We start from the raw sequence: 230,686 nt of genomic DNA, 5'->3' as shown, positions 1-230,686 counted from the left end.
AGAAAGCCGACGAACCTCCGGAAAGGCTCCACGGGTTGCCGCCGTCGGACGATCCCCAGGTGCCGGACAGGGTGCGGTTGAACGCGTCCGAGTCGAGCACACCCGAGGTGGTGGTCGGCGGTGCCACGGTGGTGACGGGAGCGGTGGTCGTGTTGACGAGACCGATCTTCTTGGTACCAGCCGACACCCCGATCAGCGAGGCCACGTCGGAGGGGATGGCCATGGCGGCAGTGGTCTGCGTCGACAAGTCCACCGAGCTCTCGGGGTTGGTGACACAAGCGCTGCTCTGCAGGTTCGTCCAGCCGGAGCCCTTCTTCGCCAGGGCCGCGGTGCTCTGCAGGAACTCCGTGCCGCCTGACACCGGGGCCCCCCAGCCGACCATGTTCAGCTCGGGACTCTGCCGGTACTGGCTGAAGAGGTTCCCGGTGATCGTGGAGTCGAAGTCGGCCATCGGGATCCCGGTGTGGTCATCCTTGCCGAAGATCTGGAAGCGGGCACCACAAGCAAGGACGTTGTTGGCCACCGTGTTGTTCTTCACCAGGAGGCTGTGGGTGGCCGGCGCATTGCTGGGGCGGTTCGTCCAGCGGTCGTCCTGCGCCAGGTACACCCCGAACAGGGTGTAGCCACGGACGTGGTTGTTCATGACCTTGACCGTGTCGGTGTCTCGCAGCTCAATACCCTTGCGGCTGCCGATGACGTCGTTGTTCGCCACAATCCCGCGGGTGGCGGCCTCGAGATTGATGCCCTGCTCCCCGTTGTTGACCATCGAGTTGTTGGCGATCAGGACGTCGGAGCTGTAGTTGTCGAACCACAGACCGGCGGAGAGGTAGTTGGCACTGAACAGGTTGTTCGTGATCCTGGCCTTCGCGGCCTTGGTGATCTTCACGCCCGCTGCGACCGGGAGGGTGGGGAACCGCTCGAAGTTGTTCTGGCCGAAGATCGAGTTGGTCACCACCACGTTGTCGGCACGATCCATGCCGAGGCCCATAAGACCGTTGCGCTCCACCGTGAGGTTGCGGATGGTCTTGTTGGACCCACTCAGCGCCAGACCGATGTAGGCGTTGTCGGAAACCACCAGGCGCTCAAAGGTGCCGCCGTCGGGGTCCATCAGAATCGCGGCGCGAGAGGCGGCCGTGACCGCGTAGCGCCTGACACCGAAGCCCTTCAGGTTGACGTTGGTGGTCATGATGCCGATGGCACGGGTGAGATCGCTGGAGACGACTCGCTTGCTGGTGGGGTCGCTTCCGATGACGAGGCGCTTGTTGGCTGAATCAGCGAAGAAGGTGCCGACCTTGACCTCCGCCAACGAGCCGACCTGTGCGAGCGCCGCCCCGTCGATGAAGACCTGGGCGGGGTAAGGAGCGTACGGATAGCCGGGCCGCGTTGCTCCCCCGCTGGAGGCGAAGAACGTCGACCAGGGGGCCACCCAGACCGTTCCGGACTTCGTCCAGTTGGAGACGGCGCGCGAGCCGTCGAACCAGACGACTTCGCGGGGGTAGTTCTGAATGGTCACCTGCTTGGTGACAGTCACGGACTCGTGGTAGGTGCCCGCACGGAGCACCACGGTTCCGCCAGACGGAGCCAGGGCCAGTGCCCGGGCAACGGTCTTCACGGGGCTGGACAAGGACCCGGGGTTGGTGTCAGAGCCGGCATTGCTTGCATAGACGGCACCGGCTGGAGGTGTGTACGAAGCGCTGCCGAGCGACGTGCCTCGGGTGCCGATCACGGCACCGACGTAGGTGTCCGCCGCGACAGCGGGGGTCTTGGGAAGGGCGACCAGGGCGGCGGTGGTGCCGAGGATGAGCACCAGGGCGCGCGAAGTCAGCCTGGAAAGTGGACGAGCCATGGGGGGGGTTCCTTGGGGGGAGGAGGTGTTCGGGGGACCCGTCCCATGGTGGGAGGGACCCCCTTGCGGGGCACCTTAGCATTCGCTCTCAGACTCGCCGAAACCGCTCAGGCTCTATTCAGGAACGCCGGCCGCGTCGTCCCTTGCCCTGGTGGGGAGCTGGACCAGCAGACCAACAGCCACCGTGAGCGCGAGCGCCGCCGTGGTGTAGAACGGGCTGAAGAACGCATCCCAGACCACCTGGATGGCCAGGAAGGTGGTCAGCGCCCGGCCGCGACCCTCCGCCAGTCGGGCCGCGCTGTTGCGAAGGACCAGCACGAGCATGGCAAGCAGGAACGCGAGTCCCATGGGTCCGCACCGAAGCCACAGATCGCCCATCACGGAGTGGACCTCAAAGGCGCCACCGAACATGTAGCGCTCGACGTAGCCATTGTTGGCGTCGTAGTTGAGCCGCTCCATCCCCGACTTCGCGGTGTAGATGTCGGCGAAATTGGGTACGACTCCCAGCCCGTAGCCACCGGGCGAGGCCCTGAGCAGGGCCAAAGTGGCACCGATCTCGGGGCGCCCACCCAGGAGCAGCGACCCTGATGAGCGGATCTGGGCCTCACTGCGCAGCTGGGCACCCTCGCCGAGGAAGCCTTGCAGGATGAACGACTGCATCACGAAGTAGGTCATCAACCCCAGGAGCACGATGCTGACGCCCACTCGCAGGGCGGTCGACCGGAGCTGGAGCGCAGCCCTGGCCCGCTGCCAGGACAGGATGAGGAAGGCGGTGGCGAGGATCGAGGCGGCAGAGCGCGAGTCGTTCAAGGCAGACACGAGTGCGAGCAGGACTAGCGCGACCAATTCCCCCGTTCGTGCCTTGACCAGCCAGGCAGCGGCCAGCAGGCAGATCGTGACCGGCAGCGACAGGCTGAACTTCCAGGGGTTGTCGGCGCTCAACCGTGGCAGCACCGACAGCAGCATTCCGGACCCGAACAGGAGCCCCATCCACCCCGACCCCACGACAGATCTGACCCACACGAGAGCACCGGAACCCAGGAGCAACTCGAGGATCAGGACGATCTGAGCCTCAGTGAGTGGGACCGAGATGTGATGTGTCGACGCGTTGACCGAATTGAGCAGTAGGCCATTCAGGATGGCGCCCAGACCTGTCAGGGCCACGACCCCGGATTGGTGCCGGGCAAGGTGCGGCAGCCACACCGGCAGTAGGGCGACGGAGAGTACGAGCGTCAAGGTCAGTGGCCCCGGGAGGGGCAGATGAGCTCCGATTCCCAGTGCCGTGACGGCAGCAACCAGCGAGTCGAGGTGGACCCTGCGAGCCCCGCCCGCGTTGACGCCAGATGCCCGGACGGAGCGATGCGCAATGACTGCCATGGCTCAGGCCGCCTGCCACAGTCGGGCACGGTGGCGGTGGATGTAGAGGGTGAAGGGCACGAGCTGGAAGACCAGGACGCACAGGCAGTTGCTCAGGATGGGCCCGACCACCCCCAGACGTGGTGTCACCACAATGGCCAACAGGAGAGACATTACGGCCATCGCAGCGGTGGGGAGCGCCTGGAAACGAATACCGGGCTTGTCCATGATGAACATGCCCAACGGGTAGAGGCAGGCCTGGATCACGATCATCACACTGAAGGCCATGACGGTGTTGAGATGGACGGGCACCTGACCATTGGTGGTGAAGGCGAACAAGGGGCCACGGAGGAGCCCCACCACGACCATGACGGCCAGACTGGCAGCGCCCAGAAGGGCACTGAGCAGGAATGGGCCACTGGTCAATTGCCCGGCTGCCCGGCGGCGGGCATAGCTGGGCCACAGGGCTATCCCGGCGGCGCTGATCATTCCCAAAAAGGCTAGGTAGACCTGCGCGGAGGCGGTGTATTCGGCCAGCTCACCCGTCGTCCCGGATCGGGCCAACACATACCGCTGTGCGGTGATGGACAGTGGCGCCGACAGCAGTTGCGCCATCATCGGCCAACCCACGTCCATGACCCGCACACCGGGATGGTGAGCGGGCTTGAAGACTTGGCGGCAGGCCCTTCCGACCGCTCGTCCCAGGTGCCGGACCGAAGCCGCCATGCCGACAGTGGCAATCACGAAGGCGCCGACATACGACGCCAAGGAGAGGAAAGGGAATGCTCCCGATCCCGAACCGATCAGCACCCACACCAGCAGGAAGTTGATGGGCGCCATCAGCCCCTGGATCAGAATGGTCAGGTGGTTCTTGCGGAGGCCAAGAAGAATGCGCTGCCAGATGCCCAGCGGGACAGCGACGGCCCACACCGACAGACACGTGAACACGACCAACGACGCTCGTGGAAGGAGCCCGGGCTCGCCGAGCAGCCACATCCAACCGCCCGACACCAACAGGACGACATTCAACGCCGTCAGCACGACGGCGAACTTCAGCATGATCCGCCACACCGATGTCAGTGTGTCGGCGACGTGACTGTCATCGTCGGGGGCATCAGCAGTGGCGATGGTGTTGACCAGCGCAGCCCCAGTGCCCAAGTCCTGGAATTGCACCAAGGACGGGAGAACCGTCACCAACGCATACAGCGCGAAGTACTCGACCCCAGCATGACCGAGGATGAGCCGCGCGGTCAGGATGCCGAAGATGGCTGAGGTGAGGGTGGTGAGCCCGCGCGCCGAGAGAGCCTTGAACACCGCCGTCCCTAGTCCACTCTGGCGTCTTGTAGCTCCCGATGTCGGGCGGTCGCGCCGTACTCCCTGCTGTGGTACTTGCTGTCCCGCTGGATGCGCACCCCGTTGACCACCAGACCGAGCACCCTGGCGTGGGTCGAGGTGACCGTGTCAATGGCCGCGAGGAGTGCCCTGGTGGGGGTCTTCTTGGCTCGCGTGACCAGGATCATCCCGTCCGTGTGCGGGGCCAGCCACAGGGCATCACTGACGGCGAGCACCGGCGCAGTGTCGATGATCACGACATCGAACTGGTCCCTCGCCAGCGCCAATGTCTCGTTCAACTGGCCCGACGAGATCAACTGACCGGGATTGGGGGACAGGACCCCTCCGGGCAGGATGCTGAGGTTCTTGTGCCCCCAGGGCTGCACCGCTTCGTCGAATTCACAGTCGTGCACCAGCACGGTCGTCAGGCCGACACCACCCTCGACCCCGGTCAGGTCGGCGATGGAGGGATTACGCAGGTCGGCATCGATCACCAACGTGCGTCGCCCCGCCTCGGCAAAGGCGACGCCCAGTGCGACCGAGATGCTGGACTTGCCGTCGAACGGTCGCGCCGAGGTGAGGATCATCATCCGTGCGGGCTGGTCGACTGAGACGAATCTCAGGCTGGCCGCCACCGCGCGCAGGGCTTCGGCAGCGTGCCCCCGGGGTGCCATGAGCACGCTCCTGGCGAGGTTGGCCTTCCGGGCCAACTGCGGCACTTCGCCCAGCACCGGCAGATCCGTCAGGGCCTTGACGTCGTCGGCATTGCGGGGCCGGGAGCGCAGGAGTTCTCGTGTCAGCGCGATGCCCACTGCGAGCACCAATCCGGCCAGGGCGCCGACCATGCCATAGGTCTTGCTGTTGGGCGAGACATACCCCTGCGGCAACGTGGCGGGCGAGATGACCTCCAGACGCACCGCAGGTTCGCTACCGATTTTGGGCGAGAGTTCGTTCACTGCCGCGATCAGGGAATCCGAGGTGGCACCGGCGATGCTCTGCGCTCGCTGCGGCGACGAATCGGTGACAGCAAGCTGGATCACCACCGTGTTGAGCGGGGTCACGACGTTCACCTGCCGCGCCAACTGTCCGGGCGACACCCCCAGCTCGAGCTTGTCGACCACGGGTTGCAGCACGTACGGGGTGGTGGCCAACAGCGCGTACGACTGCACGATGTTCTCGACGTAGTTGGCGCCCTGCACGACCTCACTGGTGTTCTCCCCACGCACGGGCACGACCATCACGGACGCGTAGGAGCGATACTGCTTCGGCAGCGTGTGGGAGTAGAAATACGCCCCGGTGCCGCCGACCACGGCCAGGAGAATGATCAGCAGAAGATTGCGACGCAGAATATGGACGTACTGAGCAACGGTCATCGACGTGGTCCTCGGCGGCGCCTGACAGAGTCTCCGCGGACGACTGAACGCTCCATTCAGCACCTTCTGTTCATGCCATGCGGGATGGCGCCGTGCCGAGCCCGTGCGGAGGTGGTCACCCACAGCCGCGCCGCGAGCCTACACCGCGGGCAATCACAGACCACACCTTCTTCCCGTCCGTCCCCAGTTGTTACGTGAATGTGAATATTGCCAAGCCAGCCCACGAACCGGCCCGCACGATCGGGCTCGAACATGGAGGATCGTCCGGGCCCCCCGACCCGGACGATCCCCGTCGCAGAATCCCTGACGGGACTCCCTCAGTAGGCACCCTGTGGCAGCAGCACGTGGCGCACGGTCTTGAGGATGATGGACACGTCCTCACCCAGCGTCCAGTTCTCGACATAGCGCAGGTCGAGACGGATGGCGTCGTCCAGCGAGAGGTCGGAGCGTCCACCGACCTGCCACAGACCGGTGATGCCCGGTTTGATCAGCAACCTGCGCAGGGCGTGTTGCGGGAACGCGTCCAGTTCGCTGGCCAGGTGCGGTCGCGGTCCCACGACGCTCATCCCGCTGCGCAGCACCGTCCAGAACTGCGGCAACTCGTCGAGCGAGTGCTTGCGCAGGAAGGCACCAGTGCGGGTGATGCGCGGGTCGTGCTCCATCTTGAACAACGGCCCTGCTCCGACGGAGAAGGCCCTCAGCTCGGCCAGGCGCTTGTCGGCGTCCAGGTGCATGCTGCGGAACTTGTGGATGGTGAAGGTCTCACCGCGCAGCCCGACCCGGGTCTGGCGGTAGATGACCGGGCCACCGTCCTCGAGCTTGATGAGCAGCGCGATCACCCCGAACACCGGCAGGAGCGCCAACAACGCAGCGCCGGCGAAGAGCACGTCGAAGCTGCGCTTCACCGCGTACCTGAAGCCCTCGAACTGGGGAAGGGTGACGCGCACGAGGTTGAGTCCCGCCGCCTGCATGAACGACATCCGCTGCCCCGGGACGTCCAGCAGTCGGGGAACCAGCATCACCTCGACCGGGCTGCCCTCCAGCGCGCCGGTGATGCGTGCCACCTCCGGGTCGGAGACCCCACCGGCGACCACCACGGCTGCACGCGGCATGGGTCGAAGCATCCCGGCCAGCACCTCGACCGGGATCCGCGGCAGCCCAACCACCGTCAGGCCTGATCCTCCCCCACTGGGAAGGCAGACCCCGATGGGACGGTAACCCGCCGCCGGATTCGACTCCAGCTGCTTCAGCATGGGGGCGACGTCGTCCTGACCGCCGACCACCACGGTGGGCACCATGTTCTCGCCCCGCGCCCTCGACCGCGCGAGCCTGCCTCGCAACAGCCACCTCTCGGTGAGCAGCAACCCGCCGCCGACGAGGAACGCGTTGAGCAGGAAGAGCCTCGAGACGTCCAGGTCGAGCACCCAGCCCGTGATCGCGACGGCTCCCAGCGCCCGCACCGACGCGACCATGACAAGTCGGTACTCGCGGGGGCCCGCCCCCATCACCGTGAGCCGACGGCTGTCGACCAGCCCGAGCGCCAGCAGCCAGACCAGTCCCGTGAAGACGGCAACCATGGTCGGCGTCAGGCTGGAATGAGCGAGATGGAGTCCGTCCCGGCCCCTCGTCCACACCAGCGTGGCCAGGGTCATGCTGAAAGCCAACGCACCCGCGTCTGCCGCCAGAGCGGCCAGGCGCAGGCGACGTGGCCACGACAACGGTGTGGCCCAAGCCCGAAGCTTCGCCGGGCGCGACAAACGCCCGACTTCGAAAAGTGCACTCGCACTGTTGATCGTTGTCATTGCGCCGCCCCCGCGACACAACGACAGAATTGTCCCCACATGTGGCGTTCCCCCCGGATCACCTTCATGCCGCCCACGGATCAAGATCCCGGCAGCGTGTGCCTCACGGCACCCCCCTGAGTCACGAAGCGTACACCGACCCGAGGGTCACGCGAACCCAACGCGCGCAGATTGCTCAAAATCTCACGCCTTGACCGTCAGCGCTTGTCAGCTCGACTACCTAGCCAGCTCGTGGGCCGCAGCCGTGCCCGCCGCCAGCGACGACGACCTGTTGGTGCGCCCGGGGTTCAGGGCAGGGGAAAAGGGAATTCCTCGAACAGCCGCTCGTACTCGGCAAGGTCCTTCTTGGCGAGCCGTCCAAACGGCACCAGCTCAAGGGATCGTTTCCCAGGGCGACCGGCGCGCGCCCACGTTCCCACCACCCGTCCACCGCTCACCATGGACTTCTTGAACACCCCGTTGTTGCCCGGTACGAGCAGGTGGTGCTCGCTCGACGACATGGCGAACATTCGGTCCTGGTAGCCCAGCACGAACTCGTCGAAGCCCGGCAGCAGCATTCGCCTTCCGGTGCTCTCACGGTGGTCGGAGCTGTCCGGCCCAGCGAGCCGTTCGGCCAGTTCGTCGGCGAGTCCCGGGCGGCCGAAGCGGACCTCGCCGTCCTGCTCGGGCCCAGCCCCAGTGAACCTCTCGACCTCGTGTTCGATGAGGGTGAAGGCGGGTCTGATGTCGCGCTGCGGCAGCTTCGTCCACCACGCGAAGTCGCGCAGGGTCGCCGGACCGTGGCTGATGAGGTAGCGCCTCAGCAGTTCGGCCGTCGCAGCGGTCCGGTCGCCGTTGAATCGGCCCTCGAGGTCGCCACCTGCCGGCAGCCGGTCACGCCCCACCACGTTCTGGTCGACACCGTTCCACGGGCCGTAGGCGACCTCACCACGCCCGATCAGATGTGACAGCACGTGGTAACCGCGCCCCGCGTCAGTGGGCACGCCCGCCTGGTCCCAGTGCTGCATCAGGCCAGCCCGCGGCAGGCCACGTTCATGGGCGGCGAGCACCCTGGCGGTGAGTTCTGAGGCCACCTCGACATGGTCCTCGTGCAGGTCGAGCTGGCCGCGGCGAGCGGCCTGTGCCCGAAGCATGGGCGCGTTGCACAACTGGGAGACCCAGGCAACGTCGTCGGCCGCCATCAGGAAGACGGTGCCGCGCATGGGGTAACCGCGCACCAAGCGGCCAGCATCCAGGTCGGCGATCACCTGCTCGGCGGTGCCCCCTCGGGTGCGCAGAGCAGCTGACGCGATGGCGCCGGGCAGATCCTGCCCCTGCATCGCGCCATGGGCCCGCACGGCCTCGGTGGGCGTGGCGTACGGACGGGTGACCAGACCCTGGGCCAGCAGGCGGGCTCGTCCGAGGTGGGTGTCGACCATGATGGGAAGGCTAACTGGCTCCCCTGACAACCCGTGGCCCGGTGGGACGAACAACGGGCCGCCACCCGGAGGTGGCGACCCGCTGGTCAGGATGGTGAGTTGTCACGTGGTCACGAGGAGAGGCTCAGGCCTCGGCGTCCTCAGCCTTGATCTTCGACGGATCCAGGTTGACCCCGGGGCCCATCGTCGACGAGATGGTGATCCGCCTGATGTAGCGACCCTTCGAGGTCGACGGCTTCAGACGCAGCACCTCGTCGAGCGCCGAGAAGTAGTTCTCGGTCAGCTGCTCCGCGGTGAACGAGGCCTTGCCGATCAGGAAGTGCAGGTTGGCGTGACGATCGACACGGAACTCGATCTTGCCGCCCTTGATGTCGCTGACGGCCTTGGCCACGTCCATGGTGACGGTGCCGGTCTTCGGGTTCGGCATCAGGCCACGGGGGCCGAGCACGCGACCCAGACGACCAACCTTGCCCATCATGTCGGGGGTGGCCACGACGGAGTCGAAGTCGAGGTAGCCGCCAGCCACCTTCTCGATCAACTCGTCGGCGCCCACCTCGTCGGCGCCCGCAGCGCGAGCGTCCTCGGCCTTCTCGCCGGTGGCAAACACGAGGACCCGTGCCGTCTTGCCGGTTCCGTGCGGAAGGTTGACCGTGCCGCGGACCATCTGGTCGGCCTTGCGGGGGTCGACACCGAGTCGCATGGCGACGTCGATGGTCTCGTCGAACTTCGCCGCAGCGCCCTGCTTGACGAGATCCACAGCCTGCTCCGCGGAGTACAGCTGGTCTTCGTCAATCTTCTCGGCAGCGGCGTTGTAAGCCTTGCTTCGCTTCATGCTGGTTCCTTTCATGTCAGCCTCGTGGGCTGATCCACCAGTTCTGGTGCGGGCGCGAGGCCCTCCCAGGGGGATGTGGGGTGCACCCGGGACTAGTCCAAGGTGCGGGTGGGTTGAGCGAGTGCTCAGCCCTCGACGGTCACGCCCATCGAACGAGCGGTGCCGGCGACGACCTTCATGGCGGCCTCAACGTTGTTGGCGTTCAGGTCGGGCATCTTGGTCTCGGCGATCTCGCGCACCTGGGCCTGGGTCAGCTTGCCGACCTTGGTCTTGTGCGGGGTGGGCGAGCCCTTGTCGAGTCCGGCGGCCTTCTTGATCAGCTCGGCGGCCGGCGGGGTCTTCAGCACGAAGGTGAACGTGCGGTCCTCGTAGATGGTGATCTCGACGGGGATGACGTTGCCGCGCTGGGCCTCGGTCTGGGCGTTGTAGGCCTTGCAGAACTCCATGATGTTGACACCGTGCGGACCGAGGGCGGTACCGACCGGAGGAGCAGGAGTGGCTGCGCCAGCCTTGAGTGCGACCTTGACGAGGGCCGCAACCTTCTTCTTGGGAGGCATGGTTGTGGGTCCTTTTCTTGCTTGCCGGTGTGGACGGGTGCCCACACCGTGGTGACTCGGACGAGAGCCCGGGTCGGGTGGTGGTCGGATCCCCGAAGGGTTGGCGGTCCGACCGGCGTGAACTCAGTTTCTTCCGAAACCCTCAGATCTTCTGGATCTGGGGGAAGGTCAGGTCGACCGGAGTCTCCCGACCCAGAATCTCCACCAGAGCCTTCAGTCGCTGGGTGTTCACGTTGATCTCGGTGATGGTGGCCTGGACGCCGGCGAACGGTCCGTCCACGACCTCGACGGAGTCACCGACGGTGTAGTCGACGACCTCGATCTTGCGCTTCTGCTTGCGTGAGGGCTTGCCCGACTGCTCGGCATTCACGCGAGCGATGACCGACGGGGTGAGCATGCGCTCGACCTCGTCGAGGCTCAGCGGCACCGGCTGGGTGGCGTGGCCGACGAAACCGGTCACCGAAGGGGTGTGGCGGACGACGCCCCAGGCCTCGTCGGTCATGTCCATGCGCACCAGCACGTAGCCGGGCAGCACGCACCGGGTGACCGTCTTCTTGGTGCCGTTGCGCATCTCGACGACCTCTTCGGTCGGCACGACGCTCTCGTAGATGTAGTCCTCGACCTCGAGGGAGGTGACGCGGGCGTCGAGGTTCTGCTTCACCCGGTTCTCCATACCCGAGTAGGTGTGGATGACGTACCACTCCCCCACCTTGGTGCGCAGTTCCTCGCGGAGTTCGGCGAGGGCGGCCACGGTGGCGGCGTCCTCGTCGTCGTCATCGTCGTCCTGGGTCTCCTCGGCCGACGGTTCGGCGTCCTCACCGAAGTTGAGGTCGATGCCGCTGTCGGCCTCCTCGGCGTCGTCACCGAAGTCGAGGTTGAGCTCGGTGTCGTCGGACGCGGCCTCCTCGGATGCGGCGGCGTCGAACTGGTCCAGATCGATCTCGAAGTCAGGGGTTGACTCCTCAGCAGCCTCGGGCTGGTGGGAGTCGGCGTTCGCGAAATCAGGGTCGTTGGTCATCTCGTCTTCTTCCGTTGTCAGCCGATTCAGGGTTTGCCAGCGCCGAAGAGCTTCAGCACGACCCACCCGAAGGCGAAGTCCAGCAGACCCACGTAGGCGATGATGATGAGCACGAACACCAGCACCACGGCGAAGTACTGACGCAACTGGTCGCCGGTCGGCCACAGCACCTTGCGCAGCTCCGCCACCGACTGGTTGACGAACACGCCGGGAGTGGTGCGGGCTGACTTCTCGGCCGTGGCCACGTCGCGCCTGCGGGTCGAGGTGCCCTTCTTGCGGGTCACGGCCGACTCGGGCTGCTTGCGAATGGGACGAGAACTGCGGGCGGCCGCAGCAGGAGTCGGAGTCAGCTGCTCCGCGTCGTCGGCCCCTGTCAGCTCCTGGGCCTCGTGTGAGGCATCGGGGCCGTGCTGCTCAGCCGCCTCGGGTGCACCGGTGTCGACGGGCTCGCGCTCGTCCGGTGACGAGGGGGTGTCGTCGGCCACGATGTTCCTTCGGTAGTGCCTTTCGGCTTGGTGCTGACTGGTCAGCAGGATCATCTCGATCCTGCCTCGCAGGGCAAGAGGGACTTGAACCCCCAACCTGCGGTTTTGGAGACCGCTGCTCTGCCAATTGAGCTATTGCCCTTCGGTGACGACGCTGACCGACGGGTCGGACCGGCGGAGCCACCAAGGGATCAGTGTAGGCGAATTGGTGCGGGCCGTCGAACCGGCGCAGTGGCGGTCAGCTGCCGTACTTGGCTGCGTACTGGTCCATGGTGTCGGTCTGCATGGCCTTCGCCAGTTCCGCCAGCCCCACCTTGTCGACCACGTCGATCGACTGGCCGTCCTTGGACGTGCCGAAACCGTCGATGGGCGCTTGCAGCGAGTGGATGCCCGTCTCGGGGTTGACCCGCAACTGGGTGGCGACGGAGCGGATGGTCTTGGAGTCGAGGTCCTCGCTGACCGTCATGCAGGCCGCGAAGGTGTCGACCGTCTTGCCGAACTTCACGGGGTTGGCGATCGTCTCGGGGGTCATCGTCTTCTTGAGGATCGCCTGGACGACATCTCGCTGCCGCTGCGCACGGTCGAGGTCACCGCGCTGCAGGTCGTGGCGCTCCCGCACGTAGGCCAGTGCCTGCTTGCCCTGGATCGTGATCTGCCCCTCGGGGAAGGTGAAGCCGTCGGACTTCGAGGCCTGCTTGTTGTAGACACTCACCCCACCCAGCACGTCGGTGAGCTTGATGAAACCCTCGAAGTCGATCACGGCTGCGTGCTGCATGCGCACGGCCAGCATCGACTCGAGCGTCGAGATGGTCAACGGCGGACCTCCCCACGCGTAGGCAGCGTTGATCTTGGCCTGCCCCTTGCCCGGGATGGTGACCCACATGTCACGGGGGAACGAGACCAGGTAGACGTCCTTGCGGTCGCCCGACAGGTAGGCCACCATCAGCGAGTCGGAGCGTCCCTGGTCGGATCCCCGCGAGTCGGAGCCCATCAGGACGAAGGTCATCGGCTGGCCAGAGGCGGTCTTGTTCGTCGGATCGGCCGGACGCGGCGTCCCGTCCACCCCTTGGTCGGACGGCATGATCGACGGGTTGCGGCTCACGTGGTCGATCGCGCGGCTGACCCGGGTCAGGTAGTAGGCGAAGACCGCCCCGCCGGCCAGCAACAGCACCAGGAACACGGAGAAGAAGACGGTCGCGAACCGGCGCCCCTTGCGCCGCTGGTGTCGCGCCGCGGATCGTTCTTCGGCGGTGCCGTCGTCCGCGAGTCGCGCTCGTTCGTCGTCGGGGCTGGTCATCTCAGTCCTTAGGGTTCGGGGCCTACTGGCTGGGGGCGGCCTCGTGGGTTGCTGCTTGATGCGTGGGGTCCTGCTCGAGAGCAGCCACCAACACGCAGGTGGCCAGTCCGTCCATGGCTTCGGTCAACTCACCCAGCGAGGGGAAGGTCGGCGCGATCCGGATGGTGCGATCGTACGGGTCGTGCCCAAGAGGGTGGGAGGCACCCGCCGGAGTGAGGGCGATGCCCGCTTCCTTGGCGAGGGCGACGACGCGGGTGGCGGTGCCGGGCACCACGTCGAGGGTGACGAAGTAGCCACCAGCCGGCTTGGTCCAGGTGGCGACCCCGTACTTGCCGAGCCGGCGTTGCAGGGTCTCGAGCACGAGCGCGAACTTGGGCTCGATCAGCGCGCGGTGCTTGCGCATCAGCGCGCGCACGCCATCGGCGTTCTTGAACCAGGTGGCGTGGCGCAGCTGGTTGACCTTGTCGGGCCCGATCGCACGCTTGCCGTAGTGGCTGAGGTACCAGTCGAGGTTGGCCCTCGAACCGCCCATGAAGGCGACCCCGTCGCCGGCGAAGGTGACCTTCGAGGTCGAGGCGTAGGTGAAGACCCGGTCGGGATGGCCCTCCTCGGCGGCCAGGGAGATCACGTCCAGCGGCACGGGCTCGTCCGCGGTGAGGTGGTGCAGGGCATAGGCGTTGTCCCACATGATGCGGAAGTCGTCGGCAGCCGGCATCGACAACAGTGCCCGCGTGGTGGCCTCGTCGAAGGTGACGCCCGTGGGGTTGGCGTACATGGGTACCGCCCACATGCCCTTGACCGACGGGTCGGCGGCGAGCTCACGCACCTCGTCGAGGTCGGGTCCGTGGTCACCCAGGTCGACCGGGATCATCTCGATGCCCAGGTCCTGGCAGATCGCGAAGTGGCGGTCGTAGCCGGGTACGGGGCAGATGAACCTGACCTTCTGCCGGGCCCACGGCTCACCGCCGGGCAGCCCGTGCAGCATCGCGAAGGCGATGGTGTCGTGCATCAGCGACAGGCTGGAGTTGTCGCCGGCCAGCAGCAGGTCAGGGGTGGTGTTGAGCAGTTCCGCGAAGATCTGGCGCAGTTCGATCAACCCGTTCAGGCCGCCGTAGTTGCGCACATCGGTGCCGTCGGCCGACTTGGGCGAGATGGGCGTGGTGAGCAGGGCGTTCGAGAGGTCGAGTTGCGAGGACGAGGGCTTGCCGCGCGTGATGTCGAGCTTCAGCCCGCGAGCCTTCAGCTCCTCGTACAGCGACAACTGCTGCTCGGCGAGGTCGGCCCGCTGGTCTGCGGAAAGATCTGCGAATGCGCTCATGCGCCCATTGTCGGTCATGGCGTCAGTGTCGCAGAAGTGCGCACCGGCGACGGGACGAAGCCGTGGCCGTGGAAGGCGCACCCGGGTGGGGGGTACCGGGACCCGGACGATCGCCATTCGCTGGTCGCCCTGGTCACCAACTCACAGGCTGCAGCCGACAAGCACCGGTTCGGGTACCAGCACGACCCCGAACGCCTCACTGACTCCGTCACGCACCGTGCGGGCGAGGGTGAGCACGTCGGCGGCGGTGGCATCGGAGTGGTTGGTCAGGGCCAAGGTGTGTTTGGACGACAACCTGGCTCTGCCCGAACCCAGGTCGGCACCGAAGCCCTTGTCGAACCCGGCGTGCTGGATCAGCCAGGCAGCCGAGGTCTTGACGAGGCCGTCGAGCTGGGGGTAGCGGGGTGCGTCCTCGGGCAGATCGGCTGCCTGCTCGGGTGAGAGCAGTGGGTTGGTGAAGAAGGAGCCGGCACTCCACGAGTCGCGGTCATCGGGGTCGACGACCATGCCCTTCGAGCGGCGGATGGCGAGCACGGCCTCGCGCACCCGGGTCAGTGGGGCCCGATGGCCGACGTCCACCCCCAGGGCACGGGCGAGTTCGGGGTAGCGGATGGGCATCGACAGGTCGCCCAGTTCGAACTGGAAGCTCACCTGCAGCACCACGTACCGCTCCGGCTCTCGCTTGAAACGGCTGGTGCGGTAGCCGAAGTCGCAGTCGGAGGCAGCAAAGCTCGCCACCTTGTTCTGCTGGCGGTCCCACGTGCGCACCCGAGCGATCGTCTGGCTCACCTCGGTTCCGTAGGCGCCGACGTTCTGGATGGGTGTCGATCCGACCAGCCCGGGGATGCCCGAGAGCGCCTCGACGCCGATCCACTGCTTGGCCACGGCGAACGCGACCAGATCGTCCCAGCTCTCACCGGCGTTGACGGTGACGAAGGCCCCTCCACAGTCACTCACCTGGGCCGTGATCCCCCGCCACGCGATCTTGACGACGGTGCCCGGGAAGCCCTCGTCGGCCACCAGCAGGTTGGAGCCGCCCGAGAGCACCATCACCGGCACGCCGTCACGGTCGGCCGCGCTGACCGTCTCGATGATCTGCGCCTCGGTGGTGGCGCGCACGAACGTCCGCGCCGGACCCCCCACCCGGAAGGTGGTGTGCTCGGCCAACCGTGGGCTCGACGAGAGGTCGGTGGCCGGCCCCTGCGTGTCGACCTGGTCGGTGATCCGGCAGCTGTCGGCCCGCATCGAGGTCTCGAGGGTGTCGTCCCGGAACTCGTCCGTGGTGGACGACGCGGGAGTGACCGTGATGGGTCCCTCGTTCATGCGCGCACCTCAACCTTCGCGTTGCCGAGAACTGTCTGGTCGTCCAGAGAGACCTCGAGCTGGACGACGGCCAGGTCGTCAGCCACCGCGGCCACCCGGCCCGCGATGGTGATCGCGGTGCCCTCGGCCGTGTCGGGGACGGGGACGGGTCGGGTGAACCGGACGAAGTAGCCGGCAAGGTCGTCGGGGGTACGTCCGGTGATCTCCAGCCAGGCGCTGACCTCGCTGAGGGCGCGGCCCATCGTCCACATGCCGTGGGCGATGGGGGTGTCCAGACCGAGCTCGCGGGCGGCACGATCGGAGTGGTGGATCGGGTTGAAGTCGCCCGACGCACCCGCATAACGCACGAGGTCGGTGCGGGTGACGCGGACCTCGACGGGTCCGAAACCGTCACCCGCGGTCAGGGGCGTGCGTGCCATCTCAGGCCTCCTCGCGGGTGTGGATCAGGGTGGAGGTGGCGGTGCAGACCTGTTCCCCATCGGTTGTGCTGAGGTCGACCGTGACCGTGATCATGTCGACGTTGCCGCGGTTGCGCACCTTGTCGACGACGAGCACCGCCTTGATCTCGTCACCGGCTCGCAGCTGCCGGTTCCAGGCGAAGCGCTGGTCGGCGTGCATGGTGCGGTGCAGCCCCAGACCCAACTCGGGGTCGGCGAACAGGCCGTCCCACGCGAGCGCCCCGATCACCATTGCGAAGGTTCCGGGGGCCTGCGGGCCTGTGGTGCGGTCGCCCACGGCCATTCGGAACTCGTCGATCTTGGCCTGGTTGACGAGGTAGGGCTTCGTCACCGGATAGCGGCGACCGACATGTTCGGGCGTGATCGGCATGGCCCCAAGGCTAGTGCCCCGACGCAGGGCGGGGCGGGGTCGTGGGCGGGTCGTCGATGGGCGCCGTGAGAGTGCCCAGACATGCAACAACCCCGCTGGCTGGGCCAGCGGGGTGGTGCGGAGCAACGAGGGTCAGCGGGTCTCGCGGTGAAGCGTGTGCGCGTTGCAGCGCGAGCAGTACTTCTTCAGATCGAGACGATCGGGGTCGTTGCGGCGGTTCTTCATCGAGATGTAGTTGCGCTCCTTGCACTCGGTGCAAGCAAGCGTGATCTTCGGACGAACCTGGGAAGACTTCTTGGCCATGATGGTCCTCGTTCTCAAAAGGGTGGTGCTGGGAGCTTGTTGGTAGCGAGGACGGGATTTGAACCCGTGACACAGCGATTATGAGCCGCTTGCTCTACCCCTGAGCTACCCCGCCACTGGTGGGTCCGGGTCTCGCAGCAAGCCACGAGACCCGGTTCCATCGAGCCCCCATGCGGAATCGAACCGCAGACCTTCTCCTTACCATGGAGACGCTCTGCCTACTGAGCTATAGGGGCCAGCCGAAGAAGAAACTTACAGGACGAGACGCGGGTCGCGCAAAACGAGCCACGGGCACCCCGGGTCACACCTCGGCTGACCTCGGTGGATGAGGGTTCAACGTCGGCCGGCAAGCGTTTGTTCCCCCTGGCTCGAAGGGAAGCCCTGGTTCCTGGCCGCGCCGGGGGCGGCGCGCGCTCTGTTCCCCCCGCCCGGGCGCTGGTTGTCGGCGGCGCAGAGGTCACCGCGGCTCAATCGTGCCGATCGTGTGCTGTGGTGGCAAAACTCGCGCCCCAGCCGCAACAATCGCTGTCAGGGCACACGATCGGCACGATTGCCCGCCGGGACCCACTGCCCCACTCCCGGCCAACGCTGCTGCTGGCAGACTGGCAGCGCCCACGGGCGGCCCAGCGCCGCCCTGCCTGCCCACGGAGGCCTCACCGCTCGCCCACCGCCACCTCGACCCAGGAGCCCCCATGCCCACTCCTCACATCTCCGCCCAGCCCGGGGAGATCGCTCCCCTGCTGCTCATGCCCGGGGACCCGCGTCGCGCCGCCCGCATCGCCGAGACCTTCCTGACCGACGCGAAGCTGGTCAGCGAGGTGCGCGGGAACGGTTGCTTCACCGGCACCTACCAGGGCACCCCGATGTCCGTGATGGCCTCGGGCATGGGCATCCCGACGCTGTCGATCTACGCCACCGAGCTCTACCGCGACTACGGGGTGCAGCGCATCTGCCGGGTCGGCACCTGCGGTGGCATCTCGTCGAAGGTGAAGGTGCGCGACGTGGTCATCGGGTCGTCCGCGCACACCAATTCGCCCGTGGCAACGATCGATGCCCCCGGGCTGACGCTCAGCCTGGCGGCGAGCTTCGACATGCTGCGCGCGGCCGTGGACGCGGCCAGGTCGGCCGACGACCTGGCAGGTGCCTCGGTGCACGTGGGACCGGTGTACTCCTCCGACCTGTTCTACTCGGGGCGCGCCGACATCATCCAGGCTCTCGACAGGCTGGGCACCCTCGGGGTCGAGATGGAGGCGGCGGGACTCTACAAGTGCGCGCTCGAGCACGACCGCGAAGCCCTCACCGTGCTGACCGTCTCCGACCACCTCAAGGACGGCTCCGGAGACATGTCCCCCGAGGAGCGGGAGACCCGGTTCGGGAGCGCCCTGGCGATCGCCGCCGCCGGACTCCTGGCCTGAACACCGGCCCTCGGCTCACCCGCCGAAACCCGCCATGACAAGCACAAAGCCCCGGAATCCATCCGATTCCGGGGCTTGGTGGCAGGTGTAGGGTTCGAACCTACGTAGGACGACGCCGACGGTTTTACAGACCGCTCCCTTTGGCCACTCGGGCAACCTGCCGTGCTGGTTTCCCAGCGATCGGCAACGATAGCAAACCCTCACGCTCCATCACCAACTGGATGGGCGGCCCACTCGATAGGTTGGGTCTGACCGGTGGACGAGCAGGTCGTCCGCCCCCACCGCTTCCCAGGAGGCAGCCATGGCTTCGGACAGCTCGTTCGACATCGTCTCGAAGATCGACCGCCAAGAGGTCGACAACGCCCTCGGACAGGCCGCCCGCGAGGTGGGCCAGCGGTTCGACTTCAAGAACACCGACTCATCGATCAAGTGGTCGGGTGAGACCACCATCGAGATGGAGTCCAACGGCGAGGACCGGGTGAAGGCCGTCTGGGACGTGTTCCAGTCGAAGTTGATCAAGCGTGGCGTGAGCCTCAAGGCCGTGAAGGCCGACGACCCTCGCCTGTCGGGGAAGATGTGGAAGATGACCGCCTCGACCGAGGAGGGCATCACCCAGGAGAACGCCAAGAAGATCTCCAAGCTCGTGCGCGACGAGGGGCCCAAGGGCGTGAAGTGCCTGATCCAGGGGGACGAACTCCGGGTCTCGTCCAAGAGCAGGGACGACCTGCAGGTCGTCCAGAAGATGATCAAGGAAGCCGACTACGACTTCGCGGTGCAGTTCACCAACTATCGCTGACGCACCGTCCACAGGGTTCACACGCTCCCCGACGGAGCGCTCGGACCACGCGTAGCATTCGTTCATGGTGAAGCCGATCCCTGCTGACCGTGAATCCATGTGGTGGGCGATGCGTGAGCAGCCAGCTCCGACCCCCGCCTCTGAGCCCTCCCCCGCCCTGCCCTCAGCCGTCGACGTGCTCGTCATCGGCGCGGGGGTCACGGGGCTGAGCGCCGCCGTCGAACTGGCCCGGGGAGGACGCCATCCCGTGGTCGTCGAGGCGTGGCGGGCCGGCGCCGGAGCCACTGGCCACACCACCGCGAAGGTGAGCCTGCTCCAAGGGGCCAGGCTGCAGCGGATCAGGCAGCACGCCAGCGCCGAGGCCGTGCGCTCCTACGTCGAGGCGAACCGCATCGGCCAGGGCTGGCTGCTCGACCTGATGCGAGCCCACAGCGAACCGGTCCAGACGCGGCCGGCCGTGACCTATGCCGTCTCCGACGAGGGCGCCCAGCGTGTGCACCGCGAGGCGGAGGTGGCACGCGAGGCCGGTCTGGAGATCATGGACGAGGCCGCCCATGGGCTGCCCTTCACGACGACCGCTGCGATCTCACTGGCCGACCAGGCACAGGTCGACCCCATGGGTGCCGTCGCGGCCCTGCGGGCAGAACTCGAGGCGCACGAGGGGGAACTGATCGAGGGGGTCCGCGTCACTGGCCTGTCCGGCGGGAACCCGTGGACGGTGCACACCTCGGCGGGGGACCTGCGCGCCGATGCCGTGATCATGGCCACCCAGACACCGGTTGGCTTCCGCGGGGCTGCCCAGAATGCGTTGTCACAGGCGAAACGGTCCTACGCGATCGCCTACCCGTTGCCGTCGGGGATCGACCCCGAGTCGTTCCCGATGTCGCTGTCGCTCGATGCCTCGGCACGCTCGTTGCGCACGGCCGTGGGATCCGACTGCCCGGTCCTCCTGGTCGGCGGCGCCGGCCACCCGGTCGGCGAGGGCGGCTCCACCACGGCCCATGTCGCGGAACTGGATACCTGGGCCCGTGAGCACTTCGGCGTCGGCGAACCGCTGTGGTCGTGGTCGGCGCAGGACTACCTGCTGGCCACCGCCATGCCGTTCATCGGTGCCCTGCCGGTGAGTCACGGCACCGTGCTGACCGCCACCGGCTACGACAAGTGGGGCATGGCCCTGGGTGCGGGAGCCGGGTTGATCATGGCCGCCGACCTGCTCGGCGGCAGCCCGGGCCACGCGACGGCCATGCGTCATCACGTGACCGGGTGGCATGACGCCGCATCGATCGGCGCACAGGTCGCCAAGACCCTGGAGAGGATCGTCCGCGACCGGGTCGGGTCGACCAAGGCGGACGAGGGAGCCCCCGCCGAGGGACAGGGTCGGGTCGAGCAGGGACCGATCGGCCCGAGGGCCGTGTCGACGGTCGACGGCCGTACCTGCAGCGTGAGCGCGGTCTGCACGCACCTGGGTGGAGTCCTGGCCTGGAACGACGCGGAGCGCTCCTGGGACTGTCCCCTGCACGGGTCGCGGTTCACCTCCGACGGCACCCGGTTGGAGGGTCCCGCCACTGCGGACCTGGCGCCCGTCGACTGACAGAGGTCACCGAAGGAATGTCTGGGGCCGCCCCTAGGGTGGGGCCGTGCTCAGAATCTCCACGTTCAACGTCAACGGCATCCGCGCCGCGCAGCGCCGGGGCTTCACCGGGTGGTTGAACGAACGCGACCCCGATGTCGTCGCCCTGCAGGAGATGCGGTGCCCCCTCACCGAGTTGCCCCGCGACGCCTTCGGCGAGCACCACCTCAGCTACCACCCGGGCACGATCCCCGGACGCAACGGGGTGGCCGTCCTGACCCGGGAGGCCCCGGCTGCGGTGCGGGCGTGGGGCGAAGGATCACTGGTGGCCCATCTGGACTCCGACCATCCGCTCACGGTCGAGGTCGACCACTCCACCCTGGCCCGTGAGCTCAGGCACTTCGCCGACGAAGGCCGGTACATCGAGGTCGACCTGGCCGATCGACCGCTCACCGTTGCCTCGCTCTACCTGCCCAAGGGGGGAACACCCTTCTCCGACGAGGCGTCGTTGGCCAAGTACCAGCGCAAGATGAGGTTCCTGGCCGGACTCGCCCGTCAACTCGGACGATCCCGCCGGGCCGCGCTCGCCGCGGGTCGGGAGTTCATCGTGCTCGGCGACTTCAACGTGGCCCACACCCGGAAGGACCTCAAGACCTGGCGCACCAGTCAGCGCTCCGAGGGATTCCTGCCCGAGGAACGCGAGTGGTTCGGCTCCATCACCTCCCCGCGCACCCTGGTCGACGTCGTCCGCCGCTTGCATCCCGACACCGACGGACCGTACTCGTGGTGGTCGTGGCGCGGGCAGTCGTGGGCGAACGATTCCGGCTGGCGGATCGACTACCACCTGGCGACCCCTCGTCTGGCGAGGGCAGGCGTCAACGGGGGCACCGATCGCAGCGTCAGTTACGAGGCGCGGATCTCCGACCACTCCCCCGTCACCGTCGACTACGACCTCTGGGACGATGGGCCGGCAAGTTCCACAAGACCTCTTGTGCAATGATTTTTGTGGATCTACCCTGAGGGCATGAGTCAGCCGCACCCGGACACCCCCGAACGCACCATCACCGACCCGGCCGTGCTGCGCGCCTACGCCCACCCCACGCGGTTGCGGATCCTCGACCTGCTGCGCGCCAAGGGCCCCATGAAGGTCTCGCAGATGTCGGACGACCTCGACGAGGCCATCGGCTCGATCAGCCACCATTTGAAGCCGCTGGAGGCCGCCGGCCTGGTCGAGCGTGCGCCGGAGTTGGCCCAGGACAGGCGCGAGACCTGGTGGCGACGCCCGATGGTGCGCACGACCTGGAACCGGGCCGACCTCACCCCGGCCGCAGCCCAGACGGCCCTGCAGGCCGAGGAACTCATGCTGGCTCGCCAGTTCGACCTGTTCCGGCAGTCGATGCACGAGCCCCTGCCCGAGGAGTGGAGTGACGCGCCGTTCGCGATGTCGACCTGGTTGCAGCTGACCCCCCACGAGCTGACCGAACTGAACCGTCAACTGGGCGAGCTCATCGAGGGCTTCCGCGAGGCCTCCGACCGTCACCGCTCTGAGCGGGACGACACCGCACGATCGATCTTCTTCTCCGCCCGCGGGGTCACCGCCCGACCCTGACCAAGGCGCCCCGACGGGCGTCCCGCCGCACCATCCCCGCACCCTCGCCAGACCCAGAGGAGCCATCCCATGGCCACTTCCACAGGCCCCGCCATGCCCGAAACCCTGCCCACTGCCCCAACGAGCGCGCCCCCCGTGACGGCCCCCGCACCGACTGGGCCCTCACCCCTCCACCACCACCGCGGTTTCGGCCTGCTGTTCGCGTCACAGACCCTGGCCATCACCGGCAGCGCCATCTCGTCGGTGCTGTTGTCGCTGGTTGCCATCTCGAGCCTGCACGCCAGCGGGCTGTGGGTGGGACTGATCACGGCCGCCACCTGGCTGCCGTGGGTGGTGATCGGGCTCCCCGCGGGCGCCTGGATCGATCGCCTCCCGCCCCTGCGGGTCATGATCGCGGCCGACCTGGCGGCCTTCGCCGCCCTCGCCTCGTTGCCCATCGCATGGTTGGCCGACAGTCTGAGCCTCAGCCAGTTGTTGGTCGTGCAACTCGTCGTGGGCACCGCAGCGGTCTTCTTCCAGCCGGCTCGGGGCAAGCTGATCCCCCAGTTGGTGGAACGTGGGCAACTGCCCCGGGCGAACTCGTGGCTGTCCGGCAGTGAGGCGGTCGGGGTCACGGCAGGTCTCCCCATCGGGGGACAACTCGCGGCCGTGATAGCCCCCGCCCTCGGGGTGGTGGTGGACGCCGTGGGCTACCTCGTCTCAGCCGTCCTTCTGAGCCGGATCCGACTCGCGCCCCGGCAGGATCGCGACCATTCGAAGCCCTCCCCCCAGCCCCGGCGCGAAGGCGGGTCGCAGCTGTGGTCCGGCATCAAGGAGGGACTCAGCTTCACCTTCGGGGATCCCCTGCTGCGTTGGTTCACGGTGCTGGGCAGCTTCGCCAACTTCGGACTGACCGGCTTCCAGACCCTGCTGGTGCTCTTCTTCGTCCGCGAAGTGGGCCTGTCACCGACCGGCATCGGCTGGGCGATGGCCTGCAACACCGTGGGGACGATCGGTGGGGCACTGCTCGCCCCCCACCTCGCCACGCGCTGGGGAAGCGGGCGGGCGCTGCTGGGGTTGAGCGCGCTGATTGCCGGGTCCGTCCTGCTCGTGCCGTGGGCCCGCTCCGGGGTGCTGCTGGCCGTGATGCTCGTCGGCCTCGCGACGGTCGGCTTCGCCATCAGCGCGATGAACGTGATCCGAATGGCCTGGCGGCAGGGTTACGTGCCCAACCGGCTGATGGCCCGCTCCACCACGGCCTCGCAGTTCGTGAACTTCGGGCTGATGCCGGTGGCATCCGTGGTGGCGGGGGCGATGTCGGGACCCGTCGGTATCAGGGCCACCATGCTGGGCATGTGCGCGGTGGTGGCGATCGCCAACCTGGCGATCTTCGCCGGCCCCGTACGCGGCCACCGGAACCTCCCGGAGAGCTCCCAGGAAGGCCAGGAGGTGGATTCGACGCGGCCCGTGCCTGGCTCCTACTCGAAGTAGCGAAGCACCTCGTCGGCACCCACCGACCCGACCCCGCCGGCGGCGTGCTTCCAGACGGGCGCGCGGTCCTTGTCGACCAACTGGGCCCGGACCCCCTCGACGAAGTCGGAGTCACGCATGAAGTTCCTGGCCAGCGTCAGGTCCTGGGCCAGCACCTCGCCCACGCTGCCCATCCCGCGGGCCCGCCGGAGCGCCTCGAGTGAGACGGCCACCGACAGCGGGGACTTGGTCGAGATCAGCTCGGCGGCCGCGCGGGCGTCGGGTTCGTCCGACGAGGTCAGGGCTTCGAGCACGTCGGCGACGGTGTCTGCGGCGAAGCAGTCATCGATCCAGCCACGTGACGTCGCCAACCATGACGAGTCGGGATGGACGGCCAGTTCGTCCACCTCGGTGAGCAGCCCCGCCCACAGAGCCGAGGAGCAGTCGACGGAGGCGCCGGTCAGCGCCATCCACTCACCGGTCCGCCCGGGCATGCGCGAGAGCGGGAACAGCACGCCCACGTCGGGGAACAGCCCGATGGTCGTCTCGGGCATGGCCAACTGGGTGCTGGCGTCCCCCTCCCGCTGGGTGCAGTGGGCAGCCAGCCCCATGCCCCCGCCCATGCAGACACCCGACATCACCGCGTGGGTGGGCTTGGGGTGGTCGGCGACCAGGGCGTTGACGCGGTACTCGTCCGCGAAGAACTGGACGGCGCCGTCACCGCCCGCCAGCACGTCCTCGCGCAGCGCCCGGACGTCGGCACCGGAACAGAACCCGCGCTCACCAGCACCCTCGAAGCGGATCCTGCGCACCTGGTCGTCCTCGGCCCACTCCGTCAGGGCCCGCTCGATCCGCAGGATCATCGCGTGGGTCAGGGCGTTGATGGCCCGGGGACGGTTGAGCGTGATCACTCCCACCCCGTCGCGTACCTCGACCAGCACCTCGTCAGACATCGGCAGTCTCCTTCGCGACCTCTGCGTTGGCCTGGCGCTCGTGCGCCCAGACCTGGAACCCGTAGGCGGCCAGCGCCGCGACACCGAGGGCGATGGCGCCGTTGCGCATCGACAGGTTCACGGCGGCATAGCTCAGCAACACGATGGTGGCCACGATCGCAGCCCGCACCACCTTGGCGCTGGGCCGCGCCAGCGGCAGCAGCAGCCCACCCCAGAGCACGTACCAGGAGTGCAGCGCCGGGGCGAACAGCGCGACCGCCAGGTATGACCAGGTCAGGTAGGTGATCGGACGACGCCGAGCCACCGTGACGGCGCCGACGGCCAGGACCACCACGGAGGCCACCAGTCCGACGGCGCGCGAGTACCGCACCGAGACCTCGGCGGCCTGCCGCCAGCCCACCGATTCGAAGAGCAGCTGCAGTCCCTGACCGAGCACGGTGAACGGTGACACCGTGACCACGAGGCCCGGCACGTTGACGGCGTTGTACCAGCCGAAGTACAGCCCGGTCACCACCGAGATGAGCGCGAACACACCCGTGGCCAGCCCCAGCGCGACGACCGCCCGGAAGATCACGATGGCACCGTCCGAGGGTGCGAAGGTTCGCCAGGGACGACGCACCAGCGGCAGTACGTAGGCCGCCAACAGAGCGGGCTGTTTGATGGTGGCGGCGATCGCCACCACCACGGCCGCGGGCAACCAGCCCCAGCGCACCTTGTGGGCGACGTAGAGGGCGAAGACCACCAGCCCCATCATCAGCGAATCGTTGTGGGCACCACCGATGAAGTCGATCACCAGCACCGGGTTGAGAGTGGCGAACCAGGCCGCGAACGCCGGGTCGACGCGCATCAGGGTCGCCAGGCGAGGGATGCACAAACCGATCAGTCCGACGCCGACGAGCGCCGGGACGCGCATGAGCAGGGCGGCGATGTAGGGATCGTAGCCAGAGACGTCGACCAGCAGGTGGCTCATCTGCAGCGCCAACGGGCCGTAGGGCGCCGGGGTGAAGCGCCACACCCAGGCCACCTGGTCGGCGAAGCCCCCGGGCAGCACGCCGGGCCCCTGCTGGTAGGGGTCGACGCCGTTGTGCAGCATCCAGCCCTGGGCCGCGTAGGAATAGGCGTCGTGACTGAAGATGGGCGGGGCGAAGAAGAACGGTGCCCCCCAGATCGCCAGCACGGCCCAGTGCCGCAGGTCGTGCCACGTCTCGGCGATGCCGTGCCCCGCCCCTCCCAGCGGACGGAGTCGGAACCAGGCCTGCACCAACAGCGCCACGCCCGCCAGCACGAGGATGTTGAACGCGACCTTGGCGACGGGATTGTCGAGGTGGGCCCAGCGCATGATCGGCCACCACGGCGAATTGCGCGGCAGGTACGCGGGCGTGAGCGAGCCGACGGCGATCAGCAGCGTGCCGTACATGCCCCGGCGTACGTCGGTGACCCGCCAGGCCTCGAGCAACTGCCGCCAGCGTTCGCCCCAGAAGGTCATGGGGCGGGGGTCCCGTCCGCCTCGTCGGCAGCCGAGGTCGCCATGGGGGCCAGCGCATCCCGACCGTGCACCAGGGCCTCGCGCGAGTCACCGGCAGCCACGTGCGAGCCCGCCCACTGCAGGGCGTCGAAGGGGCACTCCTCGATGCAGATGCCGCAGTACATGCACAAGGTGAAGTCGATGTCGAAGCTGTCGAGCACGTTGGCGGTGCGTTCGCGCCGTCGCCCCGGAGGACGGGCGCCCGCCGGTTCCTCGTCCGCGATCACCACAGAGTGGGAGTCGATCGAGATGCACCACGTGGGGCACTCGCGCACGCAGATCATGCACGAGGTGCAGCGGTCCTCGAGCAGTTCGATGCGGCCGTGGCCGGTTCCGGTCATCGGCGCCTCCGCACCCGGCCGCCGGAGACGGCGGCGGCGACCTCCGCAGGATCGACGTCGGCGGCGGCCAGGGGTCCCCAGCTCTCGGGGTCCGGCACCCCCACCGGCAGGGTGCGCCGGCGGGAGGCCTGGGATCGTCCGTCGGTCTCGGGGTCCTTGGCACCGGGCCACGGGAGGCCTGCCCGCGAGACCAGCACGGAGTCCTTCAGCAGCGGGCGCAGCACTTGGGTCTCGCCCTCCGCCTGAACGGCGCCGGACGGTGTCTCGGCGCCAGGCGGTGCGTCGACCCCGGAGGGGTGCCACAACAGCGGGCGATCGTCGCCGCCGACGAACCGCACCCCGAAGAAGTCATGCACCTCACGCTCGTGCCACACCGCCCCGGGCAGCACCTCGGCCAGGGAGTCCAGGACCCCACCGACCCGGTCGACGCGGGTCTGCAGCTGCAGGCTGTCGCGTCGCAGGCCTCCCCCGCCCGACAGACCCTCGCTCGAGAGGCCGTCGGAAACCCGCCACAACCGGACGACCACGCGCACCTGCTCGGGGCCACCGGGGGTCTCCGGTCGTCCGATCTCGTCGACCGCGTGCAGGGAGTCGAGCCAGTCGAAGCCCTCGGCGACCGCGGCCCGCACCTCGTCCAGCCAGGCTGCCGGGGCGACTCGTCCGGGTCCAGCCGCCGACGCGCTCATGCCACGCCCCCGACCAGGGAGGACACGTACTCGGCCAGGGCTGACGGCGCAGGCGGGCAACCCGGGATGTAGTGGTCGACGGCGACCAGTTGGTCGACCCCCTTGGTCACCGAATACGAGTCCCAGTACGGGCCGCCCGCGCAGGCGCAGGCGCCGAACGCGACGACTCGTCTCGACTCGGGGAGCACCTCGACCCGGTCGGCGACCAGGCGGGCCACCGGATCGGTGAGCGTCCCGGAGACGACGGCGACCACCTGCGCGCCCTCCGGGATCCTGTCAAGCCTGGGAGCGCCCACCGGAACCGCGAACTCCGACTCGACGGCACAGCACGCCAAGGAGAGGTCGACCACGGCCACCCGACCGTCGCCGAACCAGTCGATCACCGGGGTCTGGACTGCTGACGTCACCAGCACAGACTAACGACATCTCAGATGTCGGAACCCTTCCGCGGTGCGGGAACAACTCCGGAGCGCGCACGGTTGCGGAGTAAGGTTGAGCGGCAGTGCGGAGTCTGCGCGGGAGGGCGTTTCGGCGACCACGGCGCGGGCGGCGCACCACCCACCAGCTCGACGGTCAGCGTCGCACACCGCGGCGGACCACAGGTCAAGGGCTCCCCCGAGCCCGGGAAAGCAAGAGGCAAGCGTGACGAAGGTCCAGACCCTCGACCGCGTCGTGATCCGGTTCGCCGGAGACTCCGGTGACGGCATGCAGCTGACCGGTGACCGATTCACCGCCGAGGCAGCAACCTTCGGCAACGACATCTCGACCCTGCCCAACTTCCCCGCCGAGATCCGAGCGCCACAGGGGACCCTGCCGGGTGTGTCGAGCTTCCAGCTGCACTTCGCCAACTACGACATCGTCACCCCGGGCGACCGCCCCGACGTGTTGGTGGCGATGAACCCGGCCGCTCTCAAGGCGAACATCGGCGACCTGGCCCACGGTGGCCTGGTGATCGTCGACACCGCCGACTTCACCAAGCGCAACCTGACCAAGGTGGGCTACGACGAGAACCCGCTCGAGAACGACTCCCTGCAGAACTACCAGGTGGTCACCCTCGACCTGACGGGCATGACCATCGGTGCCGTCGAACAGTTCGGACTCGGCCGCAAGGACTCCTCCCGCGCCAAGAACATGTTCGCCCTGGGGCTGCTGAGCTGGCTCTACAGCCGTGAGGACGGCGGAACCGAGCGCTTCCTGGCAGAGAAATTCGCCAAGAAGCCCGCGATCCGTGACGCCAACATCGCCGCCTACAAGGCCGGGTACGCATTCGGCGAGACCACAGAGGTGTTCGCCCACCGCTACGAGGTCTCCCCCGCGACCATGCCCCCCGGTCGTTACCGGCAGATCTCGGGCAACGCCGCGACCGCCTACGGCCTGATCACGGGCGCCCAGAAGGCCGGACTGAAGCTGTTCCTGGGCACGTACCCGATCACCCCGGCCAGTGACGTGCTGCACGAGCTGAGCAAGCGCAAGAACTTCGGCGTCTACACCTTCCAAGCCGAGGACGAGATCGCGGCCGTCGGTGCCGCCCTCGGTGCCTCCTTCGCCGGGGCGCTGGGGGTCACCTCGACCTCGGGGCCGGGCATGGCACTCAAGGCCGAGACGATCGGCCTTGCCCTGATGACCGAATTGCCCTTGGTGGTGGTCGACGTGCAGCGCGCCGGGCCGTCCACCGGGATGCCCACCAAGACCGAACAGGCCGACCTGCTGCAGGTCATCCACGGACGAAACGGCGAGTCCCCCGTGCCCGTGGTCGCGGCGGCTTCACCGGCCGACTGCTTCGACACGGCCGTGGAGGCGGTACGGATCGCCGTCAAGTACCGCACCCCGGTGATCATGTTGTCCGACGGATACCTCGGGAACGGTGCCGAACCATGGCGCATCCCCACCATCGCCAGCATCCCGCCCATCGATCCGGGTTTCGCCACCGGCACCAACGCGGTCGACGGCTCAGGCAAGCAGGTGTTCCAGCCGTACAAGCGTGACCCCGAGACCTTGGCGCGCCCGTGGGCGGTCCCCGGCACCGTCGGGCTGGAACACCGCATCGGCGGCATCGAGAAGGCCGTCGACACCGGAAACGTCAGCTACGACCCCGCCAACCACGAACTGATGGTGCGAACCCGGCAGGCGAAGGTCGACGGCATCGTCCGCGACATCCCCGACCTCGTCGTCGACGATCCGTCGGGGGAGGCGAAGGTGCTCGTGGTCGGGTGGGGGTCGACCTATGGGCCGATCACCGCAGCCGCCCGCCGCGTTCGTGCCACCGACCGACGGATCGCGCAGATCCACCTGCGCCACCTGAACCCGATGCCCGCCAACCTGGGCGACATCCTCAAGCGCTACGACACGGTGATCGTGCCCGAGATGAACCTGGGTCAGCTCACCATGCTGCTGCGCGCCAAGTTCCTGGTCGACGCACAGTGCTTCTCGCGTGTGCGCGGCCTGCCCATCTCGCCGAGTGAGCTCGCCGGCGAACTGACCGAGGCCATCGACCGCCTCGCAACCGAGAAGTGAGAGCCATGAGCACCGAGACGACGCAGCCCACCACGGGCCACCCCGCAAGCCCCGCCTACCGCGGGCTGGCAGGGGTTCCCCTGTCGCTGGAGCCACTGAACCGCAAGGACTTCACCTCCGACCAGGAGGTGCGCTGGTGCCCGGGTTGTGGGGACTACGCGATCCTGGCGGCGTTCCAGGGGCTGATGCCCGAATTCGGCATCACCCGCGAGAACACGGTGATCATCTCCGGCATCGGCTGCTCCTCGCGATTCCCCTACTACGTCGACTCCTACGGCATGCACTCCATCCACGGACGAGCACCCGCCATCGCGACCGGGGTGGCCACCACTCGTCCCGATCTGGGGGTGTGGGTCGTGACCGGTGACGGCGACGCCCTCTCGATCGGCGGCAACCACCTGATTCACGCGATGCGGCGCAACGTCAACATGACGATCATGCTGTTCAACAACCGGATCTACGGGCTCACCAAGGGGCAGTACTCGCCCACCTCCGAGATCGGCAAGGTCACCAAGTCCACCCCGCTGGGGTCGCTCGACCAGCCGTTCAACCCGGTTTCGCTGGCGCTGGGTGCCGAGGCGAGTTTCGTCGCCCGCACCATCGACTCAGACCGCAAGCACCTGACCGAGGTGATGAAGGCTGCGGCGAACCACCGCGGCACCTCCCTGATCGAGATCTACCAGAACTGCCCCATCTTCAACGACGGTGCGTTCGAGGAACTCAAGGGCCCGTCGGCCGCCGACGCCCTGATCCCGTTGGTGCACGGCGAGAAGCTCGTCTTCGGGCGAGACGGCCAGCAGTGCATCGTGCGTGGCCCGTCCGGTTCGCTCACCGTGGCCGCCACCGCCGAGGTGGACGAGGACCAGATCCTCGTGCACGACGCGCACCGCGCCGACCCGGCATTCGCGTTCGAACTGAGCAGGCTGACCGACTCGGGCGTGATGCACCAGTCGCCGATCGGTGTCTTCCGCGATGTCGAGCGCCCCGCCTACGACGACCTCGCCCGCGAGCAGGTCGAACTGGCCCAGCAGGGCACCGACGATCCCGAGGACGCGCTGCAGACCCTGCTCGACGGCAAGGACGTCTGGGTCGTCGCCTGAGGGCGGCGGCACTGGTCCGCTCGTGGGCCAAGGTTGGACCATGAACGACGAACCCGGCGCCACCGGTCATCCCTCGCCCGAGGGGGACGACACGGACCGGACCGTGCTGCGCCCGGAGGCGACCTCCGGGGGCGACGAGACGCGGACGACGTACCGGCCCCGGGCCACCCCGCCCCTGGCCTCTGACGAGGAGGGTGCGACCCACCTCGCGGGTCGTCCCACGGGCACATCGCCGGCTGGGTCACCTGCCTCACTGCCCCCGGTGGTGCGCGTCGACGACGTCCCCCGCGCCCGCCCCGGCATGCCTGCCGAGGGCGGACGCCCCCGCTTCCACACACCCGAGCAACGGTTCGTCGCCCCCGACCCGCAGACCCCCCGACAGCGCGGCGGCGTGCCGGTGCGCGCCATCCTCGCCTGGGCGATGGCGGTCATCCTCGTCGGGGTGGGCGCCGGTTTCGTCTACGTGCGCTGGTTCCGCCAGACCCAGGACGACCTCGCCACCAAGGTGCCCGAGAACTCGGCCTCGGCGAAGGTGAAGGTGCTGAGGGGTGACGAGGTCGTGCGCCAGTACCTGACCGCCCTGGCAGCGGGCGACCCCGACACAGCGCTCGCACTGGCCCAGTCCAGCGGCACCGGGTCGCAGCGGGTGGTCACCAGGCGTGCCTACGCGGTGTCGCTGCGACAGGCGCCGATCACCGACATCGACGTGCCCCGGGCCGGCGACAACGCGACCGAGATCCCCGCCAGCTACTCGCTCGGCGGCACGCGGGTCACCACCAACTATCGGGTGGCCAAGCAGGACAACGGCTCCTGGCTGCTGACGAAGGCCACTGTCACCTTCCGCCCCGTCGGCACCGCTGTCGACCACCTGCCCCTGCTGGTGAACGGTGTCTCGGTCAACTGGGAGAACGCCCTGGAGTTGCTGCCCGGTCGCTACGTGATGTCGACGGGGCTGACCTATCTGGCCTACCCGGCCAGCAACACCCTGACGGTGCCCCACCTCAACTATCCCGACAGCTCCGACCACCAGATCACGCCCTCGCTCACCCCGGCGGGCAGGTCGGCGTTCATCGAGGCAGCCCGAAGGTCGTTGGACGTCTGCGTCAGTCGACGCGAACTGAGCCCCGCGAACTGCCCCTTCTCGGTCGAGAGCGCCCCCGGGCTGGTTCCCGGGTCACCGCGCTGGAGCATCGACTCCGACACCATCGGCGCCGCCAACCCTGCCCTCTCGGCGAGCGACCAGAGCGTGGCCCAGGTGACGGTGAACCTGAACCTTCGCCTGCGCACCGAGTACCGCGGTGGCGGCACCTCGAACCAACCCGTGAACGTCAACACGACGGTCTCGGGTGCCATGACGGGCTCCAGCAGCACCGGGATCAGGCTGGAGTGGAGGATCAACTGAGTGGGCCGCCCACCCGGTCCCCTGCCTCGGCACGACGGGAGCTCCTCGCGCTAGGCTCGCCGGCATGACAGCCGCGCTGAACGTCGCCGAGTTCGATCCCACCATCCGCCCCCAGGACGACCTGTTCCGCCACGTGAACGGCAGTTGGCTGCGGCGGGCGACGATCGATGCCGACAAGCACTCGGCGGGCGCCTTCACCTCGCTGCGCGACGAGTCCGAGGAGGCCGTGCGCGACATCGTCACCGGGCTGGACGACGGCAGCCTGGTCGAGGGCAGCGAGGCCTGGAAGATCGCCACCCTGCACGCCACCTTCATGGACGAGAACACCATCGAAGGGATCGGCGCGGCGCCACTCACCCCGATCCTGGCCCGGATCGACGCCATCTCGACCGCCGATGACCTGCTGCGTCACTGGGGATGGAGCCTGCGGACCGGCATGTCGGGTGCGGTCGGCTTCGGGGTCGAGTCCGATCCGGGAAACCCTGATCGTCCGGTCGTGTTCTGCTGGCAGGGCGGGCTCGGGCTCCCCGACGAGGAGTACTACCGCGCCGACGAGCACGCCGGTGTGCGCGAGCAGTACCGCGCCTACGTGCTGCGCTGCTTCGAGTTGGCCGGAGTCACCGACGCCGAGGCCCAGACCGACCTGGTGGTCGATCTCGAGACCCGGATCGCGAAGCTGCACTGGGACAAGGTGCGCACCCGCGACCTCAAGCAGGCCTACAACCTGCAGACCTGGGACGAGTTCACCGCCAGCTCCACGCTGCCCTGGAACTCCTTCCTGGATGCTGCCGCCATCGACGCCGAGGTGGTCGCGGAGGTGGTCAACGAGCAGCCGAGCTTCTTCGCCGAGTTGCCCGCGCTCGTGACGGAGGGCGACCTGCCTGCATGGCGCGCCTGGGCGCGCCGCAAGGCCATCAGCTCGTTGTCTCCCTACCTGTCCCGCGCCTTCGTCGACTCGCACTTCGACTTCTACTCCACGGCGCTGATGGGCATCCCCGAACAGCGTCCACGCTGGAAGCGCAGCGTCGGACTGATCGAGGGTGTGCTCGGGGAGGCCATCGGTCGGATCTACGTCGAGCGGCACTTCCCGCCCGCCGCCAAGGAACGCATGGACGAACTGGTCGCCAACCTGCTGGAGGCCTACCGGCTCTCGATCGGCACGCTGGACTGGATGGGCGAGGACACCCGGGCGGAGGCACTGTCGAAGTTGTCGAAGTTCAGCCCGAAGATCGGATACCCCACCAAGTGGCGTGACTACTCGGCGTTGGAGGTCACCCCGGGCGACCTGGTGGCCAACGTGGCGGCGGCCTCGTCCTTCGAGCTCGACCACGAACTCGCCAAGATCGGCAAGCCCGTCGATCGCGAGGAGTGGCTGATGACCCCCCAGACCGTGAACGCCTACTACCACCCGCTGCGCAACGAGATCGTCTTCCCCGCCGCCATCCTGCAGCCCCCGTTCTTCAACGTCGACGCCGACGACGCCGTGAACTACGGCGGCATCGGTGCGGTGATCGGCCACGAGATCGGGCACGGTTTCGACGACCAGGGATCGACCTGCGACGGCGATGGTCGGCTGCGTGACTGGTGGACCGATGACGACCGGACGGCCTTCGAGCAGCTGACGGGCTCACTGAAGGCCCAGTACGACGCGCTGGTGTGCGAGCAGCTGGCCGACGAGGAGAACCCCCCGCACGTCAACGGTTCCCTGACCATCGGCGAGAACATCGGCGACCTGGGCGGGGTCTCGATCGCGCTGAAGGCATGGAGGTTGGCCCACCCCGAGGGCGTGGACGACATCGACGGGCTCACCGGCGAACAGCGGTTCTTCCTCAGCTATGCCACCATCTGGCAGCAGAAGACCCGCGACGAGGCGCTGAAGCAGCGGCTGGCCACCGACCCCCACTCCCCCGCCGAGTTCAGGTGCAACCAGATCGTGCGCAACGTCGACGCGTTCTACGAGGCGTTCGGCACCTCCGAGGCGGACGCGCTGTGGCTGCCCGAGGACCAGCGGGTCTCGATCTGGTGAGCCGTGTCCGGCCCAGCCCCGTCCGGCTCGGCACCGTCCACGGCAGCACCCTCGGCGATTCGGGTGGGTGGCGGGCCAACCGATAGGCTGGGGCTGCCGCACGGTGCGGCCCCTGCAGACCTGGGAGAGCGTGTGAGCGAGCCGTCGCGTGAGGAGTCCGCCGAGGCGTTCCGCGGACAGATCAACGAGTGGCTCGAGGTTGTCGAGGAGCGACTGGCCGAGCTCGCGATCGCCGGCAATCCCTACGTCACCGAGGCCAGCCAGCACATCATCGCGGCGGGCGGCAAGCGATTCCGTCCCCAACTGGTGATCCTGGCCAGCCAGTTCGGCGGCCCGGTCGAGGACGAGGCGCTGGTGAAGGCCGCCTGCGTGGTCGAGTTGACCCATGTGGCCTCGCTCTACCACGACGACGTCATGGACGCCGCGGACAAGCGCCGGGGTGCGGCCAGCGCCAACGCCCTCTACGGCAACTCGATCGCCATCCTGGTCGGGGACTACCTGTTCGCCCGGGCCTCGTCGACCGTCGCCACCCTCGGCACCGACTACGTGCTGCTGCAGGCAGCCACCTTCGCCCGACTGGTGCACGGACAGATTGCGGAGACCCGCGGTCCGCAGCCCGGTGACGACCCCGTGCAGCACCACCTGCAGGTGGTGGCCGACAAGACCGGCTCGCTGATCGCCGCAGCCGCCCGCTTCGGCGGCATGGTCTCGGGCGCCGAACCCGCGACCCTCGACCTGCTGGAACAGTTCGGCGAGGAGATCGGTGTGATCTTCCAGCTCTCGGACGACCTGATCGACATCACCTCGGAGGTCACCGGGAAGACCCCCGGCACCGACCTGCGCGAAGGCGTCCCCACCCTCACCACACTCTTGCTGCGGCAAGGCAACGACCCGGCCGATGCCGAGTTGCTGGCGCTGATCGATGGCGACCTCGACACCGACGAGGCCCTCACCGATGCCCTCGACCGGTTGCGGGCCCACCCGGTGCTGGACGAGGCCAAGGCCGAGGTGAGGAGGCGCGCCGAGGTGGCACGTGCCCTCGTCCGGCAGTTGCCCGCCGGGATCGCCCGTGACGCCCTCGACCAGCTCTGCGACAGCGTGGTCGAGCGGGTCAGCTGAACGACGCAAACTCCCACCGTCTGGTCAAACACTGCCGCGTTGCAGCGCGTGAGTCTGTCCTGAAAGCGAGAATTTGCGGGTTGAGGGCTCGACGACCGGCCGCCACACCCCGGACGCAACAGCGCCCCCGCCACAGAGGCGGGGGCGCTGTCACGATTCCGGGGACCTGTCAGGTCTCACCGACCCCGGGTCACCGCAGGAACACCGACATCCGGGCAGCCAGGTCGGCCAGCGGACCGCTCCAGAGCCCCAGCAGCAGGGTGCCGATCACCCCGACGACCACGGCGACCCAGGTCAACCACGACGCCTTCTCGACGGTGACGCCCTCGGCGGCCTCACCGGGCTCGCGGAAGAACATCACCACCACGACCTTGAGGTAGAAGAAGGCCGCGACGAGGCTCATCAGCACCGCCACCAGCACCAGCCAGGCGTAGCCGCCCGACCAACCGGCGAGGAAGATCATCAGCTTGCCCATGAAGCCACCGGTCAACGGGATGCCGGCGAACGACAACAGGAACAGCACCATGCAGGCGCCGAAGACGGGGTGGCGTCGTCCGACACCGGCCCACGAGGCCAGCGAGGTCGACTCGCCGCCGGCCTTGCGCACCATCGTGATCAGCGCGAACGCGCCGAGCGTGGCGAAGCCGTAGGCCGACAGGTAGAACAGGATCGACCCCACCGAGCTGGTCAGCGCGCCACTGGTGGCGGTCTGCACCGTCACCGCTGCAGCCATCGGCACCAACAGGAAGCCGGCGTGGGCGATCGAGGAGTACGCCAGCAGCCGCTTCATGTCGGACTGGGTCAGTGCGATCACCGAGCCGACCAGCATGGTGAGCACCGAGAGGGCGGCGAGCAGCGGGGCCCACTCCCACCTCATGGCACCCAGACCGACGTAGAGGATGCGCAGCAGCGCCACCACTGCGGCCGCCTTGGTGGCGATCGCCATGAACCCCGTGATCGGGGTCGGGGCGCCGGTGTAGACATCGGGCGTCCAGGAGTGGAACGGGACGACACCGACCTTGAACAACAGCCCGACGGCCACCAGCCCGAGCCCCGCCAGCAGCAGCAGCGAGCTGGGCCCCTTGGCGCCGACAGCGGCGTCGATGGTGCGCAGTTCGAAGCCCCCGGCGAAGCCGTAGAGCAGAGCCGTTCCGTAGAGGAAGAAGGCGGACGACAGGGACCCGAGCAGGAAGTACTTCAGGGCCGCTTCCTGGCTCAGCAGCCGGCGGCGACGCGCCAGCCCGCTCAGCAGGTAGAGGGGCAGCGAGAAGACCTCGAGCGCCACGAACATCGTGATCAGGTCGTTCGACGAGGCGAACAGCATCATGCCGAAGATGGCGAACATCGTCAGCGGGTAGATCTCGGTGTGCTCGACCTTCAGTTCGATGGCGCGCCTCTCGATCGGCGACCCCGGAACGGCGGCGGCCATCGGGGCGAAGCCCATCGCACCACCGTTGAGGGTGCGCTCGCTCATCATCAGCACCACCAGCAGGCCCACCACCAGCAGCAGGCCCCACACGAAGTAGGAGGGCCCGTCGATGGCGACCGACCCCATGGCGTGAATGCCCTGCTTGCCGGTCGTCCAGCCCTGCACCGTGAAGACCAGCGCACCGATCAGTCCCAGCCCGGCCACGATCAGCTGGGCCTCGTCGCGGATGCGGCGACGCAGCACGCCCTCGACCACGACCCCGAGACATGCCGCCACGAAGACGACGATCAGCGGGGCCAGAGCCGTGTAGTCCAGCTTCGGGGGCGTGATGGCGCCCTCGAAGGGGAGCAGTCCCTGAAGGGGAGCCAGAGTCTGCAACATCACTTGCCTCCCTCGACGGCCGGGGCCGGGTCAGTCATCTTGACGGCAGACATGGTGTCCTTCACAGCTTGGTCAAGGCCGGAGATGATCGGCTTCGGGAAGAATCCGAACACCAGCAGCAGTGCGATCAGAGGGGCCATCACGGCCTTCTCGCGCAGGTTGAGGTCAGTGGTGACATGGGTGGCCACCTGGTCGGTGACGGGGCCGGTCATCGTCCGCTGGTAGGCGAGCAGCACGTACAGCGCCGACAGCACCACGCCGATGCAGGCGATGGCGGCGTACACGGGGTGCCGCGACCACGAGCCGGCCAGCACCATGAACTCGCCCAGGAAGCTCGACGTTCCGGGCAGCGACAGGGCCGACAGGCCGGCCACCAGGAAGGTACCGGCCAACACCGGTGCCACCTTCTGCACGCCCCCGAAGTCGGCGACCAGCGCCGACCCACGACGCTTCACCAGGAAGCCGATCACGAGGAACATCGCGGCGGTCGAGAAGCCGTGGTTGAGCATGTAGAAGATCGATCCCTGGATCGAGGTCGAGGTGAAGGCGAAGATGCCGAGCACCATGAACCCGAAGTGGCTGATCGAGGTGTAGCTGATCAACCGCAGTAGGTCGCGGGCGGTGATCGCCATCAGCGCGCCGTAGATGATCGAGACCAGGGCCAGCACCAGCACGACGGGAGTGGCCCACTTCGACGAGTCGGGGAAGATCTCGAGGCAGAGGCGGATCATCCCGAAGGTGCCGATCTTGTCGAGGATGCCGACCAGCAGGGTGGACGATCCGGCGGTCGCCTGTTCGGCGGTGTCCGGCAGCCACGTGTGCACCGGCACCATGGGGGCCTTGATCGCGAACGCGATGAAGAAGGCGAGGAACATCAGCCGTCCCATCGTGCCCGTGTCGATCCCGGCGGCAGCCAGGTCGCTGATCAGGAAGCTGGCCTTGCCGGCCGAGGCACCCTGGGCTCCGGCACCGATGACGCCGAAGAGCATCACCAGACCGCCGGCCAGCGAGTACAGCAGGAACTTCATCGCGGCCGGCCCGCGACGGGGTCCGCCCCAGCCGCCGATCAGGAAGTACATCGGGATCAGGGTGGCCTCGAAGAAGATGTAGAACAGCAGAACGTCGCTGGCCATGAAGCACAGCAGCGCGAAGCTCTCGAGCATCAACGCGAGTGCGAAGAACAGTCCGGTCGAGGATCGTCCGCTGTCGGTGGAGTCACCCACCTTCCACTCGGCGAGCAGCACGATCGGCACCACGATCACGGTGAGCAGCACCATCACCATGGCCAGACCACCGGAACTGAGCGCCCAGTGGGCACCGATCGTCCTCATCCAGACGACGTCCTCGGACAGGTCGGTGCCACGCGAGACGATGTAGACCACCACGCCGAGCACCAGGGTCGCCAGCGAGAAGGCGAAACCGACCAGCTTGGCGAGGTGTCCCCTCAGCACGAAGGTGACGAGCGCACCGACCAGCGGCAGCAGGCCCAGCAGGCTGAGCACGGGGAGATTCATTCCAACTCCTGTCTTCAGGCCAGCTGGCCGAGGATCAAGACGACACCGACCAGCACCACGCCGACGACCATGGTCAGCCCGTAGGAGCGGACGAAACCGTTCTGCAGGCGACGCACGGCGCTCGACAGGCCGCCGAACACCCCGGCGGAGCCCATCACGGCGCCGTCGACGACACCGCGGTCGAAGCTGTCGAGCCCGGCGACCAGGTGCTGGCCGGGGCGCATCAGCAGTGCTTCGTTGAGGGCGTCGCCATAGAGGTCACGACGACCGGCGATGACGAGCGGGTTGCGGGTGGCGGGTGCCGTGTCGGGAACGTCGCGGCGGTGCAGCCACCAGCCGATCACGACCCCGACGGCCACGACGGCCATGGTCAGCAGTCCGATGCCGGAGAAGTGGACGAGGCTGAGGTGCTCCTCCTCGCCGCCCGTGGCGGGAGCCAACCAGCCCGTGATCCAACCCAGCATCAAGGCGCCACCGATCACGCTGAACACAGCCAGCACCATCAGCGGGATGGTCATCACCAGCGGGGACTCGTGCGGGTGCACGCCCTGGCGCCAGCGCTTCTGCGAGAAGTAGGTCATCATCATCAGTCGCGTCATGTAGTACGCGGTCACACCGGCGCCCAGCAGGGCCAGCACTCCGAGCACCGTGTTCTTCTCGAACGCAGCCTCGATGATGTGGTCCTTGGAGTAGAAGCCCGAGGTGAACGGGAACCCGATGATGGCCAGGTAGCCCATCGCGAAGGTGATGAAGGTGATCGGCATGGCCTTGGCGAGGGCGCCGTAGTGGCGCATGTCGACGTCGTCGTCCATGCCGTGCATCACCGAGCCGGCCCCGAGGAACATGTTGGCCTTGAAGAAGCCGTGGGTGATCAGGTGGAAGATCGCGAAGGCTGCACCGATCGGTCCAAGCCCGGCGGCCAGCATCATGTACCCGATCTGGCTCATGGTCGAGCCGGCCAGCACCTTCTTGATGTCGTCCTTGCTGGTACCGATCCAGGCACCGACCAGCAGGGTCACGGTGCCGACGATGGCGACGGCGAGCGAGGCTGCCTCGGTCTGGGCGTAGAGCGCGTGGGAGCGGACGACCAGGTAGACACCCGCGGTGACCATGGTGGCGGCGTGGATCAGTGCCGACACGGGGGTCGGGCCCTCCATGGCGTCGAGCAGCCAGGACTGCAGCGGCACCTGCGCCGACTTGCCGCAGGCCCCCAGCAGGAACAGGAAGCCGATCACGGTCGCCCAGAAGGGGCTGAGCCCGGCGGCCCGCTCGTTGACCTGGGTGAAGTTGACGGTGCCGAGCTGGGCCAGCAGGGCGAAGATGCCCATCGTCATGCCCAGGTCACCGACACGGTTCACCACGAAGGCCTTCTTGGCTGCGACGGCGGCCGAGTTGCGGTGCTGCCAGAAGCCGATCAGCAGGTACGAGGCCAGACCCACGCCCTCCCAGCCGAAGAACAGCAGCAGGTAGTTGTCGGCCAGCACCAGCGTCAGCATGGCGGCGATGAACAGGTTGAGGTAGGCGAAGAAGCGGCGGCGGCGCTCGTCGTGGGCCATGTAGCCGATCGAGTAGACGTGGATCAGCGACCCGACACCGGTGATCAGCAGCACGAACAGGATCGACAACTGGTCGATCTGCAGGGCGACGTCGAACTTCCACCGCCCCACCGAGAACAGCTCGTAGAGCGAGTTCGAGACCGAGCGCTGCGAGGCGTCCCGTCCGAGCAGGTCGATGAACAGCACGAGGCCGATCAGGAACGATGCGATCACCGCCAGCGTGGCCAGCAGGTGGCCCCACGCGTCGGTGAGTCTGCCGGCCACCAGCAGGAACCCGGCGACGACCAGCGGAATCGCGATCATCAGCCAGGCGAGGCTGAACAGCCCGCTTGCCGCCACGGGAGCGGCTCCCGTTTCGAGAAGAGTCACGTCCTACCCCTCAGAACTTCAGCAGGTTCGCGTCGTCGACCGAGGCCGACCGGCGCGTCTTGTAGATGGTCACGATGATGGCCAGACCCACCACGACTTCTGCCGCGGCGACGATCATCACGAAGAAGGCCGCGATCTGTCCGTCGAGTCCGCCGTGCACGTGGGCGAAGTTGACCATGGCCAGGTTCGAGGCGTTGAGCATCATCTCGATGCTCATGAAGGCCACGATCGCGTTGCGACGCAGCAGGAAGCCGAGCACGCCGATGCAGAACAGGATGGCCGACAGCACCAGGTAGTAGTTGGGGTTCATTCCAGTTCTCCAGCGTTGTCGGTGACCTTGCTGATCTCGGCGAAGGCGGCGTCGGTGGGCGCACGCAGCTCACCGGCATCGATGTAGGCGCCGCGGCTCGACAGGGTCTGCGAGAGCGAACTCTCGGCGACCGAGCCGTCGGGGAGCAGCGCCGGCACATGGATGGCGTTGTGGCGGGCGAAGACACCCGAGTTCGGACGAGGACCGATGTGCTGCCCGGTCTCGGCGTAGGCACGCATCTTGCGAGCCGCTGTCAGCTTCTGGCCGATCTTGGGGAACACCTGCTCGCCGTGGGCCAACACCATGGCGCCGACGGCGGCGGTGATCAGCAGGGCCGAGGTGGCCTCGAACACGAACACGTAGCGGACGAAGATCAACTCCGCGACGCTGGGCACGTTGCCACCGCCCGCGGCGTTCGCCTGCTCGAGCCCGGCGGCCGGACCCTTGATGGCGTTGCCGATGCCGAACAGCAGCAGCCCGGCGAAGCCGAGCACGGCCAGCACCGAGGCGAGCCGGTGGCCCTTGATGGTCTCGACCACCGAGTCGGACGAGTCCACGCCCACCAGCATCATCACGAACAGGAACAGCATCATGATGGCGCCGGTGTAGACGATGATCTGCACCACGAACAGGAAGGGTGCGTCGAGCGCGGCGTACTGCACGGCCAGCATCACCATCATCCCGGCGAGGAAGACCGCCGAGTGCACGGGCTTGCGGCTCACCACCATGCCGATGGCGCACAGCACCATCAGCGGGGCCAGTGCCCAGAAGGCCACCTGGGCGGCCGTCACGAGGGCGATCATCGCTTCGTCCCCTCTGTCGTCGTCGTCCGGGCCGCAGTCCGGGAGCTCGGGGTGTTCATGGCTGGTGCCGCCGTGGCCTGTCCGGGACGGCTGGCTTCCTGGGAGTAGGAGGCGGTGCGGGTGTCGGGCTGACCGGTGGCGGGAAGCCCGAGGAAGTAGGCCTCCTCGTCGTCGCCGAGGCGGCGGGCGTGGGGGGGTTCCTCCATGCCCGACAGCAGCGGCGCCAGCAGCTCCTGCTTCTCGTAGATGAGGTCGGCGCGGGTGAAGTCTGCCAGCTTGAACTCGTTGGTCATCGTCAGGGCCCGGGTGGGGCACGCCTCGATGCACAGCCCGCACAGGATGCAGCGCAGGTAGTTGATCTGGTAGACGCGGCCGTAGCGCTCACCGGGCGAGAAGCGTTCCTCGTCGGTGTTGTCGGCACCCTCGACGTAGATGGCGTCCGCGGGGCAGGCCCAGGCGCACAACTCGCACCCGACGCACTTCTCGAGGCCATCTGGCCAGCGGTTCAGCTGGTGACGCCCATGGAAGCGGGGCATCGTGACCTTCTCGGAATCCTTGTGCGGGTAGTCCTGGGTGAAGGTCTTGCGGAACATCGTCTTGAACGTGATGCCGAAGCCCGCCCATGCATCGAGCACACCCATCAGGAATCAGCTCCATTCGTGGTGGCGGCTCGTTCGTCCGCCGGGTTGTCATCGGGGTAGGCGAGGGTCGAGGGGACCACACTCACCAGTTCGGGCAGCTTCTGCCCGGGCATCGGAGGCACCGGGTAGCCGCCGGCGAAGGCGTCGAAGTCACCCTCGCTGACCTCACTGACACCCTCGGGTTCGTCGTCCTTGCGGCCGCCGAACAGGATGAACGCCAACAACCCGACGATGATCACCCCGAGCACCACGAAGAAGACCGGTCCCTGGAACCAACCCTCGTTCTGGCCGGCGCGCAACAGCGAGATCGCGACGATCCACACCAGCGAGATCGGGATGAGCCACTTCCACCCGAGGTGCATGAACTGGTCGTAGCGGAAGCGGGGCAGGGTGCCTCGCAGCCACACGAAGACCGTGATCAGCAACTGCACCTTGATCACGAACCAGAGGACGCCGAACCAGCCCGAGTCGAGGAAGGCGATCTGGTTGAACGGCCAGGGGGCGCGGTAGCCACCCAGGAACAAGGTGGTGGCGACAGCCGAGACGGTGGCCATGTTGATGTACTCCGCCAGGAAGTACATGGCGTAGCGGAAGCCCGAGTACTCGGTGAGGTAACCGGAGACCAGTTCGGACTCACACTCGGGGAGGTCGAACGGCGCCCGGTTTGTCTCGCCCACCATCGAGATGGCGTAGATGATGAAGCTCGGGAACAGCAGCAGGGCGTACCAGCCGGGGATGCCGGTGTTGAAGTCACCCAGCCGGATCGGCAGCGCCTGCGCCTCGACGATCTGTGAGGTCGACATCGACGACGAGAACATGAAGACCGCGACCAAGGCCAGGCCCATGGCGACCTCGTAGGAGATCATCTGCGCGGTCGAGCGGATCGAACCCAGCAGCGAGTAGGTCGAGTTCGACGCCCAGCCGGCCAGCACGATGCCGTAGATGCCGATCGAGGCGATGGCGAGCACGAACAGAACTGCCACCGGCAGGTCGGTGAGCTGCAGTCGGGTGGTGTGCCCGAACATCCGCACCTCACCGCCGAAGGGGATCACGGCCCATGCCGTGAAGGCGGCCGTGCCCGTGAGCAGCGGGGCCAGGTTGAAGATCCACCGGTCGGTCTTGGTCGGACGGAAGTCCTCCTTGAGGATCAGCTTCGCGCCGTCGGCGAGCGCCTGCCCCAGACCGAAGGGTCCGTTCATGATCGGGCCGAGGCGGTGCTGCATCTTGGCAACCACGCGTCGCTCGTACCAGACGTTGAAGATCGTCCACACCAACAGCAGGACGAAGATCATCACGACCTTGATGAGCACGATCCACCACGGATCGGCCCCGAAGATCTGGTTCTCCAGGATGTTCATGCCGCTGCTCCCTTGGTCACGGTCACCCGGTCACCGGCCAGGACGCCCAAGGCGGTCACGGGGGTGCCGGAGTTGGCGGGCACCCAGACCACCTGGTCGACCATGTCGGCGACGATCTCGGTCGGGAGGCTGAGGGCTCCCGAGGGGCCGCTGACCGTGAGAGTCTCGCCGTGGGCGATCCCCAGGTCGGCAGCGGTCTTGACGGACAGCTTGGCGACGGCCACCGGTGCGGTCGCCTGCAGGTCGGGTTCGTGGTCGACACCGGCGGAGTCGTCCAGCAGCTGGCGCCAGGTGGCGAGGGTGAGACCCTCGCTCGCGGGCCGCTCGACGTGGGGCTCGTGGGTGAAGCGCGGACGAGCGCCCTCCCAGACCCCGAGGTCGGCCAGCGACTCGGCGGCACCCTTGGCGCCGCGGAAGCCGAGGTCGGCACCCATGGCGTCGGCCAGCGCGGCCAGCACCCTCAGGTCGGTCATGGGGGCCGTCGACTGACGGATCACGGTGTTCACCCGTCCCGAGCGGTGCTCCCAGTTCAGGAACGAACCGGCGTGCTCCTCGATCAGGGCGACCGGGAAGACGACGTCTGCGTGTTCCGCGACCTCGGAGAGGCGGGTCTCGATCGAGACGAGGAAGTCAACCTTCTCGAGCGCCTCGACCATCACGCCAGGATCGCTGAAGTCGCGGGGTTCGATACCCGCGGTGACCAGCGCGCCCAGTCGTCCCTCACCGGCTGCCGCGAGCATGGCCGAGGCATCGAGCCCGACCTCCTCGGGCAGGGACTGGACACCCCAGGCGGCTGCGACGTCGACCCGTGCCGACGCGTCGCCGACCCCGCGTCCACCCGGCAGCAGGTTGGGCAGACAGCCCGCCTCGACCGCGCCCATGTCCCCGGCGCGGCGCGGGATCCAGGCAAGCCTGGCCCCGGACGTGGCGGCGAGTTCGGCCACCGCGGCGAGGGTTCCGGACGACAGGGCCGCCCGCTCCCCCACCAGGATCACCGAACCGGAGTCGAGGCCCTGCAGTCCGGCGACCGCCTGGGCCTGCAGCCCTGGGGCGGTGGCGACCAGGGTCGCGTCGAGCTTGGCCGACCCGCGGCTGCGGAACGGTGCGATGGTGACGACCTTCAGCTTCCTCTTGCGGACGGCCTTGCGCAGTCGCAGGAAGACGATCGGAGACTCGTCCTCGGGTTCGAAGTCGACCAGCACGACGGTGTTGGCCGTCTCGAGGTCGGCGTAGGTCACCGAGTCCGAAAGAGTGCGACCGGCCACGTGGGCGGCCAGGAAGTCGGCCTCACTGGCCCCATAGGGGCGGGAGCGGAAGTCGATGTTGTTGGTGCCCAGCACGGCCCGGGCGAAGCGGGAGTAGCCGTAGGCCGCCTCGGTGGTCAGGCGACCTCCGGGGAGCACCCCCACCCGACCATCGGCGGCCCTCAGTCCGGCGACCGCGGCGTCGATGGCCTCGTGCCAACCGGCGGGCTCGAGCACCCCGTTGCGGCGGACGAGCGGCGTGGTGAGGCGGTCAGCGCCTCGTCCACTCATGAAACCGAAGCGACCCTTGTCGCAGTTCCACTCCTCGTTGACCTCGGGAGTGTTGCCCGCGAGCCGGCGCTTCACCTGGAAGTGACGGTGGTCGCTGCGCAGCTGGCAGCCGGAGGCGCAGTGCTCGCACGTGGTCGCGGTGCTGACCAGGTCGAACGGGCGCGACTGGAAGCGGTAGGCCACGCTGGTGAGTGCACCCACGGGACAGATCTGGATGACATTGCCCGAGAAGTACGAGTCGTAGGGCTTGTCCTCGTAGATGCCCACCTGCTGCAACGCGCCGCGCTCCACCAGTGCGATGAACGGGTCGCCCGAGATCTGCTCCGAGAAGCGCGTGCAACGCGCGCAGAGCACGCAGCGCTCGCGGTCGAGGAGCACCTCTGCGGAGATGTTGACGGGCTTCGGGAAGGTGCGCTTGAGACCTTCGTAGCGGGACTCGCCGTAGCCATTGGCCAACGACTGGTTCTGCAGGGGGCACTCGCCGCCCTTGTCGCAGATGGGGCAGTCGAGGGGATGGTTGATCAGCAGGAACTCGAGCATGCCCGCCTGGGCCTTCTCGGCCACCGGCGAACTGACCTGGGTCGAGACCTTCATGCCGGGCATCGCCTCGAGCGTGCACGAGGCCTGCGGCTTGGGCATGCCTCGTCCGTTGCCCATGTCGGGGATCTCGACCATGCACTGGCGGCAGGCACCCACCGGGTCGAGCAGGGGGTGGTCGCAGAACCTGGGGATGGCCACACCGATCTTCTCGGCGGCCCGGATGACCAGGGTGCCCTTGGGCACGCTGACCTCGATGCCGTCGATGGTGAGGGTGACTTCCTCGGGCTTGGTCTCGACCTTGGCGCCGGTGTCGTTCTTCGTGTCTACGCTCATGCGTGCACTCCCGCGGTGTCGGAGGTGGTCGTGATGGTCCGGGAGTCATCCTCCGCGGAGCCGAACAGCGCGGACTTCTCGTAGGGGAACAGTTCGCGCGCGGGCGTGGTGTAGCCGGCCTCGAACTCGCTGCGGAAGTACTTGATGGCGCTGGTCACGGCAGCGACGGCACCATCCGCGAGGGCGCAGAACGAGCGGCCACCGATGTTGTCGCAGACGTCGAGCAACTTCTCGACGTCACCCTCGGAACCGTGACCGGCCTCGAGGTTCCGCAGGGTCTGCACCAGCCACCACGTGCCCTCACGGCAGGGGGTGCACTTGCCACAGGACTCGTGCTTGTAGAACTCGACCCAACGCAGCGTCGTGCGCACCACCGAGGTGGTCTCGTCGAAGATCTGCAGGGCCCGGGTGCCGAGCATCGATCCCGCCGCCGCCATGCCCTCGAAGTCGAGCGGTGTGTCGAGGTGCTCGGCGGTCAGGATGGGGGTGGACGAGCCGCCCGGGGTGAAGAACTTCAGCTCATGGCCCTCACGCATGCCACCACCCAGGTCGATCAGTTCCCGCAGGGTGATGCCCAGGGGGGCCTCGAACTGGCCGGGGGTACGCACGTGGCCCGACAGGGAGAAGATCCCGTGGCCCTTCGACTTCTCGGTGCCCATCGCCTGGAACCAGGCCGCACCGTTGCCGATGATGCCGGGCACCGAGGCGATCGACTCGACATTGTTGATCACGGTCGGCGAGGCGTACAGACCCGCGACGGCGGGGAACGGCGGACGAAGCCGGGGCTGGCCACGGCGTCCCTCGAGGGAGTCGAGCAGAGCCGTCTCCTCACCGCAGATGTAGGCGCCGGCGCCGGCGTGGACCGTCACCTCGACGTCATAGCCGGAACCCAGCACGTTCCTGCCCGCATAGCCGGCGGAGTAGGCCTCACGGACGGCCTGCTGCAGACGACGGATGACGTGCAGCACCTCGCCGCGGCAGTAGATGAACGCGTGGTGGGAGTTGCAGGCGTAGGCCGAGATCAGCACCCCCTCCACCAGGGTGTGGGGCGAGGCCATCATCAGCGGGATGTCCTTGCAGGTGCCCGGCTCGGACTCGTCCGCGTTCACGACCAGGTAGACCGGGTTCGGGTTGTCCTTGGGCAGGAAGCTCCACTTCATGCCGGTGGGGAAGCCGGCGCCTCCGCGTCCGCGGAGGTTGGCGTCCTTGACCTGGGAGATGATCTCGCTCGGCTGCATGCCCAACGCCTTGCGCAGGGCCTTGTACCCGCCGCGGCGTTCGTAGTTGGTCAGCTTCCAGGCGCGCTCGTCGCCCCAGTTGGAGGTGAGGACCGGGGTCAGCGTGTCGATGCTCACTTCTTCTCCCCTTCCGACTGCGCGGGTTCCGGCAGGTTGTTGGGATCGGGTGCGTGCCAGCCGCGCTCGTTGGCGATCTCGAGACCGGCCAGTGAGGCGCCGGCGGCCGTCGGGCCCTCGTCGGCCAGACCGTCGGGGAAACCGGCGAGCACACGCTCGGCCTGCCGCCATGAGGTGATCCGGGCGCCGCGGGTGGAGTGCACCTCGTCGCCTGCGGCCAGCTTGTCGAGCAGGTCGTCGGTCTTGGCCGGGGTCATGTTGTCCATGAACTCCCAGTTGACCATCATCACCGGGGCGAAGTCGCAGGCGGCATTGCACTCGATGCGCTCGAGCGAGATCTTGCCGTCGGGGGTGGTCTGGTTCTCCTTGATGCCGAGCTTCTGCTCGGCCCGCTCCAGCAGCAGGTCGCCGCCCATCACCGCGCACAGGGCCGTGGTGCAGACACCGACGTGGTGCTCACCGGCGGGACGCCGCTTGTACATGGTGTAGAAGGTGGCCACTCCCGAGACCTGCGCCTCGCTGATCTCGAGGATCTCGGCGCAGGCGGTCAACCCGGCGGGGCTGATCCGTCCGTCGACCGACTGCACCAGGTGCAGCATCGGCAGCAGGGCCGACCGCTTCTGGGGATAGCGGGCCGCGATCTGGGCCAGCTCGTCGAGGGTCGACTGGTCGATGTTGGTCGAGGTGTCGTCCATGTCGATGGAACCCGACGTCTCGAAGTGGGACTGGAACTCGTGACCGCTCACCGGTCAACACCTTTCATCTCTGGCAGGGAGGGACAGCCCCCCTGCACCCCCCGGACACCTCGCGCACCACTCGCTCCGCTCGTTGCGAGCTGTCGAAGGCCGGAGGGACAGCCCCCCTGCACCCCCCGGACACCTCGCGCACCACTCGCTCCGCTCGTTGCGAGCTGTCGAAGGCCGGAGGGACAGCCCCCCTGCACCCCCCGGACACCTCGCGCACCACTCGCTCCGCTCGTTGCGAGCTGTCGAAGGCCGGAGGGACATCCGCCCTGCACCCCCCGGACACCTCGCGCACCACTCGCTCCGCTCGTTGCGAGCTGTCGACCGAAGTCGTTCATCGGTCGACACCTCCCAGCACCGGGTCCAGCGAGGCGATGGCCACCACGACGTCCGACATCATCGCGCCCTCGCAGAGCACGGGAACGGACTGGAGGTGGTTGAACCCGGGGTCACGGAAGTGCACCCGGTAGGGACGGGTACCGCCGTCGGAGACCACGTGGCAGCCGAGTTCACCCTTGGGCGACTCGATGGCCTGGTAGACCTGCCCGATGGGCACGGAGAAGCCCTCGGTGACGAGCTTGAAGTGATGGATCAGGGATTCCATCGACTCGCCCATGATGTGCTTGATGTGCTCGTTCGAGTTGCCCTGGCCGTCGGGTCCGACGGTCAGCTGGGCCGGCCAGGCGATCTTGGCGTCGGCCACCATCACCGGTTGTCCGGTCGACTTCTCGAGCCGGTCGGCGCACTGCTTGACGATCTTGAGCGACTCGTACATCTCGGCGAGCCGGACGCGGAACCGGCCGTAGGCGTCACCGGTGTTCCAGGTGTGCACCTCGAAGTCGTAGGTCTCGTAGCCGCAGTAGGGCTGCGACTTGCGCAGGTCGTGCGGCAGACCGACGGCGCGCAGCACCGGACCCGACATGCCCATGGCCATGCAGGTGGCCAGGTCGGCGTTCGCGACGTTCTGCATGCGTCCCTTGAAGATGGGGTTCTCATTGCAGAAGGCGTCGTACTCGGGCAGGTGCTTGTCGAGCCACGCGATCACGTTGCGCAACTGGTCGAGGCCACCCTCGGGCAGGTCGTTGGCGACACCACCGGGGCGGATGTAGGCGTGGTTCATGCGCAGGCCGGAGACCGCCTCGAGGAAGTCGAGGATCATCTCGCGCTCACGGAAGCCGATGGTCATGACCGTGAGTGCGCCGATCTCCATGCCGCCGGTGCCGATGGCCACCAGGTGCGAGGCGATGCGGTTGAGCTCCATCACCAGCACCCGGATCTCATTGGCGCGCTGGGGGATGTCGTCGGTGATGCCGAGCAGCTTCTCGACGGCGAGGCAGTAGACGGCCTCGTTGAACAGGGGCGCGACGTAGTCCATGCGGGTCACGTAGGTGACTCCCTGGGTCCAGGTCTTGAACTCCATGTTCTTCTCGATACCGGTGTGCAGGAAGCCGATACCCGGACGGATCGACGTGCAGGTCTCGCCGTCCATCTCCATGATCAGACGGAGCACGCCGTGGGTGGAGGGGTGCTGGGGACCCATGTTCACCACGATGGTCTCGTCGCCACGCTCGGCCTGGCTGGAGACGATGTCGTCCCAGTCGCCTCCCTGGCTCAGGTAGACGTTGTCGACGACACCCTCCTGGGCGCCGAACGCGTCGGGCCGCGAGGCGGTCGGGTTCGCCGACGAGGCGGACTGGCCGGCAGTGTTGGTGCTCATCAGTAGCTCCTCCGATCGTCCGGGGGCGGCACGACCGCGCCCTTGTACTCCACCGGGACGCCGCCCAGCGGGTAGTCCTTGCGCTGGGGGTGGCCCTGCCAGTCGTCCGGCATCAGGATGCGAGTGAGGGCGGGGTGACCGTCGAAGATCACGCCGAACATGTCCCAGGTCTCGCGCTCGTGCCAGTCGGTGTGGGGGTAGACCGCCACCGCGCTGGGCAGGTGCGGGTTCTCGTCGGTGCAGGTCAGCTCGATGCGGATGCGCCGGTTGTGCGTGATCGAGAGGAACTCGTAGACCACGTGCAGTTCCTCGCCGACCGACCCCGGGTAGTGCACACCGGAGACCGAGACACAGACCTCGAAGCGCAGTTGGGCGTCGTCCCGCAGCACCTTCAGCACCTCGACGAAACGGTCGGGCCGCACGAAGAAGGTGATCTCGTCGCGGTGCACGTACACCCGGCCGGTACCGAAACCGGGCACGAGTTCCTCGATGCGGTCGGCGACCTCGTCGAACCAGCCACCGTAGGGACGATCGGTCAGTCCCGGCATCTGCTTGGTGCGTGAGATGCCGCCGTAGCCCGAGGTGTCACCCGAGCCTCCCTTGCTGCCCCACATGCCCGTGCGGATGCCGAGCACCTGGGTCTGCGCGGTGGTGACACCGCCGGGGGTGGTGGGGGTGAGTTCCGCCTCGCTGGCGGTCAGCTCGTCGGGCACCTGCTGGACCGGGTTCTGCTGGCCCGTGTTCAGGTTTCCCCCGTTCTGTCCTGAGGGGTTCTGTGCTGAGGGGTTCTGGGAGGGGGGGTTCTGGGAGGGGGGGTTCTGGTCGGTCATCGCATGAGGCCCTTCATCTCATGGGTGGCGGGTGCCACGAGGGCCGCCTGCTCGCGGTCGTCGATGGCCTGCTGCATGTCGGCGCCGATCGGCAGCTTCGAGACCCGCTGCTCCCTGAGCTTGAAGACCGCGTCGATCAACATGTCGGGACGAGGCGGGCAGCCGGGCAGGTAGATGTCGACGGGAAGGAAATGGTCGCAACCCTGCACGATGGCGTAGTTGTTGAACATGCCACCCGAACTGGCGCACACGCCCATCGCGATCACCCACTTGGGGTTGGGCATCTGGTCGTAGACCTGACGGATGACAGGTGCCATCTTCTGCGAGACACGTCCCGAGACGATCAGCAGGTCGGCCTGGCGGGGTGAGGCGCGGAAGACCTCCTGGCCCCAGCGGCCGGAGTCGAATCGGGGGGTGCCGAAGGCCATCATCTCGATGGCACAACAGGCGAGACCCATCGTGGCGGGCCAGAACGAGGCCTGGCGCATCCAGCCGGCGATCGCCTCGACCGAGGTCAACAGCACTCCGCTGGGAAGCTTCTCTTCAATACCCATGACTCAGTTCCTCTCTTGCCCGCCCGCTCAGTCCCAGTCCAGGCCGCCGCGGCGGAGGACGTAGAAGTAGGCGACGAACACGGTCACGATGAACAGCACCATCTCGACGACCGCGAACAGGCCGAGACGGTTGAACGAGACGGCCCACGGGTAGAGGAACACGATCTCGATGTCGAAGACGATGAACAACATGGCGGTGATGTAGTACTTCACCGGGAAGCGTCCGCCGCCGACGGGCTGGGGGGTGGGCTGGATGCCGCACTCGTAGGAGTCGTACTTGGCCCGGTTGTAGCGCTGGGGACCCACGTTGATCGACAGGATGATCGACACGATGATGAACAGCGCCGCCAGGGCGGCAAGTCCGATGATCGGGATGTAGGCGTTCACGAGTCCCCTCCTGGGCCGAACGGGTGTTGGTCAACTGAGCTGGTGGGCGCGATCATGCCGATGGCGCCATTCTGCGCAGGGCGTTGATGGTCTTGTCCATCACATCGCCGTCGTGTTCGTCGGTGAGGTTGGCGAGCAGTTTGTGCACCAACCTCATCAGGTTCTTGCGGGGCAGCCCGTGGCGCACGCACAGCTTCATGATCTCGGGGTGGCCGATCAGCTTGGCGAAGATCGTCCCGAGCCGGAAGTAGCCGCCCATGTCGGACTTGAGGTGGGTGACGTAGCCACGCAGTGCCAGTTCGGCGTTCGGTGTGCCGAAACCGCGGGAGCGGGCCTCGCTGATCGCCTCGGCCGCCAGTGCCGCCGCCTCCAGCGCGTAGTCGATGCCCTCACCGTTGAACGGGTTCACCATGCCGCCGGAGTCGCCGACCAGCAGCAGGCCGCGGTCATAGGCGGGCTGGCGGTTGAACCCCATCGGCAGGGCCGCACCTCGGATCGGTCCGCGCAGGTTCTCGTCGGTGAAGCCCCACTCGGGCGGGCAGGCGGCCAGCCAGGTGCGCATCAGTTCGCGGTAGTCGGTCTTGGCGAACGCGGGCGAGGTGTCGAGCATGCCGAGGCCGACGTTCGCGATCCCCTCCCCCGTCGGGAAGGCCCAGCCGTAGCCGGGGAGCAGGTTCGAGGCGTGGGGTTTCCCGTCCCACAGTTCGAGCCACGACTCCATCCAGTCGCCGTTGCCGCGCTCGCACTCGAAGTAGGCACGCACCGCAACACCCATGGGGCGGTCTTCGCGCTTGGTGATGCCCATGGCCACGGAGAGGCGGCTCGAGACCCCGTCAGCGGCGACCACGACCGGGGCGCGGAACTCGCGGCCGTCCTTGGTGGTGACGCCGACGATGCGGTTGCTGGTCTCGTCGATGATCGGGGCGGTCACCTGGGCACCCGTGAACAGGTGTGCGCCCAGCGCGACGGCGTGCGCCGCCAGCAGTGCGTCGAAGTCCTCCCGGCGGCGGACGAGTCCGTAGTTGGGGAAGTCCTTCAGTTCGGGCCAGGGCATGTCGAAGGGTTCGACCCGACCGCCGTAGACCCGCAGGCCACGGTTGCGGTGCCAGCCGTTCTCCTCGGAGGTGTCGATGCCCAGGTTGACCAGTTGCTTGACCGCGCGAGGGGTGAGGCCGTCGCCGCAGATCTTGTCGCGGGGGTAGCTGGCCTTCTCGAGCAGCACCACGTCGAGGCCCCGACGGGCGAGGTGGGCGGCGGTGGCCGCTCCGGCGGGCCCTCCCCCGACGACGATGGCATCGCAGGAGCGCGGCTTGCGCGAGCTGGCCGAGGTCGAGTCTGGTGACTGGCTGGGGGTTTCGGGGAGGGAGGTGGGTGCAGGGGCTGCCGGGCTGGCGGCCTGTGCGTCACTCATCGCTTCTCCCACGGGTGCCTCGCAGCACCCACTCAGCAGTGCGAGCGACCCCTGGGCCGCCCGGTTCGAGCCTTACTCTAGGCCGAATTGCCGAACCGCGCTAAACCAGCGTTCACCCCCATGAGACTGCGGGCTGACAAGCCATGACGCTTCTGATTTAGGCAATCGCAGGGTTGCGTTAATGAGCGCTTGAGGGCTGGCCCACACGGCTCCCGACCCGCAGTGGGGACGCGGGTGAGCCTCGGGAGGCGTGGCTGGGTGACGCGTCGCCCCTTGGCGCGGCCAGCTGAACCATTCCGGCTTCCGGATGCCCTGCGACCCCGATTCGCCGGGCTCAGGGCCAACGAGCGGCCGGATCGGGTCAGCTTCCTCGCGAGGCGGCAGGCTTGCCGACTGCCTCACCGGAGGCCCGCCCTCGGCGGACGCGTCTGCGGGCGCCATGGCTTCAGCGGGCGCGGATGCCCGCGAACACCGAGTAGCCCTCGGGCAGGCTCCCCCGCCCCGACAGCGCCCGCGCCAAGCTGGCCCCGTGGCCGTCGAGCAGCACCAGTTCCGAGAGCACCTGGATGGTCTGGCGCATCGGGTCGACCGGAACCATCAGGTCGCAACCCAGCGCGCGGGCCAGGTCGAGGCAGTGCAGAACGAGTTCGAGGGTGCGCGTGGGCAGGTAGGCCGACAGGTGCATCGAGCCCCCGCGGGTGACGATCACCGGGTCGACGCGATGGTCGCCGTCACCTTCATCGGTCAACGCCTCGAGCCGGTCGAGAACACGCTCCAGCAGGTCGCGCACGAAGACCGCAGGCTGGTCCCCCAGCGCCTGGCCGGCCTCGCGTCCGCGTTCGGCGATGGAGGCGTTGTCGATCGTCTGGATCGCCTGGTGGTAGTACCCGCTGGGCGTGTGGTGGTCGGGGTGATCGGCCCGCTCGTCCAGGTAGGCATCGACGGTCGTGAGGGCCCGGGTGGTGTGGCCCACCAGGTCGCGCACCGTCCACTCGTCGGTGGCCGGCCGAGCCAGCTGATCCTCGTCGAGGTCCTCGATCAGGTCGGCGAACATGCGCCCCGCCTCTTCGAAGATCGCCAGGTTGGCGTCCAGCTGCGTCATCACGGCCTCCTTGTCGCGTTGGTCCCAGCGTGTCATGGCAGCCCGCCGCAGGCGAAGCCGGGACGGCCATTCCGCTGCCCTCCGGGCGGCTGCCGGATGGCTCGTCCACCGTCGTCCAAGAGGGGGTTCATCACGGCGCCCTGTGTCAATCCAGCCGGGTCAATCCAGCCGGTCGTCCCTACCTCCCGAGGCCTGTTGGCTAGGCTGCGAGGGTGATCCTCAATCCCGGTTCCGCGCGGCTGCGGGCCCGTACCGTGGCCATCCCCGACCCGGGACCGCTCGAGACCTACCTGCCCCGGGACGGCGCGTCCGCCTTCCTGCGCAAGGGCGACGGGATCGTGGGCATCGGCGAGGTGGCGAGGTTCGCCACCGATTCCCTCGACGCAGCCGACATCTGGTGGACGGAGTTCTCAGCCACCATCGAGCACGAGACCGAGCTGTACGGCCAGTACGGCACCGGACCGGTCGCGCTCGGGTCATTCGCCTTCGATCCCGACCACTCGAACGAGCCCTCCGTGCTGGTCGTTCCCGAGGTGGTCATCGGCCGCCGGGACGGCCAGAGTTGGTACACACGGCTGGGCTACGGGCGCCTGGTGGACGACCCTCCCGAGCGGCAGCCGGCCCCCGAGGCCCCAGGCGAGCTGTCGTGGTCGGACGGGGCGATGTCGGGCGTCGACTGGGAACTGATGGTCGGCGAGGCTGTCAAGATGCTCAACCGGGGTGAACTCGAGAAGATCGTGCTCGCCCGGGACCTGATCGCCCGGGCGAGTGGCCCCATCGACCCTCGCTGGGTCGTCGAGCGACTCACCACCAGCTACGCCAACACCTGGACCTTCCTGCTGGACGGCCTGCTGGGAGCCACCCCCGAGATGCTGGTGCGCCGCCGGGGCGGACTGGCCACCTCACGGGTGCTCGCCGGCACCATCCGACGGGGCACCGACGACGAGGCCTCACGGTTGGCGGAGGCGCTGCGCTCGTCCAGCAAGAACCTGCGCGAGCACGAGTACGCCGTGCGCTCGGTGGCAGAGCGACTCGCCCCGTTCTGCTCGGGAATGAACGTGCCCGAGGCCCCCTCGATCCTCGAGCTGCCGAACGTGCTGCACCTGGCCACCGACATCACGGGCGCGGTCGTCGACAACGTGACGGCCCTGGCGCTGGCGGCGGCGGTGCACCCCTCGGCTGCGGTCTGCGGGTCGCCCACCCACGTGGCCCTCGACCTGATCAACGAACTCGAGACCCTCGATCGTGGACGCTACGCCGGCCCGGTCGGCTGGATCGACACCGCCGGCGACGGTGAGTGGGCGTTGGCGCTGCGCTCGGGGCAGATCCACCAGGCCACGCCCAACGAGATCCAGATCTATGCCGGGGCCGGCATCATGAGCGACTCCAACCCGGCCGAGGAACTCGCCGAGACGATCGCCAAGTTCCGCCCGATGCGCGACGCCCTCTCCGGCTGACCGGAAGCAGTCAGCCTCACTCCCCGCGCTTGATCCTGATCTTCTGGCCGGCGGGTGTCGTGGCCTTGCCAGCCGGCTTGGACGATGGGCCCTTGCCGGCCGCAGGGTTGCCGGCGGCCTGACCCAGCCGGGACTCGTTCAACTGCTTCTTCTGCTGTTCCTGCAGTTCACGCATCTCTTCGGGGTCGATGCCGCCCACGCGCAGGAAGCTGAAGATGATGATGCCGAGCACCACAGAGATCCACGGCGTCCAGCCGAACACGGCGGGCACGCTCATCAGCGCCACCATGTCGAAGCCGCGCACCAGGTTGAACATCAGCCCGGGCGGCATGGCTCCCATGCTGGTGGCCACCATCGGTGCCTGGTAGTTCGCCGACTTGGCCGACTGCCAGCGCATCGCGGCGAGCATGCCGGCGAAACCGGTGACGAGGGCCCACATGGCGGCGTCAACGGGGGTCTTGCCGACCATGGACGTGCCGCCAACACCCACGAATGCAGGGGTCACCGCGATCCCCCACACCAGGGCCAGCACGCCCGGCACCACACAGGTGGCGGTGCGGATCTGGGCCGTGGTGAACGGGAACGCGCGGGCCAGACCCTTGGTGCGCGACAGGATGCGAAGTGAGGTGAAGAAGGGGATGAGCGCAGCCATCAACACGATGGCGGCGATCGGGACGACCAGTCGTCCCAGCCCCAGCGCCTGCACGGAATAGGGGACGACCACCGAGGCCGCGAGCAGCACCAACGGCTTGGGGAAGCGGATGATCCGCTGCACGTCGCGCAGCACCAGGGCGGTGAGCCCGGTGCCTCGTCCGCGGGTGGGTCGGACGTGCCCCCGGTCGACGGCTTCACGCTCGACCAGGATGTCGCGCATCAGCCCGAAGTCCATGGCGAACATGGCCCCCTGCATACCGCTGATCAGCGAACCACCGGACGTGAGTCGGGAGCGGCGGATGCGGTCGAGACGAGTGCGGGCGATGATGCCCGCGCCGACCGCCAGCAGCAGCCCTGCGGCGGCGACGATCGCGGCGAGTTCGACGGCGAGGTTGTCGGTGAGGCCCAGGTCGATCCACCCCGAGGCGGTCGCCACCACCAGCAGCAACGCGGTCAGGCCGACCAGCGACACGATGGCCTGGATTGTCTTCACGATCCAGGTGCGTTCGGCGCCCTGCTCGGCCGCGGCCATGGCGGTCAGACCTGCTGCGCCCAACCCGGTGGCCACCGTCCAGGCGATCACGGCGTCACCGGACGAACCGGTCAGCGTGCTGGTCAGGGCACCCACGGCGGCTCCGCCGACCAGGGCCAGCAGGATGGCGGCGAGCAGGCGTGCGGCCAGCAGTTTCGAGCGGCGCAGCGGCGCCTCCATCAGCCAGAATCCCTCGGCGGCAGAGGCCAGGACCGGGCCGAACATGCGGGCCGCACCCAGGGCCAGACCCAGCACCCCGGCCAGGGCAGCCCACGGGAGCAGGCCGCGGGCGGCACCGCACGAGTCGGCGGAGCAGTCGGCGGCCAAGGACTGGGCCCGGATCAGCGAGCTGATCATCATCGCCGCGATGACGGCGACGGAGAAGAGGGCGACGTAGGCGTCCGAGAGCATCTGGCCGACGCTGCGGGTGGCTCGTCCGCGGCGCCAGTCCTTGATCAGCAGTTGGAGTTGTCGCTCGTCGACCTGGTGCTGGTGCAGGGAGTTCACGTCCTGCTGCACCACCAGGCGAGCGGGTTCGGGCAGGGCTTCCGGCTGCTCCGCGAGCACCACCACGGGTTCGCTGGCCTGACCCGCCTTGGGGGCGGTGGCCTTGGGCCCGGACTTCTTGCGACTGAGGCGGCTCATCCGCGGGCACCTCCGAGCTGGACGATGCGGCAGCCGAGGGCCTCGACCAGCGACGGTTCGTGTGAGGCCAGCACGATGGCCAGTCCGCGCTCCTTCTCGGCGCGCAGTCGCTCACCCAGCCAACGGATGCCCTCGACGTCGAGTCGCTGCTCGGGCTCGTCGAGCACCAGCAGCTTGCGGGGGCGAACCATGGCGGTGGCCAGTGCGAGGCGGCGGCGCTGCCCGGACGACAGGGTGCCCGGGAGCTGGCCCGACTGCGGCACCAACTGCACCTCCTCGAGCACCTCGTCGACCAACGCATCGGCGTCGTCGAGCCCGTGGGCTCGCGCCAACAGGTCGAGGTGTTCGACCACTGACAGGTCGGGGAAGAAGTCGAGGTCGTCGATGACGGTGGCGACGTTGCGGCGGATGTCGACGTTGGACTCACTCACCTTCTCGCCGAGCACCTCGACGGTGCCCTCGGTGGGGCGGTCGGCGCCCACCAGACAGCGCAGCACGGTCGACTTGCCCGCGCCGTTTCGTCCGGTGAGGGCCACCGCCTCACCCTCACGTACTTCGAGGGAGAAGTTCTCGACGATGACGCTGGGTCCGTAGGACTTGGAGAGGTTCGTCACCTTGAGGACGACGGTGCGGGCTGCCATGGCATCCATCGTAGAAGGGTTTTGTCGGGCCCCCGACCCAGGCCCGGCCAGCCTGTGGACGACGGACCGCCTCCGGCTCGCCACGACGCACGGCGCGATCTGACGCCACCGGGTCGAATCCTGTCGTAGGGGTGTGCCACAGTGGTGGCCGTGGTGGAGATTCGAGCTGACCTGTCCAAACGGCGCGCCGACGTGAGCGCGATGTTCGACGGGGTGGCGCAGCGATATGACCTGCTCAACCGCATGTTGACCATGGGGGTCGACACCAACTGGCGCCACGAGGTCGTCGAGGCCCTCGAACCTCGTGCGGGTGAGCGTGTCCTCGACCTGGCGGCGGGCACCGGGGCGTCGTCCGCGCCGATCGCCGACCGCGGGGCTGGCGTCTACTGCACCGACCTCTCGCTCGGCATGCTCGCGGAGGGCCACCGCCGTCACCCCGAGCTCACGTTCGTCGCCGGGGATGCACTGCAACTGCCCTGGGCTGACGACTCCTTCGACGCCGTCACCATCAGCTTCGGCCTGCGCAATGTCGAGGACACGGTCGGTGCCCTGCGGGAGATGAGGCGGGTGACCCGGCCGGGTGGGCGACTGCTGATCTGCGAGTTCTCGACCCCCGTCAACAGCGGTTTCCGCCGGCTGTACGAGACCTATCTGTCGACGGTCTTCCCGATCGGACGAAGGTTCGCCAGCAACCCGGCCGCCTACGACTACCTGGCCGAGTCCATCCGCGCCTGGCCGGACCAGCAGGGGCTGGCCGACCTGATCGACGAGGCGGGGTGGCGGGCACCGGGATGGATGAACCTCTCAGGGGGCATCGTCGCCCTGCATCGCGCCTGGGCCGACTGAACGTGGGCTGCCGATGATCCTGCTGGGGCCGTACGCGGCGCAGAGTTGCCCGGTCAAGACGCAGCACGAGTACGACCCGCTGTCCCCTGACGCGCCAGTCGACGACGCCTCCGCGCAGGAGCGTTTCGCGGGGGCCAACCTGTTCAAGGACGAGATCCACCCGATTCTGGCAGGGGTGCCGGGAGCGGTCGACCTGCGCGACCACCCCGATGCCCTGCAGCTGACCCGTGAGGCGGTGGCGGCAGGCGCTCCCGTCATCCTGGGACCCCGGCTCCCCTGGTCGTTGGAGGGGCACCGCAAGGGAAGCCCCGAGGCCTTGGTGCGTGACGCCGACCGCGAGGACGGTCGTCCCGGGTACCTTCCGCTGCGGATCAAGAAGCACCTGGTGCTCGAACGCCAGAAGATGGCGGAGCCGTGGGTGTGGGTCTCTCGGCTGGGCGACCCTGCCCGCACCTCTGCCGTGGTGCCCGAACTCAGCTTCCGTAGTGGTCGTGAGTCCGATGCCCTGCAGTTGGCCCACTTCTGGCGCCTGCTCGAGGAGATCGAATGGGTCTCCCCCGGGGCGCCGGTCGGGGCCCTGATCGGCACGGATCGACTCGACCTGTTCGACGACGACCGGGGCGTGGTCTGGCTGAGCCTGATCCACAAGGCCTTCCGCACCTTCTCGCGAACCGCCCAGACGGGCTGGAAGCGTCGCTCGGCCATCGAACGCTACGACCACGAGTTCGGCTTCCGCCTGAAGGTCGCCCAGATGGCCAGCGAGCACACCTCGCCGGCGAGCCGGCTGATGGTGCAACCGATCGTCACCCGAGAGTGCAACTCGTGTCAGTGGTGGTCGGTGTGTGCGCCAGCCCTCGACGACGACGACCTCAGCGCGCAGATCCTCAAGTCGCCCCTTGACGTCCGCGAGATCGGGGCCCTGCGCAAGCTCGGCGTGGCCACGGTGCAGGACTTGGTCAGCATCGATCTGGACGACCTGATGCCGCGCTACCTGCCCGAGGTGCAGCATCGTCCGGGCGGGGCGGGACGACTCGAACTGGCCAAGCGCCGGGCACGGTTGATCGCCGACGGGGTCACCCTCGATCGGATCAACGACATCCCCGTGCGGTTGCCCGAGCACGAGTTGGAGGTCGACTTCGACATCGAGACCAGCCGCGACGACCGGATCTACCTGTGGGGATTCCTGGTGCACGACCGGGCCAGCGGTGAGGTGTACTACAAGGCCTTCGCCGAGTTCGAGACGCTCGAGGATCACACCGAGGGCGACCTCGCCAAGCAGGCGGCGGCGTGGCTGGTCGACCTCTGCGCCGGCCGGGACGCCATGGTCTACCACTACTCCGACTACGAACTGGTGCACCTTGCGAAGGTCGGAGGCATGACCCAGGACGCCGGAGTGTTGTCGCTGGCCGCCAACCACGCCCTGTTCACCGACCTGTTCACCACCGTGCGTGACCACTGGTTCGGTGCGCAGGGGCTGGGACTGAAAGTGGTCGCAGCCGAGGGACCCGGGTTCTCGTGGCGCGATGTCGATCCCTCTGGCCTCGCCTCGCAGACATGGTTCGACGAGGCCGTCAACGGTGCGACGGAGGCCGTCCGGAGTGCCGCCGCCACCCGACTGCTCGAGTACAACGAGGACGACGTGCGCGCCACCTTCGCCGTCCGGGAGTGGTTGCGGCGGAACTGACGCTCCCTCGGGTCGCACCCTGGAACAGATGGTCCGCGCGCGGCCCGACGAGGTGCTTGGGCAGAGCCCGTCAGAACTGGCTGAGAAAGAAGGAGAGGATGAAACCGAGCGCCGTGAGCAGACCGCTTGTCGCTCCCCCGCGCTCGAAGGCCTCCGGCATCATGGTGTCCGCGAGCATGGTGATGACCGCCCCGGCCGCGAACGCCTCGACGGCGCCGACGACGACGTCAGGAGCCTGGGCGAGGAGCACGAAGCCCAGGAGTGCCGAGATGGCTGAAGCCACTGTGACCGCGAGCCAGAGGAGCAAGATGTAGCGCACCGAGCGCCCGTTCTTGCGCATGCCGGCCGACGACGACCAGCCCTCGGGAATGTTGGACAGGAATACGGCGGCGACCACGGGAACGCCAACGGAACCACCGCCGAGCAGACTGATGCCTATCGCTGCGGATTCAGGGATGCCGTCGAGAAGCGCTCCCAGTGCCAGCATCATTCCCTTGTTGTTGCTCGCGCCCTTCTGGCCGACGCCTCGCTGCCCTCCGGAGCGTTTGCGATCGTGGGCGCCGTGCCGCTCCAGGATGACGCTTCCCAGGAAGAAGGCCATCGCCCCGAGCGCCAGTCCGATCGTCACGGCGAGGTAGCCGCCTTTGTCGAAAGCCTCAGCAGTCAGGGAGAAGGCCAGGGCACTGATCAGCACGCCGGAGCCGAAGGCCATCACGCCTCCGATGAGGCGCGGCGATCCCTTCACGTAGACCCCCAGCACTGCACCGAGCAGCACGGCTCCGCCGGCGACCGCTCCCCAGAACAACGCCCACCACATGATGCCTCCCGGAAATTCCCGCTCGTCCTGTGCGCGACCGCTCCGTGGCCGGCTCCTCGCTCCACGCAGGCTTGCCCTCGTCCTCCTTGACCTCCTCGTTGAGATCCAGCACGAGGCTACCTACTCGACCGGCGCGGTACCCGTGAGTCGGGCGACGATGACCTGCCAGCCGTGCTCGGGGTGGGGGGAGGCGAGCGCCTCGTCCAGTTCGCTGAGCGAACGAACCGCCCGCGCATCGGCGCCCAACCCGCTCGCCGCGGCGACCAGGTCGACCCGCTGGGGTGTGCCGAAGACCCGAGCGAAGTGGCGGCCGTAGACCTCGGCTCCCTGCTCGAGGCCGGCGAAGATCGCTCCTCCGTGGTCATCGACGACCACCACCCGCACCCCCGGGTCCTGCTCCAGGTCGCCGCCCACCAGCGCCGTCAGGTCATGGACCGTTGTCAGGTCTCCGAGCAGCACGGTGGTGCCCAGGCCGGTGACCAAGCGGGTGCCGAGCGCGGTCGACAGGGTGCCGTCAATGCCCGCCAGACCCCGGTTGGCGAACACGATGGGCCCCTCGTTGGGCACGGGAGCGCGGTCAGCCCAACGGATGGGAGCCGAGGAACCCAGCACCAGGGCCTCCCCCGGGGTGACCGACAGCAGAACCCGCTCCGTCACCGACCTCGACGTCCACCCGCCATCGGGCGCCTCGACGTTGGCGGGGTGGTCGAGCCACCGACGCAGCCAGGCGCCGTCAGCGGTGCCACCGGCGATCACCGCGTCGACCACCGAGGTCGCGGCCCAGCCCGGGTCGACCCAGCTGGCCCGGTCGGCGACCATGATCACTTCGCAGTCCGAGCGGCCCAACAGACGGGTCATGGGGCGTGACAGGGTGGGATGGCCGAACACGATGACCCGTTCGATGTCGCCGACCAGGTCGCTCGTCAACAGGTCGGCCACCCGACCGACGGCGAACCCCCCGCTGCGCGCATTGGACGAAGGCTCGGCCAGCAGCGGCACCCCCAGTTGCTCGGCGAAGGCGCGCGCGGCCCGTCCGTGCGGGGGGGTGGCGTCGCCGGCCACCACGACGGTGCGAGGTCCGGGATTGATCATGGTCGGCTCGGCTGGGCGCGCCGCTGCCACCGATCGTGGCGCAGGCGCCTCGTCCAGCCACCGGGACTCCATCAGGGAGGGATCGACCAACGGGGTGGCCAGGCCAAGGTTGACGTGCACCGGCCCGGGCTCGCGGGTGCGGGTCCCCGCCGCCAAGGTGAGCGCGCGGACGAGTTGCCCCCGCCAGGTCTGCGGGCGGCCCGACTCGTCGGCCAGGTCGACGCTGTCAAGCACGTGGGGCCCGAAGAGGCCCACCTGCCGGGTCGTCTGGTTCGACCCCGAATCACGCAACGACAAGGGGCGATCGGCTGACATGACGACCAGGGACAGCCCCGAGTGGTGGGCCTCGGCGACCGCAGGGTGCAGGTTGGCCACGGCAGTGCCCGAGGTGGTGACCACACCCACCAGCCCCCCGCTCGCCTTGGCCAGACCGAGTGCGAGGAAACCGGCGGAGCGTTCGTCCACGCGCACGTGCAGACGCAGTCGTCCGGCCTCGTGGGCCGTGGCGAGGGCCAGCGCGAGACCGGCGTTGCGCGACCCGGGACTCAGCACCACCTCGCGCACTCCAGCAGCGATCAGGGTCTGCACGACGGTGCGAGCCAGCAGGGGTGCGTTCACGGGCCCACTGTCCCACGAGCGCCGGCCTCGGCCAGTCGTCGGGTCGTCGCCAGCCGCTCGAGCCACCAGCGCTCGCGCTCCTGCGATGGCGCGTGCCGCCCGAGCAGCACCTCATCGGCCGACACCTCGCGCACCTCGATGGCGCCCCCGACGGCGACCAGCGGTTCGTCCACGAGGTCTGAGGTGAGCAGGGTCGACGTGTTCAGTCCGCAGTCGTAGGGCAATTCCGGGAGCGCAGCAGCCAGGGCGATGCCCATCCGCAGTCCCAGCGATGTCTCCAGTGCGCTCGACACCACGACCGGCAGTCCGAGCCGTTCGGCCAACTCGAGGCAGCGCCGCACCCCACCCAGTGGCTGCACCTTGAGCACGGCGATGTCGGCCGCTTCGAGGGCCACCACCCGTTCGGGGTCACCGGAGCGGCGGATCGACTCGTCGGCTGCGATCGGCACGTCGATTCCCGCCCGCGCCAGACGAACGCGCAGACTGGCCAACTCCTCTGTGGTCGCACAGGGCTGCTCCACGTACTCCAGCCCGATGGAACGGAAGCGGGTGATGGCCTCGACGGCCTCGTCCACGCTCCAGGCACCGTTGGCGTCGATCCGCACCCGGCCGTCGGCACCCAATGCCTCCCTCACGGCGGCGAGTCGATCATGGTCACTGGACAGGTCGGATCGCGGATCGGCCACCTTCACCTTCGCCGTCCGACAGCCCTGGGCGAGCACCCACCGCTGGGCCTGGTCGGGGGGGATCACCGGGACCGTGCTGTTCACCGCGACCCTGGTGCGCACGGGCGCCGGGAAGCCCCGCGTGCAGGCCTCCTCGCAGGCCAGCCACCAGCCCACCAGCTCGCTGCCCGAGTAGTCGAGGAAGGGGCTGAACTCGCCCCATCCTGCGGGGCCGCGCAGCACCAGCCCCTCTCGTCGCTGGATGCCGCGGAAGCGCATCCGCAGGTCGATCCCGTAGGAGTGGATCTCGGTGGCTGTCGCCTCCAGCCAAGCTGTCGTCGTCACGGCGCCGGGTCAGCTGGTGAGGGCGGCGTCGAGCATGCGGTCGGTTCCGGCCAGGTAGTCCCGCCACGTGTTCTGCACCGCCACGTCGGGGCGGAACTGCCCCACCCCCTGCAGCAGGAACTTGTCGGGCAACCACACGTCACCCCACAGCCCGGCGTCGTGGGAGAGGTCGTGCCAGTCGTGGCAGAGCTGCACTGTCAGCCCTGAGCGGGGCAGCACCACCAGTCGTCCCTGACCACGGAACTTCAACTCGTCGCCGACCTCATTGCCCACCAACAGGGTGCGCTCGGGGGCATGGGCCAGCACCTGGCTGGCGGCGATCAACCCTCCCCCGACGGTGTTGGGGCCGATCACGACACGAATTGGCACGCTCAGGGTGCGGGCACGCTCGGCGACCGCCCGCACCAACGGCAGCACGGCGCGGTAGTCACCACCGGCGGCGTAGCGCACGTCGACCACGTACCTGGAGGGTTCGTCGTCGGCCAGATCGGCGACCGCCCGCTCGACCACCTGGGACGAGGGGTCGCGACCGTCGGCGCTGCTGAGCAGCCGGAGGTAGCTGGCGTCGCCCAGCCGGGTGTGCCAGACCAGGTCGTTGAGTCGACGCTGGGAGACCGGCAGACGTTCCTCGTCCAACTGGTCGAGGGCGGTCACCCAGCCGCGGGTGCCCAGCCCCGCGTCCCCGGGGAACCGGTCACGGAAGTCGGCGAGCGGACCGCCGGGGAGGGCCTCGACATCTGCGGTGAGGTGGGTCACCGTGACGGTGCCATCGACGGCCTCGGTCTCGAGGCGGACCGGGACCCGTTGGTCGGTGAGTTGCCCGATCCGCTGCAGTGCCGCTGGCACCGTGAAGAACCAGGCGCTTCGGTTGCGCTGCCAGGCGCGGGTCCCGCCACCGATGAATCGGACGAACCCGGGCCACACGTCGTGGGGTTGGCCACCACCGATCCTGAGCACGCGTTGCCCGACCAGCTCGGCGTGCTCGGGTCGGGCCTTCACCACCACCAGGTCGTCCGCCATCCAGCTGAAACGCACCGGCAGGCGATGGGCGCTGGTGGTCAACAGGCTGGTGGCCGCGTTGTGGAACTGGGCCAGCGCCTCCGAGGTGGTCAGCGTGAGGTCGTCGACGCTGCCGGACGGGCGGGTCGCCAGCACCTCCGAGAACGCGAGCCATTCCTGGCGGGTCGCCCCCAGTTCCAGGCGGCGGACGGCGCGGCGCAGGTACTTCACGTCACCGGCCAGTCCGGCGGGCAACCGACGGCTCCCCGGGGTCGGCAGCAGGGTCCTGGCCAACGATCCCTGGTCGATGCTCCCGGCGAGGGCGACCACGCCGGCGGTCGCAGCCGCCGATGCGATCAGCACCTTGTGCCGGGTCTTGAGCCTGGGATTCACGGAATCTCCGTTTCTTGGAAGGCCGTACTGACTCGCTCGGACGACTCCTGCCAACGGCATCAGCCCGAGCCGAGCGTGCTCCCACTTCACCACTGACCAGGGGCGGCGCTCAAGCGGGGTGCCAGTTCGTCACCCTCCCGTGACCTGCCCCTTCCCCGGCCCCGTCTCCCGTCGAACCGGTGGCTGGTGGGTCACCAGCGGGCGAGGACGGCGCCGAGCACGAGTCCGATGCCGAGCAACAGTTCGGCCTGACCGGTGAGTTTCAGCACGGGGATCAGGTCACGCCCCAGCGCACCGCCGCGGACCCGGCGCAGGGCCGGCACCAGCCCCACCAGACACACCAGGCCAGCCAGCAACCAGACGCTGGTGAGCGCCGACACGGCCACACATCCCAGGGCGGCCACCACGGCGAGCAGGAGGTAGAAACGGCGGGTGGAGGCGTCGCCGAGACGCGTGGCCAGGGTCCGTTTGCCGACTTCGCGGTCGCCGACGATGTCGCGCAGGTTGTTGGCCACCAGCAGGGCGCAGGCGAGTGCTCCGATGGCCACCGCTGCGATCACCGCCGCCGCGTCGATGGTGCCGGTCAGCAGGTAGTGGGTGCCGCCCACGGCAACCAGCCCGAAGAAGATGAAGACCATCACCTCCCCGAGCCCCGCGTAGCCGTAGGGGTGACTCCCGCCGGTGTAGAACCAGGCCGCCAGGATGCACGCCACGCCGACCGCCACCAGCCACCAGTGGTGGGTCACCAGCACGAGCCCGAGACCCGCCAGCGCGCCCACACCGAAGCAGGCGAAGGCGGCCGCCTTGACCTCCCGTGCGCGAGCGGCCCTCGACCCCACCAGCCTCATCGGGCCCACCCGGTCGTCATCGGTGCCGCGGACACCGTCGGAGTAGTCATTGGCGTAGTTCACCCCCACCTGCAGGGCGAGCGCGACGACGAAGCAGAGGAGCACCACCAGCCACTCGCGACCCCCGAACGATCCCCGGTCGAGGGAGAACAAGGCGGTGGCCGTGCCCGCCATCACGGGTGCGGTGGCGGCTGGCAGGGTCCGTGGACGAGCGCCCTCCACCCATTGGCTGAACGTGGCCATGCACTCACTCCTGGTCAGCGGCCGCGCTCCACCGACCCCGGGCGGGGCCGTCAACCGAAGTGGACGCGCAGACCTTGCCGGTCGATCTTCCCAGAAACGGTGCGGGGCAGCGTGTCGACGCGGGCCAGCCGCTTGGGCAGCGCGGGGGCCTGCAGCCCCTCGTCCCGCAGTTGACCGCGCCACCACCCCAGTGGCTCATCCCCCTCGACGACGAGGCAGACGCTGGCCCCCCACTCGGGATCGGGGGCCGCCACCACGGCAGCGCGGCCCGGCGCGACCCGCTCGACAGCCTGCTGCACCTCGGCGAGGTCGACGTTGACCCCGCCGGAGATGATGACGTCGTCGTAACGGCCCAGCACCCGCAACCGGCCCTGGCGCCAGCGTCCCCTGTCCTGGGTGACCACTCGACCGTCGACCAACGTCTCGGCGGTCAGGTCGGGCCGGTTCCGGTAGCCCGAGAAGAGCATCGGCCCGCTGATGGCGATCCGTCCCTCGTCGATCTCGGGAGCGTCGCCACTGCGGAGCACACCGGGGAACTCGTGCAGCCCCAGCAGGTGGATGCCCACCCCGGGCAGCGGTGAGCCGTCGTAGACGCAGCCTCCGGCGGTCTCGCTCATGCCGTAGGTGGTCACGGCCTTGATGCCCATGCCGCGGGCGCGTGCCAACAGGCCTGCCTCGACCGCCGAACCGCCCACCAGCACCATCCGACACGAAGCCATGCTGCGCACCACCTCGAACACCCCCTCGTCGGCGAGCGCGACGGCGCGGTGCAGTTGGGTGGCGACCACCGACAGGGCCGCGGGTCGTCCCGCCACCACCTCGGCCAGGCCCGACAACGACGCATCGACCTCCGTGAACCGATGACCGGCGATCCTCGCCCTGACCAGCGTCATCAGTCCGGCGACGTACTGCAGCGGAAGGGCGCACACCCAGTCGGCCGGGCCGACGACCTGTTGGGTGGCCAGGCCACCCGCCCGCAGGGCGGACCCGGGAAGACAGACACCCTTGGGAGCCCCGGTCGAACCCGAGGTCGTGACGATGACCCCACCGCCGGCGCTCGTCTCGGGACGATCGGGGGCGAGCCAGTCGAGCCGAGCGGTCCCAGCCGTGTGGTGACCGGGGTCGAGCGGGACCAGCCATTCCTCCTCGTCGAGGGCGCGATCGATCAGCCGTGGCAACTCTTCGGGCCGGCACACCCGGATCGTCCCGGTCATGCTGGTCCAATCATGCTGGTCCAATCATGCTGGGCAGCCTAGTCCCGGCGAGTTGGGGGGATATGGTTAGCCCACGTAAACATTGCTCCTCACGCCTGCGTCGCGCGCCCCGCCGCCGCTGGTCGTGGGACGTACCCCCGGGACCTCGGCCGTGCTTCCTGCCACCTCCACCATCGCCCACGACCTACGCGCCGCCTGCATGCGCATCACCCGACGCGTGCGGCTGCAGGCGACCCGCATCCCCCCGCACTGGTTCACCGTGTTGGCCGCCCTCGACCGGGGGGTGAAGACGGCGACGGAACTCGCCGAGCGGGAGCACGTGTCGGCCCCGAGCATGAGCCGCACCCTGAAGGAACTCGAGGACCGCGGTCTCGTCTCGCGCACCACCGACCCGGACGACCGTCGCTCGCGCATCCTCACCCTCACCGAGGCCGGCCTGCGTGAACTCCACGACGGCCGCCGCAGCCGGGACCACTGGATGGTCGAACGCGTGCGCAGTTGCACCCCGCAGGAGCAGAAAGTCCTGTACGAAGCCACCCTCATCCTCAACCGCCTTCTGGAGGACGACAGTCGATGAGCGTCACGTTCGCGAGCCTGTCCAACCGCAACTACAAGCGCTACTTCATCGGTCTCACCACCTCCAACATCGGCCAGTGGATGGCCCGCACCGCCCAGGCCTGGCTGGTGCTGGTGACCCTCACCGGCGGCAACGCCAGCATGTTGGGTTGGCTGACCACGCTCAGCTTCGCGCCGACCCTGTTGCTGGCGCCCATCGCAGGGTCGATCGCCGACCGGGTCAGCAAGCGGACGATCATGAACGCGGCCGCCTCGATGATGGCCATCGACGCGATCGCGCTGTCGACACTGGTGCTGACTGGGCACGTGCAGTTGTGGCACGTGTTCCTGTTGGCCGGTCTGGACGGCACCGCTGCGGCGTTCGACGGGCCGGCCCGGCAGGCCTTCGTCAGTGAGGTGGTGCCGTTGTCGATGCTGCCGAACGCGATCAGCCTCAACTCGGCGAGCTTCAACGGCGCCCGCCTGCTGGGCCCCGGTATCGCCGGGGTGCTCATCGCCGCCATCGACACCGGCCCCGTGCTTGCCCTCAACGTGCTGAGCTTCGCCGCCCTGATCGTGTCGTTGTCGAGCCTCAACAAGGCCGAACTCCACCCGGCGCGCGCCAAGGGCAAGGGCGGGCTGGTCGAGGGGGTGCGCTATGTCCGCGAACGCGCTGACCTCAAGGTGTTGTTGTTCATCGCGTTCATGTTCGGCACGTTCGGCTTCAACGGCGCGATCTCCAATGCGGTGATGGCCACCGAGGCGTTCGGCAAGGGCCCCAGCGAGTACGGCATGTTGGGCTCCTGGATGGGGCTCGGCGCCCTGACTGGCGCCCTGGCCTCGGCCCGTCGTCCCCGCCCCAGGCTGCGCTACGTGCTCGAGGCGATGGCCGGGTTCGCCATCGTGATGTGCATCTCGGCGATCGCTCCCAACTACTGGTCGTTCGCGGCCCTGCTGGTGGGGGTCGGTTTCACCTCGATCACCTGCATCATCACGGCCAACTCGCTGGTGCAGATGAGCACGGAGCCCGCCATGCGCGGACGGGTGATGAGCCTGTGGGGTGCCGTGATCCTGGGCGGTGTGCCGTTCGTCAGCCCGGTGATCGGCTGGATCGGGGACACCTTCGGCCCCCGCTGGACGGTGGCGGTGCAGGGCATCCCGATCGGGATCACGTTCGTGCTGGTGACCATGTGGATCATGCGCACCGACCAGTTGTCGGTGGTGGTCGACCGCAACAAGCGGGCCCCGTGGCTCCGGTTGGTGCGCGGCCAGGTCACCGAGGACGTTCAACTCGGACGGTGACCGCGGGCGTTGGCCGGAGACCGTGATCCGCGGATGTGTGGCAAGAATGGACCCATGGCGATCCTGATCGACACCCCCCGCTGGCCGGCCCACGGCACGGTCTTCGGGCACCTCGTCAGCGATCACTCCCTGACGGCACTGCACCGCTTCGCCCGCGCCAACGCCCTCGACATCCGGGCCTTCGACCACGACCACTTCGACGTCGCCGAGCACCACTTCGACCGGTTGGTCGACGCAGGGGCCCAGCACATCTCCTCCCGCGAACTCGTCGCGCGGCTCTCCGGGTCGGGACTGCGGGTCCGTCGTCCCGACAAGTTGCCACCGGCTGGCAGCCTGGTCGAACCGTTGAGGTACCAGTGGACGAACCTGGTGCCCTCCGATCCGGCCCTCGGTGATCGGCTGGTCGACGCCTGGTCGGCACCGGGCCGCCACTACCACGACCCCCGCCACCTGTGGATGATGCTGGCGGCGCTCGACGAACTGGGGGCCGCCACCCCCGAACTGCAGCTGGCCACCTGGTTCCACGACGCCATCTACGACGGCATCCCGGTGCAGGACGAGGAGGCCAGCGCCGCCTGGGCCGAGCATGCCCTGGCCGGATTGGTGCCCACCAGCACGGTCGCCGAGGTGGCCAGACTCGTCCGACTGACGATCACCCACGCACCAAGCCGGCACGACGAGGCGGGTCAGGCGCTCAGCGATGCCGACCTGTCGACCCTGGCTGGACCCGAGGGACGGTACTGGATGTACGCCCGGGCCATCCGGATGGAGTACGCCCACGTCGACGACGCCGCCTTCCGCCGCGGACGTGCCCAGGTGCTGCAGGGATTCCTCGAGTCCGAACGCATCTTCCACACCGACCGGGGACTCGAACTGTGGGAGGCCCAGGCGCGGTCGAACCTGACCGGGGAACTCGACTTCCTGCTGCACGACTGACCACACCCTCACCCGCCCACCACAGAACTGCCACAACCTGAACGCCCACCACCCAGGAGCAACCCGTGCCCATGAATGTCTGCCGCGTCGTCGGCCACCGAGGCGATCCGGAGTCGGCTCGCGAGAACACCCTCGATGCCTTCGCCGCGGCGATCGAGGCGGGGGTGGACGTGATCGAACTCGACGTGCGCACCACGTCCGACGGGGTCAGCATCGTGCTCCACGACCCCACGACCTTGCGACTGTGGGGTCGGGCCAGGCCAGTCGGCGAGCAGACGCTGGCCGAGATCCGGGAACTGGGCGTCGGACCCATTCGCATCCCCACCCTGGCCGAGACCATCGACCTGGTGGCGGCCACGTCACCACGCCCCGGTTTCGGACGACCCACGGTGCTGGTCGACACCGTCGATGCCGATGACGCCGAGGTCGCCTGGCGGGTGCTGCGTGACCACCCGCACACGGTGAAGGAGACGGAGCCGGGGAACGGCACGATGGGGCAGACCACGGCGGGGCGGGGCACGGTGGCCATCGAGTGGTGTGGTGACGCGCAGGCCATGCGGCGGATCCGAGAACTCGACCCATCGGCCACGCTCGCGCACAACCACTTGGGAGGGGCGCTCGACCATGACCTGCTGCGACGACAGCGCCCGGACACCGTCAACGTCGAGTGGACCCTGCTCACCCGCGACCTCGTCACCGAGATCCACCAGCTCGGTCTGCGCTGCGCCACGTGGACGGTCGACTCCGCCGAGGAGATGACCTGGCTGCTGGCGCTGGGCGTCGACCAGATCACCACGAACCGCCCGCGGGTGTTGCGAAGCCTGGTGCCGGTCAACACCGGCGAGAACCTGATGGTGGCCGGTTCAAGCCCCCTGGCGCTGGCCTGGGCCGACGCCGATGCGCTCGCCGGGGCTTCCGGGCTCACCGTCGAGGTGGCCCGCTGGGTGTGCGTGGCCAGACAGATCGCCGAGTGGACCATCGCCCACACCCGCACGGCCACCCTGGGCCGGATCACCACCAAGAAGCACGCCGCAGACATCGTGACTGCCGTCGACGTCGCCGTCGAGGAGCGTGTGCGCGCCATCATCGCCGCCGAGTTCCCCGACCACCTGGTCGTCGGCGAGGAGCTGGGCGGGCAGACCCAACCCGGTCGTCCGACCTGGTACCTCGACCCGGTCGACGGCACCACCAACCTCGCCAACCACCTGCCCTGGACCTCGATGAGCCTGGCCCTCGCGGTGGACGACCAACCCGTCGTCGCCGTCGTGGCCCAGCCGTGGTCGGGTGAGATCTTCCTGGCGGTGCGGGGACTCGGTGCCGTGCGCAACGGTGAGCCCCTGCAGATCGGGGCGGTGCGGCAGCTGGCCGGGACGGCGCTGCTCACCGAACTGGCCGGCCACGAGTTCTGGCCCGGCATGCAACCCTTCCTGGCCAGTCTGGCCGACGAGCACGTCACCACCAGGGTGATGGGTTCGGGCACGCTGACGATGACCCGCATCGCCAGCCAGTCAGGCATCGGTGGGTTGGTGCACGAGTTCCACGCCATCGACCATCTGGCAGGGGTGCTGATCGCCTCCGAGGCAGGAGCCCGCATCGTCAACTCCGACGGTGGCGACTCACTGTTCCCCTCTCACGGAGGCATGCTGGTGGCCGCTCCGGGTGCCGCCGAGAAGCTGTGGCCCCTGTGGGAGAGGGCCCTCGCCGAGGCCTCGGACGACGGGCCCATCGGCGGCTGAGGGTTCCTTCACTTCCCCACCCGTGGGGGTGGGCTCGGTGCCAGACTGAGGCCATGAAGAAGCTCATCAACGACGCCGGCGCCGTCGTCCGCGATTCCCTGCTCGGAGTGGAGGCCGCACATGCTGACCGTGTGCGTGTCGACCATGAGCACCGGGTCATCCTGCGCCGCGAACCCACCCGCCAGGGCAAGGTGGCCGTCATCTCGGGCGGAGGCTCCGGCCACGAACCCCTGCACGGGGGTTTCGTCGGTATCGGCATGCTCGATGCCGCCGTCTGCGGTGAGGTCTTCACCTCACCGACACCCGACCAGATCATGGCCGCCACCACGGCCGTCGACGCCGGTGCGGGGGTGCTGCACGTCGTCAAGAACTACACCGGCGACATCATGAACTTCGAGATGGCCGCCGAACTGGCCGATGCCGAATCGGGGGTGCGGGTGGCGGCTGTCGTCGTCGACGACGACGTCGCCGTGCAGGACTCCCTCTACACCGCCGGTCGCCGCGGTGTCGGTCTGACGGTGCTGCTCGAGAAGATCGTCGGAGCCGCCGCCGAGGAGGGACGCGACCTCGACTCCTGCCTGAAGGTCGCCCAGCAGGTCGTGGCCACCGGCCGGTCGATGGGCATGGCCCTGACCAGCTGCACGGTTCCGGCGGCTGGCAAGCCCACCTTCGACCTCGGCGAGGGCGAGATGGAGCTCGGCATCGGCATCCACGGCGAACCGGGCCGCGAGCGACTCCCGCTGGGCAGCGCCAAGGAGGTGGCCGCGCAACTGGTCGAGCCGATCCTGGCCGACCTCGACTTCGCCGGCGACGCCATCGTGATGGTCAACGGCATGGGTGGCACCCCACTGATCGAGCTCTACATCGTCTACGCCGAGGTGAAGGCGCTGCTCGAGAGCCGAGGCGTCACCATCGTCCGCAACCTCGTCGGGAACTACATCACCTCGCTGGAGATGGCAGGCTGTTCCGTGACCGTGCTGAAGGCGGACGACGATCTGCTGAAGCTGTGGGACGCACCGGTGAACACGCCGGGACTTCGTTGGGGAGCCTGAATGACTGACACCGCCGCCGTGGCCACCTGGTTGGCCGATTTCGCTGCTCTGGTGCACGAGAACGCCAACCTTCTGACCGACCTCGACCGCCAGATCGGCGATGCCGATCACGGGTCGAACATGGAACGGGGCATGACGGCGGTGGCCGCCCTGGATCCGGGCCAGTACCCCGAACCGGCGGCGCTGTTGAAGGCCGCCGGCATGACCTTGGTCAGCACGGTGGGTGGGGCGTCCGGACCGTTGTTCGGCACCTTCTTCCTGAGGCTGGCGACGGCGGCCACGGGGCCTGACATGTCCCCGGCCGAGTTCGCGGCGGGACTCGAGGCAGGGCTGGCCGGGGTGGTCGCCCGTGGCAAGGCAGCAGAGGGCGACAAGACCATGATCGACTCCCTCGCACCGGCCGTCCGGGCTTGCCAGGAAGCGATCGCCGGGGGCGACTCCTTGGCAGACGCGCTGCACAAGGCAGCCGAGGCCGCCGCAGCCGGCCGCGACGCGACCGTGCCGCTGATCGCCCGCAAGGGCCGGGCCAGCTATCTGGGCGAGCGCTCCCGGGGGGTGCAGGATCCCGGTGCGACCAGTGTGGCGCTGTTGATCGAGAGCGCTGCCCGCACGCTGCGCTGAGCCCGGTGCTGGGGGTTTTGGGCATGGGGGTGTTGGGCATGGGGGATGGGTTCGAGGTGAACCGATGATCGGGGTGGTGGTCGTCTCGCACAGCACCGCCGTGGCTGAGGCCGCTGCCTCGCTCGCCCGCGAGATGGTGCCCGCCGACTCGGGGGTACGCCTTGAACGTGCGGCGGGTACCGCGGACGGTGGGTTCGGCACCGACGCCGTGGCCATCGCCGACGCCATCCAGCGGGCAGACTCGGGTGAGGGCGTGCTCGTGCTGATGGATCTCGGATCCGCGGTGCTGTCGGCCGAGATGGCCTGTGAGTTCCTCGACCCCGACCAGTCAGCACGAGTGAGGCTCTCCCCCGCCCCACTGGTGGAGGGTCTGCTGGTGGCGGCCGTCAGCGCGGCGTCGGGAGCCAGTCTCGACGAGGTCGCCGATGAGGCGCTGTCGGCCCTGTCGGCCAAGCGTGAGCACCTGGGCGCAGTCGATGACGACCAATGGCAGCCAGCTCCCTCCCCCGACATCAGCCCCGCGGCAGCCGGTGATCCGGTGACCGCGGAGTTCGAGATCACCATGCAGCATGGGCTCCACGCCCGACCCGTCGCCCAGTTGGTCAGCGCACTGCGCGCCTTCGATGCCGAGGTGGTGCTCTCGAATGCCACCACCGGACGAGGTCCGGTACCCGCGACCTCGGTCACCAAGGTGGCCACGCTGGGTGTCGCCCACGGCCAGCACCTGGCCGCGGCAGCCGTCGGCCCGCAGGCGCAGCAGGCGATCGACCGCCTGGCCGAACTCGTGTCCGACCAGTTCGGCGAGCGCGAGCCCGACACCTCGGCGGCCAGCGCCGGGATGGCGTCGGGTGGAACCCCCGGAGGTGGCCCTGCCGGGAGCCACCTCACCGGGCGGCAGGTCGTCGTCGGCCCGGCCGTGGTGGTCTCCGACGACCTCGACCTCTCGACCTACACGCCGTCGACCGACGAGCCCGCCAGGGCTGACCGGGTGCTCACGGACCTCGTCGCCGACCTGCAGGCCCGAGCCCAGCGCTCACACGGCGACATCTTCGCCGCACAACTGGCCCTGCTCGACGAGTTGGCGACCTCGGTACGAGACCGCGTCGCCGCCGGTTCCGGGGTCGTGGAGGCGGTCGACACCGTCTTCGGGGAGGTGGCCGCCGAATTCGACCAACTCGCCGACCCCCACCTGCGCGATCGCGCGCAGGACCTTCGCTCCCTGCGCCGCCAACTGCTCGAAGCCCTGCTGCGCCCCTCGGACGACAGCCCCCCGACCGAGGGCGAGCACGTGCTGGTGGTGCAGGAACTCGACGCCCTCACCGCCTCCTCGCTCGACGCGTCCCTCACCCTCGCCGTGCTGACCCGTGCCGGTGGGGCGACCGGGCACGGGGCCCTGGTGGCCGGTTCGCGGGGCATACCCGTGGTGACCGGCCAGGCTGAGTTGTCGGTCGTGACCGGGGACCTCGTCGCTGTCGACCCCGTCGAACAGCGGGTGTGGGTCAACCCGTCACCAGCCGAGTTGGACGACCTGCGGCGCCGCGGCGCCGAGCGGACCCAGGCCGAGGTCGAGGCCCGCCAGCACGGCCACGAGGAGGCCATGACCCGCCAGGGCGCCCTGATCGTGGTGAAGGCCAACATCTCCAACCTGACCGATGCGCAGGTCGCATCCGACCAAGGTGCGGACGGATCAGGTCTGGTGCGCACCGAACTGCTGTTCGGGGACCGCGCAACGGCGCCCTCGGCTGAGGAACAGGCGGAGGTGTTCATCGCCGTGGGCCGGGCCCTGGGCGGTCGTCCGATCACCGTGCGCACCTGGGACGCCGGCGCTGACAAGCCGCTGCGCTTCATCGACCAGGTCGCCGAACTGAACCCCTTCCTCGGCGAACGCGGCGTGCGGACGATGAGGCGGGTGCCCGAGGTCTTCGACGAGCAGTTGCGGGCGGTCGTGCTCGCCAACCGCCAGACCCCGGTGAAGGTGATGCTGCCGATGGTCACCACCACCGACGAGGTGCTGTGGGCGCGGCGGCGACTCGAGGCAGTGTGTCGGGAACTCCACTCCGATCCCGTGCCGCTCGGCATGATGGTCGAGGTGCCAGCCGCAGCCATCCGCGCCGGCGACTTCGTCGACCTGGTCGACTTCGCGAGCATCGGCACCAACGACCTCACCCAGTACACGGCCGCCGTCGACCGGGGCAACGCCTCGGTCCAACGGCTCGCCCGGGACTCGTCCGAAGCGGTCTTCGACCTGATCACCATGACCTGCCTGGGACTGATGGGCCTGCCGGTCAGTGTCTGCGGTGACCTCGCCAGTGACCTCGACGCGGTACCGCGACTGATCCGCGCAGGGGTGACGGAGTTGAGCGTGCGCCCCTCGATGGTGGCGCTGGTCAAGCAGTCCGTGCGGGAGGCCTGACCCGTCCCACGGCGGCGACCGAGCCCCCTTGCGCGTGAACCTGTCCCCTGCATCGGGAGCGTGACTAGGTTGGGGCCATGACCGAGCCACCCAGTGACTTCGACCCGCTCGACGCCATCGAGGAAGCAGCCATCATCGAGGAGATCGACGGCGACGAGGACGTGCCCCGCAGCGACGGCGACCGGGACACCGCACCCCATGAGTCGGAGGGGCTGGAGGAGCCCGTGCTGACCGCCGACGGTCAGGTGGTGCCCGTCGCCCCCGACACGCCCGCCTCCTGAACCGGCGGCACGACGCTCAGGGGGGTGCGCATCTGGCGCAGCGCGCGTCACCCGCTCACTAGGCTGCCGTCATGGCGAACACCAAGGCAGTGATCATGGCGCGCGGGCTCGGCTCGCGCATGCGCAAGCAGGCCGACGGGGTCGCGCTCACCGAGCAGCAACAGGCCGCCGCCGATTCCGGCGTGAAGGCGATGATCTCGGTCGGACGCCCCTTCCTCGACCATGTCATCTCGGCCTTGGCCGATGCCGGTTTCACCGATATCTGCTTGGTGATCGGGCCCGAGCACCAGGTGATCCGCGACCACTACGACAGCGTCGAGAAGACCCGCGTGACGATCAGCTACGCCGTGCAGGAGGAGCCGCTCGGTACCGCCAACGCCTACCTCGCCGCCGCGGACTTCGCGGGTGACGACCGGGTGCTGCTGGTGAACTCCGACAACTACTACCCCGCCGAGGCGGTGGCGCTGCTCAACGGGCTGACCACCTCCGGGCTGCTGGGATTCGACTCCCGCGCCATGATCGAGCAGTCGAACATCCCTGCCGACCGGGTCGCCGCCTTCGCCCTGGTCACCGCGGACGACCAGGGACACCTGACCTCGCTGATCGAGAAGCCCTCCCCCGACCAGGTGGCCGCTGCCGGTGAGTCGCCGCTGGTGTCGATGAACTGCTGGCTGCTCGGGCCGGCCGTGCTCGAGGCCGCCCGCCACGTGCCGCTGTCGGCGCGCGGCGAGTACGAGATCGTGGACGCCGTGCGGGCAGCCATCGAGTCCGGTGAGACCGTCACCCTGGTGCCCGTGCGGGCCGGGGTGCTCGACATGTCGAACCGCGGCGACATCGCCTCGGTCGGTGAGGCCCTCGCAGATCGTCCGTGCACCCTGTGAGCGCCCAGACCGGCCGTCGGGTCGACGCCGTCGTGCGGTGGTTCGTGCCCGGGCGCATCGAGGTGTTGGGCAAGCACACCGACTACGCCGGCGGCCGCTCGCTGCTGGCCGCCGTCGACCGGGGTGTGACCGTCGAGGCGAGGTTCGCGTCGGGCGACGAGTTCATCGGACGAACCGACGCCACCCCGGGCGAGGTGGTGCTGATGCGTACCGGTGAGGCACCCCGCTCGGGCCATGGAGCATCCCTGCCCGAGGGCCACTGGGGCCACTACCTGGCCACTGTCGTCGACCGTCTCCGCTCCAATTTCGGTGCCCTGCCCCCGGCCGAGATCGAGGTCAGCTCGGACCTTCCACTGGCCAGTGGCATGTCGTCGTCATCGGCCCTCATCACCGCGATCGCCTTGGCGCTGGTCGACCTCAACTCGATCACCGACCACCCGGCGTGGCGTGAGAACATCGCCACCCGTATCGACCTGGCCGGCTACGTGGCCTGCATCGAGAACGGCATGTCTTTCGGCAGCCTGGCGGGACATCGGGGGGTCGGAACCTTCGGTGGATCCGAGGACCACACCGGCATGCTCTGCGGCGTCACCGGCCACCTCGGTCAGTTCTCGTTCTGCCCCATCCGGGAGGAGGCCCAGATCCCCTTCCCCGACGACCTGTCGTTCGTCGTGGCCGTCTCGGGGGTGGCCGCCGAGAAGACCGGTGCCGCCCGTGACCTCTACAACCGGGCCTCACTGTCGACCCTCGAGATCGTCGACCGCTGGAACGCCCAGACCGGGCGCTCCGACGTGGTGCTCGCCGACGCCGTCGCCTCCTCACCCGATGCTCCCGACCGGCTACGGGCCCTGGTGGCCGGCGACGACCGTCTTGCGAAGCGGTTGCACCAATTCCTCGAGGAGTCCGACCGCATCGTCCCCGCCGCTGCGGCGGCCTTGGCGGCAGGTGACCTCGTCGGGTTCGGACGACTCGTCGACCAGTCGCAGCGGTTGACCACCACCGACCTGGGCAACCAGGTGGACGAGACCGTCGCCCTGGCCCGGTTGGCACGCGAGCGCGGCGCGCTGGCTGCCTCGGCCTTCGGGGCAGGCTTCGGTGGTTCGGTGTGGGCGCTTGTCCCCACGGTCGACGCCGAGGAGTTCGCCGCCGGCTGGCTGGCCGAGTACCGCTCGCAGTTCCCGGACGCCGGTGCCCGCGCGACCACGTTGGTCACCCGCCCGGGTGACCCGGCTCGGCCCGTCGCCATCGGCTGAGCACGGCTGCCTGCAACGTCGGTCTCAGATGTCCATGTCCTCATAGGATCGAGGATCCTCGATCGGCTCCAGGTGCATCGTGATCCTCAGTTCGGGCATCAGCTTCAGCAGTTCCTCGGTGACGTCCTCGACGGCGTCGTGACCCTGCTGCACGCTCCAGTCGCCGGGCACCAACATGTGCACCGCCATGAACTGTCGCCGCCCCGACTCGCGGGTGCGCAGGGCGTGGAAGATGATCTCCTCGGAGCTGAAGCGGTCGAGCAGCGCCACGATGGCCTCGTTGTCGTCCTTCGACAGCGAGGCGTCCATCAGGCCAGCGGTCGACTCGGCGATCAGGCGCCACCCGGTCACCAGGATGTTGATGCCCACCGCGAAGGCGACGATGGCATCCAGCCGCGTCCAGTGAGTGATCACGACGAGCCCGACACCGACGATGACGCCGACCGAGGTCCACACGTCGGTCAGCAGGTGGTGGCCGTCGGCCCGAAGGGTGACCGAGCGGTGGTTGCGTCCGGCCCGGATCAGCACCCACGCCACCAGCCCGTTGATCACCGAGGCCAGCGCCGAGACGGCCAGACCGACGCCGATGTTCTCCAGGGGCTGCGGTGAGAAGAAGCGGGTGATGGCCGAGTACATGATCACCGCCGCGGCGACGAAGATCATGATCCCCTCGACCGCAGCCGAGAAGTACTCAGCCTTCGAGTGGCCGTACTGGAAGGACTTGCTGGGCGGACGGATGGCCACCTTGAGCGCGACCAGGGCGACGATGGCCGCCACCAGGTTGACGATCGACTCGGCCGCGTCCGAGAGCAGACCGACCGATCCGGTCATCAACCAGGCACCGGTCTTGAGGGCGATCGTGACGATCGCAGCCGCGATCGAGAGCCAGGCGAACCGACTCAGGTCTTCGGGAGCGGCGCGGTGGTGGATGGAGTCGACAGGCGTGGTCACGTCAGCATTCTCCCAGAACTCGCGGGCCGGGACCCTCGCGGGGGTCGCCGACGAGAGACCCACCTGCGGCAGACCACTCCCCCACCCCTCAGCCGAGGGCGAACGGATTTCGTTTGCATCCTGCAAACACCCGGCGCAAACTAATTGCGGGGTGCAATCAACGCTCCTGAGCGGCACTGGCCGCTCCGATCCATGATCCGCTCGAAGGAACCGCCGTGCCCACGCCTCCCGCCCGCACCTTGGGTGACCACTTGATGCGACTCGTCAAGCTGATCCAGGCCGGCAAGCACCTGATGCAGGTGCCCCACCCCGACGTGGATCCCTTCCACTACCCCATCCTGTTCCGGGTCTGGGCCGAACCCCAGAGACTCAGCGACCTGGCCCAGGCCCTGCACGCCGACGTCTCGACCACCAGCCGACAGGTCAGCCACCTCACCCAACTGGGGCTGATCGAGAAGGTGCCCGACCCGCAGGACCGCCGCGCGGCCCAACTGGGCATCACCGAGCAGGGCAAGGCCTTCGTCCTCGCCCTCCGCGCCTCCCGCAACCAGCAGTTGGACGAGGTGATGGCTGGCTGGTCCGCGGAGGACCGGGACCAGTTCACCCACCTGCTCGCCCGCTTCCTCGACGACCTCGACGTCGGGCTGCAGCGGCTCCGCGAAGCCAAGTCCTCGGTTCCAGCATCGTCCCAGCCCACCACCGACCAGCAGGAGTGCTGACATGACCTCCCACGCCACCGCCGAATCGGCACCAGCCAGCGCCCAGGCCGACGCCGGCCTCACCCACGCGCAGATCGTCACCATCCTGATCGGCCTGATGACCGGCATGTTCCTGGCCGCGCTCGACCAGACCATCGTCGCCACGGCCATCCGCACGATCGCCGACGATCTGGACGGTCTGAGCCAGCAGGCTTGGGCCACCACCGCCTACCTGATCACCTCGACCATCGTCACGCCCTTGTACGGCAAGCTGTCGGACATCTACGGGCGCAAGCGCTTCTTCCTCTCCGCCATCACCATCTTCGTCTTCGGGTCGGCGCTGTGCTCGCTGGCGGGGTCGATGTACCAGTTGGCGGTCTTCCGCGCCGTCCAGGGACTCGGCGCCGGAGGCCTGTTCTCCTTGGCGCTGGCGATCCTCGGTGACATCGTCCCCCCGCGGGAGCGCGCCCGCTATCAGGGCTTCTTCCTCGCCGTCTTCGGCACCTCGTCGGTGCTGGGCCCGGTGGTCGGTGGGTTCCTGGCTGGCCAGTCATCCATCCTCGGGGTCTCGGGCTGGCGCTGGGTCTTCCTGGTGAACGTGCCTCTCGGACTGATTGCCTTCATCGTGGTGGCACGAACCCTGCACCTGCGTCATCGACGCCTCGACCACCGCATCGACTGGTGGGGTGCTGCGGCGCTCTCCGTCGCCGCGGTCCCGCTGCTGCTGGTGGCCGAGCAGGGCCGCAGGTGGGGCTGGGGTTCATTGGACTCGATCCTCTGCTACGCCGTCGGCCTGGTCGGAATCGTCTCGTTCGCCCTCATCGAGAGGCGCATGGGCGACGAGGCTCTGTTGCCCTTTCACCTGTTCCGCAACCGCACGATCGGCATCTCGTCCATCATCTCGGTGGTGATCGGCATCGGCATGTTCGGTGGTCTGGCCATGCTGCCGCTGTACCTCCAGATCGTCCGCGGCGCCTCCCCCACCAAGGCCGGCCTGCTGATGCTGCCGCTCACCTTGGGCATCATGACCGGTTCGGTGTTGGCTGGACAGCTGATCAGCAAGTTCGGACGCTACCGCCGCTTCATCCGCATGGGCGGGTTGCTGCTGACCGTGGGGCTGGTGCTCTTCAGCTTCCTGCGCTACGACACGGCCATGTGGAAGGTGATGCTTCCCATGATCGTGTTCGGGCTGGGGCTGGGCTTCATGATGCAGCCCCTGATGCTGGCGGTGCAGAACTCCGCCGACCGCAAGGACATGGGAGTGGCCACCTCGTCGGCCACGTTCACCCGCCAGATCGGAGGCACCCTGGGTACCGCGGTCTTCCTGTCGATCCTGTTCTCGGTGGTACCGACCAAGTTGGCAGAGGCATTCACCAGATGGGTGCCCACGGCCGAGTTCCAGGCGGCCGTCAAGGATCCCCAGGTGATGCAGAACCCGGTCAACCAGGCCTTCGTCAAGGCGCTGCAGTCCGGCGACCGGGGCGGGCTCAACCCCTTGAGCGACAGTTCGTTCATCCAGCACTTGGACCCGCGTCTGGCCAGGCCCTTCCTCGAGGGCTTCTCGAACTCGATGAACCTCGTCTTCCTGGTGGGTGCCTGCGTCATGTTCGTGGGTTGGTTGGTGACCTTCCTGCTCCCCCACGTCGAGCTCCAGGGTGGGGAGCGCCCCGCGGCCGAGTGACGTGGGTGGGCCCCTCCCTTGTCTCCGGACGAGGCTGGGGCCATCGGTGACAACAACCTGCCCCCCGAGGGAAGGATGACCGCGAATGGCGGCTCCCCTCCCACGGGGGGCAGTCGCATGTCACCTAGGCTGAGGCCATGTCGCGGTTCTCGTGGAGTGGACTGCCCACCTTGCCGTGGTCGCACGGCGCCAACCCCGTCGAGGGCCTCGTCCTCTCGGGAGGGGGCTCCAAGGTGAGCTTCCAGCTGGGTGCCCTGCGTTACCTCTACGAGGTGGTGGGGATCCGGCCGAGTGTGGTGGTGGGCACGTCCTCCGGTTCGATCCTGTCGGCCATGATCGGACAGAGCATCGACCCCGAGGAGCAGGCCGCCGGAGTCAGGCAGCTGGAGGGGCTCTTGTACGAACTGCGCCGTCAGTCAGACATGTTCACCGAGCGGCCTTGGTTCACCACCCTGCAGGCGCGGGGTCAGGAGTGGGTCGCGCTGCTCTCCACCGAGCGTCCGATGCCGTCCGCGCCCAAGCTGGGAGCGACCAGGAAGCGCGCCACGGACGACGATCCCCCGCTCGCGGATGAGGAACAGCTGTCCGGCCAGGCGGAGACCCTCCGGATCGCGATGGCCGAGAACACCCCCGAGACCAGCGGCTGGTCGCCCTCGGTGGTGATGCAACTGATGTCGAGCCTGCCGCGGTTACGGGGGGCGCCTTCGGATCTCGGCATCATCCTGCGGGGAGCTGAGGCGACCCGCTCGATGTACCGTCCCGGTCCCCTGCTCGAGCGGTTGTTGGACGAGCAGACGTACCGCTCCGACAAGGTCGCCTCGTCGGGCATGACGGTGCGGATCTCGACCGTCTGTCTGGAGTCGGGCGAGCTGCGATTCATGCGTCAGGACGGGCGGCTCGTCGATCGCGACGACGAAGTGGTCGGCCACGAGGTGCACGACTTCTCCCGCGGGGTACTGGCCTCCTGCTCGATCCCGGCGGTGTTCGCCCCCGTGGAGTTGGAGGGCGAGTACTACGTCGACGGGGGTGTCCGGGAGAACATCCCCGCCGAAATGGCAGCCAAGCTGGGGGTGGATCGCTGCTGGGTGGTCAGCTCGGCCGCGGTCGACAACCCTCCCAAGCACAGCTTCGCCGTCTCCTCGATCGCCCTGATCGCCTCGCGTGCCACCGAGATCATGGCGGACGAGATCGAGCGCGACGAAATCGCCTATGCCCGCTCGGCCGGCATGCGGGTGATCGAACCGGAGGTTCCGGTGCACCAGCCGTTGCAGGTCGACCCGGGGCTGATCCGGATCAACCGGGACTACGGCTGGTTGCGTGCCGCCGAGGCGCATCTCGACGTGCCGCTGGCTCAGCGGAACACCCACCGCAGGCTGATCGAGTTGAGGTGCGAGGCGCACCGACTTGAGGCGGAGCACTTCGTCAGGAGGCGGGGCGAGCGTTCAAGGGCTACCGAGGACCAGTTGCGCGACCTGACCGCGGTGAAGCTCGAGATCGCCGACGCCATCGGTCACTCACGACACGAGGCCCTTCCCGAGGGCCACGAGCGGTGGGCCAGCGAGTGGGAGCAGCATCCCTCCCAGCCGACGCGGCGTCCACCGTGGTTGAGTGCGGCGGGCCGCAGGAGCTGAGCGGCGGTGGGCTGCCACGCCCGAGGCGCGTGGCCCGCGACGTCCCTGGCTCATCTTGCGCGGGCGGGGTCAGTGGGGGTCGGTGACCCATTCCGGCTTCCGGATCGCCCCAGCGGCAGGTTGCGGGGGCTCAGTGCCATCGAGCAGCCGGATCGGTGCACCCTCGCGCAATGACCAGCCGTGCGTGCCCGCTAGGATTGGCGGGCCCCTATAGCTCAGTTGGCAGAGCAGTGGACTTTTAATCCATGGGTCGCGGGTTCGATCCCCGCTGGGGGCACCAGCTCGCCCCTAGGGTGGTCGAGTGCCGTCCTACCGCGTCAGTGTCGACATCCTGGCGACGAGGCCGGGCGTGGCGCACGAGAGCGTGCTCCCCGCGGCGGAGGCAACGGTTTCCCGCACTCACCGGGTGGAGGACCGCAGCATCGAGGTCATCGGCGGGCAGCCCCAGATCCACCTGAGATTCGGCGTGGCCGCCTCGAACGACCGGTCCGAGGACGAGGACGCCGAGGCCGTCGTGCGAGCCGTCGTCACCGAACTCGACCGGGTCGCCCACTGCGGACGATGGACCCTCAGGCGCGGACGGGGCGGCCGCTGGTTCCCGGTTCGCGCGGGATGGGCTCCCCTGTGATGCCTGCCGTTCAGGAGGCCTCGGGCTTGGCCTTCGCCCGGCTCGCTCGCTTGGGACGTTGCGCGGTCTGATCGGCCGGCTCACCAGCCGTCGCCTGCGCGACCGTGGCTTTCGGGGCCGCAGCCTTCGCAGCCGTGGTTTTCGCTGGGGCCTTGGCGGCGCGCCTCTGGCGCAGGCGCACCTGTCGTCCGCTGCCATGGGTGCGGGTGTCGAGATAGGGCTGTTCGTCGACCAGGGAGCTGAGCTTGGCATGCCCGAAGTCGCGGGGGTCGAAGTCCGCATGGGCGCGGCTCAGGTGCTGGCCCACCTGGCTCAACTTGGCCCACCCGTCGTCCCCCGAGGTGGCGTTGATCGCCTTGGTGAGCACGCTCTGCAGGTTGATGGTCGGCCCCTCGGGCGCAGCGTCCGCACCGGACGAGCCGCGGTCGGCCGACTCCGGGGAAGCGGGCGCGGCAGCCGTGGTCGCCGGGGCAGTGGCTGCTGCGCGGTCGGTGCCGACGGGGTCCTGCTCGGTGTCGGCCTCGGCCTGCCGCTCCTGCTCCTGCAGCACCTCGAGGAAGATGAACTGGTCGACGGCCCGACGCAGCGACTCGGGGGTCTTGCGGCGTCCGAGCCCGAACACCCGCTTGCCCGACTCGCGCAGGCGGGTGGCCAACCGGGTGAAGTCGGAATCGGACGAGACGATGGCGAAGGCCTCGACGTTGCCCTGCCACAGCAGGTCCATCGCGTCGATGATCAGGGCGGAGTCCGTGCTGTTCTTGCCCACCGTGTTCGCGAACTGCTGCACTGGCTGGATGGCGTTGCGCAGCAGTTCCTGCTTCCACCCCGTGAGCTGGCTGGTCGTCCAGTCGCCGTAGGCGCGCTTGACGGTCGGCACCCCATAGGTGGCCAGCTCCTCGAGCACGGCCGCGATGTGCTTGGAGGAGACGTTGTCGCAGTCGATCAGAACGGCGATCCGGGTCGAGCTGCTGGTGTCGGTGTCCACGGCTTCCACCCTAGTGGCGCGACCGAGCGCGGATACCGGCACCCCACAGCTCGACCTCCCTGCTCAGATCGCCGCCAACGAGGCGTCCTGGGTGAAACCGGCCAAGAGCTCGACCCCCACGGGCTCCTCGACCTGCATGGGGACGACCGCCATCCGCGGCGCGACCTCCTGCACGGCGGCCAGTTGCTCAAGTTCCCGCCGAGCGCGCCGCACCAGGAACGGGTCGGAGGGACGAGCGGCAGCCAGCGAGGCGTTCACCACCCAGGCCCAGGGTGTGATCTCGGCTCGGGCGAGATCGTCCACCAGCCCTTTCGCCTCGAGCACCGGCGTCGTCTCGGCCAAGGTGACGACGATGATCTTGGTGTAGTCCGGGTTCTGCAGTCGCATCAGCGGGGTGGTCACCCGGGCCAGTTGTGCCTGGTCGAGGTGACGGGTGATGTCCCGGTGGTACGAACCGGTCGCGTCCATCAGCAGGAGGGTGTGACCGGTGGGCGCCGTGTCCATGATCACGAACTGGTCGCGGGCCCGGTTCACGGCACGACTGAACTGCTGGAAGACGGCGATCTCCTCGGTGCACGGACTCATCAGGTCTTCGGCCAAGGCGGCTCGGCCGGCCTCGTCCAGCGCTGCCCCCTTGGTGCGCATGACGTGCTCGCGATAGTCCGACGTGGCTTGGTGCGGGTCGATGGAGGTCACCTCGAGGCCGGGCAGTCCGCCACCCAGCGCCTCCGACAGGTGGGCAGCCGGGTCGGTCGTGGTCAGCAGCACCCGCTTTCCGCGGGCGATGAGCGCGACGGCCAGGGCGGCCGCGATGGTGGTCTTGCCCACGCCGCCCTTGCCCATGGTCATCACCAGACCGCGGTCCTCGGTGGCGAGGTCGTCGACGAGTTCGGCCAGGGACGGCAGCATCAGGTCGGGCAGGGGTGGGGCATCCGGGGCAGGGGCACTGTCGTGTTCGGCCAACAGCAGATCGAGCGCAGGCAGGCCGACCATGTTCTCGACCTTCAGCCCGATCCTGTCGCACTCCAGCTCAGCCAGGCACGCGGGCAGCTCGGCCAGCGCCGACGCCTCTCGCTCCTGGATCGCATGGCGCAGAAGGTCGTCCGAGTCCCCGGGCGGCATCACCCCGTTGACCACCAGATGACTGGGCCGGATGCCGAGCTCGCTGAGTTCGTCCACGGTTCGGGCCACCTCGTCGAGCGTGGAGCGTTGCGCCCGCGCGACCAGGACGATCCGCGTGGCCTCGTGGTCGGTGAGCCGCTCGACAGCGGCTCGATACGTGGTCCTGCTCTTCTCGAGCCCGGCCATCGGTCCCAGACAGGACGCGTCCCCCAACCCGTCGTCGAGGTAGCTCGTCCAACTCCCCGGCAACTGCAGCAGGCGGATCGTGTGGCCGGTGGGAGCCGTGTCGAAGATGACGTGGTCGTAGGCGGCGGTGGACGACGGGTCGGCGAGCAGGTCGGTGAACTCGTTGAAGGAGGCGATCTCGGTGGTGCACGACCCCGACAACTGCTCGGTGATCGCCTCGATCTCGCGGGCGGGAAGGATCAGGCGCACCGGGGCGATGATCTTCTCCCGATAGGCGTGCGCGGCCTCGTCGGGGTCGATCTCGATGGCGTCGAGCCCGGGTACGGACTCGATGGGCGTGATCGCATCCCCGATCCGGGTCTTCAGCACCTGACCCACGTTGCTGGCCGGGTCGGTGCTGACCAGCAGTACCCGCTTGCCGGAACGTGCGAGGTGAAGGGCGGTGGCGCAGGCGACGCTGGTCTTGCCCACGCCACCCTTGCCCGTGAAGAAGAAGTGGCGCGGCGGGTTCTCGAGAAAGTGCATGCTGCGTACCGGCCGATTCAGCAGCAGGCGTTGGTGGTGGAGGACCCGGCGGTGGACGACCCGGCGGTGGACGAGTCCGATGAACTGCAGCACGAACTGCCCGACGAAGCGGACGACCCCCCGCAGCATCCTGACGACGCCATCGGAAGAGGGTTGGCAGTGGCGGGAACGGGGTCCAACCCGGCGAAGCGCAGCAGTTCCTCGCGACTGGGGTGGCGTCCCGTCAGCACGGTCACATCGTCGACCAAGGTGAGGGGCAGGCCGGCGGAACCGGCGGCGTGGAGGAAGCTCACCACCACGGGATTCTCGGCGAACAGGGCCGGGTCGCTGGCAAGGTTCGCTCGTTGGATGTCGACACCTTGGCTCCTGACTGCATCGAGGTCAGCGGTGAAAGTCACCAAGGACTGGTCGACATCCGGTCCGCAGACCCCGGTGTTGCAGCACAGGGCGGGTTCGAAGACGCGAATGGTGGGCATGGGGGACCTCCGGGACGTATTGACGAGTGTCGATGCATCGATCCTCGTCATCGTATCGACGAGTGTCAATACGTCAGGGTAGGGTGATCCCATGAACTTCCGCACAGAGACCCTCCCGGTGGTCGAACTGTGCGCACCGGCTGCGGAGACGATCGACGTGCCCGAGGCCGAGGCGCTGGCAGTGGTGGCCAAGGCGCTGGCCGACCCGGTCCGGCTGAGGATCTTCCACCACATCGCGGCCAGCAGGTGTTCCAGTGTGTGCGCCTGTCACCTGCCCGAGGTGTTCGGGGTCGGACAGCCGACCTTGTCCCACCACCTGAAGAAGCTGGTGGAGGCTGGCCTGGTGAACCGTGAGATGCGGGGACGATGGGCCCACTTCACGCCGCGCCCCGAAGGGCTGGAGGCGCTGCGGACCTTCTTGGGGGCGATGGGCTGAGGGCGCCCGAAAACCTCCTCGGGGAGGGATCGGGCGCCCTTGTGCTCCGGACCCGGGAGTCCCCCGCTCAGGCGAGCAGGGTGTAGCCCTTGAACCCGGTACCCAACTGGGTGGCTGCCGACCAGCCGCCGCGTCCGTTGTTCTTGTAGCCGTACAGCACACCCGATGAGTTCACACCCACCAGGTCGAAGCGACCATCACCCGACATGTCACCCGGGGAGAACGCATGGGCGAAACCGCCCCATCCGCGTCCCACCTGAACGCCGCCGGCCAGGGTGCCATTCGTACGACCCGCATAGAACCACATCGTCCCGTCGCTGGAACGAACACCAATGATGTCGCCCCGCCCGTCACCGTTGAAGTCGCCGACCGAGAAGAAGAAACGCATCCCGCTCCACCCGCTGCCGATCTTCACCCCACTCGACAGACCCGTGTTCGACATCTGGTAGCGGTACAACAAACCCGTCGACTTCTGCCTGGCCACCACATACTGCGTCGAAGAACCACTCAGCTTGCCCGCGAACACGATCTTGTCCATACCGCCCCAGTTCTGGCCCACCTTCCGCCACGGGTACAAACCACCCGAAGCCGACGACCGGTAGATCCACAGACTGTTGTCCGCACGACGCACCAGCGTGTCGGAGCGACGATCACCGGACCAGTCACCGATCTGCACGAGGTAGGTCGCCAACCGCGACAATCCCGTCGAGGTCGTCCGGAACAACGACAAGAACCCGTCCGAGTCCGCCGCATAGATGTCGGCGAACGAATCACCCGTGTGCTCACCGAACCTGCCCGTCGCGGCGAAGGTCGGCATCACCTTGGCGGTGCCCACCACCTTGGTGGTGGTGCTGTTGTTGCCCATGATGTCGGACAGGCCAGCAGCGTCGAAGCGGAAGGTCAGAGCCCACGGGGTGGTGCCCTTGGGGATGGTCCAACCCATGATCCACCAACCGTCCAGGGGGGTGCCCTGGTAGAGCTCCATCGCCTCGCTGGTGACGAATCCTTGGCTGTCGTACAGGGCCAGGGTGGGCGGGTTGGTGCCGCTGGCGTCCTTGATGCGCACCAGGACGACCACCTGGGCGTCGGTGAGGGAGGCGTCGATCGAGCTGGGGCTGACGAAGGAGTCGACCACCACGGGCGCCGCCACGTCGGGGGTGTTGACGACGGTGAAGCGTGCGAGCTCCTTGACCGCGGTCCACGTGTTCCCGACCGCGTCGCTGGCCGGACCCATCTTGACGATCCAGGTGCCGGCTTGGGCTCGCACCGGTACCTCGTACTGGGCTCGCCACGTACCGGACACCGCGGTGCCGCTGACGAGCGTCATCCCGTAGTCGGGGTCACAGATGCCGCCCTGTACGTACACACAGATCATCGGGGGCCTGACGCCCGACGGGTCGGAGAGCTGGGCCTGCACCACCACCACCTTCCATGCAGAAGTGACATCGACACTGCTCGGGGAGACGCTGCTCGAGACCAGGGTCGGTGGCGTGGTGTCGGTGGAGGCCAGCCGCACACCGACGTTGCCGACGGTGATCGGGTCGGCCACGTTCCCGACCTTGTCCTTCAGGTCGGACAGCACCACGGTCCAGGTGCCGGAGGCCGCGGTATCGGCCGGAACGCGCAGGGTCGCACCCCATCTGCCGTTGAGTTCGGTGCCGCTCGAGCGGGCCAGCGAGGCGCTGGGTTGGGGGTTCCCGGCTGGATCTTCCAGGTGCACCGACCCGGAGAGCACGCCCGACGGGTCGGCGAGGTCGAGGGCCACGGTGACCACGTTCGAGTCCGCCGGCAGGGTGATGATCGACGGGGTGGTCGAGACGTTGGACGTCTGCGGGGCCATCGTGTCGGGGGCCACCACCACGGTGAACCCGGCAACAGCGATGGCGCTGGCGCTCTGGTTCCCGAGCGTGTCACGCACAGGCCCGACGTTCACCGTCCACTGGCCGGCCTTCGCACGAGCCGCCACGGAGTAGGTTCCGGTCCAGGTGCCCGACTGCGCGGTACCGGACGAGAGGGCGAGGGCGACACTGGCGACACTGGGGGTGTCGGGCGAGGAGACCACCGCCGTGGGAGCCTCGGTTCCCGTCTCGTCCGTGATCGTCACGGCGATGGTCACCTGCTGGGCGTCCGTGGTGACGTCGACCTCCATCGGGGTGACCGTTGATGCGGTCACCACCGGAGCGGCGAAGTCATCGGCGGCGTGTGCCACCCCTCCGGCGAGTCCCAGCCCGACGACCAACATTGTCGCGAGCGCGATCCGCGCAATTCTTGTAGCCCCCATGGCTCATTCTTTCTCGAAAGGTCCGCCTCACCGACGGTGAGCACTCGGACGCGTGCACGGTAACCCACGGGCCGGTTCAGCGCGCAGCCGGGGGTGGTGCATTTGTCCACGATCGAGTCGAAATCGTTACCACGGAGCGTCGCAGAGCGAAATGCGCCTCAGGTGCCTCGCAGCGCAACGGGGAATCTTCGCCCAGTGATCACGGCCTGATGATCGTCACCCCTGGCACAGCCATGGATCCGTCCCCCATGGCCACCAGCGCCGCGGGCGCCTCGTCCAGACTGATCGTGCGACCCAGCAGCCGCTCCGGCTGCAGCCGCCCAGCAGCGATGTCGGCCAGCATCCGCGGATAGTCGACGGCGGCCATCCCGTGGCTGCCGAGCACCTGCAGTTCGCGGGCGATCACCAGATGCATCGGCACGCTGGACCGGTCCGCGACAACCGCGGGCGGGAGCAGGCCGATCTGAAGATGCCGACCGTGCACCCGCAATGACTCGGTCGCCGCGCGGGCGGTCGGGATGCTGCCGAGGGCGTCGACCGCGACGTCGGCGCCGCCGAACCACACGAGTCTCACCTCGTCAGCTATGGACCTGGCGGCGTCGACCAGATGCGTCGCGCCGACCGATGCAGCGACCTCCAGCGCCCCGGACGACACGTCCACCGCGAGCACTTCTGCACCGAGCGAGGCGGCGACCATCACCGCCGCGAGTCCCACGCCACCGCACCCCACGACGACGACGCGCTCCCCCGCCTGCACCTTCGCGACGTCGACGACGCCCCGGTAGGCCGTCGCGAACCGGCAGCCGAGTCCCGCCGCCACCTCGAAGCTCACCTCGGGCGGCAGCGTCACCGCGTTGAAGTCTGCGGCCGGCACGGCCACGAGTTCGGCGAACGATCCCGGCCCGTTGAAGCCGGGCTGCCACTGGTTCGGGCAGACCTGGGCCGCACCGGTCCGGCAGGTGTCGCAGTCGCCGCAGCCCAGCACGAAGGGGACGACGACCCGGTCGCCGAGGCGCACCTGCTTCACGCCTGCGCCCACCGAACGGACAACGCCAGCGAACTCGTGCCCCGGGATGTGCGGCGGCGTGATGTCGGCGTCGTGGCCGGCCCAGCCATGCCAGTCCGAACGGCACAGACCCGTCGCGCGAACCTCGATGACGATGCCCCCGCTGGCTGGCTCAGGGTCCGGGACATCCTCGACCACCGGCAGCTGACCGAAGGCGGCGTATCGCACAGCTCTCACGGACGAATCCTTGCATCAGCGGCGGCGATTGACTCGCCCCAGCCACCGAACCGATGAGCCCATCACGCTGCACGCGACGCCCAGGGCCACTCAGGAGTCCGGGTTGCGGTCCCCAGATCGTCACTGCCCCAACGTGGCGGTCCGCCTGGACGGCGCGCCCGCCCCCCTCTGACCTGCTCATCGCAAACGGGTACCGGTCCCACATGCCACGGCTCATCGCTACTGTCAGATGATTCGAACCACTTTTGGGCGAGTTGAGGAGAACGTTCATGTATCCGTATGCGACCGCGGAGAGCATAATCTGGGGCCGTTCTACGCGACCAACGCCAGGCAGGCAGCGGTCCGATGATTGACCTGCCCACGTGGGAAGGATTCATGACTCCCACGCTGCGTGTCCTGAGTGACGGCATGGTTCGCAGCCGCCGAGACCTTCGTCCGCTCGTGGCAACGATGTCAGGACTGACCGAGGAACAGATGAAGCAGACCCTGGCGTCCGGCCAGCCGACGTTTGAGAACCGGATCGGCTGGGCGTTGTCGTATCTGAACAATGTTGGAGCTTTGACGCGACCCAGCCGTGGCAATTACCAGATCACTGATGCTGGTCGCTATCTGCTGGCGAAGTTCCCTGTCAGGGTGTTCGAGCGTGACGTCAATGCCTTGGGCGAAGACCCGGCGTCCCCGATTCGTCCTTACGTCGCGACAGTGTCCCGGTCCACAGCGCTTCCGCCCTCGCCTGGGGGATCCTCAGACGAGACGTCGGCCCTCACGCCGATCGAACAGGTGCAGAACGGCGTCAAGCGCATCCATGACAAGGTGTCCAGCGAACTTCTTGAGCGTCTCCAGGGCAAGGAGCCGGCCTTCTTCGAGCAGGCAGTCGTGAACCTGCTGGTGGCGATGGGGTACGGCGGAGCCAACGGGAGCGGGTCGGTCACCCAGCTGACCAATGACGGCGGTATCGACGGCGTCATTGACCAAGACATCCTCGGACTGAGCCGCGTCTACATTCAGGCCAAGCGCTATGCGACCGGTAACAGCGTTGGCCGACCGGACGTACAGGGATTCGTCGGTGCGCTTCATGGACGAGCCGACAGCGGCGTCTTCATCACGACGAGCCACTTCTCGCAGGGAGCCCGCGACTATGTGGCCTCGTCACCGACGCGGATCGTGTTGATCGACGGCCAGGGACTGACCGATCTGATGATCCAGTTCAAGGTCGGGGTCCAGGCGAGCGAGACCTACACGGTCGTCGAGATCGACGAGGACTTCTTCGCGTGACCCGCAAATTGCCCGACGCCATCACTTTCGTGGACCCACGCGCCGGTCAGCTCCCGTAACCACCTCGCCCCAGGTTTGGGCGTGGGAAAGCTGGGCATTGGTGGGTCAGCTAGGGACAGCGGAACCCCCACTGGATAGGTTGACCAGCAACCATCACCATCGAAGGAGATCCATGTCCCCACAAGGCTTTGCCGACAAGGTCGCGTTCGTGTGGCGCGTCGCCGACAAGCTGCGGGGCACCTTCAAGCAGCACGAGTACGGCTCGGTGATGCTCCCCCTCCTCGTCCTGCACCGCATGGACGCCGTGCTCGCGGACACCAAGGACGCCGTCGTCGCCAAGGCCGAGGGCTGGACCGACATCAACGAGGGCCAGGACTACATGCTCAAGTCCATCGCCAAGCAGCGCTTCTACAACACCTCGCCGCTCACCTTCGCGGGCATGCTGCACGACGACAAGAACCTCGCCCTGCACATGGGCGGCTACATCCGCCGCCTCTCCCGCGACGCCTACCGCGTGATGGAGGCCTACAACCTCGACGAGAAGCTCACCCGCATGGAGCGCGCCGGCATTCTCTACGGCGTCGTCTCCGATTTCGCCGACCTCGACCTTCGTCCGAGCCAGGTCAGCAACGAGGCGATGGGCTACATCTTCGAAGAGCTGCTGCGGAAGTTCTCCGAAATGAGCAACGAGACCGCTGGGGAGCACTACACCCCGCGTGAGGTGATCTCGCTCATGGTCGACCTGCTGCTCACCGGCCAGACACTCACCGACCTCGTCGAGAACCCCAAGCCCGTCCGCACGGTCTACGACCCGGCCGCGGGCACCGGCGGCATGTTGATGGGTGCGCTCGACAAGATCCGCGAGGCCAACCACGGCGCCGTGGTGCAGGTCTACGGCCAAGAACTCAACGACGAGACCTGGGCCATCGCCCAATCCGACCTGATGATGCAGGACATCTCCCCTGACCAGATGGCCAATGGCAACACCCTCACCCAGGACCGCTTCACCACTGACCGGTTCGACTTCATCCTCGCGAACCCTCCCTATGGGGTCGACTGGAAGGGTTACGCCCGCCCCATCAAGGACGAGCACGAGAAGCTCGGCTTCCACGGACGCTTCGGCGCAGGCCTCCCCCGCGTCAGCGACGGTTCGCTGCTGTTCCTGCAGCACATGCTGTCGAAGATGAAGCCGGACGGATCCCGCGTCGGCATCGTGTTGTCGGGCTCGCCCCTGTTCTCCGGCCAGGCCGGATCGGGCGAGTCGGAGATTCGCCGCTGGATTCTCGAGAACGACTGGCTCGAGGGCATCGTCGCCCTGCCCGACCAGATGTTCTACAACACAGGCATCTCGACCTACGTGTGGATTCTCACCAACCGCAAGGACGACCCCTCCCTCGGTCTGGTGCGACTCATCGACGGCCGCGAATCAGGCTCCAAGATGCGCAAATCCCTCGGTGACAAGCGCAAGGAACTCACCCCCGATGCGATCGCCGACCTCGTGCGTCTGTACGGGGGTGCAATGGGCGAATTCGCGGACGATCCCCGAGTGCGAGTGCTCCCCCGCGAGGAGTTCGGGTTCCAGCGGATCACCGTCGAGCGCCCCACCAAGGACGAGGACGGCAGGCCCATCCTCAAGCGCGGCAAGCCCGTGGCGGACGCAAGCCTGCGCGACCAGGAGAACGTCCCCCTGCCCGCCGGCTTCTTCGACTTGGACGAAAGCCAGCGCGAGCAGGTGTTGATCGAGTCGGCCGAGAAGCACCTCGCCGAGGAGATCCACCCCTACGTGCCGGACGCCTGGATCGACCACAAGAAGACCAAGCTCGGGGTGGAGATCCCGTTCACCCGGCAGTTCTACGTGTACGAGCCGCCGCGGCCGGTGGAGGAGATCGCTGCGGAGATCAAGGACTTGGAAGGCCAGATCCAGCAATGGATGGCGGGGTTGGGACTGTGAAGACAGTCCCGTATCGGTTCCTGGCAACCGAAGTCGATGAGCGTGCTGGCGCTGCTGAACTCGAGTTGCTGTCAGTCTCAACATACTTAGGTGTGGTTCCACGCAGCTGGCTGACAAATGCCGAGCCTCGTGCAGACGACCTCAGCAACTACAAGATCTGTCGCCCCGGTGACGTGGTGCTGAACCGCATGAGCGCATACCAGGGTGCCCTCGGAATCGCGATGCAACACGGCATGGTCAGCCCTGACTACGCTGTGCTTCGCCCGGGCCCCAGGATTGACGCGCGATTCCTCACCTACACCATGAAGTCTCAATGGTTCGTCGGAGAGATGACCCGAAGGGTCCGAGGGATCGGAGCCCCTGGCAGTTCAAGTGTCCGCACACCACGAGTCTCCGTCGAGAGCCTCGGCGATATCCCACTCCTCTGCCCGTCAGATACGGAGCAGCGGAGGATCGCGGATTTCCTCGACGACCGGGTGGACAGGATTGACCGCATCATCGCCGCTCGCCGCCAGCAGATTGGGTCGACCTCGGCCATGGACGCCGCGCTACTTCAGGCTCGCCTTGCCCAGGCCGGGGTACCCGATGCCGTTGACGTCGAGACTGGATGGGCCCACACGACAGTTCCACATGGCTGGCGAGCAACCACTCTCGGGCGGGTGCTCAGTCAACTCACCAATGGGTACGTTGGGCCAACCCGCGACATCCTCTACGACGATGGAGTCCGCTACATCCAAAGTGTGCACATCAAGTCGGGGCGAATCGATTTCGACCGCCGTCCTTTTTTCGTCTCACCCGATTGGCATCGAAGCCACGACCGCATCAACCTCCGCGCTGGCGACGTCTTGATTGTCCAAACGGGAGCCATCGGCCAGGTCGCACTTGTCCCCGAAGGCTTTGGCGAGGCGAGCTGCCATGCCCTTCTCATCGCTCGCTGCGACCGCAGGATCGTGCGGCCCGAGTACCTCTCTGAGTTCTTGCGCTCGGATTTCGGACAGCAAGCAATGTTCGCGCGAGCGACCGGCGCCTTACACCCGCACTTGGAATCTGGAGTCAGAACCACGCCACTCGTCGTACCCTCCCTTCCCGCCCAAGAGGCCATCCTGACCGGCACGCGTGCAGACAGATCGGCGCTTGAGTCAGCGGTCGCCTCCCTGCGGAGTTCCATCGACCTCCTCACCGAATACAAGTCGTCCCTCATCACCGCCGCCGTCACGGGCGAAATCGACGTGACCACCGCCAGCCGCCGCATCCCCGGGGAGTGAGCATGAGCGTCCATCTGGAGTCGTCGTTCGAGGCCAACATCGAGGCTCACCTCGTCCAGCATGGGTGGACCTCGCTTCTGCCCACCGCCTACGACCGCTCCTTGGGACTGTTCCCCGAGGAGGTGCTGGCGTTCGTCCGTCATTCACAGCCCAAGCAGTGGGCCACGCTCGTCCAGCGCCACGGCGGCGAACCCACGGCACGGCACAAGTTCCTCACCGTCGTCGCCGGGGCGATCGATCACCGCGGCACCATCAGCGTGCTGCGCGGCACCCTCAAGGATTCCGGTGTCGAGTTCCACCTGTGTCCGATCAGGCCGGCGAGTGGGCTCACCCCGGAACTCGAGCAGCGTTACGCGGCGAACCGGCTGGGCATCGTCCGGCAGTTGCACCACTCGGAGTCGAACCCGGCCGATTCGGTCGACCTGACCCTGGTGGTGAACGGCATTCCGGTGGCGACGGCGGAGCTGAAGAATCCGATCACCCACCAGACGGCGGAGCACGCGATGGCGCAGTACCGCACCGATCGGAATCCGAACGACCGCATCTTCGCCAAGCGCACGCTGGTGCACTTCGCCGTCGACCCGCACCAGGTGATGATGACGACCAAACTGGCCGGCGACGCGACGCGGTTCCTGCCGTTCAACCAGGGCACGGCGGGGCCGGGTCGTCCGGGAGCGGCGGGAAACCCCGCCTCCGACGGCTACCAGACGGCCTACCTGTGGGAGCAGGTGTGGCAGCGCGACAACTGGCTCGACCTGCTGCACTCGTTCGTCCACGCCGAGAACGGTGTCGTCCTGTTCCCCCGCTTCCACCAGTGGCATGCAGTGCGCTCACTGGTCGCCGCGACCCGGGAGTCCGGCGCCGGAGTTGATCGCTTGGTCCAGCACTCGGCGGGGTCGGGCAAGTCCAACACCATCGCCTGGACCGCGCACTCCTTGTCGAGGCTGCACGGGGCTGACGATCGTCCGATCTTCGACAAGGTGGTGGTGATCACCGACCGCAAGGTGCTCGACCGCCAGTTGCAGCAGACGGTCGCTGGGCTCGACCACACGCCCGGCACGATCGTGCGGGTCGACCAGCACTCCAGCCAATTGAAGGCGGCGCTGGAGGGGAACGCGGCTCGGGTGATCATCACGACGCTGCAGAAGTTCCCGGTGGTGGCGCAGTTCGCGGCCCAGGAAGCGGCGGCCGGCGCGGGCAAGGAGCTGGCCGGGCATCGGTTCGCGGTGATCGTCGACGAGGCGCACTCCTCGTCCAGTGGTGACTCGATGAAGAAGCTGAAGACCGTGCTCGGCAGCGATGACGACGAGGCGCTGCTGGCGGCGGCTGAATCGATCGAGGCCAGCGCGGAGCAGAAGGCCGAGAACGACGACCCGGTGCTGGCGAGTGCCCAGGCGCGGGGCAAGCAGAAGAACCTGTCGTTCTTCGCGTTCACGGCCACGCCCAAGCCGAAGACGCTCGATCTGTTCGGGCAGCCCGACTCCGAGGGCAATCGGCAGCCGTTCCACACGTACTCGATGCGGCAGGCCATCGAAGAGGGCTTCATTCTCGACGTGTTGGCGAACTACACGACTTACGCGACCTACTACAAGCTCGCCAATGCCGAACCGCGCACCGATCCGGAGCTGAACCAGTCGAAGGCGAAGGCTGCCTTGGCACGGTTCGTGTCGCTTCATCCGTACCAGTTGGAGCAGAAGGCCGAGGTGATCGTCGAGCACTTCCGCCAGAAGACCGCCTCGAAGATAGACGGGCGCGCCAAGGCCATGGTGGTGACGCGGTCGAGGCTGCACGGGGTGCGCACCAAGCAGGCGCTCGATGCCTACATCATCAAGAAGGGCTACGACCGCGGTGCAGGTGCACTGAAGACCTTGGTGGCGTTCTCGGGTGCGGTCACCGACCCGGACATGCCCGAGGTGGCGTTCACCGAGGCCGGCATCAACGGATTCCCGGAGACGCAGCTGCCGAAGAATTTCCACGAGGACGAGTTCCAGGTCTTGGTGGTGGCCGAGAAGTACCAGACCGGTTTCGACGAGCCGCTGCTGCACACCATGTACGTCGACAAGAAGCTGTCGGGGGTCAAGGCAGTGCAGACGCTGTCGCGGCTGAACCGGACCCATCCGGGAAAGACCGAGACCTTCGTGCTTGACTTCGCCAACTCCGCCGCGGAGATCAAGGACTCGTTTGCGCCGTTCTACGAGGAGACCCTGGCGGTTCCTACCGAACCGCAGATGCTCTACACGATGGAGCACGATCTGCGATCAGCGGGGGTCATGGCTGCTGACGAGATTCGGGCTGGTGCGCTGGCGTTGTTGTCGGACGATCCGGGACAGCAGGCGGCGGTTTACGCTGCCGTGACTCCAGCGGTGGGGCGATTCTCGCTGCTCGAGGAGGACGACGACCGCGACGAGTTCCGGGCGAAGCTCAACCACTTCTGTCGGGCTTATGGCTTCGTGGCGCAGGTGATGCCGTGGGCGGACCCCGATCTCGAAGAACTGTTCCTCTACGGACGAGTGCTGCTGGCTGAGTTGCCGGCTGGCGGGGACGACCCCGTACCCCAATTGTCACGGTCGGTGCAGCTGACCCACCTGCGGTTGGCGGTCACCTCGGAGGGAACGATTGGTCTCTCGGCCGCCGACGAGCCGGGCAAAGCGTTCACCGGAGAAGGCAAGGGTCGACAGGCCGAGCCCGTGGTGGACAAGCTGTCGGCGCTGATCGCCGCCATGAACGAGAGGTTCGGAGCCGATCTGGGCGAGGCCGACCTCGTGTGGTTCGAGCAGCAGCGCGTCGTCGTCAAGACCGACGATGAGATGCGCACGGTGGCCCTGAACAACGACAAGACCCAGTACATCCTGATGCTCAACGAGCGGGTCAAGCGGATGCTGGTGGATCGGCACGGGCAGAACCAGGTGTTGTTCGACCTGTTCTTCAGCCAGCCGGAGGTGCAGGAGCGGGTGTTGAGCTACCTGGCGGACACCTATGAGGAGTTCAGGAGTGAGGCTGGATGACGTCGTCGCCACGAACTGCGGTTGGAGAGCACCATGGAGCGAATGTCGCGAGGTGAGCAGAGTCGGAACTCAACTGCTGATCACTGCTGCTCTGCTGTGGGCGCCGCCCGCCGCCCGAACCCCCCCTCCAGCCTTCGGGCGGACAGCCAACGCACTGGTGCAACCTACTGAAACATCTATGTTGCAGTAGATGTTTCAGTAACTTCACGGCAGGCTCCACGAAGCTCGGGGATCACGGGGCGACTGACCGTCCCACGTGACAAGCCCGAGCGCGCGAAGACTCTGCAGATGACGAGAGGCGGTTGGGCGGGCAACGCCAGCGAGTTCCGCAACCTGACCGGTGCTCAGTGGCCTCCCCTCCAACCGCAGGACATCGAGGATCCGCCGTGCGGCCTTCGGCAGACTCGCTCGCACATCCTCATCGAGGGCATCAGCAGACGACAAGACAAGCCGCACCGAGCCAGTGCCTTGCGAGTAGATCGGATCAGTGAGACCGAGGGATCTCATCTGGGTGAAGATCCGCTTGATGCCCTCACCAAGTTCTCGGGCAATCCCGAGGTCAGAGCAAACGCGGACGATACGAGGGTTGCGTGCATAGCGACTGATCGCCAACGGCCTGGACGGATCCGCCAGACCTGGGAAGCGTCCGGGGTTCTCGATCTCGATGCGGTTGGGGAAGATCTCAACACGGACGTGGTCCCCCGCGATCGAGTACGAACGATGCAAGACCGCATTGACCAGCCCCTCGAGCCACACGTCGCGGGGGATGATCGGGCGCGCCTCGAAGTGTCCGCTGGGCGCCAGCGCCTGAACCTTGGGAGCCCATTGTTCGATCGCTGCTGCTGCTCGAGTGATCTGCACTGGGATGGAGCCTTCGAAACGGACATCTCGGCCTTCGAGGAGTGACATGTTCGCCCCGGTGCCCCGGTCGATGCCCGCGTACTGGAGAACTCGGACGACTGCACTGGGAAACAGCGTCTGTGGTCGCTCAGCGAAGAGAAGCCAGCCCGCAACTGTGAGGCGGCCGTCGCGCGTGAGCAGGTCACGCGCCGACAGCATCCCAGCCGCCGTCTCCGACCCGATCGACTCTTGGTAGGACGAGAGCTGTCCTTGGTCGAGATCCTTGACGGCAACGTCGACGGGTGTTCCGTCGAAGGGAGCGCTTCCGCGATCGAACTCCAATTCTCGGCGCTGGGTGTAGCCAAGCTTGCGTGACTCATCGCCGACCCGGAGGTAAACCTCACCCTTGCTCGTCTCGTGAACATGCTCGCCCGGATCGACGCGCAGTACGATCACGACCTTTCCATCGGTTGTGGCCAACTCGAAGGCAGTGGAGCGCACCACTGGGGTGGTGAAGTCCTGAGCTGCCTGCCGCAGTGCGTTGCGATGAGTCTCAGCCACTCCCGCCACCGACCCGTCATGAATCCCGACGACGACGTACCCACCCTCCGCGTTCGCCAATGCCACCAATGGGACGGCCAGGTCTCGGGCACTGATCCGACCCGCCTTGCGCTCAAACCACTGTCCCTCCGGTAGCCGCGCCAGGCGCTCGATCGCGTCGCTGGGGGGCAGTGCGAGCACACGCTCGACGTCTCCGGGATACATGATCCTACTGTAACAATATTCCAGTAGATTTCAGTCATTGATCAGCGCCGGGAGTCAACCGGAAGCCAAGCTGTGTTGCACCCACTTGGAGGCTTGGTGCCAGCGGTCGCCGTCAACCATCTAGCGCCACCACGCCCAACCTCGCGACTCAGGTGTGGTGCGTGAGGCACCAGTCCACTACGGGTCCCAGCGCCGAGGTCACCCCGCCGTGACAATCCCCTCGGTCGTGACCCGCACCCCAAAACCCTGCCCGTCAATGGCGGCGTAGTCATACCCAGCGGTCGTGGGCCACACCGCAAAGACCTTCAGGCTCTCGTCGCCGGTGTTGACCAGCCGGTGCCCCTCGGACCCTTGGATCGCGTGGATCGACCCGGGCTCCACCACTTCCAGGCGTGTGCTGCCCTGCTCGTCCATCAACAGGAGCAGCCCGCGCCCCGCCACGCCGACGTAGATCTCGGCCGCACGCCGGTCCTGGTGCACGTGCCCGCGCGTCATGTGGAACTCGCCGTTGACGTCGCCGGGGTGGATCGTGGTCATGCCGACGTAGAGGTTGCCCGGAACGGCGGGTTCGCCGCGGTGGAACACGTCCACCTCGTAGAGCACCCGGTCCGGATCGACCCCGGTGGCGTCGGTGAAGGCGCCCGCCACCTCGCCGAGTGTCTTGCGGGAGTGCACGACGCTTTCGCCGGTGATCGTCAGTCCGGCCAGTGCGAGGGCCAGGGGTGCTGGGGTGATGGTCACGTTCTGCTCCAGGGGTGTCGAGGTTCAGTGAAGGGTCAGGGGACGAAGGACTGCCAGCGGGGATCGTCCATCCGCGGCCTGGGGATGAAGTCGAAGTCGTGCGGACGCTGCTGCCACTGCCGATGAATGGGTTCGGCGCCGTCGACGCCGAACTCGGCCAGGTCACGCGGTGCCTTCTCGACCAGGGCTGAGCTGTGCCGGTAGTGCTCGTTGGGAAGCCAGCGCAGCTCGCCGCCCTCGAGCACGGGATACCAGGCGAGGCCACGTCTGGCCCGCAGGTCGGCGTAGTCGAACCCGTAGTCACGCACGCACCAGGCACCGAAGGCCATGGGCCGACTCGGGTCGGCATTCACGGTGCAATGGGCCCAACCCGGTGGGACGAGCACCTTCTGGCCCGGCTCCGCGCGCACCGCGAAGCAACGGCCGGGATCGTCGGCTACGAACTCCTGCATGTAGACGATCCCGACCCCCTCCCAGAACTCGTACAACTCGCCCGTGGAGGTTCCGCACGATGCCGACACGGCGTGCACATGTCCCTGCGACCTGACCGGCTCCTCACCCACCGTGCCGCCGGCGTAGGCGCAGGCCCCGAAAAGGATGTTCTGGTCGACCTGCCGTGGCCGGTCGACCGCAGGCCCGATGTCCATCGCGATGGCGTAGAGCACGTCCGGTCCCGAGGCCTCCGGGTCACGGAGCGTGGCACGCACATCGTCCAGTCGGCGCAGTTCGAGCGGGGGCGCCATGACATCGGCCCCGTGGCTGAACCCCAGCGGGTCCTTGGTCAGCTCGATGTCGAAACCCGGGTGGTACTCCACTCAGACCCCTCCTCTTGGTATCGTTACCAGAATGCCGAGCCTAGCCCCCTCCCCCAACCAGCGACAAGTACCCCCGCTGCCATGACGGCAGGCCAGAAGTCGCCCACCCTCAAGCAGGTGGCCGAGCGGGCGGGCGTCAGCCCCATGACCGTCTCGCGCGTGCTGGCGGGTGGCCACCACGTCAGTGCCGAGGTGAGCGAACGAGTGCTCGCCGCGGTCAGCGAACTGGGCTACCGCCGCAACGACGTCGCGAGCAGACTCCGCAGCCAACGCGGCAGCGGACTGGTCGGGGTGGCCATCACCAACATCGACAACCCGTACTACGCGCAGGTGGTGCTGGGCGTCGAGGACGCCATCCGGGCCAGCGGCCGCCGCATCCTGCTCGGCACCACCGCCGAGGACCCCGAGCGTGAGGCCACCGTGGTGGCTGACTTCGTCGGTCGTCAGGTCGAGGGCATCGTGCTGGTACCCAGTGGCGCTCGGGCGCACCTCCGCCCGGCCGCGCTGGCGGGCCGTCCGCTGGTGCTCGCCTCGCGGGCCGTGCCCGGCGTCAGGGCCGACACGGTGCTCGTGGACGACGTCAACGGCTCCCATGAGGCGACACTCGTCCTGTTCGGGCAGGGCTACCGGCGGCTCGCCTTCCTCGGCAACGCCGAATCGGTCTCGACCAGCAGCAGACGCCTCGAGGGCTTCCTCCTGGCACACGAGGACGCCGGGGTCCCGGTCGACCAGGCCCTGGTCAGGCGCGGAGCACACTCGGTGGAGCAGGCGTGCGAGACCGCACTCGACCTGTTGGCACTTCCCCAGCCACCCGATGCCTTCTTCGCCGCCAACAACCGCAACGCCGTCGGCCTGCTCACCGCACTGGCACGGCACCGCACGGACGACCTCGTCAACGGAGCCGTACCCGGCCTGGCTGTGTTCGACCAGTTCGACCTGGCCGAGTTCGTCCCCTGGCCCATCGCGGTCGTCGAACACGACGCGCGCGAGGTCGGCCGGATCGCCGGACGGATGCTGCTCGACCGACTCGGGCACGAGCAGAACGGCCCCGACCAGGGCGGCCCCCACGACCACGGCCCCGACCACGACGGACGCGAGCACGTCAGCCCCGAGGTGCCGCTTCGTACGGTGCAGATGCCCGCCCAAGTCGTGTGGGCAGGAACCCCTCGACTTCCCGGGAAGGTCTGATAACGTTATCAGCGTGCTGCTGATGAACCGGGCCCGCGACGTGGCCCTCACCCTGGACGACACCACCGGTTGCCCCACCTCGCTGCGTAGCGGCGACGTGGAGCTCGATCTCGCCGTGACCCTCGACCTCGTCGTCGGTGGCGTGGAGGAACGAGGCGTGCAGGGTGGCCTGCACTACCGCGACACGACCACACTGACGGGCACCACCGCCACAGCCCCGGCTCGTCGTCGATCGACGGGTCTGGACGACCAGGTGGTCGTCACCACCGACCTGCAGGGCTGGACGGTCGAGTGGACCTGGACCCTCCATCCCTCCGAGGGGCCCGCCCTGGGGCTCGGCCTCATCCTGACCCCGCCGACGACCGGGGAGCGGGTGCTGCGCGACCTCATCGTCCGGGTCACGCCCCAGCTGCCGGACGACGCCGTCGTCCACGTGCCTGGGGCACAGCTGCGTCCCTCACTCGAGGTGCGTGACCTGCCGGCAGTGGTGCAGGTGGCGTCCGCGGGGGGCGTGCCCGGCTCGTCCGCCCTCTTCGGGTTCGAGACCGAGGGCGCGACCATGGTGGTCTGGCCGTTCTGCCGCACCGAACTGGGCTCCATCACCCTGAGTCCGGTCACGGGTGGCTGCGAGGTCACCTACGCCACCTCCCTGGCCGGTGAGGCGGCACCCGACGAGTCGTTGGAGATCGAGCCACTGCTGCTGCACCTCGCGCCCCACACCGGCTGGGACGACCTGCTCGACGTGATGCCCCAGTGGTACGCCGGGCTGGCCCTGACCACGCCCCAGAGCCCTCCCCCGTGGCTGCGCGCCGCCAGCATCTTCGAGGTGCAACTGGGCACCTCGCTCTTCTGGGGCGGGCACAGCTACACCGCCTACCCCGATGTCGCCGCCCTGCGCGCCGACCTCGACCGGGTGCAGCAACTCGGGTTCGACGTCATCCAGCTGATGCCGCGCCAGCCCTATCCCAGCTACAACCTGCATGAGGTCGGGGACGTCGACACCAGCTACGCCCCCGCCGACGAACTCCGCGCCCTGGTCGATGACTGCCATGCCCGCGGCATGCACATCATCCTCGACATCCTCATGCACGGGGTGCTCGACAACGAGTCGATCGACGAGGCCGCGGTCGGCGTCCGCGGAGGTCCGCTGGCTGCGTCGCTGGAGACCCTGCGCGGTCAGGCCTTCGACGAGGAGGGCGTCTTCTACCCGGTGGCGTGGTCGCGGCACATCCTCGACTTCGAACAGGCCTGGAAGCAGGGCAGCCCGGTCCACCACCACCTGCTGGAGGAGCACCCGGACTGGTTCTTCCGCGCGAGCGACGGGCATGTCACCGGCATCTACACCAAGGCCCTGGACGCCAGGACCGGATTCGCGGATGCGTTCATCGATGCCTGCTGCGCCATGGTCGAGACACTCGGCATCGACGGCTTCCGCTTCGACGCGCCGACCTACAACGACTTCCCCAACTGGTCACCCGAGACCCGGCACCGTGCCAGCGCCTCGCAATTGGCGTGCACCTCGCTGTTCCGGCGCCTGCGTCCGCGGCTGCGCGCCATCCGCGACGACGTGCTGCTCTACACCGAGCCGTCCGGGGTCCTGCTGCGCGAGTCGATGGACCTGAACTACAACTACGACGAGCAGTGGCTGCTCGCCTCGATCGTCCTCGACAGCGAGCACGGCGCGGCCCACCGCGTCCGCACCGGGCATGACCTGGTGGCCTGGTACCACGACCGCGACGCCGCCCTGCCGCCGGGCAGCCTCACCGCTCATCACATCGACTCCCACGACACGTTCTGGTGGCCGCTGTGGGGCGACAAGTGGCGGCGTGAACAGTTCGGCCTGCCCGCGACCCGCGCGATCGCGACCGTCAACCTGCTGTTGGGCAGCCCCTACATGATGTTCGTCGGCGGCGAGGTGGGGCTGGAGGACTGGCTGCCGGTGATCAACCGGCTCAAGCGTGAGCATGCTGCCCTGAGCGAGGGACGACCCGACTTCATCGTCCTCGCACCCGACGCACCGAGCCTCTTCTCCGTGCTTCACCACCACGCGGACGAACCGGTGGCTGTTCTCGTGAACCTCTCCGACCGGCCGGCGACCAGCCGAGTGGTGCTGCCCGAGCCCGGCCCGTGGCACGAGGCCACGGGGCAGGACGGCCTGCCGTCCCAGGTCACGGACGGGGACGAGGTGACGCTGCCCGCCTGGGGCGCGATGGTGCTGGCCGGGAGCTGAGCCGTGCCTGACACGATCTGCGTCGACCTGGGCGGGTCGAGCGTCAAGCTGGCCCGGGTCTCGGCTGACGGCCGACTCACCCTCGGCCCGGTGTTGTCGGTGCCGTCCTCCCCCGAAGACCTCGGCCCGCTGGCGGCGGCGCTGGTCGGGCTGGGCCGAAGCTCGACGGACGACCGGCTGGGGGCCGCCGGGTTGGCCCTGCCCGGCATCGTCGACGAGCGAGGACTGGTGGCGTCCAACGCCAAGTACGACGGCTTCGCCGGGGTCGACCTCCGCGGTTGGCTGGCGACCACGACAGGACTCCCCGAGTCGTGCGTGGTCGTCGAGAACGATGCCCGCTCCGCACTGCTCGGCGAACTGGCCGCCGGCTGCGCGGTGGGGGTCAAGGACGCAGTTCTCGTCATCCTGGGCACCGGTGTCGGTACCGCTGTCGCCCACGACGGGCAACTGCTGGTGGGAGCCCACGGCCACGCAGGTGTGCTGGGGGGCCACCTGACCGTGGCCGTGGGCGGCCCACCGTGCACCTGCGGCAACCTCGGTTGCGCCGAGGCGATCGCCGGCAGTTGGGCCCTGGGTCGCACCTGGCGGGCAGTCGTCGGCGAACCGCCACCGGCCCACCTCGTCCCGCTGGGCTACCACGGACTGCTCGATGCCGCCGCTGCCGGTGACGCTGCGGCCGCAGCCGTGTGGACCGCCGTGCGAGACGTGCTGGTGGCGCTCGTGGTCGACCTGTGCCACGCCCATGACCCCGACGTGGTGATCTTCTCCGGCGGCCCCCTGCAGCACCCCATGGTCGACGTCCTCGGCCTGATGGACGACGTGCACCGCCGCCTCTACCCGTCCAGCCACCGGCCGACCGCCCTCCGGGCCACCGATCCGGCCTCGTCGGTGCTGCTGGGCCTCGACCATCTCGCCCGCCGCGCCATCCGGCCCGGCACCACCACCCAACCCACGGGAGCAGCATGACCTACCGCGACGACCACCCCCGCAACTACGACCGGTGGCCGGTGGTCGAGGTGCCCGAAGGCGCCGCCACCAGCGGGGCGGAGGTGTGGACGACCCTGGTCGCCGCGGCCGGCGAACGTGACCGACGTCGTCCGGTGCTGGTGGTTGACACCTACCCCGGGGTCGACCTCGACCTGCTGCGCCAACAGGTGGGGCGGGTGTGGGGCGACCACGATGTCGTCGACGTCGAGGACGAGGCCGCCCTGCCGATCGCCGAGATCGACCAGATGGTCCAGGCCAACCTCACCGACGACCGGGTGTTCGGCGTGCTCAGCCATCACCGCCTCGAGGACTTCTACGACCACCACCGGCTGGCGGCGGTGCGCGACAGGGTCGAGCACGCCGTCCGCCCGACCCTGGTGGTGGGCTGGGGTGCTGCCTTGGTGGCCCCGGAACGTGCCCTGCTGGTGCTGGCCGACCTGGCCCGCTGGGAGATCCAGCAGCGGCTGCGAGCCGGCATGCCCAACTGGCGCTGCTCCGAGCCCGAGGACGACATCCTGCGCGCCTACAAGCGTGGCTTCTTCGTGGAGTGGCGGGTGGCCGACCGCCACAAGCGCCACCTCTTCGACCGCCTCGACTTCATCCTCGACACCAACTCCGCCGAGCCGCACCTGCTCGACGGGACGGGATTCCGCGCCGGACTGTCAGAGGCGGCCTCGCGTCCCTTCCGGGTGGTGCCGTTCTTCGACCCCGGCGTCTGGGGCGGCCAGTGGATGAAGGAGGTGGTCGGCCTCGACCGGACGGTGGAGAAGTTCGCCTGGTGCTTCGACTGCGTACCCGAGGAGAACTCGCTGCTGCTCGAACGCGACGGGGTCGTGACCCAGGTGCCGGCGATGGACCTCGTGCTGACCCACCCGCGCGAACTGCTCGGCGAGCGCACGTTCGCCCGGTTCGGGGCCGAGTTCCCGATCAGGTTCGACTTCCTCGACACGATGGAGGGCGGCAACCTCAGCCTGCAGGTACACCCGTTGACCGACTACATCCAGCGCACGTTCGGCATGCACTACACCCAGGACGAGAGCTACTACCTGCTCGATGCCGGACCCGACGCAGTCGTGTACCTGGGCATCAAGGACGGCGTCGACCCCGACGAGATGGTGGCGGCCCTGCGGCGGGCCGAGGCCGGGGACGAGCCGTTCCCGGCGGAGCGGTACGTCAACACCTTCCCCGCGCGCACCCACGACCACTTCCTCATCCCGGCCGGGACGGTGCACTGTTCGGGTGCCGACTCGATGGTGCTGGAGATCTCGGCCACCCCCTTCATCTTCACCTTCAAGATGTGGGACTGGGGCCGGCTCGGGCTCGACGGACGACCGCGTCCGGTGCATCTCGACCACGCCGAAGCCAACATCGCCTGGGAGCGGCGGACGGACTGGGTCGGGCAGAACCTGGTGGATCGGGTGGAGCAGGTGTCGTCCGGGGAGGGCTGGAGTGAGGAGCGCACCGGACTGCACGAACTGGAGTTCATCGAGACCAGGCGGCACTGGTTCACCGGTCGCGTCGAACACGACACGGCCGGCACGGTGAATGTGCTCAATCTGGTGGAGGGGGACTCTGCGCTCGTGGAGTCACCCACGGGGGACTTCGCGCCGTTCGAGGTGCACTACGCCGAGACCTTCATCGTGCCGGCGGCGGTGGGTCGCTACACGATCCGGCCGCTCGGGGAGGGTGACCGTTGGGGGACGATCAAGGCCTACGTGCGAGGCACCTGAGCCACGTCGGTTGAGTGGGGGCAGGATCCCCCAGCGCCTAGGCTCGGGGCATGACCACCAGCACCGTCCAGGGCGTCCTCACGATCATCGCCATCGGGGTCCTGGTGCTGGCCGTTGCCGCCCTGCTCGACTGGCGCAGCAAGCGCCGGGCGGAGAAGATCCTCGCCGCGCCCACCAGCGAGACCATCGCGGGCGAACCCGTCCCCGTCCCTGACTACCTGACCCCCGAGACACTGCAGAAGACGGCGAAGGCACCCGAAGCGGTCACGCCGGACGAGGCGGAGGTCCTCGCATCGGCCGAGGCCGAGCCGTCCACCCTGCATTTCGACCAAGGTCTGGTCGACCCTCGTCAGGCCAACCGCAGCGACCCCGACCGGCTGGTGCTCAACGGACCTCTCGTGCTGGTCGTGAGCGATGGCATCGGCTCGCCCCAAGAAGTGCTGCAGACACTGGACCGAGCTGCTCGCGGGAATGAGGCGATCGTGCTCGCCTCGTTCGCCATCGACCCCGAGGTGGTTGACCTGGTGAGCGTCAACGCGCAGCAGGGAGTGATCAACGCTGGCACCCTCGTGCTGCCCCGGGAGGCCCTCGAAAGCCTCGCCGCGGCGACGGGTGCCACCGCCCTCAGCCGGGCCGACCTGCAGGCCGGCTACGTGCCGCACTCCGCCTATGGACGAGCGGCGTGGGTGACGGCCGATGCTGAGCACACCACCATCGTCGCGCTGACCAGCGATGACGGACCCTCAACCGAAGCCTGAACTGTCAATCAAGACTTGACCCTGAAGCCGCGGTCATCGTTTGCCTGTGAGTTGCCACCCGGACTCTCAGCCCAGGCTCAGCTCACAGCCCTCCATTCGTCCTCCCTGGACGATCGTTCGGCCTAGCCAGCGCGCATTCCGAGGACCTCGCCACCCTCCCGGGGAGCACCTGAATCACACGATTGTGGTTTTTGACCCCTGACCGGCATGTCGGCTTGCAGTCGTAGGGCAGACCACTTCGGACGGCTTGTGGACGTAGGCGCGTCGGCTTACTTTTCTGGCGTCGACGATCGAGCTCACGCGGGTGACCGGGTGATGGGCGTGGTGTTGGCGTACCCCCCAACCGATGGGGTGTGCCCTGCACCGGGGAAGACGCCCTTCGATCGACGGCTGTCGACCTGCGGCAGGGAAGGCCGCACGGAAGGAGCCCCCCATGCTGCGCCTCTTGGTCAGCCTGCGCATCGGCGCTACCGCTGCTGGCCTCGCCGGAGCGATCGTCGCCTCCGGTGTTGCGATCGGTCCGAGCGCCATCGCGAACTACACCACCCTGCGCGCCACCACCGCCGTCAACGTGCGGTCGGTGCCGAGCCCGAGAGGCCCCATCATCGGGGTGCTCTACCTGGGCGGCACCGTCAAGCAGACCGGACCCGTCAACAACGGCTGGGTGCCCGTCACCTGGAACGGACGCTCCGCCTGGGTGTCGTCCAACTACCTCACCGGCGTCCGCGCGACCGAGTCGGCCCCCGTCAGCCAGTCGGGCTCCATCGGTAGCCGAACCGTCACCGAGGCGCTCAACGTGCGCACCGGGCCCACCGTCACCGCACGCGCCGTGGGTCTGCTGCCGAAGGGCGCGACCGTCACGCTGACAGGCCTCGTCAACGCCTCTTACACCCAGATCATCTGGAAGGACGGCCGGGCCTGGGTCGCGACGGCCTGGCTGGGCACCTCCGGGTCGGCCGACACCACGCTGGTCGCCAAGAGCCAGGGACGTGCCACCGCCGACCTGATGATTCGCACCTCGGCGGACGCCTCGTTCACCTCGCTCGGCGACATCCCCAAGGGGACGATCCTGAACCTCACCGGCAAGACCGGCACCGGCGTCGTCGAGATCATCTGGCAGGGCAGCCTGCGCTGGGTCAACGCCGCCTACGTGGCACCCGTCGATGGCGCGCCGGTGGTCATCACACCGACGCTTCCCAAGGTGATCGGCATCCAGTACGCCACCGCTGCGCTCGACATCCGCACCACCTCCGGGACCGATGCGGTCACCGTGGGCGAGGTGCCCGCGGGCACCGCGCTCAGCGTGACCGGTGTGGTGCAGAACGGACGAGCCCAGATCGTCTACCAGGGCGCCGTGCGCTGGGTGACCGCCCTGTACCTGAGCTCGACCAAGCCTGGCTCCAACATGGACCCGACCTACGGCGGATCCTCGGGTCTGGTCGGACTGCCCAGCAACACCTACACGCTGCTGGTGAACGTGCGGTCGACTTGGCCCCAGATCAAGACGATCTACGGCATCCGTCCCGACTCCATCCCCGACCACCCAAGTGGTCACGCCCTCGACCTGATGCTCCCCAGCTGGGGCACGACGTCCGGCAACGCGCAGGGGTGGCAGATCGCGAAGTGGGCCCGGGCCAATGCCGATCGACTCGACATCCAGTACGTCATCTTCGACCAGCACATCTGGAACCGTGATCGGGACGCCGAGGGATGGCGCCTGATGGCCGACCGTGGTGGAGCGACAGCCAACCACCGCGACCACGTGCACATCACGACGCGGTTCTGAGGATCCGCGGCCGCGCCCGATTGGCCCACGGTCAACGGCAGGTCCTAGACTTGCCCAGCCGGGTCCCCATCGTCTAGCGGCCCAGGACACCGCCCTTTCAAGGCGGCAGCGCGGGTTCGAATCCCGTTGGGGATACCAGACCACGCACCCCGCCGAGCCCAGCTCGGCGGGGTGCGTCGTTCCCTTGCCGAGGCGGAAAGCAATGACGTGCAAGCTCGGGGGCGGCGACTTCACCAAGGAGCAGCCAAGCGTCTCCGCGGCCAATCGTGCGGATCGTGCGCTCTCACGGCGATGGTTGCGCCCAGGAGGACCGGATTGCCGCCAGGGCACACAATCCGCACGATTGGCGCGAGAGCCTCAGACCGAGACCGCACAACACCGCCGCGCCACCAGCCGGCCGGGCCTGGCCCGATTGGCGAACCCCGCGGGGTTGTGGCTATTCTTCTCTAGCTGCCTGTTTCGGGTAGCAGCTCACCGAATCGCAAGGTTCGAGGGCCGCCAGGCCCCGTAGCGCAGTTGGTTAGCGCGCCGCCCTGTCACGGCGGAGGTCGCGGGTTCGAGTCCCGTCGGGGTCGCTGAAGCGATGATGTCTCGCACATCATCGCTTTTGTCTCTCAGTGAGCATGCTCGCGAGGGATGGCCAGGTAGCTCAGTTGGTAGAGCGTTCGCCTGAAAAGTGAAAGGTCACCGGTTCGATCCCGGTCCTGGCCACCACAGCCCCGGTCCGCCGGGGCTTTTTCGTCTGTCTGGACACCCCCGGGACGGCCACGGCCTCACTCGTTCTCGCGACCCAACTCCGCAGGCGAAGCAGTGATGTCGCCCATGATGCCGGTCGCGGACTTCGGCCAGGTCACGAACCGCACCCCCATGTTGATCATGGCCTGGAGCCGGTTTCGTCCACCCAGCAGCGACCGCAGGTGGACGGCCACCCACAGCACCCAGGCGGGCCCGGAGCGCAGCGTGTAGCCGGGCTTGCCGTCCTTGCGGTTGGGGAACTGGAGCACGGCGTCGAGGCGGCCGATGGTGGCCATCGTCCCCTTGTCGGTGTACTCGAACGGACGCGTGGCCCGGCCCTCGATCCGCGCCAGGATCGTCTGGGCCACGTGGGCGCCCTCCTGGATGGCGGGCTGCGCCAGCTGCGGCAGCGGATCGTCCTCGATCACGGCTGCGTCGCCGATGGCGTAGACGTTGGTGAACCCCTTCACCGTGAGGTCGCGGTCGACCAGGATCCTCCCTCCCCTGCCCTGCGGCATGCCCCACCCGTTGACCACGGAGTGGGCGCCCACGCCCGCCGCCCACACGACCACGTCGACGTCGAGGGTCCCGCCGTTGGCGAAGGTCACCTGGTTGTAGGCCACCTTCGAGATCGTCGTGTTGAGCCTCACGTCGACCCCGCGCTTGCGCAGTTCGGCGAGGGTGTAGTCGCGCAGTCCGGGTTCGAAGGGGGCCAGCAGGGCAGGCCCCATCTCGACCAGCACCACCCGGAAGTTGTCGATGTGGATCTCGGGGTAGACCACCGGTAGGGCCTCGGACTTCATCTCGGCGAGGGTGCCGGCCATCTCGACTCCGGTGGGTCCGCCACCGACCACCACCACGGTGAACCGGCGATCAGGGTCGCGCTCGGCCGTCAACTGCTCCAGGCCGGAGTAGATGATGTCTCGCACCTCGATGGCCTCGCCCCGGGTGTAGATGGAGCGTGCGTTCTCCGAGGCTCCCTCGATGCCGAAGAAGTTCACCCCCACCCCCGGGCTCAGCACCAGGTGGTCGTAGGCGATCGGCTCGCCGCGGCTGACGACCACCTGCTGGTTCTCGGTGTCGATCGCGTTGACCGTCGCCCGGCGGAAGCTGACCCGTCCGACGGCGTGGTTGGATGCGAACCGTCGCAGGGAGTAGGTGATGTCGCCCGGATTCAGTCCCCCGGTGGCCACCTGGTAGAGCAGGGGCTGGAAGGTGGTGTAGGGGTGGCGGTCGATCAGGGTGACCCGGAACCCGGCCTTGGCCAGCTGGGTGCTGGCGTTCAGTCCGGCGAACCCGCCACCCACGACGACGACATGCTGATCACGATGCGGCATGTGACCATTCTCTCACCGGACGGCCCGTCGACCGGCATCGAGGAACGACTGCAGCCGCTCAGAGGACGTAGGCCGACAGCCATCGACGCAGGTGCTCGAAGACGTCTGCACGCGCCTTCTCGCCCGACAGCACGAGGTCGTGCAAGCCGTCGGTGATCCGCACCACGGTCACGTGGGGGCCCAGGCTAACCGAGCGGCGTGCCAGCTTGTCGACGTCGAGCACCGTGTCGGTGGTCTGGGCCAGCGGGCCGTAGGTGCGCCGAAAACTCGTCTTGTGGCTCAGCATGCTGATCACCGGGGTGTCGATGTGCAGACCGGCCTTGACCTCGGCGTGGCCAGCCATGATGGCCCGCATCCAGCCCACCCTGATGGCGAAGGACGGGTGCTGCTTCAGACCAAGGTCGAAGTCCCACTCGCCGTCCTGGGAGGCATGGATCGAACGTGCGTAGATACCGGCGTCGGTCAGGGGCAGCACCGTGGTCGGGTAGCGCTGGCCGAGGGTCTTCATCATGGGCGCCGTCAGCGCCTTCAGCACGGGTGCACCCTGCAGGTCGATCCACGGGGAGTTCAGCACGACACCGTTGAACCGTCCGGGGCGCTCGTTCGCCCACAGCGAGGCCGTGAGCCCCCCGGTCGAGTGGCCCATCAACGTGATGTCGTCGTGGTCGGCCGCGATCACCGCGAAGGCTTCGTCCAACTCGTCGAAGTACTCGTGCAGGTCGGTGACGAACCCGCCCAGTTGCCCGTCGCGCAGCGACCGTCCGTAGCGCCTCAGCTCGATGGCATGGAAGTCGAATCCCAACCCGTCGAAGAACTCGGCCAGATGGGTCTGGAAGAAGTAGTCCGACCAGCCGTGCAGGTACAGCACTGCCCGTCGATGACAGGGTGGGTGCTGCCTGACCAACGTGGCGCAGAGGTCGGTGTCGTCGGGTTCACCCTCGGCCACCGCCGGGTCGTGCAACTCAAGCCGGAGACACTCGTAGCCGGGCAACAACTCGTCGGGGTACCAGTCAGCCACGGGGTACGAGTCAGCCATTGTGGTCACCCCTGGGTCCGGTCAGCGACCGTCCGGGTCGTCGTCCTCGCCGTCCACGTACTGCGCAGCGAGATCTGCGTACTGGTCGTCGTCCAGATCGACAAACCTGCTGTCGTCCGGCGAATCACTGCGGAGCTCACGCTCCAAGGAAGCAAAATCTGTGTCAACCGAGCGATACTTCAGATCGCGGGCAACCTTGGTCTGCTTCGCCTTTGCACGGCCGCGCCCCATATGGGTCGACCCCCTCGCTGTGTCCCTCGCGGGCGTGCCCGCGGAAATGTGTGTCAACTGTCGTGAGTGCAAGGGTAGCGGAGCCACCTGCCCCATCCAAAGTGATTCCGCCCCCAGCGAGTGCCCGGCGGGTCGCCCGCTTTGGGCGCCGCCTGCGACCGTCGGGATCGATCGACTGACCGGGCGACGATCAGGCGTGCTCGCCGACCAGTTCGACCCCGTCCCGAGGCTCGACCCGACCACACACCCACGACTCCACCCCACGGGACGCCAGGCTCGTCCGGGCGGCGTCGACGGCCGATTCCGGCAACACGACCGCCATACCGACCCCTTGGTTGAGGGTGGCCTCGAGATCGGCCCGGGAGACCTGGCCCAAGCCCTGCACGAGCTGGAAGATCGCCGGCGGGGTCCAGGTCGAGCGCTCGACCACCGCCCCCAGACCGGACGGGAAGATGCGGGCCAGGTTGTTGGCGAACCCACCACCGGTGATGTGGCTGATCGCATGGATCCCGTCGCCGGGCTGGTCACCGCGGGCGGCCTCGATCATGGCGAGGATGTCGGTGGCGTAGACCTTGGTCGGCGTCAACAACGCCTCGCCCAGCGAGGTGCCCAACTCGTCGACCTGTCGGTCGAGCGACCAGCCCGCTTCGGTGAGCAGGACGTGGCGCACCAGCGAGTAACCGTTGGAGTGCAGACCCGACGAGGCCAGCGCGAGCACCACGTCGCCGGCGACGATGCGATCGGCACCCAGGATCTGGTCGCGCTCCACCACGCCCGTGGTGGCACCGGCGATGTCGTACTCGTCGGGCGACAACAGTCCCGGGTGCTCGGCGGTCTCCCCACCCAGCAGGGCCGCGCCAGCGACCTCACAGGCCGCGGCGATGCCGCCCACGATGGCCGCGATCCGCTCGGGGACGACCTTGCCGCAGGCGATGTAGTCGGTCACGAAGAGGGGCTCGGCACCGGTGACGACGAGGTCGTCGACGAGCATGCCGATCAGGTCGAACCCGATGGTGTCGTGCTTGTCGAGGGCCTGCGCGATCGCGACCTTGGTGCCGACACCGTCGGTGGAGGTGGCCAGCACCGGCTGGTGGAAGTTCTTGAGCGCCGAGGCGTCGAAGAAGCCGGCGAATCCGCCCAGACCACCCAGCACCTCGGGACGGCGGGTGCGCGCCACGTGGGCCTTCATGAGCTCGACCGCGCGATCACCGGCCTCGATGTCGACTCCGGCTCGGGCGTAGGCGGACTGGCTCATCAACACTCCTGGGGGTGGTATCCGGTGGGGACGGGCACGGGGTAGACCCCGTCGAAACAGGCCCGACACAGGTTCTCCATGGGCTGGTGGGTGGTCTTCACCAGACCCTCCAACGAGACGAATCCGAGCGAGTCGGCGCCGATGGCGGCGCACATCTCGTCGATGGTCATCTGGGGCGCCAGCAGCTCCTCGCGGGTGGCGAAGTCGATGCCGTAGAAGCAGGGCCACTGCACCGGGGGCGCCGAGATGCGCACGTGCACCTCGGTGGCGCCGGCATGGCGCAACATGGCCACCACCTGGCGCTGGGTGTTCCCGCGGACGATGGTGTCGTCGACCACCACCAGGCGCTTGCCCTTCACCACGTCGCGCAACGGGTTCAGCTTCAACCTGATGCCCATCTGCCGCATCGTCTGCGAGGGCTGGATGAAGGTTCGTCCGACGTAGGCGTTGCGCACCAGGCCCTGCCCGTAGGGGATCTTCGACTCCGCCGCGAACCCGATCGCCGCGGGCGTTCCCGACTCGGGGGTGGGGATGACCAGGTCGGCCTCGACGGGGTGCTCCTTGGCCAGTGTCTTGCCGACCTTGACCCTCACGTTGTGGATGCGCCGGCCCTCGACGAGGGTGTCGGGGCGCGCGAGGTAGACGTACTCGAACAGGCAGTGCTTCGGGGCGGGCTCGGCGAACCTGACCGAGCGCAGGCCCTCCTGCTCGGTGATGATCACCAGTTCGCCGGGAGCGACGTCGCGGACGATCTCGGCCCCGACGATGTCGAGGGCTGCCGTCTCGCTGGCCACCACCCAGCCGCCGGAGGGCAGCTTGCCGAGTGCCAACGGACGGATGCCCTGCGGGTCACGCGCCGCGAACAGGGTGTTCTCGTCCATGAACGTGAGGCAGAAGGCGCCACGCAGCTGGGGCAGAACCTCGAGGGCGGCCTGTTCGACGGTGAGGTCTTCGTAGGTGGCCAGCAGCGCCGTCAGGATGGAGGTGTCGTTGGTGGAGTCCATCCGGTTCTTGTGCGGCACCTGGCTGGGTGGCATCCGGGTGGCGAGGATGGCCTCGAGTTCGTCGGTGTTGGTCAGGTTGCCGTTGTGCGCCAGCGCCAGCCCACCACGCCCGGTGGGACGGAAGGTCGGCTGGGCATTGCCCCACACCGAGGCACCGGTGGTCGAGTAGCGGGTGTGACCGATGGCGAGGTGTCCCGGAAGGGAGTTGAGGGCCGCCTCGTCGAAGACCTGGCTGACCAGCCCCATGTCCTTGAAGACCATGATCCGTTCACCGTTGCTGACGGCGATGCCGGCGGACTCCTGCCCGCGGTGCTGCAGCGCGAACAGACCGAAGAAGGTCAGCTTGGCGACTTCCTCCTCGCGGGCCAACACCCCGAACACCCCGCAGTGGTCCTGCGGGCCGCGGTCGAGCGGATCGAGTTCATGGGTGAGCAGACCGTCGGGACGAGGCACACGGTCACCCTACAGGGGCACGACCGGACGGACCGGCTCGTCCGGGGCTGGCTCCGCTCGGGCGCGGAAGCCGCCGGTCACCACCCCAGCTGGGCCAGCAACCCGTCCACCATGGGCACCACGTGGTCACCGGGGGAATCCGGTCCCAGTGGCTCCCACAGCAGCGCCTCGCGCACGGTGTAGCCGAGGCTCGACACCAGCAGGCGCTCGTCCGAGACCTGCCAGGCCGGCAGGGACCGTTGGATGCCGGGGATCAGGTGCTGGTGGCAGTCACGGCCATCGGCGACGTCGGCCAGTGCTCGCTCGTGGGATCGTCCGTAGTCGGCCCAGGGTTCGGCGAAACGCGCCCATTCCAGGTCGAACAGTCCGGTCACCCGGCCGGAGACGCCGTCGAAGCGCTCGCCGGGGTCGTCCTGCCACCAGATGTTGCTGGCATGCAGGTCGCCGTGGATCACCGGCAACTCGGGGCTGTCGACCCGGGGTACCAGGTCGGGGTGGGCCACCAGTCCGTCGAGGATGCGCTGCTTCTGGTCGCCCCTCAGCACGGAGCGTGGGTCGGCGAGCAGTCCTCGGACCCGCGGGAGCGGCCAGCCGAGCATGGCACCGCCCAACAGGTCGCCGTGGCCCAGCAGGTCTTGGTAGTTGGGGACCGACAACACGGCGTGGGTGACCTCGGCGCTGGGGCGGTGTTCGTAGAGCTGGGCGACCAGATCGGCGGTGGCCACGGCCGCGGCGTCACGTTGCTCGAGGGTCAGGTCGGGCCACACTGCAGCCAGGGTGCGCCCCGGCATGCGGCTCGAGACGGCCCAGGTGAGCCCGTCCACTCGTCCGAAGGCGAGCACCGTGGGAGACCCCAGCGACACCGGCAGCTCGCGCAGCAGGAGCGACTCGGCCAGCAGCCGGTCGGTGTTGCCCAACCAACACACTCGCAGCACCCGGCCATCGCCGACCATCACGGTGTGCTGCGACCAACTCGGCACGATCTCGCCGAGCTCGTCGGCGCCGATGCCGGCGGCCCGGGCGCAGCCGAGGATGCGTTCGCGGGTCGCGGGGTCGCCCGTGGCGAGCGTCATGACAGGCCTTGCCGCCGCATCCATTCGGCCAGGACTTCCTCGATGTCGAGTTCGCGGGTGAAGATCGGCACCCGCTCGGTCTGGCGCACGTTGGCGTCCCGGATGCGGTCGTTCAGGTCGGCGATGATCTCGCGAGCAGCTTCGACGCCGCGGACGTCGGCCAGGGTCTGCTGGATGTCCTGCTTCTCACGGCGCAGCGCCAAGGAGGTCGGCATCGCACCGCGCAGGTCTTCCTTCTCGAGCTTGCGGCGGATCCACCACTCGTCATCACCGGGTCGACCCAGGTCGACCGGCTTGCCCTCACCGGGCAGGTTCGAGAACTCCCCCCGCTCGGTGGCCTCCCGGATCTGGCGGTCGATCCAGTTCTCGAATCCCATGCCCCCACCCTCCGTGCGGTCAGCGAGCCAGTCGGGCCAGCAGCAGGGTCTCGGCCAGACAGGCCTTGCGCCAGTCGCCGAGGTGCAATGACTCGTCGATGCCGTGGGCTCGGCTGTCGGGGTCACCGACGGCGGTCACCAGCACGTCCGCCCGGGGGAACTGCCGCTGGAAGTCAGCCACCATCGGGATCGAGCCCCCCTGGCCGACCTGGACCGGATCGACTCCCCAAGCCTCCCGGAAGGCGTCGGTGGCGGCCTCGGCGACGGCGCCCTCGAACGGGATCAGTCCCGGCTGGCCGGCGTCGCCGTCACGGACCGTGACGTGGGCGCCGAACGGTGCGTGGCTCTCGAGGTGGGCGCGCAGGGCCTGGGTGGCACGGTGGGCGTCGTCACCGGGCGCCACCCGCAACGAGACCTTGGCGCGCGCCTTCGGCTGCAGCGTGTTCGACGCGTTCGCAACCGAGGGGGCATCAATGGCGAGGACGGAGACCGATGGCTGGGCCCACAGCCGGCTCACCACCGAGCCGTCACCGATCCAGTCGACCCCGTCGAGCAGCCCGGTCTCCGACCGCAACCGGTCCTCCGGGTAGTCCAGGTCGGGCGCGTCGGTGCTGCCGAGGTCGGCGACGGCCACTCGTCCGCGGTCGTCGTGCAGGGTCGCGAGCAGGCGGCAGAGGGTGGTCAGTGCGTCGGGGACGACCCCACCGAACGACCCGGAGTGCAGGGCGTGGTCGAGGGTCTCGACCTCGACGACGCAGTCCGCGAGGCCCCGCAGGGTGGTGGTGAAGGCGGGCACCCCGACCTGCCAGTTGCCGGAGTCGGCGATCACGAACACGTCGGCCGCCAGCGCTTCGTGGTGGCGCTCGATGATGGTGGCGAGGCTCGGCGAGCCGATCTCCTCCTCACCCTCGATGAACAGGGTGACGCCGACGGGCGGCTGGCCCTCGTAGGCCCGCAGGGCTGCCAGGTGGACGGCCAGTCCACCCTTGTCGTCTGAGGTTCCGCGGCCGAACAGTCGGGTCTCCCCCACCGCGTCGGTGCGCTCAGTGGCGACGAACGGTTCACTCGTCCACAGGGACTCGTCGCCGGTGGGCTGCACGTCGTGGTGGGCGTAGAGGCAGACAGTGGGCTGACCCGCGGGGGCAGGGAAGTGGGCGATGACGGCGGGCTTGCCACCGTCCTCACTGACGATGCGCACGTCGGGGCAACCGAGGGCCTCGAGTTGGGCGACCACCCAGGCCGCCGACCGGTCGACCTGGTCGGCGTGGTCGGGCAGCGAACTCACCGACGCGATGGCGCAGTGTTCCTTGAGGGAGTCGAGGGTGGCGGGCAGCACCGCCTCAACGCGGGCCCGCAGCTCAGCATCGTCGAAAGCCATGGTTCGACCCTACGCAGTTCACCCGTGGGCCGCGAGCCGACCCCGACCGGTCAGGCCGGGTGCCTAGGATGCTCGGGTGACGTGCACCCCTCAGGCCCGCAGATGGGTCCTTCCCCTGCTCGTGGTCACCGGAGTGCTGGCGGCGTCGACCCCGCCACTCCCCGCCGAGGCCGCCCCTGGCCTGCCGGCGGGCTGGTCGGGCGAGGTCCTGGTGCGTTTCGCTCCCTCGGCCGACCGCGTCCACCGCACCCAGGTGCTGAGGGCGGCCCAGTCGACCAAGCGACTCACCAGGACCCCCGTGGAGAAGAGGCAATTGTTCACCGGAACCGTGGTGGTCGACGGCGCCGGCGATCCGCAGGCCGTGATCGCCGCCCTGCGAGCCCGCTCCGACGTGGAGTACGCGGTGCCCAACCGTCGGGTCACCGCGGTCAGCAACGATCCCGACTTCGCCAAGCAGTGGAACCTCAAGGGGCCCGCGAGCATCAACGTCGAGCCCGTCTGGCAGTGGACGGGGACCGGGGTCAACGTGGCGGTGCTCGACACCGGCCGCACCGCCCACCCCGATCTGGCGGGGCAGTACGTCGGGGGGTATGACTTCATCGCCGACCCGACGGCCGGCGGCGACGGCAACGGCCGCGACGGTGACCCCACCGACGTGGGTGACTTCTGCACCTCGACGGGTGACTCGTCCTCGTGGCACGGCACCGCAGTGGCCGGCACCATCGCCGCCCTGCGTGACAACGGACGAAACATCGCCGGGGTGGCGCCCGGGGCGAAGATCGTGCCCCTGCGCGTGCTCGGCCGCTGCGGCGGGCTGGAGTCCGACGTGATCGACGCCATCGGCTGGGCCAGTGGCATCCCCGTGCCGGGAGTGCCCACCAACACCCATCCGGCGAAGGTGATCAACCTCTCCCTCAGCACCCTCGACCCTTCGAGCTGCACCGCTGACTGGCAGCAGGCCGTCCAGGCCGCCAGGGCCCAGGGGTCCCTGGTGGTGACGGCGGCCGGCAACGCCGGCGCGGCCGCCCAGAACTTCGCGCCCGGCAACTGCCCGGGAGTGCTCGACGTGGCGGCGAGCACCTCGACCCAGGCGCGTGCGGTCTATTCGAACTACGGCGGTCCGGTCGATCTCGCGGCGCCGGGCGGCGACCAGTCGGCCCCGCTCATGCTGCTGGGCGTGAATGCCGGCACCACGAACAATGGCTCCTACACCGACGTCCTCGGGGCGGGCACCTCGTTCGCAGCGCCACAGGTCGCCGGGGTGGCCGCGATGTTGTGGCAGCAGCAGCCGACGCTGACGGTCGCCCAGGTCGAGGCAGCGCTCACGAGCCGAGCCCGCCCGGCAGCAACCTGCTCGGGTTGCGGCAGCGGCATCGTGGACGCCTCCCGCACCCTGACTCCGACCCTCAGCTCGCAGGTCTGGGCGGCCACCGGACTCGACGGTGGTACCCGGGTCTCGTTCCGCGGCACCGGGTTCACCGGTGTCACCGCGGTCACCGTGGGAGGGGTGCGACTGGCTGACCTGGCGGTCAGCTCCGACACCGAACTCAGCGGCGTCATGCCCGCCCACGTGTCGCCGGGCGCCTACCCGATCCGGATGGTCGGGGCGGCCGGGACCACCATGGTCGGACGAGCGACCTACGTCGCCCAACCCGTGATCTCGTCGCTGTCGACCACCAAGGGGTCCTCCGGCATCGTCATCCGGGTGACCGGACGAGGGTTCCTGCCCGGGATGACGGCCGATGTCGGTGGGGTGGCGGCCGTGGTCACCAAGGTCGAGTCGCCCACCTCGGCACTGGTCAGGATCCCGGCAGGCTCGTCCGGTCGTCGGGGGATCGTGCACGTGACCACCTCGCAGGGCACCAGCTCTGGACGCAAGGCTGCCGTCTTCACCTGGGCGTGAGTGGGCGAGGGGCTGGGTCTGGTGCAGGTGGCCCCGGGCTGGAACGGGGGCAGCTTGGACGGCCGCACGATGGGGGGTGCCCATCCTCGTCCTCACCTGACACAGTGACCTCATGACGCAGGACCCCACGAACCCTCGCCCCACGAGACACCGTGCGAGGGCCTTCGCACCCCTGGCCGTGCTGCTCCTGGGCCTGGTCGTGATCGCTGCCCTGGTCGCGATCCAGCCGCGGGGCACGGGCTCATCCCCGTCGCCCACCAGCGCCACCAGCCCCACGGGCGCCCGCACCCCGACCGGTCCGGCGCAGCCGGTCGGCGTCCAACTCTTCCAGTGGCCGTGGACCTCGATCGGCGCCGAGTGCCCCGCACTGGCCAAGGACGGCTACGCGTTCGTCCAGACGTCTCCCCCGCAGGAGTCGATCACCGGGGATCCTGCCTCGCTGGCTCCGTGGTGGATCGTCTACCAGCCCGTCTCGTACAAGCTCGAGTCAACCCTCGGCACCCGCGCCGAGTTCGCCGCGATGGTGAAGGCCTGCCACGCGGCAGGCGTCGAGGTGCTGGTCGATGCCGTCATCAACCACATGACGGGTCAGGACACGCCCGGGGTGGGCACCGCTGGCTCCCACTACGACCACTACGACTACCCGGGCCTCTACGGGCGGTCCGATTTCCACCACTGCGGGCTCACGGCCGGCGACGAGATCGTCGACTACACCAACGCCACCGAGGTGCAGACCTGCGAACTGGTCAACCTCGCCGACCTCGACACCGGCTCCCCCAAGGTGCGACGCACCCTGACCGCCTATCTCGCCGACCTCCAGTCGCTGGGGGTGGACGGTTTCCGCGTCGACGCCGCGAAGCACATCTCGCCGGCCGACCTGGCCGCCATTCTCGACCCCTTGCCGAAGCGTCCGCGGTTGGTGCTCGAGGTGATCCGGGGCGGGGACGACGAACCGATCGCCCCCGAGCAGTACGCCGGCATCGGTCGGGTGCAGGAGTTCGGCTACGCGCGCGCCCTTCAGAACATCTTCGGCAACTACTCGTTCGACTCCCTCAACGACTTCAACACCGCCTCGTGGCTGCCCTCGGTCAACGCCATCACCTTCGTCGACAACCACGACACCGAACGCAACGGCGAGACCCTCTCGATCCAACGACTGGACGAGTACCGGTTCGGGGAGGCCTTCCTGCTCGGCTACGGCTACGGCACACCCGTGGTCTACTCCGGCTACCGATTCGAAGTGGGGGCCACCGACCAGGGGCCGGCCCGTGACTCGTCCGGTCGTGTACTGCCCGCCACCTGCACGGGCGTGACCCAGCCCCGGGACGAGGGGTTCAGCTGCAACCACCGCGATCGACTCGTGCTCGGCATGATGGCCTTCCACCGAGCCGTCGGCGACGCGCCGGCCGAGGTGGCCGCCGACGGCAACCTGGCCACCATCGTCCGCAGGGCCGACGGGGCAGGCGCGGGTGGCGGGGTGGGCTTCGTGGCCATCAACGCCGGCGAGACCGCGGCCACCTCACAGCGACAGACCGGGCTGGCCGACGGTGACCACTGCAACCTGGCGGACGGGTGCGCGTCCAGGGTGCAGGTGAAGGGCGGACTGCTGGTCACCCCGGTCCCGGCCGGGTCCGTCGTGGCGATCACCGCCGGGCGATAGGCGACAACACCCGAGCGGCTGGAGTCAGGCGGACAGGCCTTCGACCCGGACGGGACCGGTGGCCTCGACCCGCAACGGACCGTCGACGGGGAAGGTCTGCAGGCTGGCACTGACCAGCCCGTCGGCGGTGAACACCTCGACCAGTCCGTGGTCCTCGATCACGACCAGGTCGACCGGGTCGCTGGTTGCCGAAGCCGCACGCGGCAGGGGCACCACGATCGGCGCCTCGGGGTGCACGGCGGTGACCGACGCACGGGAGCGATCGATCTCGAGCCGGTCGCCGGGCCGCCTGATGACCAGTTCGCTGCTGGCCGGTTCGCCGCCCCCGCTGTCGCCCACCCGCCGCAGGGTGAGGGCTCCGCCGTCGTCCAGACCGGTCGTGATGCGGTAGGCGTCGGCCGTGTCCAGGGCCTCTCCGGGATCGGGCTGGAGTTCTGCTGCCACGGTGGGCAGCAGGGGTACGTGGGCCACCGCCAACTCGTCCCCGTCACGTCGAAGGCGCAGTCGCCTGGGCAGGGTCATCGCCGACGCCCAGGGACGGGTAGGGCTGTCGCGCGCGTAGAGCCAGTTGCTCATCCATCCGATCAGGGTGGTCTCGGACTCACCCGAGAAGGTCACCCCGGCGTACAGGTCGGGGCCGTGGTCGAGCCAGCGTGACTCCTGCTGGCTGGTGAAGACCTCGCCGTCGAAGTCCCCGACGAACCATTGCATGCCGGAGCCTCCGGCTGGTGCCCCGTCGCCGACGCTCACCAGCATCACCCAGCGGCTCTCGGACGTCCCCTCGACGGGCATCTCGAACAGGTCGGGGCATTCCCAGATGCCGAAGGTCGAACCCTCGGGCCCGAAGCTGCTGGCGAGCGTCCACTCGACCAGGTTGGTCGAGGTGTGCACCAGCACCTGCCGTTCGTGGGCCTCGACGGCGACCATCACCCAACGCTGGGTCGGCGTGTGCCAGAACACCTTCGGGTCGCGGAAGTTCTCCGAACCACGCATGAGCACGGGATTGCCCGCGAACCGCGTCCAGGTCTGGCCGTCATCGAGACTGACGGCCAACGACTGGCCCTGCTGGTTGCCCCAGGTGGGGTCGGACTCGAAGGCGCTGGTGTGGATCGCCACCAGTGGTGGGTTCTCGGCGGTGCCGAGTCCCGAGGTGTTCAGCTGGTCGAAGACGACGCTGCCCGAGAAGATGCCCTCGGTCGGGGTGCCCACGATCGCCACCGGTTGCTCGGTCCAGGAGAGGTAGTCGGACGAGGTGGCGTGCCCCCACGACATGTTCCCCCACTCACGCCCGTACGGGTTGTTCTGGAAGAACAGGTGGTGCACACCGTGGTGGGTGATCAGTCCGTTGGGGTCGTTGAGCCACGTGTCGCGAGCCGTGAAGTGCAGACTCGGACGCCACTGCGCGGTCTGCGCCGCCTCGACCTCGGACGACGGGTCGTGGGTGTTCTCGGACATGGTCCCACCTCTCCTTGCGTCGCGGTCGGCTCAGCCGACCTGGGCCAGTTGGGCAGCCGGGGCGTTCATGGCGTCAGGGATGGGGGCCGTCCACGCGGTGCGGAGTTCGTCCAACCCGATGTCGAACCGTCCCCCTTCGAAGCCGCCGATCACCTCGAGCGACCCCTCACCGGTGACCTCACCGATCCGCTCCCAGGCAACACCGTGTTCGGCGCACAGCGCCTGCAGACGACCCAGGGACGAACCGGGCAGCGACACCAAGGCGCGGCCCGCGGACTCCGAGAACAACTGCACGGTCGCGTCCCCACCGCCCTGGGGCAGGGTGACGGCCACACCGAGGTTGCGGTGCAGGGACGACTCGACCAGCGCCTGCGCCAGGCCCCCATCGGCCAGGTCATGGGCCGAACTCAGCAGTCCCTCGACGGCCGAGCTGATCAACACGCGTCCGAGTGCCTTCTCGGCCTCGAAGTCGACCACCGGCGGGCGTCCACCCAGGTGCCCGGCGTGGACGACCTCGGCCCACGCCGAACCCGACAGTTCCTCGCGGGTGGTTCCGAGCAGCACCACCGCGTCGCCCGCGTGACGGAATCCGCTGGGGTTGCGGGTGGAGACGTCATCGATCACACCCAGCATGCCCACGGTGGGGGTGGGCAGGATCGCGACGTCACCGGTCTGGTTGTAGAAGCTCACGTTGCCACCGGTGACCGGGGTCCCGAGGGCCTGGCAGCCGTCGACCAGTCCCTTGATGGCCTCCACGAAGGTCCACATCACAGCGGGGTCCTCGGGCGAACCGAAGTTCAGGCAGTCGGTGATGGCCACCGGTTCGGCACCCGAGGTGGCGACGTTGCGGTAGCTCTCGGCCAGCGCCAACTGGGCACCCTGGTAGGGGTCGAGGTAGCAGAAGCGTCCGTTGGCGTCGGTCGACAGCGCGATGCCCAGGCCCGACTCCTCATCGATGCGCAACATGCCCGAGTCCTCGGGCTGGGCCAGCACGGTGTTGCCGCGCACGTAGCGGTCGTACTGGTCGGTGACCCAGGACTTGTCACACAGGTTCGGCGAGCCCACCAGCGCCAACACCTGCGCACGCAGGTCGTCGGACGAGGTGGCGCGCGGCAGTCGCTCCGCGGCGTCGGCCTGCACCTCGTCGAGCCACTCCGGACGGGCCAGGGGGCGCTCGTACACCGGCCCCTCGTGGGCGACGGTGCGCGGGTCGACGTCGACGATGGTCTCGCCGTGCCAGTCGATGATCAGGCGGTCACCCTCGATCACCTCTCCGACGACGGTCGCGAGCACGTCCCACTTGGCGCAGACCTCGAGGAAGCGTTCGACCTTGGCCGGTTCGACGACCGCCATCATGCGTTCCTGCGACTCCGACATCAGGATCTCCTCGGGGGCCAGGGTGTGGTCACGCAATGCCACCCGGTCGAGGTCGACGTGCATGCCTCCGTCGCCAGCGCTCGCCAACTCGCTGGTGGCGCACGAGATCCCCGCAGCCCCGAAGTCCTGGATGCCGTTGACGAGGCCCTCGGAGAACAACTCCAGGGTGCACTCGATCAGCAGTTTCTCCATGAACGGGTCGCCGACCTGGACGGCGGGACGCTTGGCGGGCTTGCCGTCGGCATCGGCGAAGGTCTCGCTGGCCAGGATCGAGGCACCACCGATGCCGTCACCACCGGTTGCGGCGCCGTACATGATCACCTGGTTGCCGACACCCGAGGCGTGGGCCGTGTGCAGGTCCTCGTGGCGCAGCAGGCCGACGCAGAGCGCGTTGACGAGGGGGTTGCCTGCGTAGGTGGCATCGAAGACCACCTCACCGCCGATGTTGGGCAGACCGAGACAGTTGCCGTAGCTGCTCACCCCCGACACCACTCCCGGCAGCACCCGTTGGGTGTCGGGGGCGTCGAGGGGCCCGAACCTGAGGGGGTCCATCACCCCGATCGGACGCGCACCCATCGCCAGGATGTCGCGGACGATGCCACCGACCCCGGTCGCCGCCCCCTGATGGGGTTCGACGTAGCTGGGGTGGTTGTGCGACTCCGCCTTGAACGTGACGGCGTAGCCCTGACCGATGTCGACCACACCGGCGTTCTCGCCGATCCCGGCCAGCAGCGGCCCGCGGGGGGTCGTCTGCTCGAGCACCCCGAACCGCTTCAGGTGCACCTTCGAAGACTTGTAGGAGCAGTGCTCCGACCACATCACCGAGTACATGGCGAGTTCGGCGCCTGTCGGTCGGCGTCCGAGGATCTCGCGGATGCGGGTGTACTCGTCCGCCTTCAGGCCCAGTTCGGCCCAGGGCTGCTCGACGTCGGGGGTCTGGCTTGCATGCTCAACGGTGTCGGCCACGGGCTCAATCTACCGGAGCGGCGCCCCCGGCAGGGGTGGCCGCCCACCGCCGGCGGCCGGCCGGTGGCGCCGCTCGTCGGTCAGGCGGCCAGGACGCCGTCGATCTGGTTGATGGCGCTGATCGAGCCCTCCTCGACGCCCATGTCGATCACCTGCTGCAGCGCCTCGGCCGAGGCGAAGGTCGAGACGAAGACGGCTCTCGTCCGCTCCCCCTGGGGCTCGAAGGAGTAGGTGCTCATGCAGACCGGCAGGTCGGCGTTGACCTGGAACTGCTCGTCGGCGAAGGCGTCCTCGAACGAGAAGCTGTGGGGCTCGTCCACGGCGGTGATGGTCCACACGCCCGGGTACTTCTCCCCCTCAGGGGAGGTCATGTAGTACCGGGTCTCGGCCCCGACCGTGAGGTCGTGCTGCACGAAGGTGGCCGGGTGGGAGGGCGGGCCGAAGACGCGCTCCAGTTGGCGCGGGTCGGCGTAGAGGGCCCACACCCGCTCGACGGGAGCATCGAACTCGGCCGTGATGGTGATGGTGCGGGTGTCGGGGTTGGAGGTGAAATCGGTGACGGGCATGTCAGGTCTCCTTCAGTAGTGCGTCGATGCGGTCAATGCGTCCCCGCCAGACCTGCTCGATCTCCTCGAGCAGTGAGGTGACGGAACGGACGGCTTCCACATCACCGCTCGCGAGTTGCTCACGGCCGCTGCGACGTTTGGTCAACAGCCCCGCTCGCTCGAGCACGGCGACGTGCTTCTGAACCGCGGCGAAGGACATGTCGTAGTTCGCCGCCAGGGTCGAGACCGAGTGCTCCCCCGCCAGCACCCGGCGCAGGATGTCGCGCCTGGTGCGGTCGGAGAGCGCGTGGAACATCGCGTCCGCGCGGTCCTCGCTGGTCTCACCCATGTCCCCAACATACAACCGTTTGGTTGTACGTCGTCAGGACCCTGGGCCGAATTCGAGATCCTCGACGTCCATGCACATCGCCCGACTCGCCCCGATCAGGCGTTGGCGGACTGCACCCTCGCGCGCCGCTCGCAGAAGTCGACCTGTTCGAGCACGATCCGCCGCAGCGCCGCCGGGGCCTCGGCCCCCTCACCCGCGAGCCAGGCCCGACCCCGATCGGCGGTCTCGGCCGGGCGGGCGGTCGGGAACAGGCCGCGCACCAGACGCTGTGCGATCTCGATCGAGTGATCGGCCCAGATGGCGGTGGCCCTGGCGAACAGGTCGCCCACGGCCCCATCGGTGGCCTCCTCGCGCAGGGGGGTCCGCAGTCCGGCGATGACGGCATCGACGTGGTCGTTCGACAGGGCCCCGGGCGTGAGCAGTCCGTCGACGAGGGCCCGTGGGTCGGCCTCGGGACTGGACGCCAACACCTGACGGAGCCGAGTCCGTCCGTCCATGGAGTTGTCACGGACGAGTTCCTCCTCGGCGACCCCGGTCGTCTCGGAACCAGTGGCGACCAGGGCCGACACCAGCGACCAACGCAGGTCCTGCCCCACCTCCAGCGCCGGGACCACCACCTGCGGCACCGAGAGCAGGTCGCGCACGTCGTCGACCACCTCGGGGTCGGCAACCGTGGCCGCTGCCACGGCGAACGCACGCGCCAGGAGCAGCCGCTGGTCGTCGGAGATCGCATCGGAGCCGAGCAGGGAGCGCACCGCCGACACCCACTCGCGGCGGGCGGGGGGCACCCGGTCGGGATGCTCGAAGGACTCGATGGCCGACTGGGCCTGGCTGAGCAGGGAACCCAGGGTGGCGGCATCGTCCTCGGCGGCAGCATGGGTGGTGACAGCCCGCAGGTAGTCACGCACCAGCAGGTCACCGTCGCGGGTCATCGACCACAGTTGCGACCAGAGCAACGCCCTGGCCAGCGGATCGTCCACGTGCCCCACGTGGTCGACGGCAGCCCTCGCAGATCGCTCGTCCAGGCGCACCTTCGCGTAGGTCCAGTCGCCGTCATTGACGAGCACCAGTGCCGGCAGGAGTTGGCCCGAGGCGGCTTCGACCACGGCCCCTTCACCTGCCAGTTCCACCTCGATCGGCGCACCTCGGCGCACCAGACGGGGCTCGCCCCCGGCGTGGGATTCGACCAGGTCGTACAGGCCCACGGCGATCACGTGGGGACGGTGAACCCGCTGCCCACTGATGGCGTCGAGCGAGGTCTGCTCGATGCGAAGTTCGGCCATGGTCCCGTCGTCAGCGGTCGTGACCCGGGCCGCCAGCTCGTCGGGGCCGGCCGTCTCGAGCCACGCCTTCGTCCACGGCCCCAGGTCTCGACCGGACGAACGCTCGAGTTCGACCAGCAGATCGGCCAGGCTCGTCGACCCGTAGGCGTGGGCGGCGAAATAGCTGCGGGCGCCTGCGAAGAACGGCTGCAGCCCGACGTAGTGGACGAGTTGCTTGAGCACCGAGGCGCCCTTGGCGTAGGTGATCCCGTCGAAGTTCTGCCTGGCGGCCTCGACGTCGGGGATGTCCGCGACGATCGGGTGGGTGGTCGGCAACTGGTCCTGGCTGTAGGCCCACGCCTTGCGGCGCCCCGCGAAACCCACCCACGCCTCGGCGAACGCGTCGATCGCGATGCTGGCGTGGGTGCCCATGAACTCCGCGAACGACTCCTTGAGCCACAGGTCGTCCCACCAGCGCGGGGTGACCAGATCCCCGAACCACATGTGGCTCATCTCGTGCAGCAGCGTGTTGCACCGCCCGGCGTACTGCGACCGGGTGGCCGCCTCGCGGAAGAGGTACTGCTCGGTGAAGGTCACGCAGCCGGGGTTCTCCATGGCTCCGAGGTTGTACTCAGGCACGAAGATCTGGTCGTACTTCCCCCACGGATAGGGGTACCCGAACTCGCGGTTGAAGAACTCCAGCCCGCGCTTGGTCAGGTCGAACAGCACCTCGGCGTCGAGGTGCTTGGCGCGGTCGGGACGACAGGCCAGGCCCAGGTCGACCGTGAGGGAGCCGTCCTCGGAGGTCCACTGGTCACTGACCCGGTGGTAGGGGCCCGCCATGACGGCGGACAGGTAGGTCGACAGCGGTGGCGTGGGGGCGAAGTGGTGCCAGCTCGTGCCCTCGACCGGACCCGGACCCGTGGCGACCTCGGGCTGGTTCGACCACACGAGCCAACCCTCGGGCGCCGCGATGTGGAAGGTGTGGTGCGCCTTCAGGTCGGGCTGGTCGAACTGCGCGTAGACCCGCCTCGAATCGGACGGCTCGTACTGGGTGTAGAGGTAGGTGTTGCCGTCGGCCAGGTCGGTGAACCGGTGCAGCCCCTGGCCCGAGGTCGAGTAGCGGCCTCGCCCGACGACGGTGACGGTGTTGATGGCCTCGGTCGACAGCTCGCCGAGCGCGACCCTGGCACCGTCGTAGGCGGCACTGGGCAGGTCGGCCCCGTTGACGACCACCCGCTGCACCTGGCCGTCGAGGAAGTCGAGCAAGGTGGTGGGTGCCGACGACGTGAAGGTGATGGTGGTCGTGGTGTCGAACCACGCATTCCCCGGCTCCTCGGCCCCGGTGACGTCGAGGGTGACGTCGTAGGTGTCGACGGTGAGGGCGGCGGTGCGGGAGCGCGCCTCGGCGCGGGTGAGGTTCGCTGTGGTCACGGTTCGATCCAAGCACAGCCCACTGCGCATCCGTTGACAGCCCCGGGGGCGGGCGGTTGGGTGGAGTGGTGACAGCCACCCCCTCCGCTCAACCTCTCGGGCCGACGAGCCGATTCGTGCTGACGGGAGCCTCGGTGGCCGACGGCCTCGGCAACCCGCTCGAGATCCGCGACGTCGCGGTGGCCGACGGTCTCGTGGTGCCCCTCGAGCAGGCGGACGACACCTGGCCCCGGGTCGACCTCTCGGGCCTGGTGCTCGCCCCCGGGTTCGTCGACATCCACACCCATTCCGACCTCACGCTGTTGTCGAGCCCGCTGGCCCATTCGGCCGTCAGACAGGGGGTGACCACCCAGGTGGTCGGCAACTGCGGGCTCGGCATGAGCCCCCAGACAGAGGTGACCAGCCACGACGACCTGCGCGGCGTGAACTCCTACCTCGACCACGACCCCACCGTGGACACCCACTGGCAACGGCTGGCCGACGAACTGCGGGCCTGGCGCGAGGCCCGGCCCTCGATCAACGTGGCGACGCTCGCGGCGCACATCCCGCTGCACGCCGCCACCGCAGGTCTGGCCGACCAGCCCGCTGATGCCGGCCAGGTCGAGGCGATGGTCGGACTCGCCCACCAGGCCATCGACGACGGCGCGGTCGGGCTCTCAACGGGTCTCGTGTACAGCCCGCTCTGTTTCGCGCTCGAGGACGAACTGCTGGCCCTGGGTCGGGTCGCCGCCGATCGTGGGGTGGTGTTCGCCTGGCACATCCGCGACTACATCGACGACCTGTTGCCGAGTCTGGAGCAGGCGCTGCGGGTGGCCCGGCTGACCGGTTGTCGCCTGCAGATCAGCCACCTGCAGGTGGTGGGTCGGCGGAACTGGTCGTCGTTCGACGCCGCCATCGCCATGATCGACGAGGCCCGCGCCGCCGGGCTCGACGTTGCCTTCGACATGTATCCCTACCTGGCCGGCAATTCCATGCTCACCCAGGTGCTGCCGAGCTGGGTCCAGTCGGGCGGCGACGTCGGAGTGCGCAGGGCGCTGGTGCGCGCCGACTCGCGCGCCCGGGTGCGTGCGGAACTGCTGAGCGAGCCCGGCATGGCCTTCGGCTGGGACGAGGTCCTGATCGCGTCCGCACCCGACCCGTCCGTCGTGGGACGCACCGTCGACTGGATCGCCACCGACCGCGGACGAGAACCCGTCGACGCCGCCCTCGACCTGATCGCCGAGCACGGTACGGAGGTGTTGATGACCGCCTTCGGGCGCTCCGCCGAGGTGCTGCGCGGCACGCTGGCGCACCCCGCCTGCATCGTGGCCTCCGACGGCCAGGCGATCGACCCGGACGGCCCGACGGGTCACCAGCAGCCTCATCCGCGCAGCTATGGCTGCTTCCCACACTTCCTCGCGGCATCATTCCTCGACGACCTGGGGTTGTCGCTGCCCGAGGCGATCCGACGCTGCACCTCGGCGCCGTCCGACCGGGTCGGCCTGGTCGACCGGGGCCGGATCGCCGCCGGGTTCCCTGCCGACCTGGTCGCCTTCGACCCACTGCTGATCGCCGATCGGGCCAGCTACACCGACCCGCAGGTCTTCCCCGCCGGCATCGAACGCGTGTGGGTCTCGGGGCAGGAGACGGTCCGTGGCGGCGAGCACCTGGGCACCCGGGCGGGAGCGGTGCTGACCCGCCCTGCCACCGACCGTCCGTAACAGGGCAGAACCGGTTCTGCTCCGATGCCACAGCCGATACCCTGAGCCGGAGACCTCAAGGAGCCTTCGATGATGAAGCTGTCACTGCCCGACTGGACCCTGCACCCCGCGCGACTCGCCAAGGGACCCCAGGGTGAGATCACGTTGCCCGACGAGATCCCGGCGACGGTGCCCGGGTCGGTGCACACCGACCTGCTGGCCGCCGACCTCATTCCCGACCCGATGGTCGGCCAGAACGAGCTGGGGCAGTTCTGGATCGGCGAGAGTGACTGGACCTATCGCAGCACCCTGCCCTCGTTCCCGCTCGACGCCGACGGCAACCCCCACGACCGGGTCGACCTCGTCTGTGACGGGCTCGACACCGTGGCCTCGCTCGCGGTGGGCGACCCCGCATCGGAGGGGGCAAGCCTTGGCCGGGTCGCCAACATGCACCGGCGCCACCGGTTCGACGTGACCGGCCACGAGGGCGAGGTCTTGTCGATCGCCTTCGAGTCGCCCGTGCGCGCCGCCAACCGGATGGCCCAACAGTTGCGCCCGCGCCACCACGACTACCCGCACCCGTACAACGCGATCCGCAAGATGGCCTGCAGCTTCGGCTGGGACTGGGGCATCGCCACGGCGACGTCCGGCATCTGGCGCGACATCAGGCTGGAGGCCTGGTCCACCGCTCGTCTGGCGCGGGTGCTCACCGACGCCCGCCCCGTGGGTGACCCGTCTGCCCCGGGTCGGCAGGGGTGCCCGGGTGAGGTCACCGTGCGGGTCCAGGTGGAACGCGCCGGTGACGACACCGACCTGCTGGTGCGGGCCACCGTCGGCGCATTCACCAGTGAGGCCACCATCCCGGCCGGACACAACGAAGCCAGCCTGACCGTCACCCTCGACGAGGTCGCCCTGTGGTGGCCCGTGGGCCACGGCGATCCCGCCCTGTACGACTCCACCATCACCCTGCACCGCGCCGACACCGGGTCGGACGCCCGACCGGATCGAGAACTAGATCGGGACGAGCGCCGGCTCGGCTTCCGCACCGCCGAGTGGCGCATCACCCCTGATGAGCACGGCATCGGCATGGCCTTGCACGTCAACGGCCGACTGGTCGAGGTGCGGGGGGTCAACTGGATTCCCGACGACCCATTCCCGCACCGCACCACCCGCGGCCAACTGGCCGCCCAGTTCGGGCACGCCCTGGCGGCGAACCTCAACCTCGTCCGCATCTGGGGTGGTGGCGTCTACGAGTCCGAGGACTTCTACGACCTGGCCGACGAGTTGGGGCTGCTGGTCTGGCAGGACTTCACCTTCGCCTGCGCCGCCTACGCCGAGGAGGAGCCGCTGTTCTCGTCGATCATCGCCGAGGCCCGCGACAACGTCGCCCGGTTGGGCCACCGGGCCAGCCTGGTGCTGTTCAACGGCAACAACGAGAACCTGGAGGGAGCCCAGGACTGGGGCTGGTCGTCGACCCTTGACGGTCACACCTGGGGTGAGCGCTACTACTACACCGAGTTCCCCGCCATCGTCGCTGAACTCGCGCCCACCGTCGGCTACCTGCCGGGTTCGCCGTGGACCCCCAGCGGGGACGGGATCTCGTCCGACCTGAGCCTCTCCCCCAACGAACCCACCCGTGGCTCGATGCACTCCTGGGCCACCTGGAACCGCCTGCCGGCCACGGAGTACCGCCGCTTCCGCGCGCGGTTCGTCGCCGAGTACGGCTGGCAGGCACCCCCGGCCTGGACCACCATGCAGGTCTTCGACGACGAGATCACCCCCACCTCTCCTGGCACCTTCGTGCACCAGAAGGCGATGTCGGGCAACAACAACCTCACCCGTGGGCTGCTGCCGAACCTGGCGCTGCCGACGGACCTGGAGGCCTGGCACTGGGCGTTGCAGTGGAACCAGGCCGAGGCGATCCGGTTGGCCATCGGGTGGTTCCGTTCGCTGTACCCCATCTGCACGGGCAACATCGTGTGGCAGCTCAACGACTGCTGGCCGGTCATCTCCTGGTCCGCGGTCGACGGGCACGGACGGGCGAAGCCGCTCCTGCACGCCATGGCGCAGGCCAACTCCCCTCGCCTGCTCACCCTGCAGCCGATCGGCGGCACCGACCTCAGCCAAGGACTGCGCGCCACCCTCGTCAACGACACCGACAGTCCCGTCGAGGGGCCGCTGGTGGTGAGGCGTCTCTCGCTCTCGGGCGAGGTGCTGGACGACGCCGAGTACCCGCTGCGGGTCGAGGCCCGAGCCGCCGCCACGGTCGAACTGGGTCGTGCGTTCAGTGCGCCCTCCGAGGAGACGGGCAGCAACGAAATGCTGGTGGCTAGCATAGGACGACCGGACGACCGCGGGTACCTGCGCGCCCTGTGGTTCTTCGCCACCCCGCGGGCCAGCGACTTGCCCCGTGCCCGGTACCGCGTCGAGGTGGCAGCCGACGAGGTCGCCAGTCAGGTGATCGTCACCGCAGAGACATTGGTGCGAGACCTGACCCTGCTGGTCGACAAGGCCAACCCGACCGCCTCCGTCGACTCCGGCATGGTCACCCTGCTGCCCGGCGAGACGCACACCTTCAAGGTGACGGGGGTGCTCGACACCGCCTCGGCCGAACGCGCGCTGGCCTGCCTGAACGACCTGGTCACCGATCCTCGTTGACCCCCTACCCGAACCGACCCCGCCCGAACCAAACCCGAAGGTGTGACATGGCGACCCTGATGGCCCTGGACGCCGGCCAGTCCGGCATGCGTGCCTCGATCCGCGTCAACGGAACCGAGGTGCTGCAGACCGAGCACCGTGGCATGCTCACCGATCGCCCGGTGGTGCCCCAACTGGCTGCGGTCGCGCACGAGGCTGCTGCCCTCTGGGCAACGCCCGAATCGCCCATCGACGTGATCGGGGTCGGGTCGACAGGTCTGGGCGCCGACGAGTCGGCCGAACAATTCCTCGTCCAGGTTGCCGACCTCGGGGTGCGGCAGGTCAATCTGGCCCACGACTCGATCACCAGCTACCTGGGCGCACTGGGGCACCGGCAGGGTGCTGTGACGGCGGCCGGCACGGGTGTCGTGACGCTGGCGGTCGGGCCGTCCGAGGTGTTGCGGGTCGACGGTTGGGGATACCTCATCGGTGATGCAGGGTCGGGCTTCTGGATCGGTCGGGCCGGTCTCGACGCCGTCATGCGCGCCTTCGACCGGCGGGGCCCGCAGACCTCCCTGACGGCTGTCGTGCTGGCCGACTTCCCCTCGCTGCCCGAGCTCTACCTCGACCTGCAACAGGACGAGGGCCGCGTGCGTCGCATCGCCTCGTACGCCCGCGTGGTCGCCGAGCACGCCGCCGCCGGTGACGCGGTGTCGCGGGAGATCGTGGTCCGGGCGGGTGCCGAGTTGGCGCACTCGGCCGTGTCGGGGCTGCGGGCGGTCGGTGTCACCGCCGAGGATCCCGCCGTCAGCATGCTGGGCAATGTCTTCGGCTCGACGCTGGTGCGGGAGTCCTTCGTCCAGCACGTGCGCGACCACTTCCCCCGGGCCGAGTTCCCTGCCCCCCGCGGCACGGGCCTCGACGGGGCTGCGCTGCTGGCCGAGGTCACCGCCGACGAAGCGCTGGCCAGCTCGATCCTGCGAGCGGGGGCTGGCACCGACCTGTCGTAGGGTCGAGAAGTGAGCGAGCGAGCCAAGTCCCCCGCAGCGACCGACCCCTTGGCGTACGCAGAGCAGCTGATGTCGCAGGCCCAGGCGATGTACGCCGACGCGCAGCGTCGCAGCGCCGCGTTGGCGGCACTGTCGGCCGAGGCCACCAGCGCCGCCGTGAGCGTGAAGGTCGGCCCCGGCGGACGACTGGTCGGATTCACCCTCGACCCGGACGAGCCCGTGCCCAGCCCAGCGCAGCTGTGCACGGCATTCCGCCAGGCCTACGACGAGGCGTGCGCCCTCATCACCCGCGCGCTCGCCCGGGACTCCGGTGGCCTCGACGCATCCATTGGCGAACTGGCCCCCACCCCCGAACAACCGACGATCGGGCGTCCGGTGGTCGGTTCCCTGCACGGCGTGGACGAGGGCGCTGCCGATGCGGGCAGTGAGGAGTCGTCATCAGGGGCACCCGGGCAGGTGCCCGTCGATCCGCCCGCAGGGTTGCCCGTCGACGACGAGTTCGACCGGTTGCTCGCCACCTTGGACGAGGGTGAACCAGAGGACCTCTCGGCCTTCGTCAACGACCCCCTGTTCCAGCGGCTCGTGCCGACCAGTGACCCGGCCAGTTGGCAGCAGGAGCTCGAGCAGCAGGTGGCCGAGCTCACCGCGCACACCGCCGAGCTGACCGAGCTGGCCGCCACCATCGTCGGCGAGCACCGCGACAAGCTGGTGACCCTCGCGGTGTTCAACGGCGGCAAGGTCGATAGGGTGGTCTTCCATGCCCCGGCGGCAGATGCCACTCATGACGAGCTCTCCCGGGCCGTGGTCGAGGGCTACCGGGCCGCCGCCGAGGACGCCCAGCAGCGGTTGCAGGTGGCGATCGCCGACTCGGGGTTGGCGGGGTCGTGGTCACCGGCGACCGATCCCGGTCTCTGGAGCGGGCGGGCCGGCCGCGATCGTCCCCGCTGGTGAACTGCCCGTTGCCTACGATGGACGCTCCACTGATCTCCGAAGGAGACCGCCATGCCTGACCTGAGTTTCTCCCTGCCCGAACTCGACCAGCACGTGCAGTCACTCGACGGTCTGGCGGCGCAGGTGCGGACGACGGTCAGTCAGGCCCAGACCCAACCCAGCCCGCTGATGTACGGCCTGATGATGGGCCCGGTGCTGGTGCCCGTGATGACGGGTGTGACGGCCGCAGCGGGCCGTTACCTCAACGGCGCTGTCCAGGCGATCGAGACGACCTCGCAGTCGATGCGCCAGACCGCCAGCCGGTATCGCGAGACGGAGCAGAAGAACGTGGACGCTGCCCGGCGCATCCTCGACTGAGTTCGGGCGGTGGGGGTCAGTTGATGCGCGGGGCCTCGCCCGGGTAGGGCTTGGCCGCCACCGCATGGCGTCGCTGCCAGTCGGCCAACTCGGCGTCGAGCTCTGCCGAGGGTGACAGCCCGCGGACCGTCGTCAGTCCCGCATCCGTGGGCGGCCGGAGCGCTTGCTCCGCGTCGGCTGCGAACATCCACGACCCGGAGTTCATCGTCTGGGTGAGGCACTGGTGGCAGTAGTAGATCGCCCACGCCGAGGTCGGTGACTCCGTCGCGAAGATGAAGTGCTTGCGCCCGTTGCGCTCGGCGTCGGGCCCACGGGGGTCGAGCCCGCGCACCCAGGCCAGGTGCGAGTCGAGCGCGCCGAACAGGTCGTCGAAGGCGTTCATCAGTTGCTCCAAGGAGTGCTCTGCACGTGCCAGCGACCGGGATCGTCCAGGTCACCGGACGGGAACCCGCCTCGCTGCACGTAGATCTGTTCGCCGCCACCGGGAAGGTGGGTCGGGTTGAGGGGATCGTAACCGGTGGTGGGCTGGGCCCCCGCGGGTCCCACCCAGACATTGAGGTCCTGCGAGGGGGTGTAGGCGACCACCCCGTGGTTGCCGTTCCACTCGTTCAACACCGCGAGGTCGCCGCGCAGCACGTCGTCCGAAGCCGGGGGTTCACGCGTCCAGAACGAACCGGAGGGGTACTGGCCGTCACCGACCACGCGGTAACGGGTCTCTCCCGCGGGCCACGTCTCGGGAGTGGGAGCTCCGTCGAAGGTGTTGAGGGCGCTCTGGTCGAGCGGGGGCCACCCGTCGGGGACGGGCACGTCGGCCGGCGTGACGGCGGTCGGCTGGGGAGCACCGGGCAGGGCCTGGGTCTCGGGGGTGGTGCCGTTGGGCTGCAGGTAGGGGTGGTCGGTCGCCGACAGGGGTTGGTCGGGACGAGTGCCCAGCGGCTCCGGGTCACCGAACGGCGGGTGCGGAGCCGGGTTGGGGGCGTCGGGGTCGTGGGTTCGTCGTCCCCTCGGAGGGGTGGTGCCGGCGGGCACGTCGAACCGGGCGGCCATGCGTGCGAAGGCGGCACCCGCCTGGTCGAACATGCGACTCAGCGGGCCGATCCTGGTGGTCAGGCGGGACAGCTTGGAGAAGACCTTGCTGATGCCCATCGAGATCTTGCCCATCACCATCGCCACCTTGCCGGAGGCCCAGGCGGTGTAGGCGCCGAGCGAGGCCCCGAACGAAGGGATGGCCGCCGCTGCGGCGATCACGGCGTTGGTGACGAGGCTGATCACCAGTTCCTTGACCAGGCCCCAGACGAGTTCGCGCAGGACGCCGACGATGGTGCCGGCGACCTGGACGGCGTTGCCCATGCTCTGGCACAGCTGGGCCGAGGAGGTGAAGGCCTTGTTGACGTTGACCTGCACCTTGATGAACGCCTCGTAGGCCTGCCCCGACCAGTGCTGCAGGTTGTTCTGCACGTCCTGCACCTGCTGCTGCGAGGCCAGGGTGAGCTGTTGGGCGGCAGCCTGCCACCGCTGGCTGTACTGCATGACCTCGCCGGGGTCGCCCAGCAGCAGGTCGAGCGGTTCCTTGACGAACGAGACGTTGGCGGCCACCCAGTCGAGCAGCGGGCCCAGGATCGCACCCACCAGGGCGCCGGCCGGGTCGAGGAAGGCGCCGAGGGCAGACATTCCCAGCCCCGCCACCGAGGTGGCGTCGTCGATGCCGAACTGGCCGTCGCTGAGCGCTGAGTAGGCGTCCATCGACTCCTGCAGCATGCGGTCTCCTCGTGTGGTCGGGGCGGGAGCGAGTCTAGGACGGGCGGGGGTCGCCACCCTCGGGACGGTGCTGCCGCTGCTGGGCCAGGATCACCACGGTGGCTCGACCAACCGCTGGTTTTCGAGGGTTGGTCGAGCCACGGTGGTGATCGTGGCGTCATCTTCGGCGGGCGCCGGGCTTGGCAACGGTTTTTGCGGCTCCCCCATTGGTTCTCCGGGGCCAAGAAGTGTTGTCCGGGTGTTGTCCGTCGCATCGGGGCGCCGTCCCCGCGGCACCGCAAGGTTCACCGTGATGGGCATGTCCTCCCATGCCTGGCACTTCGAGATCCAGCGGCTCCAGCCCAGCGGGGTGCTCACCCGTCGCGAACTGCACACTCTGGGCGCAACGGACCACGCGATCAAGCAGGCGGTGGTCACCGGTGCGTTGCGGCGGCTTCGTCCGGGATGGTTCGCCACGGCAGGTGCCGACCCCGCGGTGGTCCGGGCCGTCTCGAGCGGTGGCGTCCTGTCGTGCGTGTCGGCGCTGCGCCTCCATGGCATCTGGACGCCGCTGGATCGCACTCTCCACATCCGACGCTCGGAGCACCACAGGCGCAGGTGGAACAGCGGTGGACTGAAGGTGTGCAAGCCTTCGGGCCGACCGGGCTGGCCCAGACGGGCCCTTGACCCATGGCCAATCGCGGTCCGGTGCGCCGCCCACTGCTGCACCTCGGAGGAGTTCGTCGCCATCCTCGACAATGTTGTCCATCTCGGGCTCGCGGGATGGGACGACCTGGCCGACCTCCTGACCGACGAACCCGACCACGTCCGTGCACTGCTTCGGCGGTGCGCCCGCGCGGAGTCGGGCATCGAGTCACTGACGCGAGTGCGGCTGGTGGCTCTGGGACATCGAGTACGCAGTCAGGTCTTCATACCCGGGGTGGGTCGGATCGATCTGCTGGTGGGCGACTGCCTGGCCCTCGAGGTGGACGGGCGCGAGACCCATGCCACCCCCACGGGGCACAACAGCGATCGCCGCCGCGACAGGCGACTGGTGGCCCTCGGCTACACCCCGATGCGGCTGACGTGGGAGTCGGTCATGCTCGACTGGGACGAGGTCGTGCACGAGATCACCGCCGCCCTCAGGCTGGGCGTGCACCGTCGAGGTCCGGGACGAGTGAGCCGTCGTCGGCAGCTGCCCCGATCAGCCTGATTTCGCCCAACGACCACGCCCGACGCCCGGCCTAGGAGCCCGGCCACGTCACGGCGACCTCCGATCACGCCAGGATCACCACGCGGGCTCGACCAACCGCCGGTTTCGGAGGGTTGGTCGAGCCACGGTGGTGATCCTGGCGGAGGTTCAGCGGGACGAGTCCGGAAGTGGCGTGAGACCACGCGGGGAAGCCAGCGAGCCCGATCCCGAGGGCAAGCGGACCAGGAGCGAGAGCCAGCGACGGTTCGCCGAGAGGGGGGTACCCAGCTGCGTCTGCACGCCGGGGGCAAGCGGCCCAGGGCTGTCGGGGGAACCGGGGGTCAGGCGGCGCGGGGGGCGTACATGATCACGGCCACCCCGAGCAGACACACGATGGCACCGATCACGTCCCAGCGATCGGGACGGAACCCGTCGACGACCATCGCCCACAGCAGTGAGCCCGCCACGAAGACCCCGCCGTAGGCGGCCAGGATGCGTCCGAAGTGGGCGTCGGGCTGCAGGGTGGCCACGAACCCGTAGATGCCCAGGGCGATCACCCCGGCCCCGGCCCACAGCCAGCCCTTGTGCTCGCGCACTCCCTGCCAGACCAGCCAGGCCCCACCGATCTCGCAGATCGCCGCGGCCACGAACAACAGCAGCGACTTCGCCGTGATCACCGGCGGCTCAGACGTGGGCGGCCAGGAAGCGCTGTACCGACGAGAAGAAGGACCGCCCGTCCAGCGACGGTGAGGTCAACTCCTCCATGTTGTGCTCCGGGTGCGGCATCAGGCCGACCACGTTGCCGCGCTCGTTGGTGATGCCCGCGATGTCGTTGACCGAGCCGTTGGGGTTGTCGAGGTAGCGGAAGACGACCTGGTTGTTGCCCTCGAGTCGCTTCAGGGTCTCGGCATCGGCCTGGTAGTTGCCCTCGCCGTTCTTCAGCACGATGGTGATCTCCTGGCCGGACTCGAAGTCGCAGGTCCAGACGGTGTCGGCCGACTCCACGCGCAGGCGCTGGTCGCGGCAGATGAAGTGGCGCGATTCGTTGCGGATCATGGCCCCGGGCAGCAGATGGGTCTCGCAGAGCACCTGGAACCCGTTGCAGATGCCGAGCACCGGCATGCCGGCGTTGGCCGCGTCGATCACCGATCCCATGACGGGCGAGAACCGGGCGATGGCCCCGCACCTGAGGTAGTCGCCGTAGGAGAATCCACCGGGCAGGATGACGGCGTCGACACCCTCGAGCGAGTCCGACGCGTGCCACAGCGACACCGGCTCGGCACCCGACAGCCGCACGGCACGGGAGGCGTCGTGGTCGTCCAGTGAACCGGGGAAGGTCACCACGCCGATGCGGGTGGCCATGCTCAGGCCTCCTCGACGCGCACGTCGAACTGCTCGATCACGGTGTTGGCGAGCAGCGTCTCGGCCGCTTGGCGCACCTCGTCGAGCCGGGCATCGGTGATCTCACCGTCGACCTCGATCTCGAAGCGCTTGCCCTGCCGAACGGTGAGCCCGGAGTGCCCCAGCCGTTGCAGCGCACCCGTCACCGCCTTGCCCTGGGGGTCGAGGATCTCGGGCTTGGGCATGACGTCCACCACGATCTTGGCCATGGGCGAGATCCTACCGGCTCCGGCGGGGACGAAGGCGCTCCCGGTGAGCCGCTGGTAGGCCTCGAGGTAGCGCTCCCGGGTGGCAGTCACAACGTCGTCGGGCAGCGGCGGCGGTGGCGCGTCAGAGCCCTTGTCCCAGCCCGATTCGCGAGTCAGCCAGTCGCGCAGGTACTGCTTGTCGAAGGACTCCAGGCGGCCCTCCTGCCAGGCAGTGGCGTCCCAGAACCGGGACGAGTCGGGGGTCAGCACCTCGTCGGCCAACACGATGGTGCCGTCGGGTCGGCGTCCGAACTCGACCTTGGTGTCGGCCAGGATGATGCCCCGCTCGCGGGCGATCTGCTCGGCGCGGGCGTAGATGGCCAGTGTCAGGGTGCGCAGCCGCTCAGCCGCCTCGGCACCGACGATGTCGACCATGCGCGCGAAGTCGATGTTCTCGTCGTGCTCGCCCAGTTCGGCCTTGGTGGCGGGGGTGAAGATCGGCTCCGGCAGCCGCGACCCGTCGTGCAGTCCCTCGGGCAGGTCGATACCGCAGACCGTGCGGGAGGCCTGGTACTCGGCCCAGCCCGAACCCGTCAGGTAGCCACGGGCGACGCACTCGACGGGGAACATCTCCAGCGCCTCGCAGATCACCGCCCGCCCTTCGACCACGGCAGGCACGTCGGTCGACAGCACATGGTTGTCGACCACCTCGTCCAGCTGGGCGAACCACCACTGCGACAACTGGGTGAGCACGGCACCCTTGTCGGGGATCGGCCGCGACAGCACGTGGTCGTAGGCGCTGACGGCATCGGTGGCGACCATCAGCAGACGGCCACGCCCGGATTCGTCCGCCGGCCATGCGTACAACCGCCGCACCTTGCCGGCGTGGATCTGGGGGACGTCGAGGGCGCCGAGGTCGGATTCGTCGAAGCTCACCCCCACACCCTACGGCCAGCGGTCATGCCCAACTGGTGGCGATCGGCGTCCGACCCCCAGACGTGGACGGCCCGAGCGTCCGTCGGTGGAATGATCGTGGGGCACGAGACCCGATGAAAGAGGCCTGACACGATGCCGGTTCACACCAAGCTCCGCCGCTGGACCCAGCGGCCCTCGACCCTGCGGCCCTCGACCCTGCGGACAGCCCTGGTCGGCGTGGGACTGCTCAGCCTCACCCTGACGGCCTGCGGGTCCACCCAGCTGCCCGGTGGCGAGCCCTCGAGCGCTGCCAGCACGGGATCGTCCGCCAGCGCCTCGGGGTCTGCCTCGTCCAAGCCGATCACCGGCACCCTCGACGATGCGCTGGCTGCGAAGGTTCCCGCCGCGATCAAGCAGAAGGGCACCCTGATCGACGGCAGCGACGCCTCGTACGCGCCCAACGAGTTCATGGACACCGACGGCAAGACCATCATCGGCATGGACGTCGACCTGATGAACGCTGTCGCCACCACCCTGGGCCTCAAGGTGCAGTACAACAACGCCGGTTTCGACACCATCATCCTGGGGGTGACGAGCGGCAAGTACGACATCGCCGTCAGCTCGTTCACCATCAACGACCAGCGCAAGAAGCAGGTCTCGATGGTGCAGTACTTCACCGCCGGCACCTCGTGGGCGGCCAAGCCCGGGTCGAACCTCAAGCCCGACGACATGTGTGGCAAGACCGTCGCCGTGCAGAAGGGCACGGTGCAGGTGGACGACATCCAGGCCCGCGACAAGGCCTGCACCGGGGCCGGCAAGCCCAAGATCACCGTCGTGGTCGAGGGGGAGCAGTCGAAGGCGACCGCTGACGTCATCTCGGGCAAGGCCGACGCCATGTTGGCCGACTCCCCCGTGGTGGCCTACGCGATCGGCCAGACCAATGGGCAACTCGAGCAGGTGGGCACGATGTACGACGCAGCCCCCTACGGCATCGTCGTCTCGAAGCGGAACGCCGAGTTCGCCGCGGTGATCGGTGAGGCACTGGCCAAGCTCAAGGCGGATGGCACCTACGAGGCGATCCTGTCGAAGTGGAACAACTCCGACGGAGCCGTGGCCGAGTTCCCCGTCAACCCCTGAGCGTCCTCTCCCCCGGCGCTACGATTCCGGAGCGCCGGGGGTTGACGCACCCCACGACCGGACCGGAAGGACAGCCGATGAGCAGTTCCCTGTTGGAGCGCTCCCGAGCGGAACGTCCGGGCGACCTGAGGGCCGCCCCGGTGCGTCACCCGTGGCGGTGGGTCCTGGTCTTCCTGATCCTCGTGGTGGCCGCGATGATGGTCCGTTCCTTCATCACGAACCCGCGCTGGGAGTGGAGCTACGTCTTCTCGGTGATGAACTACCGGCCCATCCTGCAGGGACTGCTGGTGGGCACCCTGTTGGGCACGCTGCTGGCGATGATCGTCGGCGTCACCCTCGGTGTTCTGCTCGCCGTGATGAGGTTGTCGTCCAACCCCGTGCTCAGCACTGTCGCCGCCGTGTACACGTGGTTCTTCCGGTCGGTGCCCCGCTACGTATTGCTGACCATCCTCGGCGTGGGGGTGATCTACCTGTACCCGCACCTCGACCTCGGTCTGCCGTTCGGGCAGCAGGTGTCACGGCTGCTGGGGCTCGACCTGAACACGTTGTCGCCCTGGCAGATCGACACCCGGCGGCTGAGCCAGGGCATCGTCATCGGCGCCGTCGGGCTGGGCCTGTCGGAGGCCGCCTACATGGCAGAGATTGCCCGCGCCGGCATCCTGAGCGTCGACACCGGCCAGCGTGAGGCAGCCTCAGCCCTCGGCATGAGCTCGTCGAGGACGATGCGCCGGATCGTCCTGCCACAGGCCATGCGCGTGATCGTGCCACCGACGGGCAACGAGACCATCGCGATGGTCAAGGACACCTCGCTGCTGATCGCCGTGCCCGTGGGGCTGGAGCTGTTCAACCAGGCCACCATCGTGGCCAACCGCACCTACAAGATCATGCCCGCCTACGTGGCGGCGACCCTGTGGTACATCATCGTCTGCTCGGTGTTGATGGTCTTCCAGAGCCTTCTCGAGCGCCATTTCGGACGAGGCTTCGGCACCGTCAACCCCAAGGCGCAACGGTTGCTGGACAAGGTCGGGGAACACTGATGAGCGAGATGGGCCAGTTGGATCGGCCGCCGGCACGGGCCGAGGGTGACTCCGCTCGCGATCCCCTGGTCGAGGCGATCAACGTGCACAAGTCCTTCCACCGGCACCACGTGCTGAAGGGGATCGACCTGGTGGTGCATCCCGGCGAGGTGGTGTGCCTGCTCGGACCCTCCGGGTCGGGCAAGACCACCTTCCTGCGGTGCATCAACATGTTGGAGGACCTCGACGGCGGGCGCATCTTCGTCGACGGCGAGCTGATGGGCCTCGAGGAGACCGCTCCTGGCAGGCTCCGCCATCTCGGTGACCAGCAGAAGGCCGCGCAACGCCGCGAGATCGGCATGGTCTTCCAGCGGTTCAACCTGTTCCCGCACAAGACTGCACTCGAGAACATCATCGAGGCACCGATGCAGGTGAAGCGGGTGTCGAAGGCGCAGGCCGTCGCCGAGGCCGAACGGTTGCTCGACCAGGTCGGACTGGCGGACAAGCCGCACCACTACCCCTCGCAACTGTCGGGGGGTCAGCAGCAGCGCGTGGCCATCGCCCGCGCCCTGGCAATGAAGCCCAAGCTCATGCTCTTCGACGAGCCCACCTCGGCCCTCGACCCCGAGCTGGTCGGGGAGGTGCTGCGCGTGATGCGCGAACTGGCCGAGCAGGGCACCACCATGATCGTGGTCACCCACGAGATCGCCTTCGCCCGTGACGTCGCCGACCGGGTGGTCTTCATGGACGACGGTGTGGTCGTCGAGGAGGGCCCCGCTCGCGAGGTGATCAGCAACCCTCGCCAGGAACGGACGAGGCAGTTCCTGCAGCGGGTGCTCGAGGAGGGCCCGGCCGCCTCCTGAGTGGTTGCACGTATCGGCGCGAGCGGTCACGCCTCTTGTTGGGTGGGTAGCCCATCCGGGCACCCTCCTCCACGAAAGGTGACCAGCATGTCCACGAAGCTCGACCCCGAATTCGGGGAGAAGTTCAACCATGACTTCGACCTGCTCGACGAGCGGGCAGACACCCTGATCGGGGTGCTCTCCCGCCTCTCGGACCACCAGGAGTCCATCAAGGAGCTGATCCCGGTCTGGCGCCGCCCGGGCTGGACCACGCCTGCGGAGTTCTTCCTGGTCGAGTCCCAACTCCAGTTGCTGGCCAGGCAGGCAGCCGTGCTCGACCAGGGTCTCGCGCGGCTGACGAAGGGCGTCGGCATGGTCGGACGGTGAGGCCGGGGCGGAAACCGGTGCCACCGGTCGTCCCTGCAGCAAGGAGCCGAGAACACGTCGCCGGATCGTCCGGGTGACCCCGCCCAGGATTTCCTGGGCCTCCAGCGACGAGTTGTCGGTTACCGCGCCACAAGCGCGCCATCCGCGCCCGCTTGGGCTCCCCCCATTCGTGCCCGCTCCGTGACTCCGGGCGGGACGTCTCCCATGCCATGGCCTCAGTGCGGGAAGGCGAACTCCCCCGCCACGAAGTAGATGGCGAACAACGCCGGGACGATGGCCAGGGCGACCAACAGCGAGCGTTCGCGCCGCTTCACCCAGGCCGCCAGCGCCATCACGCCGGCCGCCGCCATCGCCGTGAAGCCTGTCACCGTGAACACGAACAACGGGATGCCGGGTCCCCTGCTGCCACGAGCGGAGGCGATTCCCATCACCACGAACACGAGGACGCCGGCCACCATCAGACCGAGCGACCACCAGCCCAGCGACGTCACCGGAAGAACTGTGGGCCGTTCCCGGCGCACGTGCAGACGGTCGGCCAGGATCACACCCAGACCGCCGAGGGCCACCCAGAAGGCGACCGTGTACACAGAGGCGCGCACCATCTCCGGCCCCGGGATCACCGACACGACCAGCAGCACCGCCGCCAGACCCAGCAACCACATCGCCGTGGTGGCCAGTCGGGACCTGCTCAACGCAGCCATCGTTCCCACCCCCTTCGGGGAACGCCAGCCCGGCCCGCCCGGGCCTGGTGTGACTCAATACTACCGCTCGTAGTAGATCAGCGCCGGGAAACGTGATCCTCCTGGGGGAGGGTCAGGCGGCGCCAGCAGGGTCGAGCCAGTTGCCCTCGTCCGGCGCAGTTGCCCTCGTCCGGCGCAGTTGCCCTCGTCCGGACCAGTTGCCCGCGTCATGAACCAGTTGCCCGCGTTACGAACGAGTTGCCCTCGTCCGGCGCAGTTGCCCCCGTCCAGGGACAGGGCAGGTGTGCGCAACGAGGGCAACTGGCTCGGTACGAGGGCAAGCCGGCAGGGAGGAGGGCGACCTGGCAGGGACGAGGGCAGGTGCGCGCAACGAGGGCAACCTGGGAGGGACGAGGGCAGGGACGATCAGCCGTCCCGGCGACCCCACTCCCAGACCTCACCAGCGGACACCGAGACCTGTTCGCGCAGGTCCGACCCGACGACCTCCACCTCGACAGGGCGCTCGGCGGTGAGGATCACCCGCGTGGGCACCCCCTCGTCCCAGACGAGGTCGACGCTGAGCCCGCCCCACGTGCGCACCCCGGCCACCGAGCCGGTCGGCCAGGCCGGCGGCAGCGCCGGCAGCAGCTCCAGCAGCACCCGTTCGGGTGAGTCCGGGGTCAGGGCGGGACCGAGGTCACTGCGCACGAGCATGCCGAGCACACCCGCGGTGGCGCCGAAGTTGCCGTCGATCTGGAAGGGAGGGTGGGTGTCCCAGAGATTCGGCAGGGTCGAGGAGCGCAACAGCTCGCCCAGCAGTCGGTGGGCGCGGTCACCGTCACCCAGCCGTGACCAGAAGTTGATCTTCCACGCCATCGACCAACCGGTGGACCGGTCACCGCGCCGCTCGAGGGTCTCGCGGGCGGCGGTCAGCAACTCGTCCGCGCGTGGGCTGGTCGCCATCGCTCGCCCGGGGTGCAGGGCGTAGAGGTGCGAGGTGTGGCGATGGTGGGGTTCGGTGCCCGAGACGTGCTCGACCCGCCACTCGGCCACGGCACCATCGCGCACGTCCATCCCGTCCGCGAGCAGGGGCAGCGTCGCGCGGACCCGGGCGACCAGATCGTCCTCGATGCCCAGCACCGCGGCCGCCTCGAGGGTGGTCACGAACAATTCCGTGACGATCTGCTGACTCATGGCAGCCCCGGCGGTGAACCACCCCTGCTCGGGACTGAACGACGGGTTCGCCAGCAGCTTCCCCTGGTCGGCCGCGACCTCGGAGGGCTGCAGGGTGTCGAGCCACAGCTCGCAGGCGCCCGACAGCACCGGCCAACCCTGACGGCGCAGGACCTCGACGTCCGCAGTGTGGCGGTGGTGCCACCAGAAGGCCTGCGCCAACCAGGCCCCCGCCTCGGGGAACCAAGCGGCCGTCGGCCAGTCGAAGACCCCCGTGAAGCCGTAGGGATTGGTCTCGTTGTTGACCATCCACCCGCGGGCACCGACCACGTTCGCCGCGGACTCCGTACCGGGAGCGACCAGACTGTGCACCCAGTCGAGGTAGGGAATGGCGCATTCGTCCAGACCGGCGACCCATGCCGGCCAGTAGTTCATCTGCACGTTGATGTTCGGGTGGTAGTCGGCACCCCAGGGCGGGTTGTTGACGTTCGTCCAGACCCCCTGCAGGTTGGCAGGCAGCGACCCCGGACGAGACGACGCGATCAACAGGTAACGCCCGTACTGGGCATGCAGCACCTCGAGGTGACGATCGGCGGACGCGTTGGTGCCGTACTGCTCCAGCCAGTCAGAGGTGTCGCCCTGCCCGGGGGCACCCCCCAGTTCGAGGCTCACTCGGGAGAAGAGGGCGTCGTGGTCGGTGACGTGGCGCTCTCGCAGCTGCGCCCAACCCCGCTCGAGTGCGGAGGCCAGATCGGACTCGACCCGCGCTCGAGGATCCAGTCCGGAGCGGTAATGGGGGTGCACGTTGGCATAATCGGTGGCACCCGACCAGACCAGCAGCACCTCCGAGGCACCCTCGACCCGCAGTAGACCGCCCTCGGACGAGCCCACACGGGTGATCGTCCCCCCGGTGACCTGCACGCGCGCCTGGCCGAAGTAGCGAAGGCCGTTGTCGACGCCGGAGCCCGCACAGGTCAGCAGCCCGACGCCGCCGACCAGTTCGGCCGTCAGCGTGGCGGCTCCCAACAGGTCGTCCGGCGCGGCGCACGGGTCCCACCCGATCGTCACGGCGACGGGCGCAACCCCGGTCAGGCGGATCGCGACCACCCGGTCGGGGTGGGAGGCGAAGTACTCCCGGACGAAGCTGCCGCTCTCGCCGGCGACCTTGGCGATGCCGGTCGTCAGGTCGAGCGTGCGACGGTAGTCCCCCGCGGGCGGGAGTCCCGGAGCCGGCTCCACCGGGTCGAAGGAGAACTCCAGGCGCCCGAAGGTCTGCATCGATCCGTAGCCGACCTTGGCCTGCCCCAACTGGTCATGGGCCATCACCAGTTCGGGATCCAGTTCCTCGCCCCGGGCAAGCCTGGCGCGCAGTTCGGCCAGGCGCTGGTGTCGCCAAGCGACCTCGTCGTCCGGGTAGTTGCCGTGGGTCCACCCCTCGGTTCCGGGACCTCCCGACCACAGGGACTTCTCGTTGAGCACCACGTGGTCGTCGTGGATGCCACCGAAGACGCTGGCCCCCAGAGCCCCGTTGCCGATCGGCAGGGAGTGGGTCTCCCAGGCATCGAGCGGAGCCGGCTCGGAGTAGGTCAACAGAAGCGGTTCCGGCGTCGTCGCCCGGGCATTCGCGCACATGACGTGGAGCCTATTGCGAGACCGGGCACGCAGCACACCGCCAGCCGCCAAGATGGAAGGCGACCGCGGCATCGTCCCCCGATGCCAACGAACGAAAGGGAACGCGATCATGGAGTTTCGCAACCTCGGCAAGTCCGGAATGCTCATCTCTGAGGTCTGTTACGGCAACTGGCTGACCCACGGCTCCCAGATCGAGGCCGACCAGGCCACGGCGTGCGTGCGTGCCGCCCTGGACCTGGGCATCTCGACCTTCGACACCGCAGACGTCTATGCCAACACCGCAGCCGAGACCGTGCTGGGCGAGGCCCTCAAGGGTGAGCGGCGCGAGTCGCTCGAGATCTTCACGAAGGTCTTCGGACCCACCGGACCCAAGGGCCACAACGACCGGGGTCTGAGCCGCAAGCACATCACCGAGGCCATCAACGGTTCGCTGAAGCGCCTGCAGACCGACCACGTCGACCTCTACCAGGCACACCGCTACGACCACTTCACTCCGCTGGAAGAGACGATGCAGGCCTTCGCCGACGTCGTCCGGGCCGGCAAGGCGCTCTACATCGGCGTCTCGGAGTGGACGGCCGACCAGCTCCGCGAGGCCCATGGACTGGCCGTGCAGTTGGGCATCCAGCTGATCTCGAACCAGCCGGAGTACTCGATCCTGCAGCGCGTCATCGAGGCAGAGGTGGTCCCCACCTCGACCGAGCTGGGCATCTCGCAGGTGGTCTGGTCGCCGATGGCCCAGGGTGTGCTCTCGGGCAAGTACCTGCCCGGCCAGGCTGCTCCGGAGGGGTCCCGCGCCACCGACGAGAAGGGTGGCAAGAACATGGTCGCCCGTTGGCTCGAGAACGAGGACCTGCTCACCCGGGTGCAGCAGCTCAAGCCGATCGCCTCCGACCTGGGCCTGTCGATGCCCACCCTGGCCATCGCCTGGGTGCTGCAGAACCCGAACGTCGGCTGCGCCATCGTCGGTGCCTCGCGCCCCGAGCAGTTGAAGGACAGCGCTGCCGCCGCAGGGGTCAAGATCCCGGCCGACGCGATGGCGAAGATCGACGAGATCGTCAAGCCGGTCGTGACCGACGATCCCTCGATCACCGCCACCCGCTCGCCCGACCGTCCCGAGTACGAGAAGTGATTCCGTCCTCGATGTGATGAACAGTGGTCCCCGGGGGGGGAGCGGTCGACGGTGGAGCCCGAGGGTGAAGATTCCCTGAGGACGACAACCCACCCGGCGCAGCAGGCGTGAACTCCACGACCGCCCCCACTCCCCGAGGACACCATGACGAATCCGCGCACGATGGCCGACCCCCAGGCCATCGCCGGTCCCCGGGCCGGGACCGCAACCCTCGACCTGCCCACCCGCCTCCAGGTCGGTGCGCCCCTGAGCGAGCGTCATCCCTGGCTCTACCCGCTCGCGGTGAAGTACCACCAGACCCGCCGGTGGATCGCGTGGCAGAGCTCCGGCACCCCGTGGGCCGCCGAGAAGTCCGAGGACGACCTACCCGTCAAGGTGAAGCACCACAAGTCGCTCCTGCTCCGGAGCCTGGGTGAGTCCGAGATGTGGTTGCAGCACAACAAGGTCACCAACCTACGGCTGGCCGCCCGTGAGGTGGACGGCCTGGTGATCCGTCCCGGCGAGTCGTTCTCGTTCAACAAGGTGGTGGGGAACTGCACCCGTCGGCGAGGGTTCGTCGAGGGCATGCGCTTGTCGAATGGTGAGGCTCGCCCCGGGGTCGGCGGGGGCATCTGCCAGCTGGCCAACCTGCTGCACTGGATGGTGCTGCACTCGGCCCTCACCGTGGTCGAGCGCTCCGAGCACTCGTTCGACCCCTTCCCCGACAACGGTCGCGTGCTGCCGTGGGGGGTCGGCTGCTCCATCGTGTGGAACTACGTCGACCTCGTCGTGCGCAACGACACCGACTCGACGTTCCGGATCGGCGTCCGCGTCGGCGAGCGACACCTCGAGGGCGAACTGCACGCCGACCGGGAGCAGGCCTTCAGCTACCGGGTCTCCGCCCGCCACGAGGAGTTCCTCAAGCGGGGTGACGAGTGCTTCCGGCGCAACGAGATCTGGCGCGAAATCATCGATCGGCGCACCGGCGACCGGGTGGGCGAGGAACTCGTCAAGCGCAACTGCGCCCTGGTGAAGTACCTGCCCCAGGGCGTGCCCATCATCGACGCCGACGCCCTGACCCTGACCTGACCTGACTTGGCCTGACCTGACTTGGCCTGACCTGACCGGGCCGGGCTCCACAGGCAGGCAACCGGCAGGCCCACCCCGTGTCAGCTGAGTGGACGAAGCACCCCCGCCTGCTGCGGCACCAAGCGGAACGTGCTGCCCTGCTCACCCGAGACCAGGTCGAGACAGGGCACCGTGGTGGTGAGCTCGATCTCGTCGGCGTCGTGGTTCACCACGAAGGTGTGACCTCCTCGCACCATGACCTCGACACCCGGCACCTCGACGCCGGGCACCTCGGCACCCGACACCTCGTCCCCCGACACCTCGACACCCGACACCCCGACGCCGTTCGAGGTCGCCAACACGCCGAGGTCGGGACGCAGACCCTTGCGCCCCAGCACCAGGTCGAACAGCGACGCCAGTTGCTCGCTCGCCAAGGTGGCGCCGAGGTAGTAGAACTCATGCCCCGGTGACTTCAACACGGCCGGGCCCAGGTCCACCCCCGCGGGATCGGCAGGGTCGAAGGCTGCGACCACCTCGCCCGGGCGCTGATCGTCGAGCACCAACCGTTCGGCCCAGTGGTCGACCCGTCCGTCGCCAAGGCTCGCCGACACCAGCCCCACCCCCGCGTCGGGCAGCGGCCACCACTGCTCCCCCCGGGCACCCAGCAGATCGGTGAACCCGCCCGGGAAGGGGCCGGGGAAGAGCCGGGCGGTCGCGTCCTCGACGGCGCTGAACGGCCCCATCACCAGCGTCCCACCGGCGTCGACATGGGCTCGCAGGTTGGCGACGGAGTCCTGGTCGAGCAGGTGGGCGCACGGCGCCAGCACCACCGGATAGGAGCTGAGGTCGTCCCACGGCGCGCGCACGTCGACCTGCCAGCCCCGCTCCCACAGCACGCGATGCCACCGCTCGGCCTGGTCCAGCACCGTCCTCAGATTCGACGGTGAATCGGGTTCCTCGGCCGACCACCGTGACTCCCAGTCGAGCACGAGCGCGACCGGGGTGCTCACGCGCGTGCCCGCGACGGGACGGAGCTCCCGCAGCAGGGCACCGATGCGGCGCACGTCGCGGTGCAACAAGGTGTCGGGGCCGGAGTTGGGCAACATCGCCGAGTGGAACCGTTCTGATCCCGAGGCGGCCTGCCGCCACTGGAAGCTGAGCACCCCGTCGGCACCATGGCCGATGGCTCGCACGGCGTCGCCGATGCGCTGGCGGGAGGTCTTGGGCACATTGTGCGGTCGCCAGTTGACGGCACCCATCGCCTGCTCCATCAGCAGCCACGGCTGCCCGCCGCGCAGTGAGCGGAGCTGGTCCTGCACCAGTGCGACCCGCGAGCGAGCCTGCGGGTCGGACGGGTCGGGATACTCGTCGTCGGCGATCACGTCGAGGTCAGGAGCCCACCGCTGCGCGTCCACGTGCTCGTAGAACCCCATCAGGTTCGTGGTGATGGGGGTGCCTCCCACCAGTGGGGTCAGCACCTCTCGCTGGTCGAGGTAGAGCCGGTGCAGTTGGGACGAGATGAAGCGTCGGTGATCGAGAACAGCGCCGGGGTTCATGCCACGCAGGGGCAACACCACTTCGTCGAAGCTGGCATGGTGCTGGCTCCAGAACGCCGTTCCCCAGGCGTGGTTGAGCGCCTCGATGGTGCCGTGTCTGCGCTCGAGGAAGGCCTGGAACTCCGAGCGACACAGGTCACACCAGCAGCCGTGGCCGTACTCGTTGCCGATGTGCCACAGCTTCACGGCCGGATGGTCGCCGTAGCGCTCCCCCAGTCGGGACGCCACTTCGCGGCAGGCCGCCCTGAACACCGGCGAGCTGGGGCAGAAGTGGGCGCGGCCACCGTGGCGGCTCCGCCTCCCCTCGGGGCTGACCGACAGGATCTCGGGGTGGGCGAGTCCCATCCACGGTGGGGGTGACGCGGTGGGGGTGGCCAGGTCGACGGCGATCCCGTTCGACCACAGCAGGTCGATCACCTCGTCGAGCCAGTCGACCTGCCAACTGTCGGCGGTCGGCTGCAGGCGGCTCCAGCTGAACACGCCGACGGTGGCGATGTTCACCCCCGCCTCGACCATCAGGGCGACGTCCTCACGCCAGACCGAGGGTTCCCACTGTTCGGGGTTGTAGTCCCCACCGAACAACAGGGCACCGCCGGCCATGGCCGCCAATGGGTTGGCCGGGTTGGCGACGGCTGGGCTGGCGCTGCCGGGCTGCATGTCGACCTGGTTCATGCTCATCACCTCTGTTCCTCGTCCGTCGTCTGCGCCGGCACGTCGTCCCGGTGGGCGAGCGCGAGGCTGATCGTCACCCGGCCGCCACTCTCACGGACGGCCCGGCGGCGGCCCAGCGCCGCCCCCCACCCCGCGGGTGCGTCGTCCGAGCTGATCGTGAGGGTGTCGCCATGCCGCTCGACGCGGAAGGCAACCTCGCCACCGTCAGGGCGAGCGAGGCTCAGCTCTCGCTCGAAACCGTCGCCGGGTTCGAAGACGCGGAGCACCACCCCCTCGGCCCAGTCGTAGTCGGGACGATCGTCCCGACCGCCGACCGGAACCACCGAACCGGGGCGCGCGTAGAGAGGAAGGGTGTCGAACCCATGGGTCTCGCGGTGCCACGTGCCACCCGGCAGGGTCGAACCGTCCCACCAGTTCGTCCAGCGGCCACCGCCGAGCGCCGCGGGCAGATAGAACTCGGTGTCCCCCTCGGCCGAGAAGACCGGAGCGACCAGCAGGGCGTCGCCCAGCAGGTACTGGGTGTCGACGAGGGCGGCCGATCTGTCGTGGGCGAAGTCGACCACCAGTGGACGCATCACCGGCAGTCCGGTGCGGTGCGCCACCAGGCCCGCCGACCCCAGATAGGGCATCAGCGAGAGCTTCAGCCTCGTGAAGGCCCGGGTGATCTCGACGGCCTCGTCGTCGAAGGCCCAGGGCACCCGATAGGAACTCGAACCATGCAGCCGCGAGTGCGAACTGAGCAGCCCGAAGGCCACCCAACGCTTGAACACGGCGGGGTCGGGAGTGCCCTCGAACCCCCCGATGTCGTGGCTCCAGAACCCGAAACCGGACGAGGCCAGCGACAGCCCACCGCGCAGTGACTCGGCCATCGACACGAAGGTCGACTCGCAGTCACCGCCCCAGTGCACCGGGTACTGCTGCCCGCCCAGCGAGGCGGACCGTGCGAACAACACCGCCTCACCCTGGCCGCGCTCGCGCACGAGCAGGTCGTGCACGCTGCGGTTGTAGAGGGTGGCGTACCAGTTGTGCATCAGCTGGGGGTCGGTGCCGTCGTGCCAGACCACCTCGGTGGGGATGCGCTCGCCGAAGTCCGTCTTGAAACAGTCGACCCCGTCGTCGAGCAGGGCCTTCAGCTTGTCGGAGAACCAGGCGGCAGCCGAGGGGTTGGTGAAGTCGACCAGACCCATCCCGGCCTGCCACTGGTCGGTCTGCCAGACGTCACCGGAAGGCGTGCGCACCAGGTACCCCAGCTCTGACCCCTCGGCGAAGAGTTCGGATCGCTGGGCGATGTAGGGGTTGATCCAGACACAGACCTTGAGCCCACGCTGGTGCAGTTTGGCCAGCAGTCCGCGGGGGTCGGGGAAGGTGGCCGGGTCCCAGATGAAGTCGCTCCAGTGGAACGCTCGCATCCAGAAGCAGTCGAAGTGGAAGACGCTGAGGGGGATGCCCCGCTCGGCCATGCCGTCGACGAACGAGAGCACCGTCTGCTCGTCGTAGTTGGTGGTGAACGAGGTCGACAACCACAACCCGTATGACCACGCCGGCACCTGCGACGGACGACCGGCCAGTCCGGTGTAGCGCACCAGCGCCTCGGCGGGGGTGGGACCGTCGACGAGCAGGTAGCGGAGTCGCTGCCCCGGCACGGAGAACTGCACCCGCGACACCGCCTCGCTGGCGACCTCCCACGAGACCCGGTCGGTCGACTCGACCAGGATCCCGTAGCCGCGGTCCGAGAGCAGGAAGGGCACGTTCTTGTAGGCCTGTTCGGACGAGGTGCCGCCGTCGGCGTTCCAGTTGTCGACCGATTGCCCGTTCTTGACCAGCGGGCCGAAGCGTTCACCCAACCCGTAGAAGTGCTCGCCCACCGCGATCGACAACTGCTCCTTGACATGGGTGCCGTCGTCGTCGCCCCTGCCGGTCACCGTGTGCAGGGCGATCGAGCGTGCCGTCGACGAGGTGAGCTGCTGCCACTGCTCCCCGACCGCCCGCTCGAACACCAGGTGCCACTCGCCGGCGGTGGCGATCCGCGCTCGCAGGCTCCCCGAGGTGAGGACGAGGTGGGAGTCGGTGCGCTCAGTCACCGCCGTCGCGTCGCCGGACGAGAGGCCGAGGTCGGGCTCGCGCCTGGCACTGCCCGAGAAGTGCTCGATGGTGACGCCGATGATGCCCTCGGCCGGGGAGTCGAGCGCCACGCTGATGAGCGGGCGGTTCAGGGTGTCACCGCGGTGCCGCATGGGCTGGTCGGCAACGTGCGCGACCACCCGGGTCGGCTCCACCTCGGTGTCGACGACGACCCTGGCGCGCAGGGCTTCGACACCGGCCGGGAGCATCCAGTAGCCGTCTGAGAATTTCATCTGTGGTGACACCTTCCGAGGGTGAGTCTGGTCTGTCGAAGCGCTTCAACACTAGGCTGGGCGCATACCCGTTCTGCGGGATGGTTGGTGGGGTGGATTCGCGAGGATCACTGCACGGGGAGGTCGAGGGGGGCTGCCACATGGCGCGGATCGAGGACGTGGCCAAGCGGGCCGGAGTGTCGGCGAGCACGGTGTCGTACGTGCTCTCGGGTCGTCGTTCCATCTCGGAACCGACCCGCCAGCGCGTGCACGAGGCGATCGACGCGCTCAACTACCGCCCCCATGCGGGGGCCCGCGCCCTGGCCTCCCAGCGCACCCATGTGATCGGGCTGATCGCACCCCTTCGTCCGGATGTCGACGTCAGCGTCATCATGCAGTTCGTGGCCGGGGTGGTCACCCGGTCGCGCTCCCACGGCCATGACGTGCTGATGCTCACCAACGACGATCCCGACGGTGTCGAGCGCGTGGCGGCCGGCCTGGTCGATGCCCTGATCGTGATGGACGTGGAGTCGTCGGACTGGCGACTGCCCGCGATGAGCCGGATGGCCCAACCCTGCATCCTGATCGGGGTGCCGGATGACACCGACGGTCTGTCGTGCATCGACTTCGACTTCGAGCAGGCCGGCCGGCTGGCCGTCCGCCATCTGGCTGCCACCGGGGCCCGGCACCTGGCGCTGGTGGGATCGCCGCCCGCCGTGCTCGAGCGGCACACCAGTTATGCCGACCGGATGGTGCGGGGTGTGACCGACGAGGCCTCCGAGTTGGGCCTTGGGATGATCACCCGCAGCAGCGAGGCCTCGTTCGCGGCCGGCAGCGACCAGATGGCAGCACTGCTGGCAGAACACCCCGACCTCGACGGGGTCGTGGTGCACAACGAGGCAGCGACCGACGGGGTGCTCACCGCCCTCGCCCGGGCCGGCCGGAGGATTGGTGACGACACCCCCGTGGTGGTCGTGGGCCCCCGCGAGATGGTCGCTCGCCACGGCGTGGCGGTGGCCACCATCGACATCCCCGGACGGCTGATCGGGTCGACCGCCGTCGACATGGCGATGGCAGCGCTGGGGTCGTCGGAGCACCCGGCCGAGGTGCGACTGATCGCACCCCGGCTCGAGTCCGACAGTTCCCAGCCCTGACGAATGACCACGCCCCACGACGATCAGCCCTTCACGGCGCCGAAGATGACGCCCTTGGTGAAGTGCTTCTGCACGAAGGGGTAGACCACCAGGATCGGGATGATCGCCAGCACCACGACAGCCATCTTGATGGGAAGGCCGGTGACCTGGCCCTCGCGCACGTCGATCTGGCCCGGGTCGGCACCCGGCAACGAGACCCCCTGCAACACGTAGGAGCGCAGCACCAGTTGCAGCGGCCATTTGGTGTTGTCGTTGATGTAGAGCATCGCGTTGAAGAAGGCGTTCCAGTAGCCCACCCCGTAGAACAGGGCGACCACGGCGATCACGGCGGCCGACAGCGGCAGCACGATCCTGGTCAGGATGCGCCACTCCCCCGCGCCATCGATGCGGGCAGCCTCGATGATCGCCGGCTCGATCGCCATGAAGAAGTTGCGCAGGATCAAGACGTTGAAGGCCGACACGCAGCCCGGCAGGATCAGCGACCAGAGGCTGTCGAGCAGTCCCAGTTCGCTCACCAGCAGGTAGCTGGGGATCATGCCCGCCCCGAAGAACATGGTGATCAGGAAGACGAACAGCAAGGGACGATGACCGAACGAGGTCGGCTTCGACAGCCCCCAGGCGGCCAGCACCGAGACCGTCGTCGAGATGGCCACGCCGACGACCGTGACGAAGACCGACACCAGCGCGGCACGGGTGACGATGCCCCCGGCCAGGATCTGCTTGTAGGCCGACAGGGTCAGCCCTCGGGGCAGGGTGACCATGCCTCCCGACCGGGTGACGGAGTCGTTGGTCGAGAACGAGGTGACCAGGATCGACCACAACGGGAAGAGCACCGCCAGCGTGATCAACACCAGCACCAGCACCCTGAGGGTGGTGCCGAGGAAGGTCGGGGGCTCCTGGTAGACGGGCCGGTTGGGGTTGCGCCTGATGCGCCGGGAGGTGCCGGCACCGGTCTGGAGGGGGTTGGGCTGCAGGGTGATCGGCGCCTGGGCGGCGTCGAGGCCGGGAACGGCTGCTTGGGTACTCATGCTTTCTGGTACACCCCCGCCTCACCGACCATGTGGGCGATCTTGTTCGCACCGAGGACGAGCAACAGACTCACCACGCCTTTCATCAGGCCGGCGGCCGTGGCGAAGCCCCAGTCACCGGCAATCACGCCTTGGTAGTACACGTAGGTGTCGATCACCTCGGAGACGTCGGTTCCCACGGCGGCCCGCTGCAGGATCAGCTGTTCGAAGCCGACATTGAGGGCATCGCCCAGCCTCAGGATCAGCAGCAGCACCACCACCGAGCGCAGCGCCGGCAGCGTGACGTGCCACATGCGTCGCCACCCGTTGCCGCCGTCGATCGCGACCGCCTCGTAGAGGGCCGGGTCGACGGTCGACAGGGCGGCCAGGAAGATGATGATCCCCCAGCCGGCGTCCTTCCAGATCGCCTGTGAGGTGATCAGCACCAGGAAGGTGTTGGGGTTGGTCATCAGGTCGAACGGCTGCATGCCATGGTCGATCAGCACCCGGTTCACCAGTCCGGCGCCGCCGAACATCTGCTGGAAGACGGTCACCACGATCACCCAACTGAAGAAGTGGGGCAGGTAGACCACCGACTGGATGAAGGTTCGCACCTTCACCGACAGCACGCTGTTCAGCAACAGTGCCAACACGACCGGCACGGGGAAGTAGAAGACCAACTGGAAGGCCGTGATCACCAGCGTGTTCTTCACCGCCAGGGCGAAGCTGGGGTTCTGGAAGACGCGGACGAAGTTGTCCCAGGCGACGAACGGGCTGTCGACGAAGCCCCGCACCGGGTTGTACTCCTGCCACGCGATGATGTTGCCCAGCATCGGCACGTAGGCGAACACGACCAGCAGGATCACCCCCGGCAGTGTCATCAGGATCAGCGGACGGTCCTTCCTGAGCCTCGTCCACACGCTGAGCTTGCGCACCGGCACGGGTGGCCGGGTCACCGCCGTCCCGGCAACGGGGCGCCGGCGGCGTGAGGTCGGCGAACCGGCCTCACGCTCACGGTCTGCAGTGACAGCGCTCACTTGGGCGTCGCCTCGTCCAGCACCTTCTTGTACATGGTGCGCAATTCCTCGCCCCCGGCCTTCTTCCAGGTCGCGATCGCCTTGTCGAGGTCGGCCATGGTCTTGCGGCCACGCACGATGTCCTTCTCGAGATCGGCGAAGGATGCCCCGATCGAGGCCAGGCGGGTGGGTTCGGTGATGTTCATGCCGTAGAACAATGGCTCCTTGAAGAAGGTGGCCGTGGTGTTGACCCACTCGGAGTAGGCCTTGACGTAGCCGGGGTACTGCACCTTGGCGACCGACGGTGCGGGCGAGGCCAGGAAGATGTAGGTGGGCTGGACCTCGGCGGCACCCAGGTCGGTGAGCTTGGGCAGCCGGTTCTCGTCCAGGGTGTAGTGGGTGCCCTCGACGCCGTAGTTGACGAGGTTGTACTCCTCGGTGCCGAAAGGAGCAGCCAGGAAGTCGGCGACCTTCAGGATCTCCTTGACCTTGGCCTCACCCAAGCCCTTCTTGATGGCCGAGAAGATGCCCATGGCCGGGCCCTTCCAGACCACGGGGTCACCCGAACCGTTGCCGATCACCGGCATGGGCAACTGGCTGTAGTCAGGGTTCGAGGGCAGTTGACGCTGCAGTGCCTCGGCCCAGCCACCGATGCCGTCGGAGAGCATCAGCGTCTTGCCCGACTCGAAGCGCTGCTTGGCGTCGCCACCGTTGCCCGCCACGGCATCGGGGTGCACGACCCCGGCCTTGAACAGCCTCGCGGTCCACTCCAGCGCCTGCCTGTACTCCTGGGTCTCGACCCGGTGCACGAGGTTGCCGGAGTCGTCCTTCTGCCACTTCGGCGGCACGTGGAAGAAGTTCACGGCCTGGTTCCACAGGTCGTCACAGCCGTAACGGCCCGCCTTGGGATCGGTGAGCTGCTTGGCGACCTCGATCACCTCATCCGGAGTGGTCGGCAGCTGGGTGACGCCGTACTTCTTGAAGAGGTCGGCCCGGTAGAACAGCGGGTTCGGGATGCCGGCGTCAGGCATCGGGATGCCGACCAGGGTGCCGTTGTAGACGCAGTACCGCCACGAGTCGGTGGGCACCGAGGCGAGGTTCGGGTAGTCCTTGACCTTGTCACCGGCGATGTAGGGGGACAGGTCCTCGAACAGGTCGGCCGCGGTGTCCGAGAACCGCGCCGGCAGGTTCCAGGTGGTGAGGCACAGCCAGTCGGGCAGGTCCTTCTTCGATGCCATCACCGTGGCCATCTTGTCGCCGTAGGTGTTGCCGTCCGAGATCGAGAACTTCAGCGTCGACCCGATGCGGGTGTTGAGCCCGTCGAAGTACTTGTTGCCGCTGGTGCGTGGGATGGCGCCCCACAGCGGGGTCATCACGGCGATGGTGCTGCCCGAGCCCGGGGGCTTGTCGTAGGCCTTCACGAACGAGTCGGGGATCTTCTCGAAGCCGTTGGCCGGCGGTGGGTAGTCGGGCTTCGCGTACTGCTTGACGGCGTAGTCGGGGACGAGGGCGTTGGCCGCCTGCGACGGGTCACCGGCAGGTGCCCCCGCTCCTTGGGTACGGCAGCCAGCGAGCACGGTGGGGCCGACCACGGCGGCGGCTCCCAGACCGAGCGCGCCCAGGAACCTTCGGCGGGACAGATCAATCGACATGAGCAGTGTCACTTCCTTGTGAGAGAGCCAGCTGAGGGGCCACCGGCATCGCGGCCGCCCACTGTCGAAGCGATTCGACAGGCTGACAGTAGACGACAGCCGGGCCAAAAGTGAAGCGCTTCGACATATTTGTTTCTTCGACACCCAAAACATGGCGTTGGCTGGTCAGGTCAGGCGAGGATGGGTCCGTGACTGACCGCTGCACCACCTTCGAGACCACCGTCGACCGCCTGCTGGCGGAGCTGACCGACGACGAACTCGTCACCCTGCTGCACCAGGACCAGCCAGCGATCCCCCGTCTGGGCCTGGCCGGCTTCCACACCGGACAGGAGGCGGCCCACGGAGTTGCCTGGCGAGGGGTCGCCACGGTGTTCCCCCAACCCGTGGGCCTGGCCGCCAGCTTCGACCCGGAGCTGGTCACCGACATCGGCGCGGCCGTGGGCGTCGAGCTGAGGGCCATGCACGTCCGCGACCCCGAGCAGAACTCACTCAACGCGTGGGCCCCGGTGGTCAATCCCCTGCGCAACCCCTTGTGGGGCCGCAACGAGGAGGGCTGGTCGGAGGACCCCCACCTGACCGGTGCGATGGCCGCGGCCTATGCCTCAGGCATGCGCGGCCAGCACCCGACCCACTGGCGGGTCGTGCCGACGTTGAAGCACCTGCTCGCCTACAACAACGAGACCGATCGGTGCACCAGCTCGTCGTCCCTGTCACCGCGCGTGCTGCACGAGTACGACCTGCCCGCCTTCCAGCTGCCGTTGGCGGCGCGGGCCGTGGGGGCCGTGATGCCTGCCTACAACCTGGTCAACGGGCGGCCTTGCCACGTGCATGCCGAGCTGATGGACGAGGTGCGTCGGTTCGACCCCGAGGTGGTCACGGTCTCTGATGCCTGGGCACCCACCAACCTCAGTGGCGCCGAGCGCGCCTTCGACTCGCGGCCGGCCTCGCACGCCGCAGCCGTCAGGGCCGGCCTCGACTCCTTCACCGATGGCGACCGCAACCCGGCACCGGTGGTCGACGCCCTGCGTGCCGCCCTCGACGCCGGGCTGCTGGGTGTCGACCTGGTGCGGACGGCCGCCCGTCGGCTGCTGCTGCTCAGGGCGCGGACGGGCGAGTTCTCCCCCGACGACGACCCGTGGACTGGCATCGGCGCCGAGCAGGTCGACACCCCCGCACACCGCTCCCTCGCGCGCCGCGCGGCCGCCGGCCAGGTGGTGGTGCTCGAGAATCGGGGGGCGCTGCCCACGAATCCCTCGACCCCTGCGGCCGACGGGGGCCCACACCGGCTGGCGGTGGTCGGTCCGCAGTCCGAGGTGGTCAAGCACGACTGGTACTCCGGCACCCCGCCCTACTCGGTCACCATCGCCGGCGCCGCCCGGGAGGCGGGTTGGCTGGTCACCAGCGACGACGGCTCCGACCACGTCGCGTTCACCTCACTCGACCCCCGCTTCCCCGGACACGCCCTGACGCGCGACGAGGATGGGGCCCTGGTGCTGGCCGAACCACTGGCCGACCCAGCCGTGCACCGGGTGATCGGGTGGGGTGCGGACTCGGTCACGATCACCGACCATGCCACCGGGCTGTTGTGGAGCGGCCAGGACAACGGCATGGTGATGGTCGACTCGACCCGCCCGGGGGGGTGGGTGGCCCGTGAGGAGTTCCGCGAACACCGCCACGACGACGGCAGTTGGTCACTGCAGCACGTCGGTTCGGGACGATGGCTGCGCCACGAGCACTTCGGTGGCCTGGTCAGTGCCACCGCCCCCACACTGGCCCAGGCCGACCGCTGGCACCGGCAGGTGGTCTCGTCGGGGGTCGACAGAGCCGCGCAGCTGGCCTCCGGACACGACGAGGTCTGGGTGGTGCTGGGCAATGACCCGCATCTGCAGGGGCGCGAGACGCAGGATCGTCCGGGCTTGTCACTGCCGGGTTCGCAGGTGGCGCTCTGGTCGGCCACCGCCAACTCGTCCGCCCCCCGGGTGCTCGTCCTGGTCTCGAGCTACCCCTACGCGCTGGGCTCTCTCGCCGAACAGGCCGACGCCGTCGTGTGGACCTCCCACGCCGGTCAGGAACTCGGCCATGGTGTGGTCGACGTGCTGACGGGTGCGGTGGGACCGAGGGCCCGCCTGGCCCAGACCTGGTGGGCCGACGAGGTCGACGCCGGTGGGCTGTTCGACTACGACGTGATGGGCTCCGGGCTGACCTACCAGTGGAGCCGGGCGACGCCCGAGTTCGCGTTCGGGCACGGACTGGGCTACTCCCGCACCGAGTTCTCGGACCTCGACCTGAAGAACCAGCGCGTCCGGGTGACCCAGCCGGGGGAACCGGCGCTGGGTCTGCCGCCGGACATCGAGGTGACCACCGCCACGGTGACGGTCACGAATGTGGGTGAGCGGGTCGTCGACGAACTCGTGCAGGTCTACGCCTCGGCGTTGGAACACCCGCTGTCGGCACCCCTGCGGGTGCTGGTCGCGCACCGGTGGGTTCGGCTCCACCCCGGCGAATCGGTGCGCGTCAGCCTGCCGGTGTCGAGCCAGCGGCTGGCGACGTGGTCGGTGCGCAGCGGGTCGTGGCGCGTGGAACGGTCCCGGTGGCGCCTCTACGTGGGCCGCGACTGCCTCACCCCCGTGGTGTCGGCCGAGCTGGCCATCGAAGCCGACGACCCGCCACCGGTGACATGGCCGTTGTTGGGCTGGACGGCGGATGACCACCAGAGCGTCGAGTTCGTGGCGGCACCGGGGGACCGCGGCACAGCCGTCCGCGCGCTCGGCCCCGGGGTGGGCGGCATGTCCTGGCGTGAGGTCACCGTCAACGGCCCGGTACGACTCCACGTCGGACGAGGCCGAGGTCGAGCCCGGCTGTTCGTCAGCTTCGACTCCAGACGCGAGATACAGCTACCGGCCGAGCCCGGGTGGCACACGATCGACCTGCCACTGCCCCCGGGATGGGGACCCCTCGACGTCGCGGTGGAGGGTTCGGCGATGCTGTGGAAGCTGGAGTCACTCGGCTGAGGCTGCAGGGGTCACGGCCGAGCCGGGCAGCAGGGCCTCGACGATCTCGGGACGCCACCGACAGTTCTCGAGTCGGAAGGCCTCCAGAGCCTGGTCGAACAGCATCCGGGTCGTCTGCCGGTCTGGCACCGGGGCGCTGGGGCTGGTCTGGCTGGAGCTGGTCTGGCTGGTCACCGCGGAGAAGGTGGACACGATCTCGTCCCACCCCGGCGGGGCCGGAGCATCGGCGGGTGAGGTCTGGGTGGCGAGTTTCTTCCACGGCCAGAAGTTCCAGGAGATGCCCAGCTCGTCATAGCCGCCGAAGGCCTGCCGCAGCCACTCGGGGGTGTTCTCGCCTCCCTCGCCCATGTACAGCGGTAGGTCGAGCCTGGCTGCCGGCTGGCGGAACTTGTCGAGCCCGGCCAGGTCGGGCTCCTCCCAGTAGCGGTGGAACTGGAGGCAGGAGTTGTCGTCCCAGACCTCGTCGAAGATCGAGAAGTTCGTCGCCCAGTGCGAACCCTCGTACATCAGCAGGTGGTTCCGGTCGACGCTGCGAATGGCCGCCGTCAGGTCGCGGTAGAGGGAGACGAGGTCGCCGGCGTGCTGGTGCTGGAACTCGTCGCGGCACGGTTCGTTGAGCAGGTCATAACCCATCACGACGGGCTCGTCGGCGAAGCGGCGGGCGATCTCGGTCCACAACGCGATGCAACGGCTGCGGTGAGGCTCCTCGAACACCTCCGGGCGATCGTGCTCGGAGTCGTCGATGTTCGACCCCGTCTGTCCGCCGGGAGCGCCGTGCAGGTCGAACAGCACCAGCAGTCCGTGGTGGCCGCACCAGGCAACGACCTGCTGCAGCCGCGTGAATCCTCCGTCGAGCCAGACTTCGGGATCGTCCAGTTGGCGCGATTCGTCCATGAACAACCGCCAGTTGAAGGGCACCCGCAGGTGGTCGAACCCTGCATCGGCGATCGCGGCGACGTCGGCCTCGGTGAAGAAGGCGTCACGGAAGCGGGGCCAGAACTCGCCCGCCCACCCCTCACCGGCCAGCGAGGCCAGCTCGGCCTCCATCAGCCGCGGTCTGGTCGCCCCCTCGAAGAAGCCCCACATGTAGCCCTCGACCAGCAACCAGTTGCCGATCCCGACACCGCGGAAATGGTGGGGCCGACCGTCGGGGCCGAGCAACTGCTGGTGGTCACGGCGCACGAACTGATGGGGAGTCATGACCCCATCCTCGCGGCTCCGCCGCGGAGTGTGCAGGTGGTGAACCTGAACGGCCGATCGCGTCCCGTTCGGGACGCGATCGGCCGTTCAGATGCACTGGCTGCAGCAACTCGCCGCTGACCCTGGAGGACAAGGAGGCCGAGCGACGATCACCCTGCACGAGCACCACCCCTACACGAAGATCACTTGCGCGCCCTCGGAGATGACGATGAAGTCGGCAGCCGAGATCACTCCTTCGCAGGCGGGGTGAAGGTCGGCCTCGAGCATCTTGTACATGTCGAAGGTGAGCTTGCAGGCATACAGGTGGGCACCCGCAGCCGCGATCATGTCGAGGAACTCCGGGATCTCGGGGATGTCCTCGGCCTCCATCATCTTCTTCATGGTGCGGGTGGCGTAGGTCGTCATGCCGGGCAGCGATCCGAGCTGCTGAGGCAGCGAGAGGTGCTCGGCGCCCGGCCGCAGCCGCCCGAGCTCGGGCATGTGCATTGCCGTGTTCCCGGTCATGGTGTAGCGCAGCTTGTGGTTGAGCTTGGTGTTGAGGATGTCCAGGCCCCAGAAGGTGAAGAAGATGTGCACCTCGCAGCTTTCGCTGAGGGCGGCGTTGCCCATGATCAGCGCGGGGTAGGCCATGTCGAGGTTGCCCTTCGAGCAGATGAAGGCGATCTTGCGCGGACCGGCGTACGTGGGCACGCTGCCGACGACCCCTTCACCCGTCGCGGGGGCAGCAGCGCCACCGGGGCGAGGGCCGAAGTCGGGCATGATGAAGCCGTCGGGCACCCTCACGGCGGTGCGGGACCCGGTCGGGGCAGGTGCCTCAGTCGTGGCGTTCATGACAGTTCTCCTGGTTCACGGGTTCTAGACGCAGCCGACGGGTTTGGGCAGCCCGGCCAGCCAGGCCATCTTCTTGGCGGGCTTGCCGGGGTAGAGGCGGTAGAGCTCCTTGATGTCGAAGCCGCCCACGGTCTGCATCCGGCGGAGCGTGGGGGTGATGCCACTGGTTGCCGAGTCCTCGCGCATGAACCGCAGCGGGGCCCAGTGGGCCTCGTCCAGTTCGACGCCGATGAGGGCGGCCAGGTCGAGGGCGAGGTCCTCGTCCCATTCGTCGCGACGGGTCAGGAACCCCTCGTCGTTGACCTGGAAGCTGCGGCCGTTCAGGGTGTTGGTGGGCACGTCATTCCTCCTCGTGCTTGCCGGCCATCGACATCAGCGTCGGGACGGGCAGTTTGTGTCCGGGCAGGAGCAGCCGCCAGTACATCTGCTCGAAGGCGAGCTTGCCCAGGTGGTTGAGCCGGGAGCGGCCCAACAGCTTCATCGGCCCCACGGCGGGCAGCGGATAGCTGCCGGTGAGGGGTTGGGTGTCGTAGTTGAAGTCGAGAAGCAGGGCCTGACCGCGGCCGGATTCGATGAAGCAGTTCGCGTGCCCGTCGAACGAGTGGGTCATCGGCTTGCCGTTGACGACCTCCAGGAAGTTGGGGACGAAGGTCTCGACGGAGAAGTGGGCCACCGACCCTGCCTTCGAGGTCGGGATGTTGCTGGCATCGCCCAGCACGAAGATGTTCTCGTGCGCGATCGAGCGCAGCGTCGCCTTGTCGACCGGGATGAAGCCGTTCTCGTCGCCCAGCCCGGAGTCGATGACGAACTGCTGCCCGGTGTTCAACGGGATCGTCACCAACAGGTCGAAGGGCAACTCCCGCCCGTCGTACGAGACGATCATCTGCCGGTCGTTGTCGATCCGCTCCAGCGCGAAGTCGGGGGCCAATCTGATGGACCGATCAGCCAGCAGGCTGCCGAGCTCGTGGGAGGCGACAGGCTTGGTGAACGCGCCGTCGAGTGGGGTGACGTAGGTGATGTCGACCTTGTGCCTGATGCCGCGCTTGCGGAACCAGTCCTCGGCGAGGAAGACGAACTCGAGCGGTGCGACGGGGCACTTGATCGGCATGTCGGTCAGTTGGACGAGCAGCTTGCCACCCGTGAACGCCTCGAGGGCCTCGTGCAGCCGGGTGGCTCCCTCGAGGGTGTAGAAGTCGAACACCTTGGTGTGCCACAGCCCTCCGTCGGCCATGCCCGGGGTGAGGTCGGGACGTGGTCGGGTACCGGAGGCCACCAGCAACCAGTCGTAGCCGAGCACCCGTCCGTTCTCGAGGTCGACCTCCGAATCGTCGGCCCGCACCCTGAGGACAGCACTCTCGATGAAGTCCACACCCGGCGGCAGGTAGCGCGTGCGAGGTTTGCGCACCCGGTCCGGCTGGTACATCCCGAACGGGATGAACAGGTAGCCGGGTTGGTAGTGGTGGTCATTGTCCCGGTCCACGACCGTGATCGACCACTCGTCGCCTGACAGCTCGCGCCGCAGGTGGTTCGCCAGCATGGTGCCAGCCGTCCCGGCACCCAGGATCAGAACCCGCTTCATGCTTTGACGATACCCCTGAGGGTATGCGACCACTAGCGTCGGATGCGGCTTTGGGCTGTGAGAATCCTCATGTCAATCGGGTCCCCTGCCACGGCTCAGGTGGCTGCTGGGCCCGTCGCGTCACGACCCGGCGCGAGGGCTCCCAGCCAGGGCAGTTCGTCGTCCACCGTGACCCTGTCACCACGGTCAGCCGACTGCTCGATCGCCAGGGCGATGGCGTGGTCGTGGCAGGCCTGCGCCAGCGGATAGGGCGCGGGACCCTCCCCGCGAGCATGGGACCCGGCCGCAGCCAGCAGGTCGGCCACGGCGAGGTCATCGTCCGACAAATGACCTCCCTGCCACCGATTGCGCCATAGCACCGAGCCGTCGAACGAGACGTGGCGCAGGTCGAGCTGCTCAAGGTCAAGATCGGCACCCATCCGCTGGTACTCCAGTCTCGATGTGACCACCTCGCCGTCGACGAGGCGTGTGACCACGTCGTCACTGATCTCGCCGAGACTGCCACGCACCACGATCCGCCGCCCGCGCAGGCGGTTCCACCATTGGTTCTCGACGAAGTCGTAGAGGCCGACGCCTGCGCCGAAGTCGAGCATGGCAAGCGTGGTGCTGCGTGGCTCTGGCTGAAGGAGGCGCGCACCCTCAGGTCCCAACGGGTCGGCCAACGGTGCCCAGTGACGCAGGGCCGTCACACTGGGGCAGGCGTCCCCCGAGCCGAGCAGGCCCCGGATCATCGAGACGGCGTGGTACATGTGCGTGGACGAGACCTCAACCCCGGTGACCTGCCCGATGGCGCCGCTTCGGGCAATCGCCAGCCGTGCGGCGTGCCCCGGCATCAGCAGGTACTGCTCGGCAATCTGTACCCGTGGCTCGTTGCCCACTGAGGCCCACAGGCCGCGCAGGCCATCGAGGTCGGGGGCGGGCGGTGTCTCGGCCAGAACGTGGTGCCCGAGCCCGAGGAGCTGCTCGATCATGGACGGCATGCTGGCCCAGTCGACGGCCGCCACGACGAACTCGCAGCCGAGATCGGCGAGGTCACCGACACCTGCCACGATGGGCACTCCCCAGCCGGTGAGCTGCTCGCGTTTCGCCGGGTTGCGCACCACGACCCCCACCGGCACCAGTCTGCCGGCGGATGCGGCGGCCACCCTCAACAGGAAGCGGGTGCGCCACCCCGATCCGACGATCCCGAACCGGGTCACGCCCATCAGGATCCCTGGCCTTCTTCGGAGGGCCCGATCTGCGTCGGTGTCGTCAGCACCCGATCATGTCCGACCACACGGACGGGCCCCTCGACCCGGAAGCGAGCCTTCAGTGGCAGGTCGGTCGAGCTGGACCCGACCCAGAGGGTGAACCATCCGGGCTCGACGATGCGCTCCATCGACACGCCGGTGAACGCGGTGCGATCGGCGTGGACCTGGAAGCTCACCCGCCTGCTCTCCCCCGCGGCCAGAGGCACGCGCGCGTAGCCGAGGAGCCTTCGCACGGGGCTGGTGACCTGGGCCACCTCGTCGCGCACGTACAGCTGCACGACGTGCGTGCCCGCCACCGGGCCGGCATTGGTGACCCTGGCCGTGACCGTGAGGGTTCCGTCGGGGGCGATCACCTCACCCGACAGGTCCAACTGATCGAGCTCGAAGGTGGTGTACGACAGGCCGTGGCCGAACGGGAACATCGGCTCTGGCACCAGCCCGGTCGCCCCGTTGCCGGAGTGGCCCAGTGGCGGCAGCAGGTAGGTCCAGGGTTGGCCCCCGGCGACGGCGGGCACGCCGACCGGCAGGCGTCCCGACGGGTTCAGTCGTCCACTGAGCACCCCGGCCACCGCAGCCGCGCCCTCCTCCCCCGGGAAGAAGGCCTGGACGACCGCCGCGCAGCGCTCGGCCAACCCACCCAACGCGTAGGGCCTCCCACTGACGACGACCAGCACCACCTGGGTGCCGGTCTCGAGCACCCTTTCGACCAGGTCGTGCTGGACTCCCGGCAGCCTGAGATCGGTCACGTCGATGCCCTCGCCGGAGGTGCCGTGCCCGAAGAGCCCTGCGATGTCACCGACCGTCACCACCGTCACCTCGCTCCGACCTGCCAGCTCGGCCGCCGCATCGAACCCCGAGGTGTCGTCCGACTCGATCAGGCACCCCGTCTCGTGCCCCACCACCTCGAACTCCTCGGCCAGGGCATCGAGGATCGAGGGGACCTCGATACCCATGGGCAGGTCGGGATGGTGCTTCAGCACGTGGTTGGGGAAGGAATAGCAGCCCATCATGGTGAGCGGGTCGTGCGCCGACGGGCCGATCACCGCGATCGGACTCCGCGGAGGAAGTGGCAGTCGGCCCTGGTTGGTGAGGAGCACCACCGACTCCTCCGCGAGCTCGCGGGCGATGGCTCGGTTCTTGGGGCTGTCGAGGTCGATGCTCGCCACGTCGTCCAGACGTGGCTGCCAGTCGGGCTCCAGCAGTCCCAGTTCCTCCTTCTGCACCAGCACTCGACGCACCGCCGTGTCGAGCATCTCGACCGGGAACCTGCCGGAGGTGACGGCCTCCGCCAGCCCGGTGAGGGCGTGGGTCTGCGGGAGTTCGACGTCGAGCCCGGCCTTGAGGGCCATCATGGCCGCGTCGAGTGGGGTCTCGGCGACGTGGTGGGCCTGGTGCAGGAAGTTGACGGCGAAGTAGTCCGACACCACCGTGCCGGTGAACCCCCACTCACCGCGCAACAGGTCGGTGAGCAACCACCTGTCGGCCGCACAGGGCACACCGTCGACATCGGTGTAGGAGTTCATCACCGAGCGCGCCCCACCGAGGTTGAGCGCCATCTCGAAGGGGACGAGGACGACGTCACGCAGATGCCTGCGACCGAGCCGGACGGGGCCGTGGTTCATGGCCGCCACCGAGGCCGAGTAGCCCGCGAAGTGCTTGAGGGTGGCCACGATGCCTGCCTGCTCGAGGCCGCGCACGTAGGCCGACCCGATCGTCCCCACCAGGTAGGGGTCCTCACCGATCGTCTCCTCGACCCTTCCCCAGCGGTAGTCGTGCACGACGTCGAGGACGGGTGACAGGGCTTGGTGCACGCCCACGGCAGCCATGTCGGAACCGATCGCCGCGGACATCCGCTCGACCAGGTCGGGGTCGAACGTCGCTCCCCACGCGAGGGCGGTGGGATACACCGTGGCCCCGAAGGCGGTGAAACCGGTGAGGCACTCCTCGTGGGCAACCGCCGGGATGGCGAACCGCGAGGCTGCCACCACCGCCCGCTGCCGCTCCCTCATGGCGGCGATTCCCTCCTCGACCGAGAGGGGCACCGTGCCCCAGGTGCGGGTGAGTTGGCCGAGTCCGTCGACAACGGCGTCGTCGAAGCCGGAGGCCGATCGGGCGAACTCGCCCGACATCGGCGCCACCTCGCCGCCCTCCCCGGTCTGCAGCCAGACCGAGCCCAGCTGGGCGACCTTCTCGTCGACCGTCATCAGGGCGAGCAGTTCGTCGACCCGCGAGGTCTGTTGGGCCCGCGAGGTCTGCTCGGCCCGCGAGGTCTGCTGGGATCGTGGGGTCTGCTGGGATCGTGGGGTCTCAGGGGCCAGTGACATGGAAGGTCCTTTCTCAGCCCTTGACGGCGCCGGTGAGCCCGCCGACGATGCGTCGTTCGAACAGGCTGATGAAGATCAGGGAGGCAATCATGGGGTGGCAGCCACGCCACCGACGGGACTGGTTGAGGCACCGCGCGCCGGGCCACTTGCCCCCCTCCCATCCATCATGCCCTCGTCCGGCGCACTTGCCCCCGGGGAGGCGCAGGGCAACTGCACACAATCGAGGCAACTGGCACGTACTGGGGGCATCCAGGACGTCCGGGGGCAACTGGGCGGGTTGCCATCAGGCGCCCCCCGCCCCGACGGACGGGACCGCGATCCAGCTCGCGGGCTCCCGCAGCACACCCTCGAGGGCGGCCAGGGCGGCCCCCGTCGCCGCGGGCGAACGGTCGATGACGAGCGGTTCGACCTGCGGCGGGTCGAAGGGGGAGGCCAGCACCCTCAGCTCCAGTTCCCGGGACAGGGCGGGCATCAACTGCGCCGACAGTTCTCCGAGGTGACCGCCCAGCACGACCACCGAGATGTCGAGCAGGTTCAGGGCTCCCGAGAGCGCCAGCCCCAGGGCATGTCCGGCCGCTTCGACGGCAGCGATCGCCCGTCGGTCCCCTGCCGCGAGACGAGCCAACAGCTCCTCCCGGCCCTCGACCCCGGCTGCCGCATGGAGCGCCCGCTGACCGGCGACGGTCTCGAGGCAGCCGCGGGCCCCGCAGCCACAGGTGAGCCCGTCGGGGTCGACACAGATGTGGCCGATCTCGCCGGCCCAGCCGTGCCTGCCCGCCACCCATTCACTCCCCCGCACCAGGGCCGAACCGATGCCGACCTCACCCGAGACGTAGAGGAAGTCCGACCGTTGGGAGGGACGACCGGGCGCCAGCCTGGCCACGGTGAGGGCAGCGAAGTCGGCCTCGTTGCCGACGCGAACCGGGCGGTCGCCACCGAAACTCGCCGACACGATCCGGGCGGCAGGAACCACCCCCCACCCGAGGTTCGGCGCGCGCAACAACTCACCCCGTTCGGTGTCGACCAGACCGGGGAGCGCCAGCCCCACTCCCGCCACTGCGGCCGTGCTCGAGGTGCCGGCGAGCAGGTCGCGGGCGAGTTCGCTCACCTCGGACAGTGTCCGGTGCGGGTCCGAGCCGGTGTGGTCTGCCTGCACGACGTGTTCGGCGACGACGTCCCCGGCCAGGTCGATCAGCCGCACCGCACTGTGGCCGATGTTCACCTCGAGCCCCACCCCCACCCAGGTGCCCTGCGCGGGCACGATGGGCACCCCCGGACGACCACGGCCGCCGGTACCGGTCGGCTCCAGTTCGGCCACCAGACCGCCGGCGATGAGGTCGTCCACCAACCTCGACACCGTCGAGCGGGTGAGACCGGTCCGGACCGCCACCTCGGCCCGGGACAGGGGCGATTCGGCGAACAGCGCGCGGACCACGGTGGCCAGATTCAGTTCACGCAGCCTCGACTGGTGGGCCCCTTGGCCGGGGGTGGCGGGCTGGATCACGAGCGTGACGATACCCGAGCCCATCCGCCTTGACAGCGGACTTCACGGTTCATAAGTTTTTCCACATAACAAATTCTCGACGAGGAGATCCCATGGCGCTCACGCCCACCCGCGAAGACAAGTTCAGCTTCGGTCTGTGGACCGTCGGCTGGACGGGAACCGACCCCTTCGGCACCAGCACCCGACGCGCCCTCGACCCGTGGGAGTACGCCGACAAGCTGGCCGAGCTCGGGGCCTGGGGAATCACCTTCCACGACAACGACGTCTGGGACTTCGACGCCTCCGACGAGGAGCGCGGCGATCGCGTCGCCAAGCTGAAGTCGGCCGCGGACGCCGCGGGCCTGGTGATCGAGATGGTCACCACCAACACCTTCAGCCACCCGGTGTTCAAGGACGGGGGCTTCACCTCGAACGACCGCTCCGTGCGCCGCTTCGGACTGCGCAAGGTGCTGCGCAATGTCGACCTCGCCGCCGAACTGGGCGCCTCGACCTTCGTCATGTGGGGTGGCCGTGAGGGCGCCGAGTACGACTCGTCCAAGGACCTCTTCGCCGCCCACGAGCGCTACCGCGAGGGTCTCGACACGGTGGCCGGCTACATCAAGAGCCAGGGCTACGACCTGCGCATCGGTCTCGAACCCAAGCCGAACGAGCCCCGCGGCGACATCTTCCTGCCCACCATCGGGCACGCGCTGGCGATGATCTCTGTGCTCGAGCACGGCGACATCGTCGGGCTCAACCCCGAGGTGGGTCACGAGCAGATGGCCAACCTCAACTACACCCACGGACTGGCCCAGGCGCTGCAGTGCGGCAAGCTCTTCCACATCGACCTGAACGGCCAGAAGGGCCTGAAGTACGACCAGGACCTGGTGTTCGGCCACGGCGACCTGCTGAGCGCCTTCTTCACCGTCGACCTGCTCGTGAACGGCTTCGCCGCCTCCCCCGAAGCCCCGCGCTACGAGGGCCCGGTCCACTTCGACTACAAGCCGAGCCGCACCGAGGGAATGGAGGGCATCTGGGACTCGGCGAAGGCCAACATGGAGACCTTCCTGATGCTCAAGAAGAAGGCCCAGGCCTTCCGAGCCGACCCCGAGGTGCAGGCGCTCATGCGTGAGGCCAGCATCTTCGAGTTGGCCGAGCCCACGTTGGGCAACGACGAGGACGTGGCCGCCTTCCTGGCCGCCGACGAGCCGTTCGACGCTGCCGCCAAGGGCGAACGCGAGTACCACTACGTGCAGTTGCACCAGTTGGCCCTGCGCCACCTGATCGGCTGAACGTCGATGGCCGTCCCGTCCCGTCACCCCGCAGTCCGGACGCTCGTGGCTGGGGTCGACTCCTCGACCCAGTCGTGCAAGGTGCTGGTCTGCGATGCCGCCACCGGTGAGGTCGTCCGGGAGGGGCGTGCCGACCATCCCGACGGCACGGCCGTGCACCCCGACGCGTGGTGGGCGGCACTGGAGCTGGCCGCAGAACGGGCCGGCGGGCTGGACGACGTGGCGGCCATCTCGGTCGGGGGGCAGCAGCACGGGCTGGTGGCCCTCGACCGACACGGCGAGGTCGTCCGCGAGGCACTGTTGTGGAACGACACCCGCTCCGCCGGCGCTGCTCGCGACCTGGTGGCCGACCTGGGCGGCGGGGCCGCCTGGGCCACCGCGGTGGGCTCGGTCCCGGTGGCCAGCCTGACGATCTCGAAGCTGCGCTGGCTGGCAGACGCCGAGCCCGACAACGCTGCCCGCACGGCCGCGGTCTGCCTGCCCCACGACTGGCTCACCTGGAAGCTCCAGGGTGCCACCGTGCAGCACGACGGGCCCTTCGACGCGTTGGTCACCGATCGCTCGGATGCCTCGGGCACGGGCTGGTTCGACCCGGTGAGCAACGAGTACCGACGAGACCTGGTGGCGCTGGCCCTGCGCGACGAGGGTGCCGCCCGGCGACTGGCCCTGCCGCGGGTGCTGGGCCCCCACGAATCCGCGGGACGAGCTCGCCTGGTGGCCCCGGGAGCGGTCGTGGGCCCGGGCTGCGGTGACAATGCCGGAGCCGCCCTGGGACTCGGCCTCGACCCGGGTGCGACCAGCGTCTCACTCGGCACCTCGGGTGTGGTGGCCGCCGTGTCGGCCCGTCCCACCCACGATGCCAGCGGGCTGGTGACCGGCTTCGCCGACGCCTCGGGCGCGTTCCTCCCGCTGGCCTGCACCCTGAACGGTTCCCGGGTGCTCGACCACGTGTGCGCGCTGCTGGGCGTGACCCATGACGAGCTGTCAGACCTGGCCCTGGCGGCGTCCCCCGGAGCGGATGGGTTGGTGCTGGTGCCGTGGTTCGACGGTGAGCGCACCCCCAACCTGCCCACGGCCACGGCCAGCCTGCACGGCATGACCCTCGCCTCGACGACGCGCGAGAACTACGCACGCGCCGCCGTCGAAGGGGTGCTGTGCCTGATGGGTGCGGGCATCGAGGCCGTCCGCGCCCAGGGTGTGGACGTGGACCGGGTGAGCCTGATCGGCGGCGGCGCGAAGTCGCGGGCCGTCCGGCAGCTGGCACCCGAGGTGCTCGGGGTGCCGGTCGAACTGCCACCCACAGCCGAGTACGTGGCGCTGGGGGCGGCCAGACAGGGCGCCTGGGTCCTCTCCGGACAGGACCAGGCGCCCCGCTGGACGCTCCCGGGGACCATCACGCTGACCCCTGACGACGAGGCCTTGGAGCGGGGCACCAGCGTTCGCGCCCGCTACGCCCGATTCGCCGGTCAGCAGGCGGGTCTCGTCGAAGTCTGAGGGGCTCGCCCGACCCTCACGCCAGGTTGCGCACCAGCGTCCAGATGTTCTCGCCGTCGGCGCGACGGTAGCTCATCTCGTCCAGCACGGCGCGGGAGAGCGCCAGCCCGCGACCACTCTCGTCCAGCTGGTCTGCCGAGTCCTGGGAGAACTGCGGGATGGCGTCGCTGGCCTCCCGCATGTGGGCGACGATGCGGTCGGGTCGGACGCCCAGCGTGAAGCGGTAGACCACCTTGCCCTTCGGACGACCGTGCTCGACGACGTTGCCGGCGACCTCGATGACGGCGGTCTCGAACATCATCAGATCGCCCGGGTCCAGATGCGGGTGATCCGCGGCCACGCGCTCGAGCAGGTCGTGCAACTCGTTGATGGACTCGGGTACCGCCAGTCCGGCGATCTCGTAGTCGTCAGGCATGGGACCAGCCATCCGTGGCCTCCTTGACCGTGGCGTACGGGCGCAGCACCCGGTTGAGGTTCGTGAGTTGCAGCACCGTGAGCACCTGCTGGGACGGGCCCGCGATCCGCAGGTCCCCCCCGGCCTGCCGGGCGTCCTTGAGTCCACCGACGAGCGCACCCAGACCGGACGAGTCGATGAACGAGGTGTCAGCGAGGTCGATGACGACCCGGGTACCGCCCTCGGCGATGGTGGACTTCAGTGCTGCCCGCAACGACGGCGCCGAGACCATGTTGAGTCGCCCGTCGCAGCCGATGACGGCAACTCCGTCGCGATGGTCCTTGTGGATGTCCATGTCAGTCCTCCTGTGAATGGGGGGTGGATGGTTGGGGGGCGGATGATTGCGGTGAGGATGGTTGGGGTGTGGGGCGGTACAGGGCCGCCTTGAAGATGACGCTCATGACGAGCAGGTCATAGGCGACCCACGCGACGTTGACACCGGTGCCGACGATGCTCGAGCTCGACCCGGTCCACAGCCTCACGACGCCGATGACGCAGGCGACGACCAGCACCAAGGACGCGATCAGCTGCGGCACCACCAGCCGCCACGGGAACGAGTCACCACCCTGGCGGGTCTTCGGCGTCACCGCGAAGCCCAGCGGACGACCCCACAGCACGTTGGCCGTCGCGGTCCAGCAGGCGCGGATCCAGACGGGGAACAGCGCGAAACTGTACTGCTGCCCACGCCAGGTCTTCACCCCGTAACCCACCACGGCGAAGAGCAACTGGTTGGCGATGATGTAGGGCAGGAAGCGCTGCAGGAACTCCATCCCGAAGGCCTGCACGGGCAGAACGCCGGCGACCAGGTAGAGCACCGGGGCGAGCATGAAGATGACCGCCGCGAACCCCGACAGGTAGCTCCACATGGTCGCGAAGTACATCAGCCGCTGACCCAGCGACAGACCGCGCTGCACCAGGGGGTTCTCGCGCACCATCACCTGGATGGTGCCCTGCGCCCACCGCAGGCGCTGGGTCAGCATGGTTCCGAGGTCCTCGGGTGCGAGGCCACGCGCCAAGGTCTCGTGGTGGTAGACCGAGGCCCAGCCGGCAGCGTGCAGCCGCATGCAGGTGGCCATGTCCTCGGTCACCGAGATGGTCGCCAACGGCAACAGGGGTTGGGCCTCGTGACCGCGATCGACGTCGACCGCCCCGACCAGGGCCTTGACCGATTCCAGGGCGCCCAGCGGGGAGAACTCGCGCCTCGACAACTCGTCCAGGGCGACCTCGTCGACGATCACCCCACCCAGCTCGCCGTCCATCTCGACCGGCAGATCGGTCAGCGCCCTCAGGTCGGCCTCGATGGCAGCCATGTCCTCCTGCACCACCGACCGCGAGGCCACGTCGACGGCCCGGTGGAAGTCCCAGGTGATCGACGAGAGGTCATCCCCGTCGGAGAGCCGCTTGTTGGCGACGTTGAGCGCCGCGCTCACCGACTCGACGGCACGCACCGTGGGTGCGCCGTAGCGCCCGGCCGTGCGCGCCGTACGCCGAAGGATGCGTTGGGCGGCACGCATGGCCTGTCGCACCCCCGTCTCGACCTCCTTGACGTAGCCGACGATGCCGAGTTGCATCAGTGCCTCACGACGGATGACGGCATTCGAGCCGCAGAAGAAGGCGGCGTTCCAGCCGTCCTTGCCCTGCTGGATCGGGCCGTAGAACAACGGGGCCTGGCTGCCGAGGGGGTCGCAGTCGGTGACGTTGGAGAACCACTGCGGGGTCTGGACGAGCGCGACCTTGGGGTCGTCGAAGTAGCCGAGCGTGCGATCGAGGATCTGGGGGTCGGGCACCTGGTCGGCGTCGAGGATGAGCAGGAACTCGCCCTCGGTCACGAACAGCGCGTTGTTGAGGTTGCCGGCCTTCGCGTGGCGCGGACGGTCGATCCAGTCGTCGCTGCGGGTGATGTAGCCGACCCCGGCCACCTCCGCCGCTCGCTGCATCTCGGGGCGGGCACCGTCGTCCAGCACCCAGGTCTGGTGCGGGTGGCTGATCTTCTGGGCGGCCCGGGCGGTCGCCATCACCATCTCGACCGGCTCGTTGTAGGTCGTGATCAGCACGTCGACCGTTGCCCCCGCCGGGGCAGGGTTGGGTTCCCCGCGGAGCCGGAGCCGCCAGACCGTCAGGCCGAACAGGTAGGCGTCGATCAGCGCATAGGTCTCGGCCAGCACCAGCGGGACCGCGATCCACCAGTTGTGCCAGTTGACCGAGAACAGCCACCTCCAGCCCACGTAGACGGTGCCGAAGGTGAGCGTGAGGACGACCATGATCCTGGTCAGCAGAAGGCGGGTCATGTGAGCTCTCTTCGGAGGACGACCACCGTGGCGTCATCGGTCATGGCGTGGGTGCTGGCGAAGGAACGGAATCGCTGGACGATGACCTGGGCGCTGCCGCCCGCGTGGACGGCCTCCGCCGCACGCTCCATGGCGGCATCGACGGTCTGGAAGTGGTCGAGGAAGCCGTCACTGACGATGACGAGGCTCTCACCGGGCGCCAGTGTGGTCTCGTGTGCCCGCCAGTGGGCGTCGCGCAACACCCCCAACGGCAGACCTGAGGTCTTCAGCGTGCGGTAGCTGCCCCCGGGGCCTGCGATGCCCGCCAGTCCGTGCCCGGCGTCGACGTAGCTGAGTCGTCCCGACTCCGGTTCGAGGCGGGCACTGAAGACCGTCACGAACGCGTCCACGCTCGACAGGTCTGGCTCGAGCGCCCGGCCCGACTTGTTGATGGTGGCCTCCTGGTCGTTGAACTGCGAGGCTCCACGGAACATCGACCGCACGGAGGCAGCGATCAGGGCAGCCCCCACACCCTTGCCCATGACATCGGCGACGTGGATCTGCAGGCCGTGGTCGAGCTCGTACCAGTCGAAGAAGTCACCGCCCACCTGTTGGGCGGGCAGGCACAGTCCGGCCAGGTCGTAGCCCTCGCACGTCGGCGCCCGGTTCGGCATCAGGAGTTGCTGGATCTCGGCTGCCTTCGCGATGTCGCGCTGGAAGGACAACTCCCCCTCGACCCAGCGGGCCATCTCCACCAGCACCTCCTCCTCGTCCGGGGTGAGGTCACGGGGCTTGGTGTCGACGATGCACAACGCCCCGATCCGCTCGCCGTCGGGAGCGTGCAGGGGTTGGCCGGCGTAGAAACGCACGTGGGTGTCACCGGTGACCGCCGGGTTGTCGGAGAAGCGGGCATCGTTGGTGGCGTCCTTCACCTCCATCACGGACGATCGCTGGATGGTGTGGTGGCAGAACGACTGGTCGCGCGGGCCTTCGGTGAATTCGCGGGCGAATCCGGCGTTGGCCTTGTGCCACTGGCGGTCCTCGTCCACGAGCGTGATGGCAGCCATCGGCACGTGGAAAAGGGCGCGCGCCAAGCGCACGACACGGTCGAATCGCTCCTCGCGGGGGGTGTCCAGCACATTCATCGCGCGGAGGGCGCGCAAGCGTTCGGACTCGGGGGTGTCCATGGCGAGAACTATGCCTCACACGCACATCAGAATTGAACCGGGGAACCTGTGTGGGCAGACCGTCCACGCCGGTGACCCGAAACGGGCGCGGCGCCGCGCCATGGCACTCCAGCTCACCCCCAGGGGTAGGATGGGGCCAGGCCACAGGGGGCTCTGGCGCTAGGAGAAGGATTGTCAACACTGAAGGACGTCGCCCGGGAGGCGGGGGTGGCGGTGTCAACGGTGTCACGCGCCTTCACCCATCCGGAGCGACTGAATCGCGACACCGTGGCTCGGGTGAGGGAAGTCGCCCTGCAACTCAACTACCAGGTCAATCCGCTCGCCAAGGCGCTGATCACCGGCAGGTCTCCCGTCATCGGCATGTTGGTGACCAACATCACCACGCCGTTCATGACCTCGGTCATCAAGGCGGCCCAGGCCGAGGCGTACGACCACGGGTTGTGGCTCGCCGTCGGTGACACCGACAACCAGCCCAGCCACGAGGACGAGTGGTCGCAGACCATGTCTGGCCTCGCCCAAGGCCTGATCCTGGTGGGGGCGGGCTCGGACGACGAGACCCTGCGGCGCATCGCCGACCAGGCCCCGCTGGTGTTGATCCAGCGCGAGGTCAGCGGCGTCGCCAGCCTTCGCCAGGAGTCGCGACCGGGGCAGGTCCAGGTCGTCGAGCACCTGCTGCACCTGGGACACGAACGACTGGCCTATCTGCCGGGCCCCGAGCAGTTCTGGATCGCCAGGCACCGACTGGCCAGCCTTCGTGCGGTGTGCGCGGAGTTGGGTGCAGAACTCGTGGTCATGCCCCACTCACCCCCCGAGTTGGCCGCCGCACGTGACCTGACGACGGCCGTTCTCGAGACCGGGGCGACGGCCGCACTCTGCTTCAACGACATGATGGCCCAGGGCGTGGTGGTGGGACTGCACCAACTCGACCTCAGGGTTCCCCGACATCTCTCGGTCGTCGGCCATGACAATGAGCTGACGCGCATGTCAGTACCGGCGCTGACCACCATCGACGGTCACGCCATCGAACTGGGCCAGCGGGCGATCCGAAGGCTCCTGGCCGACGAGGGGCTCACCCGGGTCAACGAGACTCTGGACTCGACGGCGGTCTTCCGTGAGTCCACCGGCCCGCGGCCCTCGACGCTCAGGGTTGCAGCCGCGGCCCGCTGAGCGCCGCCTGCCTGGCTCGACTCGAGGAACGGACGACCAAGGTGGGCGCCAGCAGCTCGCGCACCGGCGGGGCACCGCCGATCATCGCCCACAACACCTCGATGCTCCGCTCCCCCACCTCGGCGAAGGGTTGCCGGATGGTCGTCAGCGAGGGGGAGAAGTGGTCGGCCCCGTCGACGTCGTCAAACCCCACCACGGCGATGTCGTCCGGCACGCTGACCCCGGCATGGGCCAGACCCCTCATCAGCCCGAGCGCCACCTGGTCGTTGGCACAGAACACGGCGTCGGGTCGTGGGTGAGCCGCGAGCACCGCCGCGGCAGCGGCGTAGCCGTCACCAGCAGACCATCCCCCGGGCAGCAGGTCACCGCGGACTCCCAGTCGCGCTGTCTCCTCCTGCCAAGCAGCGGCACGCACGTCCGCGTCGAACCAGCCCTGGGGACCGGCCACGTGGGTCACCCGGCGCCGTCCCTCCGCGACCAACTCCTCGACCGCCATTCGTGCGCCGGCGGCGTGGTCGACGCCGATCACCGACACGCGTGGGTCGTCGAAGTGCGGGGCGATGACGCACACCGGCAGGTCGTCGGCGAGGGTCGAGGCCAGCGCAGCGGTGGGTGGTCCGACGGCGATGAAGACGACACCTTGCACGCCCATCACCCTGAACCGCTCCGAGGTGGCGTGGGCCGCCTCGAGGTCGGCCTCCGGCAGGGTGCCGATGACGGTGGCGAAGGAATGGGCGTGGGCGGCCCGGTCGATCGCTGCGAGCAGGTGGTTGGGGCCGAACAAGGCATTGCCGGGTGAGACCGCGCCGATCAGGCTGGTCGTCGTACCCCGGACGAGGGCGCGCGCCGCAAGGTTGGGTCGGAACCCGAGCTCGCGGATCGCCTCCTGCACGCGCAGCCGGGTCGGTTCGCGCACCAGCTCGGGAGCGTTCAACACCCTCGAAACGGTCTGGTGCGAGACCCCCGCCCGCTGCGCCACCTGGGCCATCGACACGGCACGCCCGTTCCTCATGCGTGGCTCCTCCCTCACTGCCCGTCACGCGGCCCCGGACGGGCCCGGTCTCAGCCGGCGAGCCTCACCATCGTCCACGACACGGGGGGAAGCTCGATCGCCAGGGTGCCGTTCTCCCACTGGGCGGAGTCATTGGCGCTCGGCAGCACGCTCTGGTCGTCGGCACGGGCCGTCCAGTAGGGGTCGTCGGAGGTGTAGGTGAGCGCCTCCGACAGGGTCGCCGCCCCCGAACGCACGGCCGCCTCGAGGTTCACCGTCTGGTCGACGGATCGATTGACGAGGAAGACGACCGTCGCCCCCGTGTCCGGGTCGTGCGTCGCGACGGCATCGACCATGTCGACCTCACCGAACTTCGCTGTCTTGACCCGGGGTGAGTCGAGCGCCACCCGCAGCACGTCACCCTTGGCGTGGCGCGCGGTCAGGGCGAACGGGTGGAAGGTCGTCTGCCGCCAGGCGGCGCCACCGGGTTCGGTCATGATCGGCGCGATCACGTTGACGAGTTGGGCCAGGTTCGCCGAGAACACCCGATCGGAGTGGCGCAGCAGCGAGATCAGCAGGTCTCCGACAACGACGGCGTCGGCCACGGTGTAGTGGTCCTCGAGCAGCACCGGTGCGATCGGCCACTCGTCACCCGTCGGCGGACGGGACTCCGCACGCTGCTGGTACCAGACATTCCACTCGTCGAAGCTGATCCCGACCACCTTGTCGCTCTTGCGCGCCGCCGCCACGGCGTCCGCCGTCGCCGCGACCGACTCGATGAACCGGTCCATGTCGACGGCACTGGCCAGGAAGCTGGTCAGGTCACCGGACTCGTCCTCGTAGTAATAGGCGTGGGCCGAGACCATGTCGACCTGCTCCCAGCACTCCTCCAGGACGACCCGCTCCCACTCACCGAAGGTGGGCATCGCCCGCGACGAGGAGCCACAGGCCACCAGTTCCAGGTCCGGGTCGATCATGCGCATGGCCCGGCCGGCCTCCGCCGCGATCCGTCCGTACTCCTCGGCGGTCTTGTGGCCGATCTGCCAGGGGCCGTCCATCTCGTTGCCGAGACACCACAGCTTGATCCGGTACGGGTCGGCCACGCCGTTGGCCCGACGCTGCTCGGCGAAGTGCGAACCGGCAGGCACGTTGGTGTACTCCAGCAGGTCGAGCGCCTCCTGCACCCCCCGGGTGCCGAGGTTGATGGCCATCTGGGGTTCGACGTGGGCCAGTTCGCACCACGCCATGAACTCATCGACGCCGACACGGTTGGGCTCCATCGAGTGCCAGGCGAGGTCGAGCCGGGAGGGACGTCGGTCGACCGGACCGACACCGTCCTCCCAGCGGTACCCCGAGACGAAATTGCCCCCGGGGTAACGGATCAGGGTGACCCCCAGTTCGCGCACCAGGTCGAGCACGTCGCCGCGCCACCCCCCGGCCACGGCAGTGGGGTGGTCGGGCTCATGGATGCCGGTGTAGACACAGCGACCCAGGTGCTCGACGAAGGAGCCGAAGGTGCGGCGGCGCACCGGGGCAACGGTGAACGCAGGGTCGATGACGAGGCTGGCGACCGCCATGGTCGTGCTCCTTCCGGATGGGCTGGATGCGTCCGCGTGGGGTGGTCCGCATCGGTGGCCCTTGGTGTGCATTCCTGTGCGACGACACTCCCCCGCTCGGACAGTGCTTGTCAAGGAGGACGGCCCATCGATGTGAACGCTCACAATTTTGCCCGGAATCCCTTGACACGGCCCGGGGGAAGATGTTTCGTTTTGGGTGCACCGAGACCCAAAGGAGGGTCAGAACCATGCACGTGCCCGATCCACAGCCACGTTTGATGAGTCCATCCGGTGGCTTCCCACACCTCAGTCGTCGCGGTCTGCTCGCAGGTGCCGCGACCGTCGGCCTGTCCGGCTCACTGGCCGGTTGCAGCACCTTGTCAGCCGGCCTCGCCGGCGGCGAGGTCGCCCCCGGCACCGTCCAGTTCTGGAACCTGTTCGGCGGCGGCGACGGCGCTCGCCTGCAGGGCATGCTCGACGTCTACCGCAAGGCCCACGGGCCCAACTCGCTCGAAGCGGCGACCTTCAGCTGGGGCAACCCGTACTACACGAAGGTCACCCTCGCCACGTTGGGCGGGCATCCGAGTGACGTGGCCATCTCGCACGCCACCCGCGCGGTCAACCTGGCCCGCGGCGGCCTGCTCGAGCCGATCACCGACGACATGCTCGCCCTGGCGGGGCTGAAGCCGACCGACTTCAGCGAGATCCCGTGGAAGGCGGGCCAGGTCGACGGCCAGCAGTACACGATCCCCCTCGACACGCACCCCTTCGTCCTCTACTACAACGTGGACGTCTGCCAGAAGGCGGGCCTGATGGACGGTGACAAGCTCAAGCCCATCGTCGGGCTCGACCAGTGGGAGGCCGCGCTCACGGCCGCCAAGAAGGTGACCGGACAGTTCGGCTGCGCGGTGCCGACGATCGGCGACACCGCGAGCTGCTGGCGTTGGCTCACCACGCTCTACCACCAGCAGGAAGGCGCCACCCCCTTCCTCTCAGACGGGGGTCGCGACCTGTCGTGGAACGAGGACCTGGCGCTGAAGACCCTGACGCTGATGCAGAAGTGGACGAAGGCGGGGCTGATGCCCAAGAACACCGACTACCCGGGAGCGCAGACGCTGATGTTCACGGGCAAGGCTGGGTTCTACCTGATGGGCGTCTGGGAGATCACGACGGCGCAGTCCATCAAGGGACTGAAGTTCGGCATGACAGCCATCCCCACCCTGTTCGACAAGGCCGCCACCCAGGGCGACTCGCACACCTTCGTGCTGCCGAGGATGAACCGGGACGAGGCGCAGCTCAAGCGAGCGATGGGCTTCGTGAAGGCGATGCTCGACCAGTCCATCGCCTGGGCCAAGGGTGGCCACGTGCCCGCCTACGTGCCGGCCGTGCAGTCGAAGGAATTCACCAGCCTCGAGCCGCAGAAGAACTACGCCGACGTGGTCAAGACGGTCACCTACGACGCACAGGCCTGGTACTCGGGTTCTGGCTCGACCTTCGAGAACATCATCGGCGCACAGATCGGACTGGTCGAACAGGGACTCACGAGCCCCCAACAGGCCCTCGACTCCGCCCGGAGTCAACTGTCCACCTATGCCAAGACCGCAGACCCGCTGGGCTGAGAGGAGGACCACCAATGAGCACCACCACCGCTGTTGCCCGGTCGGAGGAGACCGGTAGGAGGAAGACGGGCGAGGCTGCCCCCAGGGAGACCAGGATCGCCTGGGCCTTCCTGGCCCCGTTCGCCGTCCTGTACGTCCTGTTCCTGATCTGGCCCGTCATCTACATGGTCATCTCGAGCTTCTTCAACACCACTCTCGTGCACAAGGGTCTCGGCTCATTCGCCGGCGGCGCCAACTACGCCGAGATGCTCTCGAAGCACGAATTCTGGGTGGCCATGTGGAACACCATCTGGTTCACCATCCTGACCGTCGTCCCGTTGGTCCTGCTGGCGTTCGTCCTGGCCATTCTCGCCAACCGGGTGCGCCGGGGCCAGTGGTTCTTCCGGCTGGCCTTCTTCCTGCCGTTCATCCTGCCCAGCGCTGCGATCGGCATCATCTGGAACTTCATCTACACCCCCGACAGTGGGTTGTGGAACCAGGTGCAGAAGTGGTTCGGCAATGACTCACCGTCACCGGTGCTGGCCACCCCACACCTGGCCATGATCGGCATCGCCATCGCCACCATCTGGTGGACGATCGGGTTCAACTTCGTGCTCTACCTCGCCGGTCTTCAGGACATCCCCCGAGAGCTCTACGAGGCCGCAGCCGTCGACGGGGCGACCCCGTGGCAGCAGATCCGCAGCATCACGGTGCCCATGTTGAGCCCGACCACCCAACTGGTGGTGCTCCTGCAGATCATCGCCAGCCTGAAGATCTTCGACCAGGTGTACCTGATGACCGGGGGCGGCCCGGGCATCTCGACAGAGGTGGTGCTGCAGCTGGTCACCAACACGGCCTTCACCGACTACCGCGTCGGTGCCGCATCGGCCGCCTCGGTGCTGTTGTTCCTCGTCATCCTGATCGTGGCCCTCGTCCGTGTCGCCATCGACCGGATCCGTTCGAGGAAGGAAGCCTGATGTCCACCACATCCGCACCCAGCCGGACCCGCGGTGTCTCGGCGGCAGCTCCCCCGGCTCGGCAACCCGGCTCGAAGGGCTCGGGACGAAGCTTCGGCATCATCGCCTGGACCGTGCTCATCATCTTCTCGATCATCTGGCTGATCCCCAGCTTCTGGGCGATCAAGACCTCTTTGACGGCGAACTCCACCGCATCGCTCGGCGCCATCCCCATCGTCAAGGACTGGCACCTCACCACCGCCTCGTACCAGACCCTGCTGAAGGGCGGCGACATCTGGCAGTGGTACCTCGCCAGCGCCGTGACCGGCGTCGTCACGGTCTTCCTGAGCATGCTCGTGTGCACCATGGCGGGCTATGCCCTGTCGCGCATGAAGTTCAAGGGGTCAGCGGTGATGATGGGCCTGATCGTGCTCGGCGTGATGATCCCCGGCCAGGTGCTGATCGTCCCGCTGTTCGCCCTGCTCAACCAGCTGGGCATCCTGGGCACCTACTGGTCGGTGATCCTCCCGCAGGTTCCGCAGGTGCTGGCCGTGTTCGTCTTCAAGCACTTCTTCGACTCCCTGCCCAAGGACTTCGAGGAGGCTGCACGCATCGACGGTGCCGGCTACTGGCAGACCTACACCCGCATCCTGTTGCCGCTGTCACGGCCGGTGATCGCGGCCATGTCGATCGTCACCTTCGTCGGCGTCTGGAACAACCTGCTGCTGCCGCTGTTCGTGCTGACCAACCCGAAGCTGATGACCATCCCCGTGGGCCTGGCCACCGTGCAGGGATCCTTCGGTCAGCGCTACGCCGACATCCAGGCATCGTCCATCCTGGGCGCACTGCCGCTGATCATCCTGTTCCTGATCTTCCAGCGACAGGTCGTCGAAGGGGTGGCGGGCTCCGGCATCAAGGGCTGACCCGCCGGTGGGCCGTGACACACTGACGCCGTGCTGACCGTGACCGTCAAGGTGCCCAGTGACCTCACTGAGGTCGTGCTGGGACTGTGTGAGGGCGACGTCGCCATCTCGTCGGTGGCGGTCGCCCGCGGCCAGACCGTCATGCCACCCGGCGACGTGATCACCATCGACATCGCCCGCGAGGCGGGGGACGGACTGCTGCAGAGACTGCGGGAGGCGCAGGTGCCCCAACACGGCACCGTGCTCGTGCAGCCCGTGGCGACGTGGCTCTCGAGCCGGGGGCTGAGGTCTGAGCGGGCCGCCCCCGGCGACGGCACCGACGCGGTGCTGTGGGCCGAGGTGGTGCAGGGGCTGCGTGCCGACTCCCAGTTCACCTGGGTGTTCGCCACCACCATCTGCATGGCCACCCTGCTGGCCGCTGTCGCGATCGTGCTCGACTCCCCGATCCTGGTGGTCGGCGCGATGATCCTCGGCCCCGAGTTCGGGGCCATCGCCGGAACCGCGGTGGGGTTGCTGCGCGGTCGACGCGGCATGGTCGGACGAGCAGTGGCCACCCTGCTGGGCGGGTTCGGCCTGGCCATGGCCGTCACGGCGTTGTTCGGCGTGATCTGCCGCGGGTTGGGCTGGATCACCTCCGACCAGGTGACGGGTGCTCGTCCGGCGACCGCCTTCATCTACTCCCCCGACAAGTGGTCGATCATCGTGGGACTGATCGCGGCCTCGGCGGGTGTGCTCGCCATCACCTCGGGCAAGCGCGACGGCCTCTCGGGTGCGTTCGTGTCGGTGACGACCATCCCCGCGGCCGCCAACGTGGCGCTCGGTCTGGTCTTCGGCGCCTGGCCGGAGGTGATCGGCAGTGGTTTGCAGTTGGCGATCAACCTCACGGCCATGACCGTGGCGGGCTGGTTGACCCTGGTCGTGCAGCAACGCCTGTGGGCCCGCGTGCGTGCCACCTGGCACGCCCGGCGCCGCCCCTGACGTAGGTCCTCGCCGCGGTGACCAGTCTTGCCGAACACCTTGACAGGAGATTACTCCAAGACTTGGATTAAACGAGCACCGTTGCTCCCCTGCCCCGGCAGAAACAGGATTGGTTCCTCATGCACGACTTCGTCGCCCGCACCGAACACCGCCTCACCCGCTTCATCAACGAGCGTCTGCGCCAGCAGTTGTACCGGGACCGGGCCCGGGTCGAGGTCACCCACTGGGAGGCACCCGACGAACCGGTCAGTTTCGCCGAGGCCACTGCCCAGACGTTCGCCCCCTTCGAGGTGGGCACCCCCTGGGGGCCTCCGTGGGGAACCGTCTGGTTCCACGTCACCGGCACCGTGCCAGTCGGGTGGGGCAAGGAGGCCGACACGCGGCCCGAACTGCACGTCGACCTCGGTTTCGCCGGCGGGGGAACGGGGTTCACCTGCGAGGCCAACGCGTGGTCGGCCCAAGGCACCCTGATCAAGGCGCTCGAGCCGATGAACCGCTACGTCACCCTCGATGCCGGCCCCGGGGAGTCGTTCGAACTGTTCATCGAGGCCGCCGCCAACCCCGTCGTCCCCTCGTTCAACTGGTACCAACCCACCCCGGTCGGCGACAAGGCCACTGCTGGCACTGACCCCATCTACGTGGTGAACACCCTCGAGGTGGCCTTGCTCGACACCGGCGTGTGGGAGTTGTCGCAGGACGTCGACGCCCTGCGCGGGCTGATGCTGGTGCTGCCGGCCGAGTCGACCCGCCGCCACCAGATCCTGTCAGCCCTCGAAGACATGATGGACGCCGTCGACCCGCACGACCTGGCCGGCACCGCTGCCCGCGGGCGGGAGGTGCTCCGTCCCGCCCTCGAGTCACCGGCCGGGCGCAGTTCCCACGTCGTGCACGCCACCGGCCATGCGCACATCGACTCGGCCTGGTTGTGGCCGGTGCGCGAGACCATCCGCAAGTGTTCACGTACGTTCTCGAACGTCATCGCCCTGATGGACGAGGACCCCGACCTCACCTTCGCCTGCTCGTCCGCCCAGCAGTACGAGTGGGTGCGCGACCACTACCCCGAATTGTTCGAGCGCATCCGCGAGAAGGTGGCCGAGGGACGATTCGTGCCGGTCGGCGGCATGTGGGTCGAGTCCGACACCAACATGCCGGGTTCCGAGGCGATGGTCCGCCAGTTCGTGCTCGGCACCCGCTTCTTCATCGACGAGTTCGGGTTCGAGCCCAAGGACGTCTGGCTGCCAGACAGCTTCGGCTACTCCGGTGCGATGCCGCAGATCGCCCGGGCTGCCGGCAAGGACTCCTTCCTCACCCAGAAGATCAGCTGGAACGACACGAACACCTTCCCGCACCACACGTTCTGGTGGGAGGGGATCGACGGCTCGCGCATCTTCACCCACTTCCCGCCCTCCGACACCTACAACTCCCACCTCTCCGCCGAGGAACTGGCCCGCTCGGAGCGGCAGTTCCGTGAGAAGGGACGAGCCACCCACGCACTCGTCCCCTTCGGTTGGGGGGACGGGGGTGGTGGCCCCACCCGAGAGATGATGGCTGCCGCCCGGCGCAAGGCCGATCTGGAGGGGTCACCCAAGGTGGTGGTCGACACCCCCGCCGAGTTCTTCGCGGCCGCCAAGGCCGAGCACGGCCACCTCGACACGTGGACCGGGGAGATGTACCTCGAGTACCACCGCGGCACCTACACCTCGCAGCACCGCACCAAGGCTGGCAACCGGCGCTCGGAGCACCTGCTGCGCGAGGCCGAACTCTGGTGGACGACCGCTGTCGTCCGTGAGGGTGCGACGTGGCCCAAGGAACAGTTCGACCGGCTCTGGAAGCAGGTGCTGTTGCAGCAGTTCCATGACATCCTTCCCGGGTCGTCCATCGCCTGGGTGCACCACGAGGCCGAGCAGCACTACGGGGCGATCGCCGCCGAACTGGAGGAACTGATCGCCGAGGCCGGTCGCATCCTGCTGGGCGCCGGTGAGACCCCGTTCGTGCTGAACGCTCGCCCGTTCGCCGACCACGGTGTGCCGGCGCTCGGCGTCGCCGCGGCCACCGAACCGCGCATCGCCGAGGTCGCCTCGTCCGGTGACGGGTTCACGCTCAGCAACGAGGCGCTGCTGGTCGAACTGGACGCCAACGGATTGGTGACCCGGCTGTTCGACAGGCGTGCCGGCCGCGACCTGCTCCCCCCGGGCCAGGTCTCGAACCTGCTGCAGTTGCACCGCGACATCCCCAACGAGTGGGACGCCTGGGACATCAACTCCCACTACAAGCAGGTGACCCGCGACCTCACCGAGGTGGTGTCGATCGCGACGGTTCCGGGCGGTGTGGTGATCGAGCGGAGCACCGGAGCCTCGTCCATCACCGAGACGGTGACGCTGGACGAGGCAGGGTTGCACCTCGACTTCGACATCGACTGGCACGACCGGCAGAAGCTGCTCAAGCTCACCCTGCCGTTCGCCCTGCACGCACGCGAGGCCACCAGTGAGATCCAGTTCGGGCACCTGGCCCGTCCGACCTCGGTGAACACGTCGTGGGATGCGGCCCGCTTCGAGACCGTCGCCCACCGCTGGCTGCACGTGTCCGAGCCCGGGTACGGGGTGGCGCTCGCCAACTCCTGCACCTACGGCTACGACACCCTGCGCACGACCGATGGTGACGGCAACTCGGTCACCACCGTCCGTCCATCCCTGCTGCGGGCCCCGATGTTCCCCGATCCGGATGCCGACCAGGGTCATCACCAGCTGTCCTTCCTGCTGGTGCCCGGCGCCGAGGTGGGTGACGCGGTCGAGGCCGGTTACGCCGAGAACCTGCCCACGCGGGTACTGGCGGGTGCCCACGGGGTCGACCCGCTGGTCACCATCGACAATCCCGCCGTGGTGGTGGAGGCCGTGAAGCTCGCCGAGGACGGCTCCGGTGACGTGGTCGTGAGGCTCTACGAGTCGCGTGGGGGACGAGCGGCCGCCGTCCTCGGCGTCGGTTTCGAGCACGGCCCGGTCGTCGCCACCGACCTGCTGGAGCGACCGCTGGCCACCGGGACCCGGAGCCCGCTGGTGGGTCAGGACCGGCTGGAGCTGCGGCCGTTCGAGATCGTCACCCTGCGGATCGGCCGGGCCTGACTCAGAGCACCTCCCCGGGGCGGTACGACGCCGCCTCGGGGTGGGCGGCCGCCAGCTCGCCGATGCGGGCCACGAGGTTGGCCACCTGGGACCGGGCGGCCCCCGACAGCTCCAGCGGATCGGTGACCATGGCCTCGAGCTGTTGCTTCGACAGACCCAGCCGCGAGTCTGCACCGAGCCGGTCGAGCAGGTCGTTCGTGCGGGCGCCCGACTCGCGCATGCCCAGCGCCACGGCCACCGCGTTCTCCTTGATGGCCTCGTGTGCGGTCTCTCGTCCCACGCCGGCGCGCACCGCTCCCATCAGGATCTTGGTGGTGGTGAGGAACGGCAGGTAACGAGCCAGCTCGGCCTCGATGACGGCAGGGAAGGCGCCGAAGTCGGTGAGCACGGTCAGGAAGGTCTCGAAGAGTCCGTCGAGGGCGAAGAAGGCATCGGGCAGCGCGACGCGACGCACCACCGAGCACGAGACGTCGCCCTCGTTCCACTGGTCGCCGGCCAGCTCGCCGACCATGGACACGTAACCGCGAACGATCACCGCCAGCCCGTTCACCCGCTCGCAGGAGCGCGTGTTCATCTTGTGGGGCATGGCGGACGAGCCCACCTGACCCGGCTTGAACCCCTCGGTGACCAGTTCGTGCCCGGCCATCAGTCGGATCGAGGTGGCCAGGTTCGACGGCGCCGCGGCGACCTGGGCGAGAGCGGTGACCACGTCGTAGTCGAGGGAGCGTGGGTAGACCTGCCCGGTCGAGGTGAACACCTGCCGGAACCCCAGGTGGGTCGCGATCCGCTGCTCGAGGTCGGCGAGCTTCGCCTCGTCGCCCCCCAACAGGTCGAGCATGTCCTGGCTGGTGCCGACCGGCCCCTTGATGCCGCGGGCGGGGTAGCGCTCGATCAGTTCGTCGATGCGGCGGTGCGCCACCAGCAACTCGTCCGCGACGGTGGCGAACCGCTTGCCCAGGGTGGTGATCTGGGCGGCGACGTTGTGGGAGCGACCCGCAATGGGTTGGTCGCTGTACCGCGCCGCCAGGTCGGCGAGCATCGCCAGCGCCGCCACGATCCGGTCGCGCACGATGCGCAGCGAGGCGAGCACCTGCAACTGCTCGACGTTCTCGGTGAGGTCACGGCTGGTCATGCCCTTGTGCACGTGTTCATGCCCGGCCAGGGCGTTGAACTCCTCGATGCGTGCCTTCACGTCGTGCTTGGTGACCCGCTCGCGGGCAGCGATGGAACCAAGATCGACTCGCTCGACGACCGCCCGGTAGTCGGCGAGCACCCGGTCGACGTCCTCGGCGGCACCCTTCTCGCCGGCGAAGGTGACCCCGAGGTCGCGTTGGGCCTCGATCACCGCCAGCCACAACCGCCGTTCGGCGATGATCTTGTGTTCGGGACTCCAGATGGTGCGCATCGAGGTGGACGCGTACCGATTGGCGAGCACGTTCGGAACGGGCGCGGGGTTTGCGGAAGCGGGGGTGACGGGAGCGGGTGTAACAGACATGGTGCCTCCTCAGGCGGGGTCGCCGGCGAGCACCCGCGCGGCGATGTCACGGCGGACGAATCCGGTCGGGAAGTCGATCTCGTCGACCAGGGCATAGGCCTGGTGACGGGCGGCGGCGAGGTCGGGTCCTCGTCCGACGACGGTGAGCACCCGACCACCGGCGGCCACCAGTTGATCATGGTCTGGGTCGAGGGCGGTGCCGGCGTGGATCACCCAGGCGTCCTCGCGGTCGGGGGGCAACATGATCGCCCCGCCCTTCGCCGGGGTGCCGGGGTAACCGTCGGCGGCCATCACCACCACGACGGCGGCTCCCGGGTGCCAGTGGACCTCGCCGAAGTCGGCGAGCGTGCCGGTGGCGGCGACCAGCAGGAGTTGGCCGACGGGGGTCTCCACCAGTCCCATCAGGGCTTGGGTCTCGGGGTCGCCGAATCGGGCGTTGAACTCGACCACCCTCAGTCCGCGGCTGGTCATCGCCAGACCGCAGTAGAGCAGGCCCGAGAACTCGATTCCCCGCAGGTTGAGCTCGTCGAGGGTCGGGCGCGCCACCGTGGCCAGTACCTGTTCGATGATGTCGTCGGGAGCCCAGGGCAGGGGTGAGTAGGCGCCCATTCCGCCGGTGTTGGGCCCGGTGTCACCCTCACCGACCCGTTTGAAGTCCTGGGCCGGCTGCAGTCCCACGCAGGTGGTTCCGTCGGTGATGACGAAGAGGCTGATCTCCTCACCGTCCAGGTACTCCTCGATGACCACCCGGTCGCACCCGGCAGCGTGGTCGACCGCCGCCTGCCGGTCGTCGGTGACGATGACTCCCTTGCCGGCGGCCAGTCCGTCGGCCTTCACCACGTAGGGGGCACCGAACTCGTCCAGGGCGGCCGCGACCTCGTCGGCGGTGGTGCAGACCCGCGCGTCCGCCGTCGGCACCCCCGCGGAGGCCATCACGTCCTTCGCGAAGGACTTGGAGCCCTCGAGTCGGGCGGCCTCGGCGCTCGGACCGAAGCAGGGGATGCCCGCGGTGCGCACCGCGTCGGCGACGCCCGCGACCAAGGGGGCCTCCGGCCCCACGACCACCAGGCCGACGCCCAGCTCCACCGCGAGGGCGGCGACCGCAGCGCCGTCGAGCTGGTCAACGGGGTGGTTCGTGGCGATGGTGGCCGTGCCGGGATTGCCCGGGGCGACGTGCACCGCGGTCACCTGCGGGTCCTGGGCGATGGCACGGGCGAGCGCATGCTCGCGTCCGCCGGCGCCCACGACCAGCACGCTGAAGGGGGGCACACCGGGTCGCTGGGGGTTCACGGGGCCAGCCTAGTTGCTGGGCCCGCCGCGGCCGTCCAGCGCCGGTGCGCGAACATCTCCCCGTGGCGTCAGCGGTGGCGCCGGCGTCCCCAACCGAAGTAGGCGACCGGACCGATGGTGTTCACGAAGGACCCCACCACCCAGGCCCATTTCGGCCCATGGATCTGCTCGGCCGGGCGCTTCTTGAGATCGCGCCACATGGCGACCTTGGCACTGAACTCGACCCCGGCAGCGATGCCGAGGACCACCTTCTCCCCCGCGGTGAGCGGGCGCTTCTGCTTGCCCATGCATCCAGCCTAGATCCGGCCTTCGGGCCCCCCGTCAGAGGGGGACCACCATTCCGGTGCGGGCTGACCGGTAGAGCCCCAGCACCAACGCCAAGGAGCTGCGGTGCTCGACCAACGGCACCGGCGGACGAACCCCTTCCCCCGCCCCGAGCCCGGTCAGGGCGTCGGCGATGGCTTCGTACTGGCGAGTGTGCCCCACTCTCAGGGGTTCCTCCCTGAGCACGGCCTCCCGGAGGCCGACGGGCAGGTCGTCCAGCTGGTTGGTGGACGACATCGGACGCTCGCGCACCTCGGGGTCGTCCTCAGCCTGGCCCGAGCGGTGGAGGTAGCGGAGCCGATGGTTCTCGATGAGCGCCGATCCCTCGGAGCCCATCACCGAGAGGCTGACGTTGAGTCCGGGGTTGGCGGCTGTGGTGGCATGCAGCGCGGCGAGTGCACCGCTCTCGAACCTCACCACGCCCACCGCCGTGTCCTCCACCTCGATGTGGTGGGCGAGAGTGGCCGTCCAGGCGAAGACCTCCACGGGTCGGCCGAGCAGGTGCACCAGTTCGTCGAGGGCGTGGATGCCCTGGTTGATCAGGGCCCCTCCGCCGTCGTGCTGCCAGGTGCCCCGCCAGTCACTGCCGTCGAAGTAGGACTGGGGGCGCCACCACGGCGTGGACGCGATGGCCGAGGTGATCCTCCCCAGCGAACCTGCGTCGATGAGCTCGGCCACCAGGGAGGTCGCGGGGTCGAACCGGTGCTGGCTGATCACCGAGACCGTCCGGCCGGCGGCCTCCTCGGCGGCAAGCAGGGTGTCGATCCGCTCCAAGGTGATGTCGGCGGGCTTCTCGACCACCACGTGCTTGTCGAGGTCGAGCGCTTCGATGGCGACCGCGACGTGGGCTCCCGTCGGCACGGTGACCGCGACCAGCTCGAAGGACACGGCTCGGGCCGCCTCGGGCAGGGCGCGGAAGGTCGGCACCCCGTAGCGGTCACCCCACGCAGGATCGCGGGGGGTGCGTTGGACGACGCAGGCCAGTTCGAGGCCTCGGGCGGCCAGGATCGCGTCGGCGTGCACCGATGCGATGAAACCCGTACCCACGAGCGCAACCCTGGTCATGGTCGCAGTCTGGCAGCGGGCCCACCCCCGCAGCAGGCGTTGCCAGTCCTTGCCCGCGGCGGGGCGGTCTCAGCGGGCCATCCGCGGGTGGAACGCAGGGGCCGTCAACTGGGGCACACACAGCACCCGCGGGGTTCGTCCGAGCAGGGCGGCGGCGTGACTGAGTGCCGACTCCACGTCGGGAGCAGTACGCGCGCCCATCGCCCGGGCGAGGTCGGGGCGCTCCGCGCCGGCGATGACCACCGCCTGGGTCTGGTCGAGGGCGACCCCACCCATGTAGACCATCGAGAACGCGTGGAACGGGTGGTAGCCGTAGTCCTCCCGGTACCGGGAGACCAGGCCCTCGTCGGTGGAGAGTTGATCATGGAACTGCACCATGTCGCGGGGGTGGTCGACGGTCTGCAACAGGTCGAACGCGGGTCGGTAGCTCGGGAAGTCGGCGTCGTTGAACCACCCGTCGCAGATGCTGGCGGCGATCACGATGGGGGCGTGCACCAGAGCCGCCTTGGCGCGCACGATGGCAGCGCCACACGCCTGCATCATCAGGATCGGGTTCGATCCCATCCCGGGCCCGTAGTGGAAGGTGCGCGGCATGCCCAGCAGCAGGACGTCGAAGGGGTCACCGTCGAGCTCGACGTCGGTGCGCTGGGCCGCCAGTGGCCAACTGGCGCGCTCGACCTCGCTGATCGCCCCGGCTGCCACCGCCAGCTGCCGCGACCGGGAGTCGAGCACCGCGTCGATGGCCAGGAACCGACCGCCCAGGTGCTCCTCCATCCGCTCGCCGATGGCCCGCAGCTGCTCCCGGAAACGTCCATGCGGGGTGGCGGGCACGAAGTCGGGGCGGTACATCGTCCGCGGGGCGTGGTGGGCCGCGATCGAGCGCCACGAGGTCAGTCCGGTGGCGGGCATCTTCCAGCCGCCCGAGTACCCGCCGTACGGGTTGCCCGAGGCGTGCCCCACCAGCACCGAGAGGTCGGCTTCGACCGCGGCCCGGTTGACCTGCACCGGGTCTCCCAGGGACGACTCCCCCAGGTCGATCATGCCCTCGGGGTCCTCGGCGTCATGGTTGACGACCCTCATGCCGGCACAGCGCTCGAGCAGGTCGGCACCCAGGTACTCGGCCCACTCCTCGGGACGGTTCTTGCGGTGCAGTCCGATGGCGCACACGAGGGTGATGTCGCGGTCGCGCACACCGGCGGCAGCCAGTTCGTCCAGCACCGCCGTGATCGCCAGCCTGCGGTGCGCGGTGACGTGTGAGCCCCCCTTCACCCGGTCGGGGAAGCTGATGGTGACCGTTCCCCCGGGGCCGACCAGGTCTCCGATCGGGGGCATGCCCAGCGGTCGGGCGATCGCCTCCCGGGTGGCCCGATGGGGGTCAGCCAGCGGGGTCGGTTCGTGCACGATCCCCTCCCGGATCACCACGGAGTCGTCGGGGATCTCGACGGCCACGTCACCGTCTCCGTACTGAAGGTTCACCTGCATGCGCTCGACTCTGGCACGCCCGGGGCCCACAGAGGAGAGACTCGAGGCATGAAGTGCACGATCGCTCGCGTCCAGGACGCGAAGAAGGCCGGGCCGGACGACGGGTTCCGGGTGCTGGTCGACCGCTTGTGGCCCCGCGGGGTGAGGAAGGACGACCTGGACCATGACCGGTGGGCCAAGGAGTTGGCTCCCAGCACCGAGCTGCGCCAGCGGTTCGGCCATGACCCCGACAAGTTCGCGGACTTCCGCACCGACTACCTCGCCGAACTGCAGCACTCGGACGAGGCCGGGCGCGTCGCCCGTGAACTGGTGGGCCTGCCCACGGTGATGCTGCTCTACTCTGCCCACGACACCGAGCACAATCAGGCGGTCGTGCTCAAGGAATGGCTGGAGGGTCTGTCATGAGTGCGGCGAGTGTGGGCGTCATCGGTCTGGGCGCGATGGGGTGGCCCATCGCCCACCAGCTGCGCGAGGCCGGCCGCGAGGTGGTGGTCACCGATGCCTCCGCCGCCGCACGGGATCGAGCCGCCGCGGCGGGCTTCAGCGTGTCCGAGACCAATGCCGCCCTGGCCGCCCGCGTGGGCGCGGTGGTGCTCTCGCTGCCCAATGACGCGATCGTCCGGCAGGTCACCCGGGAACTGTGGGCGACCGACGGCGGCCTGCTGGTCTGCGACACCTCGACCATCGGGCCCGGCACCGCGCGGGAGCTGGCCGAGCTCGGCCCACACCTGGACACCCCAATCCTGGGGCGGCCGGCGGGCGTCGGCTCGTGGACGATCCCGGTCGGAGGCACCGAGTCACTGTTCGGCGCGGCGCGCGAGGTGCTCGAACCGCTGGCGCGGCGGGTCGTGCGGGTGGGTGACGCCGGTGCGGCGGCGGCGCTCAAGGTGTGCAACAACCTGATGCTGTCGGCCATCAATGCGGTCACCGCCGAAGCGCTGGCGCTCGCCGGGGCCTCCGGTCTCGACCCGGCCACCTTCGTCGACGTGGTGCTCGACTCGGGGGCCGCCACGGTGTCGGGCCTGTTCCGTGATGTCGCACCCCGGGCGGTGGCCGGGGACTTCGTCCCCGTCTTCTCGGTCGCCCTGATGCGCAAGGATGCCCAGCTGGCGCTCGACCTGGCCGCCTCCGTCGGGGTCGACCTCGACGTGGTCGCGGCCAGTCAGCGCCTCAACGACGCCGCGATCGAGGCCGGGCTGGGTGGCGAGGACTCGATCGCGGTGTTGAAGACCCTGACCGGCTGAGGACCGGCTGGTCGCCACTGGCCGAGGCCGCCGACTGGCTACCTCGGGTGGAGGGCCTGCTCAGAGCAGGTCGTTGATCATCACCGACTGCTCACGCCCGGGGCCGACACCGATGCCAGAGATGCGGCACCCGATCTTCTGCTCGAGGAACTTCACGTAGGCCTGGCAGTTCGGGGGCAACTCGTCGAAGGATCGTGCCTCGGAGATGTCCTCGGACCACCCGTCGAGGTATTCGTAGACGGGCGTGGCGTGGTGCAGGTCGGACTGGGTCATGGGCATGGTCTCGTGCCGCACCCCGTTCACGTCATAGGCGACGCACACGGGGATCTTCTCCCATCCCGACAGGATGTCGAGCTTGGTGAGGAAGACGTCGGTGAAGGCGTTCACCATCGAGGCGTGCTCGACGACCAGCGCATCGAACCAGCCACAGCGGCGCTTGCGTCCGGTGGTGGCGCCGTACTCGCCACCCTTCTCGCGCAGGGCGTCACCGTCCTCGTCGAACAGCTCGGTGGGGAACGGACCCTCGCCCACCCGGGTGGTGTAGGCCTTGGCGATACCGACCACGCGGTCGATGCGGGTGGGTCCCACCCCGGTCCCGGTGCATGCGCCGGCGGCGGTGGGGTTCGAGGAGGTGACGTAGGGGTAGGTGCCGTGGTCGACGTCGAGGTGCGAGGCCTGGGCGCCCTCGAACAGCACCACCTTGTCGGCGTCGAGGGCCTCGTTGATGACCCGGGCCGCGTCGATGACGTAGGGGCGCAGCTTGTCGGCGTGGCTGAGCAGCAGTTCGGTGATCTGCACCGGGTCGATCTCGCGGCGGTTGTAGACCTTCAGCAGCAGGTGGTTCTTCTGCTCCAGTGCTGCTTCGACCTTCTGCCTCAGGATCGACTCGTCGAACAGGTCCTGCACCCGGATGCCCAGGCGGTTGACCTTGTCGGAGTAGGCGGGTCCGACCCCGCGTCCGGTGGTGCCGATCCTGCGCTTGCCCAGGAACCGCTCGGTGACCTTGTCGAGGGTGGAGTGGTAAGGGGTGATGATGTGCGCGTTGGCGCTCAGCAGCGGGTGCGGCACATTCACGCCGCGACTCCACAGGGCGTCGAGTTCGGTGGCGAGCACGTCCAGGTCGATCACCACGCCGTTGCCGAGGATGGTGGTGGTCTCGGGGTTGAGGATGCCCGAGGGGAGCAGGTGGAGGACGAACTTCTCACCGCCGACGACGATGGTGTGCCCCGCGTTGTTGCCGCCTGAATAGCGGACGCAGTAGTCGACGCGCTCACCGAGTTGGTCGGTGGCCTTCCCCTTGCCCTCATCGCCCCACTGGGCTCCGACGACGATGATGCCCGGCATGGTGTCTCCTCCGGATTGGTTCTCGTGGCGCGTCCGGAACCGCTGTCGCGGTGCCCTGACACGGCTCGAGCCCCGGTCGTCGAGGCACGGGACTGGTCACCGTGTCGCGGGGGGCTCGTGCCACACGAGTCTAGGCCACCCACGGCCGTCGACCCCGTCCGCGACCATGATCGTGGCCCGACCGTTAGCGGACTGTGATCCACCATCCTCGTCCGAACCGGCCGACGAGGCCGGGGTCAGAACTCCTGGGTGTTGAGCTCCTGCCAGGCCTCCTCGGAGGAGTCGCGCAGGAACTGCGAGCACCGTTCGGCCTCGTCCACGTCACCGATCCGGACGCTGGCAACGGCCAGGGCCCACAGTGCGCGCAGGAAGCCCTGGTTGGGTTCGTGGTCCCACGGGATCGGTCCTGAACCCTTCCACCCAGCCCGGCGCAGGGCGTCGAGCCCCCGGTGGTAGCCGGTGCGGGCGTAGGCGTAGGCGGCCACGTCACCGCCCTCGGTGTGGGCGAGCAATGACCCCTCCGCCAACAACGCCCAGACGATGGACGAGGACGGGTACTCCCGCACCACGGAGAGGAAGCCGTCTCGTCCACGCTCGGCGAGCGCGTCGAGGGCCGGGTCGTCGGGCAGCCGCGTCGGGATTCCGGAGGCGGCCATCAGGTTCGGATGGGTCTCGGGTGTGGCCATGGTCGGACTCTATCGCTCAGCGCTTCGGCTGCAGCGGGAGCACCGGTGGCTGGAGTGCCCCGACCTCGACCAGCGAGCGCTCCAGCAGCGGGGTCAGCGAGGTGACGTAGGTGTTGGTGAGGTGGCTGGACTGTCGATAGATGAACACGTTGCCCAGGGCCACGGGGCACAACTGCAGGGCGGGCGGGCAGATCCATGGGTTCATGCTGACCACGGGGGCGTCGAGTTGCCGGGCGGCGTAGCGCAGGTCCGCGGTTCCGTGGCCGTCGTTGGGGACGAATCGGCAGCTGTTCTGGCCGCTGTTGCGCTCCACGCACTGGTAGACCGATTCCTGGGTGGGCGGGGTGGGGTTGTCCTCGATGAACAGCACCTGACTGCCCTTGGCCTTCAGTTTCGACAGCAGGTCGACCATGCCGGGTCCTGTGGTGCCCTGGGTCTCGGCGTAGGTCGAGGTGATCACCAGGTCGGGCGGATCGGTCATCAATTGGGTGAGCAGGGCCGAGTTGTACTGGTTGCACCCCGGGTACTGGGGGGTGGACGCGAACGCGCAGCCCGACTTGGCCAGCGTCTGGATCCTCCAGCCGTGGCGGGCACCGATCACCCGCAGCGCAGGCTCCCACTGGTCCACCTTGGAGTCGCCCACCAGGGCCACCCGGACAGTGCCGTTCGGGTCACCGACGATGCACTGGTCGGGTCGTACCGGGGTGTCCTGGGTCTTGCCCCGCTGACAGCCCGAGGCATAGACCCACGGCACGTCCTTGGCGGCGACGGCCACCGCCGGTACCAGCGGCTTCGTCACTGCCATCGCCGCGTCGAGGTCGGTCCGCAGGGTGGGCATCCCCTCGACGGAGGAGTTGTGGACCAGCGACAGGGCGCCGGTGTAGTCGCCGGTCACCGGCAGCGGCGGGAGGGGCGCCGTCGGGGTCGGGGTGGGCGAGGAGGACGAGCTCGGCGAGGTGCTCGGTTCGGCGGCCGACGCCGAGGCGGTGGCCTGTCCACCCAACACGTCGACCTGCGCCACCGCCGGCACCTGGTGGCGGACGACCTGGGCCACGGCCACCGTCACCAGCAGCATGACCGCTGCCATGACGAACACCCGGCGGGGGTGCTTCTGGAATCCACCGGCGAATCGGATCGGGTCCTCCACCAGCCGCAGGGTGAGCATCGACAACACCAGCGTCAGCAGCACGATCACCACCCTCGAGAACCATCCCGCGTCGGGGTGGCGCAGCGTCCAGATCGCGATCAGCGGCCAGTGCCACAGGTAGATCGCGTAGCTGAGCATGCCGATCTGGCGCATCACCGGGTTGCCGAGGGCACGCGCGACCCCCGTGGTGTCGTTGATGTTGCCGGCGACCAGGACCGCGGCACTGCCCGCCACCGGGAGCCACGCCATCACCCCGGGCCATGGGTCGTCAGGTCCGATCACGAAGGCGGACGCCACTACGGCCGTCACCCCGGCGCCGGCCAGAGGCATCGCCAGCCAACGAGGCAGCCGGCGCATCCCCGCAGCCCCGCAGGCGACCATGGCGCCGATCGAGAGTTCCCAGAGTCGGGTGAAGGTGGAGAAATAGGCCCGACTGGCGTCGTGGGCGGTGTACCACCAGGAGTAGAGGGCCGAGCCGACCGTGATCAGTCCGAGGCCGACCGTGATGGTCGGGAGCGCTCGCCTGCCCCATTTCCGTGCGACCAGCAGGCACACGATGATGGTCAGCGGCCACAGGATGTAGAACTGCTCCTCGACACCCAGGCTCCAGTAGTGCTGGAAGGCCGACGGTGCGGCGTCCTCGGCGAGGTAGTCGACGGAGCGGGCCGTGAGGCCCCAGTTGAGCACGTAGACGGTGGCCAACTGGCCGTCGGTGCTGAGCCGGTCCCACTCGCTGGTGGGCAGCAGCCACCAACCGAGCAGCAGGGTGGAGAGGAGCACGAGGGTGGCCGCGGGCATCAGCCGGCGCAGCCGCCGTGACCAGAAGTCAGCCAGGTCGAGGCGCCCTCGGCGTCGGACCATGCCGATCAGTTGCCCGGTGATCAGGAATCCTGAGATCACGAAGAAGACGTCGACCCCACTGAAGCCACCCCTGATTCCGGGGACGCCCAGGTGGTACATGACCACCCAGATCACGGCGATGGCCCGCAGGCCCTCGATGTCGCCGCGCACGGTGGAGTACTTGGGTCGACGGTGCACCACCAGATCGAGCAGCACCCGTCGCCAACTGCGCCGAGGCGCGGTGGTCATGGCGCGCCGTGCGGCCGGCCGGTGGGGGTCAACGGTGGGCGGTGCGTCGGTGCCGGGCGGCGTGGCGGCGGCCGGAGTGGCTGGGCTGGGCGGTGTCTGCTCGGGGGTCTTGGTCGGGAGCGACTCGGCTCCCACCTGCGCGACCGTGCGCGGCCGATCTGCCACCGCCTGGGCGGCGCGGGAGCCGACCGATGCTTCCGGGCGATCGAGAGCGACTGGGGCGGAGAGGTCGAACGTGGTGGGAGGCAGCACGGTGGCGGCGATCTCGCCGCCCCCGTTCGGGCCGGCACCGACCTGTCCCGGACCGCCCTGGCCTGCACCGGCCTGGCCTGGACTGATCTGCTCTGGACTGTTCTGTTCTGGACTGACGGGGGCGGGAGCGGTCCCGGACGGCACCGCCAGATAACCCACCACCTCGGACGCCGGCTCGCCGGTGACGAGGGTGGCTGCGGGTGAGGGCTGACGGTCAGCCTCCGGCTCCGGGGTTGGATCAGGATCTGGATCCGGTTCCGGGACGAGGGTGAGCAGGTGCGCAGGCTCCGGCTCGGGATCCGGCACCACCTCAAGCTTGGGCCGGTCGCCGTCAACGGGCAGCGCACGACGGCTCGCCACGACCGGCACCATCCTCATCGGGGGCGGGGAGTCGTCCACCTCGGGCTCGATCGGATCACCCTCGGAGGCCAGGGCGCGTCGTGCCGCCAACTGGGCCCGCCGCGCCGAGAGCACCATCTCGTCGACGAACCTTCGGCCGGGCCCGGGCTCGTGGTCACTGGCGTGTCCCGGTTCACCCGAGCCACGTCTCGACGTCTCGTCGGAGGAACCACGGGCGGAGCCGGACTGCACAGCGATCCTTTCGTGAGAGATGCGACACCACAGCCTAAGCCAGACCCATCCCGCGTCCGCAGGCGGCAGCGTAGGCTGGGCGGCAGCCTCGTCCGGCGTTCCCGGACGGTGCTGAACACCACCCCCTCAACCCTGTCTGCACGCCCCATCGGGAGGATCACCATGTCCGGGACCGCCGAACTGCACCGCGCCACCTTGTCGCCCAGCAAGGCCGAGGTACTGGCTGACTGGCTGCCCCGTCAGGACTGGTTCGAGGGCGAGGATGCGGGCGACCTCGAGATCCTCGACACCTTCCGGTTCGTCGACCCCGAGGGTGAGGTGGGCATCGAGACCTTCCTGGTCCGCTCCCACGGTGCGATCTACCACGTGCCGTTCACCTATCGTGGTGCTCCGCTCAAGGGCGCGGACCGGTGGCTGGTGGGCACCATGCAGCACTCCGTGCTCGGCGAGCGCTTCATCTACGACGCCCCGGGCGACCCCGTCTACCAGGTGGAGTTGACCCGCCTGATCAGCGAGGGCGACACCCAGGCCGAACTCGAACTCGACGGCGAACCGCTGGAACACCGGGCGACCGCCCAGGGCTCATGGGTCGACCCGACGGCCGAGTCGTCCGGTGTGCTGCGGATCGCGCGCAACATCGACGAGATCTCCGCCGTCCGCGGACGAGGCACCCTGACCGTGGACTTCGCCGTTGACGGTGGACGCCGCGAAGCCGTGGTGGCCGTCCTGCGCTGAGTCTGCGGGTGCCCACCGCCGGGGCACGGCACCAGTTGCCCTCGTGCGGCACCAGTTGCCCTCGTGCGGCACCAGTTGCCCGCGTACCGCACCAGCTGCCCCCGCCCGGCGCAGTTGCCCTCGTCCAGGGGTAGGGCAGGTGAGGGGAAGAGGGCAACTGGGGCCGGGATGGGGCAACGGGCGAGCGCCGACACTCTGGCGTCTGCTCCACCTGTGGGTAACTTCGTCAACCCGTCCCAAGTTGTCCACAGACTTGTCCACCGCTCCTGATTCGAGCCGCGGGCGAGTTTGGCTGTGCCCATGGATCCCATCACCACTGCCGAACTGACCTCCTCGGGCTACTCCCGACGCGACATCGCCCGTCTCTGCGAGAGCGGGCACCTCGTCCGCATCGCGCGGGGTGTCTACCTGCGCGGCACCACCGACCGGACGACCCGACACCTGGCCCTGGCCTCGTCCCGGACCCACGCCCTGGCCTTGGAGAGTGCCGCACTCGCGCACGGACTGCCCGTGATCTCCACACCCGAGCAGGTGCACACGGTGCTCGCCGGCAGCGGACGTTCACGCGGCCGACCTCGTGAACTTCAACTGAGTGGTCCGCTCCCGCCGCGGCATCTGGTGACCCTCGGGTCCCAACTCGTCACCAGTCGAGCGCGGACGGTCGTCGACCTCACCCGACTGCGCGGTCTGGAGCAGGGGCTGGTCACGTGGGACGCCGCCCGCTGGACGGCTCGGATCGAGGGACGTCTCGAGACCTTCGACGCCGAGGTCGCCGACGTGATCGCGGTCATGTGTCGGCGCAAGGGCATCGGGCGTGCCCGGCAGGCGCAGGGACTGTCGTCCGCCTACTCCCAGAGCCCGGCCGAGACCCGCAGTCTGTTCGCGATCCGCACGCTCGCCCTGCCGGAGCCGCTGCAGCAGTTCGAGATCCGCGACCAGCAGGGACGCATCGTCGGCGCCAGCGACTTCGCCTGGGAGAGCGAGGGCGTGCTGGGCGAGTACGACGGCGAGGGCAAGTACTGCGAGCTGGCTCGACCCGGTGAGTCACCGGCCGATGTGGTGCGCCGGGAGAAGCGTCGGCAGGAGGCGATGGAGACCCAGGGCTGGGTGTTCGCACGCTGGGGCAAGGAGGAGTTGGCCCGTCCACACCTGCTGCGGGAGCGGATCCTCGCCGCCTTCAGGATCGCTGCAGGGCGGGGGACGATGCTGCGCGCCGGTTGACTGTGCGGCCAGCGTCTCGGCTTTGCCCTCGTTGGGTTCCACCTGCCCTCGTGCGGTGCAGTTGCCCTTGGTCAGGGGTAGGGCAACTGGACGGAACGCGGGCAGGTGGGACGTGACCGGGGCAGGTGGGGCGGAATGCGGGCACCCCGGGCGGAAAGGGGGCACCTGGCGCGTAATGGGGGCAGCTGCGACGGAACGCGGGCACCTGGCGCGGAAGGCGAGCAGGTGCAACAGAACGCGCACCCCTCCCCCACCCCGACCACCCTCCCCACAGCGCCGTTTTCGGGGCATCCACACCGGGGCGTTACGATGGCTCGGCGCTTCCAGGCGCCATCACCCAGATTTGGAGCGCCCATGCCCTCACGCCAAGACCTGCGCAATGTCGCGATCGTCGCCCACGTCGACCATGGCAAGACCACCTTGGTCGACGCCATGCTCCAGCAGTCGGGCGCCTTCCGCGAAGGTGCAGATGTCACCGCACGCGTGATGGACTCGATGGACCTGGAGCGTGAGAAGGGGATCACGATCCTCGCCAAGAACACCGCGGTGCACCACGTGATCGACGGCCAGCCGATCACCATCAACATCATCGACACCCCTGGCCACGCCGACTTCGGTGGCGAGGTCGAGCGAGGCCTGTCGATGGTCGACGGCATCGTCCTGCTGGTCGACGCGTCCGAGGGCCCGCTGCCGCAGACCCGCTTCGTGCTGCGCAAGGCGCTCAACGCCGACATGCCCGTCGTCCTCGTGGTGAACAAGGTCGACCGCGCCGATGCCCGCATCAGCGAGGTGGTCGACGAGACCTACGAGCTGTTCATGGACCTGCTCGACGAGAACCACAGCCAGGAGGCCCTCGACTTCCCGGTGATCTTCGCCTCGGCCCGCGCCGGCCGCGCCTCGCTCGAGCAGCCGGCCGACGGCGGGATGCCCGACTCCCCCGACCTCGAGCCGCTGTTCCGCACCATCCTCGACACCATCCCGGCGCCGACCTACGACGAGGGTGCCCCCCTGCAGGCGCACGTCACCAACCTTGACGCGTCCCCCTTCCTGGGACGACTGGCCCTGCTGCGTGTGCGCCAGGGTCACCTCAACAAGGGGCAGACCGTCACCTGGATGAAGCGCGACGGTTCCACCCACAACGTCCGCATCACCGAACTGCTGGTGACCGAGGGCCTGCAGCGCAAGCCGGGCGAGACCGCCGGCCCCGGTGACATCGTGGCCGTCGCCGGCATTCCCGAGATCACCATCGGTGAGACCCTCGCCGACCCCGAGAACCCGATCGCGCTGCCGCTCATCCACGTGGACGAGCCGGCCATCTCGATGACCATCGGCACCAACACCTCACCGCTGGTCGGCAAGGGCGGCAAGGGCCACAAGGTGACCGCCCGTCTGGTCAAGGAGCGCCTCGACTCCGAGCTGGTCGGCAACGTGTCGCTGCGCATCCTCAACACCGAACGTCCCGACGCCTGGGAGGTGCAGGGACGAGGAGAGCTCGCCCTGGCCATCCTGGTCGAACAGATGCGCCGCGAAGGCTACGAGCTCACCGTCGGCAAGCCGCAGGTGGTCACCCGTGAGGTCGACGGCAAGGTGCACGAGCCCATCGAGCGCCTCACCATCGACGCCCCCGAGGAGTTCCTGGGCACCATCACCGAGCTGCTCGCCGTCCGCAAGGGACGCATGGAGTCGATGACCAACCACGGCACCGGCTGGGTGCGCATGGAGTTCATCGTGCCTGCCCGTGGGCTGATCGGGTTCCGCACCCAGTTCATGACCGAGACCCGCGGCACGGGCATCGCCCACCACGTCAGCGAGGGCTACGAGCCATGGGCCGGCGAGATTCGTTCGCGTGAGTCCGGGTCGCTGGTGAGCGACCGCGCCGGCAAGGCCTCGGCCTATGCCATGACGAACCTGCAGGAGCGCGGCACCCTCTTCATCGAGCCCACCACCGAGGTCTACGAGGGCATGATCGTCGGCGAGAACTCCCGCGCGGACGACATGGACGTCAACATCACCAAGGAGAAGCAGCAGACCAACGTGCGCTCCTCGACATCCGACAACTTCGAGAAGTTGGTGCCGCCGCGCAAGCTGAGCCTTGAACAGTGCCTCGAGTTCTGCCGCGAGGACGAGTGCGTCGAGGTCACCCCCGAGTCGGTGCGCATCCGCAAGGTCGAGCTCGACGCCAACGCCCGCGCCAAGAACCGCAACCGCATCAAGAAGTCCTGATCCGCGCGGGCACTGACCCCGCAGGCCTCACGCCAACTGGTCCGCCAGTCGGATGAGCGTCTGCGAGGTGCCCGCGTCGATGATCATGGTCGCCAGGTCGTCGGCGCGGGTTCGTCCGTGGTTGACGATCACCACGTCGCGACCGGCCTTGGCCGCCCACCGCACGAACCTCAGCCCGCTCATCACCGTCAGTGACGACCCGACCACCAGCAGTGCCTCGGCCTCGTGCACGCGCTGCCACGCGGCGTCGACCCGCTCGGGTGGCACGGACTCACCGAAGAAGACCACGTCGGGCTTCAGCACGCCGCCACAGTCGACGCACTCGGGGACGACGAAGCTGTCGGGTTCGGCCAGGTCGGCGTCCCCGTCGGGACGAAGCTCCGCCTCGCCCGCCGGGATGCGCCCGGTGACCCGCGGGTTGAGTTGTTCCAGCCTGAGCTGCAGGTCGTCGCGGTGGCTGAGCCGGCGGCAGTCCAGGCACACCACCCGACTGATCAGCCCGTGCAGGTCGATCACCTCGGCACTGCCGGCCTGGCTGTGCAGTCCGTCGACGTTCTGGGTGAGCACCGGAGCCCCCAACGCCACCAGCGCCCGGTGCCCCGGGTTGGGTCCCGAGTGGCTGAAGCTGCGGTAACCCATCATCGACCGGAACCAGTAGCGACGTCGGGCCGACTCGTCGCGAACGAAGGCCTGGTACTGGATCGGGTTGGTGGGACGGGCGTCGGGCCCCCGGTAGTCGGGGATGCCAGAGTCGGTGGAGATTCCGGCCCCCGTCAGTGCCAGCCAGTTCCGGCCGCGCAGCACCCCGGCGAGGCGCTCGACGGCCTCGGCGGTGGGCGGATGGGTGACCGGCACGCGCACCAGAATACGACCGGCACACAGCCGGCCCGCTCACACCAGGGCGGCCGCCACCCGGTCGACGACCGATCGGCGCACCTGCGTGACCCCCACCGGCTCACCGTGACCCAGCACCGGCAGCAGCGAGATCTCGGTGAGGGCCTCGGACCCGTGTCCGAGTGCCGTGAGCACCACCGCCGCGAGCTGGAAGACGCCGCGCATGTTGCCGTCGTCGGACTTGACGGCCACTCCGGTGCCGTCGGGCAGTCCGATGGCGAGGCACCCCTCGGCGCCGCCCTTGCAGATCAGCCCCGGCACGGCGCGATGCAACGCCAGGTCGTCGCGGTGGGTGCCGGAGACGTACTCCGGGAACTGGCGGTAGGCGTCGGCCACCTGCCGCTCGGGCCCGTCGGTGGCACCCGCGATCCGGCCGAAGGCGCGCGCCAGACCCGTCACGCTCATCCCGAACAGCGGCGCCCCGCAGCCGTCGATGGAGGCGTGGCTCGCCTCCCCGGCGAACTCGGTGACCGCCTCGGCGATCGCCTGCTGCAGGGGGTGCGAGGGATCGCGGTAGGTGCTCGTGGGCCAGCCCGCTCGTACGCAGGTGCGCAGCATCGCGGCGTGCTTGCCCGAGCAGTTCATGGCCAACGGTTCCTTGTCGTGACCCTCCCGGATCCAGGCCACGCGAGCATCCTCGTCGAGGGGGAAGTCGGGCGTGGTCTGCAGGTCGGTGACGTCGAGACCCGCGCCTGCCAGCACCTCGACCACCAGGTCGCGATGGAACGCCTCACCCGAGTGAGATGCCGCGGCGAGGGCCAGCGCGGCCCCGTCCAGGTCGAGACCGGCCCGCAGCATGGCGATCGCCTGCACCGGCTTGATCGACGACCGCGGGAACATCGAGGCGTCGACGGAGCCCAGCGAGAACGACACCTCGCCGCCCGGACGGGTGACCACCACCCGCCCCCGATGCACGCACTCCACCAGGTCGCCCCGCACCACCTCGGTCAGCACCGGGTCGGTGTCGAGGGCGTCGTCGAGGGCAGGGTTGTCGATGCGGCTGAGTGTCATGTCCGTCATTCTGGCAGCCGTCGGACGGCCCGGCTCAGCGCCCACCCAGGGCGGCGCGCACCCGCCGGTCGAGTTCGAGTCGACGGCGGCGGTAGTCCACGGGGTCGGGCCAGGCCGCCTCGTAGCCGCGCTCCCCGGCGAAGGAACCCTCGGGGTCCATGATCGCCAGGACAGCCTCTCGTCCGACCAACTGCTCGGCCCAGGCCATCACGCGGGCGTCATGGGTCATGGTGCCCAGCACGCGGTGTCGCAGGCTCGGCCAGCACTCCCCCTCGGGCCCGGGGTAGACGACGAAGGGGTCCCCGGAGGGGAACCGTCCGCCGGCGGAGGTCTCCCGGAACGGATCGATGGGACGCACTGCGTACTGGGCCCAGTAGAAGTTGTAGCCCCAGTGCAGGAAGGTGTCGGCGCCCTGGACGAACATCTGCGCCGCCAGGTGGCGGTGGCCGATCGCATGCTGGGCGATGAATCGGTTCGAGACGGCCCGCGCCTGTCCGACGCAGTAGTAGACATTGCGCACGGTCAGCCCCCGCTCGAGGAAGTCGTGCACGTGGTCGGTGGCCACGATGGGGTGGTCGACCACGTCGGCGAAGTCGGGGGACGAGAGCGCGTCGATGATCACCGCGCCCTCGAGCAGGTCGGCCACCACCGCACGGGCGGCCGCGTAGGCCTCGAGGTGCTGCTCGCTGGGCTCGTCCGAGATGTGCCAGAGCACGTTCTCGACACCCCACTCCGGTTCGAGGTGGTCGCGCAGGAAGGGGATGGCCTCGGCGAGGAACTCCCGCCACGCCGGATCGGTGGCGGCGACGTGCCAGCCGAAACGCATCTGGGGTCCCTCGGCCGTGTCGACCCACACCTGGGGGGTGCGGCGGGCACCCCACTGGGTGAACAGGTGGGCGATCTCGACCTGACGGATGCCGTGCTCGCGCAGCAGCCCCAGGAAGCGGTCGAGCAGGTCGGTGTTGAACTGGTAGCCGTCCTCATCGTGCCAGACGCCCAGCAACTGCACGTTCGGCCGATAGGTGCCCACGGCCGTGTCGAGGCTGGGAGTCCACACCGGGGTGAGCACGGCCGTCACGCCCATGTCGGCTGCCGATGCGATGTGGGACCCGATCGCCTTCCAGTGCAGTTCGGAGTGCACGGGAGTCTCGTAGTAGGCAGCCAGTGAGTCACTGTGCAGCCAGGCGATGTGCCGGATCGGGGTGGACGGGGCCTCGACGGGGGTGACCTCCAACGGCAGGTCGGCCTCGAGCAGGAGACTCCCCTCGCCGGCCTGCTCGTCACCCCAGGCGCGCGGTCGGCGCACCAGTCGGACGGCGACAGGACCGGCGCTGACACCGGACAGGCCGAGGTCCACCCAGAACGAGTTCCAGCCGGGGCTGCGCAGGTCCAGGGCCGACGTCGCCTGCCCCTCACCCGAGGCCAGCGGCACCAGCAGGTCGGGGTAGAGGCCCGGCACGTCATCGATGTAGTTGTCGTCGTGCACGGGGAAGATCGGCATGTCGGCGGGCACGAGCGCCACCCGGTGCAACGTCACCGACGTTCCGGCGCAGCTGACCGTCAGGTCGAACTCGTCGGCGGGCAGCCGGTCGAGGTCCGGATAGCGCACGGCCACCTGGAAGCTGATCCGTTCGCCGGCATGACCCGTCAAGGGCACCGAGGTGTCGAAGGGACGGGGATCGCGCTTGGGGAAGACCTTCTCGAGGTCGTCGACCAGGACGGCGGTGAAGTGCTCGCTCATGGCTCCACTCTTCCAGCGCCCGGGCATCGGTCCCAGCCCGACCGTGGATTCGCGCGCCCTCGGTGACCGCGCTCAGCCGAGTAGACTCACGGGGTGAACCTTGCGGGTGTGCTGGTGGTCATCCTGATCGTCGCGGTCGGCCTGATCGGCCTGGCCGCGATCGCTGGCGTGGTGCTGTTGATGTTGCGCAGCGGACGGGTCAGCTTCGAGGAACTGCCCGCCCGCAGGAGTCAACCGGACACGTCCGCCCGAACCGTCGAGGAGAACTGACCCATGGCCTTCGAGATCCCCCAGAACCTGTCCAACAACCTGATGGGCGTCGCCTGGATGATCGGTACCTGGCGGGGCAACGGCCACGGGGTGCACCCGGGCCTCGACGGCAAGCCCGGCGAGCAGTTCGAGTACGGCCAACAGATCGACATCGTCGAGAACGGTGGCGACTTCCTGCACTACCACTCGCAGCTCTACACCACCGACGCCGCCGGGGCACCGGAGCAACCCCTGTGGAGCGAGTCCGGCTACTGGCGTCCGGCCCTGGACGGTTCGGTCGAGGTCGTGATGAGCAACCCCGAGGGCTGGGCCGAGGTGTGGGCGGGCAGCATCGAGGGGGCCAAGATCGAACTGGTCACCGATGCCGTGATGCGCACCCAGGGGGCTGCCGTCGCCTACACCGGTGGCCAGCGGCTCTACGGCCAGGTCGAGGGCGACCTGCTGTGGACCTTCGACCGGGCCACCGCCGAGCAACCCCTGCAGCCGTACCTGTGGGCTCGACTGCAGCGGGCCTGAGCTGATGACCATCGTTCACGTCCTCGCCGGCCCCGATGCCGGTCTCGTCTGGCACCACGGCAGCCCCGTCGCCGAACAGCGCGCCCTCGAAGCGGGCACCGGTGTCGTCGACTGGTCGCCGAGCCCCGGGGTCGGGCGGGGTGTCCTGACGGTCACCGGGCCTGACCGGCTGACCTGGCTGCACTCGCTGACCACCCAGCACCTCGAAGGCCTGGGTGCGGGCGAGCCGTTCACCGCGCTGGTGCTGTCACCCACCGGGCACATCGAGCACGTGCTGCACGGGGTGGACGACGGTGGGACGGTCTGGGCCTGGACCGAGCCCGGCCGGGTGGCCGACCTGGTCTCGTGGCTCGACCGGATGCGGTTCATGACCCGCGTCGAGGTCGCCGACCGTTCCGACGAGGTCGGCCTGGTCTGGGTGGGCGATGGGGTCGACACCCCAGGGGACGCGAAGCCGCTGGCAATCCGCCGCTCCCCGCTGGGCGGCCGTGAACTGTTCTGGCCCCGCGAGGCCCCCTTGCCCGAAGGCGTGCCCGTGGGCGTGTGGGCCGCGGAGGCGATCCGCATCGCCGCCGGACAGCCCCGCATCGGCGTCGACACCGACCACCGCACCATCCCCAATGAGATCGGGCTGCTCGGCACGCACCTCGACAAGGGGTGCTACCGAGGGCAGGAGACGGTGGCCCGGGTCCACACCCTCGGACGACCGCCACGCCGGCTGGTGCAGCTGATGCTCGACGGATCGGTCGACGCGCTCCCCGAGGCGGGGTCACCCGTGAGGGCGGACGGCCGTGAGGTGGGGTTCGTGGGTTCGTCCTCCCGGCACCACGAACTGGGCCCGATCGCCCTCGCCCTGGTGAAGCGGAACCTGCCGGTCGAGGCGACCGTCGTGGTCACGGGCGTGGGCACCGACGACCAGCCCGGTAGCGACATCACCGCTGCCCAGGAGCCCCTGGTCGACCCCGAGGTGGGTCTGCACGTTCGTCCTCGTCTGGGCTGAGGGACCCCGTCCCACCGACATCCTGGGTCGCACCCACACTCTTGGTCATCTGAGTGCACCAGGTCACGTAGCGGGTGCCGTCGTCCTGGGGCCAGCCGTCGAGCACCAGGCCCGAGTCGACGTAGCCGAGACGTGAGTACAACGCCCGGGCCCGTGGGTTGTCCCACTCCACGCCGAGACCGGCGTGGTCTCGGCCTCGCTCCACGATGCGGTGCTCGAGGGCCCCGATCAGGGCGGTGCCCAAACCCAGGGACTGCCAGCGGGCGTCCACCGAGAGCATCCACAACTCACTGGGCAGTTTGCGATGGTCGACGGCCCCGCAAGCCACGAGCTGACCGGTCGGCAACTCCCCCACCAGCACGTCCACCTCTCCGGCCCAGGCCAGGTCGAGGGCCTCACCGATGGCCGCCAGGTGCACCTCACCACCCGACCACCCGAGCCGCTGCGGGTCGACGTCGTCGCGTTGCAGGTCGCGGAACGTGATCGGCACCTGCAGCACCACCGTGCGCTCCAGTCCAGTGTCCATGCGAGCCAGTGTGGCAGCCTGAGCCCCATGCGTGTCGTGCTGCAGCGAGCCACCCGGGCCCAGGTCACCGTCGACGGCGAGGTGGTCGGACGACTGTCGTCCCCCGGTCTGGTGGCCCTGGTCGGCATCACCCATGCCGACACCCGCGAGACGGCGGTGAGGATGGCCGCCAAGACGTGGGGCCTGCGCATCCTGGAGGCGCCGCCGGGCGGCGACACCGCCCACGCGGAGTGCAGTGCCTCCGACCTGGACGCGCCGATCCTGGTGATCAGCCAGTTCACCCTGTACGCCGACGTGCGCAAGGGCCGTCGCCCCTCGTGGAGTGCCGCGGCACCGGGCCCCGTCTCCGAGCCCCTCGTCGAGGCCTACGTGCAGGCCCTGACCGATCTCGGCGCGCGGGTCGAGACGGGCCGGTTCGGTGCCCAGATGCAGGTCGAACTCGTCAACGACGGTCCGGTCACCATCATCCTGGACAGCGACTCCTGGGGCTGATGCAGAGCCGGCGGAGCGCTGCGCCCGCCCGCGTCAGCCCTTGGTCTGGAACGAGACCGACGACAACAGAACGGCGTCGCGGGTCGCCTCCCCCACCCGTCCGGGGCGGGTCGAGGCCTCGATCGTCAGGGTGACCCGACCGGTCAGGGTGGTGGGCGGAATGAGCACCTGCTGCACCGACGGGTTGTTGTCCGAGAGGCTCTGCACGAACCAGGAGCCGTCGGCCATCGTCCACCTCACCCTGGTGACCTTGCGGTACTGGTCGTACAACTGGTCCTTGCCCGCGGTCTTGACGTAGCCGTTCTGCAGCCCGACCCCGACCAGCACTGACCCGTTCGGGAAGGTGAAGGTCAGTGACTGGCCCAGACCGTCGCCGTTGCACCGCCAGGCCGTGTCAGGGTTGTCGTCCAGCACCGCTGCTGCCGGGTAGGTCACCCGCCGACCGTCGGCATCGGTCGCATCGGGGGCGGTGCAGGACGCGCTCACGGTGTCCGCCTTGAGCGGGGCCGTCGGTCCCGCCCACGGGGCGACCACCGGCGAAGCGGAGGTGCTCGGAGTGCCCGGGCGCGAACCACCCGACGAACCACTGACCCCGGGCGAGGCCGGGTCACGCTGCTCGTCCCCCCGGATCAACTGCCCGGCGGACAACCCCACGGCCAACGCCAGCACCACTGCGAGCAGGGTGACCCATCCCGGGTGGCGTCCGATGAACGAGGTGCGCGGTGGGTGCGCTCCGCCGACGCGGGTCTGGGCCCCGGTGTCGTGCTGGGACGCCGTCGCACCGGACGACCAGGTGGGCGCCGGGGTGGGTGGGATCGCAGGAGCGGTCGGCTCGGGAGCGGGCGGGACGACCTCAGCCCGCCCCGATGGTTGCGAGCGCGGGGCGTAGCCGGGTTTGAACTGGGTGGTGTAGCGCTCCTGGGTGAAGTCGAACTCAGCGGTGGCAGCACCGTCGTGCGGGCCGTCTGCTGGCTGACCCCCCAACCCGGGCTCCGGGTGCTGTTGGGGGGTGTCAGGACGACCCGCGCCACCTCCGGCGCCGCGCGGGGGCGCGTCGTCGGAGGGCGTGCGATCGGGGCTGGTCCGCGGGCGGAACCAGTCGTCTGGCATCTCGTCAGGCATCGTCGTCACTGTAGCCCGGCGTCCGTGACCGTCGCCCCGAGTGATGACGAGCGCGTGGACGTGGCACCATGAGACCACCCGTTCCGGCAGACCCGGGCGGGACGGCGCAGAGAAGGGAGTGCCCATGGCGGATCTCGTCGTGGTCACGACCCAGTCGTCGGCCGACGGTCTGCCGCCCGCGCTCACCCTGCTGCCGCACGCGGTCGAGTTGGTCACCGATGCGGCCGACCAGCTCAGCATGATCGATGCCGACGTCGTGGTGATCGATGCTCGCTCCGAGCTCTCCCGCGCCAGGGATGCCTGCGTGGCGGTGCGCACCCGCTCGTCGATGCCGATCCTGCTGCTGGCCAGCACCCAGACACTGTCGGTGGTGCAACCCAACTGGGGTGCCGACGACTTCGTGCTCGAGACGGCCGAGGCGGCGGAGTTCGAGGCACGCATCCGGTTGCTGACGCAGTCGCGGCGCACCTCGTCGCTGATCGAGGCGGGACCCATCCAGATCGACGAGGAGGGCTACACCGTCACGGTGGGTGGCCATTCCCTGGACCTCACCTACACCGAGTTCGAACTGCTCAAGTACTTGGCGGTGCACCCGGGCCGGGTGCTGACCCGTGAGCACCTGCTCAGCGAGGTGTGGGGCTACGACTACTACGGGGGTACCCGCACCGTCGACGTGCACGTGCGCCGGCTGCGGGCCAAGCTCGGCCCGGAGTACGAGGGGCACGTCACCACGGTGCGCAACGTGGGTTACCGGTTCAGCCCCGTTCGCTGACGGGTTCGCCCTCCGAGGGCTTGAAGCCGCGCAGTCCGGCCAGCACCACCCCGCAGGCGCTGAGCACCAGGGCCAACCAGGTGAGCATGGTCGCCAACCCGCCCGCTGCCGGGGTCAGGGTGGCCCGCCAGCCGGCGAACGCCTCGACCAGTGCGGTCACCACCGACATCCAGCCGCCGAGCTTCGACAGCCCCAACCAGGGCGACAGGCGCGCGGAGCGCACCCCCCTCCACTCCAACCAGGCCAGCACCCACAGCCGCCACTGCAGCAGGCAGACCAACAACACCATGACGGCGCCGACGTTGGCCGCCGTCGACCACAGCCGGTCGGCCTGCCCGTCCACCCGGACCACCGAGGCCGCCACCATGGCGACCGCACCCAGCAGCGCCGCTCCCACCCCGATGCGGGTGATCCGCACCCGTTGCCTGGCCATGGCGGCCAGCTCGGGGTTGGGTGGTGGTGGCAGGTGGCGTGGTTGGGAACCGTGGTCGGGGCTGGCTTCCTGCGTGGTCACCTCGGGGCTGCCGTCCGGTGCCAGGGTCCGCAGCACCAGGGTGTCCTCGTCGTCGTTACGCACGGGCGGCGCGTCCACCGTCTCGTGGGTGGCCGTTGCCCTGCCGCGCAACCGCGACCAGCCGCCCGCACGCCAGCGGCGGAGGGGCCAGCGACGAGGGCCGGGGGTGCGCATGAGCACACACTAACGGCGCGATCCGACACTCGAAGCACTCTCGTCGCCGTCCGGCGACGTGCATGGTGTGATGGAGTCACGACCACCCGTGAAGCTGTCGAGGAACCCCATGAGCGAAGCCCCTCCCGCGCAGGTCCGTCGCCTGCCCCACACCGACGGCGAGGCCCTGCGCCCCTGGTCCCGGGCGGTGCACGAGATCGTCGAACGTGCGGTGCTGGTCGACGGTGTGGCGCCGGTCAACGAACTCGGACGGATGGCCCTGCACGGCAAGCGCGCGGGGGTGCACTGGCTGGCCAGTGACAGCACGGGCGGGGGCGGGGGCGGGCCGGACGACGGGGGTCACGCGGTGCTGGGCTGGGCCTGGCTCGACCCGGCCGACTCCTCGGTACAACTCGTCGTCCACCCCGACCACCGTGGGCGGGGGATCGGCACGGCGCTGGCCGAGGCGGTCGTCCGCGACGCCCACCCCCACCACTGGTGGTCGTTCGGCACCCTGCCGGCCGCCGCGGCCCTGGCCGCCCACCTCGGTCTCCACCTGGAGCGCCAGCTGTTGATCATGGTGCGCGACTTGATCGCACACCCCCAGGCCCCGCCCGAACCGCTGCCCGGTGTCGAGCTGGTCCCGTTCACCCCCGATCTCACCGCCGACCTGGTGCGCATCAACGCCGCCGCCTTCGCCCACCATCCGGAACAGGGCGCGATGACCGTTGACGACGTCGCCGCCCGGGTCGCCGAGCCGTGGTTCGACCCCGAGGGGCTGCTGTTCGCCCGGGACACCCGCACCGAGGAGTTCCTCGGGTTCCACTGGACCAAGCTCGAAGAGGTTCCCGGACGAGCCCCGGTGGGCGAGGTGTACGTGCTCGGGGTCCACCCCGACGTCCACTCCCGGGGTCTGGGTCGCCACCTGCTGGCGGCCGGCCTGGCCCACCTGCAGTCGCGTGGGGCGGAGCACGTGCACCTCTACGTCGAGGCCGACCAGACCCGGGTGGTGCAGCTGTACGACTCCGCTAGCTTTGAGGTGCACAACCGCGACAGCAGCTACGCGTGAACAAGCGCGGGCGAGAGGTGGATGAAGTGGCCCAGTCGAGTCAGATGGCGTCCAGCCCGAGCGGGGTCGCGGCCAGGCGCGCACTCGAGGCCGTACCCGAGGGTGCGCTGCCTGCCGACCGCTACTCCGACCGCGAACTGTCGTGGCTGGCCTTCAACAACCGGGTGCTCGACCTGGCCAAGGACCAGGGCCGGGTGCCGCTTCTGGAGCGGGCCAAGTTCCTGGCCATCTTCTCGTCCAACCTCGACGAGTTCTTCATGGTCAGGGTGGCGGGACTCAAGCGCCGCATCGCCGCAGGCGTGGCCGTGCCCTCGGTCACCGGCCAGATGCCGCGCGACCTGCACGATGCCATCCTCAACCGAGCCCAGGAACTGGTGGCCGACCAGTCGCGCACCTTCCACGAGGTGGTGCGCCCCGAACTCGCCGAGAACGGCATCGAGGTGCTGACCTGGCCAGAGCTGGAGGCCGCCGAGAAGGACCGGATGCGCGGTCTGTTCGCCGAGCGCATCTTCCCGGTGCTCACCCCCCTGGCCGTCGACCCCTCACACCCGTTCCCCTACATCTCGGGGCTGTCGATCAACCTGGCCGTGCAACTGCAGCACCCCCTGACAGGGGCGCACCAGTTCGCGCGCATCAAGGTGCCCTCGATCCTCAGTCGGTTCATCAACCTCGGTGGTGGCCGCTTCCTGCCGCTGGAGGAGGTGATCAGCCGCCACCTCGACCAGTTGTTCATCGGCATGCGAGTGGTGGAGTACACGACCTTCCGGGTGACCCGCAACGAAGACCTCGAGGTCGAGGAGGACGATGCCGAGAACCTGCTGTTCGCCCTCGAGAAGGAGTTGTTGCGCCGCAAGGTGGGTCGTCCGCCGGTGCGCCTCGAGGTGCAGGACGACATCTCCGAGCGGATGCTCGACCGGCTGATCACCGAGCTCGACATCAGCGAGAAGGAGGTCTTCCGCATGCCGGCCCCGCTCGACCTGACGGGACTGTTCTCGTTGGGCGGCATCGACCGGGAAGACCTCAGCTATCCGAACTTCCTGCCCATCACCCATCCCCACCTGGCTGAGGTCGAGACAGCGCAGCCCGCTGACATGTTCGCCGCGCTGCGGAAGCGCGACGTGCTGCTGCAGCACCCCTACGACTCGTTCGCCACCTCGGTGCAGCGGTTCATCGAGCAGGCGGCCGCCGACCCACAGGTGCTGGCGATCAAGCAGACCCTCTACCGCACCTCGGGCGACTCCCCCATCGTCGACGCCCTGATCGAGGCAGCGCTGGCCGGCAAGCAGGTGCTCGCCGTGGTCGAGATCAAGGCCCGGTTCGACGAGCAGAACAACATCGCGTGGGCACGCAAGCTCGAGAAGTACGGTGTGCACGTCGTCTACGGCATGGTCGGGTTGAAGACCCACTGCAAGTTGTCGCTGGTGGTGCGCGACGAGCAGGAGAGCCTGCGCCGCTACGCCCACATCGGCACCGGCAACTACAACCCCAAGACGGCCCGCCAGTACGAGGACATGGGGCTGCTCACCTCGAACCCGGTGGTCACCGAGGACGTCGCCCGGCTGTTCAACCACCTCTCGGGGGTCACCCACAACACCGACTACCGCCGCCTGCTGGTGGCCCCGCACGGCGTGCGCCAAGGGTTGCTCGAACGCATCCAGAACGAGATCGACAACCAGGAGGCCGGTCTGCCGGCCGGGATCCGGATCAAGGTCAACTCCCTGGTCGACGAGGCCATCACCGACGCCCTGTACCGGGCCTCGAACGCCGGGGTGCCGGTCGACCTGTGGGTCCGTGGCATCTGCACCATCCGTCCGGGCGTGGTGGGGCTCAGCGAGAACATCCGCGTGCGCAGCATCCTGGGTCGCTTCCTGGAGCACTCGCGACTGTTCTGGTTCGCCAACGGGGGACGACCGACCGTGGGGCTCGGGTCGTCCGACCTGATGCACCGCAACCTCGACCGGCGGGTCGAGGTGGTGGTCAGCATCACCCACCAGGCGCACATCGCCCAGATCGAACGACTCTTCGACCTCGCCTTCGCCGATGACACCGTCAGTTGGCAGTTGCACGACACCACCTGGGTCGAGCGCTCCCGCGATGACCGGGGTGAACCGTTGGTCGACATGCAGGCGCTGCTGGTGGCCGAGACGGCCAAGCGTCGCGCGTCGGCCAAGTGAGGCCTGGGTGACCAAGAAGACCAAGCTGCAGGCGGCCGGGGCCTGCGTCATCCGCGAGGGGGACGACGGGCAACCAGAAGTGCTCGTCGTGCACCGACCGGCCTACGACGACTGGAGCCTCCCCAAGGGGAAGCCCTCACCCGACGAGGACCTGCCGGTGACGGCCGTGCGCGAGGTGCTCGAGGAGACCGGCTGTCTGGTCGCCATCGGCGCCCCGCTGGGGCATGAGTTCTACGAGACCTCGAAGGGGCGCAAGCGGGTCACCTGGTGGGCGGGGCGCCTGCTCAGCGAGGTGCCACGACCACCCGACGCCGAGGTCGACCGGGTGGAGTGGATGAGCCTCGCGCGGGCGCGTCGCAAGCTCAGCTACCCCGACGAGGTGAGGGTGCTGGAGCGGGCGGTGACGATGGTGCCGACCTCGGTGCTGGCGATCGTCCGGCACGGCAAGGCGATGGACCGCAAACACTGGTCGGGCGGCAAGGACTGGAAACGCCCCTTGTCCGGACGCGGACGACGGCAGGCCAAGCGGTTGGCGCCCCTGCTGCGGGCCTACGGGGTGGAACGCGCCGTCAGTTCGACGTCGACCCGTTGTGTGCAGACCTTGGAGCCCTTCACCCGCGGCGCCGGGATCGACCTCGAACTCGCCCCGGAACTGTCGGAGGAGGCCTTCGAGACCGACCCCCTGCCCGTGCGCACCACGATGCGCGCCCTGCTTGCCGATGCGCGGTCGGTGCCCGGGCGGGCCGTCGCGGTCTGCGGACACCGACCGGTGCTGCCCGAGATGCGCGAGGCCATCTTCGCCCCCACCGAGCCGATGCTCACCGGGGAGGTCGAGGTGCTGCACGTCACCGAGGGCGGCGAGATCCTCGCCGTGGAGCAGCACAAGTCCCGCTTCTGAACCACGTGCTCACGGGCATCGCCACTGGTCAGCGCGAGATCCAACGGTGCGCTCCGCAGATGTACCGGCCCCGTTCACGTTTTGTTCACGCGTTGAGCGGATTCCCGTCATCCGTGCTCCCTAGCGTGTCGCTCGACGCTGCCGCAGGAAACCTCCCGCCGGCGCGGACCACGATCGCTAACGAAGGAATGGACTGTGATCCTCACCCGCTTCGCCAAGGTGGCCGCCATCGCCGCCATCGGCACCCTGAGCCTGGCTGCCTGCGGTGGCACCACGACCACCAGCACCGACTCCGCCTCGTCGGCGGCCTCCTCGGCCGCCAGCACGGCCTCCAGCACCGAGACCTCGGCATCGGCGAGCCAGTCGGCCGGTGGCACCGAGCTCACCTGCCCGGCCGGCAAGATCAACGGTGGCGGCTCGTCCGCCCAGGACATCGCCATGCAGGCGCTGACCAAGGAGTACAACTCGCTGTGCTCCGCCAACGGCTCCGAGGTGATCTACACCAAGTCGGGTTCGGGCCAGGGCATCAAGGACTTCTACAACAAGCAGCTGCAGTGGGCCGGTTCCGACTCCGCACTGAAGACCGAACCCAAGGACGGCGTCGTCGAGACCGAGAAGGTCAAGGCCCGCTGCGGTGGCAACGAGGGCTGGAACCTGCCGATGATCGTCGGCCCGGTCGCCTTCGCCTACAACCTCGACGGTGTCGACAAGCTCACCGTGACCCCGGCCATCGTCGCCGACATCTACGCGGGCAAGATCACCACCTGGAACGACAAGGCCCTGGCCGCCGCCAACCCCGGCGTCACCCTGCCTGCCGAGAAGATCGCCCCCTTCTTCCGCGCTGACGAGTCGGGCACCTCCGAGAACGTCACCAAGTACCTCAAGGCCGCCGCCCCCAAGAACTTCACCGCCGAGACCAGCAAGACCTTCCCGGCCAAGGTCGGCGAGGGCAAGCAGGGCACCCAGGGTGTGGCCGATGCCATCAAGTCCACCAAGGGTGGCTTCGGCTACGTCGAGTGGAAGTACGCGCAGGATGCCCAGCTGGGTGTCAGCTCGGTCGACAACGGCTCGGGAGCGGTCGAACTGACCGCCGAGAACGCCGGAAAGGCCATGGAGTCGGCGAAGATCGTCGGCACCGGCAACGACCTGGCCCTGAAGCTCAAGTACGACGGCACCCCCGCCGGGGTCTACCCGATGGTCATGGTGACCTACGAGATCGTCTGCTCGGCCGGTCTCGACCAGGCCCAGGGCGCGCTCATGAAGGACTTCCTGACCTACATGACCACCCCGGAGGCCGTCACCACCCTGCAGAGCGCCGGCTACGCCCCGCTCCCCGAGGCCGTGGCCACCAAGGTCTCGACCGCCATCCAGGCGCTCAAGTGACGATGACCCCCCAGGGTCACCTCGTGGATGCGCAAGACTGATCCACACTGAGACAACCACGGGAGGGCCCCCCGCTCATGAGCGGGGGGCCCTCCTTCGTCAGGGAGAACCATGAACCAGCCAGCTGAGCCGCCCAGGGCGGCCACGCTCGAACCGGAGGACCACGACACGCTCGCCCACCTGGCGGGCGCTGCGGACGAGTCCCCGGTCGGCAAGCACCTCACCCCCGAGACCCGTGGTCGGATCACCATCCCCCACGTCGAACTGGCCCCTCCCACCAAGGGTCCCGACCGGTTCTTCTCCGGCCTGACGGTGACCACGGGAGTGGTGATCGTGGCCATGATCGCCGCCATCGCCATCTTCCTGGTGGCGTCCGCGGTAGGGCCGCTGAGCCGCAACCAGGTCAACTTCCTGACCTCGACCCGCTGGGACATCTCCGACCAGAACCTCGCCTTCGGCATCGCAGCACTGCTGTGGACGACCGTGCTCAGCTCGATCGTGGCCATGGTGATCGCCGTCCCCGTCGCCATGGGCGTGGCGCTGCTGATCACCCACTACGCGCCGTCCCGGGTGGGCCGGGTGGTCGGCTTCCTGGTCGACCTGCTGGCCGCGGTCCCCTCGATCGTCTACGGCCTGTGGGGAGCCCGCGTGTTCGCGCCGTGGCTGAAGCCCTTCGGCGACTGGCTGTCGGACACCCTCGGTTTCATCCCCCTGTTCGAGCGGGGTGTCACTTCGGCGGGCACGGTCTTCGCGGCATCGCTGGTGCTGGCGATCATGATCCTGCCCATCATCACCGCCATCTCGCGCGACGTCTTCGACCAGACCCCCCGCGACCACATCGAGGCCGCCTGGGCTCTCGGCGCCACCAAATGGGAGATGATCCGGATCGCCGTCATCCCCTACGGGCGGTCGGGATCGATCGCCGCCGCCATGCTGGGTCTCGGACGTGCCCTGGGTGAGACCATCGCCGTCATGCTGATCCTGTCGACCGTGCCCGGTTTCAGCTGGTCGCTGTTCTCGGGCGGCCAGACCTTCGCCTCGCTGATCGCCCGCGGGGCCCCGGAGTTCGACAGCCCGACCAAGGCCGGCGCCTACATCGCGGCCGGTCTGGTGCTGTTCGTGCTGACCTTCGCAGTCAACGGCGTCGCCCGCGCAGTGGCCGCCGGCGGAAAGAAGGGCTGAGATGTCCCAGACCACGAACCAGTCACCCACCAGTGGGACCAGTTACTCCCCCAGTTCGACCGACCTGGGACGACCCAAGGGTTCGCGCCAGTTCGTCGACAACCTGATGCGCGCACTGATCTGGTTCGCCGCGGTGGTCGCGATCATCCCCCTGCTGTGGATCCTGGCGACGGTGTTCACCAAGGGAGCCGCCCTGCTGGTGACGGCCGAACCCGACTACACGCGCATCTGCGTGGTCGAGGCCAAGGCACCCGACGGCGCCCACCAGAACTACCGGCGGGTGCCCGAGTCCCAGTGCAACCAGACCGCCGGAACCGACCAGGCCCAGGCCAAACACATCTGGAGCGTTGGCGGTGCCTACCCGGCCGTCGGCCAGTTCGTGGACTACAACGCCGTCCCCGCCTCGACCTCCGACCCCAACCAGCGCACGTCGACCATCCGCATCAAGGGCCAGACACAGTCGGAGCAGACGGCCCAGGTGGTGGGTATCCCCGGTGGCGACAAGCAGGGCAAGGTGCGCACCTTCAGCCTGCAGTGGTGGACGACCGACCAGTCCCGCACCGACCAGACGAGCCCCAACGGCGGTGCGCTGCACGCCATCGTCGGCACGCTCGAGATCGGCCTGATCACCTCGATCGTCGCCGTCCCCCTCGGCATCCTGGGGGCCATCTACCTGGTGGAGTACGGCCGTGGCAAGCGGCTCGCCCGGCTGGTCAGCTTCATGGTCGACATCCTCACCGGGGTGCCCTCGATCGTGGCCGCGCTGTTCATCTACGCCCTGCTGATCACGGTGTTCGGCATGGGGCGGTCCACCTTCGCCTCGTCGATGGCCCTGGTCCTGCTGATGCTGCCGACGGTGCTGCGCTCGACCGAGGAGATGCTCAAACTGGTGCCCGACTCGTTGCGCGAGGCCTCCTACGCCCTGGGGGTGGCCAAGTGGCGCACCATCCTGCAGGTGGTGGTGCCCACCTCGTTCACCGGTATCGCCACGGGCGTCGTCCTGGGCATGGCCCGGGTGATGGGTGAGACGGCACCCCTGCTGATCCTGCTCAACTACGGCCCCCGGCTCGTCGGCAACCCGTTCGGGTCCAACATGGGCTCGCTGCCGACCATGATCACCGGCGCGGCCAACACCGCCGCCAACTACCCGGGCGCCGAACGCGGCTGGGGAGCAGCCCTCACCCTGATCCTGCTGGTGATGGGACTCAACCTGATCGCCAAGTTCATCGGTGCCCGCACCAAGAAGACCCGCTGAGGAAGACACAATGGCCAAGCGCATCGAGGTCAAGGACCTCAACATCTACTACGGCAGCCACCACGCCGTGCAGTCGGTCAACCTGACGGTCGAACCCAGGTCGGTGACCGCCTTCATCGGGCCGTCCGGGTGTGGCAAGTCCACCGTGCTGCGCACCCTCAACCGCATGCACGAGGTGATTCCCGGCGCCTACTGCGAGGGCGAGGTGCTGCTCGACGGCATCAACCTCTACGGCAAGGACGTCGACCCCGTCGCCGTCCGCCGGCAGGTGGGCATGGTCTTCCAGCGGCCCAACCCCTTCCCGTCGATGTCGATCTACGAGAACGTGGTCGCTGGCCTCAAGCTGAACGGTGTGAAGTCGAAGAAGGTGCTCGACGAGGCGGCCGAGAAGTCGCTGCGCGGGGCAAACCTGTGGAAGGAGGTCAAGGACCGGCTCGACAAGCCCGGGATCGGCCTGTCGGGGGGTCAGCAGCAGCGTCTCTGCATCGCCCGCGCCATCGCCGTCTCGCCCGACGTGCTGCTGATGGACGAACCCTGCTCGGCCCTCGACCCGATCTCGACCCTGGCCATCGAGGACCTGATCCACGAACTCAAGGACGAGTACACCGTGGTGATCGTGACCCACAACATGCAGCAGGCCTCGCGGGTGAGTGACCGCACCGCCTTCTTCAACCTGGCCGCGCAGGGCCAACCCGGCGAGCTGGTGGAGCTGGACGACACCGAGAAGATCTTCTCGAACCCGACCAAGCAGGCCACGGAGGACTACATCACGGGCCGCTTCGGCTGAGCCGGGAGCTGGTGGATTCCTGAAGTTTTGGCGGCCCGTCGACGCTGGGTCAACGCCCCCCGGGGTCGCGGCGTTGACGGGTCACCAACACACCGAGGAGGAACCATGTTCCGCACCACCCTCCGCCGCAGCGCGGCAGCCCTTGCCCTGGGCGTCGCTGTGACGGCCGCACCCGTCGCCCTCGCGACCACGAGTGCCTCCGCCGCAACCCCGTACTGCGGCATCTACTGGGGGTCCCTGGCCAAGTCGTCGTCGAGGATGACCACCAGCACCGTCACCGGCCTGCGTGCCGGTGAACACCCCTGCTACGACCGTCTCGTCGTCGACATCAAGGGCCGGGTCACCGGCTACGACGTGCGCTACGTCTCGCAGATCACCATGGACGCCTCGGGCATGCCCGTCGCCGTCGCCGGTGGGGCCAAACTCCAGGTCATGGTCCGCGCGGCCTCCTGGACCCGTCCCGCCATGCCCAACGTCAGCGGCTACACGACCTTCCGACAGGTGGTCTGGGCCGGCTCCTTCGAGGGCCAGTCCTCCTTCGGTCTGGGTGTGCGGGCTCGGCTGCCGTTCCGAGTGTTCACCCTGTACGACGCCACCACCAACAAGACCCGTGTGGTGGTCGACGTCGCCCACCACTGGTGACCTGACCTCTTCGACCGGTTCCGGACGAGCCTTGCTCAGCCACACCTGACCAGGCCGAGCGACTGTTTCAGCTCGACCACCCGGGTGGCGCTCTGGGCCAGGCGCTGCCGGAACCGGTACGAGGACTGTGCCCGGCCAACCAGCGCGTTCGACATCGTGCCGATGGTCTGGGGGTTGGCGTTGACCACCAGGTCTCCGCCGGCCTCGACGAAGCGGACGGCCCGCTGCCCGCTGGGCACACCCTGGACGGATGCCGCGGCCCCCAGGTCGTCCGAGATCACCACACCCCGGAAACCCAGGTCGCCCCGCAGCATGCCGGTGATGACGGTCGAGGAGAAGACGGCCTGGTTGTCGGGGTCGATGCGGGTGTAGAACGCGCTCGAGATCATCACCGAACTGGCCCCTGCCCGGATGCCCGCGCGGAAGACGGCCAGCCCGGCATCGTCGCGGGCGATGGTGGTGTCGGTGGCTGCGGCGAAGTCGGTGTTGGAGGTGACCTGGCCCAACCCCGGGAAGTGCTTCAGGCTGCTGGCCACCCCCGCTCGGTCGAGACCGGTGACCACTCCGGCGACCAAGGGCGCCGCCTGGCTGCTGGTGGTGGCGTAGTTGCGACCCAGTCGTCCGATCGGTTCGTTGGTGGTCAGCTTGTCGGCCGGCACCACGTCGGCAACCGGTGCCAGGTCGTAGCGCACCCCCACCGCCGTCATCTGTCCTCCCCACTTCGTCCAGTTGGAGGTCAGCTGCGCGGGCGTCAGGGTGCCCTGGGCGCGGGCACTGGGGATCGGTGGCAGGCCGGGGCCTTGCAGTCGCTGGATGCTTCCGCCCTCCTGGTCAGCCGCGACCACCACGGGCACCGCCATGTTGAGACCCGTCAGCCGACTGGTCGAGGCGCGCACCTGGGAGGCGCCGTCCCAGCTGCCGAGCAGCACGGCCGAACCCACCTGGTAGCGCTCCATCACGGCCAGCTGGTCATCGCTGACCGGAGCCCCGTTCACCCCCATCATCAACAGTTGCCCCGCCTGCTGCCTGGCCGTCATCTGGTCGACCACCTGCCGGCAGGCCGACGGCGGGGTCGGTCGTTGCCCGGGCGCGGTGCTGGCCGGTGGCGTGGAGGCACCGCTGGAGTGCGCCGTCGAAGGGGGACTCGTCCTGCTGGCGGACGCGCTTCCCGGTGGGCTCGACGCCGGGGTCGAGGTCTGGTGCCCCACCGCAGTGGTGGACGACTGCGAGGTGGCGGGCGTCGGCACGGAGGGAGGTCGGCTGCCCCCGGTGGTGGTGACCCCGGTCGAGGGCGCCGTGGTGGGCACCCCGCTGCAGGCCGCCAGGCCGAGGGTGAGTGAGCCTGCCAGCAGTAGCGAGGGAGCGAGTCGCAGCCGTCGGGTCATCACCCCTCCTGTGCCTGGTTGGTCCGAGGGCTCCGGCTGGGCAGTTGTTCGACCAGCCCGAGCAGGGCGTTCTCGATCACCTCGGTCAGCGCGGGATGGATCCAGTACTGGCCTCGCGCCATCGTCTCGATGTCGGTGCCCAGGCTCATGGCCTGCACGCACAACTGCACCAGCGAGGCGGCTTGGGGACCCATCACGTGCGCGCCCAACAGTTGGCCGGTGTGTGGGTCGGCCAGCAGTTTCACACAATGGGTGCGGTCCTCCAGTGCCCACCCGAAGGCGACGTCGCCGTACTCCTGCACCTTGACGATGTGGTCGATGCCGGCAGCCTCGAGTTGCGCCTGGGTCAGGCCCACCTGGCCGATCTGCGGGTCGGAGAAGACCGCGCAGGGCACGAAGCGGTGGTCGGCGCGCACCCACTCGTCCCTCGGGTGGGAGAGATTGTGCTGCACCACCCGCATCTCGTGGTTGGCCACGTGCTTGAGCTGCCAGCGCGAACAGATGTCACCCAGTGCCCAGATGTGGTCGACGGAGGTTCGCTGGTACTCGTCGACGACCACGTATCCGGCGGCGTCGACGTCGACACCCGCGCGGCCGACCTCGAGGCGGTCGGAGTTCGAGACCCGGCCCGTCGAGTTGAGCACCAGGTCGGCCTCGTGGCGCAGTTCGGTGCCATCGGCGGTGGTGGTCACGACGACGACGGTCCCGGCTTGCGTGGCGGAGGCGGCCACCCGCTCCAGACGCACCACCTGTTGGTTGAGCTGCAGGGTGACCCGCTCACCGAGGGCGGCGGTGAACCGATGCGAGATGGTCTCGTCTGCCTTCTTCAGCAACCGGTCACCGCGGTGGACGAGGGTGACCTCCGCCCCGAAGGAGGCGAAGACGTGGGCGAACTCGGCGGCGACGAAGCCTGCGCCGAGGATCACGATCCGTCGAGGCAGGGCCGGGATGCGCATCACCGTGTTCGAGGTGTGCACCAGTCCCGCCTGCACGGCCTCGTCGAAGCCCGGCACCTCGAGTTGGTGGGGACGCGAACCGGCGGCGAGCACGAACTGCTCGGCCCGCACCTGGGTACCGTCGGCCAGCCGCAGCGTGTGCGCGTCGACGAAGGTGGCGTGCTGGCGGTACACGTCCACCCAGGACTGCTGCTCGCGCCACTGCAGCCCTCCGGTCGAGATGGCGTCGATGCGACCGAAGATGCGATCGCGCACCTCGTCGAACCGCACTCCCCGCAGGTCGAGGTCGACCCCCAGCCGGTGCGCCTCGTGCGGGCTGGCGGCCAGGTCGGCGGGCAGCACGAACATCTTGGTGGGGATGCAGCCGACGTTGAGGCAGGTGCCACCGAACACCGGGGCCCCGAGTTCGGCGTTCACACCCTCGTCGACCAAGGCCACCCGCAAGCCCGAGAAACGCTCGTCGAGCAGGGAGTTGCCCGACCCCGAACCGATCACGCACAGGTCGTACGGGGCGGGCTGCTGCTGCGCCGGAACAGGAGTCATGGCGCCAGTCTTGCACGCCCTAGAATCGGCCCATGAACACCCCAGGAACCGGCAGCCGAGAACCCGGCGCACCAGAACCCGGCAGTTGGGCGTTGGTCACGGGCGCCTCCGGCGGACTCGGTGAGGCCTTCGTCGACCACTTGGCCACCAAGGGCGTCAACGTGGTCGTGACCGGCCGACGCGCCGACGCACTCGAGCGGACGGCCCAGCGGGCGCGGGCGAAGGGTGTCGAGGCGTTGGTGCTGACGTGCGACCTCGGCGTCAAGGAGGAACGCGACGAACTCGTCGCCGAGATCTCGCGGCGCGGGCTGCGGGTGCAGACGCTGGTGAACAACGCCGGCTTCGGCACCATCGGTGATTTCGCCGCCGGTGACCCGGCACGCCACCTCGAGAAGGTGCGCGTGAACTGTGAGGCGCTCACCGACCTCACCCAGCGCTACCTGCCGGGCATGCTGCAGCAGCATCGCGGCACCATCATCAACGTCTCGTCGACCGCCAGCTTCCAGCCCCTGCCGGGGATGGCCGTCTACGCCGCCACCAAGGCCTATGTGCGCTCCTTCTCGGAGGCACTGTGGCATGAGCTCAAGGGCACCGGGGTCAGGGTGGTGACCCTGTGCCCCGGCCCGACCGAGACCGGGTTCTTCGAGGTGGCCGGTGACTCGAAGGCGCTGGGGTGGCGCCGTACTCCCGAGCAGGTGGTCGACACCTGTTTCCGTGGACTCGGGCGTGGCCTGCCCACCGTGGTGGACGGCCCGCTCAACCTGGCCCAGGCCGTGGCGGGCCGGTTGGCCCCGACGAGGCTGGGGCTGGCCATCTCCCACCGGGTGATGCAGCAGCGCTGACGCCGGTCCGCGCCGGCAGGGCCCTCAGCGCACCAAGGACCTCAGCGCACCAGGAACAGTTTCACGACCTGCAACTGGCCGTCCTTGGGCGAGGTGTACTCCAGGTGCAGGGCGTACGATCCGGCCGCCAGGTCGGGACCCTGGATGGTGAACGGCGTGTAGCCACCCGCGGGTTTGCCGAAGGTCACCGCCTTCCATCCCGACGCGGAGGCACCCTTGGCGACGATCGACCACGACAGTCCGTCCGTGCCGGTCAGGGCCGTCGTCTTGACCTGACCGGTGATCGTCACCGGCGAGGTGATCGCCTCTCCGTACTCGAAGGAGTCGACGATGACGTCGGTGAGCGGCTCGACCCCGGAGCGGGTGAAGTCGGTACTGGGGGCACCGACCAGCGGCAGGTTGGGTGAACCGTCCACCAGGATGCGCACCACCTTCTGTCCATTGCGATCGCCGACGGCGGCGGTGGCGGTGTAGGTCACCTGGTTGATGCCCTGCAGCACCTGCGCCCTGGTCTGCATCGACCCGAAAGCTGTCTTCGACAGGTCGAGCGTGATCCGGTTGCCCGCCACCTGGGCCGAGTTCACCTGTCCACCCGACCATCGCGAGCTGTAGCTGGGATCGAGCGGTGCCACGTTGAGCACGGCGGCGACGGCGGTGGTCAGCCGGTCGGTCTGGGTCGGCAGGTCACGGAACTCGCGGGCCAGTGAGCCGTGGGAGTCGACGTAGTAGACGGCCACCTCGCGGTTGATGGTGGGGATGGACGGGGGGCCGGTGGGGGCCTGCGAGGTCATCGACGGCGAGGACGCGGGTGAGGTCGCGCTGGACGCGGCCGGGTTGGGCAGCAACCCCGGCGCCAGCAGCGGCAGCGCCACCCCGACCGCCACGGCGGCGACGGCCACGGCGGCCAGCCAGCGGAAGGTTCCCGAACGCGGGCGCTCGTCCTCGATGCGTGACTCCTCGGCGACCGCCCACAGGTCCGCGAAGCGGTCCGAGGGGCGCACCCTGTCACCCTCGCGCC

Annotated in this window: 191 protein-coding genes and 8 tRNA genes (2 of these 199 cut by a window edge); 86 read left to right on the top strand and 113 right to left on the bottom strand. The window is 68.7% G+C overall.

Features of this window, described 5'->3' with window-relative positions; translation table 11 throughout:
- The 19 genes from QQZ11_RS07915 to QQZ11_RS07825 all read right to left on the bottom strand — a co-directional run.
- Positions 1 to 1,846, bottom strand: the 5' portion of a protein-coding gene (locus QQZ11_RS07915; RefSeq protein ID WP_284549726.1) for a right-handed parallel beta-helix repeat-containing protein. Its footprint begins 515 nt before the window's first position; 1,846 of the gene's 2,361 nt are visible here — the first part of the coding sequence; it begins with the start codon at positions 1,844 to 1,846; the stop codon falls past the left edge of the window.
- Between the two features lie 114 nt (positions 1,847 to 1,960).
- Positions 1,961 to 2,836, bottom strand: a complete 876-nt coding sequence (locus QQZ11_RS07910; RefSeq protein WP_284549725.1) for a hypothetical protein — start codon at positions 2,834 to 2,836, stop codon at positions 1,961 to 1,963.
- Positions 2,837 to 3,226: 390 nt separating this feature from the next.
- A complete protein-coding gene (locus tag QQZ11_RS07905; protein WP_284549724.1) occupies positions 3,227 to 4,516 on the bottom strand; it encodes a lipopolysaccharide biosynthesis protein in 1,290 nt (429 codons plus the stop codon).
- 8 nt (positions 4,517 to 4,524) lie between these two features.
- On the bottom strand, positions 4,525 to 5,907 hold the full coding sequence (locus tag QQZ11_RS07900; RefSeq protein WP_284549723.1) for a polysaccharide biosynthesis tyrosine autokinase: 1,383 nt from the start codon (positions 5,905 to 5,907) through the stop codon (positions 4,525 to 4,527).
- A 317-nt stretch (positions 5,908 to 6,224) separates the two neighbouring features.
- On the bottom strand, positions 6,225 to 7,709 hold the full coding sequence (locus QQZ11_RS07895; protein ID WP_284549721.1) for a sugar transferase: 1,485 nt from the start codon (positions 7,707 to 7,709) through the stop codon (positions 6,225 to 6,227).
- 287 nt (positions 7,710 to 7,996) lie between these two features.
- A complete protein-coding gene (locus tag QQZ11_RS07890) occupies positions 7,997 to 9,127 on the bottom strand; it encodes a winged helix DNA-binding domain-containing protein (protein WP_284549720.1) in 1,131 nt (376 codons plus the stop codon).
- 124 nt (positions 9,128 to 9,251) lie between these two features.
- On the bottom strand, positions 9,252 to 9,959 hold the full coding sequence (rplA, locus tag QQZ11_RS07885) for a 50S ribosomal protein L1 (RefSeq protein WP_022910952.1): 708 nt from the start codon (positions 9,957 to 9,959) through the stop codon (positions 9,252 to 9,254).
- Positions 9,960 to 10,084: 125 nt separating this feature from the next.
- On the bottom strand, positions 10,085 to 10,516 hold the full coding sequence (gene rplK, locus QQZ11_RS07880; RefSeq protein ID WP_022910953.1) for a 50S ribosomal protein L11: 432 nt from the start codon (positions 10,514 to 10,516) through the stop codon (positions 10,085 to 10,087).
- Positions 10,517 to 10,658: 142 nt separating this feature from the next.
- Positions 10,659 to 11,534 (bottom strand): transcription termination/antitermination protein NusG, encoded by an 876-nt coding sequence (gene nusG / locus QQZ11_RS07875; protein WP_284549719.1) that lies wholly within the window; start codon positions 11,532 to 11,534, stop codon positions 10,659 to 10,661.
- Positions 11,535 to 11,560: 26 nt separating this feature from the next.
- Positions 11,561 to 12,073 (bottom strand): preprotein translocase subunit SecE, encoded by a 513-nt coding sequence (secE, locus tag QQZ11_RS13655; protein ID WP_446698819.1) that lies wholly within the window; start codon positions 12,071 to 12,073, stop codon positions 11,561 to 11,563.
- A gap of 15 nt (positions 12,074 to 12,088) precedes the next feature.
- A tRNA-Trp gene (locus tag QQZ11_RS07865) sits at positions 12,089 to 12,161 on the bottom strand.
- 96 nt (positions 12,162 to 12,257) lie between these two features.
- Positions 12,258 to 13,316: an LCP family protein gene (locus tag QQZ11_RS07860; RefSeq protein ID WP_284549718.1), complete on the bottom strand. Its 1,059-nt coding sequence runs from the start codon at positions 13,314 to 13,316 to the stop codon at positions 12,258 to 12,260.
- A 22-nt stretch (positions 13,317 to 13,338) separates the two neighbouring features.
- The gene (locus QQZ11_RS07855; protein WP_284549717.1) at positions 13,339 to 14,634 is read right to left on the bottom strand and encodes an aminotransferase class I/II-fold pyridoxal phosphate-dependent enzyme; all 1,296 of its coding nucleotides are present in this window, start codon (positions 14,632 to 14,634) and stop codon (positions 13,339 to 13,341) included.
- A gap of 141 nt (positions 14,635 to 14,775) precedes the next feature.
- On the bottom strand, positions 14,776 to 15,957 hold the full coding sequence (locus tag QQZ11_RS07850) for a UDP-N-acetylmuramate dehydrogenase (RefSeq protein WP_284549716.1): 1,182 nt from the start codon (positions 15,955 to 15,957) through the stop codon (positions 14,776 to 14,778).
- Positions 15,954 to 16,376: a MaoC/PaaZ C-terminal domain-containing protein gene (locus QQZ11_RS07845; protein ID WP_284549715.1), complete on the bottom strand. Its 423-nt coding sequence runs from the start codon at positions 16,374 to 16,376 to the stop codon at positions 15,954 to 15,956. Before QQZ11_RS07845 ends, QQZ11_RS07850 begins: the two co-directional genes overlap by 4 nt.
- A 1-nt stretch (position 16,377) precedes the next feature.
- A complete protein-coding gene (locus QQZ11_RS07840; RefSeq protein ID WP_284549714.1) occupies positions 16,378 to 16,785 on the bottom strand; it encodes an FAS1-like dehydratase domain-containing protein in 408 nt (135 codons plus the stop codon).
- Positions 16,786 to 16,917: 132 nt separating this feature from the next.
- Positions 16,918 to 17,088 (bottom strand): 50S ribosomal protein L33, encoded by a 171-nt coding sequence (gene rpmG, locus QQZ11_RS07835; RefSeq protein WP_022910960.1) that lies wholly within the window; start codon positions 17,086 to 17,088, stop codon positions 16,918 to 16,920.
- A 40-nt stretch (positions 17,089 to 17,128) separates the two neighbouring features.
- Positions 17,129 to 17,203 (bottom strand) — tRNA-Met (locus QQZ11_RS07830).
- 48 nt (positions 17,204 to 17,251) lie between these two features.
- Positions 17,252 to 17,324 (bottom strand) — tRNA-Thr (locus QQZ11_RS07825).
- Between the two features lie 456 nt (positions 17,325 to 17,780).
- Here QQZ11_RS07825 and deoD point away from each other — a divergent pair.
- Positions 17,781 to 18,503, top strand: a complete 723-nt coding sequence (deoD, locus tag QQZ11_RS07820) for a purine-nucleoside phosphorylase (RefSeq protein ID WP_284549712.1) — start codon at positions 17,781 to 17,783, stop codon at positions 18,501 to 18,503.
- A 76-nt stretch (positions 18,504 to 18,579) separates the two neighbouring features.
- Here deoD and QQZ11_RS07815 read toward each other — a convergent pair.
- Positions 18,580 to 18,665: transfer RNA gene (locus QQZ11_RS07815), tRNA-Tyr, on the bottom strand.
- 139 nt (positions 18,666 to 18,804) lie between these two features.
- Between QQZ11_RS07815 and QQZ11_RS07810 the strand changes: the two genes are divergently transcribed.
- The 5 genes from QQZ11_RS07810 to QQZ11_RS07790 all read left to right on the top strand — a co-directional run bounded on the left by QQZ11_RS07810 (position 18,805) and on the right by QQZ11_RS07790 (position 23,948).
- Positions 18,805 to 19,299 (top strand): YajQ family cyclic di-GMP-binding protein, encoded by a 495-nt coding sequence (locus QQZ11_RS07810; RefSeq protein WP_022910962.1) that lies wholly within the window; start codon positions 18,805 to 18,807, stop codon positions 19,297 to 19,299.
- 64 nt (positions 19,300 to 19,363) lie between these two features.
- The gene (locus QQZ11_RS07805) at positions 19,364 to 20,890 is read left to right on the top strand and encodes an FAD-dependent oxidoreductase (protein WP_284549710.1); all 1,527 of its coding nucleotides are present in this window, start codon (positions 19,364 to 19,366) and stop codon (positions 20,888 to 20,890) included.
- A 46-nt stretch (positions 20,891 to 20,936) separates the two neighbouring features.
- Positions 20,937 to 21,869 carry an exodeoxyribonuclease III gene (locus QQZ11_RS07800; RefSeq protein ID WP_284549708.1) on the top strand — a complete coding sequence of 311 codons (933 nt, stop codon included), beginning with the start codon at positions 20,937 to 20,939 and terminating at the stop codon, positions 21,867 to 21,869.
- A 24-nt stretch (positions 21,870 to 21,893) separates the two neighbouring features.
- Positions 21,894 to 22,478 (top strand): ArsR/SmtB family transcription factor, encoded by a 585-nt coding sequence (locus tag QQZ11_RS07795; RefSeq protein WP_284549706.1) that lies wholly within the window; start codon positions 21,894 to 21,896, stop codon positions 22,476 to 22,478.
- A 69-nt stretch (positions 22,479 to 22,547) separates the two neighbouring features.
- Entirely contained in the window at positions 22,548 to 23,948 is a 1,401-nt protein-coding gene (locus QQZ11_RS07790; protein WP_284549705.1) for an MFS transporter, read from the top strand.
- Here QQZ11_RS07790 and QQZ11_RS07785 read toward each other — a convergent pair.
- From QQZ11_RS07785 to QQZ11_RS07765, 5 genes are read right to left on the bottom strand one after another with little or no spacing between them, the layout of a single operon-like run.
- On the bottom strand, positions 23,936 to 24,880 hold the full coding sequence (locus QQZ11_RS07785; protein WP_284549703.1) for an enoyl-CoA hydratase/isomerase family protein: 945 nt from the start codon (positions 24,878 to 24,880) through the stop codon (positions 23,936 to 23,938). The two genes, QQZ11_RS07790 and QQZ11_RS07785, sit on opposite strands and share 13 nt — an antisense overlap.
- Positions 24,873 to 26,366, bottom strand: coding sequence for a polyprenol phosphomannose-dependent alpha 1,6 mannosyltransferase MptB (gene mptB, locus QQZ11_RS07780; RefSeq protein ID WP_284549702.1), 1,494 nt, complete (start codon positions 26,364 to 26,366; stop codon positions 24,873 to 24,875). The genes QQZ11_RS07785 and mptB overlap by 8 nt, the downstream gene beginning before the upstream one ends.
- Complete coding sequence (locus QQZ11_RS07775) at positions 26,363 to 26,746, bottom strand: 4Fe-4S binding protein (protein ID WP_342395066.1); 384 nt, start codon at positions 26,744 to 26,746, stop codon at positions 26,363 to 26,365. Before QQZ11_RS07775 ends, mptB begins: the two co-directional genes overlap by 4 nt.
- On the bottom strand, positions 26,743 to 27,432 hold the full coding sequence (locus tag QQZ11_RS07770; protein ID WP_284549701.1) for an NADH-quinone oxidoreductase subunit C: 690 nt from the start codon (positions 27,430 to 27,432) through the stop codon (positions 26,743 to 26,745). Before QQZ11_RS07770 ends, QQZ11_RS07775 begins: the two co-directional genes overlap by 4 nt.
- Positions 27,429 to 27,839, bottom strand: a complete 411-nt coding sequence (locus tag QQZ11_RS07765) for an NADH-quinone oxidoreductase subunit B (RefSeq protein ID WP_245558925.1) — start codon at positions 27,837 to 27,839, stop codon at positions 27,429 to 27,431. The genes QQZ11_RS07770 and QQZ11_RS07765 overlap by 4 nt, the downstream gene beginning before the upstream one ends.
- 235 nt (positions 27,840 to 28,074) lie before the next feature.
- Between QQZ11_RS07765 and QQZ11_RS07760 the strand changes: the two genes are divergently transcribed.
- The 5 genes from QQZ11_RS07760 (at position 28,075) to QQZ11_RS07740 (ending at position 35,593) form a co-directional block, all read left to right on the top strand.
- A complete protein-coding gene (locus tag QQZ11_RS07760) occupies positions 28,075 to 29,946 on the top strand; it encodes a 2-oxoacid:acceptor oxidoreductase subunit alpha (RefSeq protein ID WP_284549699.1) in 1,872 nt (623 codons plus the stop codon).
- A 5-nt stretch (positions 29,947 to 29,951) separates the two neighbouring features.
- Positions 29,952 to 31,046, top strand: a complete 1,095-nt coding sequence (locus QQZ11_RS07755) for a 2-oxoacid:ferredoxin oxidoreductase subunit beta (RefSeq protein ID WP_284549697.1) — start codon at positions 29,952 to 29,954, stop codon at positions 31,044 to 31,046.
- Between the two features lie 40 nt (positions 31,047 to 31,086).
- On the top strand, positions 31,087 to 32,448 hold the full coding sequence (locus QQZ11_RS07750; RefSeq protein WP_284549695.1) for a hypothetical protein: 1,362 nt from the start codon (positions 31,087 to 31,089) through the stop codon (positions 32,446 to 32,448).
- Positions 32,449 to 32,512: 64 nt separating this feature from the next.
- A complete protein-coding gene (locus tag QQZ11_RS07745) occupies positions 32,513 to 34,474 on the top strand; it encodes a M13 family metallopeptidase (RefSeq protein ID WP_284549693.1) in 1,962 nt (653 codons plus the stop codon).
- Positions 34,475 to 34,606: 132 nt separating this feature from the next.
- Entirely contained in the window at positions 34,607 to 35,593 is a 987-nt protein-coding gene (locus QQZ11_RS07740) for a polyprenyl synthetase family protein (RefSeq protein WP_284549692.1), read from the top strand.
- A gap of 190 nt (positions 35,594 to 35,783) precedes the next feature.
- Here QQZ11_RS07740 and nuoN read toward each other — a convergent pair whose 3' ends face one another.
- The 16 genes from nuoN to QQZ11_RS07660 form a co-directional block, all read right to left on the bottom strand.
- Positions 35,784 to 37,403: an NADH-quinone oxidoreductase subunit NuoN gene (gene nuoN / locus QQZ11_RS07735; protein WP_022910976.1), complete on the bottom strand. Its 1,620-nt coding sequence runs from the start codon at positions 37,401 to 37,403 to the stop codon at positions 35,784 to 35,786.
- Positions 37,403 to 38,917, bottom strand: a complete 1,515-nt coding sequence (locus tag QQZ11_RS07730; RefSeq protein WP_284549690.1) for an NADH-quinone oxidoreductase subunit M — start codon at positions 38,915 to 38,917, stop codon at positions 37,403 to 37,405. Before QQZ11_RS07730 ends, nuoN begins: the two co-directional genes overlap by 1 nt.
- A 14-nt stretch (positions 38,918 to 38,931) precedes the next feature.
- A complete protein-coding gene (gene nuoL / locus QQZ11_RS07725; RefSeq protein ID WP_284549689.1) occupies positions 38,932 to 40,842 on the bottom strand; it encodes an NADH-quinone oxidoreductase subunit L in 1,911 nt (636 codons plus the stop codon).
- Positions 40,843 to 40,852: 10 nt separating this feature from the next.
- Positions 40,853 to 41,152, bottom strand: a complete 300-nt coding sequence (gene nuoK / locus QQZ11_RS07720) for an NADH-quinone oxidoreductase subunit NuoK (protein ID WP_022910979.1) — start codon at positions 41,150 to 41,152, stop codon at positions 40,853 to 40,855.
- Positions 41,149 to 41,955 (bottom strand): NADH-quinone oxidoreductase subunit J, encoded by an 807-nt coding sequence (locus QQZ11_RS07715; RefSeq protein WP_022910980.1) that lies wholly within the window; start codon positions 41,953 to 41,955, stop codon positions 41,149 to 41,151. Before QQZ11_RS07715 ends, nuoK begins: the two co-directional genes overlap by 4 nt.
- Positions 41,952 to 42,596, bottom strand: coding sequence for an NADH-quinone oxidoreductase subunit NuoI (nuoI, locus tag QQZ11_RS07710; protein ID WP_284549687.1), 645 nt, complete (start codon positions 42,594 to 42,596; stop codon positions 41,952 to 41,954). Before nuoI ends, QQZ11_RS07715 begins: the two co-directional genes overlap by 4 nt.
- Positions 42,596 to 43,954 (bottom strand): NADH-quinone oxidoreductase subunit NuoH, encoded by a 1,359-nt coding sequence (nuoH, locus tag QQZ11_RS07705; protein WP_284549685.1) that lies wholly within the window; start codon positions 43,952 to 43,954, stop codon positions 42,596 to 42,598. Before nuoH ends, nuoI begins: the two co-directional genes overlap by 1 nt.
- The gene (locus QQZ11_RS07700; RefSeq protein ID WP_284549683.1) at positions 43,951 to 46,362 is read right to left on the bottom strand and encodes an NADH-quinone oxidoreductase subunit G; all 2,412 of its coding nucleotides are present in this window, start codon (positions 46,360 to 46,362) and stop codon (positions 43,951 to 43,953) included. Before QQZ11_RS07700 ends, nuoH begins: the two co-directional genes overlap by 4 nt.
- On the bottom strand, positions 46,359 to 47,717 hold the full coding sequence (gene nuoF, locus QQZ11_RS07695) for an NADH-quinone oxidoreductase subunit NuoF (protein WP_284549681.1): 1,359 nt from the start codon (positions 47,715 to 47,717) through the stop codon (positions 46,359 to 46,361). The genes QQZ11_RS07700 and nuoF overlap by 4 nt, the downstream gene beginning before the upstream one ends.
- On the bottom strand, positions 47,714 to 48,412 hold the full coding sequence (nuoE, locus tag QQZ11_RS07690) for an NADH-quinone oxidoreductase subunit NuoE (protein ID WP_446698841.1): 699 nt from the start codon (positions 48,410 to 48,412) through the stop codon (positions 47,714 to 47,716). The genes nuoF and nuoE overlap by 4 nt, the downstream gene beginning before the upstream one ends.
- Before the next feature lie 382 nt (positions 48,413 to 48,794).
- The gene (locus tag QQZ11_RS07685; protein ID WP_284549677.1) at positions 48,795 to 50,177 is read right to left on the bottom strand and encodes an NADH-quinone oxidoreductase subunit D; all 1,383 of its coding nucleotides are present in this window, start codon (positions 50,175 to 50,177) and stop codon (positions 48,795 to 48,797) included.
- Positions 50,177 to 51,007, bottom strand: coding sequence for an NADH-quinone oxidoreductase subunit C (locus QQZ11_RS07680; protein WP_022910987.1), 831 nt, complete (start codon positions 51,005 to 51,007; stop codon positions 50,177 to 50,179). Before QQZ11_RS07680 ends, QQZ11_RS07685 begins: the two co-directional genes overlap by 1 nt.
- Positions 51,004 to 51,561 carry a NuoB/complex I 20 kDa subunit family protein gene (locus QQZ11_RS07675; protein ID WP_022910988.1) on the bottom strand — a complete coding sequence of 186 codons (558 nt, stop codon included), beginning with the start codon at positions 51,559 to 51,561 and terminating at the stop codon, positions 51,004 to 51,006. The genes QQZ11_RS07680 and QQZ11_RS07675 overlap by 4 nt, the downstream gene beginning before the upstream one ends.
- A gap of 27 nt (positions 51,562 to 51,588) precedes the next feature.
- A complete protein-coding gene (locus QQZ11_RS07670; protein ID WP_022910989.1) occupies positions 51,589 to 51,948 on the bottom strand; it encodes an NADH-quinone oxidoreductase subunit A in 360 nt (119 codons plus the stop codon).
- 52 nt (positions 51,949 to 52,000) lie between these two features.
- Complete coding sequence (locus QQZ11_RS07665) at positions 52,001 to 53,359, bottom strand: geranylgeranyl reductase family protein (protein ID WP_284549675.1); 1,359 nt, start codon at positions 53,357 to 53,359, stop codon at positions 52,001 to 52,003.
- A gap of 445 nt (positions 53,360 to 53,804) precedes the next feature.
- Positions 53,805 to 54,461 carry a maleylpyruvate isomerase N-terminal domain-containing protein gene (locus QQZ11_RS07660; RefSeq protein WP_051139818.1) on the bottom strand — a complete coding sequence of 219 codons (657 nt, stop codon included), beginning with the start codon at positions 54,459 to 54,461 and terminating at the stop codon, positions 53,805 to 53,807.
- A gap of 212 nt (positions 54,462 to 54,673) precedes the next feature.
- On the opposite strand from QQZ11_RS07660, the gene QQZ11_RS07655 reads away from it, so the two are divergent.
- On the top strand, positions 54,674 to 55,918 hold the full coding sequence (locus QQZ11_RS07655; RefSeq protein ID WP_284549673.1) for an isochorismate synthase: 1,245 nt from the start codon (positions 54,674 to 54,676) through the stop codon (positions 55,916 to 55,918).
- Positions 55,919 to 55,934: 16 nt separating this feature from the next.
- On the opposite strand, the gene QQZ11_RS07650 is transcribed toward QQZ11_RS07655, so the two are convergent.
- On the bottom strand, positions 55,935 to 57,749 hold the full coding sequence (locus QQZ11_RS07650) for a DUF6297 family protein (protein WP_284549671.1): 1,815 nt from the start codon (positions 57,747 to 57,749) through the stop codon (positions 55,935 to 55,937).
- Entirely contained in the window at positions 57,746 to 58,399 is a 654-nt protein-coding gene (locus tag QQZ11_RS07645; protein WP_026378167.1) for an ABC transporter ATP-binding protein, read from the bottom strand. The genes QQZ11_RS07650 and QQZ11_RS07645 overlap by 4 nt, the downstream gene beginning before the upstream one ends.
- Positions 58,400 to 58,540: 141 nt before the next feature.
- Here QQZ11_RS07645 and QQZ11_RS07640 point away from each other — a divergent pair, with 141 nt between their 5' ends.
- Both QQZ11_RS07640 and QQZ11_RS07635 read left to right on the top strand, forming a co-directional pair.
- Positions 58,541 to 59,236 carry a demethylmenaquinone methyltransferase gene (locus tag QQZ11_RS07640; protein WP_284549670.1) on the top strand — a complete coding sequence of 232 codons (696 nt, stop codon included), beginning with the start codon at positions 58,541 to 58,543 and terminating at the stop codon, positions 59,234 to 59,236.
- Between the two features lie 13 nt (positions 59,237 to 59,249).
- Positions 59,250 to 60,920, top strand: coding sequence for a TM0106 family RecB-like putative nuclease (locus tag QQZ11_RS07635; protein ID WP_284549668.1), 1,671 nt, complete (start codon positions 59,250 to 59,252; stop codon positions 60,918 to 60,920).
- A 70-nt stretch (positions 60,921 to 60,990) separates the two neighbouring features.
- On the opposite strand, the gene QQZ11_RS07630 is transcribed toward QQZ11_RS07635, so the two are convergent.
- The 6 genes from QQZ11_RS07630 to QQZ11_RS07605 form a co-directional block, all read right to left on the bottom strand.
- Positions 60,991 to 61,737 carry a ZIP family metal transporter gene (locus tag QQZ11_RS07630; RefSeq protein ID WP_284549666.1) on the bottom strand — a complete coding sequence of 249 codons (747 nt, stop codon included), beginning with the start codon at positions 61,735 to 61,737 and terminating at the stop codon, positions 60,991 to 60,993.
- A 120-nt stretch (positions 61,738 to 61,857) separates the two neighbouring features.
- Positions 61,858 to 63,447 (bottom strand): 2-succinyl-5-enolpyruvyl-6-hydroxy-3-cyclohexene-1-carboxylic-acid synthase, encoded by a 1,590-nt coding sequence (gene menD, locus QQZ11_RS07625; RefSeq protein ID WP_284549664.1) that lies wholly within the window; start codon positions 63,445 to 63,447, stop codon positions 61,858 to 61,860.
- Entirely contained in the window at positions 63,444 to 64,457 is a 1,014-nt protein-coding gene (locus tag QQZ11_RS07620; RefSeq protein WP_284549663.1) for an o-succinylbenzoate synthase, read from the bottom strand. Before QQZ11_RS07620 ends, menD begins: the two co-directional genes overlap by 4 nt.
- Before the next feature lie 9 nt (positions 64,458 to 64,466).
- Positions 64,467 to 65,849, bottom strand: coding sequence for a hypothetical protein (locus QQZ11_RS07615; RefSeq protein WP_284549661.1), 1,383 nt, complete (start codon positions 65,847 to 65,849; stop codon positions 64,467 to 64,469).
- A 191-nt stretch (positions 65,850 to 66,040) separates the two neighbouring features.
- Positions 66,041 to 66,940, bottom strand: coding sequence for a 1,4-dihydroxy-2-naphthoate polyprenyltransferase (locus QQZ11_RS07610; RefSeq protein ID WP_284549659.1), 900 nt, complete (start codon positions 66,938 to 66,940; stop codon positions 66,041 to 66,043).
- 50 nt (positions 66,941 to 66,990) lie between these two features.
- Positions 66,991 to 68,154: an AMP-binding protein gene (locus QQZ11_RS07605; protein ID WP_284549658.1), complete on the bottom strand. Its 1,164-nt coding sequence runs from the start codon at positions 68,152 to 68,154 to the stop codon at positions 66,991 to 66,993.
- 151 nt (positions 68,155 to 68,305) lie between these two features.
- On the opposite strand from QQZ11_RS07605, the gene QQZ11_RS07600 reads away from it, so the two are divergent.
- The 10 genes from QQZ11_RS07600 (at position 68,306) to QQZ11_RS07555 (ending at position 79,184) form a co-directional block, all read left to right on the top strand.
- Complete coding sequence (locus QQZ11_RS07600; protein ID WP_022911003.1) at positions 68,306 to 68,731, top strand: MarR family winged helix-turn-helix transcriptional regulator; 426 nt, start codon at positions 68,306 to 68,308, stop codon at positions 68,729 to 68,731.
- Entirely contained in the window at positions 68,728 to 70,011 is a 1,284-nt protein-coding gene (locus QQZ11_RS07595; protein ID WP_284549657.1) for an MFS transporter, read from the top strand. The genes QQZ11_RS07600 and QQZ11_RS07595 overlap by 4 nt, the downstream gene beginning before the upstream one ends.
- Positions 70,012 to 70,065: 54 nt before the next feature.
- Positions 70,066 to 70,947: a DUF4031 domain-containing protein gene (locus QQZ11_RS07590; protein ID WP_022911005.1), complete on the top strand. Its 882-nt coding sequence runs from the start codon at positions 70,066 to 70,068 to the stop codon at positions 70,945 to 70,947.
- Between the two features lie 71 nt (positions 70,948 to 71,018).
- Entirely contained in the window at positions 71,019 to 72,683 is a 1,665-nt protein-coding gene (locus QQZ11_RS07585) for an inositol monophosphatase family protein (RefSeq protein WP_284550194.1), read from the top strand.
- 53 nt (positions 72,684 to 72,736) lie between these two features.
- Entirely contained in the window at positions 72,737 to 73,735 is a 999-nt protein-coding gene (gene dhaK / locus QQZ11_RS07580) for a dihydroxyacetone kinase subunit DhaK (protein ID WP_284549655.1), read from the top strand.
- A complete protein-coding gene (gene dhaL, locus QQZ11_RS07575; RefSeq protein ID WP_284549653.1) occupies positions 73,736 to 74,356 on the top strand; it encodes a dihydroxyacetone kinase subunit DhaL in 621 nt (206 codons plus the stop codon).
- A 64-nt stretch (positions 74,357 to 74,420) separates the two neighbouring features.
- Positions 74,421 to 76,769: a dihydroxyacetone kinase phosphoryl donor subunit DhaM gene (dhaM, locus tag QQZ11_RS07570; protein ID WP_284549651.1), complete on the top strand. Its 2,349-nt coding sequence runs from the start codon at positions 74,421 to 74,423 to the stop codon at positions 76,767 to 76,769.
- A gap of 77 nt (positions 76,770 to 76,846) precedes the next feature.
- Positions 76,847 to 77,050 (top strand): hypothetical protein, encoded by a 204-nt coding sequence (locus tag QQZ11_RS07565; RefSeq protein ID WP_022911010.1) that lies wholly within the window; start codon positions 76,847 to 76,849, stop codon positions 77,048 to 77,050.
- A 71-nt stretch (positions 77,051 to 77,121) separates the two neighbouring features.
- Positions 77,122 to 77,931, top strand: coding sequence for a nucleotidyltransferase family protein (locus QQZ11_RS07560; protein WP_284549650.1), 810 nt, complete (start codon positions 77,122 to 77,124; stop codon positions 77,929 to 77,931).
- Positions 77,928 to 79,184, top strand: a complete 1,257-nt coding sequence (locus QQZ11_RS07555) for a galactokinase family protein (RefSeq protein ID WP_284549648.1) — start codon at positions 77,928 to 77,930, stop codon at positions 79,182 to 79,184. Before QQZ11_RS07560 ends, QQZ11_RS07555 begins: the two co-directional genes overlap by 4 nt.
- A 24-nt stretch (positions 79,185 to 79,208) precedes the next feature.
- Here the strand turns inward: QQZ11_RS07555 and QQZ11_RS07550 are convergent, their stop codons facing one another.
- Positions 79,209 to 80,135 (bottom strand): cation diffusion facilitator family transporter, encoded by a 927-nt coding sequence (locus QQZ11_RS07550; RefSeq protein WP_040438582.1) that lies wholly within the window; start codon positions 80,133 to 80,135, stop codon positions 79,209 to 79,211.
- A 215-nt stretch (positions 80,136 to 80,350) separates the two neighbouring features.
- On the opposite strand from QQZ11_RS07550, the gene QQZ11_RS07545 reads away from it, so the two are divergent.
- The 5 genes from QQZ11_RS07545 (at position 80,351) to QQZ11_RS07525 (ending at position 84,773) form a co-directional block, all read left to right on the top strand.
- Complete coding sequence (locus QQZ11_RS07545) at positions 80,351 to 80,854, top strand: MarR family winged helix-turn-helix transcriptional regulator (RefSeq protein ID WP_284549646.1); 504 nt, start codon at positions 80,351 to 80,353, stop codon at positions 80,852 to 80,854.
- 1 nt (position 80,855) lies between these two features.
- Entirely contained in the window at positions 80,856 to 82,514 is a 1,659-nt protein-coding gene (locus QQZ11_RS07540; protein WP_284549644.1) for an MDR family MFS transporter, read from the top strand.
- Positions 82,515 to 82,651: 137 nt separating this feature from the next.
- Positions 82,652 to 84,145, top strand: coding sequence for a patatin-like phospholipase family protein (locus tag QQZ11_RS07535; RefSeq protein ID WP_284549643.1), 1,494 nt, complete (start codon positions 82,652 to 82,654; stop codon positions 84,143 to 84,145).
- A 204-nt stretch (positions 84,146 to 84,349) separates the two neighbouring features.
- Positions 84,350 to 84,425, top strand: a tRNA-Lys gene (locus QQZ11_RS07530).
- Positions 84,426 to 84,446: 21 nt separating this feature from the next.
- Positions 84,447 to 84,773, top strand: a complete 327-nt coding sequence (locus QQZ11_RS07525) for a hypothetical protein (RefSeq protein ID WP_284549642.1) — start codon at positions 84,447 to 84,449, stop codon at positions 84,771 to 84,773.
- 10 nt (positions 84,774 to 84,783) lie between these two features.
- Here QQZ11_RS07525 and QQZ11_RS07520 read toward each other — a convergent pair whose 3' ends face one another.
- From QQZ11_RS07520 to arsD, 3 genes are all read right to left on the bottom strand, one after another.
- On the bottom strand, positions 84,784 to 85,758 hold the full coding sequence (locus QQZ11_RS07520; RefSeq protein WP_284549641.1) for an NYN domain-containing protein: 975 nt from the start codon (positions 85,756 to 85,758) through the stop codon (positions 84,784 to 84,786).
- 63 nt (positions 85,759 to 85,821) lie between these two features.
- Positions 85,822 to 87,591, bottom strand: a complete 1,770-nt coding sequence (gene arsA / locus QQZ11_RS07515; RefSeq protein WP_284549639.1) for an arsenical pump-driving ATPase — start codon at positions 87,589 to 87,591, stop codon at positions 85,822 to 85,824.
- 17 nt (positions 87,592 to 87,608) lie between these two features.
- A complete protein-coding gene (arsD, locus tag QQZ11_RS07510; protein WP_284549638.1) occupies positions 87,609 to 88,067 on the bottom strand; it encodes an arsenite efflux transporter metallochaperone ArsD in 459 nt (152 codons plus the stop codon).
- 91 nt (positions 88,068 to 88,158) lie between these two features.
- Here arsD and QQZ11_RS07505 point away from each other — a divergent pair, with 91 nt between their 5' ends.
- The gene (locus QQZ11_RS07505; RefSeq protein ID WP_022911021.1) at positions 88,159 to 88,503 is read left to right on the top strand and encodes an ArsR/SmtB family transcription factor; all 345 of its coding nucleotides are present in this window, start codon (positions 88,159 to 88,161) and stop codon (positions 88,501 to 88,503) included.
- Positions 88,504 to 88,570: 67 nt separating this feature from the next.
- Here QQZ11_RS07505 and QQZ11_RS07500 read toward each other — a convergent pair whose 3' ends face one another.
- Complete coding sequence (locus QQZ11_RS07500) at positions 88,571 to 90,784, bottom strand: FG-GAP repeat domain-containing protein (protein ID WP_284549637.1); 2,214 nt, start codon at positions 90,782 to 90,784, stop codon at positions 88,571 to 88,573.
- Between the two features lie 199 nt (positions 90,785 to 90,983).
- Positions 90,984 to 92,027 carry an alcohol dehydrogenase catalytic domain-containing protein gene (locus QQZ11_RS07495; protein ID WP_284549636.1) on the bottom strand — a complete coding sequence of 348 codons (1,044 nt, stop codon included), beginning with the start codon at positions 92,025 to 92,027 and terminating at the stop codon, positions 90,984 to 90,986.
- Positions 92,028 to 92,402: 375 nt separating this feature from the next.
- Between QQZ11_RS07495 and QQZ11_RS07490 the strand changes: the two genes are divergently transcribed.
- The 4 genes from QQZ11_RS07490 (at position 92,403) to QQZ11_RS07475 (ending at position 99,523) form a co-directional block, all read left to right on the top strand.
- Positions 92,403 to 93,302 carry a restriction endonuclease gene (locus QQZ11_RS07490; RefSeq protein ID WP_284549634.1) on the top strand — a complete coding sequence of 300 codons (900 nt, stop codon included), beginning with the start codon at positions 92,403 to 92,405 and terminating at the stop codon, positions 93,300 to 93,302.
- A gap of 172 nt (positions 93,303 to 93,474) precedes the next feature.
- Positions 93,475 to 95,253 carry a type I restriction-modification system subunit M gene (locus QQZ11_RS07485; RefSeq protein WP_284549632.1) on the top strand — a complete coding sequence of 593 codons (1,779 nt, stop codon included), beginning with the start codon at positions 93,475 to 93,477 and terminating at the stop codon, positions 95,251 to 95,253.
- On the top strand, positions 95,250 to 96,518 hold the full coding sequence (locus tag QQZ11_RS07480) for a hypothetical protein (protein WP_284549630.1): 1,269 nt from the start codon (positions 95,250 to 95,252) through the stop codon (positions 96,516 to 96,518). The genes QQZ11_RS07485 and QQZ11_RS07480 overlap by 4 nt, the downstream gene beginning before the upstream one ends.
- Positions 96,519 to 96,520: 2 nt before the next feature.
- A complete protein-coding gene (locus QQZ11_RS07475) occupies positions 96,521 to 99,523 on the top strand; it encodes a type I restriction endonuclease subunit R (protein ID WP_284549628.1) in 3,003 nt (1,000 codons plus the stop codon).
- A gap of 204 nt (positions 99,524 to 99,727) precedes the next feature.
- Here the strand turns inward: QQZ11_RS07475 and QQZ11_RS07470 are convergent, their stop codons facing one another.
- The 3 genes from QQZ11_RS07470 to QQZ11_RS07460 form a co-directional block, all read right to left on the bottom strand.
- Positions 99,728 to 101,128: an ATP-binding protein gene (locus QQZ11_RS07470; RefSeq protein WP_284549627.1), complete on the bottom strand. Its 1,401-nt coding sequence runs from the start codon at positions 101,126 to 101,128 to the stop codon at positions 99,728 to 99,730.
- A gap of 198 nt (positions 101,129 to 101,326) precedes the next feature.
- Positions 101,327 to 101,869, bottom strand: a complete 543-nt coding sequence (locus QQZ11_RS07465) for a glucose-6-phosphate isomerase family protein (protein WP_284549626.1) — start codon at positions 101,867 to 101,869, stop codon at positions 101,327 to 101,329.
- A gap of 35 nt (positions 101,870 to 101,904) precedes the next feature.
- Positions 101,905 to 102,684, bottom strand: a complete 780-nt coding sequence (locus QQZ11_RS07460; RefSeq protein ID WP_284549624.1) for a glucose-6-phosphate isomerase family protein — start codon at positions 102,682 to 102,684, stop codon at positions 101,905 to 101,907.
- A gap of 81 nt (positions 102,685 to 102,765) precedes the next feature.
- Here QQZ11_RS07460 and QQZ11_RS07455 point away from each other — a divergent pair, with 81 nt between their 5' ends.
- From QQZ11_RS07455 to QQZ11_RS07415, 9 genes are all read left to right on the top strand, one after another.
- The gene (locus QQZ11_RS07455) at positions 102,766 to 103,872 is read left to right on the top strand and encodes a LacI family DNA-binding transcriptional regulator (protein WP_284549622.1); all 1,107 of its coding nucleotides are present in this window, start codon (positions 102,766 to 102,768) and stop codon (positions 103,870 to 103,872) included.
- A 22-nt stretch (positions 103,873 to 103,894) separates the two neighbouring features.
- On the top strand, positions 103,895 to 106,102 hold the full coding sequence (locus QQZ11_RS07450) for an alpha-amylase family glycosyl hydrolase (protein WP_284549621.1): 2,208 nt from the start codon (positions 103,895 to 103,897) through the stop codon (positions 106,100 to 106,102).
- 3 nt (positions 106,103 to 106,105) lie between these two features.
- Positions 106,106 to 107,068, top strand: coding sequence for an ROK family protein (locus tag QQZ11_RS07445; protein WP_284549620.1), 963 nt, complete (start codon positions 106,106 to 106,108; stop codon positions 107,066 to 107,068).
- Positions 107,065 to 108,819, top strand: coding sequence for a class I mannose-6-phosphate isomerase (locus QQZ11_RS07440; protein ID WP_284549618.1), 1,755 nt, complete (start codon positions 107,065 to 107,067; stop codon positions 108,817 to 108,819). The genes QQZ11_RS07445 and QQZ11_RS07440 overlap by 4 nt, the downstream gene beginning before the upstream one ends.
- Positions 108,820 to 108,869: 50 nt before the next feature.
- Complete coding sequence (locus QQZ11_RS07435; RefSeq protein WP_284549616.1) at positions 108,870 to 109,577, top strand: hypothetical protein; 708 nt, start codon at positions 108,870 to 108,872, stop codon at positions 109,575 to 109,577.
- A 433-nt stretch (positions 109,578 to 110,010) separates the two neighbouring features.
- Entirely contained in the window at positions 110,011 to 111,363 is a 1,353-nt protein-coding gene (locus tag QQZ11_RS07430; RefSeq protein ID WP_022911036.1) for an SH3 domain-containing protein, read from the top strand.
- 62 nt (positions 111,364 to 111,425) lie between these two features.
- Positions 111,426 to 111,501, top strand: a tRNA-Glu gene (locus QQZ11_RS07425).
- A 363-nt stretch (positions 111,502 to 111,864) separates the two neighbouring features.
- Positions 111,865 to 111,938, top strand: a tRNA-Asp gene (locus QQZ11_RS07420).
- Between the two features lie 63 nt (positions 111,939 to 112,001).
- Positions 112,002 to 112,077 (top strand) — tRNA-Phe (locus tag QQZ11_RS07415).
- 59 nt (positions 112,078 to 112,136) lie between these two features.
- Here QQZ11_RS07415 and QQZ11_RS07410 read toward each other — a convergent pair.
- The 8 genes from QQZ11_RS07410 to QQZ11_RS07375 all read right to left on the bottom strand — a co-directional run bounded on the left by QQZ11_RS07410 (position 112,137) and on the right by QQZ11_RS07375 (position 120,242).
- The gene (locus QQZ11_RS07410; protein ID WP_284549615.1) at positions 112,137 to 113,435 is read right to left on the bottom strand and encodes an NAD(P)/FAD-dependent oxidoreductase; all 1,299 of its coding nucleotides are present in this window, start codon (positions 113,433 to 113,435) and stop codon (positions 112,137 to 112,139) included.
- Between the two features lie 58 nt (positions 113,436 to 113,493).
- Positions 113,494 to 114,471, bottom strand: coding sequence for an alpha/beta hydrolase (locus QQZ11_RS07405; protein ID WP_284549614.1), 978 nt, complete (start codon positions 114,469 to 114,471; stop codon positions 113,494 to 113,496).
- Positions 114,472 to 114,492: 21 nt separating this feature from the next.
- On the bottom strand, positions 114,493 to 114,702 hold the full coding sequence (locus QQZ11_RS07400; RefSeq protein ID WP_040438585.1) for a DUF3073 domain-containing protein: 210 nt from the start codon (positions 114,700 to 114,702) through the stop codon (positions 114,493 to 114,495).
- Between the two features lie 190 nt (positions 114,703 to 114,892).
- Entirely contained in the window at positions 114,893 to 115,960 is a 1,068-nt protein-coding gene (gene purM, locus QQZ11_RS07395) for a phosphoribosylformylglycinamidine cyclo-ligase (RefSeq protein WP_284549613.1), read from the bottom strand.
- Positions 115,957 to 117,414 carry an amidophosphoribosyltransferase gene (gene purF / locus QQZ11_RS07390; RefSeq protein ID WP_022911041.1) on the bottom strand — a complete coding sequence of 486 codons (1,458 nt, stop codon included), beginning with the start codon at positions 117,412 to 117,414 and terminating at the stop codon, positions 115,957 to 115,959. Before purF ends, purM begins: the two co-directional genes overlap by 4 nt.
- Positions 117,415 to 117,491: 77 nt before the next feature.
- Positions 117,492 to 118,487, bottom strand: a complete 996-nt coding sequence (locus QQZ11_RS07385; protein WP_284549612.1) for a phosphotransferase family protein — start codon at positions 118,485 to 118,487, stop codon at positions 117,492 to 117,494.
- Positions 118,484 to 118,864 carry a DnaJ family domain-containing protein gene (locus QQZ11_RS07380; RefSeq protein ID WP_284549611.1) on the bottom strand — a complete coding sequence of 127 codons (381 nt, stop codon included), beginning with the start codon at positions 118,862 to 118,864 and terminating at the stop codon, positions 118,484 to 118,486. Before QQZ11_RS07380 ends, QQZ11_RS07385 begins: the two co-directional genes overlap by 4 nt.
- Before the next feature lie 19 nt (positions 118,865 to 118,883).
- On the bottom strand, positions 118,884 to 120,242 hold the full coding sequence (locus tag QQZ11_RS07375; protein ID WP_284549608.1) for a dipeptidase: 1,359 nt from the start codon (positions 120,240 to 120,242) through the stop codon (positions 118,884 to 118,886).
- Positions 120,243 to 120,318: 76 nt separating this feature from the next.
- Here QQZ11_RS07375 and QQZ11_RS07370 point away from each other — a divergent pair, with 76 nt between their 5' ends.
- Together QQZ11_RS07370 and QQZ11_RS07365 are read left to right on the top strand one after the other, a co-directional pair.
- The gene (locus tag QQZ11_RS07370) at positions 120,319 to 122,145 is read left to right on the top strand and encodes a S8 family serine peptidase (protein ID WP_284549607.1); all 1,827 of its coding nucleotides are present in this window, start codon (positions 120,319 to 120,321) and stop codon (positions 122,143 to 122,145) included.
- 112 nt (positions 122,146 to 122,257) lie between these two features.
- Entirely contained in the window at positions 122,258 to 123,805 is a 1,548-nt protein-coding gene (locus QQZ11_RS07365) for an alpha-amylase family glycosyl hydrolase (RefSeq protein ID WP_284549605.1), read from the top strand.
- A 24-nt stretch (positions 123,806 to 123,829) separates the two neighbouring features.
- Here QQZ11_RS07365 and QQZ11_RS07360 read toward each other — a convergent pair whose 3' ends face one another.
- The 5 genes from QQZ11_RS07360 to pepN form a co-directional block, all read right to left on the bottom strand.
- Positions 123,830 to 125,260 carry a glycoside hydrolase family 32 protein gene (locus QQZ11_RS07360; RefSeq protein ID WP_284549603.1) on the bottom strand — a complete coding sequence of 477 codons (1,431 nt, stop codon included), beginning with the start codon at positions 125,258 to 125,260 and terminating at the stop codon, positions 123,830 to 123,832.
- A 30-nt stretch (positions 125,261 to 125,290) separates the two neighbouring features.
- A complete protein-coding gene (gene purL / locus QQZ11_RS07355) occupies positions 125,291 to 127,603 on the bottom strand; it encodes a phosphoribosylformylglycinamidine synthase subunit PurL (RefSeq protein ID WP_284549602.1) in 2,313 nt (770 codons plus the stop codon).
- Between the two features lie 80 nt (positions 127,604 to 127,683).
- Positions 127,684 to 128,169, bottom strand: coding sequence for an SRPBCC family protein (locus QQZ11_RS07350; protein ID WP_284549600.1), 486 nt, complete (start codon positions 128,167 to 128,169; stop codon positions 127,684 to 127,686).
- A gap of 1 nt (position 128,170) precedes the next feature.
- Complete coding sequence (locus QQZ11_RS07345; RefSeq protein WP_022911050.1) at positions 128,171 to 128,497, bottom strand: ArsR/SmtB family transcription factor; 327 nt, start codon at positions 128,495 to 128,497, stop codon at positions 128,171 to 128,173.
- Between the two features lie 95 nt (positions 128,498 to 128,592).
- Positions 128,593 to 131,193 carry an aminopeptidase N gene (gene pepN / locus QQZ11_RS07340; RefSeq protein ID WP_284549598.1) on the bottom strand — a complete coding sequence of 867 codons (2,601 nt, stop codon included), beginning with the start codon at positions 131,191 to 131,193 and terminating at the stop codon, positions 128,593 to 128,595.
- A 116-nt stretch (positions 131,194 to 131,309) separates the two neighbouring features.
- Between pepN and QQZ11_RS07335 the strand changes: the two genes are divergently transcribed.
- From QQZ11_RS07335 to QQZ11_RS07315, 5 genes are all read left to right on the top strand, one after another.
- Positions 131,310 to 132,893, top strand: a complete 1,584-nt coding sequence (locus QQZ11_RS07335; RefSeq protein WP_284549596.1) for an N-acyl-D-amino-acid deacylase family protein — start codon at positions 131,310 to 131,312, stop codon at positions 132,891 to 132,893.
- A 69-nt stretch (positions 132,894 to 132,962) separates the two neighbouring features.
- Entirely contained in the window at positions 132,963 to 135,530 is a 2,568-nt protein-coding gene (locus tag QQZ11_RS07330) for a glycoside hydrolase family 2 protein (protein WP_284549594.1), read from the top strand.
- 47 nt (positions 135,531 to 135,577) lie between these two features.
- Complete coding sequence (locus tag QQZ11_RS07325; RefSeq protein ID WP_284549592.1) at positions 135,578 to 136,519, top strand: N-acetylglucosamine kinase; 942 nt, start codon at positions 135,578 to 135,580, stop codon at positions 136,517 to 136,519.
- A gap of 9 nt (positions 136,520 to 136,528) precedes the next feature.
- The gene (locus QQZ11_RS07320) at positions 136,529 to 137,470 is read left to right on the top strand and encodes a hypothetical protein (protein WP_284549591.1); all 942 of its coding nucleotides are present in this window, start codon (positions 136,529 to 136,531) and stop codon (positions 137,468 to 137,470) included.
- A gap of 51 nt (positions 137,471 to 137,521) precedes the next feature.
- Complete coding sequence (locus QQZ11_RS07315; protein WP_284549589.1) at positions 137,522 to 137,827, top strand: hypothetical protein; 306 nt, start codon at positions 137,522 to 137,524, stop codon at positions 137,825 to 137,827.
- A 16-nt stretch (positions 137,828 to 137,843) separates the two neighbouring features.
- Here the strand turns inward: QQZ11_RS07315 and QQZ11_RS07310 are convergent, their stop codons facing one another.
- Together QQZ11_RS07310 and QQZ11_RS07305 are read right to left on the bottom strand one after the other, a co-directional pair.
- Positions 137,844 to 138,209, bottom strand: coding sequence for a hypothetical protein (locus tag QQZ11_RS07310; protein ID WP_022911057.1), 366 nt, complete (start codon positions 138,207 to 138,209; stop codon positions 137,844 to 137,846).
- A complete protein-coding gene (locus QQZ11_RS07305) occupies positions 138,209 to 139,585 on the bottom strand; it encodes a hypothetical protein (RefSeq protein WP_284549588.1) in 1,377 nt (458 codons plus the stop codon). Before QQZ11_RS07305 ends, QQZ11_RS07310 begins: the two co-directional genes overlap by 1 nt.
- Before the next feature lie 298 nt (positions 139,586 to 139,883).
- Here QQZ11_RS07305 and QQZ11_RS07300 point away from each other — a divergent pair, with 298 nt between their 5' ends.
- Positions 139,884 to 140,777, top strand: coding sequence for a DUF559 domain-containing protein (locus tag QQZ11_RS07300; protein WP_284549587.1), 894 nt, complete (start codon positions 139,884 to 139,886; stop codon positions 140,775 to 140,777).
- A 320-nt stretch (positions 140,778 to 141,097) separates the two neighbouring features.
- Here the strand turns inward: QQZ11_RS07300 and QQZ11_RS07295 are convergent, their stop codons facing one another.
- The 3 genes from QQZ11_RS07295 to QQZ11_RS07285 are packed head-to-tail and all read right to left on the bottom strand — an operon-like array spanning position 141,098 to position 143,281.
- Positions 141,098 to 141,433 (bottom strand): YnfA family protein, encoded by a 336-nt coding sequence (locus QQZ11_RS07295; RefSeq protein ID WP_284549586.1) that lies wholly within the window; start codon positions 141,431 to 141,433, stop codon positions 141,098 to 141,100.
- 7 nt (positions 141,434 to 141,440) lie between these two features.
- A complete protein-coding gene (gene purQ, locus QQZ11_RS07290; RefSeq protein WP_284549584.1) occupies positions 141,441 to 142,118 on the bottom strand; it encodes a phosphoribosylformylglycinamidine synthase subunit PurQ in 678 nt (225 codons plus the stop codon).
- A 2-nt stretch (positions 142,119 to 142,120) separates the two neighbouring features.
- Positions 142,121 to 143,281 (bottom strand): phosphoribosylaminoimidazolesuccinocarboxamide synthase, encoded by a 1,161-nt coding sequence (locus QQZ11_RS07285; RefSeq protein WP_284549582.1) that lies wholly within the window; start codon positions 143,279 to 143,281, stop codon positions 142,121 to 142,123.
- Between the two features lie 132 nt (positions 143,282 to 143,413).
- Here QQZ11_RS07285 and QQZ11_RS07280 point away from each other — a divergent pair, with 132 nt between their 5' ends.
- From QQZ11_RS07280 to QQZ11_RS07265, 4 genes are all read left to right on the top strand, one after another.
- Entirely contained in the window at positions 143,414 to 144,397 is a 984-nt protein-coding gene (locus QQZ11_RS07280; protein WP_284549581.1) for an ABC transporter substrate-binding protein, read from the top strand.
- Positions 144,398 to 144,474: 77 nt separating this feature from the next.
- Positions 144,475 to 145,434 carry an amino acid ABC transporter permease gene (locus QQZ11_RS07275; RefSeq protein ID WP_026378181.1) on the top strand — a complete coding sequence of 320 codons (960 nt, stop codon included), beginning with the start codon at positions 144,475 to 144,477 and terminating at the stop codon, positions 145,432 to 145,434.
- A gap of 65 nt (positions 145,435 to 145,499) precedes the next feature.
- Positions 145,500 to 146,276 (top strand): amino acid ABC transporter ATP-binding protein, encoded by a 777-nt coding sequence (locus tag QQZ11_RS07270; protein WP_446698840.1) that lies wholly within the window; start codon positions 145,500 to 145,502, stop codon positions 146,274 to 146,276.
- 87 nt (positions 146,277 to 146,363) lie between these two features.
- On the top strand, positions 146,364 to 146,642 hold the full coding sequence (locus QQZ11_RS07265; RefSeq protein ID WP_284549579.1) for a hypothetical protein: 279 nt from the start codon (positions 146,364 to 146,366) through the stop codon (positions 146,640 to 146,642).
- A gap of 215 nt (positions 146,643 to 146,857) precedes the next feature.
- Here QQZ11_RS07265 and QQZ11_RS07260 read toward each other — a convergent pair whose 3' ends face one another.
- Both QQZ11_RS07260 and QQZ11_RS07255 read right to left on the bottom strand, forming a co-directional pair.
- Positions 146,858 to 147,334, bottom strand: coding sequence for a hypothetical protein (locus QQZ11_RS07260; protein WP_284549577.1), 477 nt, complete (start codon positions 147,332 to 147,334; stop codon positions 146,858 to 146,860).
- Positions 147,335 to 147,748: 414 nt separating this feature from the next.
- A complete protein-coding gene (locus QQZ11_RS07255; RefSeq protein WP_284549576.1) occupies positions 147,749 to 150,127 on the bottom strand; it encodes a glycoside hydrolase family 95 protein in 2,379 nt (792 codons plus the stop codon).
- 109 nt (positions 150,128 to 150,236) lie between these two features.
- Here QQZ11_RS07255 and QQZ11_RS07250 point away from each other — a divergent pair, with 109 nt between their 5' ends.
- Both QQZ11_RS07250 and QQZ11_RS07245 read left to right on the top strand, forming a co-directional pair.
- Positions 150,237 to 151,256: an aldo/keto reductase family protein gene (locus tag QQZ11_RS07250; RefSeq protein WP_022911069.1), complete on the top strand. Its 1,020-nt coding sequence runs from the start codon at positions 150,237 to 150,239 to the stop codon at positions 151,254 to 151,256.
- A 144-nt stretch (positions 151,257 to 151,400) separates the two neighbouring features.
- Positions 151,401 to 152,324: a VanW family protein gene (locus tag QQZ11_RS07245; protein ID WP_284549575.1), complete on the top strand. Its 924-nt coding sequence runs from the start codon at positions 151,401 to 151,403 to the stop codon at positions 152,322 to 152,324.
- An 80-nt stretch (positions 152,325 to 152,404) separates the two neighbouring features.
- Here QQZ11_RS07245 and QQZ11_RS07240 read toward each other — a convergent pair whose 3' ends face one another.
- Together QQZ11_RS07240 and yicI are read right to left on the bottom strand one after the other, a co-directional pair.
- Positions 152,405 to 154,537, bottom strand: a complete 2,133-nt coding sequence (locus tag QQZ11_RS07240) for a beta-galactosidase (RefSeq protein ID WP_284549573.1) — start codon at positions 154,535 to 154,537, stop codon at positions 152,405 to 152,407.
- Positions 154,537 to 156,885 carry an alpha-xylosidase gene (gene yicI, locus QQZ11_RS07235; RefSeq protein WP_284549571.1) on the bottom strand — a complete coding sequence of 783 codons (2,349 nt, stop codon included), beginning with the start codon at positions 156,883 to 156,885 and terminating at the stop codon, positions 154,537 to 154,539. The genes QQZ11_RS07240 and yicI overlap by 1 nt, the downstream gene beginning before the upstream one ends.
- 140 nt (positions 156,886 to 157,025) lie before the next feature.
- Between yicI and QQZ11_RS07230 the strand changes: the two genes are divergently transcribed.
- Positions 157,026 to 158,018, top strand: a complete 993-nt coding sequence (locus QQZ11_RS07230; RefSeq protein ID WP_284549569.1) for a LacI family DNA-binding transcriptional regulator — start codon at positions 157,026 to 157,028, stop codon at positions 158,016 to 158,018.
- A 23-nt stretch (positions 158,019 to 158,041) separates the two neighbouring features.
- Here the strand turns inward: QQZ11_RS07230 and QQZ11_RS07225 are convergent, their stop codons facing one another.
- The 3 genes from QQZ11_RS07225 to QQZ11_RS07215 are packed head-to-tail and all read right to left on the bottom strand — an operon-like array spanning position 158,042 to position 161,693.
- Positions 158,042 to 159,046: a carbohydrate ABC transporter permease gene (locus tag QQZ11_RS07225; RefSeq protein WP_284549568.1), complete on the bottom strand. Its 1,005-nt coding sequence runs from the start codon at positions 159,044 to 159,046 to the stop codon at positions 158,042 to 158,044.
- Positions 159,043 to 160,062, bottom strand: a complete 1,020-nt coding sequence (locus tag QQZ11_RS07220; RefSeq protein WP_284549565.1) for an ABC transporter permease — start codon at positions 160,060 to 160,062, stop codon at positions 159,043 to 159,045. The genes QQZ11_RS07225 and QQZ11_RS07220 overlap by 4 nt, the downstream gene beginning before the upstream one ends.
- Positions 160,059 to 161,693 carry an extracellular solute-binding protein gene (locus QQZ11_RS07215; protein WP_284549563.1) on the bottom strand — a complete coding sequence of 545 codons (1,635 nt, stop codon included), beginning with the start codon at positions 161,691 to 161,693 and terminating at the stop codon, positions 160,059 to 160,061. Before QQZ11_RS07215 ends, QQZ11_RS07220 begins: the two co-directional genes overlap by 4 nt.
- Positions 161,694 to 161,881: 188 nt before the next feature.
- Between QQZ11_RS07215 and QQZ11_RS07210 the strand changes: the two genes are divergently transcribed.
- Entirely contained in the window at positions 161,882 to 164,704 is a 2,823-nt protein-coding gene (locus tag QQZ11_RS07210; protein ID WP_284549561.1) for a glycoside hydrolase family 3 N-terminal domain-containing protein, read from the top strand.
- Here the strand turns inward: QQZ11_RS07210 and QQZ11_RS07205 are convergent.
- The 7 genes from QQZ11_RS07205 to QQZ11_RS07175 form a co-directional block, all read right to left on the bottom strand.
- Positions 164,693 to 165,904, bottom strand: a complete 1,212-nt coding sequence (locus tag QQZ11_RS07205; RefSeq protein ID WP_284549559.1) for a glycoside hydrolase family 5 protein — start codon at positions 165,902 to 165,904, stop codon at positions 164,693 to 164,695. The genes QQZ11_RS07210 and QQZ11_RS07205 overlap by 12 nt on opposite strands.
- Before the next feature lie 171 nt (positions 165,905 to 166,075).
- The gene (locus QQZ11_RS07200) at positions 166,076 to 166,735 is read right to left on the bottom strand and encodes a DsrE/DsrF/DrsH-like family protein (protein WP_284549557.1); all 660 of its coding nucleotides are present in this window, start codon (positions 166,733 to 166,735) and stop codon (positions 166,076 to 166,078) included.
- A 24-nt stretch (positions 166,736 to 166,759) separates the two neighbouring features.
- A complete protein-coding gene (locus QQZ11_RS07195) occupies positions 166,760 to 167,074 on the bottom strand; it encodes a TusE/DsrC/DsvC family sulfur relay protein (RefSeq protein ID WP_026378187.1) in 315 nt (104 codons plus the stop codon).
- 1 nt (position 167,075) lies between these two features.
- On the bottom strand, positions 167,076 to 168,314 hold the full coding sequence (gene sqr, locus QQZ11_RS07190) for a type III sulfide quinone reductase, selenoprotein subtype (protein WP_284549556.1): 1,239 nt from the start codon (positions 168,312 to 168,314) through the stop codon (positions 167,076 to 167,078).
- A 95-nt stretch (positions 168,315 to 168,409) separates the two neighbouring features.
- A complete protein-coding gene (locus tag QQZ11_RS07185) occupies positions 168,410 to 169,513 on the bottom strand; it encodes a Gfo/Idh/MocA family oxidoreductase (RefSeq protein WP_284549555.1) in 1,104 nt (367 codons plus the stop codon).
- A 5-nt stretch (positions 169,514 to 169,518) separates the two neighbouring features.
- Complete coding sequence (locus QQZ11_RS07180) at positions 169,519 to 171,888, bottom strand: glycoside hydrolase family 3 N-terminal domain-containing protein (protein WP_284549554.1); 2,370 nt, start codon at positions 171,886 to 171,888, stop codon at positions 169,519 to 169,521.
- Between the two features lie 283 nt (positions 171,889 to 172,171).
- Positions 172,172 to 173,392: an ROK family transcriptional regulator gene (locus QQZ11_RS07175; protein WP_284549552.1), complete on the bottom strand. Its 1,221-nt coding sequence runs from the start codon at positions 173,390 to 173,392 to the stop codon at positions 172,172 to 172,174.
- 92 nt (positions 173,393 to 173,484) lie between these two features.
- Between QQZ11_RS07175 and xylA the strand changes: the two genes are divergently transcribed.
- Together xylA and xylB are read left to right on the top strand one after the other, a co-directional pair.
- Entirely contained in the window at positions 173,485 to 174,663 is a 1,179-nt protein-coding gene (xylA, locus tag QQZ11_RS07170; RefSeq protein WP_284549550.1) for a xylose isomerase, read from the top strand.
- Between the two features lie 45 nt (positions 174,664 to 174,708).
- Entirely contained in the window at positions 174,709 to 176,157 is a 1,449-nt protein-coding gene (xylB, locus tag QQZ11_RS07165; protein ID WP_284549548.1) for a xylulokinase, read from the top strand.
- A 16-nt stretch (positions 176,158 to 176,173) separates the two neighbouring features.
- Here xylB and QQZ11_RS07160 read toward each other — a convergent pair whose 3' ends face one another.
- From QQZ11_RS07160 to QQZ11_RS07145, 4 genes are read right to left on the bottom strand one after another with little or no spacing between them, the layout of a single operon-like run.
- Entirely contained in the window at positions 176,174 to 176,584 is a 411-nt protein-coding gene (locus QQZ11_RS07160; protein ID WP_284549546.1) for an ATP-binding protein, read from the bottom strand.
- Positions 176,565 to 176,906, bottom strand: coding sequence for an STAS domain-containing protein (locus QQZ11_RS07155; RefSeq protein ID WP_022911086.1), 342 nt, complete (start codon positions 176,904 to 176,906; stop codon positions 176,565 to 176,567). Before QQZ11_RS07155 ends, QQZ11_RS07160 begins: the two co-directional genes overlap by 20 nt.
- 1 nt (position 176,907) lies before the next feature.
- Positions 176,908 to 178,899, bottom strand: a complete 1,992-nt coding sequence (locus tag QQZ11_RS07150; RefSeq protein WP_284549544.1) for a glycosyltransferase family 2 protein — start codon at positions 178,897 to 178,899, stop codon at positions 176,908 to 176,910.
- Positions 178,896 to 180,065 carry a PP2C family protein-serine/threonine phosphatase gene (locus QQZ11_RS07145; RefSeq protein WP_284549542.1) on the bottom strand — a complete coding sequence of 390 codons (1,170 nt, stop codon included), beginning with the start codon at positions 180,063 to 180,065 and terminating at the stop codon, positions 178,896 to 178,898. The genes QQZ11_RS07150 and QQZ11_RS07145 overlap by 4 nt, the downstream gene beginning before the upstream one ends.
- A gap of 171 nt (positions 180,066 to 180,236) precedes the next feature.
- On the opposite strand from QQZ11_RS07145, the gene QQZ11_RS07140 reads away from it, so the two are divergent.
- Entirely contained in the window at positions 180,237 to 181,232 is a 996-nt protein-coding gene (locus QQZ11_RS07140) for a LacI family DNA-binding transcriptional regulator (RefSeq protein WP_284549540.1), read from the top strand.
- On the opposite strand, the gene QQZ11_RS07135 is transcribed toward QQZ11_RS07140, so the two are convergent.
- Entirely contained in the window at positions 181,207 to 182,244 is a 1,038-nt protein-coding gene (locus tag QQZ11_RS07135; protein WP_284549538.1) for a LacI family DNA-binding transcriptional regulator, read from the bottom strand. The genes QQZ11_RS07140 and QQZ11_RS07135 overlap by 26 nt on opposite strands.
- Before the next feature lie 50 nt (positions 182,245 to 182,294).
- Positions 182,295 to 183,800, bottom strand: coding sequence for an arabinosylfuranosidase ArfA (gene arfA / locus QQZ11_RS07130; protein WP_284549536.1), 1,506 nt, complete (start codon positions 183,798 to 183,800; stop codon positions 182,295 to 182,297).
- A 257-nt stretch (positions 183,801 to 184,057) separates the two neighbouring features.
- Here arfA and QQZ11_RS07125 point away from each other — a divergent pair, with 257 nt between their 5' ends.
- From QQZ11_RS07125 to QQZ11_RS07105, 5 genes are all read left to right on the top strand, one after another.
- The gene (locus QQZ11_RS07125; protein ID WP_284549534.1) at positions 184,058 to 185,398 is read left to right on the top strand and encodes an extracellular solute-binding protein; all 1,341 of its coding nucleotides are present in this window, start codon (positions 184,058 to 184,060) and stop codon (positions 185,396 to 185,398) included.
- A gap of 14 nt (positions 185,399 to 185,412) precedes the next feature.
- Positions 185,413 to 186,354 carry a carbohydrate ABC transporter permease gene (locus tag QQZ11_RS07120; RefSeq protein ID WP_284549533.1) on the top strand — a complete coding sequence of 314 codons (942 nt, stop codon included), beginning with the start codon at positions 185,413 to 185,415 and terminating at the stop codon, positions 186,352 to 186,354.
- A complete protein-coding gene (locus QQZ11_RS07115) occupies positions 186,354 to 187,256 on the top strand; it encodes a carbohydrate ABC transporter permease (protein WP_284549532.1) in 903 nt (300 codons plus the stop codon). Before QQZ11_RS07120 ends, QQZ11_RS07115 begins: the two co-directional genes overlap by 1 nt.
- 30 nt (positions 187,257 to 187,286) lie before the next feature.
- On the top strand, positions 187,287 to 188,234 hold the full coding sequence (locus QQZ11_RS07110) for a DUF389 domain-containing protein (protein WP_022911095.1): 948 nt from the start codon (positions 187,287 to 187,289) through the stop codon (positions 188,232 to 188,234).
- Between the two features lie 119 nt (positions 188,235 to 188,353).
- Positions 188,354 to 191,353 carry an alpha-mannosidase gene (locus QQZ11_RS07105; RefSeq protein ID WP_284549531.1) on the top strand — a complete coding sequence of 1,000 codons (3,000 nt, stop codon included), beginning with the start codon at positions 188,354 to 188,356 and terminating at the stop codon, positions 191,351 to 191,353.
- Position 191,354: 1 nt separating this feature from the next.
- On the opposite strand, the gene purB is transcribed toward QQZ11_RS07105, so the two are convergent.
- From purB to QQZ11_RS07080, 5 genes are all read right to left on the bottom strand, one after another.
- Positions 191,355 to 192,848, bottom strand: coding sequence for an adenylosuccinate lyase (gene purB, locus QQZ11_RS07100; RefSeq protein ID WP_284549530.1), 1,494 nt, complete (start codon positions 192,846 to 192,848; stop codon positions 191,355 to 191,357).
- A gap of 9 nt (positions 192,849 to 192,857) precedes the next feature.
- A complete protein-coding gene (gene purD / locus QQZ11_RS07095; RefSeq protein WP_284549529.1) occupies positions 192,858 to 194,138 on the bottom strand; it encodes a phosphoribosylamine--glycine ligase in 1,281 nt (426 codons plus the stop codon).
- Positions 194,139 to 194,206: 68 nt separating this feature from the next.
- The gene (locus QQZ11_RS07090; RefSeq protein ID WP_284549528.1) at positions 194,207 to 194,425 is read right to left on the bottom strand and encodes a hypothetical protein; all 219 of its coding nucleotides are present in this window, start codon (positions 194,423 to 194,425) and stop codon (positions 194,207 to 194,209) included.
- A 34-nt stretch (positions 194,426 to 194,459) separates the two neighbouring features.
- The gene (locus QQZ11_RS07085) at positions 194,460 to 195,527 is read right to left on the bottom strand and encodes a Gfo/Idh/MocA family protein (protein ID WP_284549527.1); all 1,068 of its coding nucleotides are present in this window, start codon (positions 195,525 to 195,527) and stop codon (positions 194,460 to 194,462) included.
- A 69-nt stretch (positions 195,528 to 195,596) separates the two neighbouring features.
- Positions 195,597 to 197,009, bottom strand: a complete 1,413-nt coding sequence (locus tag QQZ11_RS07080) for a lactate racemase domain-containing protein (protein ID WP_284549526.1) — start codon at positions 197,007 to 197,009, stop codon at positions 195,597 to 195,599.
- A gap of 48 nt (positions 197,010 to 197,057) precedes the next feature.
- Between QQZ11_RS07080 and QQZ11_RS07075 the strand changes: the two genes are divergently transcribed.
- Together QQZ11_RS07075 and QQZ11_RS07070 are read left to right on the top strand one after the other, a co-directional pair.
- Positions 197,058 to 197,414 carry a DUF488 domain-containing protein gene (locus QQZ11_RS07075; RefSeq protein WP_284549525.1) on the top strand — a complete coding sequence of 119 codons (357 nt, stop codon included), beginning with the start codon at positions 197,058 to 197,060 and terminating at the stop codon, positions 197,412 to 197,414.
- Entirely contained in the window at positions 197,411 to 198,253 is an 843-nt protein-coding gene (locus QQZ11_RS07070; RefSeq protein ID WP_284549524.1) for an NAD(P)-dependent oxidoreductase, read from the top strand. Before QQZ11_RS07075 ends, QQZ11_RS07070 begins: the two co-directional genes overlap by 4 nt.
- Positions 198,254 to 198,313: 60 nt before the next feature.
- Here QQZ11_RS07070 and QQZ11_RS07065 read toward each other — a convergent pair whose 3' ends face one another.
- From QQZ11_RS07065 to QQZ11_RS07055, 3 genes are all read right to left on the bottom strand, one after another.
- Positions 198,314 to 199,597: an adenylosuccinate synthase gene (locus QQZ11_RS07065; RefSeq protein WP_284549523.1), complete on the bottom strand. Its 1,284-nt coding sequence runs from the start codon at positions 199,595 to 199,597 to the stop codon at positions 198,314 to 198,316.
- Between the two features lie 236 nt (positions 199,598 to 199,833).
- On the bottom strand, positions 199,834 to 200,283 hold the full coding sequence (locus tag QQZ11_RS07060) for a DUF3151 domain-containing protein (RefSeq protein WP_022911105.1): 450 nt from the start codon (positions 200,281 to 200,283) through the stop codon (positions 199,834 to 199,836).
- Positions 200,284 to 200,299: 16 nt separating this feature from the next.
- Complete coding sequence (locus tag QQZ11_RS07055; RefSeq protein ID WP_284549522.1) at positions 200,300 to 203,362, bottom strand: acyltransferase family protein; 3,063 nt, start codon at positions 203,360 to 203,362, stop codon at positions 200,300 to 200,302.
- A gap of 162 nt (positions 203,363 to 203,524) precedes the next feature.
- On the opposite strand from QQZ11_RS07055, the gene QQZ11_RS07050 reads away from it, so the two are divergent.
- From QQZ11_RS07050 to typA, 3 genes are all read left to right on the top strand, one after another.
- The gene (locus QQZ11_RS07050) at positions 203,525 to 204,097 is read left to right on the top strand and encodes a CG0192-related protein (RefSeq protein WP_284549521.1); all 573 of its coding nucleotides are present in this window, start codon (positions 203,525 to 203,527) and stop codon (positions 204,095 to 204,097) included.
- Positions 204,098 to 204,397: 300 nt separating this feature from the next.
- Positions 204,398 to 205,318 carry a type IV toxin-antitoxin system AbiEi family antitoxin domain-containing protein gene (locus tag QQZ11_RS07045; protein ID WP_284549520.1) on the top strand — a complete coding sequence of 307 codons (921 nt, stop codon included), beginning with the start codon at positions 204,398 to 204,400 and terminating at the stop codon, positions 205,316 to 205,318.
- Between the two features lie 354 nt (positions 205,319 to 205,672).
- Positions 205,673 to 207,541: a translational GTPase TypA gene (typA, locus tag QQZ11_RS07040; protein WP_022911109.1), complete on the top strand. Its 1,869-nt coding sequence runs from the start codon at positions 205,673 to 205,675 to the stop codon at positions 207,539 to 207,541.
- 27 nt (positions 207,542 to 207,568) lie between these two features.
- Here the strand turns inward: typA and QQZ11_RS07035 are convergent, their stop codons facing one another.
- From QQZ11_RS07035 to QQZ11_RS07025, 3 genes are read right to left on the bottom strand one after another with little or no spacing between them, the layout of a single operon-like run.
- The gene (locus tag QQZ11_RS07035) at positions 207,569 to 208,396 is read right to left on the bottom strand and encodes an NAD-dependent protein deacetylase (RefSeq protein WP_284549519.1); all 828 of its coding nucleotides are present in this window, start codon (positions 208,394 to 208,396) and stop codon (positions 207,569 to 207,571) included.
- 36 nt (positions 208,397 to 208,432) lie between these two features.
- Complete coding sequence (locus QQZ11_RS07030) at positions 208,433 to 209,446, bottom strand: asparaginase (RefSeq protein WP_284549517.1); 1,014 nt, start codon at positions 209,444 to 209,446, stop codon at positions 208,433 to 208,435.
- 34 nt (positions 209,447 to 209,480) lie between these two features.
- Positions 209,481 to 211,187, bottom strand: a complete 1,707-nt coding sequence (locus QQZ11_RS07025; RefSeq protein ID WP_284549516.1) for a DUF4091 domain-containing protein — start codon at positions 211,185 to 211,187, stop codon at positions 209,481 to 209,483.
- A gap of 93 nt (positions 211,188 to 211,280) precedes the next feature.
- Between QQZ11_RS07025 and QQZ11_RS07020 the strand changes: the two genes are divergently transcribed.
- From QQZ11_RS07020 to ygfZ, 3 genes are read left to right on the top strand one after another with little or no spacing between them, the layout of a single operon-like run.
- Positions 211,281 to 211,457, top strand: a complete 177-nt coding sequence (locus tag QQZ11_RS07020; RefSeq protein ID WP_022911113.1) for a hypothetical protein — start codon at positions 211,281 to 211,283, stop codon at positions 211,455 to 211,457.
- A 3-nt stretch (positions 211,458 to 211,460) separates the two neighbouring features.
- Entirely contained in the window at positions 211,461 to 211,973 is a 513-nt protein-coding gene (locus QQZ11_RS07015; RefSeq protein WP_284549515.1) for an FABP family protein, read from the top strand.
- A gap of 4 nt (positions 211,974 to 211,977) precedes the next feature.
- A complete protein-coding gene (gene ygfZ, locus QQZ11_RS07010; RefSeq protein ID WP_284549514.1) occupies positions 211,978 to 212,973 on the top strand; it encodes a CAF17-like 4Fe-4S cluster assembly/insertion protein YgfZ in 996 nt (331 codons plus the stop codon).
- Here ygfZ and QQZ11_RS07005 read toward each other — a convergent pair.
- Entirely contained in the window at positions 212,906 to 213,499 is a 594-nt protein-coding gene (locus QQZ11_RS07005; RefSeq protein WP_284549512.1) for a GNAT family N-acetyltransferase, read from the bottom strand. The two genes, ygfZ and QQZ11_RS07005, sit on opposite strands and share 68 nt — an antisense overlap.
- Before the next feature lie 27 nt (positions 213,500 to 213,526).
- On the opposite strand from QQZ11_RS07005, the gene dtd reads away from it, so the two are divergent.
- Complete coding sequence (gene dtd, locus QQZ11_RS07000) at positions 213,527 to 213,991, top strand: D-aminoacyl-tRNA deacylase (protein WP_284549511.1); 465 nt, start codon at positions 213,527 to 213,529, stop codon at positions 213,989 to 213,991.
- A gap of 33 nt (positions 213,992 to 214,024) precedes the next feature.
- Here the strand turns inward: dtd and QQZ11_RS06995 are convergent, their stop codons facing one another.
- Positions 214,025 to 215,113: an NADase-type glycan-binding domain-containing protein gene (locus QQZ11_RS06995; protein WP_284549510.1), complete on the bottom strand. Its 1,089-nt coding sequence runs from the start codon at positions 215,111 to 215,113 to the stop codon at positions 214,025 to 214,027.
- Between the two features lie 124 nt (positions 215,114 to 215,237).
- Here QQZ11_RS06995 and QQZ11_RS06990 point away from each other — a divergent pair, with 124 nt between their 5' ends.
- A complete protein-coding gene (locus tag QQZ11_RS06990) occupies positions 215,238 to 215,885 on the top strand; it encodes a response regulator transcription factor (RefSeq protein WP_026378198.1) in 648 nt (215 codons plus the stop codon).
- Here the strand turns inward: QQZ11_RS06990 and QQZ11_RS06985 are convergent.
- Positions 215,869 to 216,573: a hypothetical protein gene (locus QQZ11_RS06985; RefSeq protein WP_284549509.1), complete on the bottom strand. Its 705-nt coding sequence runs from the start codon at positions 216,571 to 216,573 to the stop codon at positions 215,869 to 215,871. The genes QQZ11_RS06990 and QQZ11_RS06985 overlap by 17 nt on opposite strands.
- Before the next feature lie 109 nt (positions 216,574 to 216,682).
- Between QQZ11_RS06985 and mshD the strand changes: the two genes are divergently transcribed.
- From mshD to QQZ11_RS06945, 8 genes are all read left to right on the top strand, one after another.
- Positions 216,683 to 217,621, top strand: a complete 939-nt coding sequence (gene mshD / locus QQZ11_RS06980) for a mycothiol synthase (protein ID WP_022911121.1) — start codon at positions 216,683 to 216,685, stop codon at positions 217,619 to 217,621.
- 44 nt (positions 217,622 to 217,665) lie between these two features.
- Complete coding sequence (locus QQZ11_RS06975; protein WP_284550192.1) at positions 217,666 to 219,795, top strand: RNA degradosome polyphosphate kinase; 2,130 nt, start codon at positions 217,666 to 217,668, stop codon at positions 219,793 to 219,795.
- A 7-nt stretch (positions 219,796 to 219,802) separates the two neighbouring features.
- Complete coding sequence (locus QQZ11_RS06970; protein ID WP_022911123.1) at positions 219,803 to 220,693, top strand: NUDIX hydrolase; 891 nt, start codon at positions 219,803 to 219,805, stop codon at positions 220,691 to 220,693.
- Positions 220,694 to 220,888: 195 nt separating this feature from the next.
- On the top strand, positions 220,889 to 222,076 hold the full coding sequence (gene pstS, locus QQZ11_RS06965) for a phosphate ABC transporter substrate-binding protein PstS (RefSeq protein ID WP_284549508.1): 1,188 nt from the start codon (positions 220,889 to 220,891) through the stop codon (positions 222,074 to 222,076).
- 264 nt (positions 222,077 to 222,340) lie between these two features.
- Positions 222,341 to 223,258, top strand: coding sequence for a phosphate ABC transporter permease subunit PstC (pstC, locus tag QQZ11_RS06960; RefSeq protein ID WP_040438723.1), 918 nt, complete (start codon positions 222,341 to 222,343; stop codon positions 223,256 to 223,258).
- 1 nt (position 223,259) lies between these two features.
- Entirely contained in the window at positions 223,260 to 224,513 is a 1,254-nt protein-coding gene (pstA, locus tag QQZ11_RS06955; RefSeq protein ID WP_342395065.1) for a phosphate ABC transporter permease PstA, read from the top strand.
- A 10-nt stretch (positions 224,514 to 224,523) separates the two neighbouring features.
- Positions 224,524 to 225,300 (top strand): phosphate ABC transporter ATP-binding protein PstB, encoded by a 777-nt coding sequence (gene pstB / locus QQZ11_RS06950; RefSeq protein ID WP_022911127.1) that lies wholly within the window; start codon positions 224,524 to 224,526, stop codon positions 225,298 to 225,300.
- A gap of 105 nt (positions 225,301 to 225,405) precedes the next feature.
- On the top strand, positions 225,406 to 225,942 hold the full coding sequence (locus QQZ11_RS06945; protein ID WP_022911128.1) for an AMIN-like domain-containing (lipo)protein: 537 nt from the start codon (positions 225,406 to 225,408) through the stop codon (positions 225,940 to 225,942).
- Between the two features lie 35 nt (positions 225,943 to 225,977).
- Here the strand turns inward: QQZ11_RS06945 and QQZ11_RS06940 are convergent, their stop codons facing one another.
- Together QQZ11_RS06940 and QQZ11_RS06935 are read right to left on the bottom strand one after the other, a co-directional pair.
- Entirely contained in the window at positions 225,978 to 227,327 is a 1,350-nt protein-coding gene (locus QQZ11_RS06940) for a glycoside hydrolase family 3 N-terminal domain-containing protein (protein ID WP_284549505.1), read from the bottom strand.
- A complete protein-coding gene (locus tag QQZ11_RS06935) occupies positions 227,327 to 228,826 on the bottom strand; it encodes a mycothione reductase (RefSeq protein ID WP_284549504.1) in 1,500 nt (499 codons plus the stop codon). Before QQZ11_RS06935 ends, QQZ11_RS06940 begins: the two co-directional genes overlap by 1 nt.
- A 32-nt stretch (positions 228,827 to 228,858) precedes the next feature.
- On the opposite strand from QQZ11_RS06935, the gene QQZ11_RS06930 reads away from it, so the two are divergent.
- Complete coding sequence (locus QQZ11_RS06930; RefSeq protein WP_284549502.1) at positions 228,859 to 229,668, top strand: SDR family NAD(P)-dependent oxidoreductase; 810 nt, start codon at positions 228,859 to 228,861, stop codon at positions 229,666 to 229,668.
- A 41-nt stretch (positions 229,669 to 229,709) separates the two neighbouring features.
- On the opposite strand, the gene QQZ11_RS06925 is transcribed toward QQZ11_RS06930, so the two are convergent.
- Positions 229,710 to 230,686: the 3' portion of a GerMN domain-containing protein gene (locus QQZ11_RS06925; RefSeq protein ID WP_284549501.1), read on the bottom strand. It continues 70 nt past the right edge of the window; only the last 977 of its 1,047 coding nucleotides appear in the window; the start codon falls outside the window, past its right edge — the gene reads right to left on this strand; the stop codon is at positions 229,710 to 229,712.

This window comes from Aestuariimicrobium sp. T2.26MG-19.2B (assembly GCF_950101875.1).
Taxonomy (GTDB): Bacteria; Actinomycetota; Actinomycetes; order Propionibacteriales; family Propionibacteriaceae; genus Aestuariimicrobium; species Aestuariimicrobium kwangyangense.
Note: the sequence above shows the minus strand (reverse complement) of the source record. Positions and strands in the feature narration are given on the sequence as shown.

What these genes read in the sequence shown, in the direction of transcription:
- pstB (WP_022911127.1), top strand. Translation starts at nt 224,524, where the DNA reads ATGGCCAAGCGCATCGAGGTCAAGGACCTCAACATCTACTACGGCAGC.
- QQZ11_RS07490 (WP_284549634.1), top strand. Translation starts at nt 92,403, where the DNA reads ATGACTCCCACGCTGCGTGTCCTGAGTGACGGCATGGTTCGCAGCCGC.
- QQZ11_RS07500 (WP_284549637.1), bottom strand. Translation starts at nt 90,784, where the DNA reads ATGGGGGCTACAAGAATTGCGCGGATCGCGCTCGCGACAATGTTGGTC.
- QQZ11_RS07770 (WP_284549701.1), bottom strand. Translation starts at nt 27,432, where the DNA reads ATGAGCGCGTCGGCGGCTGGACCCGGACGAGTCGCCCCGGCAGCCTGG.
- QQZ11_RS07005 (WP_284549512.1), bottom strand. Translation starts at nt 213,499, where the DNA reads ATGGACACTGGACTGGAGCGCACGGTGGTGCTGCAGGTGCCGATCACG.
- QQZ11_RS07540 (WP_284549644.1), top strand. Translation starts at nt 80,856, where the DNA reads ATGACCTCCCACGCCACCGCCGAATCGGCACCAGCCAGCGCCCAGGCC.
- QQZ11_RS07150 (WP_284549544.1), bottom strand. Translation starts at nt 178,899, where the DNA reads ATGACCCGCCTTCTGCTGACCAGGATCATGGTCGTCCTCACGCTCACC.
- QQZ11_RS07060 (WP_022911105.1), bottom strand. Translation starts at nt 200,283, where the DNA reads ATGGCCACACCCGAGACCCATCCGAACCTGATGGCCGCCTCCGGAATC.
- QQZ11_RS07685 (WP_284549677.1), bottom strand. Translation starts at nt 50,177, where the DNA reads ATGAGCACCAACACTGCCGGCCAGTCCGCCTCGTCGGCGAACCCGACC.
- QQZ11_RS07560 (WP_284549650.1), top strand. Translation starts at nt 77,122, where the DNA reads ATGGCGAACACCAAGGCAGTGATCATGGCGCGCGGGCTCGGCTCGCGC.
- ygfZ (WP_284549514.1), top strand. Translation starts at nt 211,978, where the DNA reads ATGACCATCGTTCACGTCCTCGCCGGCCCCGATGCCGGTCTCGTCTGG.
- QQZ11_RS07090 (WP_284549528.1), bottom strand. Translation starts at nt 194,425, where the DNA reads ATGGGCAAGCAGAAGCGCCCGCTCACCGCGGGGGAGAAGGTGGTCCTC.
- dhaL (WP_284549653.1), top strand. Translation starts at nt 73,736, where the DNA reads ATGACTGACACCGCCGCCGTGGCCACCTGGTTGGCCGATTTCGCTGCT.
- QQZ11_RS07155 (WP_022911086.1), bottom strand. Translation starts at nt 176,906, where the DNA reads ATGGACATCCACAAGGACCATCGCGACGGAGTTGCCGTCATCGGCTGC.
- QQZ11_RS07300 (WP_284549587.1), top strand. Translation starts at nt 139,884, where the DNA reads ATGTCCTCCCATGCCTGGCACTTCGAGATCCAGCGGCTCCAGCCCAGC.
- nuoH (WP_284549685.1), bottom strand. Translation starts at nt 43,954, where the DNA reads ATGAACATCCTGGAGAACCAGATCTTCGGGGCCGATCCGTGGTGGATC.
- QQZ11_RS07350 (WP_284549600.1), bottom strand. Translation starts at nt 128,169, where the DNA reads ATGCCCGTCACCGATTTCACCTCCAACCCCGACACCCGCACCATCACC.
- QQZ11_RS07450 (WP_284549621.1), top strand. Translation starts at nt 103,895, where the DNA reads ATGAACCGGGCCCGCGACGTGGCCCTCACCCTGGACGACACCACCGGT.
- QQZ11_RS07135 (WP_284549538.1), bottom strand. Translation starts at nt 182,244, where the DNA reads ATGAGGAACGGGCGTGCCGTGTCGATGGCCCAGGTGGCGCAGCGGGCG.
- rplK (WP_022910953.1), bottom strand. Translation starts at nt 10,516, where the DNA reads ATGCCTCCCAAGAAGAAGGTTGCGGCCCTCGTCAAGGTCGCACTCAAG.
- QQZ11_RS07455 (WP_284549622.1), top strand. Translation starts at nt 102,766, where the DNA reads ATGACGGCAGGCCAGAAGTCGCCCACCCTCAAGCAGGTGGCCGAGCGG.
- QQZ11_RS07475 (WP_284549628.1), top strand. Translation starts at nt 96,521, where the DNA reads ATGAGCGTCCATCTGGAGTCGTCGTTCGAGGCCAACATCGAGGCTCAC.
- QQZ11_RS07125 (WP_284549534.1), top strand. Translation starts at nt 184,058, where the DNA reads ATGAGTCCATCCGGTGGCTTCCCACACCTCAGTCGTCGCGGTCTGCTC.
- QQZ11_RS06975 (WP_284550192.1), top strand. Translation starts at nt 217,666, where the DNA reads ATGGCGTCCAGCCCGAGCGGGGTCGCGGCCAGGCGCGCACTCGAGGCC.
- QQZ11_RS07365 (WP_284549605.1), top strand. Translation starts at nt 122,258, where the DNA reads ATGACGCAGGACCCCACGAACCCTCGCCCCACGAGACACCGTGCGAGG.
- QQZ11_RS06985 (WP_284549509.1), bottom strand. Translation starts at nt 216,573, where the DNA reads ATGCGCACCCCCGGCCCTCGTCGCTGGCCCCTCCGCCGCTGGCGTGCG.
- QQZ11_RS07385 (WP_284549612.1), bottom strand. Translation starts at nt 118,487, where the DNA reads ATGACGCTCGCCACGGGCGACCCCGCGACCCGCGAACGCATCCTCGGC.
- QQZ11_RS07325 (WP_284549592.1), top strand. Translation starts at nt 135,578, where the DNA reads ATGGCGACCCTGATGGCCCTGGACGCCGGCCAGTCCGGCATGCGTGCC.
- QQZ11_RS07730 (WP_284549690.1), bottom strand. Translation starts at nt 38,917, where the DNA reads ATGAATCTCCCCGTGCTCAGCCTGCTGGGCCTGCTGCCGCTGGTCGGT.
- QQZ11_RS07065 (WP_284549523.1), bottom strand. Translation starts at nt 199,597, where the DNA reads ATGCCGGGCATCATCGTCGTCGGAGCCCAGTGGGGCGATGAGGGCAAG.
- QQZ11_RS07280 (WP_284549581.1), top strand. Translation starts at nt 143,414, where the DNA reads ATGCCGGTTCACACCAAGCTCCGCCGCTGGACCCAGCGGCCCTCGACC.
- QQZ11_RS07215 (WP_284549563.1), bottom strand. Translation starts at nt 161,693, where the DNA reads ATGTCGATTGATCTGTCCCGCCGAAGGTTCCTGGGCGCGCTCGGTCTG.
- QQZ11_RS07565 (WP_022911010.1), top strand. Translation starts at nt 76,847, where the DNA reads ATGACCGAGCCACCCAGTGACTTCGACCCGCTCGACGCCATCGAGGAA.
- yicI (WP_284549571.1), bottom strand. Translation starts at nt 156,885, where the DNA reads ATGAAATTCTCAGACGGCTACTGGATGCTCCCGGCCGGTGTCGAAGCC.
- QQZ11_RS07900 (WP_284549723.1), bottom strand. Translation starts at nt 5,907, where the DNA reads ATGACCGTTGCTCAGTACGTCCATATTCTGCGTCGCAATCTTCTGCTG.
- dhaM (WP_284549651.1), top strand. Translation starts at nt 74,421, where the DNA reads ATGATCGGGGTGGTGGTCGTCTCGCACAGCACCGCCGTGGCTGAGGCC.
- QQZ11_RS07435 (WP_284549616.1), top strand. Translation starts at nt 108,870, where the DNA reads ATGACCACCAGCACCGTCCAGGGCGTCCTCACGATCATCGCCATCGGG.
- QQZ11_RS07345 (WP_022911050.1), bottom strand. Translation starts at nt 128,497, where the DNA reads ATGGGTGAGACCAGCGAGGACCGCGCGGACGCGATGTTCCACGCGCTC.
- QQZ11_RS07755 (WP_284549697.1), top strand. Translation starts at nt 29,952, where the DNA reads ATGAGCACCGAGACGACGCAGCCCACCACGGGCCACCCCGCAAGCCCC.
- QQZ11_RS07410 (WP_284549615.1), bottom strand. Translation starts at nt 113,435, where the DNA reads ATGCCGCATCGTGATCAGCATGTCGTCGTCGTGGGTGGCGGGTTCGCC.
- QQZ11_RS07375 (WP_284549608.1), bottom strand. Translation starts at nt 120,242, where the DNA reads ATGGCTTTCGACGATGCTGAGCTGCGGGCCCGCGTTGAGGCGGTGCTG.
- pstA (WP_342395065.1), top strand. Translation starts at nt 223,260, where the DNA reads ATGTCCCAGACCACGAACCAGTCACCCACCAGTGGGACCAGTTACTCC.
- QQZ11_RS07635 (WP_284549668.1), top strand. Translation starts at nt 59,250, where the DNA reads ATGATCCTGCTGGGGCCGTACGCGGCGCAGAGTTGCCCGGTCAAGACG.
- QQZ11_RS07250 (WP_022911069.1), top strand. Translation starts at nt 150,237, where the DNA reads ATGGAGTTTCGCAACCTCGGCAAGTCCGGAATGCTCATCTCTGAGGTC.
- dtd (WP_284549511.1), top strand. Translation starts at nt 213,527, where the DNA reads ATGCGTGTCGTGCTGCAGCGAGCCACCCGGGCCCAGGTCACCGTCGAC.
- QQZ11_RS07330 (WP_284549594.1), top strand. Translation starts at nt 132,963, where the DNA reads ATGATGAAGCTGTCACTGCCCGACTGGACCCTGCACCCCGCGCGACTC.
- QQZ11_RS07275 (WP_026378181.1), top strand. Translation starts at nt 144,475, where the DNA reads ATGAGCAGTTCCCTGTTGGAGCGCTCCCGAGCGGAACGTCCGGGCGAC.
- QQZ11_RS07850 (WP_284549716.1), bottom strand. Translation starts at nt 15,957, where the DNA reads ATGAACGAGGGACCCATCACGGTCACTCCCGCGTCGTCCACCACGGAC.
- QQZ11_RS06945 (WP_022911128.1), top strand. Translation starts at nt 225,406, where the DNA reads ATGTTCCGCACCACCCTCCGCCGCAGCGCGGCAGCCCTTGCCCTGGGC.
- QQZ11_RS07795 (WP_284549706.1), top strand. Translation starts at nt 21,894, where the DNA reads ATGAGTCAGCCGCACCCGGACACCCCCGAACGCACCATCACCGACCCG.
- nuoN (WP_022910976.1), bottom strand. Translation starts at nt 37,403, where the DNA reads ATGTTGCAGACTCTGGCTCCCCTTCAGGGACTGCTCCCCTTCGAGGGC.
- QQZ11_RS07650 (WP_284549671.1), bottom strand. Translation starts at nt 57,749, where the DNA reads ATGAGCCGCCTCAGTCGCAAGAAGTCCGGGCCCAAGGCCACCGCCCCC.
- QQZ11_RS07045 (WP_284549520.1), top strand. Translation starts at nt 204,398, where the DNA reads ATGGATCCCATCACCACTGCCGAACTGACCTCCTCGGGCTACTCCCGA.
- nuoI (WP_284549687.1), bottom strand. Translation starts at nt 42,596, where the DNA reads ATGGGTGTGCTCGATGCATGGGCGGGCTTCGGCATCACGTTCAAGACG.
- QQZ11_RS07645 (WP_026378167.1), bottom strand. Translation starts at nt 58,399, where the DNA reads ATGGATGCCATGGCAGCCCGCACCGTCGTCCTCAAGGTGACGAACCTC.
- QQZ11_RS07380 (WP_284549611.1), bottom strand. Translation starts at nt 118,864, where the DNA reads ATGGGATTCGAGAACTGGATCGACCGCCAGATCCGGGAGGCCACCGAG.
- nuoE (WP_446698841.1), bottom strand. Translation starts at nt 48,412, where the DNA reads ATGGACGACACCTCGACCAACATCGACCAGTCGACCCTCGACGAGCTG.
- QQZ11_RS07305 (WP_284549588.1), bottom strand. Translation starts at nt 139,585, where the DNA reads ATGCTGCAGGAGTCGATGGACGCCTACTCAGCGCTCAGCGACGGCCAG.
- purQ (WP_284549584.1), bottom strand. Translation starts at nt 142,118, where the DNA reads ATGGCCACCCGCATCGGCGTGGTGACCTTCCCCGGTTCACTGGACGAC.
- QQZ11_RS07265 (WP_284549579.1), top strand. Translation starts at nt 146,364, where the DNA reads ATGTCCACGAAGCTCGACCCCGAATTCGGGGAGAAGTTCAACCATGAC.
- QQZ11_RS07430 (WP_022911036.1), top strand. Translation starts at nt 110,011, where the DNA reads ATGCTGCGCCTCTTGGTCAGCCTGCGCATCGGCGCTACCGCTGCTGGC.
- QQZ11_RS07665 (WP_284549675.1), bottom strand. Translation starts at nt 53,359, where the DNA reads ATGAGTGACGCACAGGCCGCCAGCCCGGCAGCCCCTGCACCCACCTCC.
- QQZ11_RS07080 (WP_284549526.1), bottom strand. Translation starts at nt 197,009, where the DNA reads ATGCAGGTGAACCTTCAGTACGGAGACGGTGACGTGGCCGTCGAGATC.
- QQZ11_RS07610 (WP_284549659.1), bottom strand. Translation starts at nt 66,940, where the DNA reads ATGGCCACGTTCAGCCAATGGGTGGAGGGCGCTCGTCCACGGACCCTG.
- QQZ11_RS06930 (WP_284549502.1), top strand. Translation starts at nt 228,859, where the DNA reads ATGAACACCCCAGGAACCGGCAGCCGAGAACCCGGCGCACCAGAACCC.
- xylA (WP_284549550.1), top strand. Translation starts at nt 173,485, where the DNA reads ATGGCGCTCACGCCCACCCGCGAAGACAAGTTCAGCTTCGGTCTGTGG.
- QQZ11_RS07910 (WP_284549725.1), bottom strand. Translation starts at nt 2,836, where the DNA reads ATGGGGCTCCTGTTCGGGTCCGGAATGCTGCTGTCGGTGCTGCCACGG.
- secE (WP_446698819.1), bottom strand. Translation starts at nt 12,073, where the DNA reads ATGATCCTGCTGACCAGTCAGCACCAAGCCGAAAGGCACTACCGAAGG.
- QQZ11_RS07595 (WP_284549657.1), top strand. Translation starts at nt 68,728, where the DNA reads ATGAGCGTCACGTTCGCGAGCCTGTCCAACCGCAACTACAAGCGCTAC.
- QQZ11_RS07535 (WP_284549643.1), top strand. Translation starts at nt 82,652, where the DNA reads ATGTCGCGGTTCTCGTGGAGTGGACTGCCCACCTTGCCGTGGTCGCAC.
- QQZ11_RS07715 (WP_022910980.1), bottom strand. Translation starts at nt 41,955, where the DNA reads ATGATCGCCCTCGTGACGGCCGCCCAGGTGGCCTTCTGGGCACTGGCC.
- QQZ11_RS07590 (WP_022911005.1), top strand. Translation starts at nt 70,066, where the DNA reads ATGGCGATCCTGATCGACACCCCCCGCTGGCCGGCCCACGGCACGGTC.
- QQZ11_RS07205 (WP_284549559.1), bottom strand. Translation starts at nt 165,904, where the DNA reads ATGACTCCCCATCAGTTCGTGCGCCGTGACCACCAGCAGTTGCTCGGC.
- QQZ11_RS07485 (WP_284549632.1), top strand. Translation starts at nt 93,475, where the DNA reads ATGTCCCCACAAGGCTTTGCCGACAAGGTCGCGTTCGTGTGGCGCGTC.
- QQZ11_RS07785 (WP_284549703.1), bottom strand. Translation starts at nt 24,880, where the DNA reads ATGTCTGACGAGGTGCTGGTCGAGGTACGCGACGGGGTGGGAGTGATC.
- QQZ11_RS07660 (WP_051139818.1), bottom strand. Translation starts at nt 54,461, where the DNA reads ATGACGCAGCTGGACGCCAACCTGGCGATCTTCGAAGAGGCGGGGCGC.
- QQZ11_RS07700 (WP_284549683.1), bottom strand. Translation starts at nt 46,362, where the DNA reads ATGAGCGTAGACACGAAGAACGACACCGGCGCCAAGGTCGAGACCAAG.
- deoD (WP_284549712.1), top strand. Translation starts at nt 17,781, where the DNA reads ATGCCCACTCCTCACATCTCCGCCCAGCCCGGGGAGATCGCTCCCCTG.
- QQZ11_RS07860 (WP_284549718.1), bottom strand. Translation starts at nt 13,316, where the DNA reads ATGACCAGCCCCGACGACGAACGAGCGCGACTCGCGGACGACGGCACC.
- QQZ11_RS07145 (WP_284549542.1), bottom strand. Translation starts at nt 180,065, where the DNA reads ATGGACACCCCCGAGTCCGAACGCTTGCGCGCCCTCCGCGCGATGAAT.
- arfA (WP_284549536.1), bottom strand. Translation starts at nt 183,800, where the DNA reads ATGGCGGTCGCCAGCCTCGTCATCGACCCTGCGTTCACCGTTGCCCCG.
- QQZ11_RS07790 (WP_284549705.1), top strand. Translation starts at nt 22,548, where the DNA reads ATGGCCACTTCCACAGGCCCCGCCATGCCCGAAACCCTGCCCACTGCC.
- QQZ11_RS07405 (WP_284549614.1), bottom strand. Translation starts at nt 114,471, where the DNA reads ATGGCTGACTCGTACCCCGTGGCTGACTGGTACCCCGACGAGTTGTTG.
- QQZ11_RS07440 (WP_284549618.1), top strand. Translation starts at nt 107,065, where the DNA reads ATGACCTACCGCGACGACCACCCCCGCAACTACGACCGGTGGCCGGTG.
- purB (WP_284549530.1), bottom strand. Translation starts at nt 192,848, where the DNA reads ATGTCTGTTACACCCGCTCCCGTCACCCCCGCTTCCGCAAACCCCGCG.
- arsD (WP_284549638.1), bottom strand. Translation starts at nt 88,067, where the DNA reads ATGCCCACCATTCGCGTCTTCGAACCCGCCCTGTGCTGCAACACCGGG.
- dhaK (WP_284549655.1), top strand. Translation starts at nt 72,737, where the DNA reads ATGAAGAAGCTCATCAACGACGCCGGCGCCGTCGTCCGCGATTCCCTG.
- QQZ11_RS07400 (WP_040438585.1), bottom strand. Translation starts at nt 114,702, where the DNA reads ATGGGGCGCGGCCGTGCAAAGGCGAAGCAGACCAAGGTTGCCCGCGAT.
- QQZ11_RS07845 (WP_284549715.1), bottom strand. Translation starts at nt 16,376, where the DNA reads ATGGCACGCACGCCCCTGACCGCGGGTGACGGTTTCGGACCCGTCGAG.
- rpmG (WP_022910960.1), bottom strand. Translation starts at nt 17,088, where the DNA reads ATGGCCAAGAAGTCTTCCCAGGTTCGTCCGAAGATCACGCTTGCTTGC.
- QQZ11_RS07120 (WP_284549533.1), top strand. Translation starts at nt 185,413, where the DNA reads ATGAGCACCACCACCGCTGTTGCCCGGTCGGAGGAGACCGGTAGGAGG.
- QQZ11_RS07890 (WP_284549720.1), bottom strand. Translation starts at nt 9,127, where the DNA reads ATGGTCGACACCCACCTCGGACGAGCCCGCCTGCTGGCCCAGGGTCTG.
- QQZ11_RS07505 (WP_022911021.1), top strand. Translation starts at nt 88,159, where the DNA reads ATGAACTTCCGCACAGAGACCCTCCCGGTGGTCGAACTGTGCGCACCG.
- QQZ11_RS07840 (WP_284549714.1), bottom strand. Translation starts at nt 16,785, where the DNA reads ATGCCGATCACGCCCGAACATGTCGGTCGCCGCTATCCGGTGACGAAG.
- QQZ11_RS07605 (WP_284549658.1), bottom strand. Translation starts at nt 68,154, where the DNA reads ATGACCGGGACGATCCGGGTGTGCCGGCCCGAAGAGTTGCCACGGCTG.
- mshD (WP_022911121.1), top strand. Translation starts at nt 216,683, where the DNA reads ATGAGCGAAGCCCCTCCCGCGCAGGTCCGTCGCCTGCCCCACACCGAC.
- QQZ11_RS07085 (WP_284549527.1), bottom strand. Translation starts at nt 195,527, where the DNA reads ATGACCAGGGTTGCGCTCGTGGGTACGGGTTTCATCGCATCGGTGCAC.
- QQZ11_RS07310 (WP_022911057.1), bottom strand. Translation starts at nt 138,209, where the DNA reads ATGAACGCCTTCGACGACCTGTTCGGCGCGCTCGACTCGCACCTGGCC.
- QQZ11_RS07810 (WP_022910962.1), top strand. Translation starts at nt 18,805, where the DNA reads ATGGCTTCGGACAGCTCGTTCGACATCGTCTCGAAGATCGACCGCCAA.
- QQZ11_RS07750 (WP_284549695.1), top strand. Translation starts at nt 31,087, where the DNA reads ATGAACGACGAACCCGGCGCCACCGGTCATCCCTCGCCCGAGGGGGAC.
- QQZ11_RS07895 (WP_284549721.1), bottom strand. Translation starts at nt 7,709, where the DNA reads ATGACAACGATCAACAGTGCGAGTGCACTTTTCGAAGTCGGGCGTTTG.
- nusG (WP_284549719.1), bottom strand. Translation starts at nt 11,534, where the DNA reads ATGACCAACGACCCTGATTTCGCGAACGCCGACTCCCACCAGCCCGAG.
- QQZ11_RS07585 (WP_284550194.1), top strand. Translation starts at nt 71,019, where the DNA reads ATGAATGTCTGCCGCGTCGTCGGCCACCGAGGCGATCCGGAGTCGGCT.
- QQZ11_RS07200 (WP_284549557.1), bottom strand. Translation starts at nt 166,735, where the DNA reads ATGAACGCCACGACTGAGGCACCTGCCCCGACCGGGTCCCGCACCGCC.
- QQZ11_RS06940 (WP_284549505.1), bottom strand. Translation starts at nt 227,327, where the DNA reads ATGACCCGACGGCTGCGACTCGCTCCCTCGCTACTGCTGGCAGGCTCA.
- QQZ11_RS07050 (WP_284549521.1), top strand. Translation starts at nt 203,525, where the DNA reads ATGTCCGGGACCGCCGAACTGCACCGCGCCACCTTGTCGCCCAGCAAG.
- QQZ11_RS07245 (WP_284549575.1), top strand. Translation starts at nt 151,401, where the DNA reads ATGACGAATCCGCGCACGATGGCCGACCCCCAGGCCATCGCCGGTCCC.
- QQZ11_RS07360 (WP_284549603.1), bottom strand. Translation starts at nt 125,260, where the DNA reads ATGTCCGAGAACACCCACGACCCGTCGTCCGAGGTCGAGGCGGCGCAG.
- nuoK (WP_022910979.1), bottom strand. Translation starts at nt 41,152, where the DNA reads ATGAACCCCAACTACTACCTGGTGCTGTCGGCCATCCTGTTCTGCATC.
- QQZ11_RS07180 (WP_284549554.1), bottom strand. Translation starts at nt 171,888, where the DNA reads ATGTCACTGGCCCCTGAGACCCCACGATCCCAGCAGACCCCACGATCC.
- QQZ11_RS07015 (WP_284549515.1), top strand. Translation starts at nt 211,461, where the DNA reads ATGGCCTTCGAGATCCCCCAGAACCTGTCCAACAACCTGATGGGCGTC.
- QQZ11_RS07240 (WP_284549573.1), bottom strand. Translation starts at nt 154,537, where the DNA reads ATGAGCATGAACCAGGTCGACATGCAGCCCGGCAGCGCCAGCCCAGCC.
- QQZ11_RS07025 (WP_284549516.1), bottom strand. Translation starts at nt 211,187, where the DNA reads ATGAGCGAGCACTTCACCGCCGTCCTGGTCGACGACCTCGAGAAGGTC.
- mptB (WP_284549702.1), bottom strand. Translation starts at nt 26,366, where the DNA reads ATGACCTTCTGGGGCGAACGCTGGCGGCAGTTGCTCGAGGCCTGGCGG.
- QQZ11_RS07255 (WP_284549576.1), bottom strand. Translation starts at nt 150,127, where the DNA reads ATGTGCGCGAATGCCCGGGCGACGACGCCGGAACCGCTTCTGTTGACC.
- QQZ11_RS07470 (WP_284549627.1), bottom strand. Translation starts at nt 101,128, where the DNA reads ATGTATCCCGGAGACGTCGAGCGTGTGCTCGCACTGCCCCCCAGCGAC.
- QQZ11_RS06990 (WP_026378198.1), top strand. Translation starts at nt 215,238, where the DNA reads ATGGCGGATCTCGTCGTGGTCACGACCCAGTCGTCGGCCGACGGTCTG.
- QQZ11_RS07030 (WP_284549517.1), bottom strand. Translation starts at nt 209,446, where the DNA reads ATGACACTCAGCCGCATCGACAACCCTGCCCTCGACGACGCCCTCGAC.
- QQZ11_RS07105 (WP_284549531.1), top strand. Translation starts at nt 188,354, where the DNA reads ATGCACGACTTCGTCGCCCGCACCGAACACCGCCTCACCCGCTTCATC.
- typA (WP_022911109.1), top strand. Translation starts at nt 205,673, where the DNA reads ATGCCCTCACGCCAAGACCTGCGCAATGTCGCGATCGTCGCCCACGTC.
- QQZ11_RS07745 (WP_284549693.1), top strand. Translation starts at nt 32,513, where the DNA reads ATGACAGCCGCGCTGAACGTCGCCGAGTTCGATCCCACCATCCGCCCC.
- QQZ11_RS07805 (WP_284549710.1), top strand. Translation starts at nt 19,364, where the DNA reads ATGGTGAAGCCGATCCCTGCTGACCGTGAATCCATGTGGTGGGCGATG.
- arsA (WP_284549639.1), bottom strand. Translation starts at nt 87,591, where the DNA reads ATGCACTTTCTCGAGAACCCGCCGCGCCACTTCTTCTTCACGGGCAAG.
- QQZ11_RS06995 (WP_284549510.1), bottom strand. Translation starts at nt 215,113, where the DNA reads ATGCCTGACGAGATGCCAGACGACTGGTTCCGCCCGCGGACCAGCCCC.
- QQZ11_RS07075 (WP_284549525.1), top strand. Translation starts at nt 197,058, where the DNA reads ATGAAGTGCACGATCGCTCGCGTCCAGGACGCGAAGAAGGCCGGGCCG.
- QQZ11_RS07225 (WP_284549568.1), bottom strand. Translation starts at nt 159,046, where the DNA reads ATGAGTACCCAAGCAGCCGTTCCCGGCCTCGACGCCGCCCAGGCGCCG.
- QQZ11_RS07855 (WP_284549717.1), bottom strand. Translation starts at nt 14,634, where the DNA reads ATGAGCGCATTCGCAGATCTTTCCGCAGACCAGCGGGCCGACCTCGCC.
- QQZ11_RS07070 (WP_284549524.1), top strand. Translation starts at nt 197,411, where the DNA reads ATGAGTGCGGCGAGTGTGGGCGTCATCGGTCTGGGCGCGATGGGGTGG.
- QQZ11_RS07230 (WP_284549569.1), top strand. Translation starts at nt 157,026, where the DNA reads ATGGCGCGGATCGAGGACGTGGCCAAGCGGGCCGGAGTGTCGGCGAGC.
- QQZ11_RS07115 (WP_284549532.1), top strand. Translation starts at nt 186,354, where the DNA reads ATGTCCACCACATCCGCACCCAGCCGGACCCGCGGTGTCTCGGCGGCA.
- sqr (WP_284549556.1), bottom strand. Translation starts at nt 168,314, where the DNA reads ATGAAGCGGGTTCTGATCCTGGGTGCCGGGACGGCTGGCACCATGCTG.
- QQZ11_RS06935 (WP_284549504.1), bottom strand. Translation starts at nt 228,826, where the DNA reads ATGACTCCTGTTCCGGCGCAGCAGCAGCCCGCCCCGTACGACCTGTGC.
- QQZ11_RS07775 (WP_342395066.1), bottom strand. Translation starts at nt 26,746, where the DNA reads ATGACCGGAACCGGCCACGGCCGCATCGAACTGCTCGAGGACCGCTGC.
- QQZ11_RS07315 (WP_284549589.1), top strand. Translation starts at nt 137,522, where the DNA reads ATGCCTGACCTGAGTTTCTCCCTGCCCGAACTCGACCAGCACGTGCAG.
- QQZ11_RS07630 (WP_284549666.1), bottom strand. Translation starts at nt 61,737, where the DNA reads ATGTGGTGGGCGTTGTTCTGGGGAGCGGTCGCCGGCGGAGCCGTGCTG.
- QQZ11_RS07160 (WP_284549546.1), bottom strand. Translation starts at nt 176,584, where the DNA reads ATGGCTGGTCCCATGCCTGACGACTACGAGATCGCCGGACTGGCGGTA.
- rplA (WP_022910952.1), bottom strand. Translation starts at nt 9,959, where the DNA reads ATGAAGCGAAGCAAGGCTTACAACGCCGCTGCCGAGAAGATTGACGAA.
- QQZ11_RS07675 (WP_022910988.1), bottom strand. Translation starts at nt 51,561, where the DNA reads ATGGGTATTGAAGAGAAGCTTCCCAGCGGAGTGCTGTTGACCTCGGTC.
- QQZ11_RS07680 (WP_022910987.1), bottom strand. Translation starts at nt 51,007, where the DNA reads ATGACCGACCAGAACCCCCCCTCCCAGAACCCCCCCTCCCAGAACCCC.